Below are 186,801 nucleotides of genomic sequence, written 5' to 3'. Positions count from 1 at the left end.
TTTTAGGTGGTCACTTTCCACCGGAATGACATGGTCACTTTCTCAGGAATCTACAGATTATGGCCTACGAGTAATTTTCAAAGAATCTACACTAATAATCAAAAGAACTAAAATCAGATACTTAACAGACACTATAGCTATTGTACATGCAAGACTACAATTAAGTAATCAATCGGCATTAAAAGAAAATGAAACTCCTCAACTTAGAAACAACTTATTCATTTTCGTAACTCAGAAAATAGAAAACAATTGGTACTGTATAGCAGCTCAGAATGCCGAAATACAGAGTGGTAAAGAGACTTTTATTAAAAAGGAAGATGGTTCTTTTGAAGCAGTGAATTATAATCAATTTAAAAGTAAAGACTAGTTTAAATATTACATCCTTCCATGGCCTTTTTCTGTTTTAACTCACTAATATACTCTGAAGGCAATACACCTGTATATTTTTTAAAATTAATCGTAAAACGACTATGAGAAGCAAAACCGCTCTTATCTGCTAAATAACTTATCTTATACGTCAGATAATGTGGTTTAGTTGATAAAGTATCTACCATATAAGAAATCCTCAATTCATTAATATACGTAGCAAAGTCTTTTTCTTTATACATATTAATATAGTAAGACACATAGCGATGATTAACTCCTAAACTAGCAGAAAGATTACTCAGTGATATTGATTTATCTAAGTATTTTTTTTGTTTCTCAAACTCTTTTATTTTTTGACACAGATAACTCTCCATGCCTATAGACATATAATTAGTTTGTATATTAGAATCATCACTTATTTGTAGCATCTCTTCCTGTAAAGAATAATCTCTAACTCTTCTTAGCAATCTTTTTGATTCTATTGAACTACTAAATAGTTTCTCATTTATACTCCATATCATACTTTTCTTTAATAGAGAGGCACACTCCATTGTTCTATTGATGATAATACTTAAAAATAATAAGGTCTTCATATCTATACTTTTATCATTATTCAACTATCGTCCATACCTATACGGTAGTAACTTCCAAGTCAAATAATATGTGGTGGTGGATTTTATAGTCGTACTATAATGAAGCAGACTATAACTTTAGGTTTATTTGATAAAAGTATAATCTCTATAACAGAATGTCACCTTTAAGGGGGTGGACAAAGGGGTGGACTTAACACAATTCACACGATATAAGTATTTTAAAAAGTAATACACCTTATTAATAGAATACTCATTTAAAGATAAACATATACTTATTTAAAGATATAATATCAAAGATTCTTTATATCTCTAATACCTATTTACAGTTAACTACATATTTTTTTATTCTACATCCTTATTCTTCAACAAAAAAAGAGGCTATACAAACTGTATAACCTCTTATAATAAACAACCCTAATTTATTTCGAATACTTTATATAATTAAATTATTATTTTTCTACATTAATTTTACCAATTGTACCAATACTTCCATCAGCTAAATCTTTAATCTCAAGACCTTTAGTAGCCTTAGCAGCTGTAGCATCTAAAGAATAAACAAATGATTTTGACTCTGCAGTGATTGGTAAGAATACTTCTTTCCCATCCACGAATGGTGCTCCTGCAGCAGCGATATCATTAGCAGCTGGTAATCCTTCTATCCATTTAAAGTCTCCTGTTACAACATTAAATACAGCTAACTTATTAGCAGCAGCCATATTACTTGCTTTACTAGGACTTACGAACATATTAAGTAAGAAATAATCCCCACCGATAGCGAATGCTTTATATACTTTTGTTCCTGATATCTGTTCTAAATTAAAGTAATAGTTATTATCGAAGTCTCCTTTTTTAGAGTCAAATTTAATAACAGCACTTGGCTTACTTGAGAATGATACTCCATCACCATTAGTAGCATTAGGAGAGAATAAGTAAACATTTCCATCACCCGCTTTTCCGATAGTAGATACACGACTAGAACGGTAACGCGCTACAGCAAAACTCATCTTATCACTCTTCACTACTTTTTCTAATACTACTTTTTTATTAACATCCGTAGCACTTTCATCAAATTTAAAAACAGCTAACCATGCTCTATCTCTATAAGCAGAAGTATTATCTTCTTTATCATCTTTAGTGATTTTAAATGGTTCGATAGCCATAACAAAACGATCATTACCAATCGTCTCAAGACCTGCGAAGTTAGCATACTCTCCTTTTTCTGCAATGTTCTCTACATTTACATAAGATGTATACTTAATTCCTCCACTGCTACCATCAATGAAGTTAAAAGCCTGAGCCTTTTCACCTGTAGTTAATTTCACACCACCAGTTGTAGCAATCATATATTTACCGAAATTCGTAATAAACTCCTCACGAGTAGGTAAGTCAACTGTAGTATGTTTATTCAATTTCCCATCAGGTCTTAATAACCAACTCTGCATTCCTGAAGGATCTCCTTTTCTATATTCAAAAACATAAGCTCTATTTCCTCCATAAGTATAAACCGTAGTTCCTAATGCTGTTAATCCATTTCCCTTAGCAGATATTTCTCCAGATTTAAGGTCATTGGTAGTCAGTAATAAGTTCGTTTTAGAAGCACTTGCCCCAATCACGTACTTCCACTCTACTTTATTTCCTCCATCAGTTCCGCCTTCTTCAGGTGTAGGAGTACTATTATCATCCGTAGAACAACTAGTCACCGACAATGCCCCAAATATCATAGCAAAAGCAAATGTCGAAAAAACTCTTTTTTTCATTTTAATTGTATTTATTATAGATTAGTAATTTTAGTATGTATAGCGTATTTTAAACATGAAGTTTCTTCCTGGTTTTTGGAAACTATAGTTATCATAAGCTAGTTTATCGAATAGGTTATTAGCCTCTACGGTTAAGTGTATTTTATTATTAAACAAACTGTATGAAGCACTTAGATCATGTACAGCCTGAGACGGAATCCATATAGGATCCTCACCGATTCCTTTAAAATCGTAACTATAATGATCTATATAGCGCAGGTTATAACCTATATTTAAATTGTTATTTTTCTTTCCTAAGTCTTTAATGATAATCCCCACATCAGCTGATCCAAAGAAATAAGGCTCATTAGGAATTCTCTCATTGTAGTATGGATTTTTCACTCCATAATCTCCAATAGTATACTTTTGTTTACTTCTGATATTTTGAGAAGTTAAACTACCTCCTGCATATATAAAATCATTGTATGTATAACGAGCTTCCACATTGATACCATAGCTCTCTACTCCTCCAATATTCACACTAGTTGCACGAGATCCTGAACCATAAGGATTACTGCGGATATAATCTTTAGTATCTCTGTATACAAAACCTGCATCTACGAATACTGCATGTATTTTGTTAATCACACCTGAGTAACTGATATTCAGGTTATAGTTTTTACCCTGTTCTGGTTTTAGACCTGTATTTCCCCATACTAAGTCTCCATCTCCAAATAACTCGCTATCAGTAGGTAGTCTAAATGTATTTTCATAAGAAGCTTTGAACTGTAGATCTTTCCACAAGTATGTAGCAGCGATACCGTATCCTGTTTTATCTACTTTAGTGCTTTCACTTTGATAAGTATGTTTGATACTGTAGTGTTTACCGAATAGAGACACATTCAGATTATCCAGAATATTATAGCGATAAGACAGTGCCATAATATTTTTAAAACTACTTCTTTTTATCTCACTGTTCTTTTCTGATTGAGTTTCTTTTACAGCTAATGGATCTTTTGTCTTTCTGTTGAAGTAGTACATCACATCATTAAAACTAAATGAGTGCTTGTCATTTAATTTATAGTTTACATTAAAAGTAGTTGAACCATTATGATCATAGAACTTAGTCATAGAAGGACCTCCTCCAGACTCACCTTGTTTTAACGTTTTGATACGTTCACCTGCCCAGTTATATTTATAAGAAGAGGTATCTATATTTTGATTATATCCACCGTTATAATTAGATGTAATACTTACATCTAATCCATCTATAAATAGGTTCTTTTTACTATATTCTAATGAAGGCATAATTGTTACAGAACGACGTTTCTTGTCTCCGAATACCTTTTCCATAATAGTACCTGTCTGCACACCACGTTTTCCTTCTCCATAAGTAAACCCTAACATCAGTCGGTCAGCATAAGACTTATCTACCACCCCTACTTTAGCCACTACAGTAGCTGTTTGGAATCGGTCATTAAAGCGTCTTACCCATTGTTTTTCTTTAGAATAAACTCCTGATTGCAGATCTACCACAGGGACTAATACTTTATAATCGTTATCTGAGTAGTTCTGAAAAGCATTTAACTGAGCTACTATACCATTATTAAAGGCTTTACTCATATTCAGATGACTCTTGTATGTATGGAATGAACCAGTAGTAAATGAAGCATCTATTTTAGTCTCTTTAGATTTGTTTGTGATAATATTCACTACTCCTCCTAAGGCATCAGATCCGAACTCCACAGGCACTACACCTTTATATACTTCGATTCTATCAACCATCGTGATCGGTAAGTTGTTTATTTTAAACTCACTACCAAACCCTTCCATAGGTACCCCATCTATAAAGAATCGAATGTGTTTACCACTAAATCCATTCATTGAGAAATTATAGTCAGATCCCTCACCTCCATCTTTGCGCACTTTCACTCCAGACACTCTATCTAGTGCTCCAGCTACATCTAATGATGTATTGTATAGTGGTTTTGCATCTATAGCTACTACGTTATAAGCAGATTCTCTAACTTTCTCGATAGGCTGTTTTACTTGTAATACTACATTGTCTAAGAAAGAGTTATTTGTATCAAGTTTGAAGTTATGTGTTATACTTTCGCCTGCTTTCACCTCAAATGAATACTCTTTAGATTCATAACTGACGTGCTGTACAACTAATTTATACTTACCAGGTCTCTTTGTTTTAATAGTATATCGTCCTTTATTATCTGTTAACTCACTATGATGAGTATCTAATAAACTGACTGTAGCATAATCAATAGGCTCTCCATTCGCATCTTGTACAACCCCAGAAATGACAACTGGTTTATCTTGTGCAAAAGAAGCAAACTGTCCTATATTAAAAATTGCAAAAATTAATAGTAGATAGTGTTTCATTGTTCTAAGAACTTAATGTTGTGTTAGTAATTATATTATTTAGATTAATTATAAATTGAAGACAAATATATTTACTTATAACTAAACAACCATAGCAACTTAGAATAAATATAAATAACAACTCAATACAGACAATAATCGTCATCGTAATACTCTAAAAACAAAACACATTAACTTTTAATATTTTACTAAAATTTACATATTATTAACTAATCTATTTTATAAATAAAAAAAGTCAGAACTACCAATAATTCTGACTTTATGCACAAAATGCGCTTTTTAAGCTTATTAATTCTAAATAAAAAGGTATTAGAATTGAACACAAACAAAAAAAAAGAGAACTAAACTAGTTCTCTCTTCTTCTATTTCTTAATCTTTCGTTCTTCACCTCTTTTGGTTTATTCACGCTATTATTGCGTTCTCTATCGAAGTTTTTCTTAGGTCTACGCTCATCCTTAGCATAACTTCCTCCTCTTCTACTTGAGTCTTTACCCGTAGTCATTCGACGGCGAATACTCTGCTGACTCTCTTGATTTCTATTTAGACTCGCCTCTTCTGTCATTACAGAAGGCTCTATTAAGCGATTAAGCTCATCTAATTCTGCTTTTGTCAAGTCTCTATACGTACCCACAGGTACATCTAGAGAAATATTAATAATACGTATCCTCTTTAATGCAACTACGTCATAGTCAAAATACTCACACATACGTCTAATCTGTCTGTTCAAACCTTGAGTAAGGAATATTCTAAACACGGTCTTACTGATCTGTTCTACTCTACACTTCTTAGTCACTGTGTCTAATATTGGTACACCAGCTCCCATACGTTGGATAAAACGATCTGTAATAGGCTTATTTACAGTTACAATATATTCTTTCTCATGATCATTCTTTTGGCGTAATATCTTATTCACGATATCTCCATCATTCGTCATCAGAATAAGCCCTTCACTATCCTTATCTAATCGTCCTACTGGAAAGATGCGTTTAGGATAATTAATATAGTCCACGATATTATCGCGTACACTCGTATTAGTAGTACACTCGATACCAATAGGTTTATAAAAAGCTAAATAAACATTCTCTTCATTTTTTTTAATGATTAATTGTCCATTTACGCGTATCTCATCATCTTCAGACACTTTTGTCCCCATCTCTGGCACTACACCATTGACAGTGACTCTCCCCTCATCTATAAGTCTATCTGCTTCTCTTCTAGAACAAAAACCTACTTCAGACAAATATTTATTTAAACGTGTTTGCATTTTTTCCATATCACAAAATTAGCTATTTTATTCGCTATTAAACAATGCTATAACGAAGCTAATTCATAAAATAATTCTTAATTTTTTCGAAGACAATTCTGTCCTGAACAGAGTGTCCTAATCCTTCTGTATAATAAACCTCTATTCCCTTTTGATTAGCTATATCATGAAAAACTGTACACTCAGTCAATTCCACTACTACATCCTCTTTATCGTGAATAATCAATGTCTGATTAGACAGTGATTTTATAAAGTTGCGACTAGCATATTCCTGCATATCCATATCAATTAACCCTTCTAAGAAGTGCAATAAGTCATTTGACACCTTCTTCCAGTATCCTAACATATCAATATAATTATTGATTACATGCTGAAAACGATCTAGACAAGCCATTAAAACAATCTTCTCTACGAAGTCATATTTCACTACACTCATCTGATGTAATAGAGCAAACGCTCCTAGTGAATGAGCTACAACATACTGTGGTCTAAACGCTCGTAAACAATGATCCATCAAATGAGAATAATCGATAACACTCAGATTACTTCCATCACTCAGACCTAGTCCCATAGCATCTATACAGATATACTGATACTGATCATCTAAGTAAGTCACTAGTTCTTCCCAACGACCAGCATTACTCTCCCAGCCGTGAAACAGCATAACTAAAGGCAACTCTGATTGCTCCTGATTCCAGCGATAGCATTGAATACTCAATCCATCGTAGACAAATCTATCTTGATGAGCTTGAGCCAAAAAGTAAGGAATACTCTTTCGACTAAGCTGTCCTTTACGAGGTGTAGAGAATAACTTATAAGCAATAGCGCATGCTCTCTTAGGAGCAAATAACGACAATAAATTAATCAATAAACCTAGACACTTAACCATATATAACTTCTAGAAATAAAAAAGCCTCTTTCACAAGAGGCTTTCTGATATTATAATTTAGCTATAATAGCTTCAATTTTTTCTCTTTCTTCTTCAGCTAAAGCACTGTCTACTAAAATACGTCCACTGTGCTCATCCGTGATGATCTTCTTACGTGCCGCAATCTCTACTTGAGTTTGTGGTGGAATAGTAAAGTAAGATCCTCCTGAAGCACCACGCTCGATAGATACAACAGCCAAACCGTTACGAACACCATTTCTGATTCTGTTATACGCTACTAATAAACGCTCTTCGATATCTTGTTTGAACTCTTCAGACTTCTCTAATAAGATTTTCTCTTCACGCTCAGTCTCAGACATAATACTGTTTAATTCAGCTTCTTTATGTGCTAAGTGTTCTTTTCTTGCAGCTAATTTAGTTTCTGTCTCTGCGATTGTGTTTTTCTTGTGCTCGATGCTAACTTTCATCTCTTTGATGTGTTTTTCAGCAAGCTCTATCTCTAACTTCTGGAACTCTATCTCTTTTTCTAATGAGTTAAACTCTCTATTGTTTTTAACCTCATTTTGTTGCTCAGTATATTTTACGATAGCAGCTTTGAACTCCTCAATAGCAGCTTTTTTATCCTTAATACTCGCTTCGATATTACTTAAGTCTAAATTTGATTTTTCTAAGCGTTTGTTCAGTCCAGCAACCTCATCTTGTAGATCTTCAACTTCAAGAGGTAATTCTCCTCTCATATTTCTGATTTCGTCAATTCTTGAGTCAATCAATTGCAAGTCATAAAGTGCTCTTAACTTCTCTTCAACGGTTAATTCTTTTTTCTTTGTCATCATTATAAGTAGTTAACTGGATTCGTATTTACTGTTGATAAAATAACTGCAAAAGTAGTTATTTTTTTTGAAAGAAAGTCAGTTATATAATTTTTTGTATACCTTTCACTTTCAAAATGCCCTATATCAGCCAAAACCAACTGACTTTCAGCTTGGTAATAATCGTGGTATTTCAAATCTGAGGTGATATAAGCATCTACTTTCTGTGATAATGCTGCTCCTATCGCAAAACTTCCTGAACCTCCTAACACTGCTACTCTCTTTATCGGTTTCCCTAGTAACGCACTATGTCTAATACCTCCTGTACCTGTCTTGGTTTTGACCATCTCTAAGAATGCTACTTCTTCCATCTCTTCTTCTAATTCACCTATCATTCCCATTCCTACATTTTGAAGTTTATTCTCTAAAGTATAGATCTCATAAGCTTTCTCTTCATAGAAGTCTAAGTCAAACAAGGCTTTTAATACCTTACCTTGTAAATGCTTTTCAAATATTACTTCTACTTTGACCTCTTCTACTTCTTCATATTTTAATGGCTCTCCTATGACTGGGCTACTCTTCTCATTCCCTCTGAAACTTCCCTTGCCTTCTGTCGTAAAACTACACAAATCATAATTACCTATAGCTCCAGCTCCTGCATTAAACAGAGCCTGTCTCACTTCATTTGCATTCACTCGAGGAGCATAAGTCACTAGTTTTTGGATATAGTTCTCTTTCGGTATTAATATACTTGTGTTCTTTAATCCTAGCGTATCACAGAATATCTTATTCACCCCTTCCTGATGATTGTCTAGTGCAGTATGTATAGCATAGATAGCGATATCGTGTTTGATCGCTTTAATTACAGCTCTCTCTACATAGCTCTTTCCTGTTATCTTCTTTAATCCAGAAAACAAGATTGGGTGAAAGCATACTACCATATTACACTTCTTCTCTATCGCCTCGTCTATCACGGTCTCTAAAGCGTCATGACAGACTAGGATCCCACTTACTTCTAAGTTATAGTCCCCTACTAATAACCCGACATTATCAAATCCCTCTGCATACGATAACGGTGTCATCTCTTCTAACACAGTGATTACTTCTCTTAACTTCATTTCTCAAATAATTTTGAACTGTAATTTATATATTTTCTCAAAGATAAAAAAATTGGTAATTTCGTATTATGGAATTACTGCGAAAATTACTCTTCCCTTTTGCCATCTTATATGGCGGGATCACTTCCCTGCGCAATTACCTTTATTCAATAAATATATTGAAGAGAACCTCTTTTAGTACACCCACTATAGTAGTAGGTAACCTAAGTGTAGGTGGTACTGGTAAAACGCCTATGGTGGAATACATAATACGACTTTTAAAAGACAAATACAAAATAGCGACTCTCAGTAGAGGGTATAAACGCAAAAGTGAGGGATTCTTCCTCGCAGATGAACATACGACTATGGAACAAATCGGTGATGAACCCTTCCAATATCATCACAAGTTTGACAATATAGCTGTAGCGGTAGACGCAAAAAGAGTAAACGGAATAGAGAATATCCTAAAACGAAGAACAGACACCCAAGCCATCGTTCTAGACGATGCTTTTCAGCACCTAGCTGTCAAAGGTGGTTTTAATATTCTACTGACTACTTATGATGAGCCGTACTATAACGATTATATGTTGCCAACAGGTAACCTTAGAGAAAGTCGTAGAGGAGCGAAACGAGCAGATATCATCATCGTCACCAAATGCCCTCCTACGTTATCATTGACAGAACAAAACGAGATTGTTAAAAAATTAAATCTCAAACTGGGACAATTGTCTTTTTTTACGTATATTGAATTCAGTAAACTTGCATATTCAAAGGCTGATTCTATCTCAGTAGAAGACTTAAAAAAAGAAGAGTTTTTAATGGTAGCTGGTATTGCTAAACCACAAAGTTTTTTTGACCATCTAAAGGACGACAAAACAATTTGTTTAACATTTCCTGACCATCATCATTTTTCATCTACTGACATTGAGCTAATTTTGGACAAAGCAAAAGAGAATAAGATTATTACAACAGAGAAAGATTATGTCCGCTTAAATGGACTAATCCCCTCGAATAAATTATATTATTTACCAATTCAGACTTCCTTTTTAAACAATCAAGAGGAGTTTGATAAAACAATTTTAAACTATGTGGGAGCAAGTACAAGAAACGGTTAAGTATTTAATTGAAAAGACACAATTCAAACCTGAGATAGGTATTGTATTGGGGTCAGGATTAGGAAACCTTACTGCTGATATTAAAATAGAGCATGAAATTCCTTACTCAGAAATTCCTAATTTTCCAGTATCTACTGTACAAGGACACAAAGGTGCTTTAATCTTTGGTACGATTGGTAATAAAAAAGTAATGGCTATGCAAGGTCGTTTCCATTACTACGAAGGATACGAAATGGCAAAAACGGTATTCCCTATCAGAGTAATGAAGTATATGGGAGTAGAAACATTGATCGTATCTAATGCTTCAGGAGGTGTTAACCCTACATTTAAAGTAGGAGATATTATGATCATCACAGATCATATCAATGCATTCCCTGATCATCCTCTAAGAGGACATAATGATGAGCGCTTCGGACCTCGTTTCGTAAACATGAATGATGCGTATACAGGAACTTTAGTTAAGAAAGCACAAGAAATAGCTAAAGCGAAGAACTTCGATATTAAACAAGGTGTCTACTACGGACTACAAGGGCCAACTTTTGAGACATTGGCTGAGTATAAAATGGTACGCGTTGTAGGAGCAGACTGTGTAGGTATGTCTACAGTACCAGAAGTAATCGTTGCTCGTCACATGGATATGAAAGTATTCGGTATCTCTGTTATCTCAGATATGGGGAATGAAGAAGGTATCGTAGAAGCACATCACGAAGATGTACTTAGAGCTGTAGAAGCTGCTGAGCCTATCGCACGTGAGCTTATTAATGAGTTAATTAAAACTATGTAATTAGTTTTTCTTATAATGTAATTTTAAGAGATACTTCTTCTGCAGAAGTATCTCTTTTTTTTGAGACCTGTTTAGATTCTCTGTGTAGTTTTCTTTAAGAATACTACAGAGTACCTAAACAGGTTCTTTTTTTTACCATCTGTCCTGTGCTAGTATCATAATGGTAGTTTGATCGCATAGTGATTGCATTAAAAACGGCCAAAACTATGCGACCACTATCCGATAACTATGCGATAACTATGCGACCACTCCAATAAATGGCACAAAAAAAAGCCACTGAAGTGACTTTTTTGAATTTTCTACTACTATAAATTAATCTATAATTTCCATTTTTTTCATAATGAATGTGGCATTCTTATTCTGACACACGCCATCTCTAATCTTGTAATCAAAGTGTAAATCATCTTCTTTTATCTCCACTTCAAAACATTTATTGATAAGAATATCAGGGAATTTATTCGTTGTCTCACATACCTCTAAATCATGGGTAGCGATCACACCATAGGTCTTCTCCCTAATCAACTTATGGATTACTCCTATCGTTCCGCTCTGCTTATCATCAGAGTTCGTTCCTCTAAGTATTTCATCTAGTAATACGAAGCATGGCTCCTCTCTCACCTGTTCGATAATCATCTTTAACCTCTTCACCTCAGCATAGAAGTAAGACTCACTATCTTCTAATGAATCTGTCAATCTCATCGATACAAATAACGGCAGTGGGAAGAAAGTAGCTTTCGTAGCACAGATAGGCGCTCCTATACTAGCTAGTACAAGATTAACCCCTATGGTGCGCAAGAAAGTACTCTTACCAGACATATTAGATCCTGTCAGAATCACAAAGCGTTGGTTGCTAAAATTGATGTCATTACAGACTCTCTTTTTCTCATTCAGCAGAGGATGCCCTAGATCTTTAAACTTCATCTCTCCCTCTTCACTGATAGTTGGGAAGGTATAATGTCTGTTGTTATAAGAGAAGTTCGCTAGCGAATTAAGCGCCTCTACCTCTCCTATGATCTCTATTGCTTTAGGTACGAGATGTCCTTTGCTCTGTTTCCAATTTAAAAAGCGGTGTAATACGTGTACGTGATACTGTACAAAACCGTTAAAGACAACCATCACAAAAATATTAGCTATAGTCTCTAACTGCTCGAATAGTCTAGACAGTTCTTTTAACTCTTTACTAGCCTGAAAAGAATCTTTATTTAACTCACTGATATACGATTTCATTTTATCCGTAGTGAAAGTCTCTCTTTCTATACGTTTAATGATAGAACTACAGCTCTCTATAGTCTCATGTACCTTATCTGCTCCCCCTAGCTCTGCCTGAATATTCTTTATCTGTGATAAAGTAAGTATTAGGTTAAAAGAGAATAAAGTAGAGATCACATATCCCATAAAGTCTAGGTCTAACAGAAAGTATAAAACAATCGAAATCCCTAATAGCACAGGTAATACATAGCTTAATGCACGACCTAGTTTACTAATAGGTACTACGGCTGTGTCACTCCACTTCTTTAATCTTGTATACGCTTTCTCATCTAGATTAGACAATTTACTATAAGCATTAATCTCATGTCTCCATTCTACCTTCTGAGAAAGTTCCTTAATCGCTTCTTGATTATCTAAAATAGCTTCTGATGTCAATTTGCCTTTTAATAAATCTGCAAGCTTTTGTTTTCCTATAAACGTTGCTGTTCTATTTAGGTATTGATACAGGGATTTTTGCCCAAAAATATCTAAGTCAAAAGCATAAGGGTGTTCTGTAGTCTTAAATTCTTCTCCTGCGTCAAAGGGTCTTTTATCCTCCTCTAAGAAGGCAAGCTCATCTGTATTAATCTCTTTAAGAGCCTGTACATAGCGCATCTTCCACGAGTACTCTACGTGTACACGTAGTAATACTAAGAAAGCAACAATAAGCCCTCCTGTAAAATATAAGTAAAAGGTATCTGCGTTAGCCAAAGCTAGATAGAAGAAATAAATAATAGCGAAGAAAACAACCAAGCGTATTGCTCCTACTATTTTATACTTACTTCTTATAGCATTATATTGAGTATTAAATAATAACTGTCTTTTGTTATAAATTTCCATTGATAATTTATTTTTTTTGCCATACCGCCTCTAATGAGACATCAACAAATATACACCAATAAAAATATCTTGTTCATTAATTCTAGTTATAATATTGAGAATCTATTGTGAAAATAAGGGAATAAATAGGACAATTTAAATTAGCATCGCGCTATTTCACTTCACTAGTTTATCTTCGTATTATGAAATCACTAATGACTGCGTTATGTATCTAGACTTTGAACAAAATAGTTATCTATATCTACCTAGTTTCTTTACGGAAGAAGAATTAACATCTATAGAATTGATACTTAACAACTTTCACAAGCAATGGCTAATAGAAAATGAACAAGGGTATAAGAAGGTATTAATCAACAGTCATAGCCTTACGAGTAGTCCTTTTATTACTAAACAAGAAAGGCTAGCATTATTCCAATTCATTGCTCAGGCTAAACTTATAGATATTGTCGAGTCTATCTTTCCCGATAAAGCTAAATTCTTAAATACTCAATTATTCTTTGACCCTTATCACAAGGAACAAAAGAACTATTGGCATAGGGATATTCAGTATACAGGGCTTTCGAGAGAAGAACAACAAGAAAAGATTAAGACAGAAAATGTAGTTCACTTTAGAATCCCACTGAAGAAAGAAAATGGAATAGAGATCATCCCTGCTACTCATCGGTTATGGGATATGCCTATAGAAGAAGACACTCGACTATCTCAGCATGGTCGTCATCCAAGTGATGCTCTAGAGCGAGGGCAAGTGTTTAATCTAAATAGAGGTGATCTATTTATCTTCTCTGCGAATAGTATCCACAGAGGGCTATATGGTGATGAGAGATTCTCTTTTGACATTATCTACTGTGATGACACACCCGCTTTTAATGCATTTATAGATCCTAAAAATCAACCTACAGAAGAAGAGTTAGCTCTTCTAAACAACAGTGTATTCTAAGAGTATACCCTTTATACGAAGGAACTAAAAAGGATGTAATGGTATAATACCCATTATATCCTTTTTAGCCTTCTATTGGTTCTGATACAGGTTTACTCACTTTTATCTCTCTAGATAACATTCCTAACCAAGTTTTAAAGTTAAACTGTTCCCACCCTTTCTTACCTAAATCGTGACAGCGTCTAGTCCCTTTACCAAAAAGATAAATATGTAACCCTATAAAGACTATTAGAAATAGTATTCCGAAAAAAGCGCCACTTAATCTTGCGAACACTGAGAAGCTTAAAAACAACAACACAAAGTAAGTTACTAGACTTACGATATATGCCTTTCTGTTGATAGTCCCTTTATAAGAAAATGCCTCTTTTATCACAATTATTCAATTTATTTTGAAGCGTCAAATTTAAACAAAAACTAGTAACAAAATTACTCCGATTATATAAGTAATAAGTAGACTTATTGGTGATAAAATAAAGTTTTATTTAGATATACTGACTGTAGTTATTTTAATTTCAAAACACATGACACCTTATGACAAATATGTTAAACCATAATTAAGTTAATCAAAAAGAGGCTGTAATTCCATTACAACCTCTTCTATTTTATTTAGTAATAACAACTATCCCAAATGCACCTCCTCTAGTACCGTACATCATGTCAGTTTGTTTTGACTTCTCATATTTTATTTCCTTCACCTCTTCTATCTTGAGTAAGGCTAAGTCTTTTGATTTAACGAACTTACTACCCTCTGCACTCCCCTTCTTATCTACTAATAATACATCATAATCTCCTGAATCTACTAAAGGAACAGCTCCTCTATTATATAGCTTACATGTGTTGATATATAACTCTTCCACATATTCTTGTAAAGATACCTTATTACCAGGGTTCACTTCTGATATTTTCTGTACTGAAGTTGGTAAACTATCTTTAGCATTTATCGTTTTCTCTTGAGGTTCTTGCGCAAAACAGAGCGCTGTAACACCTAGTGCTACAATACTGTATCTTATCTTTTTCATGAGGTATAGCGTGAAATTATGAGCCTCTAATTTACTCTTTCTAATCTTAATATAATGATAAAGATAAGGTATTGAAATGCTAATTAAATCAACTATTGCTTTAACACCCAGTCCACTATTTTTTGTTTAGGTTCTTGATGGATTTCATAACTTTCTCCATCAGCGAAAAAATGATTTTCCCCTTCTAGTACATCTATTGTTATATTCTTATTATGAAAACTCTTAAGCAACTCAACATTGCTAATAGGGTCTACTAATACGTCTTGATCTCCTATCATATAAAACATCGGTATAGCTATCGCTCTATACTTATCCTGATTGTCTTTTGCTACTAAATCTTTTTCTGTACGTCCTATTAGAAATCGATACCTCGTTTTAGTTTTCTTATCTGTATATCCTATCTCCTTCATCTTTTTCTTATACATCTTCCAATAGTTCTTATCATCCTTAATTGAAATATAATAATCCGCTAATTCGTTATACACCTTTTCTTTTTCTTCTTGAGTATCATACGCAAAGTAATCTTGAAAACCATTCTCTTCTTGTCTTAGTTGGTATAGAAACATCTCTTTACCAGAAACAACAGGTGATGATAACATCACTAAGAAATCAGGGTCAAAAGAATGAGCATAAGCATCCATAATAGCTATCCCTCCCATGCTATGTCCTATCACACCAATCTTTTTATCCTTTAACTCTTGTCTCTTCTTTAACATCTGAAAGGCAGAAGCTAATTCTGCACCCATCATCGTAGGGCTATATGACATATCTCCACCTCCTGTTCCTCCTGAATTTCCCATCTCTCTTTCATCATATCTAAATACAGCAACATTATGGTCTAATAAGGCTTCTGCTAAATAGCTATATGTATTACGTGTATTATATCCTGTACCTGGTTTAATAATCACTACTTTATCGAAGCCTGTCAAAGGTATAATCAGACTCCCTTCAAAAGAAACACTATCTATCTTTTCTTTCCAATGAAAGGCAGGTACATTAAATTTAATCGTAGTAAAAGAGTAATTGTCTTTTTTAGGGACATAGGTTTCTAAGTCAGTCTTAGCATTCTGTCCTATACACATCGAAGTAATCAGTAGAATACTGTATAAGATTAAGTGTTTCATAATTATAAGTTTTAGTTAAGTGTTCTATAGATAACTACTTAATCAAAACCTTTAGTATAAAAAAAAGCTACTTTAACATATCGTAAAGTAGCTTTATTCATTCTTATATCAAGTGATTACCACACTAATACGCTATTCTCATTCTTCCAAAGTAACAAACGGAAATCTTCATAAATATCGGCAGTACCAATAGTATGTGTATCTCTTACAGGCTTATTCAAAGTCAGCTTGTGTAATATACCTGCATACGTACCTACATATAGTGTCTTCTCATCTTCTGATAATACCATTCCACTTATGGTAGAACCTAAGAAATGTTGCCACAGCTCTCTTCCGTCTTTATGTATTGCTCTGATATATCCATAAGCATCTCCTAAGATATAGAAGTCATTAAAAGCTACACCAGCATACACACGCATTCCTTCATCTAATATTGTAATATCCTCATGATCATCCCACCCCGGTATATCCATTCCATCTAGCTTATCTCCATCTACACCTATTGATATTCCATTGTAAAAATGGCAAGAGTTAGTCAATAGTTGTTTATCATCTTTAGTAAACAAGCAATAATGTGGATACTCAGATTGTGGTCCTACTGATCCTACTTTATCACCTTCACTGTCCAAAACGATGTGATCACTACACTGCTCTCCTACTACAATATACTCATTGTCGTGAGATAAAGTAGCATGATCCATAGATAATCCATTGTTTTCTTCCCCTTCTTCTAGTATTGGAAACAACAGTTTCTCTTGTTTAGTATTTAATAAATAAATTCCCTCTGAAGAAATGAACAAGACTTTCTGCCCATCATTAAAAGGAATAAGTCTTGTAATTCCTATATTCGCTAAAGTATTTAATGTAAACTCTGCTATAATTTCTCCTTCCCATCCTTGACGAGTCACTATCTTATCTGCGTATGCTATCGCATAAACAAGGTTGCGCATAGACTGTCCGATGCTTTTAATCTCTTTATCTAATGCTACTACTTCTGTTCCTTTTGCTATATATGCTTGTCTTTCTTCATAAGAAGTCCCTTGCATAAAAACAACACTATCTTCTGCTATATAACATATATCTCCTATATAACTTCCATTATCATCCAACATCTGTACAATTGGAGCGTGTGCAGGAGGAAACTCTTGTCTAAAAGTATCTACTGTACCATTAGCATTTGCCTCTCTTAATAACTCAATAACTGCTTCTGCAAGTTTACCTCTTGTGTCCTCTGCTTCTTTACCATCCCATTTTTCCCAGCCGTGTTCTGTACCGAAAGCAACCATCTCATTAATCTCCTTAGCATACTTCTCGCCTTTCTTATACCACTTAATCTGTAGCTCTTCTCTTGCTTTCATCTCTTCTATGTTTTATCACAGCACTAAAGTATTGACTTATGTCTTCTAATGCAATCACTTTATTCAGCTAATTTTCGCTCTCCTAAGTTCTCGATTAACCTCAATAAATAGCCATCTGGATCTTGTACTAAGAACTGCTTCTGACCGAACTCTACATCTTCTACTCTATACCAACGCTCTTCTACATCAATAAACACATTATATTTAGCCTCTTGAAGTCGTTTTAGAATAGGTGCTATGGCATTTACTTCTATTTGAAAGTTTATTCCTCTACCATACGGCTTTTCCATAACGCCTGTCTCCCATTCTCTATCAGCAGGATTATATTGTTCTAACATTACTTGTGCTTCTCCCATACCTAAATAAGCAAAGTGTTCTTCCTTGCGATCATACATTACTTCAAAACCTATGTAATCACACCAGAACTGTAAACTACTAGCTAAATCAGATACTACAAACTCTGGTACTAAAGCTGCCCATTTTATACTATCACTTCTCATTACACATACTTTTTACTAAAAATACAACTTACTCTATAAAACCATTCTACACTTGCTTCCCTTTCATCATTTTATTCCAATATAAATAGGGCAACATATATTTCTTCAACATCCATAAGCGCCAATGCTCTTGATCACTATTCGAAATAAACATTTGCTTTAACTTAGGATCAGGCATAAACTCATTCTTATAATTAAACTCAGCCAACACCATCTTTCCATAACCTGTCACTAATGGACAAGAAGAATATCCTAAATACTCTTTATTTGTAGCTTCGCCGTTAGCTATTAGCTTACATAAATTATCTACCACTACAGGAACTTGCTTACGTATTGCAGCACCTGTCTTAGCTGTAGGTAAGCCTGCTACATCTCCTAGTCCGAATACGTTAGCATACTTATTGTGTTGTAAACTGTTTAAATCAACATCTAACCAACCAGCTGTATTTACTAAATTAGATTCTCTTACAAACTGTGGAGCCACTTGAGGCGGTGCTAAATGCAAGAAGTCAAAAGACATTTCTACTATGCTATTATCTGTAGTGATCGTACTTTCATCCGAAATCACCACACACTTATTATCTTGCATATTCATCTGTTTAAAGTATACTTTTCGATTATCAGCATCTATCCTAATCGGATTATGAAATGGCTTGAAATCAATACCGTATCTATCAACCACTTTCATTAAGGTCTCTGCAATAGGTTTAACTCCAAAAATAACACTCCCAGGCATTGGGAAATGAACTTTAGTATTCTTATCTATTCCTTTCTTGCGAAAATAATCACATGCCAGATACATGATCTTCTGAGGGGCTCCACCACATTTAATAGGTGTATTCGGTTGAGTGAAAATAGCCGTTCCTCCTTTAAATTCTTGTAATAACTTCCAAGTATATTCTGGATCTATATAGTTACTACACACTACACCTTTCTCTACAGCATCTGCTAATCCTTCTATTAAAGATAAATCATTCACTAATCCAGGACATACTACTAGATAATCATAAGTATAGTTTAGTCCTTCTTTAGTATTTAGGCAATTATTATGAGCATCTATAGAAACCACCATATCGCGAATCCAATCTACTCCACTAGGTATAAGATCCTTTGTAGGTTTTATCGTTTTTTTCTTATCATAAGCTCCTGCTCCTACTAGTGTAAATGCAGGTTGATAGTAATGTAATTCTGAAGCATCTATAATCCCAACTTCTATATTGCGATTACGCTTCTTTAGCTGAGCTGCTGTCATTATACCAGCAGTTCCTGCCCCTATAATAAGAATTTGATAATGAGTTTTCATGATTTACAATATTGTTTCGGTTAATATACTAAAATATCAATCATTCACCGAATGCATTGTAACAAATGTTACAATACTGTTTATAATTTATTAATCGAAATACATTATGTATCACGCAATACATACCCAATAAAACAAAAAAAGAGAGATGATCTCTCATCTCTCTTCATATATAAATAGAATAGTCTAATTCTTATTCCCCTTTTTTAGCTCTTCTAGATCTAGCTAATAAAGTATTCTTTAATAACATCGCTATTGTCATTGGTCCTACACCACCAGGTACAGGAGTGATAAAAGCAGCTTTCTTACTAACTTCGTCAAAGTCTACATCTCCTGCGATAACGTATCCTCTAGGATTAGTCTCGTCTGGTACACGAGTGATACCTACGTCTACTACAGTTACCCCGTCCTTCACCATATCTCCTTTTAAGAAGTAAGGCACTCCTAGTGCTGAAATGATAATATCTGCTTCTCTAGTAATCTCTGCAATATTCTTAGTGCGACTATGCGTAAGTGTCACAGTAGCATCCCCAGGATAACCTTTGCGGCTTAACAAGATACTCATAGGGCGACCTACAATGTGAGAACGACCGATAACTACTACGTTTTTACCTGCTGTCTCTACTTTATAACGCTCTAATAATTCCATGATTCCATAAGGTGTAGCTGGTAAGAATGTCTCCATCTCTAGTGCCATACGACCGAAGTTCGTTGGGTGAAACCCATCTACATCTTTATCCGCATCGATAGCTAATAAGATTTTTTGCTCATCAATGTGTTTTGGAAGAGGTAATTGAACGATATATCCATCTATAGCAGGATCAGCATTCAATTCTTTTACTTTAGCTAAAAGTTCTTCTTCTGTCGTTTCTTCTGGCAAAGAAACTAATGTAGATTCAAAACCTACTTTCTCACAAGACTTAACCTTACTTCCTACGTAAGTTAAACTTGCTCCATTAGTACCAACAATAACTGCTGCTAAGTGAGGTACTTTTTCTCCACGAGCCTTCATCTGTTGAACCTCAACAGCGATCTCATTCTTGATATCTTCCGATACCTTTTTTCCGTCTAGTAGTTGCATTAAAATAAAATGTGTGTTGTGTGTAGTAAATAAAGAAGGTTTAAACCTCATAATGAACCTTAAACCTTCTTCTTTAATTATCTTTGCATGCCTTTCATTTGCCCCATCATTCTCATCAAATTCTTTCCTTTTGCCCCTTGCATCATCTTCATCATTTTGCTCATTTGATCGAACTGCTTAAGCAATTGATTCACTTGTTGTATATCTGTACCCGATCCTTTAGCGATACGGTTCTTGCGTTTTACATCTATAATAGATGGTTTAGAACGTTCTGCAGGAGTCATTGAGTAGATAATAGCCTCGATATGTTTAAACGCATCATCTTCTATCTCTACATCTTTCATTGCTTTTCCAACTCCAGGTATCATCCCCATCAAGTCTTTCATATTCCCCATCTTCTTCACTTGCTGAATCTGATTTAAGAAATCGTCAAAACCAAACTCATTCTTCGCGATTTTCTTCTGGATTTTACGAGCCTCTTCTTCGTCGTATTGAGCCTGTGCACGCTCTACTAACGAGATAACGTCTCCCATCCCTAAGATACGGTCTGCCATACGATCTGGATAGAACACATCTATCGCCTCCATCTTCTCACCAGTACCGATAAACTTAATCGGTTTATTTACTACTGATTTAATTGAGATTGCAGCCCCTCCACGTGTATCACCATCTAACTTAGTAAGGATTACCCCATCGAAGTTTAATCTATCGTTAAAAGCTTTCGCTGTATTTACGGCATCTTGTCCTGTCATAGAGTCCACTACGAATAGTGTCTCATGTGGTGTAATTGCTTTGTGGATATTAGCGATCTCCGTCATCATCTCCTCGTCTACTGCTAGACGACCAGCTGTATCGACGATCACTACGTTGAATCCATTTGCCTTAGCATGCTTAATAGCATTCTCTGCAATTAGTACAGGATTGTTATTTCCTTCTTCTGAATATACTTCTATACCTAATTGATCACCTACTACGTGTAACTGATTAATAGCCGCAGGACGATATACGTCACACGCTACCAATAAAGGTTTCTTATTTTTCTTTGTCTTTAAGAAGTTTGCTAGTTTACCAGAGAATGTTGTTTTCCCTGACCCTTGCAAACCTGACATTAAAATAACTGAAGGATTACCAGATAAGTTAATACCTGCAGCCTCACCTCCCATTAATTGAGTCAACTCGTCCTTAACGATTTTGATCATCAATTGTCCTGGTTGTAAAGTTGTAAGTACCTCTTGTCCTAAAGCTTTTTCTTTTACTACATTAGTAAAATCTTTAGCAATCTTAAAGTTAACGTCGGCATCTAATAGAGCTCTACGAACCTCTTTTAGAGTGTCTGCTACATTGACTTCTGTAATCTTGCCGTGTCCCTTAAGGATATGAAAGGCTTTATCTAATTTATCACTTAAATTATCAAACATATCGGTATTATTTTAATACTTTGAGTCGCCAAAGATACTATTTAACTCGTTAAGTCACAAAAAGCAAAAGCAACAAAACATACTTTTTTAAAAATTATTTGTTATTTCGGTTATTTATCACCAATTACCTTCTCTCTACCAAATCTTTTCAAAGGAGAAAAACTTATTTATAAACCGAATATCATTACCTTAGTTTTTATAATAAATCCAAAACATGAAAAAACTACTTATACTAACCTCTGCCTTCATATTATCATGTAGTCAAACGATATACAGTCAGGACTTACATACTAAAATAGATAGTATACGCAACCTGTACAACGTACCTGAAGTGGCCTTTGCCATTGTAACAAAAGATCAGACTGTTCAAAAAGGCATCTCTGGACATCACAAATTCAGTGAAAAGAACACACCTTCTAATGCTGACCTAAAAGACTACTTCCACTTAGGTTCTAACTCTAAAGCCATTACAGGGTTTATAGCTGCCAAACTAGTAGAACAAGGCAAAATCAAATGGAATACTACCTATTTTGATCTGTTTCCTGAGGCAAAAGAATCTGCTAATCCTGCATACTATAACGCTACGCTGAAGGACTTCTTCTCTCATAGAGCTAAAGTACATGCCTTCACTAGTGGTACGGAACGCATTGGTCTACCTAAATTTGAAGGAACAAAGCAACAACAGCGACAAGCTTTCGCTCAACATGTATTAACGATGTCTCCACTAGAGGCTCCTAATGGATATACCTATTCTAATGCAGGGTATAGTATAGCAGCTTCTATGTTAGAGAAAGTAGCTAACAAATCTTGGGAAGAACTAGCAAAAGAAATTCTAACCAATGAACTAGGTATAGACTTCGTCATCGGCTGGCCAAATCGCAATCTAGAAAGCCAACCTTGGGGACATGCCCTACAGTATGATGTACTAGAATCTGTACCTCCTACTTATAACTATGCATTAACCCTTATAGAGCCTGCTGGTGACTTAAGTATGAATATAGAAAATTATATCAAATACATTCAACTCAATCTACAAGGCCTTGCAGGTCAAAACAACGCCCTTAAAGCAAGTACTTATGACTTCTTATTTAATAGTCAAAGCAAATATGCCATAGGTTGGGGGAGTCTTATCAATGAGACTACTAAGCTATATGACCACGCCGGTTCTGATGGTACATTCTTTACCTATACACAGATAGACGGAATATCGAATACTGCCTATATCATCATGGCAAACAGCGGGACTGCTAATGCCCAACAGGCTGTAATGAAAATAGTGCAAGTGATGAAAGACGCTAATAAGTAAATACAATAAACATTAGCTTTAATTTTAAAACAATGCTCTTTCCCATCTCCCTTTTATCCTTAATTTTGTAGTCTAAAAATTAGAATTACATGTCTCAGTCTAAAGCTATCTTTAGAAAGTTTACCAGTGATGTGCAGTCTATAGCACTGCCGACTAAGTTTACTTTCCCTTTTTATTACGAACCTCATCCCCTAACCGTACTAGCAGCAGAAGAGTTACAACGTGAACTAAGTACACATCCTCTTATAGCACCGCTATTTGACACAGAGGATGAGAACTGTCTACCTACAGGTAAGATGTTTGGTGTACTAGTAGTAAAAAATGAAAAAGGAGAACTAGGCTATTTAGCAGGCTTCTCTGGCAAGCTAGGCAGTCATACAGACCTAGAAGGATACGTACCTCTAATCTTTGACCTGTGGAATGAGAACGGCTTTTTTGCAAGAGAAGATGTAGAGGTAAAAGCAATCAATGCTATCAATGCCAAAATAGAAAAACTAGAAGCAGATACTGTATATAGCAATGCCAAAGCTTTGTTGAAACAACAGATAGCTGAAGAAAAAACAGCCATCGAAGAGAAGAAAGCACAGCATAAAAAACAAAAAAACGAGCGAAAAGCCATCCGAAAAGAACAGGAAGCTATACTTTCTCCTGAAGAATTTCAGCTTTTAAATGATGACTTAGTCAAACAGAGCTTAAGAGATAAATATGAGTTGCGCGTACTGACAGAATATTGGCAAGAGCAAATCACTACGACTAGAGATATCACGACAAGTATAGAAGAAGAGCTAAATAACCTAAAAGAAGAACGCAAACAAAAGTCTAATGGACTACAGCAAAAACTATTCGCTTCTTACAAATTCTTAAATTACAAAGGAGAAGAACAAAGCTTGTTAGAGATCTTCGAAAAGACAGTATTACAACAGCCGCCTGCTGCTGCAGGAGACTGTGCCGCTCCTAAACTGATGCAATACGCCTATGAGCATAATTATACGCCTATTGCCTTAGGAGAATTCTGGTGGGGAGAGTCTCCGAAGTCAGAGATTCGCAAGCATCAGCACTTCTACCCTTCTTGTCGCAGTAAATGTGAGCCTATCTTAGGACATATGCTAGAAGGCTTAGAAGTAGATGATAATCCACTGTTGATAAACCCTGCTCTTAACAGACCTATTGAGGTAGTCTATGAGGATGAGTACTTCGCTATTGTAAATAAGCCTGAAGACTTCTTATCTGTACCTGGTATTTATATACTAGATTCTGTATATGAGCGTATGAAACTTCGCTACCCTAATGCTACAGGGCCTCTTATCGTACACCGATTAGACATGCCTACATCAGGTATCTTAATCATTGCTAAGGATAAAGACTCTCATAAAGCACTACAAAGCCAGTTTATAAAGAAGAGCTTAGAGAAGAGATATGTCGCTATACTAGATGGTATCATAGAAGAAGACGAAGGGACTATAGAACTACCGTTGAGAATAGACTTTGACGATAGACCTAGACAGATGGTATGCTATGAATATGGCAAGTATGCCAAGACTAGATATGAAGTGATAGAACGAAAAGATGGCAAGACGAAAGTGTACTTCTATCCTATCACAGGGCGTACACATCAGCTGCGTATGCATGCCTCACACCCAAAAGGACTAAACACACCTATAGTAGGTGATGACCTGTATGGTACCAAAGCAGACAGACTATATCTACATGCAGAAAGTATCACTTTTAGACATCCAAAGACATACGAATTAATGACATTTACCATAAAAGAGAGCTTCTAAGCTCTCTTTTTTCATTACATTAGCTATAAATACAGCACTATGAATGAAAAGAAAAAACAGTTACAAAAGCATAAACGCATAGCTACTGGACTATTTATACTTATGGCTATCCTCTATATCTCTATGGTATATGCCATCAGACATTCACCTGCTTCGTGGATGGGATATGTCAAGGCATTCTCAGAAGCTGCGATGGTCGGGGCACTAGCAGACTGGTTTGCGGTGACAGCTCTTTTTAGACATCCGATGGGTATGCCCATTCCACATACTAATCTTATTGTGAATAGCAAAAACAAGATTGGAGATAACCTAGGAGACTTTGTCACAGATAACTTCTTGACGTCAAATAATATCAGACCTTATGTAGAGAAAGTTGATTTAGCGAATATGATTTCTACTTGGCTAAACAAGCCTAATAATCAAATCATTTTAGAGCATGAGATTACTTCACTTGCCAAACGAATACTCGCTGAGCTAGAGGACGAAACAATCATTGCACTGATGACTTCAAAAGCAAAAGAGGGCATCGCAGCTATTAATATCCAAAGCTTTGTATCACAAGGGGTCACCTATGCTATCGAAAAGAATGAACACAACAGATTATTAGACATTATCTTGCCTAAGGCACAACTCTATGTAGAAGAACACCGCCAAGAAATATATGATAATGTCGTAGAAAAAAAACCTATCTTAGGGCTTATCGGAGGTAAAGCGGTGACGAATCAACTTATCAATGGTATCAATACCTTCTTAAGTGATATAGAAAAAGACCCTAATCACAAAATAAGAAAAGAGATCACCCTGAGGTTAGAAATGCTAGCTGTAGATATAGAAGCTTCTCCTATGTGGAAAGCTAAGTTCGATGAAATCATAGGTCAATTCATTACTCATGATACTATTCATACGTATATGCAAGATCTATGGCGCTCTACGAAGGAGAATCTGCTCGTACAACTAGAGGACAATAACTCAGTACTGCGCAAGTATATCTCTAATAGCCTGTCTAAAATAGCACTAGACTTAGAAAATAACGAAGAGAATAAAATCAAGATCAATAAGTGGATACAACACACCATCTATAAAGTAGCTCTTAAAAACACAAAAGAAGTAGGGCAACTAATCAGAAATACTGTAGATAGCTGGGATGGTCGCGAACTAAGTGATAAGCTAGAACTAGAAGTAGGTAAAGACTTACAGTATATCCGTATCAATGGTACTCTAGTGGGAGGGCTAGTAGGGCTACTTATTTATATTATTACTTCCTTGTTATAGTTACATTTTACTTATAATATCACTAGTCTATTTAAAGTATATTTGACTATAATTTATATACCTAGTTAACATTACTCTACGTCCTGTCTTCTCCTAAGATGATTTGAATTGAGTCCGTTATGCGTCCGCTATGTATCCGTAGTGTATCCGTTAAATCAAGTAAAAAAACGGAGACAATACCTACTTAAATCCTAAACAATAGCGAAATATCTGCAATAAGACTAAACTTAGAGTACTATAAAGCTAATACTAAAGGACAAAAAAAGCTGTAACATCACTGTTACAGCTTCATTATATTAGATAGTTTAGGATCTAATTATCAGATTGTCCTTTTAGGCTTACTTCATTTCCTTCATTATCTGTTATTAGGATAGTTACTTCATGTTCTACGTCAGACTCAGGATTATCCATTAAGATCGTAATCACATCATTCGTCTTTTTATCTTTAAAGTACAGTACTCTATTGCCCATTGTACCTTGTATATCTTCAGTTCCTTCTAAGATTAGGTTTGGGATATCAGATACTAGCTTACCGTCGTTCCATATTGTTAAGCGCAATACATTATGCTTTTTTCGATCTATACGCCAGATATCTTGTCCTGTTTTAATAATAGCATATGGTTCTAAGAACTTTTTCACACTTTTGTGTAGTCTTTTCTTATCTGCCTGAATCATTTCTTCTCTGATCTTCTTCTCTAGCTCAGTCTGATCGATAATGCGATAAATATCTCCGCTCTCTGTCAGCCACATTCTACCCAAGTCAAACATAATACCGCGCCATCCCATATGACTGTATTCTTCTATTACAGAGTTCGCTATCTTAGCCGAAAACTCTGGCACAAAAAACTCTTCAAAACGACTCACAAATTCGAACTCGGAAGTCACTGGTGGTAAAGGGTATTCTCGCTTCAGAGGATAAACTATTCTCTTGGCGATACCTTCTCTATCTTCATTCTCAAACAAAGTGATTAAGGATTTTATTCGTTCTACCGAAGCATCAGATAGATTACTCTCCTGACTATACCCACTTAATCCCATCACTAGGAATAAAACTGCTAATATTCTTTTCATATTTTTATTTTCTTTTTTAATCCTTCTAATCTATCGCGCATGTGCTCTGACAGTAGTTTCTGTACTTCTAGATCTGACTCCGTTTCTTTTAAATAATCGAAGTGCACTAATAACTCTTCTATTCTCTCTTGACTCAATTCTATATTAGCTGTACTCAAAAAAGTATCAAAAGAAATATGAGCTGCACATAGATAATCAAATAAATATTCTTTCCCTCCTCTTTCTAATAAGGTCTGTGCTAATAAATGAAACTTATTATACACTGAAAAGTTAAGTTTAGACACTGTCCCGATATGGATAAATAACTCTCTTAATAGAGGCAAATCTACAGTATCTAACTGCTGACAAACTAACTCTGCTATCTGAATTCTAAAAAGGTAATTATCATCTTTAAACTTAGCTCCATACTTTCCGTTCCAATCGAGGGCTAACCACTCACTATCGGATGAAGAATAATTATCTATAAAACTTTGAAAATCAACACTACTCACTTCCATATCTCCTTACTTTTTTTATTCTAATACGAATGATAAAAATACAATTAAAAATAAAAAAGCGAACAATTACTTTTCTACTATTTACAAAGTAATTGTTCGCTTAGGATTATATCCTTATTCTTTACTGTAAGAGTGAGATTATCTCTTTATTATCTTGTAATACGGCATGGTCTAATGCTGTCTTACCTCTGTTATCTTTTACTGTCTTATCTGCACCTGCCCTTAGTAAAGCACCTACAATATCAGTAGTCCCAAAAGTTACTGCAAAAATAAGAGGACTAGCATCATTACTATTCCTTCTATTGACATCTGCACCTGATTCTAACAACCAATTAACCAAAGTCAAATTCTTTTTAAACACAGCTCCTATCAAGGCTGTATTGCCCATAGCATCTTGTTTTTCTAGGTCTACTCCTGCTTCTAGTAGTACCTTCACTACCTCCTTACTATCGTTATACACTGCTATCGTTAAGGGAGTAAAAGAACGATCATTGACTTGATTTAAATCTACCTTTTGGCTGATCAGCTGCTTTACCTCCTCTGTATTATTCTCTCTTGCGGCTGTAAATATATCTTGTCCAAAACTAATCTGAACACTACATAACAACAGTCCTACTATCATCCATTGTTTCATCACTAACACTAAAAATAGATTCAACACAAATACATATCCATAGAAGCAAATCTAGGTACAGAACAATGGTAGAAAGTAAATAATATAAAAATATAAGCTTGTACCTAAATCTGTTCTTCTATACTCTTTATAAAATATGATGTGGGGCCATATAGAGTAGATAATGTATCTATGCTGAATCCTTGTTTATACTATATCTATTATTGAGCTAAATAAGGTTTAATCTCATCTAGCTTCATATCTACTGCTTTTAATAAGCGCGTACCATATTCTTTATCAGCTTGATAGAAATAAGCAATCATCTTATGTACGATCACTTTATTCTTAATCGTCTTAAATGCTCCACTCAAATTCTTAATTAAATTATCTTGGTCTTTTTTAGAGAACGAGCGATATAGGTCACCAGCCTGTTTAAAGTTATTCTCCTTATCTATCACATGCTGCGTAGTACTAACAGGTTTAAAGAACTCAGACTTAGAGTACATAAACTTAGCATTATCTACCACTTCAGGTTTATTAGTAGAAGGCTGATAGTTCACATCACCAGACTGTACACGTGTAGACATATACCCATTCTGGTTATAAGTAGTCGCTGTATTCTTAGGTGCATTAACAGGTATTTGTTGGAAATTCCCTGTTAAGCGGTGACGTTGTGTATCTGCGTAAGAGAATAGTCTTCCTTGTAACAGTTTATCCTCAGAAGGTTCTATACCAGGTACTAATGTACTAGGTGCAAAGGCAGCTTGTTCTACCTGTTGGAAGTAGTTCGTAGGATTAGCTTTCAATGTCATCGTACCTACTTTTACAGACTTCGCGATCTCAGCTGGCCAAATCTTCGTTACATCTACAGGATTAAAGTCTAAGGCATCGAAGTCTTCTCTCTTTAACATCTGTACATATAAGTCCCAGATAGGATAATCACCTCGATCTATCGCGTGATATAAGTCTAAAGTCGCGTGCTCTACTGAAGTTGCTTGGATAGCGTTAGCCTCTTCTTGTGTCAAGTTTTTAATCTCCTGACGAGGTACCCATTTATACTTTACATACGTTACTTCTCCTTTATCATTCACCCATTTATATGCGTGTACTCCATTCCCTTCCATCTGTCTAAAGTTAGCTGGTATACCGTAATCAGAAAACAGCCAAGTAAACATGTGAGTAGATTCTGGCAAATTAGAAAAGAAGTCAAATACTCTATTCGGATCTGATGCTCCATTAGTCAAAGGAGACGGTTTAAAAGCGTGTACCATATCAGGAAACTTAATCGCATCTCTGATAAAGAATACAGGAAGGTTATTTCCTACTAAGTCATAGTTACCCTGCTCTGTATAGAACTTTACCGCAAAACCACGTGGGTCTCTATACGTCTCTGGTGACCCTTGCTGATGTGTCACAGTAGAGAATCTTACCATCACAGGCGTAGTCTTACCTGCGTGTGATAAAAAGTCTGCCATCGTCACATCCGAAAAATCGGCACTCGCTACAAACTCTCCGAAAGCTCCAGCTCCACGAGCGTGTACTACTCTCTCAGGGATACGCTCTCTGTCAAAAGCAGCTAACTTCTCTATTAAATGGATGTCTTCTAATAATACTTGTCCATTATTACCAATGGTTTTAGAATGTTGATTACTTCCTACAGGACTACCTGTATTCGTAGTCAAAACTTGAGCTTGAATAAATGATGATACTACTAATGCAGATATCAAAAAACTACGTTTAAGCATAAAATTAATATTTGTTGTTTAGATTTTTTCTTTACATCACAAATATATTATGCCCCTCCACGGTATGTCAGTCTTTACTAACGATAGATTTTATCCTATCATAGGTACTATTTATCATAAATACTATCTATTATAGATTCTTCTATATCACCTGCCTTTTATTCGTAAAAAAACAAGTATAATTCTAAATGTACTATAATACCTACAATCTATGTATCATATTCCTTCTCTATATAAACAAAAAAGGAGCAATAATCTTTTTAAAACTATTACTCCTCAGGGTTCAATTATATATATTCTAGTGTAAGTGTCTATTTTTCTGACTAACTCATTACTACATTGATCACTGTTCTTCTAGGTTGAGATGAAGAAAACTCCTTATGACAAGTCCATTTGCTCCCTGATTCAAACCCTTCTATTGTATTTCCGTCTTCTATAACATCCCCTGCTTCCATTAAATAATAAGCATAATCCCATAGACGACCTGCTACCTCATTCACTATCGTATCATCATCAAAGAAAAACTGAAAATCAGAAATACCTAACGCATGTAACCCTACTGTATCCATTAACAGACTTCCATACTCAGGCTGATTTACATTATATAAACGGACATTAATCATTAAGTCTAATGCAACATAGTTAGGATCTAGACAGTCTCTCATAAATACTACTGGATCGATCAACTTCTCACCATGCTCTGAAACAATGATAGTAGGCTGAGCTATCTTAGCCATCGCAAAGAGCATCTGCTGCATTAATACAATGCGTATGCGAGGCTCTAAGCTTCTACTCAAAAAATCAGTCACTAACACTTCATATTGACAATTCTTCAATACCTCTGCTCCCTCTTCCCAATGCCAATTCTGTTCTGTATATTTCTGATCGATCTTCTTAATACTGTCATCCTCTGCATGCATCACGACACACTGTGCAGGTACAATACCCTCTTCGAACTCTACTTCACAATCAGGGAAAGTAAACACATTAGCCTCTTCTGCAAAGGTTACATTAGGAAACACTTGTTTTAATTCTTCTAATACTGCTTGTAAATCTATAGAAGGCTTCTGTTCAAATAACAATCTAAACATCATCATCTTTGGGTTATTACCCAGTTTTTTACTTCCCATATCTTATTGAAATATTATTATTGTATTGCAATTTTAAAATTACGGAATTACAACAATTAAAAGATGAGTATTATCACCTTATTTACTATAAGTTTTTTTTAATAGCTTATCGATCTGATAACCATGCTGTACTAATAGGTCTAAACCGTCTAATTCTAATCTTTCTTGCATTGGCTTCCACCCTTGTTCTAATCCATAATCTAAAGCTAAACGGATAAATAATGGTCGATTTAAATTCACCACTATTTCTTTTTCTAACACTGTATTATACAATAGTACACCATGATTTAGTGGATTCCCCACATAATAGTCATCTAACACACGGAAGTAGAAGAGTAAAGCATACTTACTATATTTATCTACAAAGATACGCATAGTAAAAATGCTCTCCTCTGTATCTGCGATATAAGTAACTCCTATACTATATAGATACTCCGAGTTATCTACTCTTAATGTTCTTAGCTTCTTCTTCATAGGTATAAAAAAAGGTATGTGTAAGTAAACACATACCTTCTATATTTCAAAATAAACTATTCGTTATTTTAATTTAGCAATCAGTTCTTCCAATGATAATACCTCCTGCTCACCTGATGCTAATTCTTTTAGTGTATATTTCTGATCTGCGATTTCTTGAGATCCTACTAACACTGCATAAGGAATTCCCTTCTTATCTGCGAATTGGAATTGCTTACCTACTTTAGCTTTATCAGGATAAACTTCTGTACGGATACCAGCATCTCTTAGCTTCATCACTGCTTGTACTCCATAGCTCATCTCTTCTTCTCCCATGTTTAAGAACATCACTTTAGAAGATGCACTTACTGTCTCTGGGAATAAATTTAACTCTTCCATCACTAAGTAGATACGGTCTAAACCGAACGAAATACCTACCCCGCTCATATCCTTAAGGCCAAAGATACCTGTAAGGTCATCATAACGACCACCTCCACCTATAGAACCAATCTGTACTGTCTCAGGTGCTCCAATCTCAAAGATCGCTCCTGTATAATAATTAAGCCCTCTAGCCAAAGTCACATCTAAGTTTAGCTTCGCTGTCTGTAGTCCGATAAGCGCTACTTCTTTTCCTACGAATGCTAATTCTTCTACACCTTTTAATCCTTCTTCTGATGATGCTAACATCACACGTAGTTTCGCTAATTTCTCATCAAAGGTACCTGTGAAGTTAAACAATGCTTTTACTTTTTCAATAGACTCTGCAGCAATTCCTTTTTCGATCATTTCTGCTTTTACTCCATCTTCCCCGATTTTGTCAAGTTTATCAAGAGCTACTGTGAAGTCTATTAGTTTATCACTTGCATCAATCACCTCAGCAATACCAGCTAATATCTTTCTATTGTTTAGTTTTATAGTTACCCCATTTACTCCTAATGCGGTGAATACTCTGTCATATAAAGTAACGAACTCTACCTCTTGCCACAATGATTTAGACCCGATCACATCAGCATCACACTGATAGAACTCTCTATATCTACCTTTCTGTGGACGGTCTGCACGCCATACAGGCTGCATTTGGTAACGTTTAAAAGGGAAGTCTAACTCATTCTGGTGCATGACTACATAACGAGCAAAAGGCACAGTCAAGTCATAACGCAATGCCTTCTCCGAGATCTGATTCGTTAGTTTTAAACTATTCTTACTCTCTAATACAGTCTCATCTACTTTACTTAAATAATCCCCTGAGTTTAAAATCTTAAAAATTAAACGATCACCCTCTTCACCATACTTACCAAGTAGTGTATCAAGGTTTTCGAAAGAAGGAGTCTCGATGGGATGGAATCCAAATTTCTCAAATCCATGTCGGATAGTCTGCATGATGTATTGTCTTCTTGCTACTTCTGTTGGAGAAAAGTCTCTTGTACCTTTTGGAATTCCAGGTTTCTTTGCCATCTCTAATTAATTTTTATGTATTATTATTAGACAAAACTACTACTTTTTTTAAAATCCTCCTATTGAATCTGAGGGGTAAGTATGAGTATTTGTCACTTATTTTAAGAAAAGAAGGTAACTGTGAAGTTTAAAATTTTTTTGTGTATTTTTACTTCTAACAACTATATTAATTACTCCTACCTCTATATGTTTAAAATCGGAATCGAAAACATGAGAATTGCCTTGACAAGTATTAAGAGTCAGATACTCCGTACTTGTATTACTGTGTTTATCATAGCGATCGGTATATGGGCATTAGTAGGAATATTAGCTGTAGTATCTGCTCTGCGCAATACAATATTAGATGACTTTGCTTCTATGGGGGCGAATACATTTACGATATTGAGATACGATGTCGCAGACAGAATGGCTAAGAATAAGTCTGTACAAAAGGTTAATCCTGTTATTACCTATAGTGAAGCACAAGCATTTAAAAGAGAGTTCTTATTTCCCTTCGCTAATGTGTCCCTGTCATTTAATGCTGCTTCGAATATCGAAGTCAAAAATGACTTCATGAAAACAGATCCTGAAATCCCTATTATTGGATGCGATGAGAACTACTTATCCAATAGTGGATTAACTGTCACAGAGGGTAGAAATTTTAGTTACACTGATATTACTAATGATCACTTCGTATGTATTATCGGTTCTGACTTTTCTAAAAAGATGTTTAAAGACCAAAGTCCTATAAGTCAAATTATCTCTATCCGAGGGTACAAATTTAGAATAATAGGTATGCTGAAAGAGCAAGGAAGTACTTTTGGTCAAAATGAAGACCAAAGAATCTTTATCCCAATAAAGATTGCTCGTTCTATATTTAATACTGCACATGGTAATTATGATATTAAAATAGGTCTATTACAAGATAACTTGCTTAATCAAGCCATAGATCAGGCTACTATAGACTTTAGGAATATCAGAAAACTAACTCCTGCACAACCTTCTAATTTTGGTATTGAACGCAGTGATGATTTGATACGCTCTATGATGAAACAAGTGAATATGCTGAATGCCGCTGCTTGGGTAATCGGTCTGATTACAATACTAGGGTCGTCTATAGCACTAATGAATATCATGCTCGTATCTGTCACTGAACGTACACGAGAGATAGGTGTACGCAAATCTCTAGGTGCTAAAAAGAAAACAATAGCAATACAGTTCTTTACTGAGACGATTATCATTGGTCAGTTAGGTGGGCTATTAGGCACCTTACTTGGTATCCTAACAGCTTATGCTTTAGCCCAAGTCATGAGCTTTAGTTTTACAGTGCCGTGGACAGCTATCATAGCTGCTTTTACTACTACCTTTATCGTTGCTATAATCTCAGGATTGTACCCTGCTATGAAAGCTGCTAAGCTAGATCCTGTAGAAGCATTGAGATATGAGTGATGTTTATTTGTGAAATCGTGAAATCGTTTTTTTGTGATGGTGTGATGGAGAAATATCTCACTGACTTTGCGCCTTTATAACACTATTATCTTATTTACTATGACACGTAAGATATTGCCTCTACCTTATGTAGTGGACGTAATATACACAGTTAACTGTCAACCTAATAATACTGTTCTAAGTCAAAGCCTAGTACAGCGTTATACTTTCGATACTGATCATCAATAGTGGCTCTAAGTTCTATGACCTCTTTCGTAACAGGATGTGTGAATTTCAGTTCTAATGCATGTAATAACATCGCTCCTAATTCATGTGTATCAAGCCAAAGCTTATTCTGTTTATTACATCCATGTGGGCGACTACCTAGAATAGGATGAAAGATATGTTTAAAATGTTTGCGCAATTGGTGTTGTCTTCCTGTCTCAGGATAAGCTTCTACCAAAGAATAACGAGAAGTCAAATGCTTTCCAAATGGCATTTCTACTTCTACTCTTTGCAAGGTTTTATAATATGTTTTTGCTTCTTGTTTTTGGCCATTGTCATTCGTTAGAGCATAATCAATTGTCTCTTCATCTATCGTAAATCCCCTGACGATAGCAATGTATTTCTTCTCTACACTACGGGTAGCAAAGTCATCATTTAGTTGTTTTAAAATCTCTTTATCCAAAGCAAACAATAATACTCCTGATGTCTTTCTGTCTAAGCGATGTACAGGATAGACATACTGCCCTATCTGATCTCTTAAGATCTGGATAGCATACTCCTGGATGTCACTTGCTATAAAAGATTTGTGTACTAATAAATCACGTGGTTTATTAATAGCTACAATATACTCGTCTTGATAAAGAATTTCTAACATCTTGCAAAGATAAAAAAGCAATAAAGACAATCACTAAAAACAATACAACCTTATTAGTATTACTATAAAAATCACAAGCAACAAATAATTAATCAAAATAAAACACAATTAAACAAATAAACAATGTTAATTTTATTAATTTATACATATATTTACTTCTTTAATATAAAAAATATGATAGAAGAAGAAAAAACAGAAACAAGAAATACAACGTCATCTAGTACTACTAATAGAGTACACTTACAGAGTGACACTATTAATCTAGAGAGATTTAAACCTTCAGCGATATACATATTAGTAGCTTGGATAGCTTTAGGACTTGGAATCACTAGTTATTGCGTAGGTCTGTGGAATGCAGAGATTTTATTAAGTGAGAAAGGATTTTACTTTACACTTATATTATTTGGGTTATTTGCAGTAGTTGCTCTACAAAAGAGTGTTAGAGATAAGATAGAAGGTGTACCTGTTACCCCTATTTTCTATACGTTAGGATGGATTGGTACCATGGCAAGTATAACATTACTAACTATTGGACTAATTAATGCAGAAATGACTTTAAGTGAAAAAGGATTCTATGCTATTTCTTACTTATTATCTCTTTTCGCTGCTGTGAGTGTTCAAAAGAATGTACGTGATTTAGAAAATTTCAATAAATAGTTTTTATAATATCACTTTACCACAAAAGAAAACCTCCAATCTTAATTATTAAAGATTGGAGGTTTTTTATATTCTATTTAAAAATTAAATCTTACTGATACTAAGAATTGTGAAGGTCTTAGTTTAAAGTTAGTTGTTGATGTCTGTATACTATTGATTACTACTTGTTCGTATTCTTTTGTATTCAGGATATTATTCCACTCGAAGTCAAAGTCTATCTTCTTCTTATTCCACTTAAAGCGGTACATAACATCCATAAATCGATTAGTAAACTTCTGATTATTAAATACATTTTCTTTATAATCTAGCTTCCAAATAAAACTATGTGATTTAAAAGGGATAAGGTCTATACGCAAATTATGTGAGTTGCCATAAGAATGTGTTGACTGCTTCATATCCTTTCGCTCTGTCTCCATATAATTAAAATCATAAGTAAAGTTTAACCAATCAAAATAATTATTCGTCAATTGTAATCCATAATTATAGTTATAGGTATTCACATCTCTTAGATACTCATTTACTAATATCTCTGACTTACCTTTATTAACTGAGAAACTTCCTTTAATATTAGAGCTATACTCACTAAAGAACTTACCTAGGTTAATATTAGCACTTTGATTATTTGAAATGTTCTTTTGCTCTAAAGCTTCTAAAACAGACTGTCCATTCTCATCAATTGTCTGTGATAATATAATCTTTCTCTCTTGGTAGTTATTATTTAAAGACCCATTAAAGAATATTCCATTAAAAGGATTTTTAAACTCAAACCTAAACCAAGAAAAAATACTCTGTGTGTCTTCTATCTTCGCCTTATATGCTGTAAAGTTTAGTCCACTAAAAATATAGTGACTGTACAGTTGGTCAAGAGGGGTATAACTAGTACTCAAGTTACTTCCTCCTCTTAATGTCCACATATTATTAATCTTATATGACAGGTATAGTGATGGTGAGAAATCTACTGCATTCTTTGTAGTCTTCGTATCTATAGACTTATCATCTAGCTTCATAGATGACCATATAATAGGCACAGTAAATGTCATATCCCACGACACTCCCTTAAAATTAACACTAGAGTTTAAACGATTTACAAATCTATTGTAAGTCAAATCATTCTGATAATTATCCCCTAGCCAAACAGACTGAGCATTATATCCGTATAAGTCTGTCTCAAAACGCTTATTCTCATACAATAAACTATACTCTTCTGTAAAGGTCCACTTTCTGTACTTCCACGAAAGTGATAAAGCATTCTGTGTATAGAAAGTATTGTCTAAGAATGACTGATTTAATAAATCGTATTTCTTCAAATCTTGATCTGGGAAGTTCACATTGCCATTCGCTACCACATCATAATCTTGTTTATCTCTTGTAAAGTCAATGATAGACTTAAAGTTAGCAAACTTATTACTACCTACTGGTACTAAGGTACTCAAAGAATTCTGTAAGGTAAAAGAAGGAGATAATACACTCTGATTTATAGGATCGTTATTCTGCAATAATAGTCCTCTTTCTTTATTTCTACTTACATTAATCGTTATATAATCTTTTAAGTAATTATCTTTTGTATTCTTCGTAATCGTAAACTTAGAGTTAAATGCTTCTTTAAAGTATCTGTTCTCATCTTTTCTACTATATCTAATTACATCACTGACATTGCCATTTGCGTCTAAGTTTCTAATCTCTGTAGATTGTGCTCCTGATTGCTTAACCTCATCATTGTTATAAAAAGCATTCGTATTCATCTCTATCTTATCTGTAAACTTCACTAAGAAGTTAGCAGAAACATAATGAGATCTATTGTCTAAATAACGTGATTTAGCAATACCTGGAGCTGACGTTGTACTCATAGACAGCGCTTGGCCTGTACTCTTTGTATAATTATAAACATCAAAAGAACCAAAAGAGCCAAATGCTCTAAATTTATTAGTAAGGTCTTCTCCAGTATTATTAGTATCATAACTTACTAAGTACTGTAATCCTTTACTAAAAAACATCGGAGATATAGTACTATTCCATAAGAAGGGATCACCACCTACTCCTATCTTAGCACTACCACTTAAACTTATTTTATTCTTTAATCTAATATTAATAGCAGGACTCTCTGAAGGTACTTTTCCCTCTAGCATCTTAATCGGTTGATGATTTTCTATTACCTCTAGCTTGCTAACATGAAGATTAGGCAAGGCTTTAGTAATAGCACCATATCTTCCTTGCATCAAGTCTTTTCCTTCAACATAAAATTTATTTAGAGGCTTACCTTGATATTCTATTTCTCCATTACTCTTCACCTCCATTCCTGGCATCTTCTTTATCACATCTTCTAGTACTCTATCATTCTTCCCTGCAAATTTGCTAAGATCAAATACTAGGGTATCATTGTGTTGAGTAATAGGAGAAGCTTTAACGAATATTTCTTCTAATTGTGTAAACTCATCTACTAACTGAATTTGAATATCCTGAGACTTATTCTCAATCACTTTTTCAAATACACTGTAGTTCACTATAGATGCCTTGATCTTTAATGTTGTTAGAGAAGACTTGATAGGTATCTGATAAGTCCCTTTGCTATCCGTCATCTCATAAGCTATTACAGCATTAGTCTCTGGATTAAGTATAGAAACAATGACATTAGATAATGCTTGTTTATTCTCACCATTTACTTTTCCCTTTAGAACTACTTGTGCCTGTAAAGGCAGTACTATCATAAAGAAAAGTATATATATTACATATTTCATCGTTAATAAGGTCGTTTGGTTAATTACTAATAAAGCTCTATAGGGTTAGGCTCTTTGCCAAATTTCTTAGTCATAAAATCAGAAGGTTCTTTATCATCATTCATTAACTTCCCCCCTCTTTCTTGCATGAGTTGCATATAAGTTTTATTGGCGTTTAATGTTTTTAATCGATTTAATTGTTTACCTGTTACTTCCTTAAAAAAATCTAATTCCTTTAATTCAATCCAGTAATTATGTACTCTCATACTCTCAGTAAACTCAAATACATAGTCTTTATTTTTATCCTCTGCTTTTACTACAAAACCTGGCAGATTTTTAAACTTATAAGGTCCTTCTATTATAGGTATCTCAGTAGTAAACCATACTGTCCAATTACGCCCACTTAGTTCTCCAGTTGCCTTCTGTACTTTCATACCATGATACTCTTCTATCTCACTTGAGATAGTCCATTGAATAAGATTAAGAGGCTGTTTTACTTTATAAGCTTCTAGCGAATTAATCATCTCATAAAGAATAATGCTACCTGAGTCTTTAGAAACCATCCAAGGCACTTGAGAATTTTGAATATCTATTTCTATCTCTTCTAATTCAGCAACAAATTCTTGGTAAGTAAACTCATCATAGAACATAGAATTACTCCCGTCTATATCCAGATAGAACTTCTCTGTGATAGGAAGACTATCAGGCATTACTTTTACATCATAAGGCTTAAAAGTCAATGAGTACTCATACCGCATAAAGTCTTTTTTCTCTTGAGCCATACTATGAATAGATATTAAAAATAGTACAACACATCCTATTAAATACTTCATAAGTTTACTTTTTTAACCATTCAAGGTAATTACTACTATTTTCCACTTTCTTATTTAACATCTGTTGATTCTCAACAGTATCTTCAAAATAAACAATCATACCTTGACTATCTAGATTCTGCTTAACTGTCATATTCGCTTTAACCTCTCTTAGCTTGACTAACTCACTAGTTTTATACAATCCAGCCTGTTTATATTCGTTGAAGTCTACTGGTATTTCTACTTTCTCACTCTTTCTAAACTCAAAAACATAATCTTCCTTATCATCCTGTGCTTTGACTACAAATCCAGGCAAGTTCTTAAACTTATATGGCCCTTCTATGATAGGAATTTCAGTAGTAAACCATACTGTCCATATACGCCCATTCAGTTCACCTATAGCTTTCTGTACCTTCATACCTTCAAACTCCTCTACAGTATCATCTATATTCCATTTGACCTGATTAACTGGACTTTCTATCTTCAACATAGTACCACTCACATTCTGAACATAGAATATCTTATTAACTTCCTTTACTAATACTGCTTCAAACCGTGTCTGTTCACCAGCCATACTAATCGACTTACCTATTAGTCCGCTATTCTCTTTTTTAGCTAAACGTTCTACACGGCTAGCATATCCTTTAGAATAAAAACGAGAAGAAGTATCCCATACATCTAAGAATACAGACTCTGTAAACATTTCGTCTGACTTAATAGATGGTTTAAACGTTGCCTCATATTCATATCTCATGACTTCTATTTTCTCCTGAGCTACTGCTCCTAAAACAGTTAAAACAGTAGCTGTAATACTAAATAAATACTTCTTCATAACTTAATCACTTTATACTAATAGAACTCTATAGGTTTAGCCTCTTTGCCTGTCTTCTTTTTTAGTTTATCATTGGTTATATCATTCCCCTTTTCATCTACTACCTTTACAATAGTACCTGCTCCTATCTCACTCATCATTTGAGAGAAACTTTTATTAGCATTGACATTCCTAATCTTATCCCATTGTTTCTTATTGACTTTCATGGCATTTTTATGTCTATCCATTAGCCAAAACTCCGCTGTGACTTTTTCACTCTTTAAGAACTCAAACTTATAATCACCTGTACTATCCTCTGCTTTGACTACAAATCCAGGTAAATTCTTAAACTTATAAGGTCCATCTATCAAAGGGATATCTTGAGTAAACCACACTGTCCAAGTACGTCCACTCAGCTCTCCTACCGCTTTCTGTACCTTCATACCATTGTAATCTTCTATATCTCCAGAAATATTCCACTTAATTAAATTACTAGGTTCTTCTACATTATACGTTTCTATTCCTGAATTTTCATAAGTATTTAAGTTTGCTTGATCCTTATAGATAATCCAATTTACTTTACTTCTAAATTGACCTAAAGCTTGGAAACGCGCTGTATGATCTGCTGTTTTTTTAGCTCCTGTAGTGTACTCTATAAGTGTTTCTTCTCTTTTAATATTTCCTTCACTAGTAAATCTAGATTCGCTATTCTGTACATCTAGATATACTATTTCAGTTGCACTATTAGAAGTATTAATATCATCAGTCGTTTTGGCTAAGGGCATGGTCATCTGATACTCATATCGCATTACCTCAATTTTCTCTTGAGCTAATCCACTTATACTAGTTATAAACGCGACTATACTTATCACTAACAATTTCTTCATAATCCATTGATTTTATTATACTTGTTCAGTAAACATACTAATAGAACTCTATAGGCTTACTTTCTTTTCCCATCTTCTTTTTAGTCATCTCATCAGTTATATCCTTCCCTTTTTCATCTACCATTTTAAAAGTAGCTGTACCTCCTCTTTCGTTCATAATCTGAGAGAAACTTTTATTAGCATTCATATTTCTAATCTTATCCCATTGTTTCTTATCTATTTTCATCGCCTTCTCTTGTCTATTTGATAACCAAAAATCAGTAGTAGCTCTCTCACTCTTTAAGAACTCAAACTTGTAGTCTCCTGTACTATCCTCTGCTTTGACTACAAATCCAGGTAGATTCTTAAACTTATACGGTCCGTCTATCAGTGGAATATCTTGAGTAAACCACACAGTCCAAGTACGTCCGCTCAACTCACCTATTGCTTTCTGTACTTTCATACCATTGTAATCTTCTATATCTCCAGAAATATTCCATTTCACTAGATCATTAGTTTCTCCTACATTGTACGACTCTATACCAGAAGAAGCATAAGTATTTAATTCTGCTCCATTTTTATATATTGTCCATTTTACTCTACTCTTAAATTGACTTAAAGCTTGCATACGCACAGCAAAATCTGCATCTTTCTTAGCCCCAGTAGAATATTCCATCAAAGTCTCTTCCCTTTTAATATCCCCTTCACTAGCACATCTAGACTCGCTTCCTTTTATATCTAAATAAACAATTTCAGTGCTACTCTGTAATGCCTCTTCATCTCCAGTAGCATTTGTACTTGGTAAGGTTAGTTGATACTCATACCTCATTACATCTATTTTCTCCTGTGCATTAATTAACGTTACACAACATAATGCTACGACTGATACATACATTGCTTTAATCATATTCTATAGTTATTTATGGTTTATACTAACTATGATTTAAATTATTTAACATCTACATTATTTCATAACGGCTATATTAAATAAATATAACACTAATAATCAAAAATTAATAAATATATTCAAATCATTAACAACAAAAACTAACTTATCATCACTAATAAATAGTTATCCAAACTAACAACTATTTATTTAGTTTTACAACTAATTAAATAGTTTAAATATAAAAAATTATCTAAATCAAAATAACACTCTTATTTTCAATTACTTAAAAAACATAAATAACAGAGTCTATTTATAAATACCATTGGAATAAAAAAGGTGCTAACCTATATCTTAATTACATAATCAACTTATCTTTGAGCTCTTAAATACCCTTAGGCAATTCATTAAATATGTCAACAACAACATTTAAATCAAAAAACAATGTATTTTCTTTAATCAAGCAATCCTTTTCTAATGAGAACTTTGACTTGACTAATATGTCTATTAATAAAGCTGTTTTTCTATTAGCCATTCCTATGATGTTTGAGATGCTAATGGAGTCAGTATTTGCTTTAGTTGACTTATATTTTGTTGGTCATTTAAAAGAGAGTGCCTACGCTATACAAAGTGTTGGGCTAACAGAGTCTTTACTATCTATTATTTATGCTATATGTATAGGGATTAGTATGGCAGCCACAGCTATTGTAGCAAGGCGTATAGGTGAAAAAGATAAAGAAAAGGCAGCGCAAAATGCGGCACAAGCCATCACACTTTCAATATTAATCACTATTGTATTAAGCGTACTCGGTTTTATCTATGCAAAAGATTGGTTACTGTGGATGGGAGCATCAGAAACTTCAGCAGAATATGGATACGGATATACCAGAATCTTATTAGTCAGCTGTGTATCTATCATGCTCTTATTCCTTATTAATGGAATATTTAGAGGAGCAGGTAATGCGGCCATAGCCATGAAAAGTCTTGGTTTTGGTAATATCATCAATATCATCCTATGCCCTATTATGGTTAGAGGATGGTGGATATTTCCAGAAATGGGATTAGAAGGAGCTGCTTACTCTACAGCTATAGGACGTAGTATGGGGGTAGTGTATCAGTTGTATTATCTGTCTAAAAAAGACTCTCTTATTCAGTTAAAATTAAAGTACTTCAAAATACAATGGGATATGACCTGGAATATCATTAAAATCGCAGTACCAGGTATGGTACAGTATATGATATCTACTTGTAGTTGGGTTATTCTTGCACGCATAGTAGCGCAAAGCGGAGGAGAAATAGGCTCGTCAGGTTTCTTGACATGTTTACGTCTTCTTGTGTTCTTTATTCTTCCCGCATGGGGATTGAGTAATGCTGCCTCTACTTTAGTTGGTCAAAACTTAGGAGATAACAATCCCGACAGGGCATATAAATCAGTGATTGCAACTTTAAAATACAATGTCTTCTATATGGCTATTGTCACGATTATATTCTTCAGTATGGCCGAAATTTTAGCTTCATTCTTTACAACTGATGAAACTATTAAAACAGTCGCTAAAGAAGCAATGTATATAGGAGCTATTGGTTTTATAGCTTATGGAACAGGAATGACCTTGATGAATGCCTTTAATGGAGCTGGAGATACTGTTACCCCAACAATAATAAATATTGTAGGGTTCTGGTTATTTCAGATACCTTTTGCTTATTTAATGACTTATCATTTTAATTTGGGTTCTACAGGAGCATTTATCGCTATCCCTTCTGCCGAATTAGTAATCGCTATTCTTGCCTTTATTTTATTTAGGCGAGGTAAATGGAAACAGAAAAAAGTATAATAAAAATGCCTTAACATCATCCTGTTAAGGCATTTTATCTATTTAGTATATTCTGATTCTTTTCTAATCATATCCACATGTGGAATACCATCTTCTAAATACTCTTCAGAAGAAGGTTCAAAACCAAATGAACCATAAAAGTTCTTCAAATAACTCTGAGCACCTATCTGAATATCTTGAGCTCCAAACTCCTCTTCTATCTTATCTATAGCATGTTGCATTAAGATACGACCATAACCATCCTTGCGATAGTCTGCGTGGACAGCTACTCTTCCTATAGCTATTTCTGGATAACTAAGCCCAGGAGGGACAATACGAGCGCAAGCAACGACTTGATCTAACTTCGTTGCATAAATGTGTAAACATTTCTTATCCTTACCATCTAATTCAGGATAAGGACAGTTTTGTTCTACCACAAATACATCTGTACGTAAACGCATAATATCATATAATTCACTCACTGTCAACTCATCGAAAGCTTTGGTATGCCAATGGATACTATTCATAACTCAATGTTTTAAAGTCTATTACTCAAAGATAATTATTACAATTAAAGTTGCCTAAAATATTATACAGATATCGTTTATCATAATAAAAAAAAACAGTAATCACGTTTCCGTGATTACTGCTTCAACAACTTATTATACTCTGAATTTGCCTAATTCAAAACACGCTAACTAACTAATTTATTTTAAATGCTACTATTGTACAGACTCTAATTTAGAGATAGCTGTAACGTCATTTGCATTTTCGATTGTAATACCTTTTTTAGCAATACCTGTTGCAACATCAATATTGTATACTTGGAAACGATTTGTTTTCTCTATTGGAGCTACATAGTGTACTGTTTTCTTATCCTTCTCTACATATATCTTTTGTTTATATGGCATTTGTGCATGATCAGCAATAGTGTCTATCCATCTAATAGATTGAGTAGATACATTTACGATTGCTAACTTAGTCACACCAGACCAAGTGCTTTGAATATTCTTATCTACAAAGAAGCTCACTAAGAAATCATTACCTCCAATGTACTCTGCACGAGATAACTTATGTCCTCCTGATGCTTTTTGTACATCAAAGAAGTATCCTTTATCTATCTCATGGTTTTTGATTTTAATAAAAGCAGAAGGGTTCTTAGACTTCTCAGCAGGAGACCATGCATATACAGATCCATCTTCCACTTGTTGAATACCGTTCATTCCAAACCAGCTTCCTATTAACCCAGTTCTATCATCTATAATAGTTTTACTAACTTTAAGACTTGGATAATCTACTACTGCAATAAATGTATTGTCTCTATATTTTGTATCTCCTTCTTTTGGCGACACAGAATAAGGAATATATAATTTATCTGTTCCTACCGCAAACACCCCAGTTAAATTACGCCCTCCAGCTTCTTCATCTTTATATTTTAATTTATCAAAATCAACAGCTCCTTTATGAGTCATTTGTTTTAACTCAGTATTTATAGCAAACAGATTTCCTCCTAATGTAGCACTAACTACATCAGTTTTTCCAATATTTCCATAACTACCTATTGTTTCAGTCGCTAGTTTAGTTCCCTCTACTATTTCATTCTTAGCATTTAAGCTATAGAATGTCAACGGGCTTTGTCCACTGAATCCATATACAGCAGCCATTAATTGATTGTTTTGTACGAAGAATGAATAAGAATCAGTTTCGATACCATTGTTCTTATCTATTTTTATAACACCTTCTGTTAATGACGATGCGGTTGCTATATATTTTGTTCCTCCTTCTTGTCCTGTCAAGGAGTTAATCACAAATACATAAGAACTAGCTTTTTTACCTTCTTCAGGAGTTGTTGGTTTTTCTGGTGATGAGTTGTCATCACTACTACATGATGCTATTAATACAAGTGATAATAGACCTAGTGTTTTTTTTATGATATTCATATTATATTTAATTATGTTTTTTATAAATTATATCTCAGTTTTAAAGTCACTGAACGACTTGGCTTTTGTAAACTGAAGTTGTCATACAATGTCTTATTAGCTAGATTCTTCACCTCTACTGCCACATTATATCTTCCATCACGAATAGCATAGTGCAAACTGATATCTTGTGAGAATTGCTCTGGTATATATCTCTTATACTTAGCGATACCAGCACTAGGAGCATATAAATAATATTTCTGTACATACATCATATTATAGTCTAGACGCAAACTATTCTTAGATCCAAATATTTCTTTAAAATTGAATGACACCATCCCATTTCCATATAGATAAGGGATATTAGCCACTCTATCTCTATATAAAGCACTCACTTCCTCAGAATTATTCTCATACTTCATATCGTTTAAAATATCTTGGTATGTAACATTAGCCATCACAGAGAAGAAATCTTTGTAGCTATATCTTATCTCTCCATCAAAGGATTTTACTAATACCCCACCGATATTTCTATTTACTTTTTGAGCTGCAGTACCTTGTCCTGTATTAACTTCCTCCTTTATATAATCTTTAGCTTTTCGATATAAGAAGTTAGTCTCTACCTTGAATTGGTTTACTTCATTAATAGCAAATCCATATTGAAGTCCCACATTAAAGTTATTACTAGACTCTGGTTTTAGATTATAATTAGAAGCTAAGTTTACCTCATCCCCAAACATCTCATATGCTTCTGGCATACGTATGCTATGTTCAAAAGACCCTTTTACTTGTAAGTCTGGCAGTATATTATAAGCTGTAGCTACTCCATATCCAGTAAAGTTCTGTCTATTGTCTTGTGTGAAGTAAGTCTCGTTATAATAGCGTTCTGAGTAATTATATTGGAAGTACTTCTTTAGAAATGCTATCGCGTTCCACTTTTCATTATGCGTATACTGGTAACTAAAACCTAGTATAGCCTTATTAGATTTCTTAGGTAGATTATTATTCTTTAACGTAGCGTCTAATAGATCCTCTCCTTTTCTATTAAATAAAGATAGATTATAGTTTACCGCAAACAGATGATGCTCACTTAGCGCATAATTCGCATTAGCGATTACTGATCCATTATTATTTTTATACTTAAACCTTCTTCTCTCTATCTCCCCACCTTCTTTCTTTAAAGTATTTTTTATAATATAATCTCCATCCCAGTTATACAATCTATTTACTGTATCTACAGATTGTTCACTACCTAGATTATAATTAGCATTTACAGAGACATTCAGATTCTCTACTAAGAAATCTTTCTTTGTATAACTAAAACTTGGTAATATTAAGTCCCCTTTAGTAAAACGACCTCCATAGACATCTTCCATTCTATTCCCAGTCTGGATCTGATTATAATTCTTTCCTAACGTAATCCCGAATAGTAACTCATCAGCATACCACTTATTCACCATACCTCCTTTTAGGACAATTCCTTCATTGTGATAACGATCGTGGAATCGACGAACTCTCTTTGGCGTAAGTACTCCTGTTTCAAAATTGTGAACATCTACATTCACTTTATAATCATTGTCAGAATAGTTTTGATAAGCATTTAATTGAAACTTATATCCTTTATCCGTAGTCATTCCCATATTGATAGATGAACGCACAGTATTAAAAGATCCATAAGAAACTGTGGCATCTAAATATTTACTCTTCGTATTCTTAGTGATAATATTTAAAGCACCTCCTAGAGCATCCCCTCCTAAACTAATAGGAACTACCCCTTTATAGATCTCTATGCGTTCTATCATATTTACAGGGATATTGTTTAGTTGAAAAGAAGATCCTACACCTTCTAAAGGAACACCATCTAAGTAGAATTTAATCTGATTTCCACTAAAGCCGTTTAGAGCAAAATTAAAGTTAGAACCAAGTCCCCCTTCTTCTCGTACACGTACTCCAGCACTTCGGTTTAAAATCTGATTGACATCAGATACTGTATTGGCTAAAGCTTTTACTTCTACAGCGTTGACAGTATAAGCACTTTGCCTTACTTTTTCACTAGCACTCTTAGCTTTAATATTAATTTCACTTAATTGCTGTTGTTGTTCTTTTAATTTTACTGACAGTACTTTAGTAGTTTCTTGATCAAAAGTAATATTGCTTTTAAAAGAGTTGTATCCCATAAAACTAACTTCTATGGTCTCTTTTTTATTTGGAACTTTTAACTCAAAGTTTCCTCTTTCATCAGTCTGAGTAGACTGATTAGATTCGATACCAACAATGGTTGCATAAGCTATTGGTACATTTTTTTCATCTAACACTTTTCCCTTTATAGAATAAGCCAGTTGTTGAGCATGACATAAAAGGTTAAAAGAGAATAAGAACGTAAGTAGTATATATTTTTTCATTTAAGATTGTATTTCTCAAAAGGCAATAAAGAACTTGACACAACACCTTTTGATTACTATGCATTGAATATTTAACTAGTTTATAAATCACATATAAGTGTTTACTTAGACCATAAATATTTAACAGCTATTTAGATATTCCATAATTAACTATGATTAGCAACAAAAAAATAAAAATCTAATAATCAACATATTATCAACAACAACACATTAATTATTATTTAGACTAATTTTATATAGATGCAAATATATAGTAAAACTTAACATAAAATCAAGTTATGCGAGTATTTATTTTTAATAAATCTAAATAATAAAAAAAGGCGATTATTCATAAAATGAATAATCGCCTCTATATTAATGCGTTATAACGACTAGAACAATCCTTTTAATTTATCGATTGCTCCTCCTAATCCTTCTTTTCCTCCTAGTAAAGACCCTAGCATATCTTGTGCTCCTCCTTGTCCTAGTCCACTTAGGATTGTAGACATATCAAAACCTGATTCTCCTCCTTGTATTTTAGCTACTATAGCTGATACCACTTGCGGTACTACACCATTAGCAAAACTTCCAGCTACACCTTCTGATAAACCTAATTTACCAACTAATCCACTGATAAGGTTACCTATCATACCTGTTACGATAGGATTAGATGCAATATTAGAAGCTTGACCTGATAATAAATTAGTCAATCCACTAATATCTCCAGAGCTAACACTATCCTTTAATCCATTGATAATACTGTCTCCTGTTTCTTTAGTAACTGCACTTGTAAGATCTGAAGTGATCCCACCTTTAGCCACTTCACTAGAACTAATCTGTTCTACTAATTTTGTAATTTGCTCTAACATAGTTTTATTTTTTAGATGTATAAAACTACTTATTATTTTCGCAATACTTGCGTTTTCTCAAAAATTTCATCCCATATTAACACTTTACTTTCATCAGTAGAAGCATTAATATTAGGAGATAAAGAAAAGGCAGGTTGCATCAATACTTGAATAGCTGGATGAGGCTCCTCTTCGAATCGATCAATCCCAGCAAACAATACCGTTTCAGCATTTACTACGTCCACTAAATCTACTTCGTTAATCGCTTCTGGATAAGCACAGTTAATCACTCCTATCAAGTTATGAGCATGACTAAATGCCTCTTTATCTAAGATATACTTTTGATAATGCTTAGTATGAATAGTGATAAAATGAGAATCATGTAATAATCTATGCATATCTGTAGAAGCCAAATCTACTCTAAAGTGTATTCCATTTGGCAATACAAAGTCAGCTTTAATCTCAGGTACTGAGGCATCTGTATACAACACATTCATTCCTAAAGCCAACGCTTTTTGAGCCACCTTCTCTCCTGCTGTATTTAACCCAATAATTCCAAGTGTCTTACCTGCTAATTCTATCCCATTGCTATAAGACTGCTGTAGAGATTTAAAACTAGCATCACCTTCTAAAGGCATATTGCGGTTCGACTCTTGTAACAAACGACATCCCGAAAACAAATGTGCAAATACTAACTCTGCAGTAGCATTAGACAACGCTTCTTCAGCCCATATTACTTTAATACCACAACTTTTGATATAATCTATACTATCTAAGTCTATCGAAGTACCTGCAAAAACAATAGCTTTTAGATGAGACATCTCCTCTATCATTTTTTTATTCAATAAAGTTCCCTGTTGTAACAACAGAATCTCTATCTCATTCTTACTTGTATAATTAACTAACTGTTCGTGAGCTACACGAACCTCTTTTACTTCAAATCCCAATCCCTCTAAGTCGTTCTTTACTTCTTCTGGGATACCATCATTCGCTAATATTCTCATCTGCGTTATTTGGTTCTTTATTAAATCTTTGATTTCATCGTATGTAACACTTCTACTAGAGCATCCACACTCTCTTGCTTCAAGGCATTATACAGAGAAGCGCGATATCCTCCAGCTACTCGATGACCTTTTATATTGGTGATATTCGCCTCCATACACAATGTATCGAAGACGCTTCTCATTGTCTCTTCTTTAAAATCAAAAGTCACATTCATCTTTGATCGATATGCTACATCAGCTAGTCCTACTACATAATCTAACTCATCTATAGCACGATATAGAGTAGCTGCTTTTTGATTATTAATCTTTTCGATAGCCTCTACACCTCCTAAACGTTGTAACCATCTCAAGTTTAATAAACTCGTGTATATAGCAAACACATTAGCTGTGTGATATAAACTACCTTTATCGATATGCTCAGCATAATCCATCATTTGAGGTATCATACGACCTGACTTATCAAGAATACTATCTTTTACTAAAACAACACTTAACCCTGCTGGGCCTATATTCTTTTGTGCTCCAGCATAGATTAGGTCTATTTTATCACAGTCATATACTCTCGAATAAATATCCGAACTCATATCACAGACTATCGGACAATCTGCCTTAGGCACATCTCTAAACTGCGTACCATATATTGTATTATTAGAAGTATAATGCACATAATCTAGCCCCGAAGGAATAACGATATCTTCTGGGATATAAGCATATTTTCTATCCTTAGAAGTAGCTAATACCTCTACTTGACCGAACGCTTCTGCCTGTGTTATAGCTTTAGAAGACCAATTACCAGTATCGATATATCCTGCTCTTGTCTGCATCAGATTATATGGAACTCTTAAGAATTCCATACTTGCTCCTCCTTGTAAGAATAGAGCTGAATACCCCTTCCCTTCTAGTCCCAACAGAGACAGAGCCAAATGCTGTGCTTCTTCTAGTACAGCTATAAACTCCTTACTTCGATGAGAAATCGAAAGTAGTGATAATCCACTTCCATTAAAATCCAATACAGCATCAGCGGCTCCCTTATATACCTCATCTGGTAATAAACAAGGACCTGCGCAGAAATTATGTACTTTACTCATGTTGTTCTGTTTTTCTGTGAAACCGTGAATTTGTGAAACTGTGAAATCGTTTTTTTGTGATGTCGTTTTTTTGTGATGTCGTTAAATCGTTTAGTCTATAATCCTAAAATTAATCTATCACTTGGCGCGGATTTATAATTCTTGCCATCACTAATCACTACAATCCTAACAAAAACTCAATAGTATCCACATTATCTGCATAATCCCATAACTGTGGTTCTTGTGTCTGTCCAAAAGCAATACTACCTTCTACCAGATTATTAGATACGATACATTGTATTTTATCCACATCCTCAGCCAGTCTCGCTTTTACTTCATTAATATCAGTATAGTACTCATAAAATACAGATGATATAGGTGAAGCATATCCTTTATCTTCTTTCACAGTTAAGAATCCATTATCTAGAATCTTAAACTCACTCATTAAGAATACAGCCTTATTGTAATCATAGTTATTAGAATACTTTTCATATTCGATCACGTCTTTGTATTCAAACATACCTTGATAAAAACTATCAAACACATATCCTTCTGGTACGAATATCTTAGAGACATTACGACATCCTAAGCCATAGTATGTAAACACGTCTTTACCTAAGGCTACCATATCTTCATGACTCTCAGTACCATCTAGAACAGCAACTGAGTTTCTATTCTTGCGTATAATATTAGGGACACTATTAAAGTAATAATCAAAATAACGAGCTGTATTATTACTCCCTGTAGCTATCACTGCATCAAATCCTTCCATCTTTCCTTCAATAAAGTCAAAACGACTAGCAAATCCAGGTTCTACAGCTACTAAATAATTAGCTAAAAAAGGAAGTAATTTCTGGTCATTAGAAGACATTTTTACCTTAGCGATATTACCCGAAATCAATACACTGATAAAATCGTGAAACCCAACTAAAGGAATATTACCTGCTAAGATCAATCCTACACGCTTATTAGGCTCACTAGAAAAATCATATTTTGAAGTCCACTTATCTAAATTATCTTGTGTCAACGCACTTGCCCAAGAGTTGATCGAGATCACTACTTGTTCTAATGTGAACCATCCATTATAGTTTACTGAGCTGTGAATCAGTTCTTCAAACTTTGAAAAAAATTCATCATTATGACATACATCATTGTTTTTTACAAATTCATTTGCAGCGAATTGGCTCAAAAATTGACCTAACTTAACAAATGCATTTTTTTTAACATCTAAATTCATATTGACTTGTTTGTGAATTGTTTTGGGTGTAAATTTGCATACAAAGTTAATACATATAAAACAAAATATAAGCTATGGCAATCATTATAACAGACGAATGCATAAATTGTGGAGCTTGCGAACCTGAATGTCCTAACACAGCGATATATGAAGGAGCAGATGACTGGAGATATAAAGACGGTACAGCCTTAACAGGTAAGGTAGTTTTACCTGACGGTACTGAAGTTGATGCTGAAGCAGCTCAAGAACCAGTTTCTGATGAGTTCTACTACATTGTACCATCTAAGTGTACAGAGTGTAAAGGATTCCACGAAGAACCTCAGTGTGCGGCAGTTTGTCCAGTAGATTGTTGTATTCCTGACGACAACCATGTCGAAAGCGAAGAAACTCTTTTACAAAGACAAGCATTCTTGCACAAGCACTAAGCAACATATAAAGCTACTCCTAGGGAGTAGCTTTTTTCATTTATCACCATAGCCATAAACTGATATAATACTCTTCTAGCTCAAGAATTCTCAAAGGATTCTTGAGCTTTTTGTTTTTGTATTTTGTAACAACACCATACCGCCGTATATAAAAAAACATCTTATAACACTATATTACAATAAGTTATAAAAATATTTTTTATTAACTTTATAGGTAATTAACACAAAAAACAAAATCATTATGAACAAATCTCATGCATTCTGGATCACAGCTATGATCCTTATCACGACCTCAGCCTTTGCAGATAGTCCCTCCATCAAGATATGGGGAGGAGGACTTACACTAGGTTCGCTTATTGCAGTATTTCTATCTTGGACAAGAAACAAGTCTATTCTTTGGGCCATTGTCCATTTCTTTCTAGGATGGTTATATGTGATTTATTATTTCTTTAGTAACAATTCTAAATAGCATAAAAAAATAGGCTCTGATGACTAGTCATCAGAGCCTATTTTTAATCTATATCTCTATTGCCTTGTTTTAATAAAAAAACTTTTAAATAATCCCAATCGACCAAGCTTACATTCTATCATTTAACACACTATAACTATCCATGGTGAGCTATAAATGTGAAAGGAATAGTATAGCTCCGATTATAGAAATTACCGTATAAATCTTTATTAAAGTGATACTCTTCTATTTTTAAACTATTTAGAGCATTAAGAGTGTTAATCACTAAACCTGAGTACAAATGATTACTCACTTTATAATCTCCAGGAAAAGAAAATGTTACAAACCATTTCTTACTTAGATAATCAGCTTCTATATTTACTAAGATATAAGAAGGTACTCTTCCTGTAGAAGTGTACAAATAATTTTGTATTTTCTGTTTTACATCTTCGTAGAAAGCCTCAAACTTATGTCCTGGAAATTTAGAATAAGTATATAGTAGACACCCCTTATCGTTTAGCTTAGCTCCATTTTTATCATAACAGCCAATAGTCTCCTTCCCTTTATCATGCTTATACTCTTCTACTAGACCTCCTTTTAAGAACTGCTTTCTTATGTAAATCTGTTTCTTTCCTTTCTTATCTAATAAAGTTCTCTTACTCTCTTCCTCTTTAACTAATTTTCTTGTTTCTATATCAAGCTTATAAGTCTTAGTCAGTAGTAAGTACTGATTATCCTTTAGGCTTTTCCCCGTATACTTTACTACTCTATCCCACGTAGATACAGAATCTACAGCATTTATACTATTAAAGTATCTAGTGAATAATGTATCTTTCTCTTGCTTATTTAACTCTTTTACAATATCATATCCACTTAAAAGTTGCCTATTAATTATAAGCGCATCCGAAGCTGGTCCCCCCTGACCATATCCTAATATTGAAATTAAAAAAAGTATGAAAGCCGTTATTCTATTTAATTGTATTGATCTCATTATCATATCTATTTCTGAATTTTATAATTCAATTCCATATTGTTATAAAATATTTTTCACTTACTTTATTGTCTAAATATCCTTTATTTTAGGTTACTCTAGTTTTAAAAGACCTACTACCTAGATATTTATTACTATTCTCTTAGATCATCCCTTCTACAAAGCATTCTATTTTTGATCATCTAAAGTCCTTTAGTCTCTAGCTACTCCTATCTTTTAAAAATCAATGGGATAAACATAGTTCTATTATAATAATTACCATTAATATCTTTCTCAAAATGATATTCCTCTAATTTCTCATTATTCAATACATGAGCTATAGCAGCTACTAAACTAGTATGCATATCAGAACCTAATTTATACTCCTTAGGAAAGTCTAAAGCTAGATTCCAACGCTGACTCTCGTAATCTGCCTCAATAGCCAATATGATATAACGTGGTAATTTACCTCTACTGTTGGTAATTAAATTAGTTATTGTTTTTTGTAAATTGCGTTGAAACTTTTCTGTTTTTTCAACTGGGAAAGGAGTTTGAGAGTAGCGAAGGCATCCTGTTTCATTCAGCACATTTCCATCCTTATCTATACATTTGGCAGTGTACTTTTTATTCTGATGAACTACTTCTTCTACCAGTCCCTCTAACAGATATCTTCTATTCAGTATATAAGTAGCATCTGATTTATTCTTATGATATATCTTCTCACTTTCAGTATTTAACTTTAGCTCCTCCACATTCTTTTCTTTAAGCATACTCTGGGCAGACAGCTTATATTTATTATCGTCCAGTTTTTCTCCTGTGTACGTTACTTCCTCTCTCCATAAACGTGTAGAGTCTACTAAGAAGCTGCTTAAATAATGTCTCGTAAAAACCGTATCTCTTCCCGCTTTTACTAAATCTTGAATAACATCATTGCCGCGATATACCTCAACACTATCATACTGCTTTACATTTCTTTTCTTTTTTTGACCATATACAGTCATAGTTGTAATAGCTAATACCATTGCTAATACAATGTTTAATAATCCTCTCATGTGTGATGTCTATTGATTTTTACAAGCGAATCCAAAACTATAAAGTCCATTTCCTAAATCCTAGACATTATCTGACAGATTCACTACTTTTTGGATTTATTCTTAACTTCCTGCTCAAGGAGAATAGTAGGTCAATAAAAGGATACTCGTTCGACTAATAACCTCTTTTCCCCACTAAATACGGCTTATTGTCCACTAACTGTCGAAGGAATCACAATCAAGCCACTGTCTATAAGACTTTAAGGATATATAATGAAAGTATCCATTCTACACAAACAACAATTAAAAACCTACAAATCAACACATTAAACAAAAATCACTCTTAAAAAAAATGACTTCTTTTTTTAAAAGAATAGCTCATTATAGGACTTTAAAGAGCCTTTTAGCAAAAAAAAAGAAATATAATCTATAAAAACTCTTCATAAAAGGTCAATTATTGAATCAAAAAGTAAAAAAGTGAATTTATTATTTTTAAGATTACACCTCTTATAAAAAGTTTATTCATTGGCTTAGATGTCTACAAAGAGCACCATGTTTTGATCTTAAAGACTAGATTAAAAAGAGTCTAAAAAAATGGGGATAGACACTAACCTGTCTATCCCCCTACCAAAAACTAAAAAATGTAAGATGCTTACAAAATTTACTTGTATAAAACCTAGTCTAATATAGATATCGGTTTGAAATTATCATTTAATGCTACGAGTGTGAATAATCCTGTCACTACCTGGATGCGTTCATCTTCCCTCATCTTCTCTCTATACACATTGACACGGATGCGAATACTCGTATTACCGATAGACTCTACCTCGCCTACCATTTCTACTAATGAGCCTGCTGGTATTGGCTTGCTGAAGTCAATCTTATCGCTGCTAACAATCACAAAGTTCTTTCTACAAAAACGCGTAGCGGTCATAAATGCTGTCTCAGTCATCATCATGATTACTCGTCCACCGAACATGGTATTATGATGATTAGTAGTATCTGGAAATACTACCTTAAAGACACTAGTGATTGCCTTCGATTTGCGTTCTTCTATCTCTGTTTCTATTAACATAGTTATATTCGTTAATCCTACAGTATTCAGACAATACTATAGACTAGATAGAGAACTATCAAACTGCTATTCGAAAAAATGATTTGGAATTAAATGAAAAGGTACAATGTGCTTATCCAAGATTATACAGACTATAATCTCATGGATTAAATAATAAACACATTCCAACTTGACATAAAGCTCTAAACCGCGAAAGCATAGTCTATAAACAGAATTAGGCAGGTCTCCTGACTTGTAACTATTTTTTATCGTCCTTCCCATTACTTAAGTAATAACAGTGGATCACTTGGATAAAAAACTAATGAGTTACTTACAGTTGCGCGACAGTTCGTGATTCTCACACGATTCCCTTTTCATATACAACTAAGTATAACCTATTTCTATGGAATTAATACTGTATTATTTTCTAATACTGTGGCGAAGATAGTAATTCTTTTGAAACATACAACACATTTTAATCAAACAAAGCCACATAAACAATGAAGTCTATGTGGCTTTTATCAATAAGTAAGTCAATACATCTATGCTAATCTATTTTCTTCTTTGCCCAATTTAGGACATCTATATAGAGAATACTTCTTACATAGAATCTATTCTTATAAAGTTCTTCTGTTTCTTTTACAAATCGTTCTAACACCACCTTTTGATCTTTAATTGAAGCGCCCAATAGCCCTTCAAACAAACTCATAAAGGTATCATGTATCTGTGTTCTATTTTTCATCTTTTTCATCAAGGCTCTATTAGCTTTAATAAAGTCCTCATAATACTGATCATGTCCAGACTCATACTGCGCCATTAGAGACAAGATACGAGTATGAAATAGTAAATCTTCTTGTACAGAATAGTCATTTTTGCTCAAAATACGCTCTGTATAAGCAAGTGAGTCCTCATACTTCTTGTACCCAAAATACAAAGAAGCTACTTTAAAATATAGAATATGGAAATGATGTTCATCAATCATATTTCTATATTCATTAATACCACGCTGTAATTGCTTTACAAAAAGTAAACTTCCGTTATAAGTCTGCTGTATAAACTCTATATTCAACTTATTACTAAACTGTAATAAGAATCGCTGAGAATCAATATTCATAGACTGAGGGAAGCTCTCTAGAGCCAATTGTTCTTCTAATTTAGCATTCCAATAGATGTATTTATCCACAGATTTAAACAACAGTAAAATCTTAAATAGATAAGAATTTCCTTTTAAATACCACACAGGATGACTCTGTATCATCTTAGGGTGTTCATAGAATAGCGTTACCCATAGCTTAGCATATTTATAAGCATTGTGGTAATCTTGAATTAAAAAACATAGCCACACATGCGCTTTAAAGTACCACAACTTCTCTCTAAAGTTAAGCATCTTCACATCTATATCTAGCAACTGATCACTAAAACGGGTAATCAACTCTTGCTTATCTTCCTCGCTCTTAGCATACCCTGAGGTAAGCATCTCGTTATAGAACTTTAGCGATAGATTAGACAGTTTGGTTGCATAATAGTTTTGTATAATCAGGTCATTAGACTGTGCGATAAGCTCATCAGCACGCCCTGTAATACTACGAGTGATATACTGAGATTCGATTACCTTTTCTAGTTCTATAATCTCTAAGGCAAGGCTCTTCTCTTCTACATCTAAAGCAATTTGTTTTGCCTTGTCCAATATTTTTAAACCTTGTTTATGCAAGCCTTTTTGATATAAAATGGTAGCAAAATCTAATTGCTCACGTATCTGTATTCTTACATTTTTCTTACTGGGATTCATGCGAAGACTAGCCAAAATAGCTTTATACAGATTTGCTTTTAAGTTAGATAGTTGTTGTTTACTTGTTATCTTCTGTCTGAGAATAACTTGTTCATCGTATTCCTCCATCTTATCCATGGCATTAAACAAAGAGATGAATTTAGCATCTGCATTATTCTGCAACCTATTCACATATAAAGTAAATTGACGTTTCTCTGACCTTGTCAAAGATTTTATCAATATAAATAACCAGTCTTTTCCCCAATTTGACATTGTAATAAAAAATATTTTAACAAACTAAAAAACAACAACTTAGGTATTGAAATCAGTTTTTTAACATTGTAGTTTTTGTTTTTTTGATAAAGTTAACAAAAAGCTTTTATACACTTTTGTTTAAAGTTATTTAAAAACATAAAATATGAAAACTGAAAAGATTGAGATTTTTGACACCACATTAAGAGACGGAGAACAAGTACCTGGTTGTAAACTAGATAAACAACAAAAGTTGGCTATTGCTCAGCAACTCGATGAATTAGGTGTTGATGTAATTGAGGCAGGTTTTCCTATTTCTAGTCCTGGTGACTTTGAGGCTGTTCAGGCGATTAGTAAAATCGTTAAAAACGCTAAAATATGTGCACTTACTCGTGCGAATACGAAAGATATAGATTCGGCTGCTAAAGCACTAGAATATGCACAGAGACCAAGAATACACACTGGTATCGGTACATCTGACTCACATATAAAATATAAGTTTAACTCTACACAAGAGGCTATTATAGATCGTGCAGCAGAAGCTGTAGCTTATGCTAAAAAATATGTGCATGATGTAGAGTTCTACGCTGAAGATGCTGGAAGAACAGATAATGCTTATCTAGCGAAAGTATGTGAAGCAGTAATCCAAGCTGGGGTGACAGTGATCAATATTCCGGATACTACGGGATACTGCCTACCTACGGATTATGGAAACAAAATCAAGTATCTAAGAGATCATGTCAGAGGAATAGAGAACGTCATCCTATCATGTCATTGTCACAATGATCTAGGAATGGCAACAGCTAATTCTATAGCCGGAATAATCAATGGTGCTAGACAGATAGAATGTACTATCAACGGTATAGGTGAACGTGCAGGTAATACTGCTCTAGAGGAAGTGGTCATGATTTTAAAACAACATGAAAATCTAGGCTTTCATACTGATATTAATACAACGATGTTAAATCACTTAAGTCAGCTTACCTCTTCTACGATGGGAATGGTAGTACAGCCGAATAAAGCTATCGTAGGTGCAAATGCCTTTGCTCACAGTTCTGGTATTCATCAAGATGGAGTGATTAAACGACGAGATACTTATGAGATTATAGATCCTAAAGATGTGGGTATAGATGCTTCTTCTATCATTCTAACAGCACGTAGTGGTAGGTCAGCTTTAGCATATCGCTTCAAGAATATCGGATATGATGTAACTAAAACTGAACTAGATACTTTATACGAATATTTCTTAGGCGTAGCAGATACTAAAAAAGAAGTAACCGAAGTAGACTTATTTGCTATCATGAATATGTACACAAAAAACCAGATTATTAAACACGCCTAAACAAACAAAGAAAATGAATAAAACACCAAAAACATTATTTGACAAGGTATGGGATGCCCATGTCGTAGAAAGTATTGAGAACGGTCCGGATATATTATATATAGATAAGCATCTAATTCATGAGGTAACGAGTCCACAAGCCTTTGATGAACTAAAGAAGAGAGATATCCCTGTCTTTAGACCACAACAAATCATCGCTACTGTGGATCACAATGTACCTACTCTAAATCAAGAATTACCAATACAAGATCCTTTATCAAAACAGCAAGTAGAACAATTAGCAATTAACTGTAAGGAAAACAACATTACTTACTATGATTTAGGACATCCATACCAAGGGATAGTGCATATTATCGCACCCGAACTTGGTATTACTCAGCCAGGTATGAGTATGGTCTGTGGAGACAGTCATACTTCTACTCATGGCGCATTTGGAACCATTGCATTTGGTATTGGAACCAGCCAAGTAGCACAAGTATTCGCTAGTCAATGTATCTTAATGAATAAGCCTAAGACTATGCGTATCACCGTAAGTGGTAAACTTAATACCCACGTACAGCCAAAAGATGTGATCTTATATATCATCTCTCAAGTAGGTACAGATGCGGGTACAGGATACTTCTGTGAATATGCTGGTAACGTATTTGAAGAGATGAGTATGGAAGGGAGAATGACTGTATGTAATATGAGTATAGAGATGGGAGCACGTGGAGGAATGATAGCTCCTGATGAGACTACCTTTGACTATGTAAAAGGTAAAACCTTTGCGCCTCAAGGAGAAGAATGGAATCAAAAAGTAGCATATTGGCAGACGCTACCAACAGATAAAGATGCAAAATTCGACTGTGAGTATCACTTCAATGCTGAAGATATAAAGCCGATGATTACTTATGGTACTAACCCAAGTATGGGAATAGACATAGATACGTTCATTCCATTCAATAAAAATGAGTCTGAAGAGAAGGCTCTTAATTATATGGGGTTAATACCTGGTCAGGCTATTGATACGATACCGATTAAACACGTATTTATAGGTAGTTGTACGAATGCTAGAATAGAAGACTTTAGGGTAGCTGCTTCTTATATTAAAGGAAAACAAATTTCTAAAAACATCAATGCGTTAATAGTACCTGGTTCACAGAAAGTAGTGGCTCAGATTAAAGAAGAAGGACTAGACACAGTGTTCCAAGAAGCTGGTTTTATCATTAGACAGCCAGGCTGCTCTGCCTGTCTAGCAATGAACGAAGACAAAATACCTTCAGGTGAATTCTGTGTATCTACATCGAATAGAAACTTCGAAGGAAGACAAGGACAAGGAGCTCGCACTTTATTAGCAAGCCCTTTGACTGCCGCTATCGTAGCAGTAGAAGGAAAGATTACTTACTCTAAAATGAATGAATATGCAAGCCTTAACTAAGATAACATCTACTGCTACTCCATTAGCAATAGAAAATATAGATACAGATCAGATCATACCTGCTCGCTTCTTAAAAAGTATAAACAGAGAGGGCTTTGGTGATAATCTATTTAGAGACTGGAGATACAACAATGATGGCAGTGAGAAAAAAGACTTCTCTCTAAACAATCCTAAATACGCTGGTGAGATATTAATCGCTGGTAACAATTTTGGGTGTGGTAGTAGTAGAGAACACGCAGCATGGGCATTATCTGATTATGGTTTTAAGGTCATTGTGAGTAGTTACTTTGCTGATATCTTTAAAACGAATGCGCTAAACAATGGTGTACTTCCTATTATGGTAAGTAAAGAATACCTCTCTTACTTATTTAATGAAGTACAAAACAATCCTAGTGTACAGATAGATGTAGATGTAGAACAACAATCTATTACTGTCAATAATCAAAAAGAACACTATGAACTAGATCCTTATAAGAAAATCTGCTTATTAAATGGTTATGATGATATAGACTTCTTAATTGCTAAAAAGGATGCAATAAAATCCTTTGAACAAACTAAATCTTACTAGACATGATAAATAAATACAATATAGCTGTATTATCAGGAGATGGCATAGGCCCAGAGGTAATCCACGAGACAATAAAAGTATTAAACGCAGCGGCACAGACCTATGTATTCCAATTACAATATCACGAAGCACTAATCGGAGCTATTGCTATAGATGAAACAAATAATCCTTTGCCACAGGAAACATTAGCTAAATGCAAGGCTTCGGATGCTGTGCTTTTTGGCGCTATTGGGGATCCTAAATACGATAATGATCCTTCTGCAAAGATACGTCCTGAACAAGGATTACTTGCTCTTAGAAAAGAATTAGGCCTTTATGCTAATGTACGCCCTGTAAAAGCGTATCAAAAGTTAATCAATAAAAGTCCTTTAAAAGAAAACATCATTCAGGGAACTGATATGGTAATTTATAGAGAATTAATTAGCGGTATCTACTTCGGAGACAAAAGCACTTCTGCTGACGGTAAGTCAGCAGTAGATATCTGTTCGTATCATCAAGATGAAATAGAAAGCATCGCTCGTCTAGCTTTTAAAACAGCTAAACAACGAAATAATAAAGTTACACTTATAGATAAAGCGAATGTATTAGAGACTTCTAGACTATGGAGAAAAGTAGTAAAGACTATCGCTATGGAGTTCCCAGAAGTTGAACTAGATTTTATGTTTGTAGATAATGCTGCTATGCAATTAATCTTAAACCCAAAACAGTTTGACGTTATCCTAACAGAAAATATGTTTGGAGACATTATTTCAGATGAAGCTAGTGTAATCGGTGGTTCTATTGGCTTATTACCTTCTGCATCTATCGGAGAAGAAAGTGCATTATTCGAACCTATTCACGGTTCTTATCCACAAGCCAAAGGGTTGGGAATCGCTAATCCTATTGCTTCTATACTAAGTGGAGCCATGATGTTAGAACATTTAGGTGAACACGAAGCTGCAGAAGCTATAGAGGATGCAGTATTACACTGTATTAATGCAGGTGTATTAACTACTGACTTAGACAAGACTTCTAAGTTTATTACATCTGACATCGGTGATTATATTTGTAATCATATACGATACAGAACAGGATATAGATATAAAGATAATATCCCATATCACAAATCAACGATTATATAAATAGTAAATAGCTCCTTAGTGGAGCTCTTTACTATTTCGTTCTACTCATTTGATGAGCTTGTATATCTTCGTATATTTTTATCGTCTGCATAGTAGTAAAAGTCTTCATTTTACTCAGCATATATTGTCCATGCTCTCCCAATTCTGGTTGTACTTTCAGTTTTCGCTTATCACTTCCTACCCAAGTATAATAATACGGTTTATCATTCTCAATCGCTACTACCCCTAAAGAATCGGCTATATAGTTATAATCATTAAGAGCGAATCTGTAAGGCTCAGTACTACAGAACAGATTATCTCCTGTATATTTATAATTCGCATCAGATAAACTTAGATTAAATATAGTAGGAAAAATATCTTTATGTGAAGCTAAAACATGTTCATCAAAAAAGGCTGGTTTATACTTCTCTGGTATATAAAACAGAATGGGTACACTTCTCTTCATAAAACTATCCTCTGCTGTATATTCAAACACCTGTCTAATATTATGATCTCCTGAAGCCACTATAATAGTATTCTCACCATAAGGTGACTCTTTTATCATCCTAATCAATCTAGCTAACTCAGAAGCAGCATATTGATGAGAAGCAAAATTAGCATAAGCTGTAGCTTCATCTACTCTTATATTTTTTCTGACTTCTTCTGGCATTCTAATCGGTTGTACTTTAAAATTGTTTGGTACCTCAAAAGGAGTATGATTACTAATCGTCAAACCAAAGATAAACTTAGGTTTATTATCTCTTTTCTTTAATGTATTAAAAATATAATCAAACAAATAGCCATCGTGTACCCCCCATGCAAACTGTTCTGCTTTAGGATTAAACTCTAAGATGGCATTATTTCCTTCCAAATGATCAAAATGTTGTTGCTCTAACATCTTATCAATATTCCTCCAAGATAAATTAGCTCCTGTTAAAAAATAAGTTTCATATCCGTTCTCTTTAAAAGGAATGGCTACCGATGTACTAAAAGGTGTATCAAAATAAACAGACTGAGAAATAATGGTCTTAGGAGTACCAATAATAAAATTTTCTAAAGTCTGAATAGTTCCATTAAATGCAGACATAGCATTCTTAAAGTAATACAAATTAGGTAACTCATCTTTTAAGTCCCCTATCAAATTAAACTCCTTAGTATTCATCTCAAAATAATGATTACTCATACTTTCCATCTGAAGAAATATGACATTAGGAGGGTTCTTTTCTAAAAAAACATTAGGAGCAGTTTTAGTAGTAAGGTCATTATTAAAAAGCACTTCTCTTGTCTCTAAATATGCTCGATGAATATCGTCTATCGTGCTAAAGCCTGAGTTAACTATTTCTTTATCAATATCAGGTACAATTATATTATCCTTTCGTTCTGAATTAGCAAATTTCAGACTGTAGATAGCATTATACCCTAATGAGTTGACAAATTCATTTGTAGAAACATTTGTATGCTCACGACGCAAAGTAAACTCTCCTAAAGAACCACGCATTCCTATAAAAAACAGAGGTATTACTAGTAATAATAAGTAATCTATCTTTCTGATAGTAGACTTACTTTTACTTCTGACATAACGATTGACTATAAGTCTATATATTCCTATCAAACATAAAATAACACTAACATATAGAGCTACAATCTTCAAAATAGGATAGTCATTCCACACAGAGTCTAATACTGCTGAAGTATCATCATAAAAAATACCAAAAAACAATAAATTGATATGGGATTGAAAGAATTGATAAAAGTAAAAATCAATTATAATAAGCGATAGAAATAAAACTAAAACTACAGATAAAATGATAAAAGAAAAATTATTATAAATCTTTAAAAATTTGCTAGACCTTTTCTTAGAAATAAATAATGAAGCTATCCAAAATAACAATAAAGGTAAAAAACCGTAACAAACAGCAGATACATCAAATCTACTCCCTGCTATAAACGCCTTCAATACACTACCTTTTATCTCAGCTAATTCTTCAAAATTTCCATAAGTAAACAAGAAAAAAAGTCTACTAGAAAGAAAAACCAAAAAGAAGAATATAAAATACACTCCAGTTATCTTAAGTACTCTCTTATATAAATCTATATTCATAATCACTATTCTTAAATAATTATCAATGCGCAAAACTAGCAAATAAGTTTACAATAAATTAACATTTTTATAATTTTTAAATAATATTGAAGTTATATTCCTGCATTCTAAAGTAAAAGAAAGAAGTTTGAAAATATTTTTCAAAAACGTTTTGTAAGAGTAAAAAGACTTTTATATATTTGCACTCGGTTTTTAAGCAACAGCTAATTCAAATAAACCAGTTAGATTAGTAAAATTAAGATTTAAAGATAAAAGCAATGAGCAAAAGAACGTTTCAACCATCGAATAGAAAAAGAAGAAACAAGCATGGTTTCATGGATAGAATGTCTACTCCTAACGGTAGAAAAGTATTAGCTGCTAGAAGAGCTAAAGGAAGACATAAATTGACTGTTTCTTGTGAAACAAGACATAAAAAATAATGTTTGATTCAAACATAAATAAAGGTGTTACTATTAGTTGTAACGCCTTTTTTTATACTTTGTCGTAAAACATACCATCTATCACACACAACAACACTAAACTTACTTCATTCACAACGAAGTATTTAACATAACAACACAATTAAAATGCCCAAAGACAATTCTATCAAAACTGTATTAATCATTGGTTCAGGACCAATCATTATCGGACAGGCTTGTGAATTCGATTACTCAGGTTCACAATCAGCAAGATCTTTAAGAGAAGAAGGAATTAAAGTTATTTTGATTAACTCTAATCCTGCTACAATTATGACTGACCCTTCGATGGCAGATCATATTTACTTAAAACCACTGACAACAAGATCTATTATTGAGATTCTTGTAGCTCATCCAGAGATTGATGCTGTATTACCAACTATGGGTGGTCAAACAGCACTAAACTTATGTTTAGAATGCGATGAGAAAGGTATATGGGCAGACTTCGGAGTTCGCCTAATCGGTGTTGATATCAACGCTATTAACATCACTGAAGATCGTGAGCAATTCAAACAACTTTTAGAGAAGATAGACGTTCCTGCAGCTCCTGCAAGTACAGCTACTTCTTTTTTAGAAGGAAAAGAGATCGCTCAAAAATTTGGTTTCCCATTAGTTATTCGCCCTTCTTTTACCTTAGGAGGTACTGGAGCTGCTTTCGTTCACAAAGAAGAAGACTTCGACGATTTATTAACGTATGGACTAGAAGCCTCTCCTATCCACGAAGTTTTAATTGACAAAGCTTTACTTGGGTGGAAAGAGTACGAATTAGAATTATTACGCGACAAAAATGATAACGTAGTAATCATCTGTACTATTGAGAATATGGACCCTATGGGTATCCACACTGGAGATAGTATCACTGTAGCACCTGCTATGACATTATCAGATAGAACATTCCAAAGAATGCGTGACCTATCAATCAAGATGATGCGTAGTATCGGTAACTTCGCAGGGGGATGCAACGTACAGTTCGCTGTATCACCAGATGAAAAAGAGGATATCGTAGCTATTGAGATCAACCCACGTGTATCTCGTTCTTCTGCATTAGCTTCTAAAGCGACTGGTTACCCTATCGCTAAGATTGCAACTAAACTTGCCTTAGGATATACACTAGATGAATTACAAAACCAAATTACTAAATCTACTTCTGCTTTATTTGAGCCGACTTTAGACTATGTAATCGTTAAAATACCTCGTTGGAACTTTGACAAATTTGAAGGTGCTGATAGAACATTAGGTCTTCAAATGAAATCTGTAGGTGAGGTTATGGGTATCGGACGTTCGTTCCAAGAAGCTTTGCACAAAGCAACTCAATCATTAGAGATTAAACGAAATGGTTTAGGAGCAGATGGTAAAGGATATACTAACTATGATCAAATTATCGATAAACTTACTAACGCTAGTTGGGATAGAGTTTTCGTAATCTATGATGCCATCCAACACGGTATTCCATTAAGTAGAATTCACGAAATCACAAAAATAGACATGTGGTTCTTAAAACAATACGAAGAACTATACATGTTAGAAAAAGAGATTTCTAAATATACATTAGAAACATTACCGAAAGATTTATTACTTGAGGCTAAACAAAAAGGGTTTGCTGATAGACAAATCGCTCATATGCTAAATACACTTGAGAGTAAAGTTCACACATTACGTGATGAAATGAATATTCAACGTGTGTTTAAATTAGTAGATACTTGTGCGGCTGAGTTCCCTGCTAAAACTCCTTACTACTACTCTACATTCGAGGCTGAAATCGAAAGACCTGATGGTACACGTTATGTGTCTAACGAAAGCATCGTAACAGATAAGAAAAAGGTAGTAGTGTTAGGTTCAGGACCTAACCGTATCGGTCAAGGTATCGAATTCGATTACTCATGTGTACACGGAGTATTAGCTGCTGAAGAATGTGGTTATGAAACAATTATGATTAACTGTAATCCAGAGACAGTGTCTACTGACTTTGATACAGCGAACAAATTATACTTCGAACCAGTATTCTGGGAACATATCTATGACATCATCCAACACGAAAAACCAGAAGGGGTAATCGTACAGTTAGGTGGTCAAACAGCTCTGAAACTAGCTGAGAAACTAGAAAAGAATGGTATTAAGATCTTAGGAACTAGCTTTGACGCATTAGACTTAGCTGAAGACAGAGGTCGTTTCTCTGAATTATTAGAGCAACTAGATATTCCATTCCCTCAATTCGGTGTTGCTAAAACAGCTGAACAAGCAAATAAACTAGCAGACCAATTAGACTTCCCTCTACTAGTAAGACCTTCTTATGTATTAGGAGGACAAGGAATGAAGATCGTTATCAACAAAAAAGAATTAGAAGAGCACGTAATCGAATTACTAAACTCTATTCCTGGTAACTCATTATTACTTGACCACTATTTAGCAGGAGCTATTGAGGCTGAAGCAGATGCTATCTGTGATGGTGAGAATGTACACATCATCGGTATTATGGAGCATATAGAACCATGTGGAGTTCACTCTGGTGATAGCCACGCTATGTTACCTCCATTTAACTTAGGTGAATATGTGTTAAACCAAATTAAAGACCACACAAGAAAAATTGCTGTAGTTTTAAAAACAGTTGGTTTAATCAACATTCAGTTCGCTATTAAAGATGATATTGTATATATCATCGAAGCTAACCCTAGAGCATCTAGAACAGTTCCATTCATCGCTAAAGCGTATGGAGAACCTTATGTAAACTACGCTACGAAAGTAATGCTAGGACACAACAAGGTAACTGACTTTGACTTTAATCCACAGTTAAACGGATACGCAATCAAAACTCCAGTATTCTCTTTCAACAAGTTCAAAAATGTAAATAAAGCATTAGGACCTGAAATGAAATCTACAGGAGAGAGTATCTTGTTTATCGAAAACTTAAGAGACGATCAATTCTATGAAATCTATTCTCGTAGAAAAATGTACTTAAGTAGATAATACTAAAAAAAGCCCACTTTTATCAAGTGGGCTTTTTTTATTTATTTCTAGAGTATCCTTCTCTTTTATCTACTCTACTATTATAATATTTATAATAAATACCTCCTGCACATACCTCATACTCTCCAAATTCTATAGAGTCATAAGCTGAAATTATAAAAATAGAGTTAAGTAATACATTTCGATCTTTCATCACAAACTTCTTAAGGCTTATCATAGCTTCAGGACTCATAAAAACATTCCCATCTGCTATAGACTGTGTTTCATCCACTTGTGTAAAATTACAAGCAATATATCCATCCATCTGAGTTAGTTTTTCTTTTAAATCTCTTTTCTTTTTGCTTTTCGATTCTTGCTTAATATCACTCTGTATAAGTGTATCATTAACATGAATAGAAACAAAAGAATTAGCAAATAAACTTGAGGTCATAAATAATAACCATACACATAAAAAGTTTCTCATAATAAATATCTTTAAAATTATAGCCTGATATTAAATATATAACATTTAAGAATACAAAAAACTAAATTACAAACACTTATATCCATAATATAGTTTTGCTAAAATCCATAGCAATACTACACTCTGTTATACAGACATTATTTACTACTTTTGACTATCTAACTTCATTGTCAAAAATCATGTCACAAGAAATATTAATAGGCTTATTAGCTATTCTAATCATCATTGCTTTTTTCATTGGTAAATCTGGTAAAAAAGAAACTAGCACTTCCGGAGATCTTATTAGACTACAAGCAGACAGTGACTTTAAAGATAAACTAATAGATCAGCTAAAAAGTGAAAAGAAAACAATAGAAGAAAACTTAGAGATTATCCGATTAGACAATCAGGAATTAATAGCTCGTATATCAATACGTGACACAGAATACAACAATCTTCTAGAAAAATTCGACTCTCAACAACAAGAGACAGCTAATCTTCAAGAAAAGTTTACAAAAGAGTTTGAAAACCTTGCTAATCGTATATTGGAAGAAAAAAGTGATAAGTTTACTAAACAGAATAAAGCTAGCTTAGAAACGCTATTATCTCCTCTACAAGAGAAAATACAACACTTCGAACAAAAAGTAGAACAGACACATAAAGAAAGTATTGATCATCATGCAGCACTTCGTCAACAGATATTCGGTTTACAACAGCTAAACCAAAAGATGAGTCAAGAAACCCTTAACCTAACTAAGGCTCTGAAAGGTGATAACAAGATGCAAGGGAACTGGGGGGAGATGATCTTAGAAAGTGTCTTAGAAAAGTCTGGACTAGAAAAAGGTCGAGAATATGAAACACAACAAAGCTATACATCTGAAGAAGGTAATAGATTACAACCCGATGTCGTTATTTACTTACCTGACAACAGACATATGGTAGTAGATTCAAAAGTATCTTTAGTTGCTTATGAACAGTACATCAATACTGTAGATACAGAAGAACAAAAGCGCTATTTACAAGAACACTTAATATCTTTAAAAAGACATATAGAAGGATTATCCGAAAAGAATTATCATGAACTTTACAAAGGAACAAGTCCTGATTTTGTATTGTTATTTATCCCAATAGAAACAGCTTTCTCAATAGCAATTAACGCAGATAAAACCCTATATACAAAAGCTTTTGAGAAGAACATTGTCATCGTTACCCCATCTACTCTATTAGCGACTTTGCGTACCATAGAAACGATGTGGAGTCAACGTAAGCAACAAGAGAATGCTTATGAAATAGCTAGACAAGCAGGCTTGCTGTATGATAAATTTGTTGGACTAATCACTGACTTACAAAAAGTGGGAAAAAAGATAGATGAATCTAGAAATGAATATGACAATGCCTTCAATAAATTAAGTGAAGGAAAAGGAAATTTGATTACTTCTGTGCAAAAGCTGAAAGAGATGGGAGCTAAAGCTAAGAAAAGCTTAGATTCACAAATTTTAGATAATGCTATTGATAACCTATAGTTTAAATAGATAAAATCTTAAGAGAAGTTTATTTTATTAAAAAATCATTAGAAATTTTAAAGTACACTTAGTATAGATTACCTTTGCATAGTTTTTAAGAAAATATTATACTAACTACTTCATAAACTTCGATCTATGACTTTTAAAGACATGCACCCAGCAGATATTGCTGAAGCAATTACAGAGATGAAAAGAACCGATAGAAACCTTGCGTTTCTAAAGCTTTCACCTGACTTAAAAGTTGAAGTATTCTCCTTTTTAGATATTAATATTCAAGAGGAAATAGTACGTAGCATGACTAGAGAAGACTATGCCGATGTACTAAATAACTTAGAACCTGATGACCGTACTGAGTTATTAGAAGATTTTCCAGATGAATTAATTAAATACTCTATCAACTTATTAAACGATAAAGAAAAACAAATAGCACTTAACTTAATAGGCTATAAAGAAGATAGTATTGCACGTTTAATGACTCCTTTATATATACAAACGAAAGCTAACAAGACAGTTAGACAAGTTTTAGATCATATTAAGATATATGGTAAAAAGGCAGAAACATTAAACTATATATATGTAGTAGACGATCACAATAGATTAATTGATGACTTAAAACTAGGTGAATTAGTTCTAGCAGATGAAAATACACTAATAGCAGACTTAATAGACAATACATTTGCTTCTATTACAAGCACAACAAAAACAGAAGATGCTTTTGATATATTCGAAAAATATGATCGTTCTGCACTACCTATCATAACAGAAAGTGGAGTACTAGTAGGGATAGTAACTTTCGATGATATTTTAGATGCTATTAAAGATCGAGATACAGAAGATATCCAAAAGTTCGGGGGTATGGAAGAGTTAGATTTATCTTATACACATACACCACTATTCGAATTAGTACGAAAAAGAGCTGGTTGGTTAATTATCTTATTTTTAGGAGAAATGTTAACTGCTTCTGCAATGGGGCATTTTGAAGATGAAATAGAGAAGGCAGTTGTATTAGCGCTATTCGTTCCTTTAATTATATCTAGTGGAGGTAACTCTGGTTCTCAAGCAGCTTCTCTTATCATACGTGCTATGGCATTAGGGGAATTAAAACTTAGTGACTGGTGGTATGTAATGAGAAAAGAGATTGCGTCAGGAGTTATGCTAGGAGGTATTTTAGGAATTATAGGTTTTGTAAGAATCTTCATTTGGCAAGAAGCAGGAATATATGACTACGGAGAGCATTGGATTGCTATTGGACTAAGTGTTTCTGTTTCCTTATTATTCATTGTACTATGGGGTACCTTATCTGGTTCATTAATCCCTTTTATATTGAGAAAATTTGGAATGGATCCAGCCACAGCATCAGCACCATTTGTTGCTACTCTAGTGGATGTATCAGGTTTAATAATCTACTTCTCTATAGCAGCAATGTTCTTATCAGGAAAGATATTGTAATAAATAAGTATAACTAAAAAAGGCGAGTAAACACAACTGTTCACTCGCCTTTTTTATATTAATTTACTTCAAGATAAGAGGTTTTTCAGCTTCTAATACAGGAGCATTAGAGTTATTATAAATCTGAGGCTCATTATTTTTATTATAACTAACTAAAGCTTGCTCATACTCTTTTTTATATTTGTCTTTATCTGAAGTCAATTTATCTTTTGTTTCACAAGAAATAAATAATATACTTATCGATAGTGTAATATACGCTACTTTCATAACATCTAGGTTAAAAGTTGATTCTCTTAAAGATACACTTTAAATTAATAGATACTACTCCTCTTCTCTAAATTTGACTTTTTTCATATTTGGTAACAGAGCGGCTATAATACCTATTAAAGGTAAATAAGCACAAATCATATAGATATTCTCAATAGAAGTACGATCAGCCCACCATCCTAGAACAGCAGATCCTAAACCTCCCATACCAAAAGCAAAACCATAAAATAAACCAGATACCATACCTATTTTACGTGGTAATAGCTCTTGTGCATATACTAAAATAGATGGGAATGCAGAAGATAGAATTAAACCAATAATAACAATTAATATACCTGTCCATTCTAAAGAAGCATAAGGTAGTAACATCGTGAACGGAGCTACTCCTAATACTGAGAACCAAATAATGTATTTACGTCCTACCTTATCACCAAAGAAACCACCTATTAAAGTTCCTGCTGCCACAGCTAACAAGAAATAGAAAAGGTAAACCTGCGCTTGTACTTCACTAATTCCAAACTTATCCATTGTATAAAATTGGAAGTAACTAGAGATACTAGCTACATAAAAATACTTAGAAAAAATTAGTAATAATAGAACGACAATAGAAGTCCACACTCTTAACTTAGAAAGTTCTGGAATACGAATAACTTTCTTCTTTTTTCCTACTTGACTCTTTAATACATCTTTATACCACCCTCCAATAAAAGCATATACAAATTGAGCAATAAAACCAACAACCAAAAACCATAGTAAATGTTGTTGTCCTTTTGGTAAAACTACCCAAGCCACTAATAATGGAGCTAGAGCTGTTCCTGTATTTCCACCTATCTGAAAAATAGACTGAGCTAAACTGCGTTTACCTCCTGATGCTACATAGGACACTCTAGATGATTCTGGGTGAAAAATAGATGACCCCACCCCTATCAATATCACAGCACATAATACCATAGCATAAGAAGGCGCATAACTAAGTAAGATTACCCCTAACATAGAGCAAATCATACCAATCATTTGTGAATAAGGTTTTGGATGTTTATCTGTATAAGTACCTACTAAGGGCTGAAGTAAAGAAGAAGAAACTTGATAACAAAAAGTAATCATCCCGATTTGTGCAAATGTCAAGTTATAGTTAGTCTTTAAAAGTGGATAGACTGCTGGAACTATAGCTTGTAAAAAATCATTACATAAATGTCCAAAGCTTATGGCCAATAGGATTGGAAAGACTGTTTTTTGGTTTACTGTTTGTTCATTGATTTTGTTTACTAATGTTTTGGGTGCAAAAAGTTTAGTATTCATTACGTCGTTTTTCGTTAAGCCCAAATATAATAGGTTGTATGCATACTGACCTAACCGTTCAAATAAATTTCGAAATATACCTATTTTTAGTACTTTTACCTTTTATCATTATACCAACACAATAGATTCTTAAAAATGTCACAGCATAATTATAATAAATCAGCGTTAACTGAAAACAAAGGTATTGAACAACCTAATACTACAGATCAAGATGCTATAAGTAAGTTTCAAGCTAGACGTAGACAAAAGATATCTACTGATGAAATCATCCAAAGAATTATAGCCAAAGACAAAGTAGCTTTAAGTCAAGGAATTACACTTATCGAGAGTTTAAATCCATTGCATCACACACAAGCGGATGAAATAGTTCAAGGATGTCTTCCTTATGCTAATAAATCTGTACGTATTGGTATAACGGGTGTTCCTGGTGTTGGAAAGAGTACATTCATAGAGGCTTTTGGTCTATTGCTGACCAGCCTAGGTAAGAAAGTAGCTGTACTAGCTATTGATCCAAGTAGTAGCATTACGAAAGGAAGTATCTTAGGAGATAAAACACGTATGGAAGAGCTAGTAAGAGAAGAAAATGCTTTTATACGACCATCAGCATCAGGAGATAGTTTGGGCGGAGTAGCTAGAAAAACAAGAGAAAGTATAATCTTATGTGAAGCATGCGGCTTTGACACCATCTTAGTAGAAACTGTAGGTGTAGGACAAAGTGAAACTGCTGTACAGAGTATGGTTGACTTTTTCTTACTACTTAATCTAGCAGGCGCTGGTGATGAACTTCAAGGAATAAAAAGAGGTATTATGGAAATGGCTGATGCTGTTATTATCAATAAAGCTGATGGGGAAAATATAAAAAGAGCTCATATGGCTAAACTAGATTACAATAGGGCTTTACATCTTTTTCCTAAAAAGCCTTCTGGATGGACACCAAAGGTAAGTACATGTAGTGCTATCGAAAACACAGGAATACAAGAGATCTGGGATATCATTATACAATACATTACATTGACTAAGGAAAATGGTTACTTCGATAACAGACGTCAAGAACAAAATCAATATTGGATGATGGAAACGATTAATGAGAATATACTGATGAATTTCTATAATCATCCTGAAGTAAAAACAATGCTTACCAAAAATAAGACAGCAGTGCAAAACAGTGAATTATCACCATTTGCAGCTGCTCATAAGATCTTGGATTTATATTTTAAATCACAAGCTAAATAATTTAGTAAGATTTAGCTTATTTTAAATTAGTCCTCTTCGTCTAACTCTTCATCATCTACATAACGCTCCATTTCTCTTTCGTAAAACTCTCCTGCTTTAACGATTAACCCTTCCATTTCAGTTTCTATTTCAGCTTCTTCAGACTCTTCTATTGCTTCTAAGAATTCAACCTCATCAGTATTTAAATTGATGATAAATCTAGGAAATTCTAAATGTATGATAAAAATATCCTCAGGATACTCAGTATTATCAGCTAGTACAAATTTTGGTAACTCCATATTATTTCTAATTATTATTTATTAATCTATTTGACAATGTATGAAAACGCCAATAAAGGCATATTGCAGCAGTAGTTAATCCTGCTAAAAGGCCTATCCATATTCCAGCAGCTCCAATACTTGTATATAACCCCAAATAAATAGATATAGGGAATCCTATAATCCAGTATGATACAAACGTAATTCCCATAGGAACATTTACATCTTGAAGCCCTCTTAATGCACCTAGTGTCACTACCTGTATACAATCAGATATTTGAAAGACCGCAGCTACAAGCAATAATATTCCAGCTAATTTAATCACTTCTTGATTCATTACAGCATTTTCAATACTATTATTATCTAAAAATAACATTGGAATATATTGGTGAAATAAAACAAAAAGAAGAGCAAACCCTGTATAAATAATTATAGCCATTAAAATAATCGATCGTGCTACTACTCTTAACTTCACATAATCCTTTAAACCTCTCTGATTACCGACTCTAATCATAGCAGCAACACTTAATCCACTTGCAAACATAAAAGTCATTGAAGACATACTCAATGCTATCTGATTAGCTGCCTGTGCTTCTGTACCTATCATGCCCGATAACCATACTGCTCCTACAAAAAGTGCTACTTCAAAAAAACTCATCATTCCTGAAGGAATTCCAATTTTGGTAATTTTAAGTAACATCTCCTTTTTGATTTCATAAAACTTAATTTGTAATAAGAAAGGTTTAAATATTTCTTGTTTCTTCAAAGCGAAATGCATGTAAACAATCATCACAATACGCGAAATAAGTGTACCATAAGCTGCCCCTAGCATCCCCAATTCGGGGAAAATCCACACACCATAAATCAGCAAATAATTAAACAGTATATTCGTTAAGTTTGCAATTATCGTTGCATACATAGAATTTTTAGTCTGTGATTTACCATCTGCAAATTGCTTATAAGATTGATACATTACTAATGGAATCAAAGACAAAGCTACAATATCTAAGAATGGTTTTGCAAGTATCGTTACCTCCTCTGGTTGCCCCATATGCATTAATAGAGGCTTTGCAAAAAAGATAATACTAAATAACACTACTCCTAAAATAGTACATAATGCTAAACCATTAATAAAGATACTTCTTCCACCTTGTACATCTTTTTCAGCATCACTATGCGCTACTAAAGGAGTCAAAGCTGTTGAAAATCCGACACCTAAAGCCACTGCTATAAAAACAAAGCTATTAGCTAAAGATGCTGCAGCTAATTCTGTAGCCCCTATTTTCCCAACCATTATATTATCAATCACTCCGACTATGGTATGTCCAAGCATCGCTAATATAATAGGATAAGCTAAACGTATATTATACCCAAATTCTTTATAGTATACAGATAAATTCATTTACAAATTTTTGTGCAAATATAACGACTGTAAGTGTAAACTCATTCCTCTAATTACATGAATAAACAAAAACGTCTTTTCAAATGGCAAGTTTATTGCGGTATATTTTTCTCAAACAACAAAATAAAGACACAATCCTCATGATTAAACTCACTAAAAAAATTTCACTTACAGTGTTTGCACTAAGTGCTATTTTAGTTGCAATGCCAGCTGCAGCTCAAAAGAAAGACAAACCTTACTATCCTAGAGGATTTAGAGTAGGTTTTGGTCTAAACGGAGGCATGCCTTTAGATTCTAAATATGATGCTGCACTTGGTGTAGATGCTAGAATCCAATATGACGTTAGTCAAAAAACCTCATTTACTCTAACTTCAGGTTATACTCATTTATTTAATGGAGATGAAGGAGATTTAGGATTAGTCCCTATAAAAGCAGGATTTAAACAGTTTTTAAACAAAAACATCTATGCTATGGGAGAATTAGGAGCAGGTATCGGTACTCACTCAGGAATGGGAAACACCTTTATTTGGTCACCATCTATCGGTTTTGCTAATCGCTATGTAGATGTAAGTCTTCGCTATGAGAACTACAATGATTATAACACTGATCAACTTGCTGTCCGTGTAGCCTACGGATTTTCTTTAAAAAAGAAAAGCAAAAAGAAATAGAAACATAACTGAACAATAAAGCCAATTCAATAATTGAATTGGCTTTATGATTATCTTATTCTTCGTTCTTTAATTTTTCAATATACATATCCAAATCCTTCTGAATCTCAGGAGCTAGCTTAGGCAATTTGATATCGTCATATTTACTAAACACCTCTTCTAATATCTTAGCAAAGACATAACGGCAATAAGCCTTATCATCAGCAGGCAAAACATACCAGGGACATTCTTGTGTAGATGTTCTATTAATAGCTTCCTCATAAAATCTTTGATAATCATCCCAGTATTCTCTTTCTTTAATATCACTAGGTTCAAACTTCCAATTGTGTTTTTCTTTTTCTAATCGACGTAATATTCTTTTCTTCTGCTCCTTCTTACTCAAGTGTAAAAAGAACTTCAAGACAATAACTCCATTATTACTGATATGTTTCTCAAAATTATTAATCTCTTCATAACGTTTGTCCCAAAACTCTTCTGTAATATCTTCTGCTTTATTAATACCAGGTATTCTTTCATTTAAAATTACTTGAGGGTGAACTCTAGAAATCAATACATTCTCATAATGACTACGATTAAATACGGTAAACTTCCCTCGCTCAGGCAAAGCCACATAATGTCTCCAAATATAATCATGCTCTAACTCATAAGACGTAGGTTTCTTAAAGCTTTGCACCACTACCCCTCTAGCATTAAAAGCCTTAAAAACTTCTCTAATTAAACTATCCTTTCCTGCAGTATCCATTCCCTGTATACAGATTAGTACACTATAACGATTATGAGCATACATCACATCCTGAAACTTACCTAAATTACGACTCAGTTTTTCTACTTTTCGAAAAGCCTTTGTCATTGATAAATTCAAATCAGGTACAGTTGATAATTTTTCTAATTCAACTTTATTGTCTATTCTATATTTTTCCTCTATATTCATTCTCAGAAATTTTTAAGCTTAAATTACTATTTTATTTTAATTTACTCAGCTTTTATATAACATTTATTCCATGAAACAAATTGCACTTGAACTACTTTTCCAGATATTAGGCATTGGAGCTGCATCTGGCTTAGTGTATAATGATAACCAACTCCATATCATTTCTGACAATTCGACTTATTTCTATCATTATAGTTTAGAAAATAATCATCTTTATAAAACTTCTTTATCAAGTGACAATCTAAGTCAAGAGAATATAGAGAAAGCTATTAAACCTGATTATGAAGCAATCACTACAGATGGATTAAACTATTACATTTTTGGCTCTGGTTCTAAATCTAATAGAATAAACCTAGTAGAAGTAAATGGTCTGACACACGAAGTCCTTTCAGAAAACGAATTAGACATTCTATATGATTCTATGAAGAGTTTTGCTAATTTAAGTGATGCTGACTTTAATATAGAAGGCGTTATTTTTGACAACGATCTATGGTATTTCTTTAATCGAGGAAATGGACCTAAAGGGGCTAGTGGAATATTCGTAGTAAAAGGAAACAACATTCTAAATGATTTTCAAATCACTTATACTCCAATCAAATTACCTAAACTTAGCAGAGTACAGACTAGCTTTACAGATGCTGTTAAAGTAGAGGACAAAATATACTTCTTAGCTGCTGCAGAAGATGGCCAATCAACCTATGCTGATGGAGAGATTAAAGGAACTATACTAGGACGTATAGATACCAAAAAATTAAAAGTAGAAAAGACATTAACCATAAGTAACACACATAAATTCGAAGGTTTAACCCTATATAGTCAAGAAGGAAAAAACTTAGAATTCTTACTATGTGAAGACCCAGATAATGACAAAAACGAATCGGGAATATACAAGCTAACAATTAAGAATTAAAGCTTCTTTTTATCGAAATAAAAAAGCAGAAGTAATACTTCTGCTTTTTTAATTTTATTAGCTCTAAAGCTATATTGAATTAGTTGTTTTCGTTTGTCTTAACCTTCTGTTGGTCCAGACGGCAAAGATAAAATAAAAAATACAAATACCCCACATTTTAATAAAGACATCGCTAATTTCTGTCAGTGATGCTCCGAACTGTGTAAGAGATATAAATCCTTTTACTCCTAACGTACTTGGTACCAACACAGAAATACCTTTTATCCAAGCTGGAAAGGCTATTGTAGGCCATGAAGTACCACTAAGCATTAGAGCCGGAATAGAGAATACTGTGACACTCATAATCGCCTCCTCTCTTCTTTTAAAGAAGTTTACTAAAGTCATTCCCATAAATGTAATAGACAATATAACAGGAATCAAAAAAATCATAATCTCAAATATATTTCCTCGTTGGGGCAAATTATAAACATGCATGATAATAAGCAATCCTATTAGAAGTAATATCATTGAAATAATCAAATAAGTCAAGGCTCTTCCTAAAGTTAAAAAAACATTGCTAAAACGTCTTTTTTCTGCATAAGAGAAGACCTGAGCAAACATCCCGTTCTGACGAAGTGTTCCTCCCATAATTCCCATACCAGTCAATTGTAATGTTTGCAACGCAATGATAAACACTACTGGTATAACGAATGTAGCATATCCTACATTAATATTATAAAGAGGTACAGCCGTGACATTAAACGGACGTCTAGTAGCAATAGCCTGATCCATTGGCGTACTTTTAGCCATTGCCTTGTTCACTTCTACTTGCGCATTGAACGTTCCCATAGAGACCATCACAGCTCCTATAGTTTGTTTATAATAGAGCATATAAGACGCATCTGCATATACAGAGATAGATGGTACTTCTCCCTTTTGCATATCACGAGTAAAACCTTTTGGTATCATAATAATACCTCTTATTTCACCTTTATCATATACTTCCTTAGCCGCATCAAAATCACTTGTATGATACACTACCTTTAACTGATGTGTAGCATCTATCATTCTACTAACCTGTTGCCCTAGCTTAGCTTGATCCTGATCTACGATTGCTATAGGTAAGTCATCAAAGTTCTCATGTGAATAAACATAAGAGTAGAAGAATCCAACTAACATAAAAGATAGCATATAGGACATCACTACAGCCGAATCCGAAAAGATTAGTTTAAACTCTCGTTTACACGCTTCTGTAATTAAAGCGAAGTTAGCTATTAGACCTTTAAACATCGTACCCTCCTTTCTTCAATTTTTTATAGTACAATGGGATACACAACAATCCTACACATACAAATATGGCAAGTGTGATGATGTAATTCTGTTGTATATTATTATATTGAAATCCTTTAATGGCATAATCAACTGTAAAACGCATATAAGAGTGGAATGGAAAAATATAATTAAACCCTCTTATGAATGCGCTCATCCCTTCTGGTGGGAATGTATATCCAGCAAAAGAAAAAGCTAGAGCGGCATAAGATCCTCCTATAGTCAATGCTGTTCTAAGACTAGACATGATAGAAGCCATAAAGAAGGCCATACTCTGACATACCACCACGAAAGAACAGAAGAATAAATTAATAACGAAGAAGTTTCCTTTAAAAGGAACTCCGATTCGGTAATAAAGTAAACTATTCATCATGAACCCCATTAAACAGAACAATAAGGTATAGGGTAATATTCTACTTATCACCGCTACGAATACCTTGTCATTACTCTGTTCTAATAATTCTTTTCCTTTATTATATCTCAAGACAGATCCAAAAACATAAATGGAGATGACCATAATAATAATCTGAAATGACATCGGCATAAAAGCGAGTGTCAGATAGTACCCATAACTTGTATATGGATTATACAGTACATGACTATTCGTCCCTGTAGGAACTACAGTAGCTACAGCCTGTTCTGACATCAGTCCACTCTGTTGTAAACTTATAATCTTTGCCCCAGCAGCTAGGCTACCTGCTACCATTTGGAAGTCTCTTTGTATTAATCCTGCAGGCAATAGATACTGGCCATTATAGTAACACACTACATTAGTATAAACACCTTTCTGAGCATTTTTCTGAAAGTCCTTTGGTATTATAATTAAAGCAAAGGAATCTCCTCTCCTAATCGTCTGCTGACCTTCTAACTCATCACTTACCTCATAAGCAATGTCCATACTAGCTGTAGCATCGATCATACGCCCTAACTGACGAGACAATTTACTTTTATCTAAATCTAATAAAGTAACTGGGAGATCTCGTGAAATCCCTTGACTCAACAGTGACGAATAAAAATAGAATAACATCACAGGTACACCTATCATCAAGACAAGTAACCGTGGTGATGTAAACATCCTTTTACATTCACTAATAAATATAGATAAAAAACCTGTTTTAGTCATTACATCCTTTATTTCAAACTACTTTCTAATACTAAAGCACTCATACCTGGTCTAAGTCCTTCTACCTTCTTAGTTGGGTAAGCTTTAATTAAGAACGTTTTCATATCAAAATCACCTTTTGTTTTCGTCGCAGTCCAAGTAGCATAATCCCCCTGAGCAGCAATATACTGTACTTCTAATTCCACCACCTCATCACCTAGAGCAGGAAATTTAGCTGTAAACTTGCTTCCCATCTTAAACTTAGGCATTAGATTCTCTTTGATATTAAAATATACCCACACATCTGATAAATCTACTAGATTAACCACTGGGTAACCAGAATTCACTATCTCACCTTTATTAGGCATAATAGTCAATACCTCTCCTTGTTGTGGAGCTTTTACATCACCTTCTCCTTTCAGAGACAGTACTTCATTCACAGCACCTTGTGCCTGTCCTACCATAGCTAATGCTGCAGCCTTATCCTCTACACGAGCTCCTTTTTGTACCATTTGATACTTAGCATAAGCCGCTTTCTCTACCTCTTGTGATGCCTTAAACTGTGTATATGCTTCATCTCTTTTTTGAGCTGGTACTACTTTCTCTTTATATAAATTATCTACACGATTATAAGTCTTCTCTGCTAATTCTGCCCCAGCTTTTGCTTGTTGCCACATATTATAAGTCGCAGATACTTCTTCTCCTCTAGCTCCTTTATTTGCTTTAGCATCCATTGCTTGTGCAGCCTGTTTAGCTGATTCCGCCTGTAGTAGCTTAGCATCTATCTCAGGAGTACTTATTTTTAATAACAACTCCCCAGCTTTAACTTGTTGTCCCTCCTTTACTAAAATATCTTCTACACGTCCAGGTATCTTAGAAGCCACATTTATCTGTGTAGCATCTACCTGGCCTTGAATATAGGATTCTGATGGAGCACTCATATACCATAGTGATATAATTAAAATTAAAAGCACTATAACGATAGCAACCATTGCACTTACAACTTTATTTTTCATCTTTTAAAGCTTATATTATTTTGTGTATTGTAAAAAATCATGACTTAATCCTGCTACTTCGAAAAGAGATGCCACCCCTATAGCATAATTATAATTGGCTTGTAGTTTCATTAGCCTTACACCAGACAGATTCATCTCTGCATCGACTACTTCTGTTGATGTTGCAAACCCTTCCGAGAATGCCTTACTTCTAACGCGTAGATATTCCTCAGCTAATTTCTCTTGTACATTAAGACTTTTAATTTGATCTTCCTGCTTTTGGATATCTTGATACAGCTTAGCTACTAACATCTTCACATCACTCTTCGCTTTCGTTTCGAATAGCTCTACGCTCTCTCTAGTTGCCTTAGCAGCTTTGATTTCATTCTTATTTTTAAACCCTTCGAATAAAGTATAACTAACACCTATCCCTACTACCCACGGCTTACTATCTTTCTCTCCTATTAAGATAGGGTTATTATGTGCTAATATTGTTTGTCCGAATCCAAAAACTGTTGGATAATTAGCAGATTGCTTTACTTTTACCCCTTGATCAGCTAGCTCTTTTTGCAACACTAATTTTTGTAGTTCTGGATAATTTTCTACAGCAGAACCTTGAAAGAAGTCAACGTTCTCTAACTGAGGTATCGAAAAGAAATCACTGTCTAAAGCAGCTGTTACTTCATCTACTTCTAAAGTATTTGCTAAGGCTAATCTCGCTAACTTAGCATCTTTTAGCGCTCCATCTAACTGTCTATTAGCTTCTGATACTGCCACATCAGCACTCATCTTTTCTACAGCTGCTATCATACCGTGTTCCTCTAGCTTAGTCGCATCGTGTAGATGTTTATTCATCCCTTCTAAGACTGTTCTTCTTACAGCTACAGCTTCTTCAGCTAACTTCACAGAATAATAGCGCTGTGCTAATTCAGTGATTAACTTATTTTTCGTTTTTTCTAAGTCTTTCTCCCCTATTTTACTCTCTATCTCATGTGCCTTTATAGCAGCATTAATCTTTCCTCCTGTATAAAGAGGCCAAGTAGCCATAAATCCACCAAAAACCATATCTTTTTTATTAAATGACTTAGACCAATTACCTAAGACATCTGGATTAGGTAAATGAATAAAATCTCCTATTCCATTCTTTAGTCCATTTAGATCTACTCCTAGCGATTTGCTAAGGTATAGTCCTCCTCCGAATGCACGTACAGAAGGATAGCGTAGCCCCTTAGTAGCTTGCCATTTATAATGGTGTACTTCTTCCTGTTTTTCTACTGCCTTAATAAGACTATTATCTTGGTACATCTTATTATACGCATCTGTAAATGACAGACTCTCCTGTGCATACACAGAACTAGACATACCTATAAAGAATAATATTCCCCCTACTACAGAGAAATAATCCCTTAAATCTAATCGCTTCATGAACATACTTTCTATTTATATATTGCAAATATAGAGACTATACTCCTAATATTATATTTTACGTAAAATTACCTATAAATTTAAACTTTTTTAATACAATTAAAAATGATTAAACGCCCTTTTTAGCAATAAGCAATACAGAACATAACAATACTTTTTATGAAATAAAAGATATACTTCAGAGATAATCTATTGATTACCACCCAATAATTGTAATATTCAATTTATTACCTATATTTAATCATACTTATCTATTTAGAATACAACTATTCTATAAGAATAATAAAACTCAAAAGATATGCCACTCTACCTCTATTTAAAAACTAAACTTTAAAATACAAAAAAAGAGCAACCATTATTGGATGCTCTTTTACTATTTTATTTTTCTATTTCTCTAAGATTTTCCATCTTCTTCATTTCTAAGAATCCTTTGATATCTTCGAAATGTTCTAATACTCTCTTATTTCCAAACTCGAATACCTTCTCTGCTAGACCATCTAAGAAGTCACGGTCGTGTGATACAAGGATCACAGTCCCTTCGAATTCTTTTAAAGCTGCTTTGATGATATCTTTTGTCTTCATATCTAAGTGGTTCGTAGGCTCATCCAGAATCAATACATTATAAGGTTCTAATAATAGTTTTACCATTGCTAGACGTGTCTTCTCTCCTCCAGATAATACTTTTACTTTCTTGTGAATATCATCACCTGAGAACATAAATGCTCCTAAGATATTTTTTATCTGTGTTCTAATATCTCCTTCTGCTATTCTATCCACAGTTTCGAAAATAGTCAAATCCTCATCTAATAAAGATGCCTGGTTCTGTGCGAAATAACCAATCTGTACATTATGTCCTATCTCTAAGCTTCCTTCGAACTCTATTTCTTTCATAATAGCCTTAATCATAGTAGACTTACCTTCCCCATTCTTTCCTACGAAAGATACTTTCTGCCCACGTTCTACTACTATACTCGCATTTTTAAATACGACATGATCTCCATACGATTTAGACAATTCGTTCACTACTACTGGATATTGACCAGAACGTGCTGCAGGAGGAAACTTCAGCCTAAGAGCAGAGTTATCTACTTCGTCTACCTCTATGATTTCTAATTTCTCTAGCATCTTCACACGAGACTGCACTTGTAATGTCTTAGAATACGTCCCTTTAAAGCGCTCAATAAATTCTGTAGTTTCTGCAATCATTTTTTGCTGTTCCTCATACGCTTTTAGCTGATGAGCACGTCTATCCTGACGCAATACTAAATAGTCAGAATACTTCGCTTTATAATCATATATTTTACCCATCGTTACTTCGATTGTACGATTGGTAATATTATCTACGAAAGCACGGTCGTGAGAAATGACCATTACCGCTTTAGCTTGATTGATTAAGAAATCTTCTAACCACTGAATACTCTCGATATCCATGTGGTTCGTAGGCTCATCTAGTAAAATCAAATCTGGCTTTTGCAACAAAATTTTTGCTAACTCGATACGCATTCTCCATCCCCCACTAAACTCAGAAGTAGGTCTTGTAAAATCCTCTCTCGTAAAACCTAATCCTTTTAATATCTTTTCTACCTCTGCTTCATAGTTCACCTCCTCTATAGAATAGAACTTCTCACTTAACTCAGATACACGCTCGATTAACTTCATATAAGCATCACTTTCATAGTCTGTACGAACAGTCAACTCTTCATTAAGCTCATCGATCTCTTTTTTCATAGAGAATATACTCGCATACGCCTTAGACGCTTCTTCCATTACAGTACAGTTATCTTCTGTCAATAAGTGCTGTGGAAGATAGGCTATCACAGCTTCTCTAGGTGCTGATATATTCCCTGTTGAAGGTTTATTCACACCTGCTACTATCTTTAATAAAGTAGATTTTCCTGCTCCATTCTTTCCCATAAGAGCAATCTTGTCGTTTTCATTAATTGAAAAATTGACACCACTAAATAAAGTAGTACCACCAAACTGAACTGAAATATCGTTAACTGTAATCATGTAACTCTGTATATCTGTTTTTGAATTAAGTTGCAAATATAGTATTTGTTAAGTACCATCTACTACATTTTAATTAATAAAAAAGCTCTGTAAAATTTAATTTACAGAGCCTTATATTTTTATAGTATCATCACTAGACTTCTTCTTGAACTCCCGTTTTCTTACCACACATAAATAGTAATACATATCCTATGATACCACCAAGACCTGAAGCAATTAGAATACCTAATTTTGCTTGATCTGGGAACTCTGGATGTATATTAATATCAAATGCTAACTCGGTAACGAATAATGACATCGTAAATCCAATCGCTGCTAAGAATCCTAATCCTAATAAGTTAAGATAAGTCATTCCCTTAGGCATTGCTACCACTTTAAGCTTTATTAATAATGCTGTTAATCCTGAAACTCCTAACACTTTTCCTACTAATAGACCGAATGCTACACCTAATGTCACAGCACTTAATCCACCGTCTCCTATACTAATCGGAATAGCTGCATTAGCTAACGCAAACACTGGCATCACAAAGAATGCTACAAAATTATGCATACTGTGCTCTAAACGAATAGAAGCTGGTAACGCATCTGTAGCTAAATCTTTAATATCGTGCACACATTCCATCTGATCTCCTGTAAGGTTAGGAATCTTATCATCTGGATCTATTTTGCTAAAACGATCTCTCAGCATATTTAATTTAGACACGAAGTACGATTCATGTACCTTTGCTGTACTTGGTATAGCGAATGCCGCTAATACTGCTGCGATAGTAGCGTGTACCCCTGATAACAAGAAGCATAGCCATACCCCACCGATACCGATGATCGCGTAGTATATCGTATTTCTAATTCCCACTAGATTACTGATTACTAATAATCCGAAGAACCCTAACCCCATACCTAGATTAGCTAGAGATAAGTCACTTGTATAGAACATAGCGATAACAAGTACTGCTCCTAAGTCATCCGCAATCGCTAAAGCTGTCAAAAACACTTTTAACGAAGTAGGTACTTTATCACCTAATAAATATAATACTCCTAATGCAAAGGCAATATCTGTAGCCATCGGGATTCCCCATCCATGAGCCGCATCTGTTCCACCATTAAATACAGTATATACTAAAGCTGGTACAGCCATACCACCGATAGCAGCGATAATAGGTAACATCGCCTTCTTAGGAGATGATAATTCTCCAGTAGTTAACTCACGTTTTAATTCTAAACCAACCACAAAGAAGAAAATAGCCATCAGACCATCATTCACCCAATGTTTTAAAGAGTGGTTTAAAGTCATATCATTTAATGAAAACCCAATATGGTTATCATCCCAAAAACTCATGTAAGCATCTGCCCATTGCGAATTTGCCATAAAAATAGCAAATACAGCAGCTAAAAATAATACTACCCCACCAGACGTAGATTTACTCATGAATCTACTCATGGGTTTTGCAATCCACTTGTCTGCAGGTGTCTCTCTAATTTGATCTTCCATTATGTTGTAAAATAAATAATAGCGAATATATATTTTCTTCGCATTTTACACAAATTTCTACTGTGTTTTTTACAAATAACTAAATTTACATCAGCAATAAACTTTTTATTTTAAATAATTCACATTTAATAATTAAATAGAACTGTTCCTTAAACTCCTTGCTCTTAATACAAAAAAACATGACTTTTTTTATCAATCTAAAAAATATCTCCTTACCTTTTCATAGACTGTTTAAAAAATAAAGAAACTATAGCACTACCATATTCTAGTCTGTCTTGTTATTTTTCAATGGAATAACAGCCAAAATTATACAAACACTACTTTTATTTTTTTTGTCTTAAAGTTCTTCATTTTCGCTAATCAAACTACGATTCCTAAATACCCTTCTCTACTTTATATTATTTGATCACTAATCTTTCTATTTAGTTTTACTATACTAGCACATTGCTAGGGGTATTCTTGCACATTCCTTCGACAAAATGGCCTTCTAGGCTAGTAAACCCCTAGAATACTCCTAGCACCCCCCTATAAAGTGCAAGCCAAACGAGATATAGATTACTTAAAGCTCCTTTACATACAGTTTTTTACCAATACTCATATTATATACACAATGAGAAAGAAGCAATACGAGTGTAATTCTTCACAAGTTCAGATGACATCATGAACAGAAATACACTAGTGTAAAGTCTCAGATCACGATTCTCTGATAGCGCAATAACTTTTAGCATATATTAATAATGTATAACTCTTAAGATTAAGTATATTTGTACTTTCATAAACTCATACTATGGATACAATCTTAGACTCAAATATAGAACCTAAAGCTAAACCAAAGTGGCTTCGTGTGAAACTTCCTACTGGGAAGAAATACACTGAACTTAGAGGTTTAGTAGATAAATATAAACTGAACACAATCTGTACCTCAGGTAGTTGTCCTAATATGGGAGAATGCTGGGGAGAAGGAACTGCTACATTTATGATATTAGGAAATATCTGTACGCGTTCTTGTGGATTCTGTGGGGTAAAAACAGGACGACCAGAAACAGTAGACTGGGATGAACCTGAGAAAGTAGCTCGCTCTATCAAATTAATGTCTATCAAACACGCTGTTATCACTAGTGTGGATAGAGATGACCTTAAAGATGGTGGGTCTATTATCTGGGCAGAAACGGTACAAGCTGTGAGAAGAATCAGCCCTGGAACTACAATGGAAACACTGATACCTGACTTCCAAGGAATAGAGAGAAATATCGATAGAATCATAGAGGTCAATCCTGAGATAGTGTCTCATAATATGGAGACTGTTAGAAGACTGACTCGTGAAGTGCGTATCCAGGCTAAATATGACCGAAGCCTAGAAGTACTTAGATACCTAAAAGAAAAGGGAATCAATAGAACTAAATCTGGTATCATGTTAGGACTAGGAGAAACAGAAGAAGAGGTGATCCAGACTATGCATGACCTTAGAGCTGTAAACCTAGATGTACTAACGATAGGACAATACCTACAACCTAGTAAAAAGCACTTGCCTGTGAAAGAGTTTATTACTCCTGAGCAATTCGAGAAATACGAAAAGATAGGGCTAGAATTAGGATTCAGACACGTAGAAAGTGGTGCCTTAGTTCGCTCATCTTACCGAGCGCAAAAACACCTTTTATAATATAAATAAGGTCGCGTTCTCCGCGACCTTCTTCTTTTTACACTTATGAGTAAAATAAAAATAGCAATAAATGGTTTTGGTCGTATAGGCCGTAACCTTTTTAAACTCCTTTTAGATCATCCTGCCATAGAGGTAGTCGCTATAAATGATCTGGCTGATACGCAGACCATGTCTCACCTACTAAAATATGATAGTATACATGGTATACTGAATAAAGAGGTAAGTTATGACAAGGACCATATCATCGTAGCGGGTAAGAAAATAGCCTTCTTTAGAGAGAGTGAGATATCAGGTCTAGACTGGAAAACGTTAGATATAGACTATGTCATAGAAGCAACTGGACGTAGAAAAACCTATAGCTTATTAGAGCAACATATCCAGCAAGGAGCTAAACGTGTAATCTTATCTGTACCACCAGAGGACAATGTCATCAAGACTATCGTACTAGGTGTGAATCACCATATCTTAACAGGAGAAGAGCTTATCATCTCTAATGCGAGCTGTACGACTAATAATGCTGCTCCTATGGTCAAAGTAATTAAAGAATTATGCGGTATAGAACATGCTTATATCACTACGGTACACTCTTATACTACTGACCAGAGTCTACATGATCAGCCTCATAAAGATCTGAGAAGAGCTAGAGGTGCTGCTCAGTCTATAGTCCCTACTACTACAGGAGCTGCAAAGGCATTGACTAAAATATTTCCTGAATACGAAGGCAATATTGGTGGTGGTGGTATACGAGTACCTGTGCCTGATGGGTCATTGACAGATATTACCTGCATCGTCAAAAGAAAAGTAGAAATAGAGGAAATCAATGCGGCATTCAAAAAAGCTGCAGAAGGAGAACTAAAAGGTATCTTAGCCTATACTACAGATCCTATAGTCTCAGTGGATATCTTAGGGAATACAAACTCGTGTCTATTCGACTCTCAACTAACTTCTGTCTTAGACAAGATGGTAAAAGTAGTGGGATGGTATGACAACGAAATCGGTTATTCTTCTAGGTTAATAGACTTGATTACCTATTTCGAAAAGATAAAAAAGTAATTTTTATTTTAGATAAAGACATAAAAAAAGCGTTATCAATGTATTGATAACGCTTTTTTTATAGTGTAATGAGAATTACTTTTTCTCATTTAATTTTTGACTCATTTCCATAGAGATCGCAGAGCGCTCCATCTGTAACTTACCAGCCATAGTCTCGATAATTACTGTAGTTACGTGTAATTCATTGATTCTACCGTGAATTCCAGACTTAGTAACAATACGATCACCTACTTTAATACTAGCTTCATAAGCTTTCTCTTGTTTCATTTTCTTTTGTTGTGGACGAATCATTAAGAAATAGATTACCACGAACATTAAAACTATAGGTAAAAATTGTTGTAAATTTTCCATTTGGTATTATTTATAGGTTATTAATTACTACGAAGACCTACGTTAGCTTTAATCGTAAGTGTCTCTTCTCCTTTTTTTGTATTCGTAACCAAAGTTACTGTTTTTTGTTGTTGTCCTTCTGCCCCTGTCTGAAACTTAACAGTTAATTTAGAAGTTTCTCCTGGCTTAATAGGTGTTTTTTGATATTCTGGAACTGTACATCCACAAGATGCTGTAGCATTAATAATAATTAAATCAGCTTTACCTGTATTCTTTAATTCAATTTCAGTTGTTACAGATTCATTATTTGCAATATTCCCGAAATCGTGTACTGTTCTATCAAAAACAATCTCTGGATACTCTCCATTAGTTTTGTTGCTTTCTACTTTAGCAGCATTCTCTCTGTCAATCAAGCTAGAAGCAGCATTGTTCTCTTTACAAGAAACTACTGTAAAAGCTAACCCTAATGTTAATAATAAAAATTTTCTCATAGTTCTTTACTTAGTTTAGAAAGGTTATAGCAATCCTTTCCCGATTTTATTAAGTCTATTCTCGTCGTTATAAACTTTAGAAATATTATCTAAAACTCCATTGATAAAAATACTACTTTTTGCTGTAGAATACTCTTTTGCAATCTCTAAATATTCATTAATTGTCACTTTTACTGGAATAGAGCTAAACTTCAAGAATTCGCAGATAGCCATTCTCAGGATGATTGTATCTAATTCTGCAATACGCTCAGGATCCCAGTTAGGTGTTTTATCTTCAAACTCTTGTGTTAATTCCGCAAAGTTTAGAATCGTCTTTCTATAAAGATTAATAGCGAACTCTTGGTCTTCTGAGTCTTTATAAACCTTCGGTACGATGAACTGTACGTCTCTTTCTTTTAGCTTGCGAAGTTGTTTTTGGATCATGGTATTCACCACAGGAATATCATCTAACCAAGTCAGTTTACTGTCTTCTAAGAACTCATAGATCTTCTCATTAGGTGCGATAACTTCTGTAAAGATGTCACATACGAACTGACGATCATCTTCAAAAGTCACTTCACTCTTAGCCATATAAGCTTTAAAGAAAGTACTCTCTTTCACTTCGTCCAATAACATTTGGATATAGTTATCGTGTACTTGCCATGTAGTAATCTTCTTCTCCTCTATCTTATTCGATATAGAAGTAGAGCTTTCTAATAGGTCTAGAACTCTGTTCTCGATAAAACGCTTGCTTGGGTTTCGTTCTGCGGCAGTAGCTAAATGTTTTTTTTGTGCTAAGGAGATATACTCGACTTCTTTTTTTCTAATCTCTACTAAGGTTGTAATCATTAATAAGTATAGATCTTGTATATTCTCTATACTATTGATTAGAAACTTTTCTCCTGACTGAATTTGTTCAGAATTACTTTGTTGCATTGCATAAAGCGTTTGCATAACCTTTATACGAATGTGTCTTCTGTTTAACATGCTACTTAAGAACTTTAAAAAAAATAAATTATATGTTGTTTGTATAACGAGGGCAAAGGTATAAAAATATACTTTTAATCAAATCAGAAATTTAATAGAACTATATAATTTAACTTGAATTTTAATAATTTATTTAAAACTCTAAAATTTAGGATCGCTAATAATCCTTTATCTTTGCATAGCTAGATAGGCTTTTTTTGTCTAGTTTTATCAATTATTAAAAATGCTTCTATATAGCATTTATACCAAGTATGAGCGCATTAAGTCAATTAAATAAGTATTTCTATAAATATAAATATCGTTTCTTAATAGGTGTTATTATTACCATAGTAGCACAGATATTTACATTATACACCCCTAAACTAGTCGGAGACTCTATCCGTACACTAGAACAGATGACTGTCTTCGATAAAGGAGAAGTAACTTCTATCCTACTGAATAATATTCTGTGGATACTGATCACTACCTTAATAGCAGGATTCTTAACCTTCTTAATGAGACAAACACTGATCGTGATGTCACGCCATATCGAGTTTGATTTAAAGAATGATGTGTTTAAACATTATGAGGTGTTGTCTCAGAGTTTCTACAAAAGAAATAGAACTGGAGACTTAATGAACCGCATCAGCGAAGATGTAGGTAAAGTAAGACAGTATGTAGGACCAGCAGTGATGTACTCTATCAATACATTAATCCGTTTTGCGGTAGTACTGACACAGATGTACTTAATCTCTCCACAGTTAACCCTGTATTCGTTAGTACCACTTCCATTGCTTGGATATTTTATCTACAAATTAAGTAAGCAGATTAATGAGAGAAGTTCTATCTTCCAAGCTAATCTATCCAAACTAACCACCTTCTCACAAGAGATGTTCTCTGGAATAAGAGTAATCAAAGCTTATTCTATAGAACAAGAAAAACAAGATGAGTTTAGAACACTAACTCAAGAGAGTAAAGACAAATACTTAAACTTAGCTAAATCTAGTGCTTTAATAGCACCACTGATGATTTTCTTAATCGGGTTGAGCAACTTGGTGGTGATCGCTGTCGGAGCCTTAATGTTCTTTAATCGTAGTATCCCTGATATCGGTATCATCGCTCAGTTTATCCTATATATTAATATGCTGACATGGCCTATTGCTTCTATTGGTTGGGTATCTTCAATGATCCAAGAAGCAGAAGCTTCTCAAAAGCGTATCAACGAGTTCTTAAATGAACAACCTGAGATATACAATACGAATCCTAACCAGACTAACGTAGAAGGGAATATCACCTTTGACAATGTGTCATACACTTATGATGACACTGGTATACAGGCTCTAAAGAATGTATCCTTCACTTTAGAAAAAGGAAAAACACTTGCTATATTAGGTAAAACAGGTTCTGGTAAATCTACACTACTAACACTAATTAGTAGAATGTACGATGTCACTAGTGGAAATATCTATATAGATGACACACCTATCAAAGACTGCAATCTAAAAGATCTGAGAAACAGTATCGCTGTAGTACCTCAGGACGCTTTCTTATTCTCTGATACCATCAGTAATAATATTAGATTTGGTAAAGAAGACGCTACTGAAGAAGAGATCATCGAAGTAGCTAAAAAAGCTGTTGTCCACGATAATATCACTCAATTCAATGAAGGATATAACACTACGCTAGGAGAAAGAGGACTAACGCTATCTGGAGGTCAGAAACAACGTGTTTCTATCGCTAGAGCACTGATAAAAGACGCTCCTATTCTAGTTTTAGACGATGCATTATCTGCTGTAGATACAGAAACTGAAGAGAAAATACTACAAAATCTAGAAGAACACAGCAAAGAAATCACGACACTAATTGTCACACACAGAGTTTCTTCTGCTAAGAATGCAGACCAAATAATCGTGCTAGACCATGGTCAAATCGTAGAACAGGGTACACACAACGAACTTATAAATACTGACGGGTACTATAGAGAGTTGTACCAAAAACAATTAAATGAAAAAGAATTGTTATAAATAGTTGGTTTATTAGGTTTTTTTTTAGACTTTTGAATGCTATATGAACAAATCAATTAATTGATAAGAAGGAATTATGAGAGATAACGAAATGTTAGAAAAAGAAGAAATTTTTTCAAAAGTACTAAGAGCGGGTAGAAGAACTTATTTCTTTGATGTTAGATCTACAAAGGCAGATGACTATTACATAACAATTACTGAGAGTAAAAAGTTCACGGAAGAGGATGGATCTTTTCACTTTAAAAAACACAAAATCTATTTATACAAAGAAGATTTCGGTGCTTTTAGAGAGATCTTAGATGAGATGACTCAATTCGTAGTAGATCACAAGGGAGAAGAAGTTATTTCTGAGAGACATCAAAAAGATTTCAAAAAAGAATATCAGTCAGAGAATGAGGTAAATTCATTTACTGATGTTAGTTTTGACGATATTTAATAGAAACACACAAAATAAAATAAGTCCGAGTTCTTTAACTTGGACTTTTTTTTTACCTTTGATTTAGTAAATCATAGGCAATGATGTCTGCCTCGAACCGCTTCTCTATAGAATGCTGATGACGTCTAACATAATAGTATACTAATGTAAAACTGAATGATAGACTATGCATTTTAATTTCTCAAGCTTTAAACAAGCTTTCAATCCAAAAAACATTTCTTTTTCGCTACTGATAAAATGGTTCATTATTATCTTATTATCTGGAATATTAATAGGTAGTATATCAGCGCTATTTCTATATGTATTAGAGGAGGTGACGTCTATAAGGGGAGCACACAGTTATTTATTATATGGTTTACCTGTTGGTGGGTTCTTAATAGGACTATTATATTACTATTATGGCAAAGAGGCTAATCAAGGGAATAACCTAATCATATCAGAATACCACACTCCCTCTAAAACAATACCTTTCAAAATGTTTACCTTAGTGTTACTAGGGACTTGGGTTACTCACCTCTTTGGAGGGTCTGCTGGGCGTGAAGGCACAGCTGTGCAAATGGGAGGTACTATAGCAGATCAACTTAATAAATACTTACATTTAGGCTCTGAGGCTAGAAAGACAATCCTTTTAATGGGGGTTAGTGCTGGATTTGCATCTGTATTTGGCACTCCTATAGCAGGTATTTTCTTTGCATTTGAATTAATGCTTCTAAGAAATTTTAGACTTCATAGTGTATTACCTGTTGTAATGACAGCTTATATAAGTCATTACAGTTGTATCGCCTGGGGAATACATCATACTATGTACACTGTGGATGTACCTATCTCTAATATGATAACTACGTTGCTGAAATGTGCTGTAGTAGGTGTCCTTTTTGGTCTAACAGCTTATCTATTCATCTTGTGTTTACAAAAATGGGGACAGCTTTTTACAAGAACAATACCCTACCCTCCACTAAGACCTTTTGTAGGAGCGCTACTCTTTATACTCTTAATCCACACCATAGGTAACGAAAGCTACTTAGGACTCGGTGTTCCAACAATCGTAGATTCTTTTATGACACCCATGAGCTCGGAAGTATTTATACTAAAGATAGTATTCACAACATTAATCTTAGGTGCGGGATTTAAAGGTGGAGAGGTGACCCCTCTATTCTTCATAGGAGCTACACTGGGTAGTTATCTATCTATCTACGCAGGCTTACCTATAAGTCTTATGGCTGCTTTAGGCTTTGTAGCTGTTTTCGCAGGAGCTACTAAAACACCTCTAGCTTGTACATTTATGGGTATAGAGCTTTTTGGCATAGAATATGCTATATTACTAGCATTAGTATGCTTTGTAGCCTATTTTACATCAGGGAAACAAAGTATCTATAGCGAACAGTTTAAAAACAAGAATAAGATAATAGATATAAAATTGAAATAAGTGTATATAATCAAAGGATAAATAGCATATTTTCAAAGTACTAGTAGTAAATTAGTATTAAATTATTAATATGATATTTTCAAGGCTTTATATTCACAAAATTATAATTACAAAAACGAGGTAAATTCAAAATCTTTGCTACCTTTGCTTCGTAAATTTCATAAGGTATTGATTGATTTGAGACTAAGAAATTAGTGCAATCTTCATAAAATAACTTGTGAAAAAGAATAACAAAATAAACGCTAATTCTATTACAAACTAAACAACAAAAGATTGCATTAAAATTCTATTTTATGTTTCACAAAAAATTTTTAAATCGGTTTACATTTGGACAATTAACGATGGCTATCGTTTTCCTTTACCTTATTTACGCAATTACTTCATTTGTATTGTACCAATCAACTGCTAGTATAGTAAATATCGTTATTTCAGGTTTTCTTGCAACACTTGCTATAATCGACAAAATACAAAACAAACATACAATTCGTAAAAACTACCCAATTTTTGCACGATTCAGATATATGTTTGAATCAATCAGACCAGAGATGCGTCAGTACTTTTGGGAAGGAGAATTAGACGGAAAACCATTCAATAGACGTGAGCGTTCTATTGTTTATCAAAGAGCGAAAAACGAGAAACAAACTGTTTCTTTCGGTATGCAAGATGACCCTAACCGCATCGGTTACGAATGGGCTTCTCACTCAGTATATCCTAAACATATATCAGATACAAACTTCAGAACTACTATTGGTAGCGACTTATGTAGCCAACCTTATAGTGCAAGTGTTTATAACATTAGTGCGATGAGTTACGGTGCATTAAGTAAAAAAGCTATTACTGCTCTTAACGAAGGAGCTAAAATTGGTGGTTTTGCACACAATACAGGAGAAGGAGGTATTAGTCAATACCACCGTTCAGGAGGAGATTTAATTTGGCAAATCGGTACTGGATACTTTGGATGTCGTAATGAAAAAGGTTTCTTTGATGATACTTTATTCGAAGAGCGTTCTAACTACCCAGAGGTAAAAATGATTGAACTTAAATTATCACAAGGTGCTAAGCCTGGTCATGGAGGTCTTTTACCTGCTGAGAAAAATACAGTTGAGATTTCTAAAATCCGTAGTATTACTCCTCACACTACAGTACACTCTCCATCAGGACATACAGCGTTCTCTAACCCTACTGAGTTAGTTCATTTCATCGCTAGATTGAGAAAGCTTTCTAATGGTAAACCAATTGGTTTTAAAATCTGTATTGGTAAAAAAGATGAGTTCTTAGATATCGTAGCTGCAATGGTAGAAACTGGTATTCACCCTGACTTTATCACTATCGATGGTGCTGAAGGAGGAACAGGAGCTGCTCCACTAGAATTTATCGATTACATGGGTATGGCATTAAATGATGCTTTAGTATTCGCTAATAAAACATTAATCGAAAACGGATTAAGAGATAAAATAAAAATACTAGCTTCAGGACGTATCATCTCTGCTTTTGACATTGCTAAGACAATGGCTTTAGGTGCAGATGCTTGTTATAGTGCTCGTGGTATGATGTTCGCTTTAGGTTGTATCCAAGCTTTACAATGTGATAGTGGTCACTGTCCTGTAGGTATCGCAACTCAAGATGAGACATTATACAAAGGATTAGATGTTACAGACAAGAGAATGCGTGTTGCTAATTTCCACAAAAACACAATGAAAGCTTTAGGAGAATTCATCAGTGCTTGTGGATATGAAAATACTCAAGAGGTTAACCCTAAAACATTCTACAAACGTATTGACCACGGAGTGATCAAAAGTTTCCAAGAAATGTACTTCGGTAACTTAGATACTAGAAAAGTAAAATAATAAGCTAACCTAAGCTTCGTTTATATAAAAGACCACAAAGTTATTGTGGTCTTTTTTTATATTAGTCCTATCAAAACAACATAATAATAAACACATTGAAACTTAAACCAAAACATTGGGTAACGCTAATTATCCTTTCTTTAATATGGGGTTCCTCTTTTATCCTTATCAAGCGAGGTTTAGAGTATTTTACTCCTATACAAGTAGGTGCGCTTAGAATTACTTTTGCAGGTTTATTCTTATTGCCTATTTCTCTAAAACATATTAAAAAATTACCTAAGAAAACATTTCACTGGTTATTTCTTACTGCTCTAGTAGGAAGTTTTATTCCTATGTTTTTATTCCCGATAGCAGAAGTATATTTAGACAGTTCTATAGCAGGAATATTAAATGCCTTAATGTCAATATTTGTAATTGTATTAGGAGTTCTATTTTTTAAATATAAAACACATCTTGGTGAAGTTACTGGTGTTATCCTATCCTTTATAGGCGTAATTCTATTATTACAGTCTCCTGATTCTACAGGTCTAGTCTCAAATGATTGGTTTTATCATTTATTATTGGTAATAGCTTCCTTAATGTATGCTTATAGTGGATTATTGACACAAAAATACATGGGAAATATCCCTCCTATTGTTTGGACAGCATTCATAGAATTAGTCTTACTTATACCTGCTCTCATAGTACTTACCTCTACAGGTTTTTTCCAAACTATTGGTGAACATCCTGAAGCATTAAAAGGACTTGGTTTTGTCTTTTTATTAGCTCTATTCGGTAGTGCCTTAGCTAATATTTATTATTATAAACTAATACATGAAACAAATGCTAGCTTTGCCTCTTCTGTATCTCTACTAATGCCTTTAGTAGCTTTTTGTTGGGGGCTATTAGATGATGAAGTATTAGGTGTCTTGCAGATTTTAGGTGGTATACTAATCGTAGCGGGGCTTTACTTTGGGAGAAAAGAAATAAAACTTCCTATTTTAAAAAAGAAAACAATATAAAAAAAGGGTATCAAATTAATGATACCCTTTTTTTATGATTTATTCAAATGGTAAATTATTTAAATCAACATTACCTCCTGATAGAATTATACCTACTTTCTTTCCTGCAAAAGAAGGTCTTTCTTTTATTAATACTGCTAAAGCAACAGCACTACTTGGTTCTACAACAATTTTCATACGTTCCCATATCAATCGCATAGAACTAATAATTTCATTTTCTCGTACACGTATAATTTTAGAAACATGATCTTTAATAATAGGGAATGTAATATCACCTAGCTGAGTACGCAACCCATCAGCAATAGTATCTGTAGTCTCATTACACTCAATCTGCCCACTCATTAAAGAACGATAGGCGTCATCAGCTTCTAAAGGTTCTCCTCCTATTACTTCTATAGTCTCTTTACCAAAAGCTTTGGCTGCTAATGCAGTACCAGCAATTAAACCACCTCCACCTACTGGAGTGATAATAACATCTAGATCAGGGTACGCTTCTAATAATTCCATAGCAGCGGTTCCCTGCCCCATAACAACGTCTATATTATTAGATGCATGTATAAATGTTGCTCCAGTATCTTCTATTACTTGGTTACAAATACGTTCTCTAGACTCTAATGTAGCTATACAATCTATAATCTCCCCTCCATAAGCTATAACTGCATTACGCTTAACGTCAGGTGCATCTTTAGGCATTACAATATAACATTTCACTCCTAAATATTTAGCTGCAAGAGCTAAAGCCTGAGCAAAATTTCCAGAAGAGTGAGTGATTACTCCTCTCCTCCTTTGTTCTTCTGTCAACTGAAGAATAGCATTCGCAGCTCCCCTCATTTTAAACGCGCCTGCACGTTGAAAATTCTCACATTTAAAGTATAAATCGTTACCTAAAAAGTTTTCTATTTGACCAGATTCCATAATTGGAGTATAACGTGCATACGGTCGAATACGTTCTAAACAAGCTAAGAAATCCTCTTTCATAAAATGTAATCATTTAAACAAAAAACTCCCAACGTAAGTTGAGAGTTTTATATAACTTATTATTTTACGTCCATTAACTCTACGTCAAATACTAAAGTTGCATTTGGAGGAATAACTCCACCTGCACCTGCTTCTCCGTATCCTAAGTAAGAAGGGATAACAAATCTAGCTTTATCACCAACGTTTAATAAAGCAATACCTTCGTCCCAACCTTCGATTACATATCCTTGTCCTAATGGGAATTCAATAGGTTTTTTTCTTTTATAAGAGCTATCGAACTCTTGTCCATTCGCTAAAGCACCTTTGTAGTGTACAGAAACAGTTTTCCCTTTCTCTGCTTTCTTACCAGTACCTTTCACGATCATTTGATATCTTAATCCACTTGGAGTTTCTTCAAAACCTGCAGATAATTTTTCTACTTCGACTAAAGCAGCTTTTTTAGCTTCAGCTTCTCTTTTCTCTCTAGCTCCTTCGAAAGTTCTGAAAGCTTCAATAGCATTCCATTTCTCAGCAGCTTCTCCTACTCTTACAATCTCTACAGACTCTAAAATATCTCCTTGTGCAACTGCATCTACGATATCTTGTCCTTCAATAACTTTACCAAAAACAGTATGTTTACCATCTAACCAAGGTGTAGCAACATGGGTAATAAAGAATTGAGATCCATTAGTACCAGGGCCTGCATTAGCCATTGATAATACACCTGGACCATCATGTCTTAAAGCTGGGTGGAACTCATCATCAAATTTATAACCTGGACCTCCAGAACCTTGACCTAAAGGACAACCTCCCTGGATCATAAAGTCAGGAATAACTCTATGAAATTTAAGACCATCATAGTAAGGTTTACCTTGTGGACGTGCACTGTTTTCTAAATTACCTTCTGCTAAAGCTACGAAGTTACCAACTGTACCAGGTGTTAACTCTTCTGTAAGCTTTACTAATATTGCTCCTTTTGATGTGTTGAACTTAGCGTAAATACCGTTTTCCATTGTTCTAATTTTTATCGTTTTTGAATTACTTCACTTAGCCCTAAGACTAATTCTTTCTTTTATGATTTCTTATTTGCAGCAAGATATACTACTAGAGATAATAATGCTAAACACATACCTCCTATGCATACTCCACTCCATCCAAAAAACTTCCACAAATATAGTCCAAAAGCCGAGCCAAAAGCAGTTCCAAGGAAACTAAATGACATATAGACAGTATTTAATCTATTGCGTGCTTCGGGTAAAAGGGAATAAATACGCGTTTGATTAGATACATGTATAGTCTGTAATCCTAAGTCTATCAAAACAATACCTATAATAAGTCCTATGACTGAGGTACTTGAAAAATAAAATATCACAAAACTTAAGAATGTCATGAATATGCCATATAGTATTAGCTTTCTAGCTCCTCCAGCTCCACCGACTTTCCCTACTAAAGGAGCTGCAAAAGCACCACATGCTCCAATCAGTCCAAATGCTCCAATTACAGCAGAATCATAACCGAATGGCTGGTTGTGTAAAAGCAAGACCATTGTAGTCCAAAATGCACCAAACTGAGCAAAAGCCAAAGCTGTAATACCTGTAGACTCTCTTAAAATAGGTTGCTCTCTGATTAAAACAAATAAAGATTTATAGAGATCTATAACTTTTCCATTAAAACTTGGCTTATTATAAGGTAATCGAATCTGAATCATAATTACGATAACAACACTTACTATAGTAGCTATCCAAAACATACCTCGCCATCCTAACCACACACCTACAAAACCGCTCAATGTTCTAGAAAACAAAATACCTATCAATAACCCACTTACAACTGTTCCGATCACTTTGCCACGTTGCTCTTCAGAAGATAAACTTGCAGCTAATGGCAAGACTAATTGAGGCACAATAGAGGTTGCACCTAATACAAAACTAATTATTTGTAATAGAAAGAAATTTTGAACTACTGATGTTAATGCTAATGTAATAGTAGCAAATATAGTTGTTATAATTATTTGTTTTTTCCTTTCAAGCATATCTCCTAATGGAATCATTAAAAACATTCCTACAGCGTATCCTGCTTGTGTCAGATAAGTAAGTGTTCCAGCTGAAGCTTCAGAAACACCAAATTCTTCTGATATCAAAGGAATTAAAGGTTGACAATAATATAAGTTAGCAACAATTAATCCTGTAATCGCTGCCATAAATAGCACATTTGATTTTGATAAACTCATAGATACAAATTTAGACTAATTCAGATGTAGAAATCTTAAGCTAGCGTAAGAAATTATAATTTTTACAGTAAAATTAGAAGTATTACAACAGCCTATTTATTTTATTGAGACTCATGACTATCATAGAACTAAGTTTCTACTCTTCATACTTACATTCTAACAAGCTATATGCCATTCCTTATAATAAAGTACTGAACAATCCATAAATCGTAAGGTATTTTACTTTAGACAATTTCAATAGACCTAATAAAAAGCTATTTTTGCAGTAAAAAAATGAAGAATATACTATTCTTACTTCTCGCTATACTCTTAGAAACTATCGCTACCACTACACTTAAAGCTAGTGAAGGTTTTACTAAACTAGTTCCTACTGTTATTACTTTATTGGGTTATGCAGGCGCTTTTTATTTACTCAGCTTGACCTTGCGTACTATTCCTATTGGTATCGCTTATGCTTTATGGTCAGGAATTGGAATTATATTAGTGACTATAGCTGCTTATTTTTTATATAAACAAAAACTAGACACTCCTGCCTTGATAGGAATAGCTTTTATAATTACAGGAGTATTAATCATTCAGCTTTTTTCAAAAAGTCAAGCCCACTAATACAATTTTGTAGGTTACAGAATACAATTGTACATTTGCCAAAATATCAAGAGTAATTATGCGCATAGACATTATTTCCGTTTTACCAGAATTAATAGAGAGTCCTTTTCAAGCCTCAATCTTAAAAAGAGCTATAGAGAAAGGATTAGTAGAAGTACATTTTCACAACTTACGTGATTATAGCACTAATAAGCATAAGAATGTAGATGATTACCAATTCGGTGGTGGTGCTGGAATGGTTATGAGTGTAGAGCCTATAGATAAATGTATTACTGCATTAAAAACAGAGAGAGAATATGATGAAATAATCTATATGACTCCGGATGGGGAAACTTTAAACCAACAAATGGCTAATGGAATGTCTATGCTTAAAAACATAATCATTCTATGTGGACACTACAAAGGAGTAGATCAACGTGTACGTGATCATTTCATTACAAAAGAAATTTCTATAGGAGATTATGTATTATCAGGAGGAGAGCTAGGAGCCGCTATTTTATGTGATGCTATTATCCGTCTTATCCCAGGAGTGCTTTCTAATGAGACTTCGGCTTTAACTGATAGCTTTCAAGACAACCTATTAGCACCTCCTATTTATACAAGACCATCTGAGTATAAGGGATGGAAGGTTCCAGATGTATTACTAAGTGGAAACTTCGCTGCTATAGATAAATGGAGAGAAGATATGGCTTATGAACACACCAAAAAAAGAAGACCAGACTTATTAGAAAGAGAAGATTAAACAGTCATTCTACTAGTTAAAAAAAATAATAAGAACAGGGATAATCAGTTTATGATTTATCCCTGTTCTTTATTTATAAGGTGTTTTTAATTTTTATTTTATCTCTTAATATACACCTATATAATATTGGTCTACTCCTGTTGTTATCGTAGCTCCTAATTGTCCTTTTCTAGCTGTTGATTTAACATCATAAATGTAAATATTTCCCTTTCCTGAAACTGGTGCTAAAGCAATATAGAATTTCCCATCTCTTACAACTGATGTTTGGTATTGTGTCAACCATAAGTTAGCAGGTACTTCTAAATCTACAGCTGTATTATTATTTAAATCTATACGAGCCAATCCCCATGCATGAGTAGTTGTTGGTTTACCATCAGGATCTACTCCCATCTCAATCTCAGGTGCATCAAGCTTTTCATAAGGCATATAACCTATACCATCTCCAACATAAAACCACCCATTACTTGAAACTTTCTTACCTCCTAAAGCACTACCTAAATCAAATTTAAATGTAGTATCATATCTACCATCTTTAATTTTAGCGATATAAGTTTTATCTGCCCCGTTTACCATTTGAAGAACTTCTTTATTATTATTAACATATAAAGTTGGAGTACGATATCCGTTAGTACTTCCAACGACATGTTCAGTTGTAATTACATCTGTTTTAGATAAATTATTTTTATCTACGACCAAAGTAAAAGTTTTATCTGTAGGCTTTCTTTTTCCAGTATTCGGATCATAAAGACTAACAGCTGCTCCATAATACAACTTACTATCAACTAATACTGGTGAGTCAATTCTGCTGATATAATATCCTTTTTTAGTAAATTCCTCACTAAGCTTAACATTGATTTCTTTTTGTGCTCCAGGTAAAAATGACCATCCCTTTAAATCTATAAGAGCTATACTTGCAGTAATCTTATGCCCCAAATATTCACCAGATCCATTTTCTCCGGCATGTTGAGGCGCAGCAGTGATATAATGTACAGATCCTATATCTTCATTAATTTTAGTAAATCTACCTGTTTTCGTCCCTAGCACAGGAGCTGACTCAATATGTCCAACCTGAGTGTAATTTTGCCCACCTTTGTGTTCATATTTTCTCAAATCACCTACTGTATAATTTAAATTATATACATACTTCCCGTCTTTAGATACATATATTCTAGATGTTCTAGATGAAGGCATCTGAAATCCTTTTTTATTAAAACTGATTTCTCCTTCTCCTAGTTTATCTACCCCTTGTAAATAAGTAGCTGACTGTGATCCCGATCCACTAGCATAAGCTAATTGAAATTGCTTACCTTTAAGTTCCTCTACTGTATCTGGGCTAGAATTATCATCAGATGAACATCCTATTGTCATTAATGCTAGTCCTGCAAATAATAATGTACTTTTAAAAAATTTACGTTTCATAGTTTTTATTATAATATTAAAAAATTGAATAAGTTACTTTTCCATAAAAAGCTCTTCCTGGTTTTTGTAAACCAAAATTGTCATATATCCTTTGATTAAAAATATTCTTCATATCAAAACTTACTGTTGCTTTTTTATTAGAGAACTGATATATCACTCCAATGTCATTAGGATATTGAGAAGGTATTTCATCTAAATTAGTCCCCCCTACATTAGACCAGTTCCTCAAAAATTTCTTTACATAGTAAACATTGTAATTCACAGAAAAGAAATCTCCTTTCGATAAAACATGATTAAACTTATAACTCAGATTAGCATTTAGTTTAAATGAAGGCTCATTTCTTATCTGCGTTTTGTAGTATAAATATGGATTGCCATCTTTATCAAATTGTTTATTAAATAATACATCAAACTTAGATAGTGCTAGATTGAACGCTAAACGTTGTTTAAAAGAATAGTTTAATTCTATATCAAAACCTCTACTTAATACATCATCTAAATTTTCATACCTAGTAAAGATTCCTTTTGAGTCAATACTCTCTCTAATCATTCCTTTTACATTTCGATAAAAGTAAGTAGCATTTAAGCTCATTGAGTGGTCTTTAAAGTTAAATGGTCCTGCTATAAACCCTACATTATAGTTTGTACTTTTCTCAGGATCAAGACTAAATGAAGGTAATAGATTATCTGCATTACTTCCAAAAAGCTCAGATTCTTCTGGCAAGCGAATTGCCTTTTCTGCAGAACCTAATAAGTACAATGGTTCTAACAATTTATAAGATACACTTACCCCCACTCCATTATGATCAATACTATTATTTATTTTCTTAGTCTTATATAAATCACCAACTAATGGCTTATTAGTATCTTTATAAGGTTCATTAGAGACTGCCTTCTGATGATATAGTTTATAAAATAAATTGGTTTGAAGCCTATTGTCAAAAAGTTTATTCTCATAGCTAAACGAGAGTATATCCTTAGTCAAATCTCTTGTATTAACTAATCTCATAACAGCTACTGGTTGCAAAACATCAGTTATTCCTCTTTCAAAGCTGTTATAGAAATAGTTAATACTCAGCTTATGGTTAGTTATAAATTCATACCCCACATTTGCACGAACAACCCAAGATTCATCTTTGTTCTTTTCTAATGTTTTTTGGGATGCTACTTCTGCACCACTTGTATATTTCAGTGGTTTCCCTAAAGGATCTCTTATGACAGTTCCACTCCAATCGTACATATTACCAACTGTATCGATAACTTGTCTAGTTAAATCACTATAAGATAAATCTAGCTTTACATCTAATCCTTTTATTAATAAATCTTTTTTTTCGTAATTAAGTGTTGCTACATAAGATTCTCTCTTAGTATTTCTATCCCCGTATACATTCTCCATAGTAATACCATGCTGAATCTCTTTTCTATTTCCAGAAACAATTCCGCCAATAAAAAATTTATCTGCCCATTTCACATCTGTGAAACCTACATCTACTTTAGTTCCATAAGATTTATAACCATCGTGAAAGCGCTTAGCTCCATTCTTTGGATAACTTACATTTCCTTGATAATCCACATATCTAATATGATCTCCATAGACTTTATAATCATTATCACTATAATTATAAAACGCATTAGCTCTAACAGTCAGTCCATTTTTATCATTTCGATATCCTCCATTGACATTATACTGGTGCGTATTAAAAGAGCCAAAAGAGCCACTAGCACTCAAAGTATTAGTCATTTTCTGCTTTAATACTACATTGATAGCCCCTCCTAAAGCGTCTTGTGATAAATAAGTAGGCACTACCCCCTTATACACCTCTATACGTTCTATCAAAGCTGGAGGAATACTGTTCAATGAAAATGAACTACCATAATTACTTGCTGGTACTCCATCTATAAATACCCTCACCGCGTTTCCAGACAAACCATTCAAATTATAATTCACCCTAGAGCCTAACCCTCCATCTTGTCTTATTTTAACTCCTGCAGTTCTATCAAGTATTTCATTCGTTTGCAAAGACATCAGTGACGCCTCTTTCATTTCTATAACACTCACTGCAAAACCTTTAGTTTCAAGATCTCGTTTCTCTGTTTTGACTGAAATAAGCATTTCTTCTAGATTGTGTCCTTTAGATTCTTCTACTGTAACCAATAAATTACTTTTAGAATCCTTAAAGTCAATTTTAATTTTAAAATCAACTATTTCCATAGACTTCACATCTAATATATATTGGCCATAATCAACATTTTGAATAGAAAACTCTCCTTCATCATTTGTCTCACTATACAAGTTTCCTTTATCTAAGCTAACAACGGCGTACGCTATAGGTCTTCCATTTTTTAGTTTAATTACTCCTGATAAAGTTCCCTTTTGAGCAACCATGAACATTGGTATAAGTAACGTTAAAACATAAATAACATATTTACTCCAAGTAATATTTCTATAACTACCAAACACTTCTTTTTCACTCTTTTTTGTAGCCAAATATTTTTTTATACTAATAATTCTAAACACCCTTCAATATATTTTTTTAAATAAAAAGTCATTTTTAATAAGAAGTATACTACTTATTAATTCTGTCATGCAAAATTACTTCAAGCATTAAGCCTTTTATCTTTCAAAAAAGGATAATTAAATACATACAAAGGATTATTTTTATTAAATCTAATTAATATTTACCTTTACGATCATAATTTTATTCTACTATATGCAACTAACTACTAACTATATAGACAAAATAAGCGGTCAACAAACAACAAAGAAAACAGAAGGAGAATCAATTATAGAATACACAGATAATGATGGAGATTACTTTCTAGAAAAAAATCAAAAAGTAGGGCGTTACTTTATAACTTACTATAAATTTATGTTAAATAGCCCCATCACCATTTCTCTATCTCCAAACTCTAAAGGTATTTTAATGCTATTCTTACTCGAAGGAGAACAACAACTTTCTCATCATCTAATAAGAAAAGTAGATAAAGAGAATTATATACTTAAAATAGACTCCTCAAAACAAGAAACTCGTTACATTTCCATTTTAATACCTAAAGGAATTATAATAAAACTAAAACAAGATTTATTAATAGATTTTGAAGCTGAAGAACTACCTAGCACTTTAAAACTAGACGATTTAATAAAAAAGAACAAAATCATCTCCCCAGAAATGAAATCCGTAATCACGGATATATACTCCTGTCAAAGAGATGGTTCATTCAAACAAGTTTATTTAGAAAATAAAATAATAGAGTTACTGTTTTTACAATTAGAATATATCAATCAAGACCAATCAAAATCTTATATCTCCAATAGAGACATTGAAAGAATGCACTCTGCTAGAAAACTATTAACTCAAAACATTAAACATCCATATACTCTATCAACTCTTGCTAAAAAGGTAGGTACAAATGAATTTAAACTGAAAAAGTATTTTAAAGAGCTCTTTGGTTCAACAGTGTTTGGATATCTAAATGAGCACAAGATGAACAAAGCAAAAGAACGATTACAAAATTCTGATATTACAATTTCCGAGCTAGCAGAAGATCTAGGTTATAAATCACAGAATCATTTTAGTACAGTTTTTAAAAAATTTTATGGTTATCCTCCTAGCGATATAAAAAAAGTTAAAAACATAAATAATAACAGAACGCACACTATAAACTTATTACCTTTATTCTTTATAGAGAAACTTGAAGCTCTAGAGCTTCTTACAGTAAGCACATTTATATTATAACGAAATAGAAATCAATAGAATAACAACTATGCTTTTACTTAAAATAATTAGTTATTATTCTGTTTTATTTTTTATATTTGCACTCGATTTTAGACCAACCTCTGGCGAGGTCCGTGTATGTTGTTCTGAAAAATAACTTTTATACATTATTACAATGGCAGATTTAATGAAATTCGTTCAAGACGAATTAGTTGCAAAAAAAGATTTTCCTCAATTCAACGCAGGAGATACTATCACTGTTTACTACGAAATTAAAGAGGGTGACAAAAAAAGAACTCAGTTCTTTAAAGGTGTAGTTATCCAAAGAAGAGGACACGGTACTACTGAAACTTTTACTATCCGTAAAATGTCAGGTAACGTTGGTGTAGAGCGTATCTTCCCAATCAACATGCCAGCTTTAGAAAAAATCGAAGTTAATCAAAGAGGTAAAGTACGTAGAGCTCGTATCTTCTACTTCAGAGAGCTTACTGGTAAAAAAGCAAAAATCAAAGAAAGAAGAAGATAATCAACTTTCTAAGAGTTATAAAAAAAGAGATTGTACAATGTACAGTCTCTTTTTTTTATGCTAAAAAAAGGGAAGAGATAATAAAATCCCTTCCCCCTATATTAATTTACACCTTTTCTATTATCATAAGATCTTGTGTCAATCAACTTATTATATGGGTCAATACCTACCTCTGTTGGTTTCTCATCTACTATAATAGTAAAATCATTCATAATATCTGATACTTTTACTTTTTTCAGATATAAGGCTTTCTCTTTACTATTTTTAGACTTGTCTTTCACATCTTCTTGTGCAAAGATCCCTATTTCTATATAATCTGCTAATGGAAGTGATCTAATTTCTACTCCTTTATCCGATTTGTAGACACGTGTATTCACATCAGAACCAGACTTAGTCGTTGCATCCGTATAGCTCTTTTCTCCTTTATCATCAGCTCTATATTTACTTACGATAGCTTTAATTTTCACTTCATACTTACCATTGTCTAACTTTTTTACTTCTGCTTTATCTATATAATTGTCATATAAAGTAATTGTCTCAAACATATCCTTAACTAAGTATTTCAGTGAATCAGGAGTTACCTCTTTAATATCCGCTACTAACTCAGATGCAGTAGTATAAGGAGCATCTTGAAAAGCTACCTTTTTAATATATCCTTTTAAAACATCATTAAGCTGCTTATCTCCCAGATAATCACTCATCGCGTAGAATACTAAAGAGCCCTTTTGATAATGGATATACTGTTGGTTCTCATTATACATCAATGCTTTTTCTTTTTTACTCTCACCACTACGTCCTCCTAAGTATCTATCTAATGCTTCCTTCAAGAACTTACGCATCTGTCCTTTTCCATATTCTGCTTCTAATACTTTTAAAGAACTATATTCAGCTAAACTCTCAGACAACATCGTTGCACCTTGGACATTAGCTCCTATCACTTGATGAGCCCACCATTGGTGCGCTACCTCATGTGAAGTTACTGCGAATGGATAATCTACCTTATTATCAGCCTCTTCATCTACTTTAGCAATAAATCCAATAGCTTCTGAGAATGGTATTGTATTCGCAAATGATTGAGCGAAAGTTCCCTTTGAACTAGGAAACTCAATAATACGAACTTGTTTATGTTGGTATGGGCTAAATTCTTTCTCATAATAAGCTAGGGACTTCTTCACCCCATTTACCATGCGATCAATATTGTATTCATGCCCTTTATGGTAATATATCTCTATATTAATATCATTCCATTTATCGCGTTTCACTTCATATCTAGCAGAATTATAAGCATAGAAATTCAGCATTTTCTGGTCCATTTTATAATGGAAATAGCGTCTATCCCCTTCTGTCCACTCTTTCTGTAGGTATCCAGGAGCTATCGCTATTTGATCTGCTGATGTACTTACAGTAGTTTCAAATGTTACCCAATCTGAGTCAGAACTTATATATGTATTTTGTAATGCTTTCTTATCTGTTTGCTCAGCCATGCGCTCTTTTGGTTTTAGACCATACTTTTTACGCACCTCATCATCAGATAACTCAAATCGGCTTTTGTACCCAAAAGAAGGAAACAATTCTCCATTATTAATGAAAGTACCATTCTCTAGTACAGAGGAATTACTTCGAATAACGGTATTTTCTTTATTCTTTACTTCAAACTTAAATACCAATTTCTCTCCATGAGCTAAAGGCTTAGTTAACTTGTATAATCTAATACCAATCACAGTATCATTTAATACTTCTTTTGCTCCATCAACAGTGATGACATTAATATATCTTTTAACATAGTTTACATAAAGGCTATCTACTGCTTTCTCATTCTTATTCTCTAATACATACTGTCCTTTTGCTAAAAAGTCTCCTTGTGCTGGATATAAATCAAAATCTACTTTAATATCTGTAATACGAGGAAGAATCATATTCTCATATTTCTTATAAGTCTTTTCATACTCTACTGTTAATAGCTCATTTTCTTTGTCTGAAGTATACTTATTCAATACCGTATTTTCATAGTACAGATATCCCCCTAAACTAAAGAATCCTATACCAAAAAGTACAATAACACTTACTATACCTTTGTTAGCTCTTTTTCTAGCAAAGTATAATCTCTCTTTCAAATTATTCACTATACCTCTTCTCCAGAACAATAATGTCAATCCACTTAATGAAATAATAAACATTACCCAATAAAGAGCATAGATATAATATCTACTTAAATTAGAACCAAAACCATTCATATCAGAATAGGGTGTTCCTGGTAGTTTATTAAAAAAGAAGATACGTTGCTCAATACCTAACTTTGACAATTGTCCTCCAAATAAGAAGAACACAAATAAAACAAAGAATCCTACCAGATAGTTTCTAAAATAAGTTTGAACCGCAATAGCTAATCCTGCCCAAATCATATACCATATCCAACTTATTCCTATTAGCTCCTTAAGATAAAGTCCTATCTCAAAGTTGTAATAACCATTATGAATTTGTACAATAATCCCTCCTATCATAATAACTAATAACAAGAATAACTGTACTACTATTAAACTTATAAACTTAGAAAAGAAGAATACATAGTTAGGAGTTGGCGTAGCATCTATTAATAAGTCCATTCTTGACAACTTTCCCCTATGTACTAATAACCCAGCTCCTAAGAAAGTAATGATGATGATAACCAACTGAAATGTAGATCCTGGTATTCCTAACATCAATCGAGTTATTGGATATACTGTGGTTCCATATAAAGAAGTCGCTGAAGAAGAAACTAACAACATCATTAAAACACCTAATCCTACAAGGATCATAAACACTTTATTCTTAGCTAGATATTTTATCTCTCCTTTAGCGAAACTAAATATATTACTCCACTGTGTTCCTAATGAAAAGTTATAGCTAACCTTAGGTAATTCAATACGTACTATTCCTCCGAAATTATTTTTCGTTACGCGTTCTGATTTTTTAGACTTTCTACTAAAAGTAAATGCTTGTTGTGTAAATGTAAAGAACTTTGCAAGACCTCCTAAGAACAATAAAGATACCGCTAACCAAATTCCTCTATTTAATAGATACCACTTTTCTATAGGAAGACTATTATTGTTTATTTCATCCACTGTCCAATACTCAGTATAATATCTTAAAGCCGAACTTCCTGATGGATCTAATAAAGCAACTAACTCTTTATTATCCATATCATGTCCTAAGCCTCCTATTATCCCTTGTATAATCAATAAGATCACCATAGAGACAAAACCGATATACACACTTCTAGACATTGTCACTACAACAAATACAATACTACCAAAGAATATCATATTAGGAATAATGGTCAATAAATACACCTGTACATAACTCCAAAGCACATTCTCTCCTAATAAATTAGGATTAGCCCACGGTAGTAACGTCGCTAGGAATATACCAATACCTATCGTTAAACTAATTAATAAGGTTACTAAAAATGAACTTAAGAATTTTCCTGCTAAATATTCTCTTTTAGAAAAAGGATACGAGAATAAAATATGATGTACCTCATAACGAAAATCTCTATAAATAGAAGCCCCGATAATAGAAGGAAATAAGAAATAAAGTAAATTATTAAAACCTTCTATAAAATTAGCCAATACATAAGGTGAATTAAACTTCATTAGAGAACTAGACGTTACTTTCAATACATCAAAAACTCCAACGGCACTAGCCATACTTAAAAAACCTAGCAAAAAGAATAACACTAGGTATAGATAAAATACCCAGTTCTTTAACCAGCGTTTTATTTCAAATGAAAAAATAGTTCCAAACATCGTTTATCCGTTTTTAAGTGCCACAAAATAAACATCTTCTAAAGTTGGCTGTACTGATACAAAACCTGCTTCTGTAAGCGAATCCTCTGAATACACTCTAATGTTTAGCTTATTATCTTGATTATATTTTCCAGACAGTATCATAAGATCCTTATTCAGTTCTTCTGCCACCTCACGTGTAGTTTCTCTAGTCCATATCTTACCTTCCAATTTCTGTTCAGCTTGCTTAGGTGTACTTCTTTCTAATAGATTTCCTCCATTTAGAATAGCCATCTCATGACATAGCTCATTTACATCGTCTACGATATGAGTCGAAAATATCACCGTATTATTATTACCGATCTCTCTAAGTACATTTAAGAAGCGGTGTCTCTCTGCAGGATCTAGTCCAGCTGTAGGTTCGTCTACTATGATTAACTTTGGATCGTTTAATAACAACTGAGCAATCCCAAAGCGTTGTTTCATACCACCTGAATATCCACTCACACTTTTACGACGAACCTCATAAAGATTCGTTACTTCTAATACTTTCGTTACTATTTCCTTTCTTTCAGCTGCTTTTGATATCCCTTTTAATCGAGCGAAATAATCTAATAGATCTACTGCAGACATATTAGGATATACACCGAAATCTTGTGGTAAGTACCCCAACAGTTTTCTGAACTCACTTTGTTGTTCTAATATATTGATATCACCGAAGTGAATTGTTCCACTATCTGCTTTTTGAAGAGTAGCGATGGTACGCATCAGAGATGACTTACCAGCTCCGTTAGGTCCTAACAGACCGAACATCCCTGCTCCTATCTCTAAGTCTAAATTATCTATTGCTTTAACCCCATTTTTATAGGTCTTGTTCAAGTTTTTAATAACTAATTTCATAATCACATTTTTGGTTCTATTTCATAAGTAGCAAAAAGTGTAATTATGTTACATTATTTTTAATCTTTTTTTAACAAGTAAATTTTTATCTATTATTTTCAACGATACATAATACTAAGCATATCGCACCTTCATTGACATTAAAGCATAATTTCTATTATTTAAATAAATATAACTTTATCATTTATACCTTACTTTTACACCTTCTAAACGTCTATTAAATGTTACAACGCTTATTTGGTTTACAAAATCAAAACATCAGAATTCAAAGTGAAATACTAGCCGGTCTAACCGTAGCTATGACTATGATTCCAGAATCACTGTCTTTTGCCATACTAGCTGGCTTACATCCATTAACAGGATTATACGCTGCCTTTCTTATGGGGATTATAACAGCTGTTTTTGGAGGAAGACCTGGTATGGTCTCAGGAGGAGCTGGTGCTACTATCATTGTCATGATCTCACTTATTGCTATGTATGGAATAGAGTACTTATTCGCAGCAGTAGTATTAGCTGGTATTATACAAGTATTAGTAGGAGTGTTTAAGTTAGGAAGGTTTGTACGATTCATACCCCAGCCGGTCATGTATGGGTTCTTGAATGGATTAGCTATTGTAATATTCTTTGCACAAATAGCTCAATTTAAAATTGATATAGACGGAGTTAATACATGGCTTAGCGGAATGGCTCTATACATAATGATAGGATTAACGCTATTAACTATACTAGTTGTAACTATCTTTCCTAAAATCACTAAGAAAGTACCTGCTACTCTTGTTGCTATAATTGTAACTACAGCAGTTGTGTTTTTCTTCCAAGTAGACACTCGAAAAGTTATGGACATCGCTCATATCAGTGGTAGCTTACCTAGTTTTCATATTCCTTCACTCCCTTTTACACTAGAGACTTTACAGATTATCTTGCCCTTTTCTCTGGTTATGGCAGGAGTAGGTTTAGTAGAATCTTTACTAACCTTAAGTATCGTAGACGAAATCACCAATACAAAAGGGAATAGTAATAAAGAGTCTATTGCCCAAGGTATAGCTAATATCACAAATGGATTCTTTGGAGGTATGGGAGGTTGTGCCATGATAGCACAGACTTTAGTTAACTTAGATGCAGGAGCTAGAAGTAGACTAGCTGCTATTATTGGCTCGCTTACCATCTTAGCCATTATATTAGTTGGTGCTCCTATCATTGAACAGATACCCCTAGCTGCATTAGTAGGAGTGATGATGATTGTCGCGATCACTACATTTAAGTGGGTATCCTTTCAGTTAGTGACCAGAATGCCTAAAGCCGATATCTTTGTTTTATTTCTAGTTACTATTATTATTGTAGTTACACATAATTTAGCTTTAGCTGTACTAATCGGTGTTATCGTTTCTGCTTTAGTATTTGCTTGGGACAATGCCATACGCATACGAGCTAGAAAATCTTTTGACACTCACGGCAATAAAGTCTATGCTATTTATGGCCCTTTATTCTTTGGGAGTACGACTTCTTTCATTGAGAAATTTACTCCTCTTACAGACACTCCTGTAGTATACATAGATTTTAAAGAATCCAGAATAGTGGATATGTCTGCCATAGAAACTTTGAAAAAATTAATCGATAAATATCAAGAACAAAACAAACAAATCTTACTTATCAATGTCACGGCCGAAAGCAAAAGATTGTTAATCAATTCTAAGCTTTTCAACAGTAACTTATTAGAAAACAATTAGATTGATATAATCCAGTAGTCTATTATCAGAGTTAATTCTTTATATTTGAACTTAAACCACTACAATTTTAAAAAACACTATTATTATGCTAAAAATATCACTATCTGTATTACTTGCTATTCTAGGAGGTTATTTAATCTTTTTAGGTCTTAAGGCTGATATGTTACCTCCAACCATTACAGGAATAGGATTCTTTATAATTGCTATTATATTTAATCTACCTAAAGACAAAAAATAAAGGACTACCTCATCCGTTGTCCTTTTCTATTCTAGATTATAGACATTGATAGTATAAAATGATACTATCCCCTATAAAAAAAACACCTTACTAGAGGTGTTTTTTTGTAAACATATCTTATTACAAGTTGTTTATTTAATCTCTTTAATTTGCTGATAACTCGCAGTCAATACCTTTTAATGAATTATATTCTTCGATAGGAATAATAACGACTCCTTTATGTTCGTTTTCATTTACTATTAACTCATTACCACTGTCCATTACATAGTCTACATAAGTAGTTACATCCTCTGTAAAGTCACTAAAACTAATTACTTTATTCATTTTTTTAATCTTTTGAATATACTAATACAAGTATTAGACCAAAAAATTAACATTCATAAAAAAAATTACAATTTAAACTTAAATCCTCTTGGAGCCAAGAGTTTATCTTCATCATACATATTTAAATATAATACTACTGTATCTCGTTGTCCCTTAACATATACTGCATACTTATCTAAAAGTCCCTTTCCATTAATAAAGCCATTGGGAGTCTCAAAATGACAACAACTTCCTATTCTATAAAAAGACAAGTCATTTCCTTTTAAATCAGTTAGATCATTTAAATACTCTCTCTGATTTTTAGGTCCTTCATTTGTCTTTACCCCTCCTACTTTTATAGGATTCTCAGGTGTGTATCCATACTCAAAAGCCTCTATCTCATTTACAGCAGTTACTTTGTTTTCTAATACTTGTTTAGTTTTACAACTCATCCCAATAAGAACTAACAAAACGAAAAATACAGACTTTCTCATAATAAACTGATTTAAAGAATATTTACATCTCTAAGATACAGAAAATAAATAGACATTGAACTATGTGATAGTATCATATGATACTATCAAGGATATAAAAACAATTCCATAGCTACCAAAAATAAAAAGCACTCCATTGGGAATGCTTTATTTATTTCTATCTATTCATTTTTATTTTTTTGCTTCATTTTTTCAATAGCAGCATCTAATCTCATTTCATTTTTTCTTGAAGAAAGCTCGTGATTTGTCGTCATTAAAGAATTATACTCTTCTAGTGATATCACAACAATTCCTTCACTTTTCCCCCTATTGATAATTAAAGTTTCAAAGTCAGTAGACACCTTATCAAAATAAGCTTTGATGTCTTTTCTAAATTCACTAAAACTTGCTACTAACATGCTATAACATTTTATTTTGCACAAATATATGTACAAAAAACAATACCATAAAAAAACATAACTATCAAATAATAAATATTTTACAAAAAAACACCTCATCCGAAGAGAGGTGTTTTTATATATTTTAGTAGATTAAATTACTTAATATAAGTAATCTCATTTTTAGGTTCTCCATCTAAGAAGCCTTGTTGCTCCATCCAAGCATCGCTATAGATTTTACTCATATAACGAGAACCATGGTCTGGGAACAACATAACTACTACACTATTCTCGTCAAATGCTCCTTCAGCAGCATATTGTCTTGTAGCTTGTAGCACAGCACCTGAAGTATATCCTAAGAATAATCCTTCCGTACGTGCCAACTCACGTGCTGTTTGTGCAGCATCTTTATCTGTTACTTTCATAAACTTATCGATAACAGAGAAGTCTGTAGCAGTAGGGATTAAGTTCTTTCCTAGTCCTTCTATTTTATAAGGAGCGATCTCATTAGGGTCAAGCTCTCCTGTCTCATGATATTTCTTTAATACAGAACCATAAGCATCTACTCCTAAGATTTGAATATTTGGGTTCATCTCTTTTAAGAAACGAGCAGTACCTGATATAGTACCTCCTGTACCAGAACAACATACGAAGTGTGTAATCTTACCTCCTGTCTGTTCCCATATCTCAGGTCCTGTAGATAGATAGTGTGCTTCTGTATTTAACTCATTAAAATATTGGTTGATATAAATAGAGTTTGGCGTTTCTTTCTGCACCGTCTTCGCTACCTCATAGTATGAACGAGGATCATCAGCCGCTACATTAGCAGGACATACATATACTGTAGCCCCCATCGCACGTAGCATATCTATCTTATCAGCAGAAGACTTATCACTCACAGATAGGATACATTTATATCCCTTAATAGCACTCACCATCGCAATACTAAATCCTGTATTACCTGATGTAGTCTCTACGATAGTACTACCTGGCTTTAATATTCCTTTTTTCTCAGCTGCCTCGATAATGTGCATTGCTATTCTATCTTTTGCAGATTGTCCAGCACTGAAAGCTTCTACTTTACCATAGAAATTCCCTTTTAACTCTTTTGTTGCTTTACTCAATTTTACAATTGGCGTTTTCCCTACAAGAGCCAATACATTATCATACGCTTGAATTTCTTCTTTCATAATATCTTATTTACTATGGATAGATGTTCTCTATCTCATCTACCACTGTTATCTAACAAATTTACTAAAAAAACAAAGAGACTACTCTTTTATCCCTTCTAAATCGAACATAAAAGCAAACTCTTTTGCAACTTCTTTTAAAGCTTCAAAACGTCCTGAAGCTCCTCCGTGTCCTGCCTCCATATTCGTATCTAAATACAGCTGCTTATCATTTGTTTTCATCACACGTAACTTAGCTACCCACTTAGCAGGTTCCCAGTATTGCACTTGAGAATCGTGTAACCCTGTTGATACGTACATATTCGGATAATCTTGAGCGACTACATTATCTATCGGAGAATAAGACAGCATATAGTCATAATACTCTTTCTCATTCGGATTTCCCCATTCATCATACTCTCCTGTTGTTAATGGTATTGTATCATCCAGCATAGTCGTCATCACATCTACGAAAGGCACTTGAGCAATCACTCCATTGTACAACTCTGGTCGTTTATTCACTACTACTCCCATTAGTAATCCTCCTGCAGAACCACCTTCAGCATATAAATGTTCTGGAGAAGTATACCCTTCAGCAATCACATGCTCTGAACAAGCAATAAAATCGTCAAATGTATTCCACTTCTCTAATAGCTTACCATCTTCATACCACTGACGTCCCATATCTTCTCCTCCGCGAATATGTGCTATCGCATAGATAAATCCTCTATATAATAAGCTTAGACGTGTAGTAGAGAAATAAGGCTCCATCGAATATCCGTATGATCCATACGCATATTGTAAGAATGGATTAGTACCGTCTTTCTTCATGCCTTTTTTGTACACGATAGACATTGGTATTTTCACTCCATCTTTTGCAGTAGCCCAGATGCGTTCTTCTACATAATTATTCTTGTCAAAAGTTCCCAATACCTCTTGTTCCTTCTTCACTTCTTTCTCACGCGTACGCATATTAAAGTCTATTACAGAAGAAGGCGTATTCATAGATTGGTATCCATAACGTAGTATCTCTGTATCGAAATCTAAGTTCGTACCAGTATATGCATTATATGTTTCACTCTCAAATGGCAAGTAATACGCCTCTTTAGCATTGTCCCATGGTTGAATCTTTAAGTGAACCAATCCATTAGAACGCTCTGATACAACTAAGTAATCTTTAAAGATATCTACACCTTCTAACAGTACCTCTTCTCTGTGAGGAATAAGCTCCACCCAATGTTCTACTCCTGTTTTATCTTCAGGACAACGCATTAGTTTAAAGTTATCTGCCTCATCTAAATTTGTCATGATATAGAAATGTCCATCGTAGTGTGAGATATTATACTCTACCTCACGCACTCTCTCTTGGAACACTCTAAACTCTCCATCGGGATTATTAGACTCTAAGATTCTGTACTCACTTGTCAGCGTACTCTCGCTTCCTATCACTAAATACTTACGCGACTTTTCTTTAAAGATGTGTGTATCGAATGTATCATCCTCCTCATAGTAAACCATCACATCCTCTGTGATAGCAGTTCCTAATTTGTGTTTATAGATTTTATCAGCACGCAGTGTTACCTCATCTTTACGAGAGTAAAACAACGTCTTATTATCAGCAGCCCAAGTAGAACCACCTGTTGTTTTCTCTATCGAGATAGGAGATGTCTCTCCTGTTACTAAGTTCTTTACTTGCAATGTGTATTCTCTACGAGATACAGTATCTACCCCATAAGCCACCCATTGGTTATCCTCAGATACATTGATACCTCTTAAATGAAAGTAAGAATGTCCTTCTGCCATCGCATTACAGTCAAACATGATCTCTTCATCAGCCTCTAAACTTCCTTTTTTACGAGAAAATATAGGATAATTTTTTCCTTTCTCAAATCGAGTGATGTAGTAATATCCATTGTAGAAATAAGGTACAGAACTATCGTCTTCTTTTATTCTGCTCTTCATCTCTTCAAACAAATCTGTCTGAAAAGCCTTAGTATGTGCAGTTTTTGCTTCATAATAAGCATTCTCTGCATTTAGGTAATCGATAACCTCTTGATCTTCTCTATCGTTTAACCAGAAGTAGTTATCGATACGTGTATGATTGTGTGCTGTTAGCTCGTGAGGTCTCACTGTAGCTATTGGCGCTTGTATATCTTTATTCATTTTCAAATGTTAAAACACAAAAGTAAGGTTTTAATATTTAAATAAATGTTAGCATGGTTTAAATGAATACTAATGACCTACTCTTCCATTTATTGTTCCCATTGAAACAAAAAAAGCCAAAGACTCTCATCTTTGGCTTTTCTATATCGTTGTATTAATCTTTATCTCTTCAAGAGTTCTAATGCTAAATTCATCTCTGCATCTTGTGCTTGCTGTAATCCCTTTTGAAAATCATCTGCTTTAATAGTATGATTAGGCAATACTCCTCTACAAGTGCGATCTTTATTTGCTATCGCATTAAAAAACACCTCACTTCTAGGCAGTGATAATACAGATTCTGTATTTGGTAATTTATAACTTAAAAACCATGCTGCAGTTGTGAAATCACTACAACTTCTAGTCTCCTGACCTACGATATCACCTCGCTTATTCAGTTTAAACAAATGTGCAAAATAAGCTGCTGCTGATACGGTATTATTATTCGCTAACAAAATCACTTTACCTGTAAACGCATTTTTATCCTGTGGGTAATTCTCTACATAAGAATCATCTAGACGACTGTTTCCATAATAGAACTGATCTTCTTCATTATAATCAAATCGCTGACTCATAAAGTTGTCTTGGCTAATGATATCAGCTGTATTTGCCAACTTTCCATTTTCATCTAATAGATTTTCCTTTATATTTACTTTAGGGACTCTAGTCGCATATTTATATATATTTTTAAAACTCTTCTCTGGACTAATAAAAGAATAAAACAAAGGAATATTAGACAATAGACCTCCTCCATTATCACGAATATCCACTACTAGCTTTTTTATTTTCTTGTCTTTGATGTCTTGGAATACGTTGTTCAAGATATAGTATGCATAAGCTTCTGATACACTGAATGTAGTAATTTTCAGAATATAAGTATCATCATTTAATGGGTACCCATAAATCCCTTTAGCGAAGGCAACAGTGCTTAGTGGTAGCACACTCTTCTGAGCATGATACTCATAATCGTTATAGTTCACTGCCTTTAGCGTAATCGTCTTAGGAGCTGCCTCTACAGTCTCCTTATATTCGATAGTATACTCCTGAACTTCTGGAAACATTAAAGAAGCATAATTAGAGAAGTTCTTGTTAGAACTAGCTTCTACTCCTCCATCTACCTTATTTGGTATCTTATTTAATAAGTCAGCAGTACTTACATTATTTACTTTGGTAATCTCAGCTCCCATTGGGATATCTAAAGTGTACTGATTGACAAACACTCTATTATCATATACACTAGTAGCTACAGGAAAGAAATGACTCATCTTAACATAATCCTCATAAATAATATCATCCATCTCAATACCTGAATGAGCATCACGTATTAACGCAACTGGATTACATAAGATAAAATTCTCTATGATAGGTTTCTGCTCTAAAGTATGACGTAATTCCTTTACCTTTTTATCAAACTCTTTTTCTGTTATAAATCGGAATGGGTTAGGATGCTGTTCTTTTATTGCCTTTACTACAAAATCAAAATCAGCCAAGTAATTCTCTTTGGTAAAATCTTTTACTTTTTTCTGCCCAAATGCAAAAAACTGCAAAAACAAAAAAGTTATTACCATAATATAACGAATTTTCACCATCTTTTTATTTATTTAAATATGAAAAAGCAAATATAACAACTTAAATAAACTCATGTAAAGAATATTTTAATTAATCTAAAAATTACTCTTGAGCAGTTTGTCTTACTTACTTAAACCCTTTTCATTAATTAAGTCCACTGCGTACTGTATCATCCCATACGCATTATAGTTATTTGCAGACTCAGGTATTATATAATCTATCTTTAAACCATTTCGGTGAACATTATACTCTTTATCATTTGGGTAGAAAGCGCCATAACCTGAGAAGTCTATTGTAGTATCATCTTTTAAAAGTACCCGTACACGATTAGTCACAGCGCCTCCAGTCTGCTTACCTACAGTGATACATCTTGGTGCCTGCTGAATCCCCATTCCCATATATTCAGCAGCACTCAGCGTAGTATGATCCACAAGTAGGACTACAGTTCCTTTATAATAATCCTTATTCTCATTGCCCGCCTTGAAAGGATCTATAATCTTAGCAATGCCTTTCTTAATATCCCATTCTCCTAACGCTGGCCCATACCAACCTAATGCTTTAAAAAAAGTAGTCCTATGAGGTAATAGGTAAGATGTAATAAGCTCTGGGCTTATATTCTTAGGATAATCACGTAGATCTAAGATAATGTTCTGCTTACTATTATTAGCCTTAAAGAAATTCTTCAGTTTTTTCTTTGTCGCTCTACCTAGATGAAGATATCCTATATCATCACCTAATTCAGGAGCTTTCTGTTCTTTAAAAAGTGACTCTACTGTTTTAAAATTCTTAAACTCTTCTCCCTTTAATAGAGGAACACTTCTTTCTATAATCTCTCCACTTTTCTTTTTTATACTTACTGTCATTGATTCTTGATCTCCTAAAGCAGGAAAGTAAAAACTCTCAAATCTTTTTAAATAATTAGGATTAGATACACTTACATATTTTCCTATTGTACTTTCTCTATAGTCCTTTACAGACTTTCCTTCTACTCTAAAAATAACATCTCCTAGCTCTATATTACTCTCTTTAGCCTCGATAGGGTCATAAATAGTTGTTATCACTAAGGAGTCATTTATATTTTTGGTTCCATAGGTACTAAAACGTTTAACTTTAGTGTTCAGATAATAACTTGCTTGATAATCACTATGTGAATCGTTTAACTTTACGAAAAGCTCATCTTTTAGATACTCAAATTCTATCCCTTCAGTCGTCTTAAACCTCGGAACGAACTCAGTCAATACCTCATCCCATGGCGTATCTGCTAGATATATATTCACGTTGCCATAACGGATACTATTCCAAAAAGAAGATAAAAACAGCATACGGTGGCTTTCATTCTCATTACTAAAGTCAGCCAAAGCCTCTTCGTTATCAAACTTTACGATAGAGGATTTTTTACGATTAGTTAGATAATACTTACCATAATTAGTATTGTCTTTTAAGTCTGTCAAAATAGACTTTAATTCCTTATCATAGAGATCACTGTCTATCCATTCAAATCTAGCATTAACTGTAAATAATTTATCTTCACTTACTTTAATACCATCCTTTTTTAGAGGGTGTTTAGAAGAGTCGAACTGTTTTATCCATTGCTTTAAGAAAGTATTTAAAGCCTCTTCGTTCTTTATTGTTTCTAGAGTAGTATATGCTTTTAAGAATTCTTGATCCATATCATAACCACCTCTACTTACATTAGGATGTTTATACTTGACTAATCCCCATATATGTATTAGACTTTCAGAACTAACCTCTTTCAACTCTCTTTGCTGAGCAAAAGAAACAGTACAAATCAATAGTGTAAACAGTGCAAAAAATTTCTTCATTATATCGTTAATTAGATGTTTAATGTTCTAAATATATTGATAACGCCACAGAGCAGTTAAGCTATTAACACTAAAATAACTTTGCTATTTACTGTCAATCAAACACCTATAAAAGAGAAAAGGTCAGAAACATACGTCTCTGACCTTTTCAAAAATAACTGAATAACTCCACACTTTACAGTATGTATAAACCTCGTTTTTTAAAAGCGATTAGAACTCGTGCTTTATTGACTTATAACGCTAATAAAAAAGTAAATAGACACGCGTATTCTAACCTCTATGTACAGCTAAGGATTACTCTACTAGATCATATCTATACTAAATATTATTGATTTTACATCTATTTGTACCATCCTTTCTCCTCACAGCACATCCTAGGAGAATAGTTGATATATAAAAGGAGCATTCTTCGACAAACAAGTCCTCCACTCCACTAATATCGAGGGATTGTCCATGAATTGTCGAAGAGGTTTACTCTAAACCCCACGAATACTACAATCAGCAGGTATAGTACATGATAAGGTATAATACACAAAAAACATATAACAAATTAATAAACAACAACTTAAACAAAAAATAGGCGTTAATAGGCTTAAAAAAAACAGATATCTTTTTTCAATTAAATAGTTCAGGCCCCATTAAATTAAGCTGAAAAATAAAAAAAGTACCTTCTAAGAAATCTTTTGGGTATATAAATTGCCCAAAAAAGAATTTAAAAAGTAAAAAAAAGGTCAAAGATTATCTCTTTGACCTTTTATATTATCCACTAAATATATAACCTTACTTTATAAAGCTACTTCGTTTAATTCACTTCTATACTTTTCTATTTTCTCTTTTAATTCTGCTGCGAGTTCACTATTTATAATACCATTCACCTCATCAAAATTTTCATAATACTTAGGCAATGCGAAGCTGTCCTTTACTTGTCCTCCAAACTGAGGGAAGACAGTCTTAGCGATATTCAATGAATTCTGTCCTCCATATCCTCCTGGTGATGTAGACATTAAGAACATCGGTCGCTCTTGGAATAGCTTTAACTCTATTCTAGAACACCAATCAAACAAATTTTTAAAACAAGCTGTCCAATTGCGGTTATGTTCAGACATAGAACAGATGATAGCATCAGACTGTTTTATCTTTTCTAAGAATAACTTCGCTCCTTCTGGAAAACCTTGCTTCTCTTGATCTACAGAAAATAGAGGTACTTTATAGTCATTCAGATCTATCACTTCCACTTCTCCCGCTGGGAACAAAGGCACGGTATACTCAACTAACTTTTTATTAATAGAAGTACTCGATGTACTTGCTCCAAATCCTAATATTTTCATAGCTTATTTATTGTTATAGTTTATCGTATGCAGGAAACGCTCTAGATACTATTCTCTTCCATTCTGGATGGCGCTTAATATAGGCATATACTAACGGACATAATGGGTACAGCTCATAGCTATGCTCTTCTATATACATCAGACTCTTTTCGATCAGAGCAGTAGCCACTCCTCTACCTGCTAGCTCTTCTGGGCTCTCTGTATGAATAAGTTTAATAATATTACCTTCTTCAGCATAATCTATAAATGCAGTATGACCATCTACTGTTAATTCAAAACGGTTAGTATCAGCATTTTTATTTACTTCTAAATTTACAAATTCTTCTTTCATATCCTATACGTTTACTTGGTTAATTATCCTCTATTACAAAATTAGAACTAAATCTCTTCTACTACACTTGACCTAGATTAAGTTTATTGTACTTTTCTACATAAAGATCACACCGATACATCCTGTGCCAGTAAAATACTTCAATCTCTCCAATCCCTTTATTTAAAAGAAATATTAACTACTTAATGAATAATAACAAACATTTTATCTCAATAAAAAACATAATTTTTTATGTATTTATATTTTTTGGCACGATATATGTAAATTACATATTACAACAAAAACAACAAAACTTTCTTTTTCTTAAGTGACCTAGTTACCCCCAAATAACTAGGTCACTTTTTTTATATCCTTTTGACTACTTCGTTTTTACAGCCGTAGGTTCCCTTATTCACTGTCATAATATAGAATATCCCTCAGTTGTTATTAACTATTCTATAACAAAATCATTTATCTTAAAAAGATTTTAATATTTTTGCGACACTAACTAAAATGTACATAACATGTTTGGAGACTTAATGGGCATGATGGGTAAACTACAAGAGACCCAAGCTAAGATAGAAGAAACAAAGAAGAGATTAGACACCGTATTAGTAGATGATCAGAGTAATGATGGGTTACTTCAAGTAACGATGACTGCTAATAGAACTATTCGTTCTCTATCTATCAGTGATGAACTAATGGAGGACAAAGAACAACTAGAAGATTACTTAGTCATGGTACTGAACCGTGCTATCGAAAAAGCCTCTGCTATCAATGAAGCAGAATTAGCTGCGGCTGCTAAAGATGGAATGCCGAATATCCCTGGACTAGATCTATTTAAATAATATTATGAAAAAAATTGTTTGTGCTCTTTTACTTGCTACTGGGGCGTTATTCGTGTCTTGTAATAAAGAAGAAACTAAAGGTAACCTTACTGTTACAGGTAAAGTAGATGGATTTAAACAAGGTAAATTATACCTATTTCAGATTCAAGATACTGTATTTAAAGCAATAGATTCATTAAATGTAAAAGGAGACGCTAACTTTAAGTTTGACTTAAATATTGATTCTCCTGAAGTATTCTTTTTAACCTTAGACCGCGGTCATTCTAACTCTCAGGACAACCAGATTATGTTCTTCGCTGAGCCTGGAAAGATGACGATCAACACGACTCTAAAGAATTTTTATAGTGATGCTAAGGTGACTGGTTCTAAATCTCAAGAGGTGTATGATGAATATCTAAAGACTCGTTCTTTAATCATCGATAAACAGAATGGTTTATTAGTAGACATCTTTAATGCTGAAAAAGAACAAAACACTGCTAAAAAAGATAGCCTTACTAATCTATCTAAGAAGCTTACTATCAGAAAGTATCTTAATGCTGTAAACTTTGCTATTAATCATAAAAACTCTGATGCGAGTCCTTATATCGCATTGACAGATTTGTACAATGCTCATACTAAGTTATTAGATACGATCTATAACTCTCTATCTCCTGAAGTAACTGCTCGCAAATACGGAAAGCAACTGAATGAGTATATCAAAGAGAGAAAAGAAGCAGAAGCACAAGTGACAACTACTCAGAATACAACTACTGAAGTTCAAGAATAATCAAAAAACGCCTTATAGGCGTTTTTTTTTATAATTTATATCTATGTCATTAGCTATTCAATTACAACAGTCATTACAGCTCTCTACAGAAGAAGCTTCTATAGTAGAAGGACTATTCTCTTCTATACAATTCAATAGAGGTGAGACTATTATTACTCCACTTCAGAAGAGTGCTCCTCTGTACTATATCACAGAAGGGTATATCCGTATCTATGCTCTAGTAGATGATAAAGAGGTCACACAGTGGATAAGTGGAGCGGGCTACTTTATGACTGACTTGTCTAATTGGCTATTTGGCACACCTATTAGATGGACAATAGAAGCTCTTACACCTGTCACAGCATTGCAGATTACCTCTATAGAATACAAGACATTAGCAAAGCAGATCCCTAATTGGGCAGAAAAAGAGAGAGGCTTCATCGGTCACTGTTTCACACAGATGGAAAATAGAATATTTCAATTTATCTCTTTAACAGCAGAACAGCGCTATCTCCACTTTATGGATCAACTAGGGTATTTATTTAATGAAGTACCTCATCAGTATATTGCATCCATGCTAGGTATGACACCTGAGACACTGAGTAGAATAAGAAAAAAACAAACGAAAGCACTCTAATTACTTCTCATACACACCACCTTCATTCTCTAATTATAGTGACTCTATATAAATGAGCTCCTTAGATATAGAGATTAGTCCTCATTCTTTTATTTTATATTTGTGTAAACCAAAAAACACAATGTAAAATGAATCTTGAACAACAATTAAAAAGTAAGATAGATTTAAAAACAAAACCTCTACAAGCATTAGGTCTATTAGAGAAGATAGCTTACAAAATAGGAAAGGTACAACAGACTCTGACACCTAATCTAGTAGCTCCTACTATCATCGTCTTCGCGGCTGATCATGGGCTAGCAAAAGAAGGTGTGAGTGCTTATCCTACTGAAGTCACTTATCAGATGGTACTTAACTTTCTTCATCATGGTGCGGCTATTAATGTATTCTGTAGGCAACACAATATCAATCTAAAAGTAGTAGACGCTGGTGTGAGTAAAGACTTTGCCCCTCATCCTGACTTAATACAAGCTAAAGCAGGTCATGGCACTCATAATATGATCTCTGGCCCTGCTATAACTAAAGATGAACTAGCCTTCTGCTTCGCTTCTGGAGAGCAAATAGTGAGAGATATCGCTACTACGGGGACAAATATTATAGGATTTGGAGAAATGGGAATAGGAAATACTTCTTCTGCTTCTTTACTGATGAGTTCTCTATTAGATCTACCTATAGATAAATGTGTAGGGAGAGGAACTGGTCTAGATGATGAAGGATTAAAAAGAAAAAAAGAAATCCTTACCAATATTATCAATACTCATCCAAAACCTGCGAATGCGAAAGATGCTCTAGAACAATATGGAGGATACGAGATCGCTCAGATGTGTGCTGCTATGCTAGAGGCATACAGACATAATATGATCATATTAGTAGACGGCTTTATCGCATCTAGTGCTTTCTTATGCGCGGCTAACCTAGAGCCAAAGATAACTGATAACGCAATCTTCTGTCATAAATCTGACGAGATAGGTCATCACCTATTGATTCGCTCTTTTAATGAACAGGCAATTCTAGATATGAACTTACGTCTAGGAGAAGGCACTGGCTGTGCTCTAGCATATCCACTAATACAGAGCGCTGTAGCATTCTTAAACGAAATGGCTAGTTTCGAATCTGCAAATGTTTCTAACAAATGATCCGAAAAGAATTAACTTACTTTCTGACGGCTGTCATGTTCTTTACGAGAATACCTATTCCTTTTAAAGTACCTTATAGCCATGAGATCATGAATAAGTCTCAGAAATATTTCCCCCTGATAGGTTATCTTGTAGGTGGTATGGCAGTACTCGTCTATTGGGCTGCCTCCTATTTATTCTCTGCAGATATAGCTATCGTGCTCTCTATGGTGAGCACAGTATTACTGACTGGGGCTTTTCATGAAGATGGATTTACAGATGTCTGTGATTCTTTTGGCGGTGGATATGGCAAGGAAAAGATTATGACGATCATGAAAGATAGTCGTATAGGAGCTTATGGTGTCATAGGTATCGTTCTATTACTCCTGTTGAAGTTTCTTGCCTTGCATAATATTGCCGAGTTATCTACTTCATTTTTACTCGTAGTGATGCTAAATGGACATATCACGAGTAGATTTCACGCTGCTACAGCCATATATACTCATCGGTATGTAAGAGATACAGATGACAGTAAGTCTAAGCCAATGGCTAATCAAAAGCTGTCTTATTCATCCTTACTGTTTTCTCTGATTCTAGCGATCGTCCCTTACATACTATTTGATAACTGGTTATTTATTATAGCTTTTTTTGTTAGCTACATTGGAAAAATGTATCTAACTATGTACTTCAAAAAACACATAGGCGGATATACTGGCGACTGCCTTGGCACAATACAGCAGGTATGTGAAGTCTTATTTTACTTAACAACACTAACACTATGGAAATTTTTGTAATCCGTCATACGAAAGTAGACGTTCCCCCAGGCCACTGTTATGGGCAGACTGATGTCAATCTATTAAATAACTATCCTGATGATATAACTACCTTCAAGGATAGAATCCCAAATGATATCGACACTGTTATCTCTAGTCCTCTAAAGAGGTGTACTTTTATAGCGGATTACTTCTCTCAGTGGTACTCTACGGATGACAGACTCTTAGAGATGAACTTCGGAGAATGGGAGATGAAAAAATGGGACGAAATACCAAAAGATGAATTACAAAACTGGATGGATAAGCTCGCACAAACTTGTCCTCCTTATGGAGAGAGCTTGTCTATAGTACAAGGCAGGGTATCTACTTTCTTAGATGACCTGCGCAAAGCGGAGTATAAAAAAGTATTATTAGTCACTCACGCAGGACCGATAAGGTGTATGTGGAACTACCTATTACAAACTCCGATCAACAACACCTTTAAAATACCGATAGATTATAATGAGGTCTTTCACTTTAATCTAGGAACCACTCCTCAGGATGACTTTATTCTACAGAAAGCTTAGCTCCCTTGTCTGATTACTTTTCTTGATAAATGTCAAGAGGTGATAAATGGAGATATACAATCTTTGTCTATCTAATTTACAATCTTATGACAATAGAAACGAGTATCACGATTAAAGCTACGAAGGATGCAATATGGCAAGTATTAATGAACTTCTCTGAATATCCTGAATGGAATCCTTTTATACTATCCATCACAGGTGAACCAATAATAGGGAAACAAATCAATATTAACCTACCTGAGATGAAGTTTAAACCTATAGTTCTAACTAATCAAAAAGAACAACTCTTTAGTTGGAAGGGAAAATTAGGGATAAAAGAGATATTCGATGGACATCATCAATTCGAAATACAACAGTTAGATGAGCAACATTGCTTATTTATACACAGAGAGGTATTCAGTGGAATATTAGTTCCCCTATTCAAAAAGAAACTACAAACTAAAACTAGACAAGGCTTTGAAGCTATGAATATCGCTTTAAAAAACAGAGCTAAGAAGGCATAAAAAAACTCGTGAAGCAATTCACGAGTTTTGTTTTTATTTATCTACTTCTATTTCTGCATTGATATGAAGTGGGTCATAACTGATCACTTCCCAATCTTTACTTAACAGGTCAATATAATAGTAGTTTACATTATCATCTTTGTCAAAAGCACCATTTTTATTAATATCTTCTATTGTTCTAAAATACAATCTATTCTGACTATCAATAACTGTCCAATCTAACAACTCGTGTAGATCAGCACTTAACTTCTTAAAGTGTGTACCATCTCCCCTACTAATATACAATGTCTTGATATCATTAGAGTCTACCTTTCCATCTCTATTCGTATCTGCATCGAATAGACTGTACACTAATATATTCTTCTTAGTCTTCTCTGCTATCGTATTAAGGTAAGATACATTCTGTATCTGTACTTTCTTATCTGTTAATGGTCTAATTTGTAAAGAATCTTTATGTTGGAACATAAGGTTCTCTAGATACCCTGTTAGTTCAAAAGGCGCATAGTTAGATACAGTATAAGAAGTTTGGTTTACTTTACTCATACCACTTTTAGAAGAATAGCTATATACTCTAATCTCTCCTATAGGATGGATCAGGTGATCTGATTTTCCCATCATAATAGGAAGGTCAGCTATGCGAATATCTTCTGAACGGTCTCTTTCTTTCACCACTTCAGTTGTAGCAGCAGAGGTACCGTCTTCTTTATAAATAACTTTTGGTTTTTCGCCTTCTTGTTTGCAAGCTGTTACTAAAAATAGTACACTTAAAAACAGGGTTATTCTTACTTTCATAATAGAAAATTTAATACTTCAAAGATACATAATTAGTGTTTCTGTACACAACACTAACTCAGCATTTTTTCAACAAAGCTTTATAGTTAATAATATGAGATTTCTCTATCCTCTAAAGAAATGTGATTCAAAGACTCCTTCATTTCCTACATTGTCCTTTACCTTTATAACTACGTCGTTTCGACCAGTCACTACTTTGCCATCACTAAACTTGTGTACAATCTTACGTGTCTTGTAATCATAATCTAACAATATCCAATTGCCATTGATAAAGCCAGTAATTGTATTAATACCCGATAAATCATCTTTAATCAAGAAAGATATCTGAGACTCTTTAGTTAACCATTGTCCTTCTGTGAAACTAGGTTTTTCTATAACAGGCGCTTTTTCATCCACTAAGATTTTATAATCTCCAAAGCTCTTGGTATAGATTGACCACAAATTACCTTTTTTAGTAGTTTTAAAATAATCTCTTCTACCTCCATCTACTCTAGCAATAAATGCTTTGTCTCGATTAGAGATATTCATAGAAGACGTGTCAAATGACACAAGAATATTCTTAGCTAGAGGAACAACAGGTTTATGCAATTTTAGAACACCATCTTCTACAGACATATCCATCAAAAAGTCATTGTAAAATGTCTTAATAGGAAAACTCACTGTTACGTTCTTCTTCTCAAAAATGTAATCTCTATCAGTAACTATTTTGTATTCTCCTTTTGCTTCTGACTTCTTCACTTTAGCAGTCGCATCTGTATATTCTACAGGAATATTGATCGTTTTCTTATTCCCGTGATAATCTGACAACACAATACTATAATTATAATTCTGTCCATTCTTAACAGTGACAATTCCTTTATTAGGATCTACTTTTAAAACAGATAGATTATAAGGTTTCTCATAGAACAGTTTTTGCACTTTTTTCTTTGTTGTCACATAGCGTTCATAGTCTATTAGAGCATTGACATATCCAGTCTCAGAGAAAGAAAAAGTATCAAACTTATAAGAGAATAAAGCCTTGCCATTTACAAAAGTCTCAACCATATATACGCCATTCTTATTGGTATTAAAATTTGCAGTATCATGAATATCTATTCCAAAACTAATGTCTCCCCTAGCCTTTACTGGAGAGGTCAAAAAACTACCATCATTCTGTGTCACATAAGATAACTGCTGTGGAGTCTCACTATCATTAGCCATAGCTCCATCGCCAACAGGGTATACATAAAGTCCGTTAACAGTAGGGGCTTGAGTATCTGTTAGCAACTTATCCATCCCTTCTTTTAATGGATTAATGATATTCTGTGTCTTTGTATCGCGGATCTCATAGTGAAGGTGAGGACCTCCAGATCCGCCTGTATTTCCAGTATATGCAATGATTTGTCCCTTCTTCACTAATACTTCATTCTTACGAGGAAAAATCTCTATCTCAAAACTCTTCTCTGAATAATGTCTATTCAATACAAGAGTAGTAATATCTCCAGCATAAGAATCTAAATGTCCATATACAGTAGTCTGTCCATTAGGATGATCAATATACAAAGCCTTACCATATCCCCAAGTCGATACTTTTATACGAGATACATATCCATCTGCTGGAGCATAAACTGGTAAACCAATTCTCTGCTGTGTCTTTATATCAAGACCTGTATGGAAATGGGTTCCTCTTAATTCTCCGAAATTACCAGAGGCGTGTATGTTAATATTTAAAGGACTATCGAAGGTTTCGGTATTTTGTGCATAAGCAAAAGTTCCTAATACACTTAAAAAAAGACTAGGTAGTATTCTTACTTTCATAATTTTTAAAACATTTCTGCTAAAATACATAATAACCCCATAAAAAATAGTATTATCTCTAAAAATGAAACACATAGCTAAAAGCTGTTTAAAGAAAAAGATAAATAACCTTTTTTTTTACAGAAAACTTTTTTAAATTTAAATACTAATTGTAACTTTGTTGAAAGGATAGTGAATAACAAGTATAATGAGCGAGCTAACTGATATTATTAATTCTTTAGAGGTAAAGTTTGCTAAACTTATGCAAAGGCTAAGTGTCTTGGAGGCAGAGAACAAACAGTTAAAAACTAGTTTGGAGCAAGCTCAAAAAGAGATTCATAAAAATGAAGAGCAATTAGACTCTATTTATAAAAAATATGAGTCAATACAATTAGCAAATTCACTATTGGGCAGTGAAGAAAATAGAAGAGATACGAAACTCAAGATAAATTCATTGATTAAAGAAATAGATCAGTGTATAGCTCATCTCACAAAATAGGAGAAATATGAGTCAAAAAGATGAACAATTAAAAATAAAACTATCTATAGCTGATAGAGTGTATCCACTAACGGTAGCATATTCGCAAGAGGAAGGACTGCGATCGGCATCGAAGAAGATAGATTTAATGATACATCAATTTGAGGAAAACTATGCTGTAAGAGATAAGCAAGATGTTCTAGCGATGTGTGCGTTACAGTTCGCATCACAAAATGAACAAAAGACAATTGACACTACAGATAGTTATAACAAAGCTGTAGAACGTTTAATCAGATTGGATGAAGCTTTAGATCGTGTGCTTTCTAAAAAAATATAACAATTCGTTCTTAACATAAGATACTAAAAATACTGCTCACATTAGTACTGTTTGATAAACTCAACACAAACAAATTAAAATGGGTGAATCTTTGCAACTAAAGCATGCTGCCTTGCGCAGATCCTTGAAAAGCAAGCTAACTCAAAACTTGTTAATAAGAGAGTTTACGCGACTCAAACTAATGTGGGCTTTTTTTATATATAATTTATAGAAACATTTATGGAAATACTAATGATCGTTGGGGGAATAATACTTGGTGCTGCAATAGGCTTCATGGTGGCGAAGTACCTTGAAAAAAACCATGCTTCCTCAATATTGTCTAATGCTCAAAACGAGGCCAAAACGATATTGCGTGATGCAAAAATTGATGGAGAGGCAATAAAAAAAGAAAAAATATTACAGGCTAAAGAGAAGTTTATAGAGTTAAAATCTGAACATGAACAAGTAATCTTAGCTCGTGATAAGAAGATGGCAGAGGCTGAGAAAAGAACTAGAGATAAAGAGTCTCAAATTTCAAGTGAATTAGCTAAAGCGAAGAAAGCAAATGATGAAAGTGAAAAAAAGGTTGCTGAATACAACAATAAGCTTGAAATCATCGAAAAGAAACAAGAAGAGGTAGATAGACTTCACCGTTCTCAAGTAGAACAGTTAGAAATCATCTCTGGTCTTACAGCTGAGGAAGCAAAAGCTCAAATCGTAGAAAGCCTTAAAAATGAAGCAAAAGCAAATGCTATGGCTTCTATACAAGAAACTATCGAAGAGGCGAAGCTTACTGCTCAGCAAGAGGCTAAAAAGATTATTATCAATACTATTCAACGCATAGGAACAGAAGAAGCTGTAGAAAACTGTGTATCTGTATTCAATATTGAGTCTGATGATGTAAAAGGTAGAATCATCGGTAGAGAAGGTAGAAACATTAGAGCTATAGAAGCTGCTACTGGAGTAGAAATCATCGTAGATGATACTCCTGAGGCTATTATTCTATCTTGCTTTGACCCTGTTAGAAGAGAGATTGCTCGTCTATCTCTACATAGATTAGTAACAGATGGTCGTATCCACCCTGCTCGTATCGAAGAAGTAGTAGCTAAAACAACTAAACAAATCGATGAAGAAATTATCGAAATAGGTAAGAGAACTGTTATTGATTTAGGTATTCATGGTCTACACCCTGAACTAATCAAAATAGTAGGTAGAATGAAATACCGTTCTTCTTACGGACAAAATTTACTACAACACTCTCGTGAAGTAGCTAAATTATGTGGATTGATGGCTGCAGAACTAGGTCTAAATGTTAAGCTAGCTAAACGTGCTGGATTACTTCACGATATCGGTAAAGTTCCTGAAACAGAAAGCGAATTACCTCACGCTATCTTAGGTATGCAGTGGGCAGAAAAATATGGAGAGAAGCCTGAAGTATGTAATGCAATAGGTGCTCACCACGATGAGATAGAAATGACTACATTAATCGCTCCGATTATACAAGTATGTGATGCTATCTCAGGTGCTAGACCAGGTGCTAGACGTCAAGTATTAGATTCATACATTCAACGTCTTAAAGATTTAGAAAGTATAGCTAATGAATTCGGAGGAGTTAAAAATGCTTATGCTATTCAAGCAGGACGTGAATTGCGTGTTATCGTAGAAAGCGAAAAAGTAACTGATGAAATGGCTGCTACTCTTTCTTTCGATATCTCTCAAAAAATCCAAACAGAAATGACTTATCCAGGTCAAGTTAAGATTACAGTAATTAGAGAAACTAGAGCAATCAATATTGCTAAATAATAAAGACTACAAGTCACAAAAAAGAGCTATTCCTTTGAATAGCTCTTTTTTTTATATCTTACCAGCACGTGGATGAAACTCTTCTAATACTGACCTCAAACGCTCTGTGCTAATATGTGTATAAATCTCTGTTGTGGTAATAGACTCATGCCCTAACATTAGTTGAATGGCTCTTATATCTGCTCCATTCTCTAATAAATGTGTAGCAAAGGAGTGTCTAAAGGTATGTGGACTAATATTCTTTTCTAAACCTACTTCCACAGCTAAACGCTTAATAATAGTAAATATCATAGCACGAGTTAACTGTCCTCCCCTTCTATTTAAAAACAAGATATCAGAACTATCTTTCTTGACTACCTGATGAGACCGTATAGAATCATTATACAATACGATTAGCTCCATACTATTATGATCAATAGGTACAAAGCGATGCTTACTCCCCTTACCTATAACTCTAATAAATCCTTCTTCAAAAAAGAGATCTGATAGCCGAAGCCCTACTAATTCACTTACACGCAAACCACAACTGTACAAGACTTCTAACATCACTTTATTTCTAAAGCCTTCTGGAGTAGATTGATCAATTGACCCTATAAGCATGTCTATTTCTTCTACACTTAACACATCTGGTAATTTACGTCCTGTCTTAGGAGTTTCTATCAACTCTACGGGAGAAACCTTTAGATACCCTTCTAAGATAAAGTAGTTAAAAAAGTTCTTTAATCCTGATATTATACGCGCTTGTGTAGTAGGTGCAACTATATCAGCAATACTATACAAAAACTCCTGTACCACACTAACATCTATAGTCTCTAATAAGACTTGCTCATCATACCCTTCTATATACCCGATAAACTTACGAATATCTAATTCATAACTTTCTATCGAATTAAGTGATAGCCCTCTCTCTAACTTTAAATATGTCGTAAACATCTTAATAAATCCTTCCCAATACCCAGAAGCCATAATACATTCTTTTATATCTCAAATATACAAACAAAAAAAGAGCCTCTAAAAAGAGGCTCTCTATATTCAAATAAGATTTTATTCTAATTAGAATTTGTAAGTTAAACCAAATGTTGGAGTATCAAAGAAGTTTTTGAATACATTTAAGTTAACTCCAGTTTCTGTAGCAGTTTCACCACTTTCTCCTTTAAACTTATCCTTACCAGATCTAAATGATAAAATATCACCTAAACCAAAGCTAATAGCTATATTTTTAGTAACGAAATAGTTCATTCCTAAATCTAAACCTGCTTTTATACCAGTATTTTTATAATCACCAGATTTTCTTTCGTCAAATCCTACACCAACTTCAGCATAAGTCTTGAAACGTTGTCCTAATTCTAAGAAATAGTAACGCGCAAAAGCTCCAGCATATAATGTTTTTAAGTTTTCACCTAATTTTTCTTTACCTTCTAAAGTTTCAACAAAAGAAGTTTTTCCGAAACCTAAAGCAACCCCAACAGCTACTTTGTCAGATAACATATATCCTACTTTAGGAGAAAAATTAAAGTTAGTCCCTTTAGTTTTAACACCGTCTTCTTTAGATGTAGCATCTTTTAATTCAAAAGATCCCTCAACAAATACGTTAGTTTCTTGGAATCCGAAAGTTGGTTTTTCTGTTTCTTGTGCGTTAGCAGTGAACCCGAAAGCTGCAACTGCAACTAATGAAAGTACTAGTTTTTTCATGTTTTTAAGCTATTTTTAATTAACAATTCAAATGTAGCGACTATCACCAAGAGCGATGTAATTTTTAATAATAAAATAACAATTACATAACACAAAAAACAATAAAACAACACTAAAACACTAATAAACAATATAATAGTAAATTAAAATAAATTCATAAAAAATAGTTAAAAAAAGTATTTTTAAACACAAAAAAACATTTATTATCTTATTCTACACCATAACTAGCATTTATAAAATGTTTTTTAACATAAATAACAATATAAAATACATATAAAAACAAAAAACAGTATTCTTAAAGTCGTAAGAAACTATTTATAAAAACACTATATAACATATAGTAAGAAGTATAAATCATTTTTTAAGCGACTGATTAAGTATTAAATAATATATTTGTCAGAAGTAAAATGACCTTCATGAAAATATTAATTATAAATGGACCTAATCTGAATCTTTTAGGGAAAAGAGAACCTGAAGTATATGGTAACACTTCTTTTGAAGATTACTTTCAAGTTCTTAAAGCTAATTACCCTGAAATAGAGCTAGAATATTATCAATCTAATATAGAAGGAGAGCTTATTAATAAGATACATGAAGTTGGCTTTAGCTACGATGCTATTATCTTAAATGCAGGAGCGTATACACATACCTCTATCGCTATAGCTGATGCCATCTCTGGTATAACAACACCTGTTATCGAAGTACATATCTCTAATACACATAAGAGAGAAGATTTTAGAAAACATTCTTATATATCACCAGTATCACATGGAGTAATATTAGGTTTCGGACTAAAAAGTTATGACCTAGCTATTGCTTCTTTTCAGTTATAATGAAACATTCTTTGTTTAAGTATATTACTTTTATATGCTTTGTGCTCCTATCTATATATAGTAGTTACGCACAAGACACAACTGTATATGGAAAAGTCGTAGACTTAGAGGGTAATCCTATAGAGAATGCTTTAGTATTTATAAAAAGAACAGACAAGCAAACTATCACTAATAAAAATGGAGAATTTCAAATACAAATAACCTCAGGGCAATATATCTATGCCCAAAAGGAAGATTACACAATCAAAAGAACAGAGTACTCTCCTAACAAAAGTACTTATGATAAGTTACAATTAGTACTAACACCATTAAAACAAACAGATATTTTTTATGACAACCCTCAAGATGAATACGCTGTTTTCATTATGGATCTAGCTAGTACACATAAGAAAACTAACAACTTAAAGAAGTACACTCTTGACTATTATTCTAAGGGAAATTTACAGCTTGCATCTGGAAGGGAAACGTTCTTAGGTCAAAAACGAAAAGATTTAGACCCCTCACTAGATATAACAGATGTAAATAACTATATCTATCTAGGAGAATTATCTTCTCAACAAACTGTACTCAATGAAGATTATGGCAAAGAAAGGGTTATTGCCTTTAATGAAATAGGTAAGGCAAAAGACCTTTTCTTCTTAACAGCAACGGATAGTGATATTAATTTATACGATAAAATCGTTTCAAATCAGATCAATGTAATCTCTCCTTTGATGTCCTATGCTAAAACATATTACTATTTTAAATTACTGAAGAAAGAGACAGATTCTTTAGGAAATGATATATATACGATAAGCTTTACTCCAAAAAGAGATAGAGAACCTATCATGGAAGGTAAAATAAAAATCACTAGCGATAAATGGCAAATTACAGAACTCTATGCCGCTATGAATGGAGAAAATGTAGGATTAAAGAATGTAAAACAAGTAGTAATCACTCAACAATATAAACACAACGCTGCATTAAATCTATACCTTAAAGAGAGTCAGAACTTATATTTAAAAGGAAAGTTCTTGGTCTTTGACTATGTTGGTTCATTTAAAGCACATTATACAAATTACCAAACAGACAACTCTATTAATAAATCGCAATTCAGTAATGAATTAATCCAATATTCAAATAACTTTTTACATCAGCCAGAAAGTTATTGGGAAAAGAATAGACCATATCCATTATCTAAAAAAGAGATGGCAACTTTCAATGAACAAGAAATAAAAATTCAGGAAGCCACTAAAGCTACATTAGATTCAATAGATAATAGAACTAATAACTTCACTCTTTTTAAGCTAGTCAAAGGATATCAACATTTAAATTCTTATAAAAACTCAGCTATTACCTATCGTGGATTACTTTCTACCTTTGCATTTAATGCTGTTCAGGGATTTAACGTTACCACGGGCTTAGATTATGTAAAAGTAAAAGATGACTACTCTCAAACTAAACTTGGTACAATCGTCAACTATGGTATCTCAGAAAACAAATATAGAGTATCAGGATATGCATCTCACATATTTAATCAAATAGACTACAATACTATCACTATCTCTGGTGGTAGTACCATCTTACAGTTTAATCAAGATGATCCTATTAAAACACCTATTAACTCTTTTGCAAGTGCTTATTTTGGTAAAAACTATGCTAAATACTTTCAAAAAAGTTATCTTCAAATCAAGTATGAACAATATGCATTTAATAGATTTAAGTTTAGTGGGTTATTAGAATATGCTCATAGAAAATCATTAAGCAATAGTCTTAACAGCCCACCATTTGCTCCACAAAAAGACTTTACATCTAACAACCCTTTAGACCCTACAGATTTTGATAATGCACCATTTAAAGATAATTCTATCTTTAAATTTAACTTAGGATTAAACATAATCTTTGACCAAAAAATAATCACTTATCCCGATTATAAACAATACTTACCTACTTCTAAGTATCCTATTATATCACTTACTTTAGATAAGACATTGAATGCTACAACCAGTAATTATAACTATACCTTTGTATCATTTGCAACGCAATACAATGATAATATCGGTAAAATAGGGAACTTATACATAGGGTTAGCAGCTGGAAAATACTTAGAGCAAAACGACATAGCCTTCACAGACTATAAACACTTTAATGGTAATAGAACCTTTATAGGATCAACCGCTGTTTATAACAAACAATTTAATCTACTACCATACTATGAGTACAGTACAAATAAATCTTATATTGAGTTCCATTTAGAACATGACTTTAGAGGGTATATAATGAATAAAATTCCTCTATTAAATAAAACTCGATATTCTATAGTAGTGGGATACCATATGCTGAATGTTCCTGATAAAGATGTGTATGGAGAATACAGTATAGGCTTAAATAACTTTGGTTTTGGAAAGTTTAGACCATTTAGAATAGACTTCTTTAAAACTGTTTCGAATGGCCCTTATAAGAATTTTGGTTTTGTATTTGGTATTAAAGTACTTGATTTAATCCAAAAGTAATAACGCTGTATTAGCATTTGATATTCAATAAGAATAGAAGTCGTTCTTATTATAGACTCTTACTTTACAAGCTTAGTTTAAAAGAGTGCTTAGCAGTCTACAATTACACAACAGATAGAATAACCACGACTTCAAAAACCTGAATCTTGAAATATCAAAAACTACATTCATAAATAAGTATATAAGAACCGGCATTCTTCTCAGTGTATATTTAGTAGTTAATGAAGTTTGTACTGTTATACTAGCAGATTTCTCGCACATTTCTTCGACAAAAACACCTTCTAGGCAGGAAAACCCCTAGCAATCTCCTAGAAAACCCCTATAAAGTGCAAGCCTTACGCTTATATCTTAATACCAAATATTGAAATCACACCCCCTGTACTAATTTAAGATATTAACTACTGTTTACGTTTTAACCATTTCACACCTATTGGTATTACTTTTAAACGATACTTTTATAAAGTCTTTTTAATCAGAATTAGGACTACAACAAAGAACTTTATCTACAGACATTATGTACAAAAAAAGGATTAAGCTTGACTTAATCCTTTTAATATATTCTAGTACTATTCTTCTATTCTCTCTATATGAGCTCCTAAAGCACGTAATCTATCATCTATAGCTTCGTATCCTCTATCTATTTGCTCTATATTTTGAATTTCGCTTACTCCTTTAGCTGATAAAGCAGCTATCAATAAAGATATACCAGCACGAATATCTGGAGAAGACATCTTAGTTGCTTTTAACTGCGACTTAAAGTCATGTCCTATAATAACAGCTCTATGTGGATCACATAAGATGATCTTAGCTCCCATATCAATTAGTTTATCGACAAAGAACAATCTACTTTCAAACATCTTTTGGTGGATTAATACCTCTCCTCTAGCTTGTGTAGCAACTACCAAAATAACACTTAATAAGTCTGGTGTTAGACCTGGCCATGGTGCATCTGCTATAGTAAGTATAGAACCATCTATAAAGTTTTGAATCTCATATCCATCCGTGTGAGCTGGAATATAAATATCATCTCCCCTCTTCTCTAAAGTAATCCCCAGTCTTCTAAATGTATTTGGTATCACTCCTAAGTGCTCCCAACCTACATTCTTAATTGTAATTTCACTCTGTGTCATTGCTGCTAATCCTATCCATGACCCAATTTCTATCATGTCAGGTAGCATCGTATGTTCACAACCTTTTAATACTGTAACTCCTTCGATAGTTAATAAATTAGACCCTACACCTTGAATCTTAGCTCCCATAGAATTTAGCATTTTACACAATTGCTGAATATATGGTTCACAGGCAGCATTATAGATAGTAGTAACACCTTCTGCTAACACAGAAGCCATCAATATATTAGCAGTACCTGTTACAGATGCTTCATCTAACAACATATCAGTACCTACTAACTTCTCCGCCTCTACTCCATAGAAATATTCTTCTCTATTATATCTAAATGTGGCACCTAATTTTATAAATCCATCGAAATGTGTATCTAGTCTTCTACGTCCTATCTTATCTCCTCCTGGTTTTGGGATATATCCTTTTCCAAAACGAGCTAATAAAGGACCAACCATCATAATAGACCCTCTTAAGGCTTTGCCATCTGTCTTAAAATCATCTGAGATAAGATAATCTAAATCTAAATCATCCGCTTGAAATGACATTTTATTAGGACCTAACTTTTCAATCTTAACCCCTAATTTACCTAATAACTCTATTAATTTATTTATATCAATGATATCCGGTATATTAGAGAGTACAATTCTTTCTGGCGTTAACAAGACAGCACATAAAATCTGTAATGCCTCATTTTTAGCACCTTGAGCATATACCTCTCCTTTTAGCTTAAAACCTCCTTCAATCTTAAATGTACTCATTACTTCTTACCTTTTGAATGATAGTTATTACTTTTATATTTCTTATTGTTGTTATTGTTATTGTTGTTGTTAGAATTACTCTTTTGGTTATTTGAGTGATTCGTTTTATTAGATTGCTTTTTATTTACCTGCATTAGATTAGCAGTAGTAGATAATTCTTCTTCTTTTTTAAATAAATTTATCTTTCCATTAGACAATTCACATAGATGTTCAAAGATTACTTCATCCTTTACTGTCTCTTTATTCCAACTTAGATAACTCTTCTTCATATGATTAGCAATCACAAGTATCAATGCATCCTTCATCTCACCATCTTCCCATGCAATGGCCTTATTAATCATATAAGTAATATTATTACCATAAAATCTATACTTAGGGTGATTCTGAGGATAAGCTAATTTCTCAGGTTTTGTAAATATAGTTTCTTGTGTTGCAATAGGGAAAGGACTATCAACATCTAATTTAAATTCAGACATCATGAATAATTGATCCCATAACTTATGTTGAAAATCTGGTACGTCACGCAAGTGCGGATTCATACTTCCCATCACACTAATAGCATATCTAGCGCCATTATTTCGCTCTTCTCTATCTTCGATTTTACAGATATGGTCAATCAAACTATGTAGATGACGTCCATATTCAGGTATTATCAATGGTTTTCTTAAGGAATTGTAATCTAAATGAGTTACTGCTTCTTTGGAATCAAATTTCATATTATCAATGCTGTTATATTGGAATAATTACTTCTTAGTTCTCGTATCACCTAATACTTGAAAAGTAATTTATTTAAAAATAGGTAAAAAAAGGATTATAAAGAAACTATTCCTTCAATAGTTGAAACTGCAATATACTTATCAATGATTTCTTGTGCATTTTTCACTGTAAGTTTTACAGAAACACTTGCAAATTTTCCAGTACTTGAATTCTTAATTTGAACATCAGCATTACAACCGTCAAAAGCCTCTTCTACTCTCGCAATTTTCTCTGGTTCACCAGGCACTATAAATTTATAAAGGTAAGGTCTTGGCCACGTTTTATCGTCTTCTAATTGCTCTTTTAATCTTTTATAAAATTCTATTGTCTTATCGTCCATATCGTTTTTATTAGGCAAATATAATCAAATTAACCACTATAATTTTCAAAAGATGTAGTTAAAACTCTTTTGCAGACCACATTTTATTGTACTTTTGCACCTTTGATATTTACAGCAAAATGGACACAAAAATAATCTTAATCATTGGAGGGCCCGGATCTGGTAAAACTACGTTGATTAACGAACTTACTAACAAAGGATATGTTTGCTATCCAGAAATATCTCGTGCGGTAACCAAAAAAGCCCAAGAAAAAGGTATTGATCAATTGTTCTTAACAGAACCTCTATTATTCAGCCAATTACTTTTAGAAGGAAGAATCGAACAACATAAAGATGCTGTTAAAGAATCAGCGAATATTGTTTTTATAGACAGAGGAATTCCAGATGTACTAGCTTATATGCATTACACAGGAGATAAATACCCTGAGAGTTTTGATATAGCATGTAAACAACATCTTTATCACCAAATCTTTTTGTTACCTCCTTGGGAATCGATATACCAAAGTGATGAACAACGATATGAGAATTTTGAGCAAGCTAGCCAAATACACGAACATCTTATCTCAACATATAAGAACTATGGCTACGATCTAATCGAAGTTCCAAGAGATACAGTTGAGAATAGAATTGATTTTATATTAAGCAGAATTTAAGAAATCATCATATTTTAGTTAAAAGGGTTATAGTATTCAAACTATAACCCTTTTATTTACAACATTTTTTGTAAATTCGTTATCATATTTTCATTTATTCCTGCTAGAACATGACTACACCAATTGAAATTCTTCAAAAGTACTGGAATTACGACAGTTTTCGAGAGCCTCAGAAAGACATTATAGATTCTGTCCTAGCAAAGAATGATACTTTTGCATTGCTCCCTACAGGAGGAGGAAAAAGTATCTGTTTTCAGATTCCTGCACTTTTATTACCAGGAACATGCCTTGTAGTTTCTCCACTGATAGCGCTAATAGAAGACCAAGTAAACAATCTTAATAAACTTAATATAAAGGCTACTTCTATTATAGGTGGTACGCCAATGCATGAGATAGATGCAATATTTGACAATTGCTTGTATGGAAACTATAAATTTCTATACATATCACCTGAGCGATTAAAACAGACGTGGATACTTGAACGAATAGAAAAGCTTAAAATCAATATTATCGCCATAGATGAAGCACACTGTATATCTCAATGGGGACACGATTTTAGGCCGGCATATCTAGAATTAAGCAAACTACGCGATATTTTTGCAGAAGTACCTATTATTGCACTAACAGCATCAGCTAATAAAAAAGTAGTAGAAGACATTTGTACAAATCTTAAACTTAATTCTCCTAAGCTATTTACGAAAAGTTTTTTTCGAGAAAACCTTATTTACGGTGTTTATAAAGTAGAAAACCAACTGAGTATGGTTCTGCGCATATTACAAAAAAATCCTGCACCAACAATAATCTATGTTCGCAATAGAAAAGAAGCTTTTTTCTTCTCCAACCAATTAAATCAAATGAACTATAAAACTACTTTTTTTCACGGTGGTTTATCTATCATTGAAAAAAAGAAAAGAATGCAAGATTGGATAGAAGAAAAAACACCTATTATAGTTGCTACTAATGCTTTCGGAATGGGGATTGATAAAAAGAATGTAAAAAATGTAATCCATATACAAATACCCGAAAACATAGAAAATTATTATCAAGAAGCAGGACGAGCAGGACGAGACGGTAATAAAGCATTTGCAACCATGCTAGTAACAGCACAAGAAATCAAGTATAATAATGAGATGTTTGAAACAAATCTCTTTGACAAAGAGTTTCTTAAACGCATATATCGAAAACTCAATAACTTTTTAAGTATTGCTTATGGAGAGGGATATAATTGTACTTACAGTTTAAATTTCAACAAATTCTGTAATCATAATAACTTTCCTCATAGAAAGGCTTACAACGCTCTACAATTCTTAGATAGACAAGGTATTATTCGATTATTAGAAAACAGTAAAAACAAGACTAAATTACTCTTTACTGCTCCTAGTAGTGAAATATTGGATATAACGTATGACAATGAGAGTTACGAAAATATTATTCACTTTATATTACGTACTTATACAGGAATACATGAATATGAACAAGACATAGATTTACATCTAATAGAACAACATACTGGCGAAAGTCAAGAGAGTATTATAGCCTGTTTAAAGGATTGTCATGATCAAAACTTATGCAACTACATTCCTGAAGAAAATGACCTCACAGTCATATTTAATGAGGCCTGGGAAGAAGACAGAGCACTATATCGTACATTCCCTTATTTAAAACAACAAAATGAACAAAAGATAAATCAATATAAATCACTCTTATTTTATATTGAAAATGAAGATATTTGTAAAAACAAAATACTTCTAAAGTATTTTGATGAAAATAAGGCAACTGATTGTGGTACTTGCTCTACATGTATTTCTAATAAAAAGAAATGTAATACTAATAGTGCTATTATTGACAATATATTCGAAATTCTATTACATAGCCCTAGTACTATTCAACAGTTAGAAATAGAACATGGCATCGACAAAGAGGACATTATATACTCATTACAAGTATTACAAGAACAAAATAAAGTTAAAATAAACCTAGAAAATCAATATTTAGTAATATGAAAGACTTACGTATCGTATTCATGGGAACTCCAGACTTCGCAGTTGGAATTCTAGATGCTATATATACAAATAATTATAATGTGGTAGCCGTAATAACTGCACCTGATAGACCTGCAGGTCGAGGTCAAAAGATAAAATACTCTGCAGTTAAAGAGTATGCTTTAGAAAAAAAACTTCCAATACTACAACCGACAAACTTAAAAGATGAAGAGTTTTTAAGTGAATTAAAAAGTTTTAATGCCAATCTTAATGTAGTAGTTGCTTTTAGAATGTTACCAGAAGCAGTATGGAGAATGCCAGAATTAGGTACCTTTAACTTACACGCATCACTTTTACCTGATTATAGAGGAGCTGCCCCTATTAATTGGGCTATTATAAATGGAGAGACAACAACTGGAGTATCTACATTCTTTATAGACGAAAAAATAGATACAGGAGCTATCATTCTTAAAAAGGAACTAAATATTGGGACAAATGAAAATGCAGGTGAATTACATGATAGGCTAATGATTTTAGGAGCTTCTACAGTACTAGATACATTAGAGTTAATAAAGCTAGACAAAGTTACCACAGTAACACAACCAAAAGAAGAAACCAAAACTGCTTATAAATTAAATAAAGACAATACTAAAATTAACTTCACACAAGCGGGTCATCAAATACACAATCTTATTAGAGGCCTTAGTCCATATCCTACAGCATGGTGTTTTTTTAAAGATAAAAGCAACGAATGGTCAGTTAAAATATATGAAGCTAATTATGAAGAAGATAGCCACAACCATCCTATTGGCAAAGTAGTTTCTAGTAAAAAAGAGCTTAAAATTGCTGTTGAGAAAGGTTTTATCAATATTTTAAGACTTCAATTTCCAGGTAAAAAACCCATGAAAGCCAACGAATTACTCAATGGAGTGACTTTTAGTGAAGATGCAATAGCATTATAAACAACTATAAATCAACACTTAACAAATTTATAGTTTATTTTAGCTTTTAAATCACTTTGATTTATCAAATTTTTATTTTTTTTTATGCAAAAGACTTGCTTTATTACAGAATTACCCTAAATTTGTATAAGGACGTTAATAAAGTTAACCTTTAAAAAAAATTATTATGAACAAAACTGAATTAATTGATGCAATTGCTAAAGATGCAGAAATCAGCAAAGTGGCTGCTAAAAAAGCATTAGAATCATTCTTATCAAATGTTGAAACTACTTTAGGTAAAGGTGGAAAAATTTCTTTAGTTGGTTTTGGATCTTGGTCAGTATCTGAAAGAGCTGCTAGAGAAGGAAGAAACCCTCAAACTGGGAAAACAATCAAAATTGCTGCTAAAAATGTAGTGAAATTTAAAGCTGGTTCTGAATTAGAAAACGCTGTAAACAAGAAGAAAAAATAATATTAATAATAATATTAACACTTTTTCGAAAATATAAAGCCTCGCTAATTTTAGTGAGGTTTTTTTATTATATTAGAAGATGAAATCCATCTGATAGTTTACACATATGATTCATTCACTTTCTATACAAAGAGGAGATCAATTAATCTCACTACCTAGTGCTCATAACGCAGATCTTATTTTCTCAAGATCCGTTATTCTATTAACAGAACACAGTCAGGATGGTTCTGTTGGCTTTATACTAAATAAACCATTAGATCTAACTTTATCAGATCTTTTACCAAATATAGAGGCTTCATTCACTATTTACGATGGAGGTCCGGTTCAAAAAAACAGAATATTTTACATACATACTAAACCAGAGTTAATCCCTGACAGCATTCATATCGTAGATGATTTATATTGGGGAGTAGACTTTGAGGAGCTTAGTAATATCCTATCTCTAGGTATACTTACTAAGAATAATATTCGCTTTTTTTTAGGCTATTCGGGTTGGGACTGTGACCAATTAAAAAATGAGATTCAAGATAGCTTTTGGATAGCTTCTAATAAACTAGATACGAAGAATATTTTTTCCCAATCTCCTACAGAGCTATGGAAAAGCTCATTAGCTAAATTGGGAAACAAATACTCTCTATGGCTAAATGCACCTGAAAACCCTAACTTCAATTAGGATAGTTAGATAACATTCTTACATCAGCCTAATTTTTGCATTTAACTTATTTATCAAATCAGCAGCTAAAACATTAGTATAATTTTTCTTACGGTACTTTGTCACAGGTTGAACTCCCATAATGACATTCGTAATGAATAATTCATCAGCCTTTTGTAATTCAAATGGTGAGATTACTGCTTCTTCAAATTTGTAGTCAGTATTCTTTTGTAATAACTCTATGATCTGTTTTCTCATAATCCCTTTCACACATCCATCAGACACTGGAGGAGTTTTCACCACATTATCTTTTACGATAAAAATATTTCCATTTAATGCCTCTACAATATTCTTAGCATCATTCAGCAATAAACAGTTTTGATAACCATTCTCTTCAGCGAAGATACTACCTGTTACATTTATCAGTCTATTGTTTGTTTTTAAAGTTGATAATAAGTGTGAAGTCACATAGAAATCTTTATATAATTCGATTTCATAATCCTTTGTATTCAGACTATATATTCCATTATTCAAAACCTCAGCCGAAATAATATAGCCTATTTTTCGAGTTGAAGGAAGGTATTTGCCCTCAGCATCTCTATATACTGTAAAACGCACTCTAAATGCATTTGTAACTGATTCAAGGCTATTGATTGTTTTAAGTATTGCTTCCTGAAAATACTCCATTGTAAACTCCATAGGAATTTCCATACGCAGAATACGCATAGAAGACATTAATCTAAAGTAATGGTCTTCTAAGAATAAAACCTTACCATCTAAAACCCTAACTGTTTCAAAAACAGCATCTCCATATAAAAAACCTCTATTGTGTTCTACTGACACATTACTATTAGAAACAATTTTGCCGTTAACATTAATCATATTCTATTTTCTTCTGATTACTATTAACGGCAAATATAAGTTATATTTTATGGAATTATGCAGAACCTAATACTTGTTTTAAGTCCATGATCTGATTTTCCCATAATTGTTTTGATTCATTGATTTCATCTGGCTCTGCGAAGTCAGTAACGATTATTGTTACATCTTTAGTTAATTCATCTTTATTAATTTTTAACTCAAAGAAATAATCTGTCTCTTTATCATTTTCATCTAACCATCTATATCTAACTCTCTCATCTGCTTTACGAGTAACAACACGAGCTTTCTCTTCAGAATCTCCCCAAATAAAAGAATATATTTCGCCACGTGAATTTACATTATCAGCGAACCACTCGCTTAGCCCTGAGGGATCCGAAATATACTGATACAATAATTGCGGAGATGAATTAATTGAGAATTCTAGTTCGTATTTTTCTTTCATAGCCTTTTTTCAAATTTTATAATTTTTTCGAATATAATCATATTTTGTAAATAAAAAAATATTTTTTTTCTCATTCTCTATTTGCATTATAAACTTTTTATTCTATATTTGCACCCGCATTACAGAAGTAACGCAGGCCAATAATGGCGAGGTAGCTCAGTCGGTTAGAGCGCAGGATTCATAACCCTGAGGTCACGGGTTCAACTCCCGTCTTCGCTACTACACAGGATATATCGAGAAAATTCTCATATATCCTGTTTTTATTTTCAGCCAATTCATTGTTAATCTGAAAGATACACTTCACTAAAGTGTTAATTCGTGTGGTTCGATAAATTTTTCCATCAAACTCTAATTTTTCTGGAAATATCGAACCAATAATTTCTCTTTTGGTTTGAATACCTCCCTCAGCGTAGAGTACACCAAGGTTTACGACTTTATCTAATGCTCTATCAAGCATACTTTTTATATCTATCTTTTTATTACCTTCTTCTTCAATTAATTGCTTTTCTAATTTTTCTATTTCAATTTTACACTCCTTCTTTATTGCTAAATAATCATCATCCTCTAAAGTTCCTTCTAACAATTTATTTCGAGCTATTGATAGTTTGTGATTAACCTTATCAATATTTTCTAATATACTTTTCTTCTGACTTACTGGATTTCCAAAGACTTGATTATAACTATCTATAAGTAGCTTCTTCGTAAAATTTTGCACAACTTTATTAATCTGAAGTTGTTTTAATCCATTTTCAAAAATCTCATTTGCTACACCAGCTTTTTGTCTAAAACCACAACTTGCTAAACAGTGATAGTAATAATACCTATTATTCCTTCCTGTAGAAGCACTACCTGTCAAATTCCTATTACAATTTGGGCAAACTAAAAAACCTCTAAGTGGGAGATTTTCATCCGAAAGAATCTTTGTATTAGGTCTTTCCTTACGAACATTTCCATCTAATATCATTTGCACCTTATCAAATAAAGCCTCGCTTATTAAAGCCTCATGTAATCCAGTTACAAAATATGCCTCCTCGTCTTTATATTTTGGAATAAAAATTTTGCCACAATAAATTGGATTACGTATCGCTACATGAAACGCTGTGCTACTTAATTTTCCTGCATTCATTCTATTCATCTCTAATCTGATTTGATTTGCAGAAAGAATACCTTTAGCTAATTCGGTGAATGCCCATTTCATTGCTTTACTATGTTCTGGAATTAAGGCGATATACTTTTTTCCATCTTCTTTACTTTTATTTGCATAACCAAAAGGTGCATTCCCCATAACCCTACCTTCTTTCTTAGCTCTACGCATTCCATAAAAAGTATTAAGAGCTCTTCTGTCATTTTCAACCTCTGGAGCAGCTAAATAAATAGCTAACATCATCTTATTCTCTGGAATAGTTAAATCTAATGGTTGTTCAATAGCCTGAGGGTTAACACCAAGTTTGGTTAACATATTTATCATTTGATAAGCATCACCAGCATTACGGCTAAAACGATCCCATTTAGTAAATAATACCAAATGAGTTTTTCCTTTATTTTTCTTTAAATTTTGAAGTAAACTATTCCAAGCAGGACGATTAAATGTTTTTGCAGAATGATCTTCGTAAATCACATTTCCTACTTTAAAATTATATTGGGAACAATAACGACGTAAGCGTTCTTCTTGATCTCTTTGTGAGTATCCTTTGTCTGCCTGCTCATCAGTAGACACACGAATATACAAATCAGCTGTTTTCATAAGCTAACCATTTAATTATTAGACGATAAATTAAATTGGGAGATAGTACAAAGATAGAAATAAGTTACTCTCTATCAAAGTATTCACGAAAAACTATAGTAATTAATATATAGAGAAAATCGAGGATTTCAGATGCTTCCTCTTTAGTAACATTTAATCCATTTTTCTGAAAATAGTCTAATGACTCTTCTATACTAATTCGTTTTATATTTCTACGTTTCATAATATCCCTCTTTAGTTATTGACTAAACTAAAGAGGGATACTCATTTATTTTATGAAATGTCTTTTTATGGTATATCTTGTCGTATATCAGTTATAAAAAAAGATTACACTATACTTTTATATCGATTAATTTTTCCATCTCTAATAACCTCTATACCTTTCTCTTTTTCAATGTTCCTAAGAACATTTGATATCTCTCCACTTTTAAGTGAAATATCAATTAACTCTTTTTCTAACAATTCTTTCTTTATATCAGCAACAGTTTTTGGGGTATTAAAAAAATTCTCTGATATTAAGTTCTTTATCTTCATTGTCAACTTTATCGCTTTAGATCTTGTTTCTGTCAGCTTTCTTTTAGGTGCTAAATCAATTTTCACATCTAATAATGATTGTATTGATAATTCTACTGTAACAGCATAAAGGAAATAAAAATCCATATTGGTAGTTTTTCCGTTTTCTACCTTTAAAATAGAGCTTTTAGATATCTTAGTCATATATACAATATCTCCTTGTGTATAACCTAACTCTTCTCTTTTTTTCTTTAGTTTTTGTCCAATCTCTAATTTGTATGGCATAAAGCTTATATTTTTAATAAACACAAAAAGTGTTTGTTTTAAAACTTTTTGTGTTTATTGATTATTTGTTTATATTTGTATCTAATAATAGACTGATTAAGCTATACGCTTAACAAACGATGTTATCTCGCGCCGTGAAGTCCTAAATTTGCTTGCGAGAGTAACCGTGCAGTCCCTCCATGCAAAAAAGTTTCATACTTTTGTCTTTGCATGTGAGCGGTACTCACGTATACTTTCAAAAGCATTGAGTTAAACTCAAAAGGGCTTAGGACCCCTACGGCTTGAAAGTATGCGACCGCTCCTTGCTTTTTTACAAGGTTTGATCTATCATACTTAAACATCGTTCATATAATTTATGTGAGCGATTTTTTGTTTTTATACTAAAAGCAATTGTCTCTCACATTAATAGTAGTAGAACAGGGATTGCCCTATTTTACACTACCATTACCTTTACGCAATAGATAACTTTTAAGCTATTTAGGTTTTTTCTTTTTTGATTCGCACTCTAAAAGTAAATCCTTTCTTACAGTTCTCCAAAAGTAAAGGTCATAAGATGTGATAGTCTGGTATGTATATACTGGACTATCCAAGGAACTAAAGCAAAAGAATTAATTATTCTTTGCTTAAAAATACAACAGACCTTTTATGTATGCTGTCTCCCAAACAAGCTCTAAAAGGTTCAAAAAAACAAGGTTATATTGTTTTACATTCTATCATAGAAGATTAACAATACCTCTTCCTTAATGGACTTATCGAATGTTCTATTCGAGATTTTTTCAATTATTACATTTTATTACAAACAACAAAAATTAGTAACTAAACTCACATTTAGCTTATGATTAAACTTTAGCTTAACTAAATCTTATTTATGTAGATTAATTTGACATTAACGCTTTAATGTTAGATAGCTACCCTATTACCTATTTAGTTAGAAGTAAACACACATTTTACGCAAAGTCTAAGATAGTTTTTTAGATGCGTACAGGACTTCTATTACCTATTAATTTGAAACGTATTGTTATCAATATATTCATATTTAAGTCAATAGAGCAAATTGATTAGTTAGTAAGTAAAAAGCTATGAAGACAATTTATTCACTGTTCTATTTATTAATCACCCTTTAAAACTATTACACTATGGAGAAAAACGCTTACTACTTAGTTTATTCTAAGTTGGTTAATGTAGAATTAAACTATTAGTGAGCACTTAAACACACAACACAAAATATGGCTTAAAGGGATTTTAAGACATATAAAAGTCCATGACTATCTCCTTGCTCTATATCGCATTTTGGGAGACATGCTTTAGAGTAAAGGAGATGGTTTTAAAACTCAATTAACTAACCCTTGATATAACTGACTTATCTAAGTACTACGGCAATAATAATCTTAATGATTTAAAGCTCTCTTATATCACCTCAATTATAAATATTATGAAAACTCAAATTTTAACCAATTATGGTTACAGGATAACTATGCTTTTAAGTTTCTTAATCTGCTATCCAAACTATGCCGTATCAAATAATCATTACTTGTTGTTTACAATGCCAAATGCCTTACCTGATAATAAGCAAAAGATTAAATTAACTGGAATTGTAAAAGATAGTCAAGGTGCACTTGGTGGGGTACATGTCACAACCAGTGACAATAAAGTCATAGCAACTGATTTAAACGGGAAATACACTATTGAGATAAGCACAGGCGATAGAATCACTTTTTCAATGATAGGGTATAAACAACAGACTATTACTTATTCAAATCACCACGGTTCTGTCTTAAATATTACTCTTTTAGAAGATAGTAGTACACTAGATGAAATTGTAGTTAATGCAGGGTATTACAGTGTTAAAGACCGTGAACGTACAGGTAGTATAGCGCGAGTAACAGCCAAAGACATCGAGTTTCAGCCAGTGGTGAATCCCTTGCAAGCTATTCAAGGAAGAGTGGCTGGTGTTGATATAACTCAAAGCAGTGGTGTTGCAGGAGGCGGAATGAACATTGAAATTAGAGGGCGTAACTTTTTAGATAGTTCCAATTCTGGTAGAAATAACCCGATGTATATTATTGATGGAGTACCTTTTTTATCTAATGCAATGGGCAGGACAAATGGAAGTTTAGGAGTTCAGATGTTTGAAAATGGAATTTCACCTTTAAATACAATACCACCATCTGATATAGAAAGTATTGAAATTTTAAAGGATGCTGATGCAACGGCTATATATGGTTCTCGTGGGGCTAATGGCGTTGTACTTATCACTACTAAAAAAGGAAAGTCAGATAAAACACAATTTACTTTTTCCTCTTCCATTGCTTTTAGCAAAGTAGCAAAATTCATGGATATGATGAATACTCAGCAATATATTCAAATGCGTGAAGAAGCTTTTAAAAATAGTGGTGTTACAACTTATCCAGTTAATGCTTATGATATTAATGGGACATGGGATAGAAATAGATATACCGATTGGCAAAAAGAGTTAATTGGAGATACTGCAATTGACCAAAACATCGCCTTAGGTATTCAAGGAGGAAATGAGTATACAGGTTATAATATGAATCTTTCTCGCAATGAAAGCACTACAGTGTTTCCAACTGATAAAGGATATAAGAGAAATGCTTTATTATTGAACTTTAATCACAGAAGTAAAGACAATAAATTAATAATCAATACCTCTACCTCTTATGCTACACAATCAAATAATCTTCCAATTATTGATCTTACTCGTCAATCCCTAAAATTAGCTCCTAACGCACCAGCATTATATGCAGAGAATGGTAGTCTTAACTGGGAAAATGGCACTTTTAATAATCCTTTAGCTCAACTCAATCAAACTTATGAAAACAAAACACAATCACTTGTTTTAAATACAAATCTCTCATATAACATTTTACCTAATTTGTTTTTTAAAATAAACGCAGGTATTACTAATACAGATTTTGAAGAGTGGAAAATCACACCACATACTATTTATAATCCAGCTGAAGGATATACAAGTGAAATGTCTAATACAAGTAAGGCAAATACTTCTTTTAAATCTTATATCGTTGAACCTCAATTACAATATACTAAAGATATAAACAAACATGCTTTTGATTTACTTGTTGGTTCAACTTATCAAAGTAATACATCTGATGGAAGTTATATTAGAGGAGTTGGTTTTTCGTCAAATGCTTTGATTAAAAACATTGGAGCTGCTAAAGAAAAATACATTGGTAGCACATCGAATTCAGAGTATAAATACATTGCTTTATTTACAAGACTAAATTATAAGTATGACAATAAGTACATTGTCAATCTTACAGCAAGACGAGATGGTTCAAGTAGGTTTGCTAAAGAAAACAAGTTTGGAAACTTTGGTGCAATTGGTCTGGCGTGGATATTCTCAGAAGAATCATTTTTAGAGAATGTTTCATGGCTTTCTTTTGGAAAATTTAGAACAAGTTATGGTGTAACAGGTAGTGATAATATTGGGGACTATGCTTATATAGACACTTATACAATTACCTCAAGTAGATACAATAATGAAACAGGTCTATCACCTACCTCTTTATACAATCCAGGTTATAAATGGGAGAAAACAACCAAGTTTGAAACTGCTTTAGAACTGAGTTTTTTAAATAATAGATTCAATACCACTGTCGCTTTTTATAATAATCGTTCAACAGATCAGTTAATTGGACTTAGTTTACCAAGTACTACTGGATTTCATTCAATTGTTACCAATTCTCCTGCTGTGGTGGATAATAGAGGGTGGGAATTTACCCTAAATACAAATATCATCGCTACACAAGATTGGAAATGGTCTACTAACTTTAATATCTCACTTCCAAAAAATAAACTAATCTCATACCCTGGATTAGAGGAAGGAACACAAAGTAGTTATTATGTTATAGGCGAGCCTTTAAATATTGTCAAACTCTATCAATACAATGGTTTAAATCCACAAACAGGATTGTATGAATTCACAGATTTTAATAAGGATGGTAAAATAGATATTAATGACAAAACTCTTGTTAAAAGCTTAAATCCAGTGTTCTATGGAGGATTACAAAATACAATCACATACAAAGATTTTACACTAGATTTTCTATTCTATTTTAAGAAGCAAGATAATTACAACTTAAATAAAAATCATGTTATACCAGGTGGAGCTATAAATAATTTACCTGTAGATTTTGCTAATAGATGGAATTCAAACAATACACAAGCAACATATACTGGAGCTTCTTTTAATAATGCAACAGCTCGTAATAATGCTCTTCCATTTGTAGATAGTGATGCTACAATTAGTGATGCCTCTTACATCCGATTAAAGAATATATCAATTGCTTATACCCTAAAGCTACCAAAGGTAAAAAATACGTCCTTAAAAGTATATATGCAAGGACAAAACCTTTGGACAATTACTTCATATAAAGGCATGGATCCGGAATTTACAAGTTATGGATATTTACCTCCTCTTCGTACTTATTCTTTTGGAATGCAATTAACTTTTTAACCCTTATGACTATGAAAACAATAAATAAATCAAGATTGTTGATACAATCTATTTTAGTCGCTTTTTTTGTGCTTCTTTTGTATTCTTGTGAGAGTTTAATTGATGTTGATTTACCAAATGATAGAATAAGTCAAGAAGAAGTATTCAAAGATATAAATACGACAAAATCAGCTTTAAACTCCATCTATATTAATCTTAGAAACAATCCTTTCTTCTCTAAAGATGTTTCGGGAATCAATTTTAGAATGAGTCTGTTTACTGACGAATTAGATTTTGTAGGTACCTCAGTAGAATACTTCCACCAAAATAGTATTGAGCCTAATGATAGTGAAATAACCAAATGGTGGAATAATGCTTATCAAAATATCTATGCAATTAACCTTTTTATAAGTAAGCTTAACCAATCACCTTCTATAGACGACCTAAATAAAAATCAACTATTAGGTGAAGCCTATACCTTAAGAGCGTTGTACTATCAGAATATTGTTCAGCTCTATGGAGCTATTCCTTATACAACTTCAACTGATTATAAGTATAACACTACCATTGGAAAGACATCCGAGAACCAAGTACTCTTAAAAATAGAAGAAGATCTTTTAAAAGCCACTGAATTATTAACCTATCAGTATAGAAGTACAGATAGGTATTATGTCAATAAAGCTGTAGCAGAACTGCTTTTAGCTGAAAATTACTTGCTTCAGAAAAAAGATGAGTTAGCTGAGATTTATAGTCAAAAAGTGGTTGACAATAGTCTCTATCAAATTGAATCTGATCTATCAAAAACATTTAAAAAAACAGCCAAAAGTACATTGTGGCAATTATCACTTGAACAAAATACAACTGTGACACCTGAAGCAAGCCTTTATGTGTTTACTGCTCTTGGTGGTTTTACCTCTACTATTAGCGATAAACTAATGGGATTATTTGATTCTAATGATTTAAGAAAAGCAAACTGGATTACAGAAGTTAAAATAGGAAATCAAGCCTATTATGGTGTGTATAAGTACAAAAATAAGACAAGTAATACCGATGAGAATTCTATTTTTTATAGAGTAGAACACGCTTATTTTATATTGGCAGAAAGCTTATTAAAACAGGCTAAAAATGGTCAGTCGATAGAGGTTATTAATAAGATTAGACACAAAAGAGGATTAGATGATTTGCCCCTTAATTTAAACAAAGAACAGATTGAACAAAACTTGTTACAAGAATCTTTTAAAGAGTTTTTCACTGAATCTGTTCAGCGGTTTTTTACTTTAAAAAGATGGGATAAATTAAGTGAATTGACCTTAACGAAACCCAACTGGCAAGATCGTTATAAACAACTTCCTATTCCAGAAACTCAATTGCTTTTAAACAGAAACTTACATCCGCAAAATACAGGATATTAAACTAATTTGACATGAAAACACGTTATACAACAATCTACACTTCTATTTTTCCTTTTTTATTGATTGGAATATTACTTACTGCTTGTAAATCTAATACTCATACCAATAGAAGAGTTGCAGACAATAACAGAAATATAGTTATTCAAGGCAGAGTTTTAGTTCAAGGAACTGACTCTGCTCCTTTGGGATTAACCACTATAAATATTAAAAACAAGTGGATTTGGAAAGATGAGTCGCAAAAAGCTTATGGAGAAAACAAAAGAGTTTTTGTGAATAAAAAAGGTTATTATAAAATTACAATTGAAAAGGGAGATACACTAATGGTTATTCCTAATCACATTATTTATGGAAGAGATATAAGCAAGTACACTTTTGCAAATTTGGACAAAAGTCAAACTATTGATATTGAAGTAAACAAAGATGAAGCAGGCTATCAGAATTTGATTAATAACAATGAAGTATTAAAGTCAAATATTGAAAATCTCATTAAAAATGTTGATCCTGAACAATTGGTGTCAGTTAGAGGAACAATTAAAAGTAAGAAAACAAATCAGCCTCTTAAAAATGTAGATGTTAGTTCTGCTTTTAACAACAATGTAATGGGGATTGGAACGTATCATTTAACTGATCAGTTTGGAAATTTTGATTTAAAAGTACCTAAAGGGAACCTTTGTAGTATACAAGCTTTATCTGCTAATGCAATACGTTTTACTGCTCAGAATGATACGATTATTAATTTGTATTTGTAATTATGAGGACATATTTAATATATAAATTGATTTTAATTTTCTTGGGATTATTGTCTTCTAATTCTTTAGTCGCAAGTAGTTATAGTGAGGGAATCGTAATTGATTCCCTTAGCTATACCATCCGTCCTTCTTTAATTAGCCCAGATGGAAACTGGGTAATAGCAAGTAAAACCTATGGGTATAATAATAGAGCAGATACTATATTCTATATCAACACTAAAACCAAACAGAAAAGAATTGTAAATGATCTTTCGACTTTGCAAGCCAACTTGTTGTACAATGATTTAATGCTTGAGAAAAACAATCAATACTTAAGTGTTATTAATTTAAAAACAAATCAATCTGTTTTTAAAGCTGGTGGCATCAAACAGTTCGCTTCCAAGGCCTTTGACAATAAGAATTTATTAATCACACTATCCTCTAATGCAGTTTTAAACATTGTACAATTGGATAAACATGGAGAAAAAAACAAAATAATATTCAATGATAATCAGGTAGTTGAGTTCTTAGTCAATGAGAATAAAACAAAGCTGATCTATCAAAAGAAAGATTGCACTACATCTACTTATATTTTGGACTTAGAATCTTTTAAAGTAGCTGAAATTAACTATTCGGGGGATTTACTATCTCCTTATTGGAATGTCACTCAAGATAAAATGGCTATTCTTGAAAAAGGAAATATTATTTATTTGTTGGATCTTGAGAAAAAACAAGTAGATAGCATTCAACTTAATAAGAAGCCTTTGGAGCGATTTGAGTTGTCTTTTTATTCCAATGATGATCTATTTATTAAATACAATGTAAAAACTGAAAAGAAGCTTGAAGAAAGTGAATACTTGGATATATGGAATGGGAATACTCGATTTGTACATCCAAGTTCTTTTAAAGAAAAGTTTGTACTTCAATACAAGGCTTTTATCTATCAATACAAAACAAAAACATTAAAAGAGTTGAAAAGAAAAAGAGAGAGTGATTTGGATTTTATAAATCTTCCCAATCATATTTTATCATACAATCCTTTTACTTATCAGGACTTTAATGCTTCTTATACTCAAATACAGTTTGATGTACTCAATACAACCAATAGTCATATTATACGATCAATTAAAACTAATAATTCAAAGGACATTATTGCTTCTTTATGTGGAAAGTACATGATCTATCCTATTGACAAGGATAAATCAAAATGGGAAATACTAGAGCTTGCTACTAATAAAACCACAATGATAAACTGTGATGCATCAACGGTTGATGTACCTATATGGTCAACCAATTCAGAGTATGTTTTTTTTGTAGTGAACAATACATTAACTCGTTTGCATCTATCCACGAAAAAACAAGTAAGTATTCTAAGTTTTACAGGGAAAAACACTTTGATTTTTGCTAATAGAACCAAACATAACAATGACATAAATGCAACAATCAATACTGAGTCTGCTATTGTAGTTGCAGTTAAAAACAGCTTGAATACTTTGATTTACAGTATTGATAATACCCGTGCTAAATTACTGATTGATGCAAAAGAAAATGACCTATCACGAGGATTAACGTATTTGCCCGACTTAATTAGCAAAGACTTAAAAACTATTGTTTTTACACAAGAGAATTACAATGTACCTGTTTTATTAAAGGTTTATAATAACGGCAAAATAACCACTCTTTTGGAAAGTGATATTCCACAGGAGCTTTATAGCAATAGAAAAAAACAAACCATTAGTTTTAAAACTAAAACGGGAAGAGAATTAAAAGGAACACTTTATTACCCAAAAAACTTTAATAAAGAGGTAAAGTATCCTATGGTTGTTTATACTTACGCTGAAGATGATACAGACAGTAAACAATTTCTTTTGTCCTCACTGATAAATTCTACAGGCTTTAATATTCCACTTTTAAATGACAATGGATATTTTGTATTTTATGTTCAGTCATATATTTCTCAACAGGGACCTGGAATAGGAGCACTTGAATCAATTAAAAATAGTGTAAAGGTTATTAGTGAAAAAGAGTCTGCAATTGATACTTTAAAGCTTGGTTTGCTAGGTCATTCTTTCGGAGGATACAAAGCCAGTTTTATCGCTACTCAAACAAATATGTTTTCAGCCATTATCAGTGGAGGAGCACCTCATGATGTAATTGGTGGTACGATGTATCGGTATAATACCTACAGAAATAAACTTGATTGGTTTATGGTGGAAAGTGGGCAACTGGGATTTAAACAAAGTTATGCAGAGAATCCTGAAAAGTATTTAGCTAACTCTCCTCTATTATATGCTCATAAAGTAAGAACACCTATTCTTCTATGGACAGGGCTAAAAGATGAAAATGCACATTGGGAAAACACTCGTAAAATGTATGTTGCTTTAAAAAGGTATAAGGTACCAACGATTGCTCTATTTTACAAAAATGTTGAACATGACATTATGCCTAATCAAAAAGTTGAAAACAAAGACCTAACACTTAGAGTGATGGATTGGTTTGAGTATTTCTTAAAAGATAATAGAAACATTGAGTGGATTAGTAAAGGAATTGATTATGATAATTACTCATGGAATCAATTAGATACTTTTTAATAAGAGAATAAAACAAGGGGACGATGTCCCCTTGCTCTGTAATCAATAAAATTACATGATTAAACGAAGAGGTTTATATTCTGCAACAGAAGAATCCCATCCATAGATTTGGTGAGTCTCTGAGTTAATATCTTCTTCGTACAAAGGGCCAAATCCTTCAAATGAACAATCTCTCTTTACTATTTGCGTTGCTTTTTTAAATACAGCTCCGTCTAAATAATATAGATCCCCTCCATAAGGAGTTACAGTCTCTTCTGATATTTCAATTTTATTATCAGCTTTATTACTAGCATTCATTGTGAATGCACCTACACTTAGCATTGCAACAACGGCAAATGGCATAAGTAGGTTTTTTATAAATTGTTTCATAATGTTATTGTTTTTAAAATTATATAACAAACCTCGTGTCTGTTATAAAAATGGTCGTCTTTTAAAGTTAATCAATGTCTTTTATTCATCATAGTCGATTTATGTAGCTACCCTAAATCGAACTTTTCTATTCCTACTATACGTGTACAAAGTATAGCATTACAACTTCAACATAAAAAATTACAAATATGAAAAAATTCTTATGAGGTAAACTTACAACTCTTTATAATTCAAAACAATACGTGTTTTCCGCATATTTCCATATTAAGATTAATTCTTTCGAAGTATAGATTTAAAAGACAATATAGTTGAGTTTTATTTTATTAATAATTGCACGAAGTTAGGCAATGTCCAGCGGTTCGCTAACAAGAAATTCCCCCATAAATGCTTGACTAAAGTCTTCGCTTTATTGCGTTGCTTCTTGCGCTCGCTAAGCCATTACCAATTGTGGCTCCATAATTAATTTAAAAATTTAATAGTATGGAAACTACAGTTTTAAACACAGAATGGCTTATCGCATCAGAAGTAGAATTGATTTACAAATCAAAAGTAAAAGCTTCACAGAGACCTCAGATTACATCTTCTTACAGTGCCTATCAAATAGCATTAAAAGCGTGGGATGGTAATAAGATTGAATTATTAGAACAGTTTAAAGTGCTTATGCTTTCAAACAACAACAAAGTACTTGGAGTATTAGAAGTTTCCTCAGGAGGAATAACAGGTACAATAGTAGATTTAAGAATCATCTTCTCAGCTCTATTAAAAGCGAATGCCGTTGGATTTTTGATAGTGCACAATCATCCGTCAGGGAAATTAGCTCCAAGTGATGCTGATATACAAATTACAAGAAAGATTAAAGAAGCTAGCAAGATACTTGATATTAGTCTCTTAGATCATTTAATTATAACAACAGAGAGTTACTACTCTTTTGCAGATGAAGGCGCCTTATAAGTGTCTTTATTATTTGAAGTTGTAAAACTGTAAACATGCTTTTACAGTTTTACAACTTTAATTTTTTATTGAAATACTTAAAAGATAGGCTTGTTTTTTTCATTGAATCTTGTGGTTATTTGCTGTTCAAACTCATTGAAATGGTGCTCTAGTAGATTATAGAGATAAGCGTAAATTGTAAGTTTATCATCTGCGATAACCTGAACAATACGAGAAAGTATCTTATGATGCTCAGGGTCTATATACACCGATTTCCCATGACGTGCTGTGCTTTTGACATCTTTAAAAAAGAGTTCTTCATACTCCGCTGAATTATACTCTTTATTGGTAGAGATTTGTTCTTTTTTTACACGTCTTTGCTTCTTTGGTTCATTCATAGTTTCTTCCTCTTCATCTCTTATACCAGGAGCATTGAGTTCAGCCTCTGTAAATCCATTAGGTCTTAGTCCATCAACCATAAGTGCCATCATGGCTTCTTCATCAATAGCACGTTTCTTTTTAAATTCTTCTTTCATAATTACTTGTTTTTATATCTGTTTATAATTCTGTCTATTTATGTTGTTAGTTAAATGTTATGCTGTCCTTTGAGTTGCAATTCCAATGCTTCAGACATTCAACTGTGTATAGGTTTTATCAACAGTTTATTTGTATGTTTGATTGTTGGGAGCTATGTAAAGTCATAGCTACGATATTGCGTTTGTGCAACTAAAACATTGCTTAGACAAATAACTAGCGTTATAGACTCACTATTTAAAAACAGGTCTTTAAAGAGTCTATTTGGCGTTTACTTATAGGTGTATAAACAGTATTCATATTATAAAAAACATATTGTAAATATGTTGAAAAAGTTACTGCAAAAGTAACAGCAAGTTATGTTTTGAGGCACTCGAAATTACATTCGTGCCATCAAAACGACTTGCCCTTAAGCAGGGAGCTAAACCAATTTCTCCGAAGTCGAATGGTTGAATTTATAAAAATGGATTTATTATGAAAGAGAAAATTAGAAAACAGAACAAAGATGGACGAAAACCAAAGGTCAATCCCAAAACAAACCGCTATTTTTTTCGCCTTACGGATGAATAAAACGCTAAATTTTTAGCTCTTTTTGACCACTCAGGAATCGACAATAAAGCAAAATTTGTTGTTTCCATGATATTTGGAAAAGAATTCAAATCTGTAAAAATTAACAAAAGAACTATTGATTTTCACATGAGATTGACTTCGTTTCACAGTCAGTTTCGGTCAGTTGGCGTCAATTACAACCAAATTGTAAAGCTTTTATATAGAAGGTTTTCAGAGAAAGAAGCATCGGCTTATCTTTATAAATTGGAAAAACAAACGGTTGAAATGGTGCTGGTATTTAGAAAAGTGGTGGAATTAACGAAGGAGTTTGATAGGAAGTATTTGAAGATATAGGTTTGAATAGAAAATACACTTTTCTTGTCAGAAAACTTGTTCAATCTAATTTTGTTCATTATTTTTGAATGTTCATTCCTGCTGAACACTTAATAATATTGAACAAAGATGTATAGAGATAATGATTTTGTTTATGAAGCTATTGCTTCTTTAGAAGAGACAACTGGGGTTCCTATCGCTATTGAAAGCGTTAGGGAAACTTATGATGTAGTGCTTCAAATCAAAAAGGAAACCTTTTATTGCATTGCTAAGAAAAACGCGAAAAATGCAAATTATGCTATTATCATGTCTTCTATTAAGGATTTTAATCCTTCAAAAAACAACATTGTTATTGCTGATTACTTAACTAAAAAAACGGCAAGTGATCTTAAGCAAAATGGCATTAATTATCTTGATGCATCTGGAAATACCTTTATTAAGACCAAGGATTTTTTTGTATATATAGAAGGCAGAAAAGCAAAAATCAATAAAAAAACGAATCAAACCCGGGCATTTCAGGAAGCAGGTTTAAAATTACTTTTATTGCTTATTTCTAATCCTGATACTTTGCAATTGTCTTATAGAGAATTAGCCGAAAAAGCAGGAATCGGACTTGGATCAGTAAGTAATGTATTTAAAGAATTGGAGGAAGGACGCTATCTATTAAAAACAAGAAATAAACGAGTTTTAAAGAATCAAGATGAAATTATTGAACGTTGGGTAATTGCCTACAATGAGCTTTTAAAACCTCGTTCTTTTAAAAAGAGAATGAGAGCTTTAGAAAATGAATTTAGTGTAGAGAATATTGTAAACAATACTAAAATAAGTCTCCATTTGGGGGGAGAACCCGGAGGAGAAATCTTGACTGGTCATTTAAAACCTAAAGATTATATTATCTATACAAATGAAGAAACAAGCAAAGTTGTAAAAGAACTGAAACTTGTACCTGATGAAGCTGGCAATATCGAATTGTATAGTAAATTCTGGACAGATAGTCTTCATTTGAAGAATGAATATACCGCTCCTCCTTTAGTCATATATGCCGATTTAATGGGATCGAATAGTAGTAGAAATATAGAAACCGCGAAACTAATTTTAGAAAATGGATTATAATATTTCAAGTGAAAAACTGGAACATCCATTACTGAAAAAGTTGTTGGATGAGTTGATTCCTGTATTTCAAAAATTGGAAATCAAGTTTTTTGTGATTGGTGCAACAGCACGAGATATCATCATGGAACTTCATGGGGAAAAATCTGGTAGAAGAACGCAAGATATTGATATTGCCATAGCTGTGGACAAATGGGAGGAGTTTGAAACTATTGAAAAGGCAATAGTACAATTGCCTGATTTTAAGAAAGATCCAAAACAACAACAACGATTTTCGTATCTAAATGATTTTCAGCTAGATATTGTTCCTTATGGTGGAATTACAACTGCCGAAGATAAAATCTTCTGGCCACCTGATCAGTCTTTTGCAATGACTGTTTTGGGTTTTGAAGAAGCAGAAAAGGATTTGGTAAGAGTTAAGATTGACGATTCGCTGGAAATTGATATTGTTTCGTTGACAGGAATTTTCATTCTGAAATTGGTTGCTTGGAAAGACAGACATATTCAAGGAAATAAAGACGCAGATGATATGGGATTTATCCTTTTGAACTATCTCAACATCAACGAAGAAAGAGCCGCTATGGAGCATTACGAAGAAGTCTATGAAATAGAAGATTTCTCCATCACAAAAGCAGGTGCAGTTCTTTTAGGAATGGACATGAACAAACTTTTGACAGACAATGAAACTGGTAAAGAAAAATTAAAAGCAATAATTAAAACGGAAATAAATGTTGCTGAAAACAGCATTTTATTCAACCAAATAATCGAAACAAATCACATCAAATTTGATGATGTACAGGATTGTTTTCAAATCCTAAATCAAAAATTAAAATAGATGAAAACCAACAATAAAGAAGAAATATTAGAAGATAATCAAGTGATGTGTATTCTCACCGCAAAAGCGAGAAAAGCAACATCACAAGAAAATAACCTACAGTCTATTATTCGTATGCTCAACGAAGAGTATGGTTTTGAGCTGACTGATATGGAACGGGATTTTAATATCATTTACACCGATCCAGATACGGGTAAAAATAAAAAGCAAAAGATTGATCTTGTTATTTTTGAAAAAGGGAAATCACATGAGCAAGATTTTATTGTTAGAATTGCCATTGTACAAGACGAAAAGATAAAAGAAAACGACAAGAAAAAAGGAGTTATCATTACCTTAGAAAATGCACTTGCTGCTGTTGATAATTGCGAATTTGGTTTATGGACAAACGGCACGGATATTAAATTTCTTCAAAAAGAGAATGACGAAATTGGATTTGATTATATCTTTTCCGATTTATCTGATTTCCCTGGTTTTGGAGAAACTTTAGATGATTTAAATCGTGGTGATCGCTCGCATAGCCGTAAGCCTGCAAACGATTCCTTAATTAAAGTTTTTAAGCGTTCGCACGATTATATTTATGGAAATGAAGGTCGCAAGAAAGATGCGTTTTGGCAATTGCTTTATCTTATTTTCTGTAAATTGTACGATGAGAAAAGACGTTTTATGCCTTTGCCAGATGGTATTTCTTATCGTCGTTATTTTTGGGTGGGTGTAAAAGAGCAAAACACGGCTGAAGGTAGAAAAGCTGTTGCTGACAGAATTAAAAAAATATTTGAAGAATTAAAAACAGAAGGTACTTTTTCTGATGTATTTGACGGCAATGAAGCAATAGAATTAACCGACAAAGGGATCGCCTTTATTGCAGGAGAATTGGCAAAATATTCCTTTCTTGATGCTTCTGTTGATGTAAAAGGCTTAGCTTATGAAACCATTGTCAGCAATACCCTGAAACAGGAAGCTGGTCAGTTTTTCACACCTCGCAACATCATCAAAGCGATGGTAGAAATGATGAATCCAACCGAAAATACACGCGTTTTGGATCCTGCCTGTGGTTCGGGCGGCTTTTTAGTCATGGTATTAGATCATGTTCGCAAACAAATAGCTGAAAAATTATATCCTGAAATTACAGATGAAGTTTTGCTTGCTGCAAAATATAATACTCCGGAAGTAAACGAAAGAGTTCGTGAATATGCTGAAAACAGCATTTTCGGTTTTGATTTTGACCCCGATTTAAAGAAAGCCGCACGAATGAATATGGTAATGGCAGGCGACGGACACGCGAATATTTTTCACGTGAATTCGTTGGCTTATCCCAATTGGGAACATCCTACTGAGATTGAAAAAATTGAAAATGCCATCAACCGGAGTTTGAAAGCAATGAAAGATGATGAGGGTATGTATGGTAATAGTGCCAGAGAAAAATTTGACATCATATTTACCAATCCGCCATTTGGAGCTAAAGTAAAAGTAGATGAAGATATTGCGGTTAAGTATGAATTATCCAAGTATTCAAATGCTCCCGAAGTGTTATTTATAGAAGCTTGTTACAATTTTTTGAAAGAAGATGGTAAAATGGCTATTGTATTACCAGATGGTATTTTAGGTAATCCGAATACCTTACCTGTCAGAGAATGGATATTAGATAAGTTTAAAATATTAGCTTCAGTGGATTTAGCTGTAGAAGCATTTCTTCCACAAGTGGGTGTACAAGCTTCGCTTTTGTTCTTACAAAAGAAATCTGCCAATGAACGTAACATTGCCCACGAAGGAGAAGAAGATTACGACGTGTTTATGGCAATTGCTGAAAAACTAGGCAAAGACCGAAGAGGGAATCCGATCTATCTGCGAGATGAAGACGGAGCTGAAATTATTTTCCCAGTGGAGAATAAGTATGTAGCCTACCGACCAGAAGACGGCAAGCCGATTGTAAAAACACGTGTTGAAAAACAACGTGTATTAGATGATGATTTGCCTAAAATTGCGAAGGCTTTTAAAGAACTTTTTAATTATTAAAAATGAAAGTAAGTAAAATAAAATCCAATTTCATTTTTGAAGATATAAGACTTAACGCAAGCTATTTTCTAAATGAAGATGCTTTAAATAGTATGAAGTTGGAGGCTAACAAAGATAAATGCGTTGCTCTGGACAAGGTTGCTAACGTTTGGAATCCACCTATTTTCAAAAGACAGTTTTGTAAAAAGACAGAAAGATCAATTCCTTACTGCCAAAGTAGTGATGTTACTAATTTATTGGAAGGAAGTGATATTTATATCTACAAAGAACAAGCTCTAAAAGTTAATTCAGTTGTAAAAAAAAATCAAATTCTGGTTACAGGATTTGGAACAATTGGAAATACCCGATTAGTTAATGAACTGAGTTCAGGAATAAGTTATGCTAATAATGTTTGTAGAATTGAGGCGAACGAAGAATTACCGATTGGTTACATTTATGCTTTCTTAACGTCTAAATATGGGAGATCTCAACTAAATAAAAATGCCTCTGGTTCTGTGGTTAGATATATTGAAGCCCCAGGTATCAAGAAAACATTGATTCCTATACTATCAGAAGAAAAAAAACAACAAATTCATCAGCTTATTGTAGAAGCTTCTGAATTGAAAGTGGAAGCGAATAGATTGTTGAATGAGGCAATTCAAATATTTGAACAGGAATTAAACTATGGAAGAATTGCTGACGGAGCTCAATATGGCAAAATATCTTCCAAAGATTTATTGAGTTTTCATAAAAGATTAGATGGTCAATATCAACTTATTTGGAAGACAATAAAGAAGAAATACAACGAAAGTATATCATTTGATAAAATTGAAAATGTTGCTTCTTCAATATTTGTTGGTGGCAGAGGAAAAAGGAATTATGTGGAGAATGGTATTCCGTTTTTATCATCATCAGATATGATGTTATACAATCCCAAAAGGCTAGCAAAAAAAATCAGTTCGTCAACAAATGGAATTGAGCAAATGAAAGTTTCCAGAAAAGATATATTGATTTCAAGATCGGGAACTGTTGGAAATACTGTAATTGTAGGAGATGATCTTAATAATATTGTCATTTCAGAACACGCATTAAGACTTAAAATAAATTCTGATAAAATTTCCCCAAATTATGTGTTTGCATTTTTGAAAACTAATATGGGATTAAAAGCAATGGAAGCATCGGCGTTTGGTTCTGTCATTATTACTCTGAATGAGGATTTAATTGGAAATATTGATCTTCCAATTCTAAGTAATGAACTCCAAGAAGTGATTTCTGAAAAAATAGAAGAATTTCTTTCTCTTTCAGATAAATCGGTAATAAAAGAAAACCAAGCCATTGCACTAATAGAAAAAGAGATTGACCTATGGCAAGTATCATAAAACCACCTTATTTCGAATCGGTCGTGAATGCTGGTGAAAAGAGATTGTTAGATTATCTGGAAGTATATCTTCCGGATAACTACTATTTAATTCCCAATGTGGAGATTGCTTCTACCAATCCTAAAAACAATCGTACCCAATATTGGGAATACGATTTACTTGTGGTAGCTCCGCATGGTATTTACAATATCGAAAACAAAGATTGGAAAGGACGTATCGAGGGCGATGACAATTACTGGTATCTCAATGATCGACAAATGCCCAATCCGCTAAAAACAGGTCGGCAAAAAACAGCGATATTGGCATCCAAACTCAAAGAAGCCAACTTTGCTTGGGGAAAAGCGTGGATACAAAATATGCTTACACTTTCTTTTGATAATAGCTATCCGCCTGTTATTTCGCACGAAGCGCAAAAGCTCACGTTTAGCTTGAACAAGAAATTGGTTGATTTTATTACCGATCCGTACAGTATTGGGAAATTAGAAGATGATATTGTGAGCATTCAACAAGAAATCATAAAATTCCTAATCGGTCAACAATCAAAGAAATCTCCTGAGCAAAAAAGAGAAATTGAAGGTTATGAAGTGCTAGAAATCATTCAGCAGGAACCTAATTTTACAGAATATCTGGTAAAGCCTAAAGGTGTTACTTCCGTACGTCGTAAAATTAAGGAATATGCTTTGCAAGTAAGCGGATTATCTACCGAAGAACTGAAAAAACGGGAAGATAAAATCAAGAACCAGTATCACGCACTCAATAAATTAAAGGCAAAACCATTTATCTTAAATGTTGAGTTTCGTATAGACGAAGTCAATCATTTGTTCTATGAAATTTCAGATTTCTTGGAAGAAAACTCCTTACGTTCAGAGGCTCGTGTAAAAACCTTTACGTTCAAAGAGAAAATTGACATCATCAACAATGTAATGGTAGCTCTGAAAGAAGCGCATAAAGAAAGCATCTACCATCGTGACATCAATCCTGATAATATTTATTTGAGCAGTGGCTACGCCTATTTGGGCAATTTTGGTAAATCTTATTTCATTGATCACAGTGAAGAAGGATATACCGTTATGCCAACCATTAACCAAAATAACGCAACGGCTTATCATCCTTTGGAACTGACCGTGAACGATGCGAGTGCGGTTTCAGATATTTATTCATTAGGCGTTTTAATCTATTGGTTATTTACCGACAAAGAACCGTTTAAAACACCATACGATTTAGATAAAATGGGTGGCAAATTAAAAACCGATTTGTTGCCTACGCACATCAATTCCAATTTGCCCAAATGGATTGATGAAATTTGTTTGCAAACCATTTTAACAGATGATCTAAAACGAATTGAAAGTGTAGAAACTTTACAAGATATTATAGCCAATGCTATAGAAAGCAAATCGGTTGCGGAAGCATCGCCTGTGGTTGTTCCTGTTCTAAAATCATACACTTTTGAAGAGCTAAAAGAAGGAGATTCTATTGGCAGTTATTCCATTCACAAAATATTGGGTAAAGGTGGTTATTCCAAAGTATTTAAAGTTAAACACCGCATTCAAGACGTTTATTATGCGTTGAAACTCTTTAATGAAAGTGTAAACTTTAGTTCTGTAAAAGATGAATACGAAGCATTGGTAAATTTGAATCATCCCAATATCGTAAAATTCAAATGGAATGATGAAGCGGCTTCGGGACAGTTTTTTACGGTTATGGAATATTTGGATGGAGAAAATCTAAGTGATTACGCTCGTACAGATGCCAAACTCCCTATTCATAAAATTGTTCAAGTGGGTAAAGAGATTCTTTCTGCTTTGGTGGACATGCAATCGAAGGAAAAACCGATTATACACCGAGATATTAAACCTCAAAACATTATTTGGGATAAAGGCGAACGCTTTGTTTTAGTAGATTTTAATGTGGCTTCTACCTCATTAAAAAAGAGTGAATATGTTGGCACGATACCCTATTTAGCACCTGATCAGATTGTTGATAATTATAAGGTAAATTGGGATTTATCGACAGATACTTTTGCGCTTGGCGTAACTTTGTATGAGTTGCTTTGCAAACAATATCCGTGGCATCCTTCCAAAACACCTATGGCGAGCAGACAGTCGAATAATCCTAAAGAAATTGAATCTCGAATATCGGAACAATTTGCTTCCTTTTTATTGAAAGCCATTGCTACTGATGCTTCTCAACGGTTTCAAAATGCAAAAGAAATGTTTGATGCATTGATCGCTATTGAAGATCATATTTTAGAAGATATTTCTCCAAAAATTAAATCAACAGATACTACAACTACCACAACTGATATTGATATTATTCAATATATCAACTCATTGTACAGCCAATCGAAGTACGGAAATTTTGGAACAAGAGTAAACAGCAATGCACATCAATTGGATGAACAAACGTACACACCTACCAAGTTGGATAAAAGCCTTATTCCAGCTATTGTAGATGGACAGTACAAATTACTTATCATTACCGGAAATGCAGGTGATGGAAAAACAGCGTTTATCAAGAAGATTGAAGAGCACGCTTCCGTTCAAAATGTGGAGCATTTTGCGCATCATAATGGAGCGAGATTTAAAATAAACGGCATAAGCTATGAAAGTAACTATGACGGCTCACAAGATGAAGAAAACAACATAAACAATGACGTTTTAGAAAAGTTTTTTCAGCCTTTTGAAGATGTTAAACAGTATGCTCATGCAGCAGAAGGACGTATCATTGCGATAAATGAAGGACGCTTGGTGGAGTTTTTAAAGACTTCAAGTAAGCACCATAAATTAGCTAAACTAATTGAAGATTACTTTTACGAAGAAGGTCATACTGAACTTCCAGAAGGCGTAATGATTGTCAATTTAAATCTTCGCTCTGTGGTTGCTGATGATTCGGGCGAAGGCAGTTTATTTAAAAATCAAGTAAAAGCATTGACGCAAAAATCACTTTGGGAAAAATGTGAAACTTGTGTATTGACAAAAGATTGTTTCATTAAATACAATGTGGATACTTTAAACGATTCGGCTTCTGGAGAAACAGTTATCAATCGTTTGGAATGGTTGATCAGAACCGTTAGTCTAAAACGTGAATTACATATCACGATGCGTGATATTCGTTCTTTCATTGCCTTTATGCTTACTCGTGATGTTTCTTGTGAAGAAGTATCACAAATAGAATCGTTAAAAGAGACAAACCCAGAAAAATATTGGCAATATTATTATTTCAATATCACTAATCCTACGTTGGAAGACAGTGGAAATAAAGATCGTCTAATAAAGCTTTTAAGAGAAACGGATATTGGCGAAGTTGCGATTCCGCATTGGGACAGAGAATTGTTTTTTAGCAATCATAATCCAAAAGATTATGTTGTATTTGCGGAAAGAGAATCTAATTTGTTGGAACACTTTAATGAACAAAAATTCTTTATTCCAGCACATGAGCAAACACCAGAATTGATTCAAAAGATAAGAGAAAAACATAAATCATTTACTCGACATCATTATTTTGAAGGAAAAACAAGTTGGTTCAAGGAAGATATATCTACGGAAGAAACTACCGAAAAACCAACTAATAAAGGTTTAAAACCTTCGTATTTATTGCGCTTGCCTTACAAGTCAATTTTTGATTTCGTTTCTATATTGTCTCAATCTGCGATCGAAGAAACAACAAAACAGGTCATTTCAAGAGCCGTTTCTTTAAACGAAGGATGCGATAATGAGTCGTTGGACAAAGAAAACTTAATCCTTGCTTCGACCGATGTAAAAGATATTCGAGGAAAATCCTTCAAGATGTTTCCTTTGGATGATTTTGAGCTGATTGTAAATCGCACAGACCATTTAATTAAATATCTGGAATACGAACCAGATAGCTTAATTTTTAGGCATAAAATAAATAAGCATATCGAGTTGGCTATTTCATTGGATTTGTATGAAATGCTTTACTTTATAAAGAAAGGTTTTAGTCCGTCATTGAATGATTTACGAGGTAAATTCATTGAATTGATTGTGTTTAAAAACCTATTAGAGAATCTGAATTATGATGAGATTGTAGTAACACCAGACAATCGTCTGTTTTATTCGATCAAAAAGAATCATAACAAAATCGCTATTAAAAAATTAACCTATTAACTATGGCAATCAAACTAAACAAACAGGAAAGTACATTCAGAAATGAACTCCTTTTTACGGCTGATGCCAAAACGATTAGAATTGATAATACCTTAGTCAATCTTTTTATGCTTTTAAAGCATGAAGGCATTCGTCCTAAACAACGAACAAGAAGAGGCGATAGTGTTTTTATTGAGTTGGATAAACTAAAAAACATCTTCCAAAAACTGGAAGAGGGTAATGAGTTGGAAGGTTTTAAAGAAAATCCCGAAGCGGTAGAACTTTGGTTGCGTACCAATCTTGTCAATATGGTAAACCGCGGAAATTCTGAGAAAGAAAAAATATCTTCGTTAAGACCTATCCATCTTGAAAGTTATCGGGTAAGAAATGTTCCCAATACCAGAGATTATTTTACGGCAGATCAAGTTTACCTGATGTTAGGGCAAAACCCAATTGTAAAAGAGAATCTTCGGAATTTTTTAGCGGAAGGATGGGATAAGACAACCAACACCTTACTTCAATCCAAAGAATTGGACGTAGATAGTTTGGGAATTTTATATTTGATAAAGAATGTGAACCCTGGCTTTATGGATAGTAACACAACGCTCAATAAAGTAAAACCTCTTTTAATAGAACAAGCAGAATTATTTTGCGATGATGTTAGAAGATTATTGGTGTATAAATCCAAAATTCCAAGAAATGTTTTAATAGATTATCTGAAAACAATTACTTCATTTCACCTCGCCTTATATGTACATAAGGTCATTTATTTATTGCCAAAAATGATTGAAGCGGGAACAAAAGATGTTGTTGATGATTGGAATATCGTGATCGATGCTACAGATGATTTTGAAAGTAAAGTTTCTTCTATTGCTATAGCTGATGCGGAAAAAACATATAATTCACTATACAAATACATCAAAGCTACGTTTAAGATTAATAGTATTATCCAAAAACTAAAGTTAGACGAATCCAATTCGGATAGCGTAGAAAAAGCATTGGAAATACTTAAAAATGAGTTGAATCAATATGAAACGAAGTTTGAGGCGTATTGGGATATTGTCTATAACGAGCAGGACGAAGATGATAAAAACTTACTCACTGAAATGGTGAAGTATGAAACGACTTACTTTGATAGATACGTTGAGTTACTTTTAAAAGTGAGAGGAAAGTATCAACATAAATCACACATAGAACTATTAGACAGTTTATCACAAAAAAATAGCGAAAGAGGTTTTTTAGCTCAAGGAAGAAGTAAAAAACATCCTCGAAGATATGTGCTTGGAACTAGATTATTAGAAGCATTAGTTCAAATACAGGTTTTGCATTTGGAAAGAGATAAATTTATTACACAAAGCTTATCTATTGAAGAATTGATGCGTAATCTGAAAGACCGTTACGGATTAATTATAAATGGATTGGAGGAAGAACGTTTTCAAAATACGGATCTTCATACTCATTTAGCGTTTAAAGAAAATGTAGAAGCCTTTAAGATAAAATTGAGGCAGATAGGCTTTTATAATGATTTAAGTGATGCATACATTTTGCAGAAAATAAGACCTCGTTACGAACTATCATAATTAAAAACAATGGACGTTAATATTTTAACACGTTACTATCAATACATCATCGAGCTAATTGTAGAACTATACAAAGATGAGTTCGAAACTGCGAAACCGGGACATTGTATGAAAATTACAGGTCTGGGGAATGAGCAATTATTGTCTCTTTGGGAAGTTATTACAACAAATTTCAAGAATTTAGATACTTATATTGTTGACGAAACACAACAAGGTGATTATTATATTTCTGCAACGAAGCTAATCGAATTACGAAATCAGCAGAAAAAACCGTTGCTTATTCTTGTTCCTTCAAATAGCAGAACCGCTGCCGAAGATTCTTATGGCAATGCTACATTTAAAGAAATTTCTTTGGAACGCATAGAGCCTACTTTAATTACTAAGCTCAAGGATAAAATTCCAGAGGAGTTCTCCGCATTTGTTAACACTGTAATTAGTTATATCGGTAATCCTAATCGAACAAATTTACTGAGCTATCTTTTAGCATTGGAAGAAGAGTCATTTACAAAAGAAAGTATTGGGCGAAATCTGTTTTATTTAGACTTGTTGCCAGATCTCAAATTGCTTGAAGATGAGAATCTGATTCGTTCGAGACTGAATCTAAACATGACGAGTTGTAATATACTGGCATCTTTTAATAAACCTGTTTATGACCGAGTGGACGAACTTCAAATAAAAAAAGACTCCCTTCAAAAGGATTTTATTCAGTTATTCAGAAATGAAGAAAGCATTACTTCATTGAATAGACTGGTCGCTATAATTGGAGAGAAATACCCTGACTTATGGTTTGATAAATGGGAAATTCCAAGTCTTAATTTTAAAGAAGTAAAACTGGAAATTGTTGAAATAAGATCAACAGATTTTACTATTGAGGAAGGTAAAAAAGTTCTTTTATCGGATGGAGCATCGAACCCAAAAGTTACCATTCGTTTTAAAACTACACCCGAACCAAAAGACATTGAAGAATTAAAATATTTTAGAGTGGTTTTAATGGCTGTAGATGGTTTTTCAGGTCAAGAAATAACCACGCTTAGAAAATTAAAAAACACAAATGCTAAGCAAGCCTACCGCGAAGCTAAAATAGAACTCAATGCAAATAATATTGAAGAAGGATCGTATTTTTTTAAAGTATTAGCTGAAGATGAATTAGGAAATATTCTAAACGTAAACGATGATTTTTATGAAGATTCTATACAACGAGAGTGGGAAGAAAATGAGTTTTCTCCTGAAAGTAAAAAAGAACTTCGCTACAAATTGAAATGCGATTCGGAGGATTTTGATTATGCTATCGACATCAATACCGAAAAAGAAGAGACAATACGTAAAGACAAGTTGAACAATGTGCTTCAAGCGTTTTTCAAATATAATATTGATGGTTTAAGACAAGACACAGCCATAAATAGTCCTACTCCAAGTGAACAATCTAACGTCTGGCTAAATGATGAAAAATTAAAATTATCATCCGTTTTTCATATCAATTATTCAAATAAGCATAATTATCAAATTATGCTGTCATCAAAGCTAAGGCTGATAGAAAATGAGATTTTGAATAATAGCCATCACTTTGGTTTTGTGAATGTTACTATTAGTAATAATAACACCACACTGGGGTTACAAAATATTGAATACAGGGTGAGTAGCCTGACAGATATCGCTCCCAAAAAGTTATTAGAATCCCGAAAAGTTGTTTTTGAGAAAATCAAAAACTCCAATAGTTCTGAAAATGGTGTATTCGAAACTACAAATCTTTACGATTTGAAAGAGGATATTAAGACCTATTTAGAACACTACAATAATTGGTTAGTAAATCTTAATAAAAAGATTGAAAAGTCAGAAGTTTCAAATGAAGAAAAGGAAAATATCAAGCTTCTGTATGCAGAAGTTCAGTTTTTGGACACGGTAAAAATTAAAACAAAATTACCAACTGAAGGTTCTGTTTCCGCTGTTTTATTATCACCACTTCATCCACTTAGGTTGACTTGGTATATGAATCTTATTGAGCAATTCGAAGAATGGTTTAATAAGACACTGCAATATAATGACCATATCAAGGAATGGCAATCTTTGGAAAACTTATTTTTAGGTGAATTGATTCCAAGCAACAATCCCTTGGTATTAGTTGATCCTATTCAATTAATGAATTATGAATATCTTGGGGAATTAAGTTTCGGTTGGGGAATTTATATTAATGCATTTACGCCCAATCCAAATGATTCGCTTGTTCCTATTTCACATCAATTAAAACATTATTTCAAACACTTATTGAATATTGATGCTGGAAATATTGTTCATAATGATGTCAGTAAAGCATTAGTAATTAAACATCTAAAAAACTTTCTGATACAACATCCTTACACGGATACGTTAATCATCAATTTATTTAATGTTGGTGATGCTGAGGTATTTGCCGATGCATTTGTAGATGTGAGTAAGTATCCTGAGTACTACAACACCAAGTTTGAAGTTCGAATTTTTGTAGGACAAGAATCATTGATTGAACACGGATTAGCTTTAAAGTCTTTACTGAATCCTGAAACAAATATTAGTGAAGAAGCTGAGCTATTTTCACAACCTTCTAAAAACAGATTGTTTCCTAAATTGAGATTTTCGATTAATAATATCAATGATTTTGTACAAAACCCAGAGATATACAATGCGCATATTAGTTTTTTAGTTAATCCATTTGCAGCGAAAATCACTTTATACAAACCGTATAGATCATATAAATCTGCTTATCTGAACAGTTTAATTATTGATCCAGCCACTGATGTTGAAATTATTCAGGAGCCTGAAAAAATAACTTGGCATAATTATATCAAAATTGAAAACGCAAAAGAAAATCTGATTAATAAATTCTACAATTCATATCAGGTTTTCACTTCGGGTTCTTTAGCTGCTCATGCTACAGAAGCTGTTCCCGCTACGCAGTTAAGTTTGACGAATAGAGATCAAGTGTTGTTGGCGCATTTACACGAATACTCGGATTGGGTAATTACATTTGATAAAAACTTAGGACCTCAAGTGTTTGATCAGCCATCTGAAAATGGAAAAATCCCATTTCTATTAGACTATGTTCCTGGTGAAGAAGTATCGGGAATATCCTCTTATCTAACAACGAAACCTTCAAGTGAAATAATCGGATTATTAAGTCCTCATTTTGAATCCTTCGGATTAAATATTGAAAGCTCCGAAAGCAGAAGTAAAATCCAAACTATTCTTGAAGATTTAAGAGCTATCAGTAGTTCTTTAGTATTACAATTAAATTCTTCAAAGAACAAAGCTTTTGAAGCTATAGGTACAGCTTTTTCTAAAAGAGTTTTAGAGAAAAAAGGACTATTGGAAAATGCTTTCCTTATTCCTATTGATTTGCATCAAAATCTTTTTGAGAACTTAGATACCAATTCTAAAAGTCGAGCAGACAATCTATTTATTGCGATAAATAAAGAAAAAAGAGAAATAAAAATAGCTGTTTTAGAGATAAAATGCAGAAGCTATTTAGGTGCTTCAGAACGAGAAGAACTAAAGATAAAAATGATAGAGCAAATTGATAATACAATTGCTGCCATCAAACATCATTTTGATCCCAACGATTATAAAAGCAATGATCGTTTAGATCGAGAAATCAAAAACAAGGAATTAAAGTCTCTATTTAGGTTTTATATTGAACGAGCGTACAGATATAATTACTTATCTGAAAATGCTTACAATAGCTATATTGATTTTATTCAAACTCTCAATAATGGGTTTGAGTTCAAATTTATACGATTAGGCTTTATTTTTGATTTTTCTTTTGAACAAAAACATCAGAAGCAAAACTTCGATGATAATACAACCATTTTTACTTTTGGACATAAATTAATCAGCGATATCTTAGATCCAGATTCTGATTTGAATACCAAAAGATTAGAAGATACAGATCTTAACAAAGAATTGGTTTCTGCTTTTGAATCGAATAACAAATTAAAGCCGTTTATTCAGAAATTTAAGTCAAAACTTAAACCGTCTTCTAATGAAGAAGGTTTGACAGGTTATATTCAAAATTTACCCGAAAAGGAAACGAAAGGTTTAGTTGAAGCATATATTGAAGAACAACCTAAAAATGTTGAAGTAGCAGAGCCTACCGAAAAGGAATATAATAATCATCAAACTGTACCTGAAAATAATGACGTAGCTTATAATATTCCAGAATTTGACATTATTGTAGGGAAGAATAGTATTTCTGACCAATTTGGTATTATCGGTACGTCAATACACAATAAAAAAATCGCAATCGACCTGTCTGAAACCAATACGATAAGTTTATTTGGTGTACAAGGTGGTGGAAAAAGTTATACTATCGGTACGATTAGTGAAATGGTATTGAAACAATTTTCAAATATTAATAAACTTCCTGCTCCTTTAGCTGGAGTTATTTTCCATTACAGTGAAAGTATGGATTACGAACCGGAGTTCACTTCGATGATTAATGCTAATACGAATCTTACTGAATTAGAAAAGTTAAAGGAATTATATGGAGCTGAACCAGATGCTATTGAAGATGTTATAATATTAACTCCTTCCGATAAAGTTGAAGAACGGAGAGAAGAATTTCCTTCTATACAAGTTGAATCAATAGCTTTTAATTCTAAAGAGCTTAATGTTCAAGATTGGATGTTTTTATTAGGGGCAATTGGAAACGACTCATCGTATATCAAACAGTTGAAATTTATGATGAAAGAGCAACGCCGAAATATTACATTGGATGGATTAAGGGAAAGTGTGGAAGCATCAGAATTACTTTCCAATACACAAAAATCCTTAGCAAGGCAGAAACTTAGTTTTGCTCAAGAATATATTGATGACAGTTTCTTTTTAAAAGAAATTTTAAAACCGGGGCGATTGGTCATTGTAGATTTACGCGATGAGTTCATAGTTAAAGATGAAGCATTAGGATTATTCGTGATTATGCTTAATATCTTTTCAGGAGTCAAAACCTTTAATGATAAGCATTTTAATAAGTTTATTGTCTTTGATGAAGCTCATAAATACATGGACAATAAAGATTTGACCAATAATATCGTCACTGCAATTCGAGAAATGAGACATAAAGGAGTAAGTATCATGATTGCAAGTCAGGATCCACCGAGTTTACCTAATGAAATTATTGAATTGAGTAGTATTGTTTTACTTCATAAATTTAATTCACCTCAATGGTTAAAGCATATTCAAAAATCCTTGACGCAATTGAATAGTTTGACAGCTGCTGACATGAGTGTTTTGAAACCAGGAGAAGGCTTCTTATGGGCATCTAAAGCATCTGAACAAAGTATAACAACAAAACCAGTAAAAATAAGTACAAGACCGAGAGTTACTAATCACGGAGGAGCAACAAAAAAAGCAACAGGAAACTAATGGAAGTAAAACAGTTAACAGGAATAGGAAAAAGAGAAAGCAATCAAGATTTTATCTATGTGGATAGATTTGAATCTGGGGCTGCTTTTTTCCTTATTGCCGACGGTATGGGAGGTTATGAGAAAGGAGATGAAGCGGCAAGAATTGTTACTGAAAATATTTTCACCTTCCTAAATTTTGTCGGTAGCATCAACGAACAAAATATTCAAAAAGCTGTTCAAAAAGCCAATTTAGCTATCAAGCAGTTCAATAGTAAAAACAATATCAAATCTGGTGCTACGATAGGTGGTATTATTGTAGCAGAAAATACTGTTCATCTTTTTTGGGTTGGAGATGTGATGATCTATCAAATAAGTAAGGGTAGAGTTTTGCTTCAGACCAGAAGCCATACATTAGTAAATAGCCTCTTAAAAACCGAAAGCATAAAAGAAGAAAAGTCTTTGAAAAAATATAAACATATCGTAACCAGATCTATATCAGGTAACCCTTCGGAATCCAGTATTGGATATCAGTTTATTCAGTTTTCCGAAGGCGATTCGTTTATTATTTGTTCAGATGGTGTTCACAATACGGTTTCCGTTGAACAGCTTCTTATGTATATCAATCAAAAAAATGGTTTACAGAAATTGGAAAATGAATTTCTTACAGATGCGCAAGATAATTATTCACTAATCCTTATAAAAAACAAATAAAATTATGCTTAATGATTATAATGACTTGGTCTCTGTAGGACTAATTCCTATGATTATTGCAATTTTCGCAATTGCATTTCCTCTTTTATTACAAACAATTAGCAGAATTGATGATAAATATAATTCAACTAAGCTAATTGAGACATTCAGAAAAGAAAACGTTTCCCAAGTATACATAATTGTACTTATTTTTACCATTTGTGCTTACGGTATTTGGCTATTACAACTACCAAGAATCACAGACATTGAATGTCTTAATGGAATAATAGACAATTCTGCTCTTTTATTGCTAATTATTGGAACAATTGCTTTAATAACATGTACATTCTGCATCGTACAACTTACATATATATATTACGTTCCAGAAAAACTTTTAGAACATCTAATCAAAAAGTATAATGATTCAGAAGACAAAGAAAAACTTGTACTTTTTGAATCAATATCAAAAATATTACTTTATTCAATCCAAAAATCTGATGAATCGTTAGCTAGAAAGTTATTCACATTTTATTTTGAAACGTTTATCAATTTTAGAGTCGGAAAAGAAAATACACCGGTAGTTTATCCCCAGGAATATTATGATGCGATCTTTGAGGCAAATGAGCTATTATGCACAAGACAAAAGCGGACAATTTCTTATTTTAATGATAGTACTTTCTTTTCATTGTTTCTTGACGAATATCAAGAAACAATTATTAGTGCTAATACATATCGCTTTATGTGGATGTGTCTACTTCAAATTATTAACCATAATCAAGATGATGCTATTATTGCTTATTGGAAAAAAGCACATCAATTACGTAATCTTTTTCTAACACCTGTTAATCGAAGTTACTCTGAGGGAAGATGTACCAATGACGAAGAGGCAAGAAGCAGAGAGATACAAATAGAAGATTTTATTGAATTTCATTATGCATTAGGAGGGCTATTAATGTACAAAGGAAAATATGAAATAATCAAAGAAATAATCAATTGGACTTCTCAATCACCACCCAAATATGTATTGGTTCCAGAGTCGATGAAAGAAGTTATTACCAGATATATGGAGGTATCTCAAAAGGGAGGCTATATAAATCCCGTCTATTATGAACAAAAATATCCTTTTCCTAAACTATCAGGATTTAATGCGGATGGAATAATTCAGAAGTGGATCAAACGTTATTTGTCAATTTTATTCCTCCGGCAATATACACTTCCTAAATACCACACATATTCGAATCGCTTACTAATCCCTTCTCCTCCAACTGATTTATCAGAAATGAAGATCTGGAATCAAGAATTAGAAAAATTAAACGAATATACTTCTGAATATCTCAAAAAGCAATCTGTCCTAAAGAGAATTGGATTATCACTAACTACAGAATGGTTTTCAGAAAACCAAAAGGAAACACCTAGTGAAATGATAAATAATTTAAAATCAAAAATTAATTCTCAATTTGATAATACAAAATCAACCCAGACCATTGATCGTGAACGATTAGTTTCTTTTGAGGAAAAAACAAAGAAGATTTTAAATAAGACATTTAATGATTATTCTTTGTTATTTACTGGAAATTTACCGACTGATTATAAAAGTTTCTCTATAGGAGGTGATTATAAAATAATGGAAAAGGCTGGTTTTGCTGCAAATCAAGAAATCCATTATGTTAATTCAGACTCTATTTTAGCACAGGCAGTTGCTCTAAATTTTAAATATCAGGCACTGAATGTTTTCATAAAGATGAATAATACTAAATACGTTCTTAGAGATCAGGATGTTTTTAGTGCAATAGATAAGCTAAGTATCAATCACAACGATTTTGTAATTATTGCCATTGGATTTAACTTAGGTTACATATCAATGCTTAATATTAATGGTTTAGAACAAAGTGATAGTGAATGGTATTACAAGCAAATTAGGATCATTGAAATAGAAAATTATATGAATGAAGCCGTTTCACAATCTCTTTTTATAATTCAGAAAAATGATTTACCAAAAATCGAACATAATGAGATTACTGCTGAATCTATTACAAAGTATGGATTGAAAATAATTGACGAAACAACAAGAATTTACACCAATCTAATTGACTTGAACGATGTACGTTTTACTACAATAAAACAAGAAATTGAAACTGAAGAAACTGAAGAAAATCTTTCGAAATTCGTTCTTGCTTGTGTAGATATACATGTAAAAATATTGTATAAAACAGAGGCAAAGTGTATTCAAATAAAAACATTTTCTCAATTTGATGATAGATCAACTCATAATGAGGTTTATGAGATAAATTCAATTTGGAATTAATATTGGATACATTTTGTTGATTCTAATTCGGACAACCGCTCCAAATCCTCCAAAAAATGTTTCGAGATTTGTTCAGTTGGGGCTACAACATAAAAGGACATCTTACATTAGGTGTCCTTTTTTCATTTATATTCCTTCCATATATACTACCGAAATACCATATAAATATACCTACTACTGTCTAAAAAACACCAGTAAGTTTGTCGTCTTAAAAATCATTAATACGATATGACAAAAAAAATCTTAGTAATCAATGGACATCCAGATCCTGAAAGTTATAATCAATCGCTTGCTACTGCTTATATAGAAGCACTTAAAGATAATCATAAAATAGAAGTAAAATATTTAGCCCTTCACAGTTTAGACTTCAATCCTAATCTTGAATTCGGATATAGAAAACGCACAGTACTAGAACCTGATTTAATAAAAGCCTTAGATGATATTAAATGGAGCAATCATATGGTATGGTTACATCCTATTTGGTGGGTAGGTCTACCAGCTATTATGAAGGGCTTTTTTGATAGAGCCTTCTTACCTGGCATCACATTTAACCATATCTCTACAACAGAAACAATAGGTCTCTTAAAAGGACGTACAGCTAGAATAATCACAACTGGTGGTGACCTTAGTCAAGATGTTTACACTACTGTTTTTAATGATAGCGCCCTTGTTCAACTCAAAACAGGTATTTTAGAATACTGTGGTGTAGAAGTGACAGATAGTACTTTCATCGGTTTACTGAATAATTCATCATTAGAAGATCGACAAAACTGGTTAAAGGAAGTTCAAAACTATGCAATAATAGACTCTAAACCTCATAATATCGATATATACCCAAACACATTATAAAAACAACAACCTTAATAACAACAACCTTAATAACAACACATTAACCAAAAAACTAAAATATTTTTTAAAATAAAAGCTTCTATCCCTTGCATGGTTACTATTTAGTAGTATATTTGCACCACAATATCGCGGGATAGAGCAGTAGGCAGCTCGTCGGGCTCATAACCCGAAGGTCACAGGTTCGAGTCCTGTTCCCGCTACTACAAAGGAGACTTATTTAGGTCTCCTTTTTTTATATCCTATTTTTACTTCTTCTTTTCTAAATCAACTTCCCAATAATTTTATATTTTTACATATTGATAAAAGATAAAATGAAATACACTTCAGATGCTTTCCCAGAATTAACCACTCTTACAAATCCCAAATTAACTTTGTTCGTTCGTATCGTATTTCTACTTTTTATCTCATTTTTCTTATTATTACTATATCTTATTCCTTTTGCTTTAATAAACGAATATACAAACAATACAGGAGCTTATATACTAATAGTTTTATATACTTTACTACTTACTTATGGAGTGTATAAATTCATTACAGAGTATAAAAAGAAAAGTCCCCATTTCATACAAAAAATTGTAGTCAATGAACTTGGAATACACTACCACAAAATCAATGGAGAAATAGAACATCTATTATACAAAGATCTCAACAAATCTAAACAACCTTATTCTAAAGATATATTTACAAAAACAATAGGTGTCAATGTAAGTAGTAAAACGGTATTAAAAGTATTTTACAATCATCAGGAATGTACTGTATCTTTTCAGAATACTGATATTTTTTACACATACCTTTCTACTAATTCTAGAGAACTTAGACAGCACTTCTTACAAGGAGTTACGTTATACAGACCGGACTTAAAAATAGCCGATAGTGTATTTGCTGATTTTTTTATACAGCCAAATACCTTTGAATTTGATAAAAAAGAACAAAAAAAAACAATGATTATCGCACTCATTATATTTCTAGCAATACTAGCTATTGTCTTTTTATCAATCAATCTTTAACCATGTATTAACCATATATAAAAATATGAACAAAACTCTATTAGCCTTAGTATTTCTTTGTATTAGCTTTAATTCGATTGCTCAAGTAAACCAAAGATTAAAACCTAAAGACCAAAAGTTCAAAGATATAATTGAGGAACTAGGTAATCCACTAGAAGGAACTCCTAAAATGATTATCAATTACATAGGAGATAAAACGGGGAGTTATTTATGGTTTTTCAATGAGCGAAAAGCAATCAAACCTAGCTATTTATCTAGTAAACCTACAGATATATTATCTGGTATCTATATAGAAGATCATGGAGGAATATTAGAAAAAATAAAATTCAAAGACTACGCTGAAGGCTTAGCACAACCAGAGTTTTTATATGATTACTGTATCATCACAGACATAGACAAAGATGGTAAACCAGAGTTTTACCTAACCTATTTTATGAATTCTGACGGTCTAGATGCTAAGCCTTTAAAAGTAATTGTATACACTGCTAAAGCAAATAGTTATGAACTTTATAAATCTAAGGTTACAGCTTATATTCCTTATCAAGAAGAAGATAAATATCAGATAGAAGAAGACAGTAACTTCAAACAACTTCCTGCTGTTATAAAGAAAAAAGCTTTAAGCATCTTAGCTGAAGTCAAAAACAAAAACATATTATAAAAGAAAAGGCTGCCCATCTAGACAGCCTATATTTTTATTCATTATCCTCTTCCTCTTCGTCATCATCATAAAAGTCAAACCACTCAGCATCTTCACTAAGAGACTTATCAGCGAACATATCTAATTGTTCAACAAATTCTTTAGCTAAATAAAGACGCTGTGTTTTCCCGATACTTTCTGACAATCTGTGTAAACGTGGTTCCAAGCGATTTCTAAGCTGAATATCTATATCATCTATAATATACATCTTCAACTGATTTACATCAAATCCTGCACTTGCAAACATCTCATTCAATCGATTAGCAGTACCTATCAAGATATCATTACCTAATGAAAGTAGATTCTTATCTTCGTCTAAATCTGTGTAATCGTGCACTCCATAGATTCTCAAATCAGTATATCTACTATATTCTTCGAAGACTTCCATTAATCTCTCTACCTCAAACTTATCTTTAACAACAATTAATACTCTAGTAGCGATTTCTCCTTCTACAGGCTTTTCTGTACGCTGTAGAGCTGCGATAATCATAGCTGTTGTTTTCCCTTGTTCTTTAGGTCCAAAAATAACTACATCTCTCCCACTTTTAATTGTTCCAAAAGTTTTCTTTTGAAGAGTTGTTGGTTCTAAAAGACCGTTCTTACTTAAGTTCTCTTGTAAAGTACTATTTATCTTTTTTAATTTCATATTCTATTTATTTGCAAACATCTCGACATCTTGTTTCGAAACTTCCTTGCCTCCTAATATTATTAATCTTTCTATTACGTTTCTCAACTCACGAATATTACCAGTCCAATCATACTGTTGTAACAATTCGATAGCTTCACTACTAAATACCTTTGGAGCTGTTCCTTGCTCTTTTGCTATTTGATTGACAAAATGATCCGTTAATAAAGGAATGTCATCCCGACGATCATTCAATGCAGGCACTTTAATTAGAATAACAGCTAAGCGATGATATAAATCCTCTCTGAAGCGCCCTTCCTCTATTTCTTTCCTAAGATCTTTATTTGTAGCTGCAATAACACGTACATCTACTCTCAAATCTTTTTCTGCTCCCACACGTGTGATTACATTTTCTTGTAATGCTCGAAGTACCTTTGCTTGAGCGGACAGGCTCATATCCCCTATTTCATCTAGAAATATAGTTCCGTGATTAGCTTGTTCGAACTTACCTGGTCTATCTTTTACAGCAGAAGTAAAAGCCCCTTTTACATGACCAAATAATTCACTCTCTATTAACTCTGAAGGAATAGCTGCACAGTTCACTTCTACCAGCATATTTTGAGCGCGATTACTTTGCAAATGTATCTGATGAGCTACTAATTCCTTTCCTGTCCCATTAGGCCCAGTTATCAATACTCTTGCTTCTGTAGGAGCTA

At 33.3% G+C, this 186,801-nt stretch carries 158 protein-coding genes, 2 tRNA genes, 1 other RNA gene, 1 pseudogene and 2 riboswitches (1 of these 164 cut by a window edge); of the genes and pseudogenes, 74 read left to right on the top strand and 88 right to left on the bottom strand.

Going from position 1 to position 186,801, the window contains the following annotated elements:
• Positions 1-367, top strand: a 367-nt coding sequence (locus AABL85_RS05930) for a DUF4440 domain-containing protein (RefSeq protein ID WP_341309477.1), incomplete at its 5' end; no start/stop codon positions are given.
• Between the two features lies 1 nt (position 368).
• On the opposite strand, the gene AABL85_RS05925 is transcribed toward AABL85_RS05930, so the two are convergent.
• The 7 genes from AABL85_RS05925 to AABL85_RS05895 all read right to left on the bottom strand — a co-directional run bounded on the left by AABL85_RS05925 (position 369) and on the right by AABL85_RS05895 (position 9,169).
• Positions 369-959, bottom strand: coding sequence for an AraC family transcriptional regulator (locus tag AABL85_RS05925; RefSeq protein WP_341309476.1), 591 nt, complete (start codon positions 957-959; stop codon positions 369-371).
• 449 nt (positions 960-1,408) lie between these two features.
• Positions 1,409-2,716, bottom strand: a complete 1,308-nt coding sequence (locus tag AABL85_RS05920) for a DUF4374 domain-containing protein (RefSeq protein ID WP_286384933.1) — start codon at positions 2,714-2,716, stop codon at positions 1,409-1,411.
• A 30-nt stretch (positions 2,717-2,746) separates the two neighbouring features.
• A complete protein-coding gene (locus tag AABL85_RS05915; RefSeq protein ID WP_286384931.1) occupies positions 2,747-5,089 on the bottom strand; it encodes a TonB-dependent receptor in 2,343 nt (780 codons plus the stop codon).
• Between the two features lie 346 nt (positions 5,090-5,435).
• A complete protein-coding gene (rluF, locus tag AABL85_RS05910; RefSeq protein WP_341309475.1) occupies positions 5,436-6,362 on the bottom strand; it encodes a 23S rRNA pseudouridine(2604) synthase RluF in 927 nt (308 codons plus the stop codon).
• A gap of 49 nt (positions 6,363-6,411) precedes the next feature.
• Positions 6,412-7,242, bottom strand: a complete 831-nt coding sequence (locus tag AABL85_RS05905) for an alpha/beta hydrolase (protein WP_341309474.1) — start codon at positions 7,240-7,242, stop codon at positions 6,412-6,414.
• A 50-nt stretch (positions 7,243-7,292) separates the two neighbouring features.
• The gene (locus tag AABL85_RS05900) at positions 7,293-8,072 is read right to left on the bottom strand and encodes a zinc ribbon domain-containing protein (RefSeq protein ID WP_131541089.1); all 780 of its coding nucleotides are present in this window, start codon (positions 8,070-8,072) and stop codon (positions 7,293-7,295) included.
• A gap of 2 nt (positions 8,073-8,074) precedes the next feature.
• Positions 8,075-9,169 carry a Nif3-like dinuclear metal center hexameric protein gene (locus tag AABL85_RS05895; RefSeq protein ID WP_341309473.1) on the bottom strand — a complete coding sequence of 365 codons (1,095 nt, stop codon included), beginning with the start codon at positions 9,167-9,169 and terminating at the stop codon, positions 8,075-8,077.
• A 68-nt stretch (positions 9,170-9,237) separates the two neighbouring features.
• Between AABL85_RS05895 and lpxK the strand changes: the two genes are divergently transcribed.
• Entirely contained in the window at positions 9,238-10,263 is a 1,026-nt protein-coding gene (gene lpxK / locus AABL85_RS05890; protein WP_341309472.1) for a tetraacyldisaccharide 4'-kinase, read from the top strand.
• Positions 10,235-11,047: a purine-nucleoside phosphorylase gene (locus AABL85_RS05885; protein ID WP_341309471.1), complete on the top strand. Its 813-nt coding sequence runs from the start codon at positions 10,235-10,237 to the stop codon at positions 11,045-11,047. The genes lpxK and AABL85_RS05885 overlap by 29 nt, the downstream gene beginning before the upstream one ends.
• A gap of 312 nt (positions 11,048-11,359) precedes the next feature.
• Here the strand turns inward: AABL85_RS05885 and AABL85_RS05880 are convergent, their stop codons facing one another.
• Positions 11,360-13,135 (bottom strand): MutS-related protein, encoded by a 1,776-nt coding sequence (locus AABL85_RS05880; protein WP_341309470.1) that lies wholly within the window; start codon positions 13,133-13,135, stop codon positions 11,360-11,362.
• 205 nt (positions 13,136-13,340) lie between these two features.
• Here AABL85_RS05880 and AABL85_RS05875 point away from each other — a divergent pair, with 205 nt between their 5' ends.
• Entirely contained in the window at positions 13,341-14,072 is a 732-nt protein-coding gene (locus AABL85_RS05875; RefSeq protein WP_131540655.1) for a phytanoyl-CoA dioxygenase family protein, read from the top strand.
• A gap of 64 nt (positions 14,073-14,136) precedes the next feature.
• On the opposite strand, the gene AABL85_RS05870 is transcribed toward AABL85_RS05875, so the two are convergent.
• The 8 genes from AABL85_RS05870 to ffh form a co-directional block, all read right to left on the bottom strand.
• Positions 14,137-14,445 (bottom strand): DUF805 domain-containing protein, encoded by a 309-nt coding sequence (locus AABL85_RS05870; RefSeq protein WP_341309469.1) that lies wholly within the window; start codon positions 14,443-14,445, stop codon positions 14,137-14,139.
• Between the two features lie 229 nt (positions 14,446-14,674).
• Positions 14,675-15,091 carry a hypothetical protein gene (locus tag AABL85_RS05865; protein ID WP_131540653.1) on the bottom strand — a complete coding sequence of 139 codons (417 nt, stop codon included), beginning with the start codon at positions 15,089-15,091 and terminating at the stop codon, positions 14,675-14,677.
• A 92-nt stretch (positions 15,092-15,183) separates the two neighbouring features.
• The gene (locus AABL85_RS05860; protein ID WP_341309468.1) at positions 15,184-16,215 is read right to left on the bottom strand and encodes an alpha/beta hydrolase; all 1,032 of its coding nucleotides are present in this window, start codon (positions 16,213-16,215) and stop codon (positions 15,184-15,186) included.
• Positions 16,216-16,331: 116 nt separating this feature from the next.
• Entirely contained in the window at positions 16,332-17,573 is a 1,242-nt protein-coding gene (locus AABL85_RS05855) for a hypothetical protein (RefSeq protein WP_341309467.1), read from the bottom strand.
• A 59-nt stretch (positions 17,574-17,632) separates the two neighbouring features.
• Positions 17,633-18,073, bottom strand: coding sequence for a VOC family protein (locus tag AABL85_RS05850; protein WP_341309466.1), 441 nt, complete (start codon positions 18,071-18,073; stop codon positions 17,633-17,635).
• Positions 18,074-18,119: 46 nt separating this feature from the next.
• Complete coding sequence (locus tag AABL85_RS05845) at positions 18,120-19,376, bottom strand: FAD/NAD(P)-binding oxidoreductase (protein ID WP_341309465.1); 1,257 nt, start codon at positions 19,374-19,376, stop codon at positions 18,120-18,122.
• Between the two features lie 193 nt (positions 19,377-19,569).
• Positions 19,570-20,457, bottom strand: a complete 888-nt coding sequence (locus AABL85_RS05840) for a bifunctional 5,10-methylenetetrahydrofolate dehydrogenase/5,10-methenyltetrahydrofolate cyclohydrolase (RefSeq protein ID WP_006256929.1) — start codon at positions 20,455-20,457, stop codon at positions 19,570-19,572.
• A 77-nt stretch (positions 20,458-20,534) separates the two neighbouring features.
• A complete protein-coding gene (ffh, locus tag AABL85_RS05835) occupies positions 20,535-21,875 on the bottom strand; it encodes a signal recognition particle protein (RefSeq protein WP_131540649.1) in 1,341 nt (446 codons plus the stop codon).
• 214 nt (positions 21,876-22,089) lie between these two features.
• Here ffh and AABL85_RS05830 point away from each other — a divergent pair, with 214 nt between their 5' ends.
• From AABL85_RS05830 to AABL85_RS05820, 3 genes are all read left to right on the top strand, one after another.
• On the top strand, positions 22,090-23,181 hold the full coding sequence (locus tag AABL85_RS05830) for a serine hydrolase (RefSeq protein WP_341309464.1): 1,092 nt from the start codon (positions 22,090-22,092) through the stop codon (positions 23,179-23,181).
• 89 nt (positions 23,182-23,270) lie between these two features.
• On the top strand, positions 23,271-24,962 hold the full coding sequence (locus AABL85_RS05825; RefSeq protein WP_341309463.1) for an RluA family pseudouridine synthase: 1,692 nt from the start codon (positions 23,271-23,273) through the stop codon (positions 24,960-24,962).
• Between the two features lie 39 nt (positions 24,963-25,001).
• Positions 25,002-26,234, top strand: coding sequence for a DUF445 domain-containing protein (locus tag AABL85_RS05820; protein ID WP_341309462.1), 1,233 nt, complete (start codon positions 25,002-25,004; stop codon positions 26,232-26,234).
• Between the two features lie 312 nt (positions 26,235-26,546).
• On the opposite strand, the gene AABL85_RS05815 is transcribed toward AABL85_RS05820, so the two are convergent.
• The 7 genes from AABL85_RS05815 to hisS form a co-directional block, all read right to left on the bottom strand.
• Positions 26,547-27,305, bottom strand: a complete 759-nt coding sequence (locus tag AABL85_RS05815; protein ID WP_131540645.1) for a hypothetical protein — start codon at positions 27,303-27,305, stop codon at positions 26,547-26,549.
• A complete protein-coding gene (locus AABL85_RS05810; RefSeq protein ID WP_286413610.1) occupies positions 27,302-27,802 on the bottom strand; it encodes a hypothetical protein in 501 nt (166 codons plus the stop codon). The genes AABL85_RS05815 and AABL85_RS05810 overlap by 4 nt, the downstream gene beginning before the upstream one ends.
• Before the next feature lie 121 nt (positions 27,803-27,923).
• A complete protein-coding gene (locus tag AABL85_RS05805) occupies positions 27,924-28,463 on the bottom strand; it encodes an ankyrin repeat domain-containing protein (RefSeq protein ID WP_341309461.1) in 540 nt (179 codons plus the stop codon).
• A gap of 173 nt (positions 28,464-28,636) precedes the next feature.
• Complete coding sequence (locus AABL85_RS05800) at positions 28,637-30,160, bottom strand: catalase (protein ID WP_286436894.1); 1,524 nt, start codon at positions 30,158-30,160, stop codon at positions 28,637-28,639.
• A gap of 323 nt (positions 30,161-30,483) precedes the next feature.
• Positions 30,484-31,290: a DUF4261 domain-containing protein gene (locus AABL85_RS05795; RefSeq protein ID WP_341309460.1), complete on the bottom strand. Its 807-nt coding sequence runs from the start codon at positions 31,288-31,290 to the stop codon at positions 30,484-30,486.
• A gap of 78 nt (positions 31,291-31,368) precedes the next feature.
• Positions 31,369-31,764, bottom strand: a complete 396-nt coding sequence (locus tag AABL85_RS05790) for a hypothetical protein (RefSeq protein ID WP_341309459.1) — start codon at positions 31,762-31,764, stop codon at positions 31,369-31,371.
• Positions 31,765-31,827: 63 nt separating this feature from the next.
• Complete coding sequence (gene hisS, locus AABL85_RS05785; RefSeq protein ID WP_286436891.1) at positions 31,828-33,198, bottom strand: histidine--tRNA ligase; 1,371 nt, start codon at positions 33,196-33,198, stop codon at positions 31,828-31,830.
• 186 nt (positions 33,199-33,384) lie between these two features.
• Between hisS and AABL85_RS05780 the strand changes: the two genes are divergently transcribed.
• Positions 33,385-34,626, top strand: a complete 1,242-nt coding sequence (locus tag AABL85_RS05780) for an ABC transporter permease (RefSeq protein ID WP_341309458.1) — start codon at positions 33,385-33,387, stop codon at positions 34,624-34,626.
• A 163-nt stretch (positions 34,627-34,789) separates the two neighbouring features.
• Here AABL85_RS05780 and AABL85_RS05775 read toward each other — a convergent pair whose 3' ends face one another.
• Positions 34,790-35,485, bottom strand: coding sequence for a pseudouridine synthase (locus AABL85_RS05775; RefSeq protein WP_341309457.1), 696 nt, complete (start codon positions 35,483-35,485; stop codon positions 34,790-34,792).
• Positions 35,486-35,659: 174 nt separating this feature from the next.
• On the opposite strand from AABL85_RS05775, the gene yiaA reads away from it, so the two are divergent.
• The gene (gene yiaA, locus AABL85_RS05770; protein ID WP_006263070.1) at positions 35,660-36,142 is read left to right on the top strand and encodes an inner membrane protein YiaA; all 483 of its coding nucleotides are present in this window, start codon (positions 35,660-35,662) and stop codon (positions 36,140-36,142) included.
• Between the two features lie 77 nt (positions 36,143-36,219).
• Here the strand turns inward: yiaA and AABL85_RS05765 are convergent, their stop codons facing one another.
• The 5 genes from AABL85_RS05765 to AABL85_RS05745 are packed head-to-tail and all read right to left on the bottom strand — an operon-like array spanning position 36,220 to position 42,252.
• Positions 36,220-38,847, bottom strand: a complete 2,628-nt coding sequence (locus AABL85_RS05765; RefSeq protein ID WP_286413620.1) for a hypothetical protein — start codon at positions 38,845-38,847, stop codon at positions 36,220-36,222.
• Between the two features lie 56 nt (positions 38,848-38,903).
• Positions 38,904-39,689, bottom strand: a complete 786-nt coding sequence (locus AABL85_RS05760) for a GLPGLI family protein (RefSeq protein WP_286413622.1) — start codon at positions 39,687-39,689, stop codon at positions 38,904-38,906.
• Positions 39,690-39,693: 4 nt separating this feature from the next.
• On the bottom strand, positions 39,694-40,500 hold the full coding sequence (locus AABL85_RS05755; protein WP_341309456.1) for a GLPGLI family protein: 807 nt from the start codon (positions 40,498-40,500) through the stop codon (positions 39,694-39,696).
• Positions 40,501-40,517: 17 nt separating this feature from the next.
• Positions 40,518-41,366: a GLPGLI family protein gene (locus AABL85_RS05750; protein WP_341309455.1), complete on the bottom strand. Its 849-nt coding sequence runs from the start codon at positions 41,364-41,366 to the stop codon at positions 40,518-40,520.
• 37 nt (positions 41,367-41,403) lie between these two features.
• On the bottom strand, positions 41,404-42,252 hold the full coding sequence (locus tag AABL85_RS05745; protein ID WP_341309454.1) for a GLPGLI family protein: 849 nt from the start codon (positions 42,250-42,252) through the stop codon (positions 41,404-41,406).
• 392 nt (positions 42,253-42,644) lie between these two features.
• On the opposite strand from AABL85_RS05745, the gene AABL85_RS05740 reads away from it, so the two are divergent.
• Entirely contained in the window at positions 42,645-44,063 is a 1,419-nt protein-coding gene (locus AABL85_RS05740; RefSeq protein ID WP_341309453.1) for an MATE family efflux transporter, read from the top strand.
• A 38-nt stretch (positions 44,064-44,101) separates the two neighbouring features.
• Here AABL85_RS05740 and AABL85_RS05735 read toward each other — a convergent pair whose 3' ends face one another.
• The 7 genes from AABL85_RS05735 to AABL85_RS05705 form a co-directional block, all read right to left on the bottom strand.
• Positions 44,102-44,569, bottom strand: coding sequence for a GNAT family N-acetyltransferase (locus tag AABL85_RS05735; RefSeq protein WP_341309452.1), 468 nt, complete (start codon positions 44,567-44,569; stop codon positions 44,102-44,104).
• A gap of 195 nt (positions 44,570-44,764) precedes the next feature.
• Positions 44,765-45,982 (bottom strand): DUF4374 domain-containing protein, encoded by a 1,218-nt coding sequence (locus tag AABL85_RS05730; protein ID WP_341309451.1) that lies wholly within the window; start codon positions 45,980-45,982, stop codon positions 44,765-44,767.
• A 20-nt stretch (positions 45,983-46,002) separates the two neighbouring features.
• Complete coding sequence (locus AABL85_RS05725) at positions 46,003-48,363, bottom strand: TonB-dependent receptor (RefSeq protein ID WP_341309450.1); 2,361 nt, start codon at positions 48,361-48,363, stop codon at positions 46,003-46,005.
• A gap of 371 nt (positions 48,364-48,734) precedes the next feature.
• Positions 48,735-49,211: a hypothetical protein gene (locus AABL85_RS05720; RefSeq protein ID WP_006256954.1), complete on the bottom strand. Its 477-nt coding sequence runs from the start codon at positions 49,209-49,211 to the stop codon at positions 48,735-48,737.
• A 32-nt stretch (positions 49,212-49,243) separates the two neighbouring features.
• The gene (locus tag AABL85_RS05715; RefSeq protein WP_341309449.1) at positions 49,244-50,194 is read right to left on the bottom strand and encodes an NAD(P)-dependent oxidoreductase; all 951 of its coding nucleotides are present in this window, start codon (positions 50,192-50,194) and stop codon (positions 49,244-49,246) included.
• Between the two features lie 20 nt (positions 50,195-50,214).
• A complete protein-coding gene (gene serC, locus AABL85_RS05710; protein WP_341309448.1) occupies positions 50,215-51,282 on the bottom strand; it encodes a 3-phosphoserine/phosphohydroxythreonine transaminase in 1,068 nt (355 codons plus the stop codon).
• 157 nt (positions 51,283-51,439) lie between these two features.
• Positions 51,440-52,498, bottom strand: coding sequence for an acyl-CoA reductase (locus tag AABL85_RS05705; RefSeq protein WP_131540627.1), 1,059 nt, complete (start codon positions 52,496-52,498; stop codon positions 51,440-51,442).
• 74 nt (positions 52,499-52,572) lie between these two features.
• On the opposite strand from AABL85_RS05705, the gene AABL85_RS05700 reads away from it, so the two are divergent.
• The gene (locus AABL85_RS05700; protein WP_006256958.1) at positions 52,573-52,923 is read left to right on the top strand and encodes a 4Fe-4S dicluster domain-containing protein; all 351 of its coding nucleotides are present in this window, start codon (positions 52,573-52,575) and stop codon (positions 52,921-52,923) included.
• A 241-nt stretch (positions 52,924-53,164) separates the two neighbouring features.
• Entirely contained in the window at positions 53,165-53,392 is a 228-nt protein-coding gene (locus tag AABL85_RS05695; protein ID WP_006256959.1) for a hypothetical protein, read from the top strand.
• Positions 53,393-53,528: 136 nt separating this feature from the next.
• On the opposite strand, the gene AABL85_RS05690 is transcribed toward AABL85_RS05695, so the two are convergent.
• The 4 genes from AABL85_RS05690 to AABL85_RS05675 form a co-directional block, all read right to left on the bottom strand.
• Entirely contained in the window at positions 53,529-54,362 is an 834-nt protein-coding gene (locus AABL85_RS05690) for a hypothetical protein (RefSeq protein WP_341309447.1), read from the bottom strand.
• 209 nt (positions 54,363-54,571) lie between these two features.
• Positions 54,572-55,393 (bottom strand): hypothetical protein, encoded by an 822-nt coding sequence (locus tag AABL85_RS05685; RefSeq protein WP_341309446.1) that lies wholly within the window; start codon positions 55,391-55,393, stop codon positions 54,572-54,574.
• A gap of 655 nt (positions 55,394-56,048) precedes the next feature.
• Positions 56,049-56,447 carry an acyl-CoA thioesterase gene (locus AABL85_RS05680; protein ID WP_341309445.1) on the bottom strand — a complete coding sequence of 133 codons (399 nt, stop codon included), beginning with the start codon at positions 56,445-56,447 and terminating at the stop codon, positions 56,049-56,051.
• Between the two features lie 200 nt (positions 56,448-56,647).
• Positions 56,648-56,840: riboswitch (cobalamin riboswitch) on the bottom strand.
• A gap of 133 nt (positions 56,841-56,973) precedes the next feature.
• Positions 56,974-58,467, bottom strand: coding sequence for a hypothetical protein (locus AABL85_RS05675; RefSeq protein ID WP_286436878.1), 1,494 nt, complete (start codon positions 58,465-58,467; stop codon positions 56,974-56,976).
• Between the two features lie 145 nt (positions 58,468-58,612).
• On the opposite strand from AABL85_RS05675, the gene AABL85_RS05670 reads away from it, so the two are divergent.
• The 4 genes from AABL85_RS05670 to leuB are packed head-to-tail and all read left to right on the top strand — an operon-like array spanning position 58,613 to position 62,894.
• Complete coding sequence (locus tag AABL85_RS05670) at positions 58,613-59,788, top strand: 2-isopropylmalate synthase (RefSeq protein WP_341309444.1); 1,176 nt, start codon at positions 58,613-58,615, stop codon at positions 59,786-59,788.
• Positions 59,789-59,801: 13 nt separating this feature from the next.
• Positions 59,802-61,205, top strand: coding sequence for a 3-isopropylmalate dehydratase large subunit (leuC, locus tag AABL85_RS05665; RefSeq protein WP_341309443.1), 1,404 nt, complete (start codon positions 59,802-59,804; stop codon positions 61,203-61,205).
• Entirely contained in the window at positions 61,189-61,773 is a 585-nt protein-coding gene (gene leuD, locus AABL85_RS05660; RefSeq protein WP_131540619.1) for a 3-isopropylmalate dehydratase small subunit, read from the top strand. The genes leuC and leuD overlap by 17 nt, the downstream gene beginning before the upstream one ends.
• A gap of 2 nt (positions 61,774-61,775) precedes the next feature.
• Entirely contained in the window at positions 61,776-62,894 is a 1,119-nt protein-coding gene (leuB, locus tag AABL85_RS05655) for a 3-isopropylmalate dehydrogenase (protein ID WP_131540618.1), read from the top strand.
• A 31-nt stretch (positions 62,895-62,925) separates the two neighbouring features.
• Here leuB and AABL85_RS05650 read toward each other — a convergent pair whose 3' ends face one another.
• Positions 62,926-64,974 carry an LTA synthase family protein gene (locus tag AABL85_RS05650; protein WP_341309442.1) on the bottom strand — a complete coding sequence of 683 codons (2,049 nt, stop codon included), beginning with the start codon at positions 64,972-64,974 and terminating at the stop codon, positions 62,926-62,928.
• 257 nt (positions 64,975-65,231) lie between these two features.
• On the opposite strand from AABL85_RS05650, the gene rpmH reads away from it, so the two are divergent.
• Together rpmH and carB are read left to right on the top strand one after the other, a co-directional pair.
• The gene (gene rpmH, locus AABL85_RS05645) at positions 65,232-65,393 is read left to right on the top strand and encodes a 50S ribosomal protein L34 (protein ID WP_006256972.1); all 162 of its coding nucleotides are present in this window, start codon (positions 65,232-65,234) and stop codon (positions 65,391-65,393) included.
• 147 nt (positions 65,394-65,540) lie between these two features.
• Positions 65,541-68,393 (top strand): carbamoyl-phosphate synthase large subunit, encoded by a 2,853-nt coding sequence (gene carB / locus AABL85_RS05640; RefSeq protein ID WP_341309441.1) that lies wholly within the window; start codon positions 65,541-65,543, stop codon positions 68,391-68,393.
• Between the two features lie 37 nt (positions 68,394-68,430).
• On the opposite strand, the gene AABL85_RS05635 is transcribed toward carB, so the two are convergent.
• Positions 68,431-68,856, bottom strand: a complete 426-nt coding sequence (locus AABL85_RS05635; protein WP_341309440.1) for a hypothetical protein — start codon at positions 68,854-68,856, stop codon at positions 68,431-68,433.
• Positions 68,857-69,035: 179 nt separating this feature from the next.
• Between AABL85_RS05635 and AABL85_RS05630 the strand changes: the two genes are divergently transcribed.
• A complete protein-coding gene (locus AABL85_RS05630) occupies positions 69,036-70,358 on the top strand; it encodes a DNA recombination protein RmuC (RefSeq protein WP_341309439.1) in 1,323 nt (440 codons plus the stop codon).
• Between the two features lie 135 nt (positions 70,359-70,493).
• Positions 70,494-71,807, top strand: a complete 1,314-nt coding sequence (mgtE, locus tag AABL85_RS05625; RefSeq protein WP_286413657.1) for a magnesium transporter — start codon at positions 70,494-70,496, stop codon at positions 71,805-71,807.
• Positions 71,808-71,870: 63 nt separating this feature from the next.
• Here the strand turns inward: mgtE and AABL85_RS05620 are convergent, their stop codons facing one another.
• A complete protein-coding gene (locus AABL85_RS05620) occupies positions 71,871-72,074 on the bottom strand; it encodes a hypothetical protein (protein ID WP_341309438.1) in 204 nt (67 codons plus the stop codon).
• A 54-nt stretch (positions 72,075-72,128) separates the two neighbouring features.
• Positions 72,129-73,373, bottom strand: coding sequence for an MFS transporter (locus AABL85_RS05615; protein ID WP_286413662.1), 1,245 nt, complete (start codon positions 73,371-73,373; stop codon positions 72,129-72,131).
• A 135-nt stretch (positions 73,374-73,508) separates the two neighbouring features.
• Between AABL85_RS05615 and meaB the strand changes: the two genes are divergently transcribed.
• Entirely contained in the window at positions 73,509-74,606 is a 1,098-nt protein-coding gene (gene meaB / locus AABL85_RS05610; RefSeq protein ID WP_286436875.1) for a methylmalonyl Co-A mutase-associated GTPase MeaB, read from the top strand.
• A gap of 26 nt (positions 74,607-74,632) precedes the next feature.
• On the opposite strand, the gene AABL85_RS05605 is transcribed toward meaB, so the two are convergent.
• Positions 74,633-74,884 carry a hypothetical protein gene (locus AABL85_RS05605; protein ID WP_341309437.1) on the bottom strand — a complete coding sequence of 84 codons (252 nt, stop codon included), beginning with the start codon at positions 74,882-74,884 and terminating at the stop codon, positions 74,633-74,635.
• A 7-nt stretch (positions 74,885-74,891) separates the two neighbouring features.
• Entirely contained in the window at positions 74,892-76,265 is a 1,374-nt protein-coding gene (locus AABL85_RS05600) for an MATE family efflux transporter (RefSeq protein ID WP_286419375.1), read from the bottom strand.
• A gap of 140 nt (positions 76,266-76,405) precedes the next feature.
• On the opposite strand from AABL85_RS05600, the gene AABL85_RS05595 reads away from it, so the two are divergent.
• The gene (locus AABL85_RS05595) at positions 76,406-76,933 is read left to right on the top strand and encodes a hypothetical protein (protein WP_341309436.1); all 528 of its coding nucleotides are present in this window, start codon (positions 76,406-76,408) and stop codon (positions 76,931-76,933) included.
• Between the two features lie 55 nt (positions 76,934-76,988).
• On the opposite strand, the gene AABL85_RS05590 is transcribed toward AABL85_RS05595, so the two are convergent.
• Entirely contained in the window at positions 76,989-77,864 is an 876-nt protein-coding gene (locus AABL85_RS05590) for a PPK2 family polyphosphate kinase (RefSeq protein WP_341309435.1), read from the bottom strand.
• A 70-nt stretch (positions 77,865-77,934) separates the two neighbouring features.
• Between AABL85_RS05590 and AABL85_RS05585 the strand changes: the two genes are divergently transcribed.
• The gene (locus tag AABL85_RS05585; RefSeq protein ID WP_341309434.1) at positions 77,935-78,774 is read left to right on the top strand and encodes a DUF6929 family protein; all 840 of its coding nucleotides are present in this window, start codon (positions 77,935-77,937) and stop codon (positions 78,772-78,774) included.
• A 69-nt stretch (positions 78,775-78,843) separates the two neighbouring features.
• Here the strand turns inward: AABL85_RS05585 and AABL85_RS05580 are convergent, their stop codons facing one another.
• The 6 genes from AABL85_RS05580 to nhaA all read right to left on the bottom strand — a co-directional run bounded on the left by AABL85_RS05580 (position 78,844) and on the right by nhaA (position 87,103).
• Positions 78,844-80,043 carry an ABC transporter permease gene (locus tag AABL85_RS05580; RefSeq protein ID WP_341309433.1) on the bottom strand — a complete coding sequence of 400 codons (1,200 nt, stop codon included), beginning with the start codon at positions 80,041-80,043 and terminating at the stop codon, positions 78,844-78,846.
• Positions 80,036-81,157 carry an ABC transporter permease gene (locus tag AABL85_RS05575; RefSeq protein ID WP_286419380.1) on the bottom strand — a complete coding sequence of 374 codons (1,122 nt, stop codon included), beginning with the start codon at positions 81,155-81,157 and terminating at the stop codon, positions 80,036-80,038. Before AABL85_RS05575 ends, AABL85_RS05580 begins: the two co-directional genes overlap by 8 nt.
• A 56-nt stretch (positions 81,158-81,213) precedes the next feature.
• Positions 81,214-82,200: an HlyD family secretion protein gene (locus AABL85_RS05570; protein ID WP_341309432.1), complete on the bottom strand. Its 987-nt coding sequence runs from the start codon at positions 82,198-82,200 to the stop codon at positions 81,214-81,216.
• Positions 82,201-82,215: 15 nt separating this feature from the next.
• A complete protein-coding gene (locus tag AABL85_RS05565) occupies positions 82,216-83,604 on the bottom strand; it encodes a TolC family protein (RefSeq protein WP_286413679.1) in 1,389 nt (462 codons plus the stop codon).
• A gap of 378 nt (positions 83,605-83,982) precedes the next feature.
• Positions 83,983-85,614 carry an ABC-F family ATP-binding cassette domain-containing protein gene (locus tag AABL85_RS05560; RefSeq protein WP_041889619.1) on the bottom strand — a complete coding sequence of 544 codons (1,632 nt, stop codon included), beginning with the start codon at positions 85,612-85,614 and terminating at the stop codon, positions 83,983-83,985.
• 133 nt (positions 85,615-85,747) lie between these two features.
• On the bottom strand, positions 85,748-87,103 hold the full coding sequence (gene nhaA / locus AABL85_RS05555; protein WP_286436870.1) for a Na+/H+ antiporter NhaA: 1,356 nt from the start codon (positions 87,101-87,103) through the stop codon (positions 85,748-85,750).
• Between the two features lie 787 nt (positions 87,104-87,890).
• Between nhaA and lipA the strand changes: the two genes are divergently transcribed.
• Together lipA and gap are read left to right on the top strand one after the other, a co-directional pair.
• The gene (lipA, locus tag AABL85_RS05550; protein WP_041889613.1) at positions 87,891-88,763 is read left to right on the top strand and encodes a lipoyl synthase; all 873 of its coding nucleotides are present in this window, start codon (positions 87,891-87,893) and stop codon (positions 88,761-88,763) included.
• A gap of 45 nt (positions 88,764-88,808) precedes the next feature.
• Positions 88,809-89,816 (top strand): type I glyceraldehyde-3-phosphate dehydrogenase, encoded by a 1,008-nt coding sequence (gene gap / locus AABL85_RS05545; protein WP_341309431.1) that lies wholly within the window; start codon positions 88,809-88,811, stop codon positions 89,814-89,816.
• Between the two features lie 75 nt (positions 89,817-89,891).
• On the opposite strand, the gene yajC is transcribed toward gap, so the two are convergent.
• The 3 genes from yajC to nusB are packed head-to-tail and all read right to left on the bottom strand — an operon-like array spanning position 89,892 to position 91,603.
• On the bottom strand, positions 89,892-90,167 hold the full coding sequence (gene yajC, locus AABL85_RS05540) for a preprotein translocase subunit YajC (RefSeq protein WP_341309430.1): 276 nt from the start codon (positions 90,165-90,167) through the stop codon (positions 89,892-89,894).
• A 20-nt stretch (positions 90,168-90,187) separates the two neighbouring features.
• Positions 90,188-90,637, bottom strand: a complete 450-nt coding sequence (locus AABL85_RS05535) for a DUF1573 domain-containing protein (RefSeq protein WP_286413688.1) — start codon at positions 90,635-90,637, stop codon at positions 90,188-90,190.
• Between the two features lie 24 nt (positions 90,638-90,661).
• A complete protein-coding gene (nusB, locus tag AABL85_RS05530) occupies positions 90,662-91,603 on the bottom strand; it encodes a transcription antitermination factor NusB (protein ID WP_286413690.1) in 942 nt (313 codons plus the stop codon).
• 251 nt (positions 91,604-91,854) lie between these two features.
• Between nusB and AABL85_RS05525 the strand changes: the two genes are divergently transcribed.
• The 5 genes from AABL85_RS05525 (at position 91,855) to AABL85_RS05505 (ending at position 98,316) form a co-directional block, all read left to right on the top strand.
• Positions 91,855-93,606: an ABC transporter ATP-binding protein gene (locus AABL85_RS05525; RefSeq protein ID WP_341309429.1), complete on the top strand. Its 1,752-nt coding sequence runs from the start codon at positions 91,855-91,857 to the stop codon at positions 93,604-93,606.
• Between the two features lie 76 nt (positions 93,607-93,682).
• Positions 93,683-94,042, top strand: coding sequence for a PUR family DNA/RNA-binding protein (locus tag AABL85_RS05520; RefSeq protein ID WP_041889599.1), 360 nt, complete (start codon positions 93,683-93,685; stop codon positions 94,040-94,042).
• 67 nt (positions 94,043-94,109) lie between these two features.
• A riboswitch (Fluoride riboswitch) is annotated at positions 94,110-94,177 on the top strand.
• 31 nt (positions 94,178-94,208) lie between these two features.
• Positions 94,209-95,468: a chloride channel protein gene (locus AABL85_RS05515; RefSeq protein ID WP_341309428.1), complete on the top strand. Its 1,260-nt coding sequence runs from the start codon at positions 94,209-94,211 to the stop codon at positions 95,466-95,468.
• Positions 95,469-95,761: 293 nt separating this feature from the next.
• On the top strand, positions 95,762-97,315 hold the full coding sequence (locus tag AABL85_RS05510) for an FMN-binding glutamate synthase family protein (protein WP_286413694.1): 1,554 nt from the start codon (positions 95,762-95,764) through the stop codon (positions 97,313-97,315).
• A 95-nt stretch (positions 97,316-97,410) separates the two neighbouring features.
• On the top strand, positions 97,411-98,316 hold the full coding sequence (locus AABL85_RS05505) for a DMT family transporter (protein WP_341309427.1): 906 nt from the start codon (positions 97,411-97,413) through the stop codon (positions 98,314-98,316).
• Between the two features lie 39 nt (positions 98,317-98,355).
• Here the strand turns inward: AABL85_RS05505 and AABL85_RS05500 are convergent, their stop codons facing one another.
• From AABL85_RS05500 to AABL85_RS05490, 3 genes are read right to left on the bottom strand one after another with little or no spacing between them, the layout of a single operon-like run.
• Positions 98,356-99,294 carry a pyridoxal-phosphate dependent enzyme gene (locus tag AABL85_RS05500; RefSeq protein ID WP_341309426.1) on the bottom strand — a complete coding sequence of 313 codons (939 nt, stop codon included), beginning with the start codon at positions 99,292-99,294 and terminating at the stop codon, positions 98,356-98,358.
• 59 nt (positions 99,295-99,353) lie between these two features.
• On the bottom strand, positions 99,354-100,286 hold the full coding sequence (locus AABL85_RS05495) for a peptidylprolyl isomerase (RefSeq protein WP_341309425.1): 933 nt from the start codon (positions 100,284-100,286) through the stop codon (positions 99,354-99,356).
• A gap of 59 nt (positions 100,287-100,345) precedes the next feature.
• Positions 100,346-101,503, bottom strand: coding sequence for an MFS transporter (locus tag AABL85_RS05490; RefSeq protein ID WP_341309424.1), 1,158 nt, complete (start codon positions 101,501-101,503; stop codon positions 100,346-100,348).
• A gap of 273 nt (positions 101,504-101,776) precedes the next feature.
• Between AABL85_RS05490 and AABL85_RS05485 the strand changes: the two genes are divergently transcribed.
• Both AABL85_RS05485 and trmD read left to right on the top strand, forming a co-directional pair.
• Positions 101,777-102,109, top strand: coding sequence for a DMT family transporter (locus AABL85_RS05485; RefSeq protein ID WP_341309423.1), 333 nt, complete (start codon positions 101,777-101,779; stop codon positions 102,107-102,109).
• A gap of 58 nt (positions 102,110-102,167) precedes the next feature.
• Positions 102,168-102,851 carry a tRNA (guanosine(37)-N1)-methyltransferase TrmD gene (gene trmD, locus AABL85_RS05480; protein ID WP_286413703.1) on the top strand — a complete coding sequence of 228 codons (684 nt, stop codon included), beginning with the start codon at positions 102,168-102,170 and terminating at the stop codon, positions 102,849-102,851.
• A gap of 105 nt (positions 102,852-102,956) precedes the next feature.
• Here the strand turns inward: trmD and AABL85_RS05475 are convergent, their stop codons facing one another.
• A complete protein-coding gene (locus AABL85_RS05475; protein ID WP_341309422.1) occupies positions 102,957-104,270 on the bottom strand; it encodes a hypothetical protein in 1,314 nt (437 codons plus the stop codon).
• Between the two features lie 16 nt (positions 104,271-104,286).
• Complete coding sequence (locus AABL85_RS05470) at positions 104,287-106,758, bottom strand: TonB-dependent receptor (RefSeq protein ID WP_341309421.1); 2,472 nt, start codon at positions 106,756-106,758, stop codon at positions 104,287-104,289.
• A 223-nt stretch (positions 106,759-106,981) separates the two neighbouring features.
• Between AABL85_RS05470 and AABL85_RS05465 the strand changes: the two genes are divergently transcribed.
• Positions 106,982-108,007, top strand: a complete 1,026-nt coding sequence (locus AABL85_RS05465; protein WP_286413708.1) for a helix-turn-helix domain-containing protein — start codon at positions 106,982-106,984, stop codon at positions 108,005-108,007.
• A 154-nt stretch (positions 108,008-108,161) separates the two neighbouring features.
• Entirely contained in the window at positions 108,162-108,512 is a 351-nt protein-coding gene (rplS, locus tag AABL85_RS05460) for a 50S ribosomal protein L19 (protein ID WP_006263034.1), read from the top strand.
• Between the two features lie 101 nt (positions 108,513-108,613).
• Here rplS and AABL85_RS05455 read toward each other — a convergent pair whose 3' ends face one another.
• Positions 108,614-112,297, bottom strand: a complete 3,684-nt coding sequence (locus AABL85_RS05455) for a M1 family aminopeptidase (protein WP_341309420.1) — start codon at positions 112,295-112,297, stop codon at positions 108,614-108,616.
• 3 nt (positions 112,298-112,300) lie between these two features.
• Complete coding sequence (locus AABL85_RS05450) at positions 112,301-113,176, bottom strand: ABC transporter ATP-binding protein (protein ID WP_341309419.1); 876 nt, start codon at positions 113,174-113,176, stop codon at positions 112,301-112,303.
• 221 nt (positions 113,177-113,397) lie between these two features.
• On the opposite strand from AABL85_RS05450, the gene AABL85_RS05445 reads away from it, so the two are divergent.
• A complete protein-coding gene (locus AABL85_RS05445) occupies positions 113,398-114,903 on the top strand; it encodes a SulP family inorganic anion transporter (RefSeq protein WP_341309418.1) in 1,506 nt (501 codons plus the stop codon).
• Between the two features lie 85 nt (positions 114,904-114,988).
• Entirely contained in the window at positions 114,989-115,141 is a 153-nt protein-coding gene (locus AABL85_RS05440) for a hypothetical protein (RefSeq protein WP_164071959.1), read from the top strand.
• Between the two features lie 144 nt (positions 115,142-115,285).
• On the opposite strand, the gene AABL85_RS05435 is transcribed toward AABL85_RS05440, so the two are convergent.
• The 9 genes from AABL85_RS05435 to AABL85_RS05395 form a co-directional block, all read right to left on the bottom strand.
• Complete coding sequence (locus AABL85_RS05435; RefSeq protein WP_286413715.1) at positions 115,286-115,465, bottom strand: type II toxin-antitoxin system Phd/YefM family antitoxin; 180 nt, start codon at positions 115,463-115,465, stop codon at positions 115,286-115,288.
• Between the two features lie 65 nt (positions 115,466-115,530).
• Positions 115,531-115,938 (bottom strand): hypothetical protein, encoded by a 408-nt coding sequence (locus AABL85_RS05430; protein WP_341309417.1) that lies wholly within the window; start codon positions 115,936-115,938, stop codon positions 115,531-115,533.
• Between the two features lie 161 nt (positions 115,939-116,099).
• Entirely contained in the window at positions 116,100-116,336 is a 237-nt protein-coding gene (locus AABL85_RS05425; protein ID WP_286413719.1) for a type II toxin-antitoxin system Phd/YefM family antitoxin, read from the bottom strand.
• Positions 116,337-116,473: 137 nt separating this feature from the next.
• Complete coding sequence (locus tag AABL85_RS05420) at positions 116,474-117,505, bottom strand: PLP-dependent cysteine synthase family protein (protein ID WP_286413720.1); 1,032 nt, start codon at positions 117,503-117,505, stop codon at positions 116,474-116,476.
• An 81-nt stretch (positions 117,506-117,586) separates the two neighbouring features.
• Positions 117,587-119,647, bottom strand: coding sequence for a S9 family peptidase (locus tag AABL85_RS05415; RefSeq protein WP_341309416.1), 2,061 nt, complete (start codon positions 119,645-119,647; stop codon positions 117,587-117,589).
• Between the two features lie 161 nt (positions 119,648-119,808).
• Positions 119,809-121,272 carry a S41 family peptidase gene (locus AABL85_RS05410; protein WP_341309415.1) on the bottom strand — a complete coding sequence of 488 codons (1,464 nt, stop codon included), beginning with the start codon at positions 121,270-121,272 and terminating at the stop codon, positions 119,809-119,811.
• A gap of 102 nt (positions 121,273-121,374) precedes the next feature.
• A complete protein-coding gene (locus tag AABL85_RS05405; protein WP_286413726.1) occupies positions 121,375-123,075 on the bottom strand; it encodes a S41 family peptidase in 1,701 nt (566 codons plus the stop codon).
• 785 nt (positions 123,076-123,860) lie between these two features.
• Positions 123,861-124,403 (bottom strand): NADPH-dependent FMN reductase, encoded by a 543-nt coding sequence (locus AABL85_RS05400; protein ID WP_286413728.1) that lies wholly within the window; start codon positions 124,401-124,403, stop codon positions 123,861-123,863.
• 13 nt (positions 124,404-124,416) lie between these two features.
• Complete coding sequence (locus AABL85_RS05395; protein ID WP_286413730.1) at positions 124,417-124,734, bottom strand: GNAT family N-acetyltransferase; 318 nt, start codon at positions 124,732-124,734, stop codon at positions 124,417-124,419.
• A 503-nt stretch (positions 124,735-125,237) separates the two neighbouring features.
• Between AABL85_RS05395 and AABL85_RS05390 the strand changes: the two genes are divergently transcribed.
• The 7 genes from AABL85_RS05390 to AABL85_RS05360 all read left to right on the top strand — a co-directional run bounded on the left by AABL85_RS05390 (position 125,238) and on the right by AABL85_RS05360 (position 129,897).
• The gene (locus AABL85_RS05390; RefSeq protein WP_006257023.1) at positions 125,238-125,561 is read left to right on the top strand and encodes a YbaB/EbfC family nucleoid-associated protein; all 324 of its coding nucleotides are present in this window, start codon (positions 125,238-125,240) and stop codon (positions 125,559-125,561) included.
• A 4-nt stretch (positions 125,562-125,565) separates the two neighbouring features.
• Entirely contained in the window at positions 125,566-126,327 is a 762-nt protein-coding gene (locus tag AABL85_RS05385) for a DUF4369 domain-containing protein (RefSeq protein WP_341309414.1), read from the top strand.
• Positions 126,328-126,370: 43 nt separating this feature from the next.
• A complete protein-coding gene (locus AABL85_RS05380; RefSeq protein ID WP_341309413.1) occupies positions 126,371-126,943 on the top strand; it encodes a Crp/Fnr family transcriptional regulator in 573 nt (190 codons plus the stop codon).
• 128 nt (positions 126,944-127,071) lie between these two features.
• Positions 127,072-128,076 carry a nicotinate-nucleotide--dimethylbenzimidazole phosphoribosyltransferase gene (cobT, locus tag AABL85_RS05375; RefSeq protein WP_341309412.1) on the top strand — a complete coding sequence of 335 codons (1,005 nt, stop codon included), beginning with the start codon at positions 127,072-127,074 and terminating at the stop codon, positions 128,074-128,076.
• Positions 128,073-128,849: an adenosylcobinamide-GDP ribazoletransferase gene (locus AABL85_RS05370; protein WP_341309411.1), complete on the top strand. Its 777-nt coding sequence runs from the start codon at positions 128,073-128,075 to the stop codon at positions 128,847-128,849. The genes cobT and AABL85_RS05370 overlap by 4 nt, the downstream gene beginning before the upstream one ends.
• Positions 128,834-129,394, top strand: a complete 561-nt coding sequence (locus AABL85_RS05365) for a histidine phosphatase family protein (protein WP_341309410.1) — start codon at positions 128,834-128,836, stop codon at positions 129,392-129,394. The genes AABL85_RS05370 and AABL85_RS05365 overlap by 16 nt, the downstream gene beginning before the upstream one ends.
• Positions 129,395-129,480: 86 nt before the next feature.
• Complete coding sequence (locus tag AABL85_RS05360; RefSeq protein WP_341309409.1) at positions 129,481-129,897, top strand: SRPBCC domain-containing protein; 417 nt, start codon at positions 129,481-129,483, stop codon at positions 129,895-129,897.
• Positions 129,898-129,930: 33 nt separating this feature from the next.
• Here AABL85_RS05360 and AABL85_RS05355 read toward each other — a convergent pair whose 3' ends face one another.
• Complete coding sequence (locus tag AABL85_RS05355; protein ID WP_341309408.1) at positions 129,931-130,689, bottom strand: hypothetical protein; 759 nt, start codon at positions 130,687-130,689, stop codon at positions 129,931-129,933.
• A 105-nt stretch (positions 130,690-130,794) separates the two neighbouring features.
• Complete coding sequence (locus AABL85_RS05350) at positions 130,795-132,561, bottom strand: M23 family metallopeptidase (protein ID WP_341309407.1); 1,767 nt, start codon at positions 132,559-132,561, stop codon at positions 130,795-130,797.
• Between the two features lie 112 nt (positions 132,562-132,673).
• On the opposite strand from AABL85_RS05350, the gene AABL85_RS05345 reads away from it, so the two are divergent.
• The 4 genes from AABL85_RS05345 to rny all read left to right on the top strand — a co-directional run bounded on the left by AABL85_RS05345 (position 132,674) and on the right by rny (position 135,062).
• Positions 132,674-132,964 carry a hypothetical protein gene (locus AABL85_RS05345; RefSeq protein WP_286413748.1) on the top strand — a complete coding sequence of 97 codons (291 nt, stop codon included), beginning with the start codon at positions 132,674-132,676 and terminating at the stop codon, positions 132,962-132,964.
• 7 nt (positions 132,965-132,971) lie between these two features.
• Entirely contained in the window at positions 132,972-133,280 is a 309-nt protein-coding gene (locus AABL85_RS05340; protein WP_006257033.1) for a cell division protein ZapA, read from the top strand.
• Between the two features lie 58 nt (positions 133,281-133,338).
• A non-coding RNA gene (gene ssrS, locus AABL85_RS05335) (6S RNA) lies at positions 133,339-133,446 on the top strand.
• 53 nt (positions 133,447-133,499) lie between these two features.
• Positions 133,500-135,062, top strand: coding sequence for a ribonuclease Y (gene rny, locus AABL85_RS05330; protein WP_286413750.1), 1,563 nt, complete (start codon positions 133,500-133,502; stop codon positions 135,060-135,062).
• A gap of 51 nt (positions 135,063-135,113) precedes the next feature.
• Here the strand turns inward: rny and xerD are convergent, their stop codons facing one another.
• On the bottom strand, positions 135,114-136,028 hold the full coding sequence (xerD, locus tag AABL85_RS05325) for a site-specific tyrosine recombinase XerD (RefSeq protein WP_341309406.1): 915 nt from the start codon (positions 136,026-136,028) through the stop codon (positions 135,114-135,116).
• An 87-nt stretch (positions 136,029-136,115) separates the two neighbouring features.
• Positions 136,116-136,754: an outer membrane beta-barrel protein gene (locus AABL85_RS05320; RefSeq protein WP_341309405.1), complete on the bottom strand. Its 639-nt coding sequence runs from the start codon at positions 136,752-136,754 to the stop codon at positions 136,116-136,118.
• A gap of 416 nt (positions 136,755-137,170) precedes the next feature.
• On the opposite strand from AABL85_RS05320, the gene aroQ reads away from it, so the two are divergent.
• Together aroQ and AABL85_RS05310 are read left to right on the top strand one after the other, a co-directional pair.
• Complete coding sequence (gene aroQ, locus AABL85_RS05315) at positions 137,171-137,587, top strand: type II 3-dehydroquinate dehydratase (RefSeq protein ID WP_286413754.1); 417 nt, start codon at positions 137,171-137,173, stop codon at positions 137,585-137,587.
• Positions 137,588-137,628: 41 nt separating this feature from the next.
• Positions 137,629-140,079, top strand: a complete 2,451-nt coding sequence (locus AABL85_RS05310; RefSeq protein WP_286413756.1) for a DUF5686 family protein — start codon at positions 137,629-137,631, stop codon at positions 140,077-140,079.
• Positions 140,080-140,645: 566 nt separating this feature from the next.
• Here the strand turns inward: AABL85_RS05310 and murA are convergent.
• From murA to AABL85_RS05295, 3 genes are all read right to left on the bottom strand, one after another.
• Complete coding sequence (gene murA / locus AABL85_RS05305; protein WP_341309404.1) at positions 140,646-141,959, bottom strand: UDP-N-acetylglucosamine 1-carboxyvinyltransferase; 1,314 nt, start codon at positions 141,957-141,959, stop codon at positions 140,646-140,648.
• Positions 141,959-142,675, bottom strand: a complete 717-nt coding sequence (locus AABL85_RS05300) for a DUF4290 domain-containing protein (RefSeq protein WP_286413760.1) — start codon at positions 142,673-142,675, stop codon at positions 141,959-141,961. The genes murA and AABL85_RS05300 overlap by 1 nt, the downstream gene beginning before the upstream one ends.
• 95 nt (positions 142,676-142,770) lie before the next feature.
• Entirely contained in the window at positions 142,771-143,055 is a 285-nt protein-coding gene (locus tag AABL85_RS05295) for a DUF493 family protein (protein WP_286436848.1), read from the bottom strand.
• A gap of 119 nt (positions 143,056-143,174) precedes the next feature.
• On the opposite strand from AABL85_RS05295, the gene AABL85_RS05290 reads away from it, so the two are divergent.
• From AABL85_RS05290 to AABL85_RS05270, 5 genes are all read left to right on the top strand, one after another.
• Positions 143,175-143,708: an AAA family ATPase gene (locus tag AABL85_RS05290; protein WP_006257043.1), complete on the top strand. Its 534-nt coding sequence runs from the start codon at positions 143,175-143,177 to the stop codon at positions 143,706-143,708.
• 110 nt (positions 143,709-143,818) lie between these two features.
• Positions 143,819-145,711 (top strand): RecQ family ATP-dependent DNA helicase, encoded by a 1,893-nt coding sequence (locus AABL85_RS05285; RefSeq protein ID WP_341309403.1) that lies wholly within the window; start codon positions 143,819-143,821, stop codon positions 145,709-145,711.
• Positions 145,708-146,652: a methionyl-tRNA formyltransferase gene (fmt, locus tag AABL85_RS05280; protein WP_286413764.1), complete on the top strand. Its 945-nt coding sequence runs from the start codon at positions 145,708-145,710 to the stop codon at positions 146,650-146,652. The genes AABL85_RS05285 and fmt overlap by 4 nt, the downstream gene beginning before the upstream one ends.
• A gap of 166 nt (positions 146,653-146,818) precedes the next feature.
• On the top strand, positions 146,819-147,103 hold the full coding sequence (locus AABL85_RS05275; protein ID WP_006257046.1) for an HU family DNA-binding protein: 285 nt from the start codon (positions 146,819-146,821) through the stop codon (positions 147,101-147,103).
• A gap of 106 nt (positions 147,104-147,209) precedes the next feature.
• Entirely contained in the window at positions 147,210-147,776 is a 567-nt protein-coding gene (locus tag AABL85_RS05270; RefSeq protein WP_341309402.1) for a YqgE/AlgH family protein, read from the top strand.
• An 18-nt stretch (positions 147,777-147,794) separates the two neighbouring features.
• Here AABL85_RS05270 and AABL85_RS05265 read toward each other — a convergent pair whose 3' ends face one another.
• The gene (locus tag AABL85_RS05265; RefSeq protein ID WP_341309401.1) at positions 147,795-148,637 is read right to left on the bottom strand and encodes an aminotransferase class IV; all 843 of its coding nucleotides are present in this window, start codon (positions 148,635-148,637) and stop codon (positions 147,795-147,797) included.
• Positions 148,638-148,692: 55 nt separating this feature from the next.
• The gene (locus tag AABL85_RS05260) at positions 148,693-149,079 is read right to left on the bottom strand and encodes an START-like domain-containing protein (RefSeq protein WP_006257049.1); all 387 of its coding nucleotides are present in this window, start codon (positions 149,077-149,079) and stop codon (positions 148,693-148,695) included.
• Between the two features lie 145 nt (positions 149,080-149,224).
• Between AABL85_RS05260 and AABL85_RS05255 the strand changes: the two genes are divergently transcribed.
• Positions 149,225-149,298: transfer RNA gene (locus AABL85_RS05255), tRNA-Met, on the top strand.
• Here the strand turns inward: AABL85_RS05255 and AABL85_RS05250 are convergent.
• The 3 genes from AABL85_RS05250 to AABL85_RS05240 all read right to left on the bottom strand — a co-directional run bounded on the left by AABL85_RS05250 (position 149,258) and on the right by AABL85_RS05240 (position 151,621).
• Complete coding sequence (locus tag AABL85_RS05250; RefSeq protein ID WP_341309478.1) at positions 149,258-150,823, bottom strand: recombinase family protein; 1,566 nt, start codon at positions 150,821-150,823, stop codon at positions 149,258-149,260. The two genes, AABL85_RS05255 and AABL85_RS05250, sit on opposite strands and share 41 nt — an antisense overlap.
• 64 nt (positions 150,824-150,887) lie before the next feature.
• Complete coding sequence (locus AABL85_RS05245) at positions 150,888-151,046, bottom strand: hypothetical protein (protein ID WP_016649708.1); 159 nt, start codon at positions 151,044-151,046, stop codon at positions 150,888-150,890.
• Positions 151,047-151,150: 104 nt separating this feature from the next.
• Positions 151,151-151,621, bottom strand: a complete 471-nt coding sequence (locus AABL85_RS05240) for a helix-turn-helix domain-containing protein (protein ID WP_016649709.1) — start codon at positions 151,619-151,621, stop codon at positions 151,151-151,153.
• 1,432 nt (positions 151,622-153,053) lie between these two features.
• On the opposite strand from AABL85_RS05240, the gene AABL85_RS05235 reads away from it, so the two are divergent.
• The 4 genes from AABL85_RS05235 to AABL85_RS05220 are packed head-to-tail and all read left to right on the top strand — an operon-like array spanning position 153,054 to position 160,826.
• A complete protein-coding gene (locus AABL85_RS05235) occupies positions 153,054-156,116 on the top strand; it encodes a SusC/RagA family TonB-linked outer membrane protein (protein WP_341309400.1) in 3,063 nt (1,020 codons plus the stop codon).
• Between the two features lie 11 nt (positions 156,117-156,127).
• Entirely contained in the window at positions 156,128-157,507 is a 1,380-nt protein-coding gene (locus AABL85_RS05230; RefSeq protein ID WP_341309399.1) for a RagB/SusD family nutrient uptake outer membrane protein, read from the top strand.
• 11 nt (positions 157,508-157,518) lie between these two features.
• The gene (locus tag AABL85_RS05225; RefSeq protein WP_016649713.1) at positions 157,519-158,256 is read left to right on the top strand and encodes a hypothetical protein; all 738 of its coding nucleotides are present in this window, start codon (positions 157,519-157,521) and stop codon (positions 158,254-158,256) included.
• A 2-nt stretch (positions 158,257-158,258) separates the two neighbouring features.
• Positions 158,259-160,826 (top strand): alpha/beta hydrolase family protein, encoded by a 2,568-nt coding sequence (locus AABL85_RS05220; protein WP_341309398.1) that lies wholly within the window; start codon positions 158,259-158,261, stop codon positions 160,824-160,826.
• 51 nt (positions 160,827-160,877) lie between these two features.
• Here the strand turns inward: AABL85_RS05220 and AABL85_RS05215 are convergent, their stop codons facing one another.
• On the bottom strand, positions 160,878-161,195 hold the full coding sequence (locus tag AABL85_RS05215; protein ID WP_016649715.1) for a hypothetical protein: 318 nt from the start codon (positions 161,193-161,195) through the stop codon (positions 160,878-160,880).
• 480 nt (positions 161,196-161,675) lie between these two features.
• On the opposite strand from AABL85_RS05215, the gene AABL85_RS05210 reads away from it, so the two are divergent.
• Positions 161,676-162,146: a JAB domain-containing protein gene (locus AABL85_RS05210; protein ID WP_341309397.1), complete on the top strand. Its 471-nt coding sequence runs from the start codon at positions 161,676-161,678 to the stop codon at positions 162,144-162,146.
• A gap of 77 nt (positions 162,147-162,223) precedes the next feature.
• Here AABL85_RS05210 and AABL85_RS05205 read toward each other — a convergent pair whose 3' ends face one another.
• A complete protein-coding gene (locus AABL85_RS05205; protein WP_341309396.1) occupies positions 162,224-162,661 on the bottom strand; it encodes a DUF3408 domain-containing protein in 438 nt (145 codons plus the stop codon).
• Positions 162,662-163,133: 472 nt separating this feature from the next.
• Between AABL85_RS05205 and mobA the strand changes: the two are divergent.
• From mobA to AABL85_RS05135, 14 genes and pseudogenes are all read left to right on the top strand, one after another.
• A pseudogene (gene mobA, locus AABL85_RS05200) lies at positions 163,134-163,562 on the top strand (conjugal transfer protein MobA).
• Between the two features lie 108 nt (positions 163,563-163,670).
• Positions 163,671-164,654 carry a type IV toxin-antitoxin system AbiEi family antitoxin gene (locus tag AABL85_RS05195; RefSeq protein ID WP_341309395.1) on the top strand — a complete coding sequence of 328 codons (984 nt, stop codon included), beginning with the start codon at positions 163,671-163,673 and terminating at the stop codon, positions 164,652-164,654.
• A complete protein-coding gene (locus tag AABL85_RS05190; RefSeq protein ID WP_341309394.1) occupies positions 164,644-165,486 on the top strand; it encodes a nucleotidyl transferase AbiEii/AbiGii toxin family protein in 843 nt (280 codons plus the stop codon). Before AABL85_RS05195 ends, AABL85_RS05190 begins: the two co-directional genes overlap by 11 nt.
• Positions 165,487-167,499: a methylation-associated defense system DNA methyltransferase MAD2 gene (gene mads2 / locus AABL85_RS05185; RefSeq protein WP_341309393.1), complete on the top strand. Its 2,013-nt coding sequence runs from the start codon at positions 165,487-165,489 to the stop codon at positions 167,497-167,499.
• Between the two features lie 2 nt (positions 167,500-167,501).
• Entirely contained in the window at positions 167,502-168,857 is a 1,356-nt protein-coding gene (locus tag AABL85_RS05180) for a restriction endonuclease subunit S (protein ID WP_341309392.1), read from the top strand.
• Positions 168,842-172,981 carry a methylation-associated defense system protein kinase MAD6 gene (gene mads6, locus AABL85_RS05175; protein ID WP_341309391.1) on the top strand — a complete coding sequence of 1,380 codons (4,140 nt, stop codon included), beginning with the start codon at positions 168,842-168,844 and terminating at the stop codon, positions 172,979-172,981. Before AABL85_RS05180 ends, mads6 begins: the two co-directional genes overlap by 16 nt.
• Positions 172,982-172,983: 2 nt before the next feature.
• On the top strand, positions 172,984-174,540 hold the full coding sequence (gene mads7, locus AABL85_RS05170; protein ID WP_341309390.1) for a methylation-associated defense system protein MAD7: 1,557 nt from the start codon (positions 172,984-172,986) through the stop codon (positions 174,538-174,540).
• Positions 174,541-174,549: 9 nt separating this feature from the next.
• Positions 174,550-179,931: a methylation-associated defense system ATP-binding protein MAD8 gene (mads8, locus tag AABL85_RS05165; RefSeq protein WP_341309389.1), complete on the top strand. Its 5,382-nt coding sequence runs from the start codon at positions 174,550-174,552 to the stop codon at positions 179,929-179,931.
• Positions 179,931-180,623: a PP2C family protein-serine/threonine phosphatase gene (locus tag AABL85_RS05160; protein WP_341309388.1), complete on the top strand. Its 693-nt coding sequence runs from the start codon at positions 179,931-179,933 to the stop codon at positions 180,621-180,623. The genes mads8 and AABL85_RS05160 overlap by 1 nt, the downstream gene beginning before the upstream one ends.
• A gap of 4 nt (positions 180,624-180,627) precedes the next feature.
• Entirely contained in the window at positions 180,628-182,907 is a 2,280-nt protein-coding gene (locus AABL85_RS05155; RefSeq protein ID WP_341309387.1) for a hypothetical protein, read from the top strand.
• Between the two features lie 228 nt (positions 182,908-183,135).
• The gene (locus tag AABL85_RS05150) at positions 183,136-183,756 is read left to right on the top strand and encodes an NAD(P)H-dependent oxidoreductase (RefSeq protein ID WP_286413857.1); all 621 of its coding nucleotides are present in this window, start codon (positions 183,136-183,138) and stop codon (positions 183,754-183,756) included.
• A 127-nt stretch (positions 183,757-183,883) separates the two neighbouring features.
• Positions 183,884-183,956, top strand: a tRNA-Met gene (locus AABL85_RS05145).
• A gap of 111 nt (positions 183,957-184,067) precedes the next feature.
• Positions 184,068-184,763 carry a hypothetical protein gene (locus AABL85_RS05140; RefSeq protein ID WP_341309386.1) on the top strand — a complete coding sequence of 232 codons (696 nt, stop codon included), beginning with the start codon at positions 184,068-184,070 and terminating at the stop codon, positions 184,761-184,763.
• A 25-nt stretch (positions 184,764-184,788) separates the two neighbouring features.
• The gene (locus tag AABL85_RS05135; protein WP_341309385.1) at positions 184,789-185,421 is read left to right on the top strand and encodes a hypothetical protein; all 633 of its coding nucleotides are present in this window, start codon (positions 184,789-184,791) and stop codon (positions 185,419-185,421) included.
• A 34-nt stretch (positions 185,422-185,455) separates the two neighbouring features.
• Here the strand turns inward: AABL85_RS05135 and AABL85_RS05130 are convergent, their stop codons facing one another.
• Positions 185,456-186,106: a DEAD/DEAH box helicase gene (locus tag AABL85_RS05130; RefSeq protein ID WP_286419209.1), complete on the bottom strand. Its 651-nt coding sequence runs from the start codon at positions 186,104-186,106 to the stop codon at positions 185,456-185,458.
• Between the two features lie 3 nt (positions 186,107-186,109).
• On the bottom strand, positions 186,110-186,801 hold the 3' portion of the coding sequence (locus AABL85_RS05125; protein WP_286413865.1) for a sigma-54-dependent transcriptional regulator. The gene runs 481 nt beyond the window's last position; only the last 692 of its 1,173 coding nucleotides appear in the window; its start codon lies beyond the right edge, outside the window; it ends in the stop codon at positions 186,110-186,112.

Source organism: Myroides odoratimimus, assembly GCF_038039805.1.
Classification (GTDB): Bacteria; Bacteroidota; Bacteroidia; order Flavobacteriales; family Flavobacteriaceae; genus Flavobacterium; species Flavobacterium odoratimimum_B.
The sequence above is the reverse complement of the archived record's forward strand: the minus strand, read 5'-3'. Positions and strand labels throughout refer to the sequence as shown.

Bases quoted from the DNA above. Each gene is read 5' to 3' on its own strand.
- AABL85_RS05775 (WP_341309457.1), bottom strand. From the start codon at position 35,485: ATGTTAGAAATTCTTTATCAAGACGAGTATATTGTAGCTATTAATAAA.
- AABL85_RS05620 (WP_341309438.1), bottom strand. From the start codon at position 72,074: ATGAAAGTAGCGTATATTACACTATCGATAAGTATATTATTTATTTCT.
- AABL85_RS05290 (WP_006257043.1), top strand. From the start codon at position 143,175: ATGGACACAAAAATAATCTTAATCATTGGAGGGCCCGGATCTGGTAAA.
- rluF (WP_341309475.1), bottom strand. From the start codon at position 6,362: ATGGAAAAAATGCAAACACGTTTAAATAAATATTTGTCTGAAGTAGGT.
- AABL85_RS05635 (WP_341309440.1), bottom strand. From the start codon at position 68,856: ATGAGAAACTTTTTATGTGTATGGTTATTATTTATGACCTCAAGTTTA.
- AABL85_RS05845 (WP_341309465.1), bottom strand. From the start codon at position 19,376: ATGAAAACTCATTATCAAATTCTTATTATAGGGGCAGGAACTGCTGGT.
- AABL85_RS05725 (WP_341309450.1), bottom strand. From the start codon at position 48,363: ATGAAAAAATATATACTACTTACGTTCTTATTCTCTTTTAACCTTTTA.
- AABL85_RS05685 (WP_341309446.1), bottom strand. From the start codon at position 55,393: ATGAGAGGATTATTAAACATTGTATTAGCAATGGTATTAGCTATTACA.
- AABL85_RS05535 (WP_286413688.1), bottom strand. From the start codon at position 90,637: ATGAGAAAATTTTTATTATTAACATTAGGGTTAGCTTTTACAGTAGTT.
- AABL85_RS05880 (WP_341309470.1), bottom strand. From the start codon at position 13,135: ATGGAAATTTATAACAAAAGACAGTTATTATTTAATACTCAATATAAT.
- AABL85_RS05525 (WP_341309429.1), top strand. From the start codon at position 91,855: ATGAGCGCATTAAGTCAATTAAATAAGTATTTCTATAAATATAAATAT.
- AABL85_RS05850 (WP_341309466.1), bottom strand. From the start codon at position 18,073: ATGAGAAGTGATAGTATAAAATGGGCAGCTTTAGTACCAGAGTTTGTA.
- AABL85_RS05730 (WP_341309451.1), bottom strand. From the start codon at position 45,982: ATGAATATCATAAAAAAAACACTAGGTCTATTATCACTTGTATTAATA.
- AABL85_RS05720 (WP_006256954.1), bottom strand. From the start codon at position 49,211: ATGTTAGAGCAAATTACAAAATTAGTAGAACAGATTAGTTCTAGTGAA.
- AABL85_RS05150 (WP_286413857.1), top strand. From the start codon at position 183,136: ATGACAAAAAAAATCTTAGTAATCAATGGACATCCAGATCCTGAAAGT.
- AABL85_RS05130 (WP_286419209.1), bottom strand. From the start codon at position 186,106: ATGAAATTAAAAAAGATAAATAGTACTTTACAAGAGAACTTAAGTAAG.
- AABL85_RS05900 (WP_131541089.1), bottom strand. From the start codon at position 8,072: ATGACAAAGAAAAAAGAATTAACCGTTGAAGAGAAGTTAAGAGCACTT.
- AABL85_RS05705 (WP_131540627.1), bottom strand. From the start codon at position 52,498: ATGAATTTAGATGTTAAAAAAAATGCATTTGTTAAGTTAGGTCAATTT.
- yiaA (WP_006263070.1), top strand. From the start codon at position 35,660: ATGATAGAAGAAGAAAAAACAGAAACAAGAAATACAACGTCATCTAGT.
- AABL85_RS05245 (WP_016649708.1), bottom strand. From the start codon at position 151,046: ATGAAACGTAGAAATATAAAACGAATTAGTATAGAAGAGTCATTAGAC.
- AABL85_RS05680 (WP_341309445.1), bottom strand. From the start codon at position 56,447: ATGTTAATAGAAACAGAGATAGAAGAACGCAAATCGAAGGCAATCACT.
- AABL85_RS05240 (WP_016649709.1), bottom strand. From the start codon at position 151,621: ATGCCATACAAATTAGAGATTGGACAAAAACTAAAGAAAAAAAGAGAA.
- AABL85_RS05695 (WP_006256959.1), top strand. From the start codon at position 53,165: ATGAACAAATCTCATGCATTCTGGATCACAGCTATGATCCTTATCACG.
- AABL85_RS05615 (WP_286413662.1), bottom strand. From the start codon at position 73,373: ATGAATACTAAACTTTTTGCACCCAAAACATTAGTAAACAAAATCAAT.
- leuC (WP_341309443.1), top strand. From the start codon at position 59,802: ATGAATAAAACACCAAAAACATTATTTGACAAGGTATGGGATGCCCAT.
- AABL85_RS05155 (WP_341309387.1), top strand. From the start codon at position 180,628: ATGCTTAATGATTATAATGACTTGGTCTCTGTAGGACTAATTCCTATG.
- AABL85_RS05265 (WP_341309401.1), bottom strand. From the start codon at position 148,637: ATGATTAATGTTAACGGCAAAATTGTTTCTAATAGTAATGTGTCAGTA.
- AABL85_RS05215 (WP_016649715.1), bottom strand. From the start codon at position 161,195: ATGAAACAATTTATAAAAAACCTACTTATGCCATTTGCCGTTGTTGCA.
- AABL85_RS05580 (WP_341309433.1), bottom strand. From the start codon at position 80,043: ATGTTTAAAGGTCTAATAGCTAACTTCGCTTTAATTACAGAAGCGTGT.
- AABL85_RS05825 (WP_341309463.1), top strand. From the start codon at position 23,271: ATGTCTCAGTCTAAAGCTATCTTTAGAAAGTTTACCAGTGATGTGCAG.
- AABL85_RS05400 (WP_286413728.1), bottom strand. From the start codon at position 124,403: ATGAAAATATTAGGATTTGGAGCAAGTACATCGAGTACTTCTATTAAT.
- AABL85_RS05195 (WP_341309395.1), top strand. From the start codon at position 163,671: ATGTATAGAGATAATGATTTTGTTTATGAAGCTATTGCTTCTTTAGAA.
- AABL85_RS05495 (WP_341309425.1), bottom strand. From the start codon at position 100,286: ATGGAAAACGGTATTTACGCTAAGTTCAACACATCAAAAGGAGCAATA.
- AABL85_RS05360 (WP_341309409.1), top strand. From the start codon at position 129,481: ATGACAATAGAAACGAGTATCACGATTAAAGCTACGAAGGATGCAATA.
- AABL85_RS05420 (WP_286413720.1), bottom strand. From the start codon at position 117,505: ATGAAAGAAGAAATTCAAGCGTATGATAATGTATTGGCTCTTGTAGGG.
- AABL85_RS05670 (WP_341309444.1), top strand. From the start codon at position 58,613: ATGAAAACTGAAAAGATTGAGATTTTTGACACCACATTAAGAGACGGA.
- AABL85_RS05895 (WP_341309473.1), bottom strand. From the start codon at position 9,169: ATGAAGTTAAGAGAAGTAATCACTGTGTTAGAAGAGATGACACCGTTA.
- AABL85_RS05390 (WP_006257023.1), top strand. From the start codon at position 125,238: ATGTTTGGAGACTTAATGGGCATGATGGGTAAACTACAAGAGACCCAA.
- AABL85_RS05190 (WP_341309394.1), top strand. From the start codon at position 164,644: ATGGATTATAATATTTCAAGTGAAAAACTGGAACATCCATTACTGAAA.
- AABL85_RS05140 (WP_341309386.1), top strand. From the start codon at position 184,068: ATGAAATACACTTCAGATGCTTTCCCAGAATTAACCACTCTTACAAAT.
- AABL85_RS05755 (WP_341309456.1), bottom strand. From the start codon at position 40,500: ATGAAGAAGTATTTATTTAGTATTACAGCTACTGTTTTAACTGTTTTA.
- AABL85_RS05840 (WP_006256929.1), bottom strand. From the start codon at position 20,457: ATGCAACTACTAGACGGAAAAAAGGTATCGGAAGATATCAAGAATGAG.
- mads2 (WP_341309393.1), top strand. From the start codon at position 165,487: ATGAAAACCAACAATAAAGAAGAAATATTAGAAGATAATCAAGTGATG.
- AABL85_RS05500 (WP_341309426.1), bottom strand. From the start codon at position 99,294: ATGAAAGAGGATTTCTTAGCTTGTTTAGAACGTATTCGACCGTATGCA.
- hisS (WP_286436891.1), bottom strand. From the start codon at position 33,198: ATGGCAAAGAAACCTGGAATTCCAAAAGGTACAAGAGACTTTTCTCCA.
- AABL85_RS05425 (WP_286413719.1), bottom strand. From the start codon at position 116,336: ATGTTAGTAGCAAGTTTTAGTGAATTTAGAAAAGACATCAAAGCTTAT.
- aroQ (WP_286413754.1), top strand. From the start codon at position 137,171: ATGAAAATATTAATTATAAATGGACCTAATCTGAATCTTTTAGGGAAA.
- AABL85_RS05810 (WP_286413610.1), bottom strand. From the start codon at position 27,802: ATGGAAGTGAGTAGTGTTGATTTTCAAAGTTTTATAGATAATTATTCT.
- nusB (WP_286413690.1), bottom strand. From the start codon at position 91,603: ATGTTAAACAGAAGACACATTCGTATAAAGGTTATGCAAACGCTTTAT.
- AABL85_RS05285 (WP_341309403.1), top strand. From the start codon at position 143,819: ATGACTACACCAATTGAAATTCTTCAAAAGTACTGGAATTACGACAGT.
- AABL85_RS05350 (WP_341309407.1), bottom strand. From the start codon at position 132,561: ATGTGTTTCATTTTTAGAGATAATACTATTTTTTATGGGGTTATTATG.
- mads8 (WP_341309389.1), top strand. From the start codon at position 174,550: ATGGACGTTAATATTTTAACACGTTACTATCAATACATCATCGAGCTA.
- AABL85_RS05450 (WP_341309419.1), bottom strand. From the start codon at position 113,176: ATGAAATTAGTTATTAAAAACTTGAACAAGACCTATAAAAATGGGGTT.
- leuB (WP_131540618.1), top strand. From the start codon at position 61,776: ATGATAAATAAATACAATATAGCTGTATTATCAGGAGATGGCATAGGC.
- AABL85_RS05415 (WP_341309416.1), bottom strand. From the start codon at position 119,647: ATGAATAAAGATATACAAGCGCCAATAGCTACAGTGAGACCTCACGAG.
- AABL85_RS05790 (WP_341309459.1), bottom strand. From the start codon at position 31,764: ATGAAGAAGAAGCTAAGAACATTAAGAGTAGATAACTCGGAGTATCTA.
- rplS (WP_006263034.1), top strand. From the start codon at position 108,162: ATGGCAGATTTAATGAAATTCGTTCAAGACGAATTAGTTGCAAAAAAA.
- AABL85_RS05915 (WP_286384931.1), bottom strand. From the start codon at position 5,089: ATGAAACACTATCTACTATTAATTTTTGCAATTTTTAATATAGGACAG.
- AABL85_RS05345 (WP_286413748.1), top strand. From the start codon at position 132,674: ATGAGCGAGCTAACTGATATTATTAATTCTTTAGAGGTAAAGTTTGCT.
- AABL85_RS05830 (WP_341309464.1), top strand. From the start codon at position 22,090: ATGAAAAAACTACTTATACTAACCTCTGCCTTCATATTATCATGTAGT.
- AABL85_RS05860 (WP_341309468.1), bottom strand. From the start codon at position 16,215: ATGAAACACTTAATCTTATACAGTATTCTACTGATTACTTCGATGTGT.
- AABL85_RS05135 (WP_341309385.1), top strand. From the start codon at position 184,789: ATGAACAAAACTCTATTAGCCTTAGTATTTCTTTGTATTAGCTTTAAT.
- AABL85_RS05600 (WP_286419375.1), bottom strand. From the start codon at position 76,265: ATGAATTTATCTGTATACTATAAAGAATTTGGGTATAATATACGTTTA.
- AABL85_RS05690 (WP_341309447.1), bottom strand. From the start codon at position 54,362: ATGAGATCAATACAATTAAATAGAATAACGGCTTTCATACTTTTTTTA.
- AABL85_RS05815 (WP_131540645.1), bottom strand. From the start codon at position 27,305: ATGAAAAGAATATTAGCAGTTTTATTCCTAGTGATGGGATTAAGTGGG.
- AABL85_RS05885 (WP_341309471.1), top strand. From the start codon at position 10,235: ATGTGGGAGCAAGTACAAGAAACGGTTAAGTATTTAATTGAAAAGACA.
- AABL85_RS05650 (WP_341309442.1), bottom strand. From the start codon at position 64,974: ATGAATATAGATTTATATAAGAGAGTACTTAAGATAACTGGAGTGTAT.
- rpmH (WP_006256972.1), top strand. From the start codon at position 65,232: ATGAGCAAAAGAACGTTTCAACCATCGAATAGAAAAAGAAGAAACAAG.
- AABL85_RS05370 (WP_341309411.1), top strand. From the start codon at position 128,073: ATGATCCGAAAAGAATTAACTTACTTTCTGACGGCTGTCATGTTCTTT.
- AABL85_RS05465 (WP_286413708.1), top strand. From the start codon at position 106,982: ATGCAACTAACTACTAACTATATAGACAAAATAAGCGGTCAACAAACA.
- gap (WP_341309431.1), top strand. From the start codon at position 88,809: ATGAGTAAAATAAAAATAGCAATAAATGGTTTTGGTCGTATAGGCCGT.
- AABL85_RS05260 (WP_006257049.1), bottom strand. From the start codon at position 149,079: ATGAAAGAAAAATACGAACTAGAATTCTCAATTAATTCATCTCCGCAA.
- AABL85_RS05780 (WP_341309458.1), top strand. From the start codon at position 33,385: ATGTTTAAAATCGGAATCGAAAACATGAGAATTGCCTTGACAAGTATT.
- AABL85_RS05205 (WP_341309396.1), bottom strand. From the start codon at position 162,661: ATGAAAGAAGAATTTAAAAAGAAACGTGCTATTGATGAAGAAGCCATG.
- AABL85_RS05355 (WP_341309408.1), bottom strand. From the start codon at position 130,689: ATGAAAGTAAGAATAACCCTGTTTTTAAGTGTACTATTTTTAGTAACA.
- cobT (WP_341309412.1), top strand. From the start codon at position 127,072: ATGAATCTTGAACAACAATTAAAAAGTAAGATAGATTTAAAAACAAAA.
- AABL85_RS05270 (WP_341309402.1), top strand. From the start codon at position 147,210: ATGATTCATTCACTTTCTATACAAAGAGGAGATCAATTAATCTCACTA.
- AABL85_RS05905 (WP_341309474.1), bottom strand. From the start codon at position 7,242: ATGGTTAAGTGTCTAGGTTTATTGATTAATTTATTGTCGTTATTTGCT.
- xerD (WP_341309406.1), bottom strand. From the start codon at position 136,028: ATGGCTTCTGGGTATTGGGAAGGATTTATTAAGATGTTTACGACATAT.
- carB (WP_341309441.1), top strand. From the start codon at position 65,541: ATGCCCAAAGACAATTCTATCAAAACTGTATTAATCATTGGTTCAGGA.
- AABL85_RS05590 (WP_341309435.1), bottom strand. From the start codon at position 77,864: ATGAATATAGAGGAAAAATATAGAATAGACAATAAAGTTGAATTAGAA.
- AABL85_RS05595 (WP_341309436.1), top strand. From the start codon at position 76,406: ATGATTAAACTCACTAAAAAAATTTCACTTACAGTGTTTGCACTAAGT.
- mgtE (WP_286413657.1), top strand. From the start codon at position 70,494: ATGACTTTTAAAGACATGCACCCAGCAGATATTGCTGAAGCAATTACA.
- meaB (WP_286436875.1), top strand. From the start codon at position 73,509: ATGTCACAGCATAATTATAATAAATCAGCGTTAACTGAAAACAAAGGT.
- AABL85_RS05475 (WP_341309422.1), bottom strand. From the start codon at position 104,270: ATGAAACGTAAATTTTTTAAAAGTACATTATTATTTGCAGGACTAGCA.
- fmt (WP_286413764.1), top strand. From the start codon at position 145,708: ATGAAAGACTTACGTATCGTATTCATGGGAACTCCAGACTTCGCAGTT.
- mads6 (WP_341309391.1), top strand. From the start codon at position 168,842: ATGGCAAGTATCATAAAACCACCTTATTTCGAATCGGTCGTGAATGCT.
- AABL85_RS05440 (WP_164071959.1), top strand. From the start codon at position 114,989: ATGCTAAAAATATCACTATCTGTATTACTTGCTATTCTAGGAGGTTAT.
- AABL85_RS05275 (WP_006257046.1), top strand. From the start codon at position 146,819: ATGAACAAAACTGAATTAATTGATGCAATTGCTAAAGATGCAGAAATC.
- AABL85_RS05225 (WP_016649713.1), top strand. From the start codon at position 157,519: ATGAAAACACGTTATACAACAATCTACACTTCTATTTTTCCTTTTTTA.
- AABL85_RS05220 (WP_341309398.1), top strand. From the start codon at position 158,259: ATGAGGACATATTTAATATATAAATTGATTTTAATTTTCTTGGGATTA.
- AABL85_RS05575 (WP_286419380.1), bottom strand. From the start codon at position 81,157: ATGTTTACATCACCACGGTTACTTGTCTTGATGATAGGTGTACCTGTG.
- ffh (WP_131540649.1), bottom strand. From the start codon at position 21,875: ATGTTTGATAATTTAAGTGATAAATTAGATAAAGCCTTTCATATCCTT.
- AABL85_RS05430 (WP_341309417.1), bottom strand. From the start codon at position 115,938: ATGAGAAAGTCTGTATTTTTCGTTTTGTTAGTTCTTATTGGGATGAGT.
- AABL85_RS05380 (WP_341309413.1), top strand. From the start codon at position 126,371: ATGTCATTAGCTATTCAATTACAACAGTCATTACAGCTCTCTACAGAA.
- AABL85_RS05925 (WP_341309476.1), bottom strand. From the start codon at position 959: ATGAAGACCTTATTATTTTTAAGTATTATCATCAATAGAACAATGGAG.
- AABL85_RS05395 (WP_286413730.1), bottom strand. From the start codon at position 124,734: ATGAAAGAAGAATTTGTAAATTTAGAAGTAAATAAAAATGCTGATACT.
- AABL85_RS05750 (WP_341309455.1), bottom strand. From the start codon at position 41,366: ATGAAGAAATTGTTAGTGATAAGTATAGTCGCGTTTATAACTAGTATA.
- AABL85_RS05570 (WP_341309432.1), bottom strand. From the start codon at position 82,200: ATGAAAAATAAAGTTGTAAGTGCAATGGTTGCTATCGTTATAGTGCTT.
- AABL85_RS05800 (WP_286436894.1), bottom strand. From the start codon at position 30,160: ATGCTTAAACGTAGTTTTTTGATATCTGCATTAGTAGTATCATCATTT.
- AABL85_RS05160 (WP_341309388.1), top strand. From the start codon at position 179,931: ATGGAAGTAAAACAGTTAACAGGAATAGGAAAAAGAGAAAGCAATCAA.
- AABL85_RS05230 (WP_341309399.1), top strand. From the start codon at position 156,128: ATGAAAACAATAAATAAATCAAGATTGTTGATACAATCTATTTTAGTC.
- AABL85_RS05385 (WP_341309414.1), top strand. From the start codon at position 125,566: ATGAAAAAAATTGTTTGTGCTCTTTTACTTGCTACTGGGGCGTTATTC.
- AABL85_RS05250 (WP_341309478.1), bottom strand. From the start codon at position 150,823: ATGAAAACAGCTGATTTGTATATTCGTGTGTCTACTGATGAGCAGGCA.
- AABL85_RS05700 (WP_006256958.1), top strand. From the start codon at position 52,573: ATGGCAATCATTATAACAGACGAATGCATAAATTGTGGAGCTTGCGAA.
- AABL85_RS05235 (WP_341309400.1), top strand. From the start codon at position 153,054: ATGAAAACTCAAATTTTAACCAATTATGGTTACAGGATAACTATGCTT.
- AABL85_RS05875 (WP_131540655.1), top strand. From the start codon at position 13,341: ATGTATCTAGACTTTGAACAAAATAGTTATCTATATCTACCTAGTTTC.
- serC (WP_341309448.1), bottom strand. From the start codon at position 51,282: ATGAGTAAAGTACATAATTTCTGCGCAGGTCCTTGTTTATTACCAGAT.
- AABL85_RS05605 (WP_341309437.1), bottom strand. From the start codon at position 74,884: ATGGAGTTACCAAAATTTGTACTAGCTGATAATACTGAGTATCCTGAG.
- AABL85_RS05340 (WP_006257033.1), top strand. From the start codon at position 132,972: ATGAGTCAAAAAGATGAACAATTAAAAATAAAACTATCTATAGCTGAT.
- AABL85_RS05760 (WP_286413622.1), bottom strand. From the start codon at position 39,689: ATGAAGTATTTAATAGGATGTGTTGTACTATTTTTAATATCTATTCAT.
- AABL85_RS05320 (WP_341309405.1), bottom strand. From the start codon at position 136,754: ATGAAAAAACTAGTACTTTCATTAGTTGCAGTTGCAGCTTTCGGGTTC.
- AABL85_RS05410 (WP_341309415.1), bottom strand. From the start codon at position 121,272: ATGGTGAAAATTCGTTATATTATGGTAATAACTTTTTTGTTTTTGCAG.
- lpxK (WP_341309472.1), top strand. From the start codon at position 9,238: ATGGAATTACTGCGAAAATTACTCTTCCCTTTTGCCATCTTATATGGC.
- yajC (WP_341309430.1), bottom strand. From the start codon at position 90,167: ATGGAAAATTTACAACAATTTTTACCTATAGTTTTAATGTTCGTGGTA.
- AABL85_RS05455 (WP_341309420.1), bottom strand. From the start codon at position 112,297: ATGTTTGGAACTATTTTTTCATTTGAAATAAAACGCTGGTTAAAGAAC.
- AABL85_RS05675 (WP_286436878.1), bottom strand. From the start codon at position 58,467: ATGTCAAATTGGGGAAAAGACTGGTTATTTATATTGATAAAATCTTTG.
- AABL85_RS05295 (WP_286436848.1), bottom strand. From the start codon at position 143,055: ATGGACGATAAGACAATAGAATTTTATAAAAGATTAAAAGAGCAATTA.
- AABL85_RS05795 (WP_341309460.1), bottom strand. From the start codon at position 31,290: ATGGGAAGTAAAAAACTGGGTAATAACCCAAAGATGATGATGTTTAGA.
- AABL85_RS05520 (WP_041889599.1), top strand. From the start codon at position 93,683: ATGAGAGATAACGAAATGTTAGAAAAAGAAGAAATTTTTTCAAAAGTA.
- AABL85_RS05855 (WP_341309467.1), bottom strand. From the start codon at position 17,573: ATGAAAGCAAGAGAAGAGCTACAGATTAAGTGGTATAAGAAAGGCGAG.
- AABL85_RS05765 (WP_286413620.1), bottom strand. From the start codon at position 38,847: ATGATAGTACTGCCTTTACAGGCACAAGTAGTTCTAAAGGGAAAAGTA.
- lipA (WP_041889613.1), top strand. From the start codon at position 87,891: ATGGATACAATCTTAGACTCAAATATAGAACCTAAAGCTAAACCAAAG.
- AABL85_RS05565 (WP_286413679.1), bottom strand. From the start codon at position 83,604: ATGAAGCGATTAGATTTAAGGGATTATTTCTCTGTAGTAGGGGGAATA.
- AABL85_RS05515 (WP_341309428.1), top strand. From the start codon at position 94,209: ATGCATTTTAATTTCTCAAGCTTTAAACAAGCTTTCAATCCAAAAAAC.
- AABL85_RS05715 (WP_341309449.1), bottom strand. From the start codon at position 50,194: ATGAGAATATTAGCGAATGATGGTATCCCAGAAGAAGTAAAGAACGAC.
- murA (WP_341309404.1), bottom strand. From the start codon at position 141,959: ATGAGTACATTTAAGATTGAAGGAGGTTTTAAGCTAAAAGGAGAGGTA.
- AABL85_RS05300 (WP_286413760.1), bottom strand. From the start codon at position 142,675: ATGAAATTTGATTCCAAAGAAGCAGTAACTCATTTAGATTACAATTCC.
- AABL85_RS05560 (WP_041889619.1), bottom strand. From the start codon at position 85,614: ATGATTACAGTTAACGATATTTCAGTTCAGTTTGGTGGTACTACTTTA.
- trmD (WP_286413703.1), top strand. From the start codon at position 102,168: ATGCGCATAGACATTATTTCCGTTTTACCAGAATTAATAGAGAGTCCT.
- AABL85_RS05210 (WP_341309397.1), top strand. From the start codon at position 161,676: ATGGAAACTACAGTTTTAAACACAGAATGGCTTATCGCATCAGAAGTA.
- AABL85_RS05180 (WP_341309392.1), top strand. From the start codon at position 167,502: ATGAAAGTAAGTAAAATAAAATCCAATTTCATTTTTGAAGATATAAGA.
- AABL85_RS05865 (WP_131540653.1), bottom strand. From the start codon at position 15,091: ATGAAAAAGATAAGATACAGTATTGTAGCACTAGGTGTTACAGCGCTC.
- leuD (WP_131540619.1), top strand. From the start codon at position 61,189: ATGCAAGCCTTAACTAAGATAACATCTACTGCTACTCCATTAGCAATA.
- rny (WP_286413750.1), top strand. From the start codon at position 133,500: ATGGAAATACTAATGATCGTTGGGGGAATAATACTTGGTGCTGCAATA.
- AABL85_RS05740 (WP_341309453.1), top strand. From the start codon at position 42,645: ATGTCAACAACAACATTTAAATCAAAAAACAATGTATTTTCTTTAATC.
- AABL85_RS05485 (WP_341309423.1), top strand. From the start codon at position 101,777: ATGAAGAATATACTATTCTTACTTCTCGCTATACTCTTAGAAACTATC.
- AABL85_RS05405 (WP_286413726.1), bottom strand. From the start codon at position 123,075: ATGAAGAAATTTTTTGCACTGTTTACACTATTGATTTGTACTGTTTCT.
- AABL85_RS05510 (WP_286413694.1), top strand. From the start codon at position 95,762: ATGTTTCACAAAAAATTTTTAAATCGGTTTACATTTGGACAATTAACG.
- AABL85_RS05820 (WP_341309462.1), top strand. From the start codon at position 25,002: ATGAATGAAAAGAAAAAACAGTTACAAAAGCATAAACGCATAGCTACT.
- AABL85_RS05365 (WP_341309410.1), top strand. From the start codon at position 128,834: ATGGAAATTTTTGTAATCCGTCATACGAAAGTAGACGTTCCCCCAGGC.
- AABL85_RS05490 (WP_341309424.1), bottom strand. From the start codon at position 101,503: ATGAGTTTATCAAAATCAAATGTGCTATTTATGGCAGCGATTACAGGA.
- AABL85_RS05630 (WP_341309439.1), top strand. From the start codon at position 69,036: ATGTCACAAGAAATATTAATAGGCTTATTAGCTATTCTAATCATCATT.
- AABL85_RS05735 (WP_341309452.1), bottom strand. From the start codon at position 44,569: ATGAATAGTATCCATTGGCATACCAAAGCTTTCGATGAGTTGACAGTG.
- AABL85_RS05445 (WP_341309418.1), top strand. From the start codon at position 113,398: ATGTTACAACGCTTATTTGGTTTACAAAATCAAAACATCAGAATTCAA.
- AABL85_RS05920 (WP_286384933.1), bottom strand. From the start codon at position 2,716: ATGAAAAAAAGAGTTTTTTCGACATTTGCTTTTGCTATGATATTTGGG.
- AABL85_RS05435 (WP_286413715.1), bottom strand. From the start codon at position 115,465: ATGAATAAAGTAATTAGTTTTAGTGACTTTACAGAGGATGTAACTACT.
- AABL85_RS05585 (WP_341309434.1), top strand. From the start codon at position 77,935: ATGAAACAAATTGCACTTGAACTACTTTTCCAGATATTAGGCATTGGA.
- nhaA (WP_286436870.1), bottom strand. From the start codon at position 87,103: ATGGAAGATCAAATTAGAGAGACACCTGCAGACAAGTGGATTGCAAAA.
- mads7 (WP_341309390.1), top strand. From the start codon at position 172,984: ATGGCAATCAAACTAAACAAACAGGAAAGTACATTCAGAAATGAACTC.
- AABL85_RS05745 (WP_341309454.1), bottom strand. From the start codon at position 42,252: ATGATTAAAGCAATGTATGTATCAGTCGTAGCATTATGTTGTGTAACG.